The sequence below is a fragment of the Streptomyces pseudovenezuelae genome (assembly GCF_001513955.1).
GTDB lineage: Bacteria > Actinomycetota > Actinomycetes > Streptomycetales > Streptomycetaceae > Streptomyces > Streptomyces pseudovenezuelae.
The window spans coordinates 600072-829744 of sequence record NZ_KQ948145.1 but is presented as its reverse complement, the minus strand read 5'-3'; the positions used below and the strand labels follow the sequence as shown (position 1 = coordinate 829744).

The 229673-nt window shown below is 71.1% G+C and carries 206 protein-coding genes, 2 pseudogenes and 1 riboswitch (2 of these 209 cut by a window edge); of the genes and pseudogenes, 141 read left to right on the top strand and 67 right to left on the bottom strand.

From position 1 onward, the window contains the following. The 41 genes from rpoB to truA all read left to right on the top strand — a co-directional run. Window positions 1-1697: the 3' end of a DNA-directed RNA polymerase subunit beta gene (rpoB, locus tag AQI94_RS11125; protein ID WP_031040158.1), read on the top strand. It extends 1789 nt beyond the left edge of the window; only the last 1697 of its 3486 coding nucleotides appear in the window; its start codon lies beyond the left edge, outside the window; its stop codon occupies window positions 1695-1697. 100 nt (window positions 1698-1797) lie between these two features. After that, the gene (locus AQI94_RS11120; RefSeq protein WP_020118524.1) at window positions 1798-5697 is read left to right on the top strand and encodes a DNA-directed RNA polymerase subunit beta'; all 3900 of its coding nucleotides are present in this window, start codon (window positions 1798-1800) and stop codon (window positions 5695-5697) included. A 260-nt stretch (window positions 5698-5957) separates the two neighbouring features. Continuing rightward, window positions 5958-6578, top strand: coding sequence for a DUF1707 and DUF4190 domain-containing protein (locus AQI94_RS11115; protein WP_391287332.1), 621 nt, complete (start codon window positions 5958-5960; stop codon window positions 6576-6578). Window positions 6579-6910: 332 nt separating this feature from the next. Next, window positions 6911-7282 (top strand): 30S ribosomal protein S12, encoded by a 372-nt coding sequence (rpsL, locus tag AQI94_RS11110; protein WP_003948652.1) that lies wholly within the window; start codon window positions 6911-6913, stop codon window positions 7280-7282. A 2-nt stretch (window positions 7283-7284) separates the two neighbouring features. Beyond that, window positions 7285-7755 carry a 30S ribosomal protein S7 gene (gene rpsG, locus AQI94_RS11105; RefSeq protein WP_007384059.1) on the top strand — a complete coding sequence of 157 codons (471 nt, stop codon included), beginning with the start codon at window positions 7285-7287 and terminating at the stop codon, window positions 7753-7755. A 39-nt stretch (window positions 7756-7794) separates the two neighbouring features. Then, window positions 7795-9921, top strand: coding sequence for an elongation factor G (fusA, locus tag AQI94_RS11100; RefSeq protein ID WP_031040154.1), 2127 nt, complete (start codon window positions 7795-7797; stop codon window positions 9919-9921). A gap of 154 nt (window positions 9922-10075) precedes the next feature. Further along, the gene (gene tuf / locus AQI94_RS11095) at window positions 10076-11269 is read left to right on the top strand and encodes an elongation factor Tu (RefSeq protein ID WP_007384061.1); all 1194 of its coding nucleotides are present in this window, start codon (window positions 10076-10078) and stop codon (window positions 11267-11269) included. Between the two features lie 286 nt (window positions 11270-11555). Further along, window positions 11556-12758 carry an acyltransferase family protein gene (locus AQI94_RS11090; RefSeq protein ID WP_078902650.1) on the top strand — a complete coding sequence of 401 codons (1203 nt, stop codon included), beginning with the start codon at window positions 11556-11558 and terminating at the stop codon, window positions 12756-12758. A gap of 74 nt (window positions 12759-12832) precedes the next feature. Next, window positions 12833-13135 (top strand): hypothetical protein, encoded by a 303-nt coding sequence (locus AQI94_RS11085; RefSeq protein WP_031040150.1) that lies wholly within the window; start codon window positions 12833-12835, stop codon window positions 13133-13135. A 72-nt stretch (window positions 13136-13207) separates the two neighbouring features. Further along, complete coding sequence (locus AQI94_RS11080) at window positions 13208-14038, top strand: hypothetical protein (RefSeq protein ID WP_031040147.1); 831 nt, start codon at window positions 13208-13210, stop codon at window positions 14036-14038. 513 nt (window positions 14039-14551) lie between these two features. Continuing rightward, window positions 14552-14860 carry a 30S ribosomal protein S10 gene (rpsJ, locus tag AQI94_RS11075; RefSeq protein WP_003948644.1) on the top strand — a complete coding sequence of 103 codons (309 nt, stop codon included), beginning with the start codon at window positions 14552-14554 and terminating at the stop codon, window positions 14858-14860. 17 nt (window positions 14861-14877) lie between these two features. Next, window positions 14878-15522: a 50S ribosomal protein L3 gene (gene rplC, locus AQI94_RS11070; protein ID WP_007384065.1), complete on the top strand. Its 645-nt coding sequence runs from the start codon at window positions 14878-14880 to the stop codon at window positions 15520-15522. A 5-nt stretch (window positions 15523-15527) separates the two neighbouring features. After that, window positions 15528-16184, top strand: a complete 657-nt coding sequence (rplD, locus tag AQI94_RS11065) for a 50S ribosomal protein L4 (RefSeq protein ID WP_031040145.1) — start codon at window positions 15528-15530, stop codon at window positions 16182-16184. Next, window positions 16184-16603 (top strand): 50S ribosomal protein L23, encoded by a 420-nt coding sequence (gene rplW / locus AQI94_RS11060; protein WP_031040143.1) that lies wholly within the window; start codon window positions 16184-16186, stop codon window positions 16601-16603. Before rplD ends, rplW begins: the two co-directional genes overlap by 1 nt. A 38-nt stretch (window positions 16604-16641) precedes the next feature. Then, window positions 16642-17478 (top strand): 50S ribosomal protein L2, encoded by an 837-nt coding sequence (gene rplB / locus AQI94_RS11055; RefSeq protein ID WP_030039757.1) that lies wholly within the window; start codon window positions 16642-16644, stop codon window positions 17476-17478. Window positions 17479-17490: 12 nt separating this feature from the next. Then, window positions 17491-17772 (top strand): 30S ribosomal protein S19, encoded by a 282-nt coding sequence (rpsS, locus tag AQI94_RS11050; RefSeq protein WP_007384069.1) that lies wholly within the window; start codon window positions 17491-17493, stop codon window positions 17770-17772. Window positions 17773-17816: 44 nt separating this feature from the next. Next, complete coding sequence (gene rplV / locus AQI94_RS11045; protein WP_030619142.1) at window positions 17817-18164, top strand: 50S ribosomal protein L22; 348 nt, start codon at window positions 17817-17819, stop codon at window positions 18162-18164. After that, complete coding sequence (gene rpsC, locus AQI94_RS11040; protein WP_062229705.1) at window positions 18164-18991, top strand: 30S ribosomal protein S3; 828 nt, start codon at window positions 18164-18166, stop codon at window positions 18989-18991. The genes rplV and rpsC overlap by 1 nt, the downstream gene beginning before the upstream one ends. A 5-nt stretch (window positions 18992-18996) precedes the next feature. Continuing rightward, window positions 18997-19416: a 50S ribosomal protein L16 gene (rplP, locus tag AQI94_RS11035; RefSeq protein WP_004927269.1), complete on the top strand. Its 420-nt coding sequence runs from the start codon at window positions 18997-18999 to the stop codon at window positions 19414-19416. Beyond that, window positions 19416-19640, top strand: coding sequence for a 50S ribosomal protein L29 (gene rpmC, locus AQI94_RS11030; protein WP_005481220.1), 225 nt, complete (start codon window positions 19416-19418; stop codon window positions 19638-19640). Before rplP ends, rpmC begins: the two co-directional genes overlap by 1 nt. Next, complete coding sequence (gene rpsQ / locus AQI94_RS11025) at window positions 19640-19927, top strand: 30S ribosomal protein S17 (protein ID WP_007384073.1); 288 nt, start codon at window positions 19640-19642, stop codon at window positions 19925-19927. The genes rpmC and rpsQ overlap by 1 nt, the downstream gene beginning before the upstream one ends. A gap of 128 nt (window positions 19928-20055) precedes the next feature. Further along, window positions 20056-20424, top strand: a complete 369-nt coding sequence (gene rplN, locus AQI94_RS11020; RefSeq protein WP_003998823.1) for a 50S ribosomal protein L14 — start codon at window positions 20056-20058, stop codon at window positions 20422-20424. 2 nt (window positions 20425-20426) lie between these two features. Further along, window positions 20427-20750 carry a 50S ribosomal protein L24 gene (gene rplX, locus AQI94_RS11015; RefSeq protein ID WP_003992365.1) on the top strand — a complete coding sequence of 108 codons (324 nt, stop codon included), beginning with the start codon at window positions 20427-20429 and terminating at the stop codon, window positions 20748-20750. Continuing rightward, a complete protein-coding gene (rplE, locus tag AQI94_RS11010) occupies window positions 20750-21307 on the top strand; it encodes a 50S ribosomal protein L5 (RefSeq protein ID WP_020135807.1) in 558 nt (185 codons plus the stop codon). Before rplX ends, rplE begins: the two co-directional genes overlap by 1 nt. A gap of 5 nt (window positions 21308-21312) precedes the next feature. After that, window positions 21313-21498 carry a type Z 30S ribosomal protein S14 gene (locus AQI94_RS11005; RefSeq protein WP_003948630.1) on the top strand — a complete coding sequence of 62 codons (186 nt, stop codon included), beginning with the start codon at window positions 21313-21315 and terminating at the stop codon, window positions 21496-21498. Between the two features lie 210 nt (window positions 21499-21708). Beyond that, window positions 21709-22107 (top strand): 30S ribosomal protein S8, encoded by a 399-nt coding sequence (gene rpsH, locus AQI94_RS11000; protein WP_013001411.1) that lies wholly within the window; start codon window positions 21709-21711, stop codon window positions 22105-22107. Between the two features lie 24 nt (window positions 22108-22131). Continuing rightward, on the top strand, window positions 22132-22671 hold the full coding sequence (rplF, locus tag AQI94_RS10995) for a 50S ribosomal protein L6 (RefSeq protein ID WP_007384076.1): 540 nt from the start codon (window positions 22132-22134) through the stop codon (window positions 22669-22671). Between the two features lie 3 nt (window positions 22672-22674). Further along, the gene (gene rplR / locus AQI94_RS10990) at window positions 22675-23058 is read left to right on the top strand and encodes a 50S ribosomal protein L18 (protein ID WP_007384077.1); all 384 of its coding nucleotides are present in this window, start codon (window positions 22675-22677) and stop codon (window positions 23056-23058) included. Window positions 23059-23097: 39 nt separating this feature from the next. After that, a complete protein-coding gene (gene rpsE / locus AQI94_RS10985) occupies window positions 23098-23706 on the top strand; it encodes a 30S ribosomal protein S5 (protein WP_013001409.1) in 609 nt (202 codons plus the stop codon). Beyond that, window positions 23706-23888: a 50S ribosomal protein L30 gene (gene rpmD, locus AQI94_RS10980; RefSeq protein WP_005481207.1), complete on the top strand. Its 183-nt coding sequence runs from the start codon at window positions 23706-23708 to the stop codon at window positions 23886-23888. Before rpsE ends, rpmD begins: the two co-directional genes overlap by 1 nt. 2 nt (window positions 23889-23890) lie before the next feature. After that, the gene (gene rplO / locus AQI94_RS10975; RefSeq protein WP_003974249.1) at window positions 23891-24346 is read left to right on the top strand and encodes a 50S ribosomal protein L15; all 456 of its coding nucleotides are present in this window, start codon (window positions 23891-23893) and stop codon (window positions 24344-24346) included. 176 nt (window positions 24347-24522) lie between these two features. Then, window positions 24523-25836 carry a preprotein translocase subunit SecY gene (secY, locus tag AQI94_RS10970; RefSeq protein WP_031038428.1) on the top strand — a complete coding sequence of 438 codons (1314 nt, stop codon included), beginning with the start codon at window positions 24523-24525 and terminating at the stop codon, window positions 25834-25836. After that, a complete protein-coding gene (locus AQI94_RS10965; RefSeq protein WP_031038431.1) occupies window positions 25836-26498 on the top strand; it encodes an adenylate kinase in 663 nt (220 codons plus the stop codon). The genes secY and AQI94_RS10965 overlap by 1 nt, the downstream gene beginning before the upstream one ends. 127 nt (window positions 26499-26625) lie before the next feature. After that, window positions 26626-27462 carry a type I methionyl aminopeptidase gene (gene map / locus AQI94_RS10960; protein ID WP_007384082.1) on the top strand — a complete coding sequence of 279 codons (837 nt, stop codon included), beginning with the start codon at window positions 26626-26628 and terminating at the stop codon, window positions 27460-27462. Window positions 27463-27615: 153 nt separating this feature from the next. Next, window positions 27616-27837, top strand: a complete 222-nt coding sequence (gene infA, locus AQI94_RS10955; RefSeq protein WP_003948620.1) for a translation initiation factor IF-1 — start codon at window positions 27616-27618, stop codon at window positions 27835-27837. Window positions 27838-27896: 59 nt separating this feature from the next. After that, window positions 27897-28010 (top strand): 50S ribosomal protein L36, encoded by a 114-nt coding sequence (rpmJ, locus tag AQI94_RS10950; RefSeq protein WP_003998809.1) that lies wholly within the window; start codon window positions 27897-27899, stop codon window positions 28008-28010. Window positions 28011-28196: 186 nt separating this feature from the next. Continuing rightward, the gene (rpsM, locus tag AQI94_RS10945) at window positions 28197-28577 is read left to right on the top strand and encodes a 30S ribosomal protein S13 (RefSeq protein ID WP_007384083.1); all 381 of its coding nucleotides are present in this window, start codon (window positions 28197-28199) and stop codon (window positions 28575-28577) included. Window positions 28578-28647: 70 nt separating this feature from the next. Then, on the top strand, window positions 28648-29052 hold the full coding sequence (gene rpsK, locus AQI94_RS10940; RefSeq protein WP_003956432.1) for a 30S ribosomal protein S11: 405 nt from the start codon (window positions 28648-28650) through the stop codon (window positions 29050-29052). Window positions 29053-29195: 143 nt separating this feature from the next. Then, a complete protein-coding gene (locus tag AQI94_RS10935) occupies window positions 29196-30218 on the top strand; it encodes a DNA-directed RNA polymerase subunit alpha (RefSeq protein WP_003966937.1) in 1023 nt (340 codons plus the stop codon). Window positions 30219-30304: 86 nt separating this feature from the next. Further along, window positions 30305-30814, top strand: coding sequence for a 50S ribosomal protein L17 (rplQ, locus tag AQI94_RS10930; protein WP_031038434.1), 510 nt, complete (start codon window positions 30305-30307; stop codon window positions 30812-30814). A gap of 142 nt (window positions 30815-30956) precedes the next feature. Beyond that, window positions 30957-31811 carry a tRNA pseudouridine(38-40) synthase TruA gene (gene truA, locus AQI94_RS10925; RefSeq protein ID WP_031038437.1) on the top strand — a complete coding sequence of 285 codons (855 nt, stop codon included), beginning with the start codon at window positions 30957-30959 and terminating at the stop codon, window positions 31809-31811. Window positions 31812-31866: 55 nt separating this feature from the next. Here truA and AQI94_RS10920 read toward each other — a convergent pair whose 3' ends face one another. Further along, window positions 31867-36231: an Ig-like domain-containing protein gene (locus AQI94_RS10920; protein ID WP_225890173.1), complete on the bottom strand. Its 4365-nt coding sequence runs from the start codon at window positions 36229-36231 to the stop codon at window positions 31867-31869. A 712-nt stretch (window positions 36232-36943) separates the two neighbouring features. On the opposite strand from AQI94_RS10920, the gene AQI94_RS10915 reads away from it, so the two are divergent. Genes AQI94_RS10915 through AQI94_RS10885 form a run of 7 tightly spaced genes read left to right on the top strand, consistent with a single transcriptional unit; the run spans window position 36944 to window position 45200 of the window. After that, window positions 36944-38332 carry a glycosyltransferase family 2 protein gene (locus tag AQI94_RS10915; RefSeq protein WP_051831925.1) on the top strand — a complete coding sequence of 463 codons (1389 nt, stop codon included), beginning with the start codon at window positions 36944-36946 and terminating at the stop codon, window positions 38330-38332. Further along, window positions 38329-39336 (top strand): glycoside hydrolase family 26 protein, encoded by a 1008-nt coding sequence (locus AQI94_RS10910; RefSeq protein WP_031038444.1) that lies wholly within the window; start codon window positions 38329-38331, stop codon window positions 39334-39336. Before AQI94_RS10915 ends, AQI94_RS10910 begins: the two co-directional genes overlap by 4 nt. Beyond that, window positions 39333-40994, top strand: coding sequence for a glycosyltransferase family 39 protein (locus tag AQI94_RS10905; RefSeq protein ID WP_051831923.1), 1662 nt, complete (start codon window positions 39333-39335; stop codon window positions 40992-40994). The genes AQI94_RS10910 and AQI94_RS10905 overlap by 4 nt, the downstream gene beginning before the upstream one ends. Then, the gene (locus tag AQI94_RS10900; RefSeq protein WP_031038450.1) at window positions 40991-42532 is read left to right on the top strand and encodes a glycosyltransferase family 39 protein; all 1542 of its coding nucleotides are present in this window, start codon (window positions 40991-40993) and stop codon (window positions 42530-42532) included. The genes AQI94_RS10905 and AQI94_RS10900 overlap by 4 nt, the downstream gene beginning before the upstream one ends. A gap of 33 nt (window positions 42533-42565) precedes the next feature. Further along, a complete protein-coding gene (locus tag AQI94_RS10895; protein ID WP_031038452.1) occupies window positions 42566-43906 on the top strand; it encodes a UDP-glucose dehydrogenase family protein in 1341 nt (446 codons plus the stop codon). Then, complete coding sequence (locus AQI94_RS10890; RefSeq protein ID WP_031038454.1) at window positions 43903-44664, top strand: polyprenol monophosphomannose synthase; 762 nt, start codon at window positions 43903-43905, stop codon at window positions 44662-44664. The genes AQI94_RS10895 and AQI94_RS10890 overlap by 4 nt, the downstream gene beginning before the upstream one ends. 8 nt (window positions 44665-44672) lie before the next feature. Further along, entirely contained in the window at window positions 44673-45200 is a 528-nt protein-coding gene (locus AQI94_RS10885; protein WP_078902615.1) for a GtrA family protein, read from the top strand. A 51-nt stretch (window positions 45201-45251) separates the two neighbouring features. Here the strand turns inward: AQI94_RS10885 and AQI94_RS10880 are convergent, their stop codons facing one another. Beyond that, window positions 45252-46142 (bottom strand): membrane protein, encoded by an 891-nt coding sequence (locus tag AQI94_RS10880; protein WP_031038455.1) that lies wholly within the window; start codon window positions 46140-46142, stop codon window positions 45252-45254. Window positions 46143-46467: 325 nt separating this feature from the next. Between AQI94_RS10880 and rplM the strand changes: the two genes are divergently transcribed. From rplM to glmM, 3 genes are all read left to right on the top strand, one after another. Beyond that, a complete protein-coding gene (rplM, locus tag AQI94_RS10875) occupies window positions 46468-46911 on the top strand; it encodes a 50S ribosomal protein L13 (protein WP_031038457.1) in 444 nt (147 codons plus the stop codon). 42 nt (window positions 46912-46953) lie between these two features. Further along, the gene (gene rpsI / locus AQI94_RS10870; RefSeq protein WP_031038459.1) at window positions 46954-47475 is read left to right on the top strand and encodes a 30S ribosomal protein S9; all 522 of its coding nucleotides are present in this window, start codon (window positions 46954-46956) and stop codon (window positions 47473-47475) included. A gap of 154 nt (window positions 47476-47629) precedes the next feature. Next, window positions 47630-48988, top strand: a complete 1359-nt coding sequence (gene glmM, locus AQI94_RS10865) for a phosphoglucosamine mutase (RefSeq protein ID WP_031038460.1) — start codon at window positions 47630-47632, stop codon at window positions 48986-48988. 24 nt (window positions 48989-49012) lie between these two features. Here glmM and AQI94_RS10860 read toward each other — a convergent pair whose 3' ends face one another. The 5 genes from AQI94_RS10860 to AQI94_RS10840 all read right to left on the bottom strand — a co-directional run bounded on the left by AQI94_RS10860 (window position 49013) and on the right by AQI94_RS10840 (window position 56895). Next, a complete protein-coding gene (locus AQI94_RS10860) occupies window positions 49013-49933 on the bottom strand; it encodes a DUF389 domain-containing protein (protein WP_031038462.1) in 921 nt (306 codons plus the stop codon). Window positions 49934-49959: 26 nt separating this feature from the next. Beyond that, entirely contained in the window at window positions 49960-50928 is a 969-nt protein-coding gene (gene coaA, locus AQI94_RS10855) for a type I pantothenate kinase (protein ID WP_167364495.1), read from the bottom strand. Between the two features lie 93 nt (window positions 50929-51021). Beyond that, window positions 51022-51771, bottom strand: a complete 750-nt coding sequence (locus AQI94_RS10850) for a CbrC family protein (RefSeq protein ID WP_051831924.1) — start codon at window positions 51769-51771, stop codon at window positions 51022-51024. A 173-nt stretch (window positions 51772-51944) separates the two neighbouring features. Continuing rightward, a complete protein-coding gene (locus AQI94_RS10845) occupies window positions 51945-52367 on the bottom strand; it encodes a hypothetical protein (protein WP_031038468.1) in 423 nt (140 codons plus the stop codon). Further along, window positions 52360-56895, bottom strand: a complete 4536-nt coding sequence (locus AQI94_RS10840) for a ricin-type beta-trefoil lectin domain protein (RefSeq protein WP_079062537.1) — start codon at window positions 56893-56895, stop codon at window positions 52360-52362. The genes AQI94_RS10845 and AQI94_RS10840 overlap by 8 nt, the downstream gene beginning before the upstream one ends. 592 nt (window positions 56896-57487) lie before the next feature. Between AQI94_RS10840 and glmS the strand changes: the two genes are divergently transcribed. Continuing rightward, window positions 57488-59335 carry a glutamine--fructose-6-phosphate transaminase (isomerizing) gene (glmS, locus tag AQI94_RS10835; RefSeq protein ID WP_078902804.1) on the top strand — a complete coding sequence of 616 codons (1848 nt, stop codon included), beginning with the start codon at window positions 57488-57490 and terminating at the stop codon, window positions 59333-59335. On the opposite strand, the gene AQI94_RS10830 is transcribed toward glmS, so the two are convergent. The 4 genes from AQI94_RS10830 to AQI94_RS10815 all read right to left on the bottom strand — a co-directional run bounded on the left by AQI94_RS10830 (window position 59322) and on the right by AQI94_RS10815 (window position 63149). Continuing rightward, window positions 59322-61076, bottom strand: coding sequence for a M16 family metallopeptidase (locus AQI94_RS10830; RefSeq protein ID WP_037943014.1), 1755 nt, complete (start codon window positions 61074-61076; stop codon window positions 59322-59324). The two genes, glmS and AQI94_RS10830, sit on opposite strands and share 14 nt — an antisense overlap. A gap of 17 nt (window positions 61077-61093) precedes the next feature. Continuing rightward, window positions 61094-62053: a hypothetical protein gene (locus AQI94_RS10825; RefSeq protein WP_031049014.1), complete on the bottom strand. Its 960-nt coding sequence runs from the start codon at window positions 62051-62053 to the stop codon at window positions 61094-61096. A 66-nt stretch (window positions 62054-62119) separates the two neighbouring features. Beyond that, entirely contained in the window at window positions 62120-62308 is a 189-nt protein-coding gene (locus tag AQI94_RS10820) for a DUF397 domain-containing protein (RefSeq protein ID WP_031049012.1), read from the bottom strand. A 7-nt stretch (window positions 62309-62315) separates the two neighbouring features. Next, entirely contained in the window at window positions 62316-63149 is an 834-nt protein-coding gene (locus AQI94_RS10815) for a helix-turn-helix domain-containing protein (RefSeq protein ID WP_031049011.1), read from the bottom strand. A gap of 174 nt (window positions 63150-63323) precedes the next feature. Here AQI94_RS10815 and AQI94_RS10810 point away from each other — a divergent pair, with 174 nt between their 5' ends. Then, complete coding sequence (locus AQI94_RS10810) at window positions 63324-63725, top strand: ATP-binding protein (protein WP_031049009.1); 402 nt, start codon at window positions 63324-63326, stop codon at window positions 63723-63725. Window positions 63726-63735: 10 nt separating this feature from the next. Here the strand turns inward: AQI94_RS10810 and AQI94_RS10805 are convergent, their stop codons facing one another. Beyond that, window positions 63736-64371, bottom strand: coding sequence for a histidine phosphatase family protein (locus AQI94_RS10805; protein ID WP_031049007.1), 636 nt, complete (start codon window positions 64369-64371; stop codon window positions 63736-63738). Window positions 64372-65039: 668 nt separating this feature from the next. On the opposite strand from AQI94_RS10805, the gene AQI94_RS10800 reads away from it, so the two are divergent. Continuing rightward, the gene (locus AQI94_RS10800; protein WP_031049005.1) at window positions 65040-65411 is read left to right on the top strand and encodes a holo-ACP synthase; all 372 of its coding nucleotides are present in this window, start codon (window positions 65040-65042) and stop codon (window positions 65409-65411) included. 24 nt (window positions 65412-65435) lie between these two features. Here AQI94_RS10800 and AQI94_RS10795 read toward each other — a convergent pair whose 3' ends face one another. Continuing rightward, window positions 65436-65720: a hypothetical protein gene (locus AQI94_RS10795; RefSeq protein WP_031049004.1), complete on the bottom strand. Its 285-nt coding sequence runs from the start codon at window positions 65718-65720 to the stop codon at window positions 65436-65438. 405 nt (window positions 65721-66125) lie between these two features. Here AQI94_RS10795 and AQI94_RS10790 point away from each other — a divergent pair, with 405 nt between their 5' ends. The 6 genes from AQI94_RS10790 (at window position 66126) to AQI94_RS45005 (ending at window position 71800) form a co-directional block, all read left to right on the top strand. Then, the gene (locus AQI94_RS10790) at window positions 66126-67559 is read left to right on the top strand and encodes an NAD(P)H-hydrate dehydratase (RefSeq protein WP_062229703.1); all 1434 of its coding nucleotides are present in this window, start codon (window positions 66126-66128) and stop codon (window positions 67557-67559) included. 203 nt (window positions 67560-67762) lie between these two features. After that, window positions 67763-68386, top strand: coding sequence for a M23 family metallopeptidase (locus AQI94_RS10785; RefSeq protein WP_031054369.1), 624 nt, complete (start codon window positions 67763-67765; stop codon window positions 68384-68386). 119 nt (window positions 68387-68505) lie between these two features. Continuing rightward, window positions 68506-69675 carry an alanine racemase gene (alr, locus tag AQI94_RS10780; protein ID WP_062229702.1) on the top strand — a complete coding sequence of 390 codons (1170 nt, stop codon included), beginning with the start codon at window positions 68506-68508 and terminating at the stop codon, window positions 69673-69675. A gap of 72 nt (window positions 69676-69747) precedes the next feature. Beyond that, a complete protein-coding gene (locus AQI94_RS10775) occupies window positions 69748-71001 on the top strand; it encodes an alpha/beta fold hydrolase (RefSeq protein ID WP_062229701.1) in 1254 nt (417 codons plus the stop codon). Further along, entirely contained in the window at window positions 70973-71479 is a 507-nt protein-coding gene (gene tsaE, locus AQI94_RS10770; RefSeq protein ID WP_020118568.1) for a tRNA (adenosine(37)-N6)-threonylcarbamoyltransferase complex ATPase subunit type 1 TsaE, read from the top strand. The genes AQI94_RS10775 and tsaE overlap by 29 nt, the downstream gene beginning before the upstream one ends. 147 nt (window positions 71480-71626) lie before the next feature. Continuing rightward, the gene (locus AQI94_RS45005; RefSeq protein WP_167364494.1) at window positions 71627-71800 is read left to right on the top strand and encodes a hypothetical protein; all 174 of its coding nucleotides are present in this window, start codon (window positions 71627-71629) and stop codon (window positions 71798-71800) included. Between the two features lie 6 nt (window positions 71801-71806). Here AQI94_RS45005 and AQI94_RS10765 read toward each other — a convergent pair whose 3' ends face one another. Continuing rightward, the gene (locus tag AQI94_RS10765; RefSeq protein ID WP_031046912.1) at window positions 71807-72355 is read right to left on the bottom strand and encodes a hypothetical protein; all 549 of its coding nucleotides are present in this window, start codon (window positions 72353-72355) and stop codon (window positions 71807-71809) included. A 178-nt stretch (window positions 72356-72533) separates the two neighbouring features. On the opposite strand from AQI94_RS10765, the gene tsaB reads away from it, so the two are divergent. The 4 genes from tsaB to AQI94_RS10745 are packed head-to-tail and all read left to right on the top strand — an operon-like array spanning window position 72534 to window position 75043. Beyond that, on the top strand, window positions 72534-73187 hold the full coding sequence (gene tsaB / locus AQI94_RS10760; protein ID WP_031046915.1) for a tRNA (adenosine(37)-N6)-threonylcarbamoyltransferase complex dimerization subunit type 1 TsaB: 654 nt from the start codon (window positions 72534-72536) through the stop codon (window positions 73185-73187). After that, window positions 73184-73714 (top strand): ribosomal protein S18-alanine N-acetyltransferase, encoded by a 531-nt coding sequence (rimI, locus tag AQI94_RS10755; RefSeq protein WP_031046918.1) that lies wholly within the window; start codon window positions 73184-73186, stop codon window positions 73712-73714. Before tsaB ends, rimI begins: the two co-directional genes overlap by 4 nt. Then, a complete protein-coding gene (tsaD, locus tag AQI94_RS10750; protein ID WP_031046921.1) occupies window positions 73707-74792 on the top strand; it encodes a tRNA (adenosine(37)-N6)-threonylcarbamoyltransferase complex transferase subunit TsaD in 1086 nt (361 codons plus the stop codon). Before rimI ends, tsaD begins: the two co-directional genes overlap by 8 nt. After that, a complete protein-coding gene (locus AQI94_RS10745; RefSeq protein WP_031046923.1) occupies window positions 74789-75043 on the top strand; it encodes a hypothetical protein in 255 nt (84 codons plus the stop codon). The genes tsaD and AQI94_RS10745 overlap by 4 nt, the downstream gene beginning before the upstream one ends. A gap of 126 nt (window positions 75044-75169) precedes the next feature. Here the strand turns inward: AQI94_RS10745 and AQI94_RS10740 are convergent, their stop codons facing one another. Beyond that, window positions 75170-77473 carry a beta-xylosidase/alpha-l-arabinosidase gene (locus tag AQI94_RS10740; RefSeq protein ID WP_031046926.1) on the bottom strand — a complete coding sequence of 768 codons (2304 nt, stop codon included), beginning with the start codon at window positions 77471-77473 and terminating at the stop codon, window positions 75170-75172. A gap of 131 nt (window positions 77474-77604) precedes the next feature. On the opposite strand from AQI94_RS10740, the gene AQI94_RS10735 reads away from it, so the two are divergent. From AQI94_RS10735 to AQI94_RS10715, 5 genes are all read left to right on the top strand, one after another. Further along, on the top strand, window positions 77605-78681 hold the full coding sequence (locus AQI94_RS10735; protein ID WP_031046929.1) for a LacI family DNA-binding transcriptional regulator: 1077 nt from the start codon (window positions 77605-77607) through the stop codon (window positions 78679-78681). Between the two features lie 263 nt (window positions 78682-78944). Next, window positions 78945-79979 carry an LCP family protein gene (locus tag AQI94_RS10730; RefSeq protein WP_078902759.1) on the top strand — a complete coding sequence of 345 codons (1035 nt, stop codon included), beginning with the start codon at window positions 78945-78947 and terminating at the stop codon, window positions 79977-79979. 107 nt (window positions 79980-80086) lie between these two features. Further along, window positions 80087-81496, top strand: a complete 1410-nt coding sequence (locus AQI94_RS10725; protein ID WP_031046935.1) for an FG-GAP-like repeat-containing protein — start codon at window positions 80087-80089, stop codon at window positions 81494-81496. Between the two features lie 135 nt (window positions 81497-81631). Continuing rightward, the gene (locus AQI94_RS10720) at window positions 81632-81988 is read left to right on the top strand and encodes a YciI family protein (protein WP_031046938.1); all 357 of its coding nucleotides are present in this window, start codon (window positions 81632-81634) and stop codon (window positions 81986-81988) included. A gap of 61 nt (window positions 81989-82049) precedes the next feature. Then, a complete protein-coding gene (locus AQI94_RS10715; RefSeq protein WP_031046944.1) occupies window positions 82050-83324 on the top strand; it encodes an RNA polymerase sigma factor in 1275 nt (424 codons plus the stop codon). Window positions 83325-83394: 70 nt separating this feature from the next. Here the strand turns inward: AQI94_RS10715 and AQI94_RS10710 are convergent, their stop codons facing one another. Then, complete coding sequence (locus AQI94_RS10710; RefSeq protein ID WP_031046947.1) at window positions 83395-84564, bottom strand: class I SAM-dependent methyltransferase; 1170 nt, start codon at window positions 84562-84564, stop codon at window positions 83395-83397. A gap of 91 nt (window positions 84565-84655) precedes the next feature. Here AQI94_RS10710 and AQI94_RS10705 point away from each other — a divergent pair, with 91 nt between their 5' ends. The 4 genes from AQI94_RS10705 (at window position 84656) to groL (ending at window position 88726) form a co-directional block, all read left to right on the top strand. Beyond that, on the top strand, window positions 84656-85591 hold the full coding sequence (locus tag AQI94_RS10705) for a polysaccharide deacetylase family protein (protein ID WP_051832275.1): 936 nt from the start codon (window positions 84656-84658) through the stop codon (window positions 85589-85591). Beyond that, entirely contained in the window at window positions 85588-86373 is a 786-nt protein-coding gene (locus AQI94_RS10700) for a polysaccharide deacetylase family protein (protein WP_062229700.1), read from the top strand. The genes AQI94_RS10705 and AQI94_RS10700 overlap by 4 nt, the downstream gene beginning before the upstream one ends. A gap of 299 nt (window positions 86374-86672) precedes the next feature. Beyond that, a complete protein-coding gene (gene groES / locus AQI94_RS10695; protein ID WP_013001368.1) occupies window positions 86673-86981 on the top strand; it encodes a co-chaperone GroES in 309 nt (102 codons plus the stop codon). 119 nt (window positions 86982-87100) lie between these two features. After that, window positions 87101-88726: a chaperonin GroEL gene (gene groL, locus AQI94_RS10690; protein WP_031059389.1), complete on the top strand. Its 1626-nt coding sequence runs from the start codon at window positions 87101-87103 to the stop codon at window positions 88724-88726. 66 nt (window positions 88727-88792) lie between these two features. Here groL and AQI94_RS10685 read toward each other — a convergent pair whose 3' ends face one another. The 3 genes from AQI94_RS10685 to AQI94_RS10675 all read right to left on the bottom strand — a co-directional run bounded on the left by AQI94_RS10685 (window position 88793) and on the right by AQI94_RS10675 (window position 91039). Further along, the gene (locus AQI94_RS10685; RefSeq protein ID WP_031059387.1) at window positions 88793-89482 is read right to left on the bottom strand and encodes an ester cyclase; all 690 of its coding nucleotides are present in this window, start codon (window positions 89480-89482) and stop codon (window positions 88793-88795) included. Between the two features lie 64 nt (window positions 89483-89546). Then, on the bottom strand, window positions 89547-90320 hold the full coding sequence (locus AQI94_RS10680; protein ID WP_031059385.1) for an SDR family NAD(P)-dependent oxidoreductase: 774 nt from the start codon (window positions 90318-90320) through the stop codon (window positions 89547-89549). Window positions 90321-90370: 50 nt separating this feature from the next. Beyond that, window positions 90371-91039, bottom strand: coding sequence for an MOSC domain-containing protein (locus tag AQI94_RS10675; protein WP_031059383.1), 669 nt, complete (start codon window positions 91037-91039; stop codon window positions 90371-90373). An 80-nt stretch (window positions 91040-91119) separates the two neighbouring features. Between AQI94_RS10675 and AQI94_RS10670 the strand changes: the two genes are divergently transcribed. Further along, window positions 91120-92016 (top strand): LysR family transcriptional regulator, encoded by an 897-nt coding sequence (locus AQI94_RS10670; RefSeq protein ID WP_031059381.1) that lies wholly within the window; start codon window positions 91120-91122, stop codon window positions 92014-92016. A gap of 82 nt (window positions 92017-92098) precedes the next feature. Here the strand turns inward: AQI94_RS10670 and AQI94_RS10665 are convergent, their stop codons facing one another. Beyond that, window positions 92099-92425 (bottom strand): WhiB family transcriptional regulator, encoded by a 327-nt coding sequence (locus AQI94_RS10665; RefSeq protein ID WP_007384136.1) that lies wholly within the window; start codon window positions 92423-92425, stop codon window positions 92099-92101. Window positions 92426-92806: 381 nt separating this feature from the next. On the opposite strand from AQI94_RS10665, the gene AQI94_RS10660 reads away from it, so the two are divergent. From AQI94_RS10660 to AQI94_RS10645, 4 genes are all read left to right on the top strand, one after another. Then, entirely contained in the window at window positions 92807-93418 is a 612-nt protein-coding gene (locus tag AQI94_RS10660; protein ID WP_003948568.1) for a response regulator transcription factor, read from the top strand. Between the two features lie 285 nt (window positions 93419-93703). After that, window positions 93704-94291, top strand: coding sequence for a sigma-70 family RNA polymerase sigma factor (locus AQI94_RS10655; protein WP_007384137.1), 588 nt, complete (start codon window positions 93704-93706; stop codon window positions 94289-94291). Between the two features lie 168 nt (window positions 94292-94459). After that, a complete protein-coding gene (gene guaB / locus AQI94_RS10650) occupies window positions 94460-95962 on the top strand; it encodes an IMP dehydrogenase (protein WP_020118591.1) in 1503 nt (500 codons plus the stop codon). 118 nt (window positions 95963-96080) lie between these two features. Further along, window positions 96081-97205 carry a GuaB3 family IMP dehydrogenase-related protein gene (locus AQI94_RS10645; RefSeq protein WP_031059379.1) on the top strand — a complete coding sequence of 375 codons (1125 nt, stop codon included), beginning with the start codon at window positions 96081-96083 and terminating at the stop codon, window positions 97203-97205. Between the two features lie 112 nt (window positions 97206-97317). On the opposite strand, the gene AQI94_RS10640 is transcribed toward AQI94_RS10645, so the two are convergent. Then, window positions 97318-98523 carry a nucleotide sugar dehydrogenase gene (locus AQI94_RS10640; protein ID WP_031059378.1) on the bottom strand — a complete coding sequence of 402 codons (1206 nt, stop codon included), beginning with the start codon at window positions 98521-98523 and terminating at the stop codon, window positions 97318-97320. A gap of 310 nt (window positions 98524-98833) precedes the next feature. Between AQI94_RS10640 and AQI94_RS10635 the strand changes: the two genes are divergently transcribed. Then, complete coding sequence (locus tag AQI94_RS10635) at window positions 98834-100540, top strand: glycerol-3-phosphate dehydrogenase/oxidase (protein ID WP_031059376.1); 1707 nt, start codon at window positions 98834-98836, stop codon at window positions 100538-100540. A gap of 75 nt (window positions 100541-100615) precedes the next feature. On the opposite strand, the gene AQI94_RS10630 is transcribed toward AQI94_RS10635, so the two are convergent. Continuing rightward, a complete protein-coding gene (locus AQI94_RS10630; RefSeq protein ID WP_031059374.1) occupies window positions 100616-101659 on the bottom strand; it encodes a serine hydrolase domain-containing protein in 1044 nt (347 codons plus the stop codon). Between the two features lie 258 nt (window positions 101660-101917). Here AQI94_RS10630 and AQI94_RS10625 point away from each other — a divergent pair, with 258 nt between their 5' ends. The 8 genes from AQI94_RS10625 (at window position 101918) to AQI94_RS10590 (ending at window position 116793) form a co-directional block, all read left to right on the top strand. Continuing rightward, window positions 101918-104128, top strand: a complete 2211-nt coding sequence (locus tag AQI94_RS10625; RefSeq protein WP_031059373.1) for a serine/threonine-protein kinase — start codon at window positions 101918-101920, stop codon at window positions 104126-104128. A 174-nt stretch (window positions 104129-104302) separates the two neighbouring features. Beyond that, window positions 104303-106909, top strand: coding sequence for a protein kinase (locus tag AQI94_RS10620; protein ID WP_063801627.1), 2607 nt, complete (start codon window positions 104303-104305; stop codon window positions 106907-106909). A gap of 152 nt (window positions 106910-107061) precedes the next feature. Continuing rightward, window positions 107062-108834 carry a protein kinase domain-containing protein gene (locus tag AQI94_RS10615; RefSeq protein WP_031053040.1) on the top strand — a complete coding sequence of 591 codons (1773 nt, stop codon included), beginning with the start codon at window positions 107062-107064 and terminating at the stop codon, window positions 108832-108834. A 58-nt stretch (window positions 108835-108892) separates the two neighbouring features. Further along, a complete protein-coding gene (locus AQI94_RS10610; RefSeq protein ID WP_062229698.1) occupies window positions 108893-110509 on the top strand; it encodes a serine/threonine-protein kinase in 1617 nt (538 codons plus the stop codon). 75 nt (window positions 110510-110584) lie between these two features. Next, on the top strand, window positions 110585-112156 hold the full coding sequence (locus AQI94_RS10605) for a serine/threonine-protein kinase (RefSeq protein ID WP_062229697.1): 1572 nt from the start codon (window positions 110585-110587) through the stop codon (window positions 112154-112156). Window positions 112157-112286: 130 nt separating this feature from the next. After that, window positions 112287-113219, top strand: coding sequence for a serine/threonine-protein kinase (locus AQI94_RS10600; protein ID WP_031060770.1), 933 nt, complete (start codon window positions 112287-112289; stop codon window positions 113217-113219). A 137-nt stretch (window positions 113220-113356) separates the two neighbouring features. Next, complete coding sequence (locus AQI94_RS10595) at window positions 113357-114970, top strand: succinic semialdehyde dehydrogenase (protein WP_031060768.1); 1614 nt, start codon at window positions 113357-113359, stop codon at window positions 114968-114970. 41 nt (window positions 114971-115011) lie between these two features. After that, window positions 115012-116793 carry a GMC family oxidoreductase N-terminal domain-containing protein gene (locus AQI94_RS10590; protein ID WP_031060766.1) on the top strand — a complete coding sequence of 594 codons (1782 nt, stop codon included), beginning with the start codon at window positions 115012-115014 and terminating at the stop codon, window positions 116791-116793. A gap of 104 nt (window positions 116794-116897) precedes the next feature. Here the strand turns inward: AQI94_RS10590 and AQI94_RS45000 are convergent, their stop codons facing one another. After that, window positions 116898-117926, bottom strand: coding sequence for an LPXTG cell wall anchor domain-containing protein (locus tag AQI94_RS45000; RefSeq protein WP_031060764.1), 1029 nt, complete (start codon window positions 117924-117926; stop codon window positions 116898-116900). Between the two features lie 178 nt (window positions 117927-118104). Between AQI94_RS45000 and AQI94_RS10580 the strand changes: the two genes are divergently transcribed. Next, window positions 118105-119247 (top strand): hypothetical protein, encoded by a 1143-nt coding sequence (locus AQI94_RS10580; protein WP_051833033.1) that lies wholly within the window; start codon window positions 118105-118107, stop codon window positions 119245-119247. Window positions 119248-119782: 535 nt separating this feature from the next. On the opposite strand, the gene AQI94_RS10575 is transcribed toward AQI94_RS10580, so the two are convergent. Further along, window positions 119783-120037 (bottom strand): chorismate mutase, encoded by a 255-nt coding sequence (locus tag AQI94_RS10575; RefSeq protein ID WP_031060758.1) that lies wholly within the window; start codon window positions 120035-120037, stop codon window positions 119783-119785. A 316-nt stretch (window positions 120038-120353) separates the two neighbouring features. On the opposite strand from AQI94_RS10575, the gene guaA reads away from it, so the two are divergent. Continuing rightward, entirely contained in the window at window positions 120354-121931 is a 1578-nt protein-coding gene (gene guaA / locus AQI94_RS10570; protein WP_031060756.1) for a glutamine-hydrolyzing GMP synthase, read from the top strand. Between the two features lie 3 nt (window positions 121932-121934). On the opposite strand, the gene AQI94_RS10565 is transcribed toward guaA, so the two are convergent. Then, window positions 121935-122414: a pyridoxamine 5'-phosphate oxidase family protein gene (locus AQI94_RS10565; RefSeq protein ID WP_037945366.1), complete on the bottom strand. Its 480-nt coding sequence runs from the start codon at window positions 122412-122414 to the stop codon at window positions 121935-121937. A 139-nt stretch (window positions 122415-122553) separates the two neighbouring features. On the opposite strand from AQI94_RS10565, the gene AQI94_RS10560 reads away from it, so the two are divergent. Beyond that, window positions 122554-123360, top strand: coding sequence for a class II aldolase/adducin family protein (locus AQI94_RS10560; RefSeq protein WP_031060747.1), 807 nt, complete (start codon window positions 122554-122556; stop codon window positions 123358-123360). Window positions 123361-123437: 77 nt separating this feature from the next. On the opposite strand, the gene AQI94_RS10555 is transcribed toward AQI94_RS10560, so the two are convergent. Then, the gene (locus tag AQI94_RS10555; protein ID WP_031060744.1) at window positions 123438-124337 is read right to left on the bottom strand and encodes a DUF4429 domain-containing protein; all 900 of its coding nucleotides are present in this window, start codon (window positions 124335-124337) and stop codon (window positions 123438-123440) included. A gap of 233 nt (window positions 124338-124570) precedes the next feature. Between AQI94_RS10555 and AQI94_RS10550 the strand changes: the two genes are divergently transcribed. Continuing rightward, complete coding sequence (locus AQI94_RS10550; RefSeq protein ID WP_031060740.1) at window positions 124571-125860, top strand: hypothetical protein; 1290 nt, start codon at window positions 124571-124573, stop codon at window positions 125858-125860. 120 nt (window positions 125861-125980) lie between these two features. Next, window positions 125981-126511 (top strand): DoxX family protein, encoded by a 531-nt coding sequence (locus AQI94_RS10545; RefSeq protein ID WP_031060738.1) that lies wholly within the window; start codon window positions 125981-125983, stop codon window positions 126509-126511. Between the two features lie 68 nt (window positions 126512-126579). Here AQI94_RS10545 and AQI94_RS10540 read toward each other — a convergent pair whose 3' ends face one another. Then, on the bottom strand, window positions 126580-126837 hold the full coding sequence (locus AQI94_RS10540) for a hypothetical protein (RefSeq protein WP_031060733.1): 258 nt from the start codon (window positions 126835-126837) through the stop codon (window positions 126580-126582). Further along, window positions 126824-128284 carry a PspC domain-containing protein gene (locus tag AQI94_RS10535; RefSeq protein ID WP_062229696.1) on the bottom strand — a complete coding sequence of 487 codons (1461 nt, stop codon included), beginning with the start codon at window positions 128282-128284 and terminating at the stop codon, window positions 126824-126826. Before AQI94_RS10535 ends, AQI94_RS10540 begins: the two co-directional genes overlap by 14 nt. Before the next feature lie 142 nt (window positions 128285-128426). Between AQI94_RS10535 and AQI94_RS10530 the strand changes: the two genes are divergently transcribed. Further along, window positions 128427-129755: an ATP-binding protein gene (locus tag AQI94_RS10530; RefSeq protein WP_031052214.1), complete on the top strand. Its 1329-nt coding sequence runs from the start codon at window positions 128427-128429 to the stop codon at window positions 129753-129755. Next, entirely contained in the window at window positions 129752-130477 is a 726-nt protein-coding gene (locus AQI94_RS10525; protein WP_031052212.1) for a LuxR C-terminal-related transcriptional regulator, read from the top strand. The genes AQI94_RS10530 and AQI94_RS10525 overlap by 4 nt, the downstream gene beginning before the upstream one ends. An 18-nt stretch (window positions 130478-130495) precedes the next feature. On the opposite strand, the gene AQI94_RS10520 is transcribed toward AQI94_RS10525, so the two are convergent. Further along, on the bottom strand, window positions 130496-131557 hold the full coding sequence (locus AQI94_RS10520) for a C40 family peptidase (protein ID WP_031052209.1): 1062 nt from the start codon (window positions 131555-131557) through the stop codon (window positions 130496-130498). 408 nt (window positions 131558-131965) lie between these two features. After that, window positions 131966-132113 (bottom strand): annotated as a pseudogene (locus AQI94_RS45535) (acetoin utilization protein AcuC); the annotation flags it as partial. 47 nt (window positions 132114-132160) lie between these two features. Here AQI94_RS45535 and AQI94_RS10515 point away from each other — a divergent pair. Continuing rightward, entirely contained in the window at window positions 132161-132514 is a 354-nt protein-coding gene (locus AQI94_RS10515) for a hypothetical protein (protein ID WP_031052206.1), read from the top strand. On the opposite strand, the gene AQI94_RS10510 is transcribed toward AQI94_RS10515, so the two are convergent. Continuing rightward, complete coding sequence (locus AQI94_RS10510) at window positions 132492-133475, bottom strand: tellurite resistance/C4-dicarboxylate transporter family protein (protein ID WP_062229695.1); 984 nt, start codon at window positions 133473-133475, stop codon at window positions 132492-132494. The genes AQI94_RS10515 and AQI94_RS10510 overlap by 23 nt on opposite strands. A gap of 125 nt (window positions 133476-133600) precedes the next feature. Between AQI94_RS10510 and AQI94_RS10505 the strand changes: the two genes are divergently transcribed. Beyond that, complete coding sequence (locus AQI94_RS10505; protein WP_031053561.1) at window positions 133601-134056, top strand: VOC family protein; 456 nt, start codon at window positions 133601-133603, stop codon at window positions 134054-134056. A gap of 68 nt (window positions 134057-134124) precedes the next feature. On the opposite strand, the gene AQI94_RS10500 is transcribed toward AQI94_RS10505, so the two are convergent. Next, window positions 134125-135258, bottom strand: a complete 1134-nt coding sequence (locus tag AQI94_RS10500) for a C40 family peptidase (RefSeq protein WP_031053564.1) — start codon at window positions 135256-135258, stop codon at window positions 134125-134127. Between the two features lie 874 nt (window positions 135259-136132). Between AQI94_RS10500 and pcrA the strand changes: the two genes are divergently transcribed. After that, complete coding sequence (pcrA, locus tag AQI94_RS10495; RefSeq protein WP_031050563.1) at window positions 136133-138613, top strand: DNA helicase PcrA; 2481 nt, start codon at window positions 136133-136135, stop codon at window positions 138611-138613. Window positions 138614-138640: 27 nt separating this feature from the next. On the opposite strand, the gene AQI94_RS10490 is transcribed toward pcrA, so the two are convergent. Both AQI94_RS10490 and AQI94_RS10485 read right to left on the bottom strand, forming a co-directional pair. Beyond that, the gene (locus AQI94_RS10490) at window positions 138641-140164 is read right to left on the bottom strand and encodes a M23 family metallopeptidase (RefSeq protein WP_031050561.1); all 1524 of its coding nucleotides are present in this window, start codon (window positions 140162-140164) and stop codon (window positions 138641-138643) included. 291 nt (window positions 140165-140455) lie between these two features. Next, window positions 140456-141325, bottom strand: coding sequence for an esterase/lipase family protein (locus tag AQI94_RS10485; RefSeq protein ID WP_031050558.1), 870 nt, complete (start codon window positions 141323-141325; stop codon window positions 140456-140458). A gap of 45 nt (window positions 141326-141370) precedes the next feature. Here AQI94_RS10485 and AQI94_RS44570 point away from each other — a divergent pair, with 45 nt between their 5' ends. Both AQI94_RS44570 and AQI94_RS10480 read left to right on the top strand, forming a co-directional pair. After that, a complete protein-coding gene (locus AQI94_RS44570; RefSeq protein WP_158806311.1) occupies window positions 141371-141592 on the top strand; it encodes a hypothetical protein in 222 nt (73 codons plus the stop codon). A gap of 311 nt (window positions 141593-141903) precedes the next feature. Further along, entirely contained in the window at window positions 141904-142320 is a 417-nt protein-coding gene (locus tag AQI94_RS10480; protein ID WP_031050556.1) for a cobalamin B12-binding domain-containing protein, read from the top strand. 119 nt (window positions 142321-142439) lie between these two features. Here AQI94_RS10480 and AQI94_RS10475 read toward each other — a convergent pair whose 3' ends face one another. Continuing rightward, window positions 142440-144056 carry a DUF5691 domain-containing protein gene (locus AQI94_RS10475; RefSeq protein ID WP_062229719.1) on the bottom strand — a complete coding sequence of 539 codons (1617 nt, stop codon included), beginning with the start codon at window positions 144054-144056 and terminating at the stop codon, window positions 142440-142442. Between the two features lie 131 nt (window positions 144057-144187). After that, complete coding sequence (locus tag AQI94_RS10470) at window positions 144188-145552, bottom strand: SWIM zinc finger family protein (protein WP_031047465.1); 1365 nt, start codon at window positions 145550-145552, stop codon at window positions 144188-144190. A 157-nt stretch (window positions 145553-145709) separates the two neighbouring features. Here AQI94_RS10470 and AQI94_RS10465 point away from each other — a divergent pair, with 157 nt between their 5' ends. The 7 genes from AQI94_RS10465 to sucD all read left to right on the top strand — a co-directional run bounded on the left by AQI94_RS10465 (window position 145710) and on the right by sucD (window position 156720). Next, window positions 145710-146840 carry an ATP-binding protein gene (locus AQI94_RS10465; protein ID WP_031047461.1) on the top strand — a complete coding sequence of 377 codons (1131 nt, stop codon included), beginning with the start codon at window positions 145710-145712 and terminating at the stop codon, window positions 146838-146840. A 347-nt stretch (window positions 146841-147187) separates the two neighbouring features. Then, a complete protein-coding gene (locus tag AQI94_RS10460; RefSeq protein ID WP_051832316.1) occupies window positions 147188-149761 on the top strand; it encodes a DUF5682 family protein in 2574 nt (857 codons plus the stop codon). A 175-nt stretch (window positions 149762-149936) separates the two neighbouring features. Next, on the top strand, window positions 149937-151232 hold the full coding sequence (locus AQI94_RS10450) for a VWA domain-containing protein (RefSeq protein WP_225890172.1): 1296 nt from the start codon (window positions 149937-149939) through the stop codon (window positions 151230-151232). A gap of 203 nt (window positions 151233-151435) precedes the next feature. Then, entirely contained in the window at window positions 151436-152515 is a 1080-nt protein-coding gene (locus AQI94_RS45430; RefSeq protein WP_213084267.1) for a hypothetical protein, read from the top strand. 173 nt (window positions 152516-152688) lie between these two features. After that, the gene (locus AQI94_RS45530) at window positions 152689-154212 is read left to right on the top strand and encodes a hypothetical protein (RefSeq protein ID WP_031047446.1); all 1524 of its coding nucleotides are present in this window, start codon (window positions 152689-152691) and stop codon (window positions 154210-154212) included. A 423-nt stretch (window positions 154213-154635) separates the two neighbouring features. After that, window positions 154636-155814, top strand: a complete 1179-nt coding sequence (gene sucC, locus AQI94_RS10435) for an ADP-forming succinate--CoA ligase subunit beta (protein WP_031047425.1) — start codon at window positions 154636-154638, stop codon at window positions 155812-155814. 21 nt (window positions 155815-155835) lie between these two features. Beyond that, window positions 155836-156720 carry a succinate--CoA ligase subunit alpha gene (gene sucD, locus AQI94_RS10430; protein WP_031047423.1) on the top strand — a complete coding sequence of 295 codons (885 nt, stop codon included), beginning with the start codon at window positions 155836-155838 and terminating at the stop codon, window positions 156718-156720. Window positions 156721-156886: 166 nt separating this feature from the next. Here the strand turns inward: sucD and AQI94_RS10425 are convergent, their stop codons facing one another. After that, window positions 156887-157771, bottom strand: a complete 885-nt coding sequence (locus AQI94_RS10425; protein WP_037942721.1) for a sigma factor-like helix-turn-helix DNA-binding protein — start codon at window positions 157769-157771, stop codon at window positions 156887-156889. A 104-nt stretch (window positions 157772-157875) separates the two neighbouring features. Here AQI94_RS10425 and AQI94_RS10420 point away from each other — a divergent pair, with 104 nt between their 5' ends. Then, window positions 157876-159492 (top strand): cell division protein PerM, encoded by a 1617-nt coding sequence (locus AQI94_RS10420; RefSeq protein ID WP_455680713.1) that lies wholly within the window; start codon window positions 157876-157878, stop codon window positions 159490-159492. Between the two features lie 22 nt (window positions 159493-159514). On the opposite strand, the gene AQI94_RS10415 is transcribed toward AQI94_RS10420, so the two are convergent. After that, window positions 159515-160330: a hypothetical protein gene (locus AQI94_RS10415; protein ID WP_062229694.1), complete on the bottom strand. Its 816-nt coding sequence runs from the start codon at window positions 160328-160330 to the stop codon at window positions 159515-159517. Window positions 160331-160621: 291 nt separating this feature from the next. Here AQI94_RS10415 and purN point away from each other — a divergent pair, with 291 nt between their 5' ends. Both purN and purH read left to right on the top strand, forming a co-directional pair. Continuing rightward, on the top strand, window positions 160622-161269 hold the full coding sequence (purN, locus tag AQI94_RS10410; RefSeq protein ID WP_031053106.1) for a phosphoribosylglycinamide formyltransferase: 648 nt from the start codon (window positions 160622-160624) through the stop codon (window positions 161267-161269). After that, entirely contained in the window at window positions 161266-162831 is a 1566-nt protein-coding gene (purH, locus tag AQI94_RS10405) for a bifunctional phosphoribosylaminoimidazolecarboxamide formyltransferase/IMP cyclohydrolase (RefSeq protein ID WP_031053107.1), read from the top strand. The genes purN and purH overlap by 4 nt, the downstream gene beginning before the upstream one ends. 21 nt (window positions 162832-162852) lie before the next feature. Here the strand turns inward: purH and AQI94_RS10400 are convergent, their stop codons facing one another. Together AQI94_RS10400 and AQI94_RS10395 are read right to left on the bottom strand one after the other, a co-directional pair. After that, the gene (locus tag AQI94_RS10400; protein WP_062229693.1) at window positions 162853-164520 is read right to left on the bottom strand and encodes a serine/threonine-protein kinase; all 1668 of its coding nucleotides are present in this window, start codon (window positions 164518-164520) and stop codon (window positions 162853-162855) included. Between the two features lie 347 nt (window positions 164521-164867). Further along, window positions 164868-165545 (bottom strand): RDD family protein, encoded by a 678-nt coding sequence (locus AQI94_RS10395; RefSeq protein ID WP_031053186.1) that lies wholly within the window; start codon window positions 165543-165545, stop codon window positions 164868-164870. A 239-nt stretch (window positions 165546-165784) separates the two neighbouring features. Between AQI94_RS10395 and AQI94_RS10390 the strand changes: the two genes are divergently transcribed. The 6 genes from AQI94_RS10390 to AQI94_RS10365 all read left to right on the top strand — a co-directional run bounded on the left by AQI94_RS10390 (window position 165785) and on the right by AQI94_RS10365 (window position 171810). After that, window positions 165785-166639: a bifunctional methylenetetrahydrofolate dehydrogenase/methenyltetrahydrofolate cyclohydrolase gene (locus AQI94_RS10390; RefSeq protein WP_031053189.1), complete on the top strand. Its 855-nt coding sequence runs from the start codon at window positions 165785-165787 to the stop codon at window positions 166637-166639. A gap of 133 nt (window positions 166640-166772) precedes the next feature. After that, window positions 166773-167324: a DUF3017 domain-containing protein gene (locus AQI94_RS10385; RefSeq protein WP_208611840.1), complete on the top strand. Its 552-nt coding sequence runs from the start codon at window positions 166773-166775 to the stop codon at window positions 167322-167324. Window positions 167325-167563: 239 nt separating this feature from the next. After that, window positions 167564-168037 (top strand): helix-turn-helix domain-containing protein, encoded by a 474-nt coding sequence (locus AQI94_RS10380; RefSeq protein WP_031052353.1) that lies wholly within the window; start codon window positions 167564-167566, stop codon window positions 168035-168037. 217 nt (window positions 168038-168254) lie between these two features. Next, on the top strand, window positions 168255-169427 hold the full coding sequence (locus tag AQI94_RS10375) for a helix-turn-helix domain-containing protein (protein ID WP_031052356.1): 1173 nt from the start codon (window positions 168255-168257) through the stop codon (window positions 169425-169427). Window positions 169428-169799: 372 nt separating this feature from the next. After that, entirely contained in the window at window positions 169800-170789 is a 990-nt protein-coding gene (locus AQI94_RS10370) for a malate dehydrogenase (RefSeq protein WP_031052359.1), read from the top strand. Window positions 170790-170943: 154 nt separating this feature from the next. Beyond that, the gene (locus tag AQI94_RS10365; RefSeq protein ID WP_031052361.1) at window positions 170944-171810 is read left to right on the top strand and encodes a hypothetical protein; all 867 of its coding nucleotides are present in this window, start codon (window positions 170944-170946) and stop codon (window positions 171808-171810) included. A 302-nt stretch (window positions 171811-172112) separates the two neighbouring features. On the opposite strand, the gene AQI94_RS10360 is transcribed toward AQI94_RS10365, so the two are convergent. Further along, complete coding sequence (locus tag AQI94_RS10360; RefSeq protein WP_031051694.1) at window positions 172113-173519, bottom strand: MFS transporter; 1407 nt, start codon at window positions 173517-173519, stop codon at window positions 172113-172115. Window positions 173520-173611: 92 nt separating this feature from the next. Between AQI94_RS10360 and AQI94_RS10355 the strand changes: the two genes are divergently transcribed. Continuing rightward, window positions 173612-174568, top strand: coding sequence for a LysR family transcriptional regulator (locus tag AQI94_RS10355; protein WP_031051692.1), 957 nt, complete (start codon window positions 173612-173614; stop codon window positions 174566-174568). Here the strand turns inward: AQI94_RS10355 and AQI94_RS10350 are convergent. Then, window positions 174520-175416 carry a bifunctional helix-turn-helix transcriptional regulator/GNAT family N-acetyltransferase gene (locus tag AQI94_RS10350; RefSeq protein ID WP_031051690.1) on the bottom strand — a complete coding sequence of 299 codons (897 nt, stop codon included), beginning with the start codon at window positions 175414-175416 and terminating at the stop codon, window positions 174520-174522. The genes AQI94_RS10355 and AQI94_RS10350 overlap by 49 nt on opposite strands. A gap of 140 nt (window positions 175417-175556) precedes the next feature. Here AQI94_RS10350 and AQI94_RS10345 point away from each other — a divergent pair, with 140 nt between their 5' ends. From AQI94_RS10345 to AQI94_RS10310, 8 genes are all read left to right on the top strand, one after another. Beyond that, complete coding sequence (locus AQI94_RS10345) at window positions 175557-177338, top strand: hypothetical protein (protein ID WP_031051688.1); 1782 nt, start codon at window positions 175557-175559, stop codon at window positions 177336-177338. After that, a complete protein-coding gene (locus tag AQI94_RS10340; protein WP_031051686.1) occupies window positions 177325-177681 on the top strand; it encodes a hypothetical protein in 357 nt (118 codons plus the stop codon). Before AQI94_RS10345 ends, AQI94_RS10340 begins: the two co-directional genes overlap by 14 nt. A 96-nt stretch (window positions 177682-177777) precedes the next feature. Beyond that, entirely contained in the window at window positions 177778-178944 is a 1167-nt protein-coding gene (locus AQI94_RS43920) for a hypothetical protein (RefSeq protein WP_107119422.1), read from the top strand. Between the two features lie 199 nt (window positions 178945-179143). Beyond that, window positions 179144-180670 (top strand): aldehyde dehydrogenase family protein, encoded by a 1527-nt coding sequence (locus tag AQI94_RS10330; protein WP_031049452.1) that lies wholly within the window; start codon window positions 179144-179146, stop codon window positions 180668-180670. Window positions 180671-180718: 48 nt separating this feature from the next. Further along, window positions 180719-182248 carry a GMC family oxidoreductase gene (locus AQI94_RS10325; protein ID WP_031049450.1) on the top strand — a complete coding sequence of 510 codons (1530 nt, stop codon included), beginning with the start codon at window positions 180719-180721 and terminating at the stop codon, window positions 182246-182248. Further along, the gene (locus tag AQI94_RS10320) at window positions 182248-183354 is read left to right on the top strand and encodes a quaternary amine ABC transporter ATP-binding protein (RefSeq protein WP_031049449.1); all 1107 of its coding nucleotides are present in this window, start codon (window positions 182248-182250) and stop codon (window positions 183352-183354) included. The genes AQI94_RS10325 and AQI94_RS10320 overlap by 1 nt, the downstream gene beginning before the upstream one ends. Then, window positions 183354-185291 carry an ABC transporter permease gene (locus tag AQI94_RS10315; RefSeq protein ID WP_031049447.1) on the top strand — a complete coding sequence of 646 codons (1938 nt, stop codon included), beginning with the start codon at window positions 183354-183356 and terminating at the stop codon, window positions 185289-185291. Before AQI94_RS10320 ends, AQI94_RS10315 begins: the two co-directional genes overlap by 1 nt. 1 nt (window position 185292) lies before the next feature. Continuing rightward, a complete protein-coding gene (locus AQI94_RS10310) occupies window positions 185293-186240 on the top strand; it encodes an ABC transporter substrate-binding protein (RefSeq protein ID WP_031049445.1) in 948 nt (315 codons plus the stop codon). Here AQI94_RS10310 and AQI94_RS10305 read toward each other — a convergent pair whose 3' ends face one another. Genes AQI94_RS10305 through AQI94_RS10295 form a run of 3 tightly spaced genes read right to left on the bottom strand, consistent with a single transcriptional unit; the run spans window position 186241 to window position 187903 of the window. Beyond that, window positions 186241-186969 (bottom strand): isocitrate lyase/PEP mutase family protein, encoded by a 729-nt coding sequence (locus AQI94_RS10305; RefSeq protein ID WP_031049444.1) that lies wholly within the window; start codon window positions 186967-186969, stop codon window positions 186241-186243. It lies immediately after the preceding gene. Continuing rightward, a complete protein-coding gene (locus AQI94_RS10300) occupies window positions 186966-187409 on the bottom strand; it encodes a carboxymuconolactone decarboxylase family protein (RefSeq protein WP_031049441.1) in 444 nt (147 codons plus the stop codon). Before AQI94_RS10300 ends, AQI94_RS10305 begins: the two co-directional genes overlap by 4 nt. Beyond that, window positions 187406-187903 carry a carboxymuconolactone decarboxylase family protein gene (locus AQI94_RS10295; protein ID WP_031049439.1) on the bottom strand — a complete coding sequence of 166 codons (498 nt, stop codon included), beginning with the start codon at window positions 187901-187903 and terminating at the stop codon, window positions 187406-187408. The genes AQI94_RS10300 and AQI94_RS10295 overlap by 4 nt, the downstream gene beginning before the upstream one ends. 46 nt (window positions 187904-187949) lie before the next feature. Between AQI94_RS10295 and pdxR the strand changes: the two genes are divergently transcribed. Beyond that, window positions 187950-189341, top strand: a complete 1392-nt coding sequence (pdxR, locus tag AQI94_RS10290; RefSeq protein WP_062229692.1) for a MocR-like pyridoxine biosynthesis transcription factor PdxR — start codon at window positions 187950-187952, stop codon at window positions 189339-189341. A 62-nt stretch (window positions 189342-189403) separates the two neighbouring features. Next, window positions 189404-189892, top strand: coding sequence for a carboxymuconolactone decarboxylase family protein (locus AQI94_RS10285; protein ID WP_031053547.1), 489 nt, complete (start codon window positions 189404-189406; stop codon window positions 189890-189892). 62 nt (window positions 189893-189954) lie between these two features. Here the strand turns inward: AQI94_RS10285 and AQI94_RS10280 are convergent, their stop codons facing one another. The 7 genes and pseudogenes from AQI94_RS10280 to AQI94_RS10250 form a co-directional block, all read right to left on the bottom strand. Beyond that, window positions 189955-190758, bottom strand: coding sequence for an aminotransferase class IV (locus tag AQI94_RS10280; RefSeq protein ID WP_062229691.1), 804 nt, complete (start codon window positions 190756-190758; stop codon window positions 189955-189957). A gap of 13 nt (window positions 190759-190771) precedes the next feature. After that, on the bottom strand, window positions 190772-191941 hold the full coding sequence (locus tag AQI94_RS10275; RefSeq protein WP_062229690.1) for an FAD-dependent oxidoreductase: 1170 nt from the start codon (window positions 191939-191941) through the stop codon (window positions 190772-190774). Continuing rightward, window positions 191938-193500: pseudogene (locus AQI94_RS10270) on the bottom strand (class I adenylate-forming enzyme family protein); the annotation flags it as partial. The gene AQI94_RS10275 and the pseudogene AQI94_RS10270, both read right to left, overlap by 4 nt. 97 nt (window positions 193501-193597) lie before the next feature. Further along, the gene (locus tag AQI94_RS10265; protein WP_031043403.1) at window positions 193598-195124 is read right to left on the bottom strand and encodes an AMP-binding protein; all 1527 of its coding nucleotides are present in this window, start codon (window positions 195122-195124) and stop codon (window positions 193598-193600) included. Beyond that, window positions 195121-197400: an aminodeoxychorismate synthase component I gene (pabB, locus tag AQI94_RS10260; RefSeq protein ID WP_031043400.1), complete on the bottom strand. Its 2280-nt coding sequence runs from the start codon at window positions 197398-197400 to the stop codon at window positions 195121-195123. The genes AQI94_RS10265 and pabB overlap by 4 nt, the downstream gene beginning before the upstream one ends. A gap of 29 nt (window positions 197401-197429) precedes the next feature. Then, window positions 197430-198008, bottom strand: coding sequence for a membrane protein (locus AQI94_RS10255; protein WP_031043398.1), 579 nt, complete (start codon window positions 198006-198008; stop codon window positions 197430-197432). A gap of 142 nt (window positions 198009-198150) precedes the next feature. After that, window positions 198151-199014: a hypothetical protein gene (locus AQI94_RS10250; RefSeq protein WP_037942068.1), complete on the bottom strand. Its 864-nt coding sequence runs from the start codon at window positions 199012-199014 to the stop codon at window positions 198151-198153. A 136-nt stretch (window positions 199015-199150) separates the two neighbouring features. On the opposite strand from AQI94_RS10250, the gene AQI94_RS10245 reads away from it, so the two are divergent. The 4 genes from AQI94_RS10245 (at window position 199151) to AQI94_RS10230 (ending at window position 203603) form a co-directional block, all read left to right on the top strand. Next, the gene (locus AQI94_RS10245; protein WP_031043393.1) at window positions 199151-199537 is read left to right on the top strand and encodes a hypothetical protein; all 387 of its coding nucleotides are present in this window, start codon (window positions 199151-199153) and stop codon (window positions 199535-199537) included. A gap of 12 nt (window positions 199538-199549) precedes the next feature. After that, a complete protein-coding gene (locus AQI94_RS10240) occupies window positions 199550-200734 on the top strand; it encodes a glutathionylspermidine synthase family protein (protein WP_031043389.1) in 1185 nt (394 codons plus the stop codon). A 323-nt stretch (window positions 200735-201057) separates the two neighbouring features. Then, on the top strand, window positions 201058-201909 hold the full coding sequence (locus AQI94_RS10235) for an LLM class flavin-dependent oxidoreductase (RefSeq protein ID WP_031043386.1): 852 nt from the start codon (window positions 201058-201060) through the stop codon (window positions 201907-201909). A 111-nt stretch (window positions 201910-202020) separates the two neighbouring features. Continuing rightward, window positions 202021-202110: riboswitch (ZMP/ZTP riboswitch) on the top strand. Between the two features lie 41 nt (window positions 202111-202151). Further along, window positions 202152-203603 carry a glycine hydroxymethyltransferase gene (locus AQI94_RS10230; protein ID WP_031043383.1) on the top strand — a complete coding sequence of 484 codons (1452 nt, stop codon included), beginning with the start codon at window positions 202152-202154 and terminating at the stop codon, window positions 203601-203603. Between the two features lie 38 nt (window positions 203604-203641). Here the strand turns inward: AQI94_RS10230 and AQI94_RS10225 are convergent, their stop codons facing one another. The 3 genes from AQI94_RS10225 to AQI94_RS10215 all read right to left on the bottom strand — a co-directional run bounded on the left by AQI94_RS10225 (window position 203642) and on the right by AQI94_RS10215 (window position 206026). After that, a complete protein-coding gene (locus tag AQI94_RS10225; protein WP_031043382.1) occupies window positions 203642-204280 on the bottom strand; it encodes a hypothetical protein in 639 nt (212 codons plus the stop codon). Window positions 204281-204558: 278 nt separating this feature from the next. After that, the gene (locus AQI94_RS10220) at window positions 204559-205473 is read right to left on the bottom strand and encodes a hypothetical protein (RefSeq protein ID WP_037942074.1); all 915 of its coding nucleotides are present in this window, start codon (window positions 205471-205473) and stop codon (window positions 204559-204561) included. Beyond that, window positions 205466-206026: an RNA polymerase sigma factor gene (locus AQI94_RS10215; RefSeq protein WP_031043378.1), complete on the bottom strand. Its 561-nt coding sequence runs from the start codon at window positions 206024-206026 to the stop codon at window positions 205466-205468. Before AQI94_RS10215 ends, AQI94_RS10220 begins: the two co-directional genes overlap by 8 nt. A 142-nt stretch (window positions 206027-206168) precedes the next feature. On the opposite strand from AQI94_RS10215, the gene trpS reads away from it, so the two are divergent. Both trpS and AQI94_RS10205 read left to right on the top strand, forming a co-directional pair. Continuing rightward, complete coding sequence (gene trpS, locus AQI94_RS10210) at window positions 206169-207182, top strand: tryptophan--tRNA ligase (protein ID WP_028807858.1); 1014 nt, start codon at window positions 206169-206171, stop codon at window positions 207180-207182. Window positions 207183-207336: 154 nt separating this feature from the next. Beyond that, entirely contained in the window at window positions 207337-207921 is a 585-nt protein-coding gene (locus AQI94_RS10205; RefSeq protein ID WP_031043374.1) for a 2'-5' RNA ligase family protein, read from the top strand. 49 nt (window positions 207922-207970) lie between these two features. On the opposite strand, the gene AQI94_RS10200 is transcribed toward AQI94_RS10205, so the two are convergent. Together AQI94_RS10200 and AQI94_RS10195 are read right to left on the bottom strand one after the other, a co-directional pair. Continuing rightward, window positions 207971-208726, bottom strand: a complete 756-nt coding sequence (locus AQI94_RS10200) for a decaprenylphospho-beta-D-erythro-pentofuranosid-2-ulose 2-reductase (protein WP_031043372.1) — start codon at window positions 208724-208726, stop codon at window positions 207971-207973. A gap of 38 nt (window positions 208727-208764) precedes the next feature. Beyond that, window positions 208765-210138, bottom strand: coding sequence for an FAD-binding oxidoreductase (locus tag AQI94_RS10195; RefSeq protein ID WP_031043370.1), 1374 nt, complete (start codon window positions 210136-210138; stop codon window positions 208765-208767). Between the two features lie 251 nt (window positions 210139-210389). On the opposite strand from AQI94_RS10195, the gene AQI94_RS10190 reads away from it, so the two are divergent. Then, complete coding sequence (locus tag AQI94_RS10190) at window positions 210390-211301, top strand: YihY/virulence factor BrkB family protein (protein ID WP_031043368.1); 912 nt, start codon at window positions 210390-210392, stop codon at window positions 211299-211301. Here AQI94_RS10190 and AQI94_RS10185 read toward each other — a convergent pair. Next, on the bottom strand, window positions 211246-212541 hold the full coding sequence (locus tag AQI94_RS10185; RefSeq protein WP_031043366.1) for a D-alanyl-D-alanine carboxypeptidase family protein: 1296 nt from the start codon (window positions 212539-212541) through the stop codon (window positions 211246-211248). The genes AQI94_RS10190 and AQI94_RS10185 overlap by 56 nt on opposite strands. Before the next feature lie 91 nt (window positions 212542-212632). On the opposite strand from AQI94_RS10185, the gene AQI94_RS10180 reads away from it, so the two are divergent. From AQI94_RS10180 to AQI94_RS10170, 3 genes are all read left to right on the top strand, one after another. Then, complete coding sequence (locus AQI94_RS10180) at window positions 212633-212893, top strand: SCO4848 family membrane protein (protein ID WP_031043364.1); 261 nt, start codon at window positions 212633-212635, stop codon at window positions 212891-212893. Between the two features lie 6 nt (window positions 212894-212899). Further along, on the top strand, window positions 212900-214192 hold the full coding sequence (locus tag AQI94_RS10175; protein ID WP_062229689.1) for a metallophosphoesterase: 1293 nt from the start codon (window positions 212900-212902) through the stop codon (window positions 214190-214192). Window positions 214193-214388: 196 nt separating this feature from the next. Continuing rightward, window positions 214389-215945, top strand: a complete 1557-nt coding sequence (locus AQI94_RS10170; protein WP_031042811.1) for an ABC transporter substrate-binding protein — start codon at window positions 214389-214391, stop codon at window positions 215943-215945. 42 nt (window positions 215946-215987) lie between these two features. Here the strand turns inward: AQI94_RS10170 and AQI94_RS10165 are convergent, their stop codons facing one another. Together AQI94_RS10165 and AQI94_RS10160 are read right to left on the bottom strand one after the other, a co-directional pair. After that, window positions 215988-217442 (bottom strand): sensor histidine kinase, encoded by a 1455-nt coding sequence (locus tag AQI94_RS10165; protein WP_031042808.1) that lies wholly within the window; start codon window positions 217440-217442, stop codon window positions 215988-215990. Then, window positions 217439-218140, bottom strand: coding sequence for a response regulator transcription factor (locus AQI94_RS10160; RefSeq protein WP_031042805.1), 702 nt, complete (start codon window positions 218138-218140; stop codon window positions 217439-217441). Before AQI94_RS10160 ends, AQI94_RS10165 begins: the two co-directional genes overlap by 4 nt. A 166-nt stretch (window positions 218141-218306) precedes the next feature. Here AQI94_RS10160 and AQI94_RS10155 point away from each other — a divergent pair, with 166 nt between their 5' ends. After that, window positions 218307-220718: an MMPL family transporter gene (locus AQI94_RS10155; protein ID WP_031042803.1), complete on the top strand. Its 2412-nt coding sequence runs from the start codon at window positions 218307-218309 to the stop codon at window positions 220716-220718. Window positions 220719-220723: 5 nt separating this feature from the next. Here the strand turns inward: AQI94_RS10155 and AQI94_RS10150 are convergent, their stop codons facing one another. The 4 genes from AQI94_RS10150 to AQI94_RS10135 all read right to left on the bottom strand — a co-directional run bounded on the left by AQI94_RS10150 (window position 220724) and on the right by AQI94_RS10135 (window position 222916). After that, a complete protein-coding gene (locus tag AQI94_RS10150; RefSeq protein WP_031042801.1) occupies window positions 220724-221476 on the bottom strand; it encodes a TetR/AcrR family transcriptional regulator in 753 nt (250 codons plus the stop codon). Between the two features lie 11 nt (window positions 221477-221487). Then, window positions 221488-221994: a thiol-disulfide oxidoreductase DCC family protein gene (locus tag AQI94_RS10145; protein ID WP_031042799.1), complete on the bottom strand. Its 507-nt coding sequence runs from the start codon at window positions 221992-221994 to the stop codon at window positions 221488-221490. Further along, window positions 221991-222386, bottom strand: coding sequence for a hypothetical protein (locus tag AQI94_RS10140; RefSeq protein ID WP_031042797.1), 396 nt, complete (start codon window positions 222384-222386; stop codon window positions 221991-221993). The genes AQI94_RS10145 and AQI94_RS10140 overlap by 4 nt, the downstream gene beginning before the upstream one ends. Window positions 222387-222505: 119 nt before the next feature. Continuing rightward, on the bottom strand, window positions 222506-222916 hold the full coding sequence (locus AQI94_RS10135; protein ID WP_031042795.1) for a VOC family protein: 411 nt from the start codon (window positions 222914-222916) through the stop codon (window positions 222506-222508). Between the two features lie 128 nt (window positions 222917-223044). Between AQI94_RS10135 and AQI94_RS10130 the strand changes: the two genes are divergently transcribed. Continuing rightward, the gene (locus AQI94_RS10130; RefSeq protein WP_031042793.1) at window positions 223045-223536 is read left to right on the top strand and encodes a TM2 domain-containing protein; all 492 of its coding nucleotides are present in this window, start codon (window positions 223045-223047) and stop codon (window positions 223534-223536) included. A gap of 4 nt (window positions 223537-223540) precedes the next feature. Then, entirely contained in the window at window positions 223541-223951 is a 411-nt protein-coding gene (locus AQI94_RS10125) for a DUF2752 domain-containing protein (RefSeq protein ID WP_391270063.1), read from the top strand. Window positions 223952-224117: 166 nt separating this feature from the next. Here the strand turns inward: AQI94_RS10125 and AQI94_RS10120 are convergent, their stop codons facing one another. Together AQI94_RS10120 and AQI94_RS10115 are read right to left on the bottom strand one after the other, a co-directional pair. Next, on the bottom strand, window positions 224118-224537 hold the full coding sequence (locus AQI94_RS10120) for a hypothetical protein (RefSeq protein WP_031042782.1): 420 nt from the start codon (window positions 224535-224537) through the stop codon (window positions 224118-224120). A gap of 147 nt (window positions 224538-224684) precedes the next feature. Further along, entirely contained in the window at window positions 224685-225659 is a 975-nt protein-coding gene (locus AQI94_RS10115; protein WP_031042779.1) for a helix-turn-helix domain-containing protein, read from the bottom strand. Window positions 225660-226018: 359 nt separating this feature from the next. On the opposite strand from AQI94_RS10115, the gene AQI94_RS10110 reads away from it, so the two are divergent. Together AQI94_RS10110 and AQI94_RS10105 are read left to right on the top strand one after the other, a co-directional pair. Beyond that, on the top strand, window positions 226019-226411 hold the full coding sequence (locus AQI94_RS10110; RefSeq protein WP_031042776.1) for a hypothetical protein: 393 nt from the start codon (window positions 226019-226021) through the stop codon (window positions 226409-226411). A gap of 2 nt (window positions 226412-226413) precedes the next feature. Next, the gene (locus AQI94_RS10105) at window positions 226414-228876 is read left to right on the top strand and encodes a DUF4132 domain-containing protein (RefSeq protein ID WP_031042773.1); all 2463 of its coding nucleotides are present in this window, start codon (window positions 226414-226416) and stop codon (window positions 228874-228876) included. A gap of 43 nt (window positions 228877-228919) precedes the next feature. Here the strand turns inward: AQI94_RS10105 and AQI94_RS10100 are convergent, their stop codons facing one another. Continuing rightward, window positions 228920-229673 carry the 3' portion of a hypothetical protein gene (locus AQI94_RS10100; protein WP_031042770.1) on the bottom strand. It continues 32 nt past the right edge of the window, so the window shows 754 of its 786 coding nt (coding positions 33-786); the start codon falls outside the window, past its right edge; its stop codon occupies window positions 228920-228922.

Below are 229673 nucleotides of genomic sequence, written 5' to 3'. Positions count from 1 at the left end.
TGATGCGTCAGGCCGTGCCGCTCATCAAGAGCGAGTCCCCGCTCGTCGGCACCGGCATGGAGTACCGCTCCGCCGTCGACGCCGGCGACGTGGTCAAGGCCGAGAAGGCGGGTGTGGTCCAGGAGGTCTCCGCGGACTACATCACCACCGCCAACGACGACGGCACGTACATCACGTACCGCCTGGCCAAGTTCGCCCGCTCCAACCAGGGCACCTCGGTCAACCAGAAGGTCATCGTCAACGAGGGCGACCGGATCATCGAGGGCCAGGTCCTGGCCGACGGTCCGGCCACCGAGAACGGCGAGATGGCGCTGGGCAAGAACCTGCTCGTGGCGTTCATGCCGTGGGAGGGTCACAACTACGAGGACGCGATCATCCTGTCGCAGCGCCTCGTGCAGGACGACGTCCTCTCCTCGATCCACATCGAGGAGCACGAGGTCGACGCCCGTGACACCAAGCTCGGCCCCGAGGAGATCACCCGGGACATCCCGAACGTCTCCGAGGAGGTCCTCGCCGACCTCGACGAGCGCGGCATCATCCGTATCGGTGCCGAGGTCGTCGCCGGTGACATCCTCGTCGGCAAGGTCACGCCCAAGGGTGAGACCGAGCTGACGCCGGAGGAGCGCCTGCTGCGCGCGATCTTCGGTGAGAAGGCCCGTGAGGTCCGTGACACCTCGCTGAAGGTGCCGCACGGCGAGATCGGCAAGGTCATCGGCGTCCGCGTCTTCGACCGTGAAGAGGGCGACGAGCTGCCGCCGGGCGTGAACCAGCTGGTTCGTGTCTACGTGGCGCAGAAGCGCAAGATCACGGACGGTGACAAGCTCGCCGGCCGTCACGGCAACAAGGGTGTCATCTCCAAGATCCTGCCCATCGAGGACATGCCGTTCCTCGAGGACGGGACCCCGGTCGACATCATCCTCAACCCGCTGGGTGTGCCGTCCCGAATGAACCCGGGACAGGTCCTGGAGATCCACCTCGGCTGGCTCGCCAGCCGCGGCTGGGACGTCTCCGGCCTCGCCGAGGACTGGGCACAGCGTCTGCAGGTGATCGGCGCCGACTCCGTCGCCCCCGGCACCAACGTCGCGACCCCGGTCTTCGACGGTGCCCGTGAGGACGAGCTGGCGGGTCTGCTCCAGCACACCATCCCGAACCGCGACGGCGAGCGCATGGTGCAGCCGACCGGCAAGGCGAGGCTGTTCGACGGCCGCTCCGGCGAGCCGTTCCCGGAGCCGATCTCGGTCGGCTACATGTACATCCTCAAGCTCCACCACCTGGTCGACGACAAGCTCCACGCCCGTTCGACCGGTCCGTACTCGATGATCACCCAGCAGCCGCTGGGTGGTAAGGCCCAGTTCGGTGGCCAGCGCTTCGGTGAGATGGAGGTGTGGGCGCTGGAGGCATACGGCGCCGCGTACGCCCTCCAGGAGCTGCTGACCATCAAGTCCGACGACGTCACCGGCCGCGTGAAGGTCTACGAGGCCATCGTCAAGGGCGAGAACATCCCCGAGCCCGGCATCCCCGAGTCCTTCAAGGTGCTCATCAAGGAGATGCAGTCCCTGTGCCTCAACGTGGAGGTGCTGTCCTCGGACGGCATGTCCATCGAGATGCGCGACACCGACGAGGACGTCTTCCGCGCGGCGGAAGAGCTCGGCATCGACCTGTCCCGGCGCGAGCCGAGCAGCGTCGAAGAGGTCTGACGGGAGTCCGGCCGGAGGACCTGGTGAGGAACCTCCGGCCGGCCCCTGGACCCCCGTTTCAGACCCCAAGACTTACAACCCTGAGAGGGATTGACGCATAGTGCTCGACGTCAACTTCTTCGATGAGCTCCGGATCGGTCTGGCCACCGCTGACGACATCCGTCAGTGGAGCCACGGCGAGGTCAAGAAGCCCGAGACCATCAACTACCGCACCCTCAAGCCCGAAAAGGACGGACTCTTCTGCGAGAAGATCTTCGGTCCGACCCGGGACTGGGAGTGCTACTGCGGCAAGTACAAGCGTGTCCGGTTCAAGGGCATCATCTGTGAGCGCTGCGGCGTCGAGGTCACTCGCGCCAAGGTGCGTCGTGAGCGGATGGGCCACATCGAACTGGCCGCCCCCGTCACGCACATCTGGTACTTCAAGGGTGTCCCGTCGCGTCTGGGCTACCTGCTCGACCTGGCGCCCAAGGACCTCGAGAAGGTCATCTACTTCGCGGCGTACATGATCACGTACGTCGACGAGGAGCGCCGTACGCGTGACCTGCCCTCCCTGGAGGCGCACGTCTCCGTGGAGCGTCAGCAGGTCGAGAACCGTCGCGACGCCGACCTGGAGGCCCGCGCCAAGAAGCTGGAAAGCGACCTGGCCGAGCTGGAGGCCGAGGGCGCCAAGGCCGACGTGCGCCGCAAGGTGCGCGAGGGTGCCGAGCGTGAGATGAAGCAGCTGCGCGACCGTGCGCAGCGCGAGATCGACCGTCTCGACGAGGTGTGGACCCGCTTCAAGAACCTCAAGGTCCAGGACCTCGAAGGTGACGAGCTGCTCTACCGCGAGCTGCGGGACCGCTTCGGCACGTACTTCGACGGTTCGATGGGTGCCGCGGCGCTGCAGAAGCGCCTGGAGTCCTTCGACCTGGACGAGGAGGCCGAGCGCCTCCGCGAGATCATCCGTACCGGCAAGGGCCAGAAGAAGACCCGTGCGCTGAAGCGGCTGAAGGTCGTGTCTGCCTTCCTGCAGACCTCCAACAGCCCCAAGGGCATGGTCCTCGACTGCGTCCCGGTCATCCCGCCGGACCTTCGCCCGATGGTGCAGCTGGACGGTGGCCGCTTCGCGACCTCCGACCTGAACGACCTGTACCGCCGTGTGATCAACCGCAACAACCGCCTGAAGCGCCTTCTCGACCTCGGTGCGCCCGAGATCATCGTGAACAACGAGAAGCGCATGCTCCAGGAGGCCGTGGACGCGCTGTTCGACAACGGTCGTCGTGGCCGTCCGGTCACCGGTCCCGGCAACCGCCCGCTGAAGTCCCTCAGCGACATGCTGAAGGGCAAGCAGGGTCGATTCCGTCAGAACCTGCTCGGCAAGCGTGTGGACTACTCCGCGCGTTCCGTGATCGTCGTCGGTCCGCAGCTGAAGCTGCACCAGTGCGGTCTGCCGAAGGCGATGGCGCTGGAGCTCTTCAAGCCGTTCGTGATGAAGCGCCTGGTGGACCTGAACCACGCGCAGAACATCAAGAGCGCCAAGCGCATGGTGGAGCGCGGCCGCACGGTCGTGTACGACGTCCTCGAAGAGGTCATCGCCGAGCACCCGGTGCTGCTGAACCGTGCTCCCACCCTGCACCGCCTCGGTATCCAGGCCTTCGAGCCGCAGCTGGTCGAGGGCAAGGCCATCCAGATCCACCCGCTCGTCTGTACCGCGTTCAACGCGGACTTCGACGGTGACCAGATGGCCGTGCACCTGCCGCTGTCCGCGGAGGCGCAGGCCGAGGCCCGCATCCTGATGCTGTCCTCGAACAACATCCTCAAGCCCGCCGACGGCCGTCCGGTGACGATGCCGACCCAGGACATGGTCCTCGGTCTGTTCTTCCTCACCACCGACGGCGAACTGCGTGACACCAAGGGCGAGGGCCGCGCGTTCGGCTCCACGGCCGAGGCGATCATGGCGTTCGACGCCGGCGAGCTGGCTCTCCAGTCGCAGATCGACATCCGCTTCCCGGTGGGCACCATCCCGCCGCGTGGCTGGACGCCGCCGGCGCAGGAGGAGGGCGAGCCGGAGTGGCAGCAGGGGGACACCTTCCGCCTGCGCACCACCCTGGGCCGCGCGCTCTTCAACGAGCTGCTGCCCGAGGACTACCCGTTCGTCGACTACTCGGTGGGCAAGAAGCAGCTCTCCGAGATCGTCAACGACCTGGCCGAGCGCTACCCCAAGGTCATCGTGGCGGCGACGCTCGACAACCTGAAGGCGGCGGGCTTCTACTGGGCGACCCGTTCCGGTGTCACCGTGGCCATCTCCGACGTCGTCGTTCCCGAGGCGAAGAAGGAGATCGTCAAGGGCTACGAGGCGCAGGACGAGAAGGTCCAGAAGCAGTACGAGCGCGGTCTGATCACCAAGGAAGAGCGCACGCAGGAGCTCATCGCGATCTGGACCAAGGCGACCAACGAGGTCGCCGAGGCGATGAACGCGAACTTCCCCAAGACGAACCCCATCTTCATGATGGTTGACTCGGGTGCCCGAGGAAACATGATGCAGATGCGGCAGATCGCCGGTATGCGTGGTCTGGTGTCGAACGCCAAGAACGAGACCATCCCGCGTCCGATCAAGGCGTCCTTCCGTGAGGGCCTGTCCGTGCTGGAGTACTTCATCTCCACGCACGGTGCCCGTAAGGGTCTGGCGGACACCGCCCTGCGTACCGCCGACTCGGGTTACCTGACCCGTCGTCTGGTGGACGTCTCGCAGGACGTCATCATCCGCGAGGAGGACTGCGGCACCGACCGTGGACTCAAGCTCCAGATCGCGGAGGTCGGCGCGGACGGCGTGCTGCGCAAGGCGGACGACGTCGAGACCAGCGTGTACGCCCGTGCGCTGGCCGAGGACATCACCGTCGACGGCAAGGTGCTGGCCCCGGCCAACACCGACCTCGGCGACGTCCTCATCGACGAGCTCGTCAAGCACGGTGTCTCCCAGGTCAAGACCCGCTCGGTCCTGACCTGCGAGTCCGCCGTCGGCACCTGCGCCATGTGCTACGGCCGCTCGCTGGCCACCGGCAAGCTGGTCGACATCGGTGAGGCGGTCGGCATCATCGCCGCCCAGTCCATCGGTGAGCCCGGTACCCAGCTGACGATGCGTACCTTCCACACCGGTGGTGTGGCCGGTGACGACATCACCCAGGGTCTGCCGCGTGTCGTCGAGCTCTTCGAGGCCCGTACCCCGAAGGGTGTCGCCCCGATCTCCGAGGCCCAGGGCCGCGTGCGGATCGAGGAGACCGAGAAGACCAAGAAGATCGTCATCACGCCGGACGACGGCAGCGACGAGACGGCGTTCCCGATCTCGAAGCGCGCCCGTCTCCTGGTCAGCGAGGGCGAGCACGTCGAGGTGGGCCAGAAGCTCACCGTGGGTGCCACCAACCCGCACGACGTGCTGCGCATCCTGGGCCAGCGTGCCGTCCAGGTCCACCTGGTCGGCGAGGTCCAGAAGGTCTACAACTCGCAGGGTGTGTCGATCCACGACAAGCACATCGAGATCATCATCCGGCAGATGCTGCGCCGTGTGACGATCATCGAGTCGGGCGACGCCGAGCTGCTGCCCGGCGAGCTGGTCGAGCGCTCGAAGTTCGAGACCGAGAACCGTCGTGTGGTCCAGGAGGGCGGTCACCCGGCCTCCGGTCGTCCGCAGCTGATGGGTATCACCAAGGCCTCGCTGGCGACGGAATCCTGGCTGTCGGCCGCCTCCTTCCAGGAGACGACCCGAGTCCTGACGGACGCGGCGATCAACGCCAAGTCCGACAGCCTCATCGGCCTCAAGGAGAACGTCATCATCGGTAAGCTCATCCCGGCCGGTACGGGTCTGTCCCGCTACCGCAACATCCGGGTCGAGCCGACCGAGGAGGCCAAGGCCGCGATGTACTCGGCCGTCGGCTACGACGACATCGACTACTCGCCGTTCGGCACGGGGTCCGGCCAGGCTGTTCCGCTGGAGGACTACGACTACGGGCCGTACAACCAGTAGGGCCTGCGTCTGAACGACTGAAGGGCGGTCACCCCGTTTCGTACGGGGTGGCCGCCCTTCGGCGTTCCCACCGGGCCCAGGGAGGCCGTGGAGCGCGTCCGGAAGCCCCGTGGCGGCAGGCCGCGGCCCCGGGCGGCTCCCGCGCCCTCTCCAGGGCGGCTGGGCCGCCCGGGCATTTCCTGTTGGGGATGCGGGAACCTGTCCCGGTATCGGAGCGTTGGAGCATCATGGAGGCATTCGACCGCCCAGGGGGTGCTCCTGTGTCGCAACCGTCGTGGCAACCGTGGCAGGGCAAGGACGAGTCGCCGTACGGGCCGGGCAGGGACGGCCCGGCAGCGGGGTCCTGGTCCGGCGCGCAGGCCCCTGTCGCGCGCCCCTGGCCCGGATACGCCGCTGCGCAGCCCGTCGGCTCCGCCATGCTCGCCTCCCACGCCGACCGTGAGCGGGCCGTCGACGTGCTGCGGGCCGGGTACGGCGAGGGGCGGCTGGAGAAGAGCGAGTTCGACAAGCGGGTGGAGCGGGCGTACGCCGCGCGGACCGTGGGGGAGCTGGCGCTGCTCGTCGCCGATCTGCCGCTCGGGCCCGTGCCGCAGCCGGCGCCCTTCACCGCCGTACCGCGGACGTTCCTGCCGGCCCCGCGGCCGCGGGCCAACGGGAAGGCGGTCGGAGCCGCGGTGTGCGGGCTGCTGTGCGTGCCGACCTTCGGGTTCACCGGGATTCCCGCGGTGATCCTCGGGCACACGGCGCGGGCGGAGATCGAGCGGACCGGAGAGAGCGGCGACGGGCTCGCGCTGACCGGGCTCGTGTTCGGCTGGCTGTCGATCGCCGCGTGGTCGATCCTGATGACGCTGATGGTCGCGGTGGGGCTCGCCTCCGGGTGAGCGCCCGCAGGGGCCGTTCTTCTGTGTGCGCCGGGTGAAATCGAAGATCGTCCACGGCGTAGGGGCTTGACATCGCCCCCTGTGCGAGGGTGCCGCCGGGCATCTGTTTTGACCGCAGCGAATGAGCTGGGTACGCTCAGACCTTGTGCCTGGGGTGTGCCCTGGCTCCCGTGCGTGCCTTGAACCGCACTAGGGGGGCCGTGAGCGGCCACCGTGATCTGCGCCCCTTTCGCCTCGCGGCGGAAGTTCACCGGATTCGACACACCCGACCGCGTGGGTCGGCGATGTTCCAGGTTAGCTTCACCATTCGGCACACAGAAACCGGAGAAGTAGTGCCTACGATCCAGCAGCTGGTCCGGAAGGGCCGGCAGGACAAGGTCGAGAAGAACAAGACGCCCGCACTCGAGGGTTCTCCTCAGCGTCGTGGCGTCTGCACGCGTGTGTTCACGACCACCCCGAAGAAGCCGAACTCGGCCCTGCGTAAGGTCGCGCGTGTGCGTCTGACCAGCGGGATCGAGGTCACTGCTTACATTCCGGGTGAGGGACACAACCTGCAGGAGCACTCCATCGTGCTCGTGCGCGGCGGCCGTGTGAAGGACCTGCCCGGTGTTCGTTACAAGATCATCCGCGGTTCGCTCGACACCCAGGGTGTCAAGAACCGCAAGCAGGCCCGCAGCCGCTACGGCGCCAAGAAGGAGAAGTAAGAATGCCTCGTAAGGGCCCCGCCCCGAAGCGCCCGGTCATCATCGACCCGGTCTACGGTTCTCCTCTTGTCACCTCCCTGATCAACAAGGTGCTGCTGAACGGCAAGCGCTCCACCGCCGAGCGCATCGTGTACGGCGCCATGGAGGGCCTGCGCGAGAAGACCAGCAACGACCCGGTCATCACGCTGAAGCGCGCGCTGGAGAACATCAAGCCCACGCTTGAGGTCAAGTCCCGCCGTGTCGGTGGCGCCACCTACCAGGTGCCGGTCGAGGTCAAGCCCGGCCGCGCCAACACGCTGGCGCTGCGCTGGCTGGTCGGTTACTCCCGCGCCCGTCGCGAGAAGACCATGACCGAGCGTCTGCTCAACGAGCTTCTCGACGCTTCGAACGGCCTCGGTGCGGCCGTCAAGAAGCGCGAGGACACCCACAAGATGGCCGAGTCCAACAAGGCCTTCGCGCACTACCGCTGGTAGTCGCAGACCCCATCGAGACCGAGAGAAGACTGAAGCCTTATGGCTACCACTTCACTTGACCTGGCCAAGGTCCGCAACATCGGGATCATGGCCCACATCGACGCGGGCAAGACGACCACCACCGAGCGGATCCTCTTCTACACCGGCGTCAGCTACAAGATCGGTGAGGTCCACGACGGCGCCGCCACCATGGACTGGATGGAGCAGGAGCAGGAGCGTGGCATCACGATCACCTCTGCTGCCACCACCTGTCACTGGCCGCTCGAGGACGACGACTACACGATCAACATCATCGACACCCCCGGGCACGTCGACTTCACGGTCGAGGTGGAGCGTTCGCTCCGCGTCCTCGACGGTGCCGTCACGGTGTTCGACGGTGTCGCGGGTGTCGAGCCGCAGTCCGAGACGGTGTGGCGTCAGGCCGACCGTTACGGCGTGCCGCGCATCTGCTTCGTGAACAAGCTGGACCGTACCGGCGCCGAGTTCCACCGCTGCGTGGACATGATCTCGGACCGTCTGGGCGCCGTCCCGCTCGTCATGCAGCTGCCGATCGGCGCCGAGATGGACTTCAAGGGCGTTGTGGACCTGGTCCGCATGAAGGCGCTCGTGTGGTCCGCCGAGGCGGCGAAGGGCGAGATGTACGACGTCGTCGACATCCCGGCCACGCACACCGAGGCCGCCGAGGAGTACCGCGGCAAGCTGGTCGAGGCCGTCGCGGAGAACGACGACGAGATCATGGAGCTGTTCCTGGAGGGCCAGGAGCCCACCGAGGAGCAGCTGTACGCCGCGATCCGTCGCATCACCATCGCCTCCGGCAAGTCCGACGGCGTGACGGTCACCCCGGTGTTCTGCGGTACCGCGTTCAAGAACAAGGGCGTCCAGCCCCTGCTCGACGCGGTCGTGCGCTACCTGCCGACCCCGCTCGACGTCGAGGCCATCGAGGGCCACGACGTCAAGGACCCCGAGGTCGTCGTCAAGCGCAAGCCGTCCGACGACGAGCCGCTGTCGGCGCTGGCGTTCAAGATCATGAGCGACCCGCACCTGGGCAAGCTCACCTTCGTCCGGATCTACTCCGGTCGCCTGGAGTCCGGCTCCGCGGTGCTGAACTCCGTCAAGGGCAAGAAGGAGCGCATCGGCAAGATCTACCGTATGCACGCGAACAAGCGTGAGGAGATCGAGTCGGTGGGCGCCGGCGACATCGTCGCCGTGATGGGCCTCAAGCAGACCACCACCGGTGAGACGCTGAGCGACGACAAGAACCCGGTGATCCTGGAGTCCATGGACTTCCCGGCGCCGGTCATCCAGGTCGCCATCGAGCCCAAGTCCAAGGGTGACCAGGAGAAGCTGGGTGTCGCCATCCAGCGTCTCGCGGAGGAGGACCCCTCCTTCCAGGTCCACTCGGACGAGGAGACCGGCCAGACCATCATCGGTGGTATGGGCGAGCTGCACCTCGAGGTGCTGGTCGACCGTATGCGCCGTGAGTTCAAGGTCGAGGCCAACGTCGGCAAGCCGCAGGTCGCCTACCGTGAGACGATCCGCAAGGCCGTCGAGCGCGTCGACTACACGCACAAGAAGCAGACTGGTGGAACCGGCCAGTTCGCCAAGGTGCAGATCGCGATCGAGCCGATCGAGGGCGGCGACGCCTCGTACGAGTTCGTGAACAAGGTCACCGGTGGCCGTATCCCGAAGGAGTACATCCCTTCGGTGGACGCCGGTGCGCAGGAGGCCATGCAGTTCGGCATCCTCGCCGGGTACGAGATGACGGGCGTCCGCGTCACGCTTCTCGACGGTGCCTACCACGAGGTCGACTCCTCCGAGCTCGCGTTCAAGATCGCCGGCTCGCAGGCCTTCAAGGAGGCCGCTCGCAAGGCGTCCCCCGTGCTCCTTGAGCCGATGATGGCCGTCGAGGTCACCACGCCCGAGGACTACATGGGTGAGGTCATCGGCGACATCAACTCCCGCCGTGGCCAGATCCAGGCCATGGAGGAGCGGGCCGGTGCCCGCGTCGTGAAGGGCCTCGTGCCCCTCTCGGAGATGTTCGGCTACGTCGGAGACCTCCGCAGCAAGACGTCGGGTCGCGCAAGCTACTCGATGCAGTTCGACTCCTACGCCGAGGTTCCGCGGAACGTCGCCGAGGAGATCATCGCGAAGGCCAAGGGCGAGTAACGCACCGCGTTCGCACGCTTTAGGCTTGACTCCGGAGCCCGGAGGGGCATTCACCCGCATTTGTGGGAGAGTGCCCCCGGGCCGAGGCTTTCCAGCAAAGATCACCTGGCGCCGATGAAGCAAGGCGTTCAGAACCACTCCACAGGAGGACCCCGTGGCGAAGGCGAAGTTCGAGCGGACTAAGCCCCACGTCAACATCGGCACCATCGGTCACATCGACCACGGTAAGACGACCCTTACGGCCGCCATTACCAAGGTGCTGCACGACGCGTACCCGGACCTGAACGAGGCCTCGGCCTTCGACCAGATCGACAAGGCTCCCGAGGAGCGCCAGCGCGGTATCACCATCTCGATCGCGCACGTCGAGTACCAGACCGAGACGCGTCACTACGCCCACGTCGACTGCCCCGGTCACGCGGACTACATCAAGAACATGATCACGGGTGCGGCGCAGATGGACGGCGCCATCCTCGTGGTCGCCGCCACCGACGGCCCGATGCCGCAGACCAAGGAGCACGTGCTCCTGGCCCGCCAGGTCGGCGTTCCCTACATCGTCGTCGCCCTGAACAAGGCCGACATGGTGGACGACGAGGAGATCCTGGAGCTCGTCGAGCTCGAGGTGCGTGAGCTCCTCTCCGAGTACGAGTTCCCGGGCGACGACGTTCCGGTCGTCAAGGTCTCGGCGCTCAAGGCGCTCGAGGGCGACAAGGAGTGGGGCCAGTCGGTCCTGGACCTGATGGCCGCCGTCGACGAGGCGATCCCGCAGCCCGAGCGTGACGTCGACAAGCCGTTCCTGATGCCGATCGAGGACGTCTTCACGATCACCGGTCGTGGCACCGTCGTCACCGGTCGTATCGAGCGTGGTGTCCTCAAGGTCAACGAGACCGTCGACATCATCGGCATCAAGACCGAGAAGACCACCACCACGGTCACCGGCATCGAGATGTTCCGCAAGCTGCTCGACGAGGGCCAGGCCGGTGAGAACGTCGGTCTGCTCCTCCGCGGCATCAAGCGCGAGGACGTCGAGCGCGGCCAGGTCATCATCAAGCCGGGTTCGGTCACGCCGCACACCCAGTTCGAGGCCCAGGCCTACATCCTGTCCAAGGACGAGGGTGGCCGCCACACGCCGTTCTTCAACAACTACCGTCCGCAGTTCTACTTCCGTACGACGGACGTGACCGGCGTCGTGACCCTCCCCGAGGGCACCGAGATGGTCATGCCGGGTGACAACACCGAGATGAAGGTGGAGCTCATCCAGCCCGTCGCCATGGAAGAGGGCCTGAAGTTCGCCATCCGTGAGGGTGGCCGGACGGTCGGCGCCGGCCAGGTCACCAAGATCACCGCCTGATCTTGACCTGACAGGTCTCCGAGACCCGTAGGTCTCTGAAGGGGCCCGTACGACTTCGGTCGTACGGGCCCCTTCGCCTTCGTGGGGGTTGCCCGCGGAGCGGGTGAAGAGTGGGCGAACTCCGCGGGACGTCTTTCCGAGGCTTCGGCCAACTGTCCGCCGAGGCCGCCCCGAATGTTCCTGTCTGGCCACTGTGGGGCGGTTGTGAGGGTCGTAGCCTGAGGCGTCCGGTGGCCACCCCCGGCCCGGGACTCCCTCATGAGGACGGACGGACCCGCAGGTGTCGATGCAGGACGCGGAGAGCAGAAGGTCGATACCGCGACGGGTCGTCAGCGGCCTGCAGCAGCCCCTTCCGCCCCTCAGCGTGCCCGCCCCGCCGGGACGGCCCGCCCGCACCGCCCGGCACGCCGTCGTACGCGACCGCGCGGGCCGCCGGCTGTACGCCGTCGACGGCATCCGGCTCCTCGCCGCCCTCATGGTCGCCATGCACCACTACGCCGGCACGAACCGCGTCGACCAACCGGGCAACCGCATCTGGGACCGCCCGGTCTCCGACATCATGCCGACGGTCTTCCGGTTCGCCTCCTACGGCTGGATCGGCGTCGAGATCTTCTTCGTGATCAGCGGCTTCGTGATCTGCATGTCCTGCTGGGGCCGTACCCCCCGGCAGTTCTTCACGTCCCGGGTGATCCGGCTGTACCCGGCGTACTGGTTCGCCATCGTCTTCACCACGGCCGTCCTGGTGGCCCTGCCGGGCGTGTGGGACCGCCTGCGCACCCGCGACGTCCTCCTCAACTTCACGATGCTGCAGTCCGGTTCGGGCGTCATGAACGTCGACGGCGTCTACTGGACCCTGTGGTCGGAGCTCCGCTTTTACCTCCTCTTCCTGGTCGTCGTGTGGAGCGGGCTGACCTACCGCAAGGTCGTCGTCTTCTGCTGTGTGTGGGGCGCCGCGGCCATGCTGGCCCCGATCTCGAAGCTCCCCCTGCTGGAACTGGTCGCCAACCCCGAGGGCGCCTGGTACTTCATCGCGGGCCTCGCCCTCTACCTGATGCACCGCTTCGGCCAGGACCTGCTGCTGTGGGGCATCCTGGCGATGGCCTGGCTGATGGGACAGCGCGAACTGGGCCTCCGGATCGACGAGGTCGAGCATGTGTCGGGGTGGCGGGGGAGCGTGGCCATCTTCACCGTGTTCCTGCTCGTCATGGTCGCCGTCGCCCTGGGCGCGACGGACCGGGTCCGCTGGAAGTGGCTGGTGACGGCCGGCGCGCTGACGTATCCGCTGTACCTGATGCACTACGCGGCGGGCACGGTCCTCATCAACCGCCTGCGCGACACCATGGACGCCCGTCTCCTGATCGCCTCCGTCATCGCCGGCTTCATGCTGCTGAGCTGGCTGGTCCACCGGTTCGTGGAACGGCCGGTGGCGCGGCTGCTGAAGCGGGGGCTGGACACGTCGTTCGCGCGGCTGCGGAACGCGGGCGGCTGACTTCCGTACGGCGACCGCGAGTTCTGAGTACGAACGCTCATGCGACGACTCGCCCCGGCCGCTGGAATGAACCCATGCCGGACCTCACGCTCGACGACGACCGCGCGACCGGTGCCTGGGTCGCCCCGCTGCTCTCGACGCTCCTGACCCTGCCCGCCTGTGTGCTCGTCTACTTCGCCGGATTCGAGTCGAGCTTCGGCATCGCCTTCCCGGTGCTGCTCGGCGGGTTGGGTCTCGCCCTGTTCCTGCTCGCGGCCAGCTGGGCCCTGCCGTGGGAGCGGTGCAGCACGTGCCGCCGGGTGGGGTTCGCGCTGGCGGCACCGGTCCTGGTGGCGTGCGTGTACGCCGTGTTCACGGCCCTGGTCGTCTGGCCATAGGCCAAGTGAAAGTCATGTGCAGGTCATGGGATAGTCTGCCTCCTCCTTTTCCGCGCCACGAAAGAGGTGGTAATGACCACTGGCAGACGTACGGCCACCGGGGCCGCGCTCGTGGGGGCCCTCGCCCTCACCCTCCTGAACGCCCCGGCGGCCCACGCCCAGGACACCGGGATCAAGGTGTCCGACATCGTGATCAACAAGGGCAAGCCGATCGTGGTCGGCACCTCGAAGGTGGTGGAGCCGTCCCTCACCTTCAAGATCACCCTGCCGTCCGGGTACAGCACGAGCGACCCGTTCCGGTACAGCGCGGACCCCTTCCTGTACCGGGGGCGCCTGTCGCAGGACCTGGACGCCGACTTCGAGAACTACATAGGCCCCGGTGGCTACACCTGCTACGAGCAGAGCGACAAGAAGGCCGACTGTGAGGGGTCCCTCTACATCGACCCCGACCGGAGTCACGACGAGGTCGACTCCAACGCCGACGCCACCACCTGGAAGACCGGCGTCTCCCTGCTCCTGTTCAAGGCCAACGGCAACCTCGCGGGCCACGAGCGCGAGACCCGGTCCCTGACCGTCCAGCTGAAGCGGGTGGCGAAGGTCACCGTGAACGCCTCACCCGAGCCGGTCGTCAAGGGCAAGCAGATCACCGTCACCGGCAGGCTCACCCGGGCGGACTGGGCGACCAAGAAGTACGGCGGCTACGGCGGCCGTTCGGTCACCCTCCAGTTCCGCGCGACGGGCACCAGCTCCTTCGTCACGGTCAAGAAGGTCACGACGAGCAGCACCGGCGCCCTGAAGACCACGGTCACCGCCTCGAAGGACGGGACATGGCGGTGGGCGTACGGGGGCAACGACACGACCGGGGCGACGACCAGTGGTGGGGACCACGTGGACGTGCGCTGACCAGGGGCTCTGCTTCACCCGCGGTCTCCCCGCCGAGCGGTGGGGAGACCCGTGTCCGGGTGGCGGCCGAACGACGTCCACCGGGGTGGAAGAACGGCCCCGAGGGGCTCCGTCACGTCGGCCTAAGCGGCAATGTGTTTGACCTGCGTCACTCTCGGGGTATTGTCTCCGGCTCGATTGGCCAGGCCCCTGCCCCGTATGGCAGACTAGCGGGGTTGCTCGGTCGAGTGTTGATGCTGCGCGCCTCCCGCCGGGAGGACCGGAAGCGAGTCCCACAGTACTCGTCGCCCTAACTGCCGTAAGGCAGCGCTGGGGCGGACGTACGGGAATCTTTCGGGAAGTGTCAGTGCGGCGCCGGCCAGGCACCCGGTGAACCTCTTTCTCAGGCAAAAGATGTTCGGACAAGGGACATCTGTGTCAGTGAGGGTGCGACACACCCGACCGCGTGGGTCGGTGGAAGTCAAGGGAACACCGGGTTCCAGAGCTGTAGAGAGACAGGACTAACGAGTAGCCATGGCGGGACAGAAGATCCGCATCCGGCTCAAGGCCTACGACCACGAGGTCATCGACTCCTCGGCGAAGAAGATCGTCGAGACGGTGACGCGCACTGGTGCGTCGGTCGCGGGCCCGGTGCCGCTGCCCACTGAGAAGAACGTGTACTGCGTCATCAAGTCGCCGCACAAGTACAAGGACTCGCGCGAGCACTTCGAGATGCGCACGCACAAGCGCCTGATCGACATTCTCGACCCGACCCCCAAGACCGTTGACTCTCTGATGCGACTCGACCTCCCGGCCGGTGTCGACATCGAGATCAAGCTCTGAAGGCCGGTGATCTGAGAATGGCTAAGCAGATCAAGGGCATCCTGGGCGAGAAGCTCGGCATGACGCAGGTGTGGGACGAGAACAACCGTGTTGTTCCGGTCACCGTCGTCAAGGCCGGCCCGAATGTCGTGACCCAGGTCCGCACGAACGACGCCGACGGCTACGAGTCCGTCCAGATCGCGTTCGGCGAGATCGACCCGCGCAAGGTGAACAAGCCCCTCAAGGGCCACTTCGCCAAGGCCGACGTCACTCCCCGCCGCCACCTCGTCGAGATCCGTACCGCTGACGCCAGCGAGTACACCCTCGGCCAGGAGATCACCGCCGAGGTGTTCGAGGCCGGCATCAAGGTCGACGTGACCGGCAAGAGCAAGGGCAAGGGCTTCGCCGGTGTCATGAAGCGTCACAACTTCAAGGGCCTCGGCGCCGGTCACGGCACCCAGCGCAAGCACCGCTCTCCCGGTTCCATCGGTGGCTGTGCCACCCCGGGCCGCGTGTTCAAGGGCCTCCGCATGGCGGGTCGCATGGGCAACGAGCGGGTCACCACCCAGAACCTGACCGTTCACGCCGTTGACGCGGAGAAGGGCCTGCTCCTCATCAAGGGCGCGGTTCCTGGTCCGAACGGCGGCCTCGTCCTGGTCCGCACCGCGGCCAAGGGGGCCTGAGGACTATGAGCACCATTGACATTCTGTCGCCCTCCGGCGACACCGCCGGGACCGTTGAGCTCCCGGCCGAGATCTTCGACGTAGAGAAGATCAGCATCCCGCTGCTTCACCAGGTCGTCGTCGCACAGCTGGCCGCCGCCCGTCAGGGCACGCACAAGGTCAAGCGTCGTGGCGAGGTCCGCGGTGGCGGCAAGAAGCCCTACCGCCAGAAGGGCACCGGCCGCGCCCGTCAGGGTTCGACCCGTGCGCCGCAGTTCGCCGGCGGTGGCGTCGTCCACGGCCCCACGCCGCGTGACTACTCGCAGCGGACCCCGAAGAAGATGAAGGCCGCGGCTCTGCGCCACGCCCTCACCGACCGGGCCCGCAACAACCGCATCCACGTCGTCTCCGGCCTCATCGAGGGCGAGTCGCCTTCGACGAAGGCCGCGAAGACGCTCTTCGGCAAGATCAGCGAGCGCAAGAACCTGCTGCTCGTCATCGACCGTGCCGACGAGGCCGCGTGGCTGTCCGCCCGCAACCTGCCCCAGGTTCACATCCTGGAGCCGGGCCAGCTGAACACGTACGACGTTCTCGTCTCGGACGACGTGGTCTTCACCCAGGCCGCCTTCGAGTCCTTCGTGTCCGGCCCGAAGGCCAACGACACCGAAGGGAGCGAGGCCTGATGGCTACGCGTCACCCGAGCATCGCCTCCAAGGCTGCGAAGGCCGCCAAGGCCGCGCGCGTCGCCAAGGCGCGCCGCCACGCCGCCGAGGGCAAGAACACCGTCGTCACGCCGGCGAGCAAGGCCTTCACGGACCCCCGTGACGTCCTGCTGAAGCCGGTCGTGTCCGAGAAGAGCTACGCGCTTCTCGACGAGGGCAAGTACACGTTCATCGTGGCTCCCGGCGCCAACAAGACCCAGATCAAGCAGGCCGTCCAGGCGGTCTTCTCGGTCAAGGTCACCGGGGTGAACACGATCAACCGCCAGGGCAAGCGCAAGCGGACCCGCACCGGCTTCGGCAAGCGTGCCGACAGCAAGCGCGCGATCGTGACCCTTGCCGAGGGCGACCGTATCGACATCTTCGGCGGTCCGTCCGCGTAAGCGGGTCGGATCGTCCGATATCGGACGAGGACTGAGAAATGGGAATCCGCAAGTACAAGCCGACTACGCCGGGCCGTCGTGGCTCCAGCGTCGCCGACTTCGTCGAGGTCACGCGGTCCACGCCGGAGAAGTCGCTGGTCCGCCCGCTGCACAGCAAGGGCGGCCGTAACAACGCCGGTCGTGTGACCGTTCGCCACCAGGGTGGCGGACACAAGCGCGCCTACCGAGTGATCGACTTCCGTCGTCACGACAAGGACGGCGTGCCGGCGAAGGTCGCGCACATCGAGTACGACCCCAACCGCACCGCGCGCATCGCGCTGCTGCACTACGCGGACGGCGAGAAGCGCTACATCCTCGCCCCGCGCAATCTGCAGCAGGGTGACCGCGTCGAGAACGGTCCCGGGGCCGACATCAAGCCGGGCAACAACCTGGCGCTCCGCAACATCCCGGTCGGTACCACGATCCACGCGATCGAGATCCGTCCCGGTGGCGGCGCCAAGTTCGCCCGCTCCGCCGGTGCCTCCGTGCAGCTGCTGGCGAAGGAGGGCACCATGGCCCACCTTCGTATGCCCTCCGGTGAGATCCGCCTGGTCGACCAGCGCTGCCGCGCCACGGTCGGCGAGGTCGGCAACGCCGAGCAGAGCAACATCAACTGGGGTAAGGCCGGCCGCAAGCGCTGGCTGGGCGTCCGCCCGACCGTTCGCGGTGTGGCGATGAACCCGGTTGACCACCCCCACGGTGGTGGTGAGGGCAAGACCTCCGGTGGTCGCCACCCGGTCAGCCCCTGGGGTCAGAAGGAGGGTCGTACTCGTTCGCCGAAGAAGGCTTCGAACAAGTACATCGTCCGCCGCCGCAAGACGAACAAGAAGCGCTAGGAGCGGGTTTAGATGCCGCGGAGTCTCAAGAAGGGGCCCTTCGTCGACGACCACCTGATCAAGAAGGTGGACGCCCAGAACGAAGCCGGTTCCAAGAACGTCATCAAGACCTGGTCCCGTCGCTCGATGATCGTCCCGGCCATGCTCGGCCACACGATCGCGGTGCACAACGGCAAGACCCACATCCCGGTGTTCGTCACCGAGTCGATGGTCGGCCACAAGCTCGGCGAGTTCTCGCCGACGCGCACCTTCCGGGGTCACGTCAAGGACGACCGGAAGTCGAAGCGCCGCTAAACGCGGATCGCATTCAGACACGTAAGTAACTGAGAGGGACAACCATGGAAGCCAGGGCCCAGGCGCGGTACATCCGCGTTACGCCCATGAAGGCCCGCCGCGTGGTGGACCTTATCCGTGGCATGGACGCCACGGAGGCTCAGGCTGTTCTGCGATTCGCTCCGCAGGCAGCCTCAGTGCCCGTCGGCAAGGTGCTGGACAGCGCCATCGCCAACGCCGCGCACAACTACGACCACACCGACGCCGACAGCCTCGTCATCTCCGAGGCGTACGTCGACGAGGGTCCGACCCTGAAGCGGTTCCGGCCGCGCGCCCAGGGCCGTGCCTACCGGATCCGCAAGCGGACCAGCCACATCACCGTGGTCGTCAGCAGCAAGGAAGGAACCCGGTAATGGGCCAGAAGGTAAACCCGCACGGGTTCCGGCTCGGTGTCACGACCGACTTCAAGTCGCGTTGGTACGCCGACAAGCTGTACAAGGACTACGTCAAGGAAGACGTCGCCATCCGTCGGATGATGACGTCCGGCATGGAGCGCGCCGGCATCTCGAAGGTGGAGATCGAGCGCACCCGTGACCGTGTGCGTGTGGACATCCACACCGCTCGTCCGGGCATCGTCATCGGCCGCCGTGGCGCCGAGGCCGACCGCATCCGCGGTGACCTCGAGAAGCTCACGGGCAAGCAGGTCCAGCTGAACATCCTCGAGGTCAAGAACCCCGAGACCGACGCTCAGCTGGTTGCCCAGGCCGTCGCCGAGCAGCTCTCCTCCCGCGTCTCCTTCCGTCGCGCCATGCGTAAGAGCATGCAGTCGGCGATGAAGGCCGGCGCCAAGGGCATCAAGATCCAGTGCGGTGGCCGCCTCGGCGGCGCCGAGATGTCCCGCTCGGAGTTCTACCGCGAGGGCCGCGTGCCCCTGCACACGCTCCGCGCGAACGTGGACTACGGCTTCTTCGAGGCCAAGACGACCTTCGGCCGCATCGGTGTGAAGGTCTGGATCTACAAGGGCGACGTCAAGAACATCGCCGAGGTCCGCGCCGAGAACGCTGCCGCCCGTGCGGGTAACCGCCCGGCTCGCGGTGGCGGCGCCGACCGCCCGGCCCGTGGTGGCCGTGGCGGTGGCGAGCGGCGCGGTCGCAAGCCGCAGCAGGCTGCCGGCGCCGAGGCCCCCAAGGCCGAGGCTCCCGCCGCCGCTCCGGCTGAGAGCACCGGAACGGAGGCCTGACCGACATGCTGATCCCCCGTAGGGTCAAGCACCGCAAGCAGCACCACCCGAAGCGCCGTGGTCAGGCCAAGGGCGGTACGACGGTCGCGTTCGGCGAGTACGGCATTCAGGCCCTCACGCCGGCGTACGTGACCAACCGCCAGATCGAGGCGGCCCGTATCGCGATGACCCGCCACATCAAGCGTGGTGGCAAGGTCTGGATCAACATCTACCCGGACCGCCCGCTCACGAAGAAGCCTGCCGAGACCCGCATGGGTTCCGGTAAGGGTTCTCCCGAGTGGTGGATCGCGAACGTGCACCCGGGCCGGGTCATGTTCGAGCTGTCCTACCCCAACGAGAAGATCGCCCGTGAGGCCCTGACTCGCGCCGCTCACAAGCTGCCGATGAAGTGCCGGATCGTCAAGCGCGAGGCAGGTGAAGCGTGATGTCGGCCGGTACCAAGGCGTCCGAGCTGCGCGAACTGGGTGACGAGGAGCTGCTGAACAAGCTCCGCGAAGCCAAGGAAGAGCTGTTCAACCTCCGCTTCCAGGCGGCGACGGGTCAGCTCGAGAACCACGGTCGGCTCAAGGCCGTCCGTAAGGACATCGCGCGGATCTACACCCTGATGCGTGAGCGCGAGCTGGGCATCGAGACGGTGGAGAGCGCCTGATGAGTGAGAGCAACGTGACTGAGCAGACTGCAGAGGCCCGCGGCTTCCGCAAGACCCGTGAGGGTCTCGTCGTCAGCGACAAGATGGACAAGACCGTCGTCGTCGCCGTCGAGGACCGCGTCAAGCACGCGCTGTACGGCAAGGTCATCCGCCGTACCAACAAGCTCAAGGCGCACGACGAGCAGAACGCTGCCGGCGTCGGCGACCGGGTCCTCCTCGCGGAGACCCGCCCGCTGTCGGCGACCAAGCGCTGGCGCGTCGTCGAGATCCTCGAGAAGGCCAAGTAGGCAATTCCCGCAAGGGAATTCCAAAAGATGCGCCTGCGGCCAACCCCGCAGGTCAGTTCCGCCAGGCTCGGCAGGGGCGCTCGTACTGAGGCCCCTGCCGGGAACCGGCAGACAAACAGGAGATAGACGTGATCCAGCAGGAGTCGCGACTGCGTGTCGCCGACAACACTGGTGCGAAGGAGATCCTTTGCATCCGTGTGCTCGGTGGCTCCGGTCGCCGCTACGCGGGCATCGGTGACGTCATCGTCGCCACCGTCAAGGACGCGATCCCCGGTGGCAACGTGAAGAAGGGTGACGTCGTCAAGGCGGTCATCGTTCGCACCGTCAAGGAGCGCCGCCGTCCGGACGGCTCGTACATCCGCTTCGACGAGAACGCCGCCGTCATTCTGAAGAACGACGGCGACCCTCGCGGCACCCGTATCTTCGGCCCCGTCGGCCGTGAGCTGCGCGAGAAGAAGTTCATGAAGATCATCTCGCTCGCGCCGGAGGTGCTGTAAGCATGAAGATCAAGAAGGGCGACCTGGTCCAGGTCATCACCGGTAAGGACAAGGGCAAGCAGGGCAAGGTCATCGCGGCCTTCCCCCGCGAGGACCGCGTCCTGGTCGAGGGTGTCAACCGGGTCAAGAAGCACACCAAGGCCGGCCCGACCGCTCGCGGTTCGCAGGCCGGTGGCATCGTCACGACCGAGGCGCCGATCCACGTCTCCAACGTCCAGCTGGTCGTTGAGAAGGACGGCAACAAGGTCGTCACGCGTGTCGGTTACCGCTTCGACGACGAGGGCAACAAGATCCGCGTTGCCAAGCGGACGGGTGAGGACATCTGATGGCTACCACCACGACTCCGCGTCTCAAGACGAAGTACCGCGAGGAGATCGCGGGCAAGCTGCGTGACGAGTTCAAGTACGAGAACGTCATGCAGATCCCCGGCCTCGTCAAGATCGTGGTCAACATGGGTGTGGGCGACGCCGCCCGCGACTCCAAGCTGATCGAGGGCGCCATCCGCGACCTCACCACGATCACCGGTCAGAAGCCGGCCGTCACCAAGGCCCGTAAGTCCATCGCGCAGTTCAAGCTGCGTGAGGGCCAGCCGATCGGTGCCCACGTCACGCTTCGTGGCGACCGCATGTGGGAGTTCCTGGACCGCACCCTGTCGCTCGCGCTGCCGCGCATCCGCGACTTCCGTGGTCTGTCCCCCAAGCAGTTCGACGGCCGTGGCAACTACACCTTCGGTCTCACCGAGCAGGTCATGTTCCACGAGATCGACCAGGACAAGATCGACCGTACCCGGGGCATGGACATCACCGTGGTGACCACGGCGACCAACGACGCTGAGGGCCGCGCGCTCCTTCGTCACCTCGGCTTCCCCTTCAAGGAGGCGTGAGCGAGATGGCGAAGAAGGCTCTGATTGCCAAGGCTGCTCGCAAGCCCAAGTTCGGTGTACGTGGCTACACGCGCTGCCAGCGCTGCGGCCGTCCGCACTCCGTGTACCGCAAGTTCGGCCTGTGCCGCGTGTGCCTTCGTGAGATGGCTCACCGTGGCGAGCTGCCGGGCGTGACCAAGAGCTCCTGGTAATCCCGCTTTTCAGGGATTCCGAAGCTCTCGGTAAGTAAAGGGCTCGGTCAGGTGCCCACCCCTTCATGGCTTAGGCTAGGAGGGTTGGGCGCCTGGACGCCCATACGACTTACTACGCCGTAGGTCCACCGCACCGCACCCGCCTCGTCTCGGATCGAGGAGAGGGATGGGCACCTGGAAACCCCGGCGAGAGAGGCCGAAGGCCAATTCATGACCATGACTGATCCGATCGCAGACATGCTTACGCGTCTGCGGAACGCGAACTCGGCGTACCACGACTCTGTGACGATGCCGGCGTCCAAGATCAAGTCTCACATCGCGGAGATCCTCCAGCAGGAGGGCTTCATCACGGGCTGGAAGGTCGAGGACGCCGAGGTCGGCAAGAACCTCGTTCTCGAGCTGAAGTTCGGCCCGAACCGTGAGCGCTCCATTGCGGGCATCAAGCGGATCTCCAAGCCCGGTCTCCGGGTTTACGCGAAGTCCACCTCCCTGCCGAAGGTGCTGGGCGGCCTCGGCGTGGCGATCATCTCCACGTCGCACGGGCTCCTCACCGACAAGCAGGCCGGCAAGAAGGGCGTAGGCGGAGAAGTTCTCGCCTACGTCTGGTAGCGGAAGGGAACGGAGGAAACAGCTATGTCGCGTATTGGCAAGCTCCCCATCACGGTTCCCGCCGGCGTGGACGTCACCATCGACGGCCGTACGGTGTCGGTGAAGGGCCCCAAGGGCACCCTCTCGCACACCGTCGCTGCGCCGATCGACATCGCCAAGGGTGAGGACGGCGTTCTCAACGTCACCCGCCCCAACGACGAGCGTCAGAACAAGGCCCTGCACGGCCTGTCCCGCACGCTGGTGGCGAACATGATCACCGGCGTGACCCAGGGTTACGTGAAGAAGCTCGAGATCAGCGGTGTCGGTTACCGCGTGCAGGCCAAGGGTTCGAACCTCGAGTTCGCTCTCGGCTACAGCCACCCGATCACCGTCGAGGCCCCCGAGGGCATCACCTTCAAGGTGGAGGCCCCCACCCGGTTCTCGGTCGAGGGCATCGACAAGCAGAAGGTCGGCGAGGTTGCGGCCAACATCCGCAAGCTGCGCAAGCCTGACCCGTACAAGGCCAAGGGCGTCAAGTACGAGGGCGAAGTCATCCGCCGCAAGGTCGGAAAGGCGGGTAAGTAAGCCATGGCATACGGACAGAAGATCCTGAAGGGCGACGCCTACAAGCGCGCCGCGATCAAGCGCCGTCACATCCGGATCCGGAAGAACATCTCCGGTACGGCGGAGCGTCCCCGTCTGGTCGTTACCCGCTCCAACCGCCACATCGTGGCCCAGGTGATCGACGACATCAAGGGTCACACCCTGGCGTCGGCGTCCACCCTGGACACCACGGTCCGCGGTGGCGAGGGCGACAAGTCCGCGCAGGCCAAGCAGGTCGGCGCCCTGGTCGCCGAGCGCGCCAAGGCCGCCGGTGTCGAGGCTGTCGTATTCGACCGTGGTGGCAACCAGTACGCCGGGCGCATCGCCGCCCTGGCGGACGCCGCCCGCGAAGCCGGCTTGAAGTTCTGAGCCGTTCGTAGCTAGCGGAAAAAGAGAGAGGTAATTCCAATGGCTGGACCCCAGCGCCGCGGTGGCGGTGCCGGTGGCGGCGAGCGGCGGGACCGGAAGGGCCGTGACGGCGGCGCTGCTGCCGCCGAGAAGACCGCGTACGTTGAGCGCGTTGTCGCGATCAACCGCGTCGCCAAGGTTGTGAAGGGTGGTCGTCGCTTCAGCTTCACTGCGCTCGTCGTAGTGGGCGACGGTGACGGCACCGTGGGTGTCGGTTACGGCAAGGCCAAGGAGGTGCCGGCCGCCATCGCCAAGGGTGTTGAGGAGGCCAAGAAGCACTTCTTCAAGGTCCCCCGTATCCAGGGCACCATCCCGCACCCGATCACGGGTGAGAAGGCGGCGGGCGTCGTCCTGCTCAAGCCGGCGTCCCCCGGTACCGGCGTTATCGCCGGTGGCCCGGTGCGTGCCGTGCTCGAGTGCGCCGGCGTTCACGACATCCTGTCGAAGTCGCTCGGTTCGTCGAACGCGATCAACATCGTGCACGCGACCGTGGAGGCCCTGAAGGGTCTGCAGCGTCCCGAGGAGATCGCGGCTCGCCGTGGTCTGCCCCTCGAGGACGTCGCTCCCGCGGCCCTGCTGCGTGCGCGTGCCGGGGCTGGTGCTGCGTAATGGCTCAGCTCAAGATCACGCAGACGAAGTCGTACATCGGCAGCAAGCAGAACCACCGTGACACCCTGCGCTCCCTTGGTCTCAAGGGCATCAACACGCAGGTCGTCAAGGAGGATCGTCCCGAGTTCCGCGGCATGGTGCACACCGTCCGCCACCTCGTGACGGTCGAGGAGGTCGACTGATCATGGCGGAGAACAACCCGCTCAAGATCCACAACCTCCGTCCCGCCCCGGGCGCCAAGACCGCCAAGACCCGTGTGGGTCGTGGTGAGGCGTCGAAGGGTAAGACGGCCGGTCGTGGTACCAAGGGTACGAAGGCCCGTTACCAGGTTCCGGAGCGCTTCGAGGGTGGCCAGATGCCCCTCCACATGCGTCTTCCGAAGCTGAAGGGCTTCAAGAACCCGTTCAAGACCGAGTTCCAGGTCGTGAACCTCGACAAGCTGGCCGCGCTCTACCCCGAGGGTGGCGAGGTCACCGTCGAGGGTCTGGTGGCCAAGGGTGCCGTTCGCAAGAACAGCCTCGTCAAGGTCCTCGGCCAGGGCGAGATCTCGGTGGCGCTGCAGGTGACGGTCGACGCCGTCTCCGGCTCCGCCAAGGAGAAGATCACCGCCGCCGGCGGCACGGTCACCGAGCTCGTCTGAGTGCGATGACCTGAAGCAGTACCCACCGGGGATACCTCACAACGAGGTATCCCCGGTTGGTCGTTCCACGGCAGGCGGCGGCCCGGGTAAGGTGGCCTGCACTGCTTTCCCACATATTCGTCGAACCTCAAGACCGTCACCCTTGACGCAGTAGCGCGGGGGTCGCAGGAGGCACCGTGCTCACCGCGTTCGCCCGGGCGTTCAGGACGCCCGACCTGCGCAAGAAGCTGCTCTTTACGCTCGCCATCATCGTGGTGTACCGCGTGGGTACCCACGTCCCGATCCCTGGCGTCAACTACAAGTCCGTCCAGGAGTGTGTGGACCAGGCGTCCGGCAACCAGGGACTCTTCGGTCTGGTCAACATGTTCAGCGGTGGCGCGCTGCTGCAGATCACGATCTTCGCGCTCGGCATCATGCCGTACATCACGGCGAGCATCATTCTTCAGCTGCTCACCGTCGTCATCCCGCGCCTGGAAGCCCTCAAGAAGGAGGGGCAGGCCGGTACGGCGAAGATCACGCAGTACACCCGTTACCTCACGGTGGCGCTCGCCATCCTGCAGGGCACGGGCCTGGTGGCCACCGCCCGCAGCGGCGCCCTCTTCTCGGGCTGCACGGTCGCGTCGAGCATCGTCCCGGACCGCGCGATCTTCACCACGATCGTCATGGTCATCACGATGACCGCCGGTACGGCCGTCGTCATGTGGCTCGGTGAGCTCATCACCGACCGCGGCATCGGCAACGGCATGTCGATCCTGATGTTCATCTCGATCGCCGCCACCTTCCCGTCCGCCCTGTGGGCCATCAAGAAGCAGGGCACCCTGGCCGGCGGCTGGATCGAGTTCGGCACCGTCATCGCGGTCGGCCTGGTCATGGTCGGTCTCGTGGTCTTCGTCGAGCAGGCCCAGCGCCGTATCCCGGTGCAGTACGCGAAGCGCATGATCGGCCGTCGGTCCTACGGCGGTACGTCGACGTACATCCCGCTGAAGGTCAACCAGGCCGGTGTGATTCCCGTCATCTTCGCGTCGTCGCTGCTGTACATCCCGGCGCTGGTGGCGCAGTTCTCGAGCGGTACGTCGAGCTGGAAGACCTGGATCGAGGCCAACCTCACCAAGGGCGACCACCCGATCTACATCAGCATGTACTTCTTGCTCATCGTTTTCTTCGCGTTCTTCTACGTGGCGATCTCCTTCAACCCCGAGGAAGTCGCCGACAACATGAAGAAGTATGGTGGCTTCATCCCGGGCATCCGGGCTGGCCGACCGACCGCTGAGTACCTCTCCTACGTACTCAACCGGATCACCTGGCCGGGTTCGCTGTACTTGGGTCTGATCGCTCTTGTGCCAACGATGGCGTTGGTCGGCTTCGGGGCAAGCCAGAACTTCCCCTTCGGCGGGACAAGCATCCTGATCATCGTGGGTGTGGGTCTCGAGACGGTGAAGCAGATCGAGAGCCAGCTCCAGCAGCGCAATTACGAAGGGTTCCTCCGCTGATGCGTATCGTCCTCGTCGGGCCGCCGGGCGCCGGTAAGGGAACGCAGGCCGCGTTCCTCGCCTCGAACCTGTCGATCCCGCACATCTCCACGGGCGACCTGTTCCGCGCCAACATCAGCCGGCAGACGGACCTCGGCAAACTCGCGAAGTCCTACATGGACGCGGGCAACCTGGTCCCGGACGAGGTCACCATCGGGATGGCCAAGGACCGCATGGAGCAGCCGGACGCCGAGAACGGCTTCCTGCTCGACGGTTTCCCGCGCAATGTCTCGCAGGCCGAGTCGCTCGACGAGATGCTGCAGACCGAGGGCATGAAGCTGGACGCGGTGCTGGACCTCGAGGTCCCCGAGGAGGAGGTCGTCAAGCGCATCGCCGGCCGCCGCATCTGCCGCAACGACTCGGCGCACGTCTTCCACGTGTCGTACAAGGCGCCGAAGCAGGACGGCGTCTGTGACGTCTGCGGCGGCGAGCTGTACCAGCGCGACGACGACTCCGAGGAGACGGTCCGCAAGCGCCTGGAGGTCTACCACACCCAGACCGAGCCGATCATCGACTACTACAAGGCCCAGGGCCTGGTGGTCACGATCTCGGCGCTCGGCAAGGTGGAGGACGTCACCGGCCGCGCCATGGAGGCCCTCCAGCACGAGGGCGACGCCGCGTAGCGGTTTTTCCGAGTACGACAGCCGCGGTTCCCTTCCGAGGGGGCCGCGGCTGCTGTGTGGGTGCACGTATCGTTGAAGGCACCCGTCCCCTGCCAGGTTCTCCCGGTTTCAGAAAGGCTTCCGCCGCATGGTGCAGATCAAGACCCCCGAGCAGATCGCCAAGATGCGCGAGGCGGGGCTGGTCGTCGCCGCCATCCACGCGGCGACCCGAGAGGCCGCGGTGCCCGGGGCCACGACCAGGGATCTCGACCAGGTCGCGCGAAAGGTCCTCGCGGAGCACGACGCGAAGCCGAACTTCCTGGGGTACGGCGGTTTCCCGGCGACGATCTGCACCTCCGTGAACGAGGTCGTCGTCCACGGCATCCCGTCCGACGAGGTCGTCCTCAAGGACGGCGACATCATCTCCATCGACTGCGGCGCGATCATCGACGGCTGGCACGGGGACGCGGCCTACACGGCCTTCGTGGGCTCGGGCCACGCTCCGGAGCTGCTGGAGCTCTCCCGGGTGACCGAGGAGTCCATGTGGGCCGGCATCGCGGCCATGAAGCAGGGCAACCGGCTCGTCGACGTCTCCCGGGCCATCGAGACGTACATCCGCCGCCAGCCGAAGCCGGGCGGCGGCCGCTACGGGATCATCGAGGACTACGGCGGTCACGGCATCGGCACCGAGATGCACATGGACCCGCACCTGCTGAACTACGTCGACCGGCGCCGGGGGAAGGGGCCGAAGCTGGTCACCGGGTTCTGCCTGGCGATCGAGCCGATGGTGTCCCTGGGCACCCCGCGGACGGAGGTCCTGTCGGACGACTGGACGGTCATCACGACGGACGGCACGTGGTCCTCGCACTGGGAGCACTCGGTGGCGCTGACGGACGAGGGGCCGCTGGTTCTGACCGCTCCCGACGGCGGCCGGGCGAAGCTCGCGGAGCACGGGATCACCGCCGCGCCCGACCCGCTCGCTTAATGATCTACCTTCTGGGGCATCCTTCCTCGATTCGTGTTTCGGTGAGCCCTGACGTAGACTGACTCGTCGGCTCTCGTGCACCCGCATGTCCGCATGCGCCCCCAGGGGAAACGCAGGAGAGTCGATCAAGGTAGTCGATTCGAAGGGCGAAGCGTGGCCAAGAAGCAAGGTGCCATCGAGATCGAGGGCACTGTCGTCGAGTCTCTTCCGAACGCCATGTTCAAGGTCGAGCTCCAGAACGGCCACCAGGTCCTGGCACACATCAGCGGCAAGATGCGGATGCACTACATCCGTATCCTCCCTGACGACCGGGTCGTGGTGGAGTTGTCTCCGTACGACCTGACACGTGGCCGGATCGTCTACCGGTACAAGTAGATCTTGCCCGCATCCCGCTGCGGCGGGGTGGTGGCACTGACCCGGAGAACCTCAATCCCATGAAGGTCAAGCCGAGCGTCAAGAAGATCTGCGACAAGTGCAGGGTGATCCGCCGTCACGGTCGGGTCATGGTCATTTGCGAGAACCCGCGCCACAAGCAGCGCCAGGGCTGACGCAGGACCGAACCCTCTGCTCTCGCAGGGATTCGCGCGACGCAAGCTGAATTTGTTCATACGCAGAGCCCAGACGTCCTTCGTCTGACACCCCCGGTTCGGAGGCCGGGGACCCAGTTCGTACCTGGTACGGCGGCTGGGAACCGGTTCTGCGGAAGACCTCCGAAGATCACCAGGAGCCATTGAATGGCACGCGTTTCCGGTGTTGACATCCCGCGCGACAAGCGCGTGGAGGTCGCCCTGACCTATGTGTTCGGCATCGGCCGGACCCTTTCGCAGCTGACGCTGGCCGAGACCGGCATCAACCCGAACACCCGCGTTCGCGACCTCTCCGAGGAGGAGCTCGTCGCGATTCGTGAGTACGTCGACAACAACCTCAAGACCGAGGGTGACCTCCGCCGTGAGGTCCAGGCCGACATCCGCCGCAAGGTCGAGATCGGCTGCTACCAGGGTCTGCGTCACCGTCGTGGACTGCCCGTCCGTGGTCAGCGCACCAGCACGAACGCTCGTACCCGCAAGGGCCCGCGTCGCGCCATCGCCGGCAAGAAGAAGCCGGGCAAGAAGTAGTCCTCAGCGGACAACGCTTCATCAGCGGTCTTCGCTGTAGGACCGACCACCTCCCCGTAGGAGTTTGTAGATGCCCCCCAAGGGTCGTCAGGGCGCTGCCAAGAAGGTGCGCCGCAAGGAAAAGAAGAACGTCGCTCACGGGCACGCCCACATCAAGAGCACGTTCAACAACACGATCGTCTCGATCACGGACCCCTCGGGCAACGTGATCTCCTGGGCCTCCGCCGGCCACGTCGGCTTCAAGGGCTCGCGCAAGTCCACCCCCTTCGCCGCGCAGATGGCCGCCGAGTCGGCCGCCCGCCGCGCGCAGGAGCACGGCATGCGCAAGGTGGACGTCTTCGTCAAGGGTCCCGGCTCCGGCCGTGAGACCGCGATCCGCTCCCTCCAGGCCACCGGCCTCGAGGTCGGCTCGATCCAGGACGTCACCCCCACCCCGCACAACGGCTGCCGTCCGCCCAAGCGCCGTCGCGTCTGAGGCCAGGTTGTCTTGAGGTTGCGGGCGGTACGGCTCTTCGGGGCGGTGCCGCCCGTACCCTTGCAGTACCCCGCACTTTCGCCGGTGCGGGTCCGTCGGGCGTCAAATAGCGGGCGTCCACGAAAGAAGGATCTGATCCACACATGCTGATCGCTCAGCGTCCGTCACTGACCGAAGAGGTCGTCGACGAATTCCGCTCCCGGTTCGTGATCGAGCCGCTGGAGCCGGGCTTCGGTTACACCCTCGGCAACTCCCTCCGCCGTACCCTCCTGTCGTCGATCCCCGGTGCCGCTGTCACCAGCATCCGCATCGACGGTGTCCTGCACGAGTTCACCACCGTGCCGGGCGTCAAGGAGGACGTCACCGACCTGATCCTCAACATCAAGCAGCTGGTCGTCTCCTCGGAGCACGACGAGCCGGTCGTGATGTACCTGCGCAAGCAGGGCCCGGGTCTGGTCACCGCCGCCGACATCGCGCCCCCGGCCGGTGTCGAGGTGCACAACCCCGACCTCGTCCTCGCCACGCTCAACGGCAAGGGCAAGCTGGAGATGGAGCTCACGGTCGAGCGTGGCCGCGGTTACGTCTCCGCCGTGCAGAACAAGCAGGTGGGCCAGGAGATCGGCCGTATCCCGGTCGACTCCATCTACAGCCCCGTGCTCAAGGTCACGTACAAGGTCGAGGCGACCCGTGTCGAGCAGCGCACCGACTTCGACAAGCTGATCGTCGACGTCGAGACCAAGCAGGCCATGCGTCCGCGTGACGCCATGGCGTCGGCCGGTAAGACCCTGGTCGAGCTGTTCGGTCTGGCCCGCGAGCTGAACATCGACGCCGAGGGCATCGACATGGGCCCGTCCCCGACGGACGCCGCCCTTGCCGCTGATCTCGCCCTGCCGATCGAGGAGCTGGAGCTCACCGTTCGGTCGTACAACTGCCTCAAGCGTGAGGGCATCCACTCCGTGGGTGAGCTCGTCGCCCGCTCCGAGGCCGACCTCCTGGACATCCGCAACTTCGGTGCGAAGTCCATCGACGAGGTCAAGGCGAAGCTGGCCGGCATGGGCCTGGCCCTGAAGGACAGCCCGCCCGGATTCGACCCCACGGCCGCTGCCGACGCCTTCGGCGCCGACGACGACGCGGACGCGGGTTTCGTGGAGACCGAGCAGTACTGATCGGTCGTTTGCCGGTGAGCATCCGCTCATCGGGTTCCTGACCCCGGTACCTGATACGGCCGGGGCAGACACACAGGAGATAGAAAATGCCGAAGCCCACCAAGGGTGCCCGTATGGGCGGCAGCGCCGCGCACGAGAAGCTGCTCCTCGCGAACCTCGCGAAGAGCCTCTTCGAGCACGGCCGTATCACCACCACCGAGGCGAAGGCGCGCAAGCTGCGTCCCTACGCCGAGCGTCTGGTCACCAAGGCGAAGAAGGGCGACCTTCACAACCGCCGTCAGGTGCTCCAGGTGATCACGGACAAGAGCATCGTGCACACGCTCTTCACCGAGATCGGCCCGCGCTACGAGAACCGTCCCGGTGGCTACACCCGCATCACCAAGATCGGTAACCGTCGTGGCGACAACGCGCCCATGGCTGTCATCGAGCTGGTCGAGGCGCTGACGGTCGCGCAGCAGGCGACGGGTGAGGCCGAGGCCGCCACCAAGCGTGCCGCCAAGGACGCCGAGGCTGCTCCGGCCGCCGAGGAGACCAAGGTCGACACGGCCAAGGCCGACGACACCGAGGCTCCGGCCGAGGAGTCGAAGGACGCGTAAGCGTCTGCGGGGTGCTGTCCGTTGGCGGGTGCGGCTTTCGCCGTGGCTTGTCGCGCAGTTCCCCGCGCCCCTGAAGGGGCGTTTGCGGGTCCGTTCCTTTCGAGGAGCGGGCCCGCTTTTGTGTGGGTGAGAGGATCTACGAGTGAGTGACGAAGTGCAGCCCGGCCATGTCCGTGTCCGCCTCGACCTGTCCTACGACGGAACCGACTTCTCAGGATGGGCCAAGCAGGCCGGCGGCCGGCGGACCGTGCAGGGCGAGATCGAGGACGCGCTGCGCACGGTCACGCGGTCGAAGGACGTGACGTACGAGCTGACCGTGGCCGGACGGACCGATGCCGGGGTGCACGCGCGGGGGCAGGTGGCGCATGTGGACCTGCCCGAGGCGCTGTGGGAGGAGCATCGCGAGAAGCTGCTGAAGCGGCTGGCGGGGCGGTTGCCGAAGGATGTGCGGGTGTGGCGGCTCACCGAGGCGGCGGAGGGGTTCAACGCGCGGTTCGCCGCTCTGTGGCGCCGGTACGTCTACCGGGTGGGGGACCGGCCCGGTGGCGTGGATCCCCTGCTGCGCAACCATGTGCTGTGGCACGACTGGGAGTTGGACGTCGCCGTCATGGACGCCGCCGCCAAGTCGCTCGTCGGGGAGCATGACTTCGCGGCCTACGCGAAGAAGCGTGAGGGAGCGACGACGATCCGCGAGATCCTCGACTTCGGGGTGCGGCGGCGGCCGGACGGGGTCGTGGAGATCGAGGTCCGGGCCGACGCCTTCTGCCACAACCAGGTGCGGTCCATGGTCGGCGCACTGCTGTTCGTGGGGGACGGGCACCGGGGCGCGGAGTGGCCGCGGAAGGTGCTGGACGCGGGTGTCCGGGACAGCGCGGTCCATGTCGTACGGCCGCACGGGCTGACGCTGGAGGAGGTCGGGTACCCGGCGGACGAGTTGCTGGCGGCGCGGAACAAGCAGGCGCGGAACAGGCGGTCGTTGCCGGCGGCCGGGTCCTGAACCGGCCGCGGACGAGGGACCGGAGGCGGGGCTGTTCAGCCGGTCTCAGCCGTGCTCACTGCCTGACGGTGAAGTACTGCCAGGCACCCCAGGTGCTGAGGTTGGTGTTGTCCCTGCTGCTGTGGACGTACTGCGCGGCGACGCGGAACCTGCTGTTGACGGACCGGGTGAGGGCCATCTGGTGGCGGCCGGTGCTGGCGGAACTGAGGGCCGCGCAGGGGGTGGTGGTCTGCGTGTGCCAGGCGCCGCTGTAGTACCGCTGCACGCGGAAGACGACACACTGGCCGGCCTTGCCGGGGGTGACCGTGGCGTCGAGTTGCTCCTTGGTGGTGTGGTGGTACACCCGGTAGAGCGTGCTGCCGTAGTACGTGCTCGTGTAGTAGCCGGACAGCTTCTCCGAGATCCGCACATGGGTGTGCACACTTCGGGCGGCGGTCTTCGGGGCGTACCGGTAGTCGCCGGTGAACACCGCGCTGAACGTGGTGTTGCGGGTGAGCTTGTAGGACCCCGTCAGGTTGCCGTGGGAGTCCACCGTGCCCGACTTCACCAGGACCGATGTGCCGCTGTACGGCTTGGCGTAGATCGCCACCGTACGGCTGTTGTACGTCGTGCCGAGATGAGCTGTGATCTTCGCTGACTGGCTGTAGGCGTACGTCGAGTGGTCGGTGGTGATGGTCACGGACGCCGCGGCCCGGGACACCTGAGTGGTGGCGGTGCTGCTGCCCGGCTTGTGTGAGATGTCGCCGCCGTAGGCCACCTTGTAGGTGTTGGCGCCGCCGATCTGCGGGGTGTCCGTGAACGTGAACGAACCGTTCGCGGAGACCTTCGCGTCGGCGAGTGCGGTGCCGGACGGGTGTGCGAGGTCGGTCTTCGTCACCTTGACGACCCCACCGGTGGTGAAGGGCGAGCCGGAGAGCGTGCCGGAGACGGTCAGCTTCTGCGCGCGGCCGGCCGTGGCCGGGGCCGTCACAGTGACCGAGGTGGCCAGCTTGGACACCTGGACGAGGCTCGTGGCGGCGGCCGTCTCGTGGGTGTCGTCCCCGGCGTAGCTCGCGGCGTAGGTGTAGCTGCCCTCTGCCGGTGGGGTGTCGGTGAAGGTGAAGGAGCCGTCCGCCTGTGTCGTCACATCGGGCAGTGCTGTTCCGTTCCGCGTGAGGTGCGCGACCTGGCCCGCGGGCAGGGCCGCGGACGAGATCAGGGTGCCGGTGACGGTCAGCGGACGGCCCGGGACGCCCGTGCTCGGGGCGGTGAGGTGGAGCGAGGTGGCCGCGGGCGGCCCCTCGCTGACGACCGGGCCGCTCACCGTCTGCAGGTCGGCGCTGTCGCCGGTGGCACCGGAGAAGGCCAGGAGCGCGGTGGACGGCAGCGTCGCTGTGGCGTCCACCACCTGCGCCCCGTCGATCCAGACGTACAGATGGCCGGCGGCCACCTGGATGTCGACCTGGTGCGTGCCCTGGCGCAGGGAGGTGCCGAGGGGGACCAGCGACTGGTAGTCGATCACCGACGAGCCGGCCGAACTGCGGCCGACGCCCGCGAAGTTCTGTGCCTTCAGCGTGTTGTTCCAGCCGGTGGCGAGGGCGATCACCGTGCCGGGCCGCCCCGCGATGCCGAGGCCGTCACCGGTCCCGCCCAGTGCCGAGGCGGAGTTCTGGGCCGGGTCGAGCAGGCTGAGCGTCATGCCCTTCCCGCCGGTGCCGGGGCCGAACTTCGTGGTGAAGGTGGCCCGCAGACCGTCGGTGCGCAACGGCTCGGTGTAGACCGCCGAGCCCGCCTGATTGCTGGTGGCCGGGGTCAGCTGCACCCCGCCGCCGTCAGCCGGCACCGCCGAGCCGTTGGTCCGCCACCGCCCGTCGGCGGCCGAGGTGGTCGTGGCGGTGCCGATGCCGGTGCCCTTGACCGGGACGTACATGGCGCCCTGGCTGTTGCCGTTCGTGTCGGTACCGGTACCGGTGACCTCGTAGAAGGCGCTCAGATCCGCGGCCGAGCGCGGAGTGAACGTCACCGTCTGCACCGCGGTCTGCTCAGGGCCGATGATCAGGCCCTCCGACAGCTGCACCGGGCTGTTGAAGTCGCCCGTCGGAGCCTTGGCCTTGGTCACCGTCACCGGGATGTTGCCGGTGTTGGTGATGGTGAACGACAGCGACCTGGAGCTGCCGACCGGGACCTGGCCGAAGTCCAGGGAGCTCGGGGAGAACTCCAGGTGCCCCTGCCCCGTGATGGCCGTGGCGCTGACCGGCACGCTCAGTGTGTGCGTGCCGCCGCCGCTGCTGCTGCTGACCACGAGCGCGTCGCTGTCGGCGCGGTCGTCGGTCGGTGCGTAGGTGACCGAGAGCACGAACGAGCCACCGGCCGGTACGACCGTTCCCGCGCTCGGCAGCCCCGAGGTGGAGAAGACGCCGCCGGGGGAGTCGACCGAGTCGACGGTCTCCGGTTCGGTGCCGGTGTTGGTGATCTGGAGGTTCAGCGTCGAGGTGCTCCCGGTGGGCACTTCCCCGAAGTCGAGGGCGACGGGTGCCGCCCCGAGTCCGGGCCGGGTGCCGACGCCGTGGAGGGCGAAGACCAGTTTCTGGCCGTCCGCCAGGTTCACGGTCAGGGTGCCGTTGATGCCGCCGGTGGCGGTGGGGGCGAAGCTGATCGGCACGTCCAGGGTGGCGTCCGCCGCCAGCGCCTCGGGCTGGTCGGGGGTGGGTACGGCGGACGGGTCGACCGTGAACGCGCCGGAGGCCTTGAGCCCGGTGATGCTGACGTCCTGCGTGGCGGTCAGCTGCATGGCGGCCGCATCGCTGCCGCCCACGCCGACCTGGCCGAAGTCCAGGGAGGCCGCGGTCAGAGCCGTCCTGGCCGGGCTGCCGAAGCCGTAGAGGACACCGTCCCGGGTGCCGACGTACACCTTGCCGCGCTCGGCGGTCGGGGTGCTGAACTTCGTCGCGGTGCCGATCGGCGCCGACCACAGCAACTGGAGACGGCCGTTGCCGTCGGGGGTGGGGCTGTAGGCGCGCAGGGTGCCGTCGGCTCCCGAGGCGTTGCTCGCGGAGGTCATCCACACCAGGGCACTGGACTCGTCCGTGCCGTCGGAGGTGACCAGGGGGGAGCCGCTGGTGTAGCCGAAGGTGTCCTGGCTCTGGCCGGTGAGGGTGAGCGCGGGCGTACCGCCGTTGCGCACGCCGTACTTGAGCGCGCGCAGCGGGCCCTGGTTGCCGACGACGTAGACATAGCCGCCGTCGCCGCCCCAGAACGCGGGGTGTCCCCACATGCCCTGGTAGGGGCCGGACTTGCTCACCGCGGCGTCGCCGCCCTGGGGGCCCTGGCCCATGCCGCCGAGGTTGTCGCGGTCGAGCAGGAACACCCGCCCGTCCTTGCCCTGCTGGACCAGCAGGTGCGGGTGCTCGGCGGTGCCGAAGCCGTCCGGCAGCGCCATCGGGGCGCCCGAGGAGACGTCCTGGTCGGTCAGGTCCAGGGTCGCGGCGTTGCTGGGGCTGAAGAAGTCGGCGGTGCTGAGGCTGTTGTCCGCGCCCACCTGGAGGCGCACGACGGACTCGGCGAGGGTGCCCTGAACGGTCTTGCCGGGTCCGGGCGCCGGGCTGATGCCGTTGCCGGTGCTGAAGAAGATCCGGCCGGACCCGTCCGAGACCAGTCCGCCACCCGACTGCCAGATGCCGGCGCCGCCCGTGCTGGCACCGGTCACCGCGGCCCACATCGACGTGATGCTGTGTCCGGTGGTGCTCACGCCGACCACATAGCCGCGGTACGGCCACGCGTCACAGTGGCCGCCGAAGCCCGCGTAGACGACACCGTCCATCAGCAGCAGGCCGGGGCGCTGCTGCTCGTAGTAGGCGTCGAACTTGTTGCCCGGGTCGTTGACGGGGCTTCCGGCGATGGTGACCGGCCACCCGGCGCGCTCGGCTCCGGAGGCGGGGTCCACCGCGTGCATCAGCCACTTCGGGTGGCGGTGCGTGGAGGTGCCGTCGTCGACCTTGGTGGTGAAGTAGAGGGTTCCGGTGGCGGAGTCGTAGACAGGGGTCGCGGTCGCGCCCACGTTGGGCACCAGGTCTCCGCAGCCGATGGCCGACGCCGGCCATGCCGGTCCGTAGTTCTTGCTCCACTCGATCGCACCGGTCGTGCGGTCGAGGCCGTACAGGGTGTTGCTCTCGGTGACCGCGATCACCTGGTCGCCCAGCACCAGCGGCTGGGCGTATATCTGCCCGTCCAGCTTGGTGGCGAAGAGCCGGCCGAAGGCGGACGACTGGACGACCGCCGGGGAGAGCGCCGACTCGCCCTGATCCCAGTTGGTGCGCAGGTTGTCGATGCCCTGGGTGGTCTGGTCGGCCTGGGCCGAGGATGCCAGCAGGCTGATCGTCGTGCCCATCAGTGCCGCAGTGGCCATGGCCACGACGGAGAGCAGCCATGTGCGCCGCCGCACGCGGTGGCGTCCACCGCGTGCGGGCATGGAAAACCCGGGCAAACCGGAACCCCCCTCTGGCGTCCGCGCCCGGAACGGTCACAGGTACGGCACAAACGTGAAGACCGAGTGGTTGTTCCTATCACCAGTTGGCCCGATTGTGCACTGGGCTGCGCGCTTCGCGTCAGGATCGTCATCCGTCTCGACGGGCCGCGTGCGGGCCCGTTCACGGAGGGCGGCGGCGCCGGCCGAGGTGTCACAGGAGGCGCACAATCAGAGCCTTCTGCCCGGGTCGTCCGGATGTGAAACCTGTTGGTTACCTCACTCTTCAACAAAAATTTAGAGCATAAGCGGACTTGTCGGACGTACGTCTTCACAGTGCCCTTACGTCATTCACATCCCTCGGATAACCTTTCCCATCTGGCCCCTTTGTTCGAAAGGGGCTCTTTGGGGTGGGGAACACATCGGGCCCAGGGCCCGGAGGGTAGGAATGTCATCCATTGACTCTGCCCGCATGTCCGGAGCGACCGGTGCCGGGGGGCATCGATCCACACGGCGTGGAGGAAAGCGTGGCGCCGAGCAGGCGCCCTTGGGACTTCTGCCCGCGCCGCCCTCGCATGCGGAAAAGTACTCGTACGTCAAGAGGCGCCTGTGGGTGCTGACGCTCGCCTCGATCGTCAGCTTCGGGTGCCTGACCGTCAGCCAGGTGGCGCTGACCAAGGCCAGCCCGGTGATGTGGATCTTCGCGCCACCGCTGTTCTTCACGGTCGTCTACTACCTCGTGTCGCTGAAGGTGAACGGCTTCACGCGGGACTTCGACTTCGAGTACCACCAGCAGCTCGTGCGTGGCTGGCGGCCCGCGGTCTATCCCAGCGTCGACGTCTTCCTGCCGGTGTGCGGAGAGCCCATCGAGGTGCTGCACAACACCTGGACCCATGTGCGGCAGTTGGCCGACCGGTACCCGGGCGTGTGCGTGCCCTTCGTCCTCGACGACGGAGCGAGCCCGGAACTCGCCGCCATGGCCCGGGACTTCGGCTTCCGCTACGGCACCCGCGAGAACCGCGGCTGGTTCAAGAAGGCCGGCAACCTGCACTTCGGGTTCGGCCAGTCGGACGGCAAGTACGTCCTGATCCTCGACGCCGACTTCACGCCGCGCTCCGACCTCCTGGAGGAGCTGCTGCCGTACATGGAGACCGACGAGCGCGTCGGGATCGTGCAGTCCCCGCAGTACTTCCGGGTGCTGGACTCGCAGAACTGGATCGAGCGCGGGGCCGGCGCGGTGCAGGAGCTCTTCTACCGCTCCGTGCAGGTGTCCCGGCAGAACAGCGACGGCGCCATCTGCGTCGGCTCCTGTGCCATCTACCGGCGGGCCGCCCTGGAGACCAACGGCGGTACGACCCTCATCGAGCACTCCGAGGACGTGCACACCGGCTTCGACCTGCGCGGGCTCGGCTGGGACCTGAAGTACGTGCCGGTCGCGCTGTCCACAGGGGTCTGCCCGGACACCGCCGGAGCCTTCTTCAACCAGCAGTACCGCTGGTGCTCGGGATCGATGTCGCTGCTGGCCAGCAAGAAGTTCTGGGACGCGCCGATACGTTTCTCCAGTCGGCTCTGCTACCTGTCCGGCTTCTTCTACTACATCCACACGGCGCTGTTCACCTTCTTCGCGCCGCTGGTGCCCGTCATGCTGCTGCTCACCAGCCCCGAGATGCTCCAGGTCAAGCACCTGGTCTGGGTGCTCCCCAGCATCGCCTACACCACCCTCGTCTTCCCGATGTGGCACAAGGCGCCGTACCGGCTGGAGGCCTGGTCGGCACGGATGATGTACGGCTGGGCGCATGTCTTCGCCATCTGGGACATCCTGCGCAAGCAGCGCATGGGCTGGCAGCCGACCGGCTCCAAGGGCGCGAAGAAGAACAAGACTCGCCGGTTCTGGCTCGGCCTGTGGATCTGGAGCGGCGGCACCGCCGTGGTCTGGGTCGGCGCGGCCGTGTACCGCCTGTTCACCGGCTACCCGCCGGACTTCGCTCTCGTCCTGTCCTCCGGGCTGTTCTACGCGCTGGTCGTCGCGCGAGCGCTCATCCAGCCCAAGGAACACCACTCAGCAGGTGAACCCGCATGATCCGCAAGAGCGTCCTCCCGCTGTGCGCGGCGCTGATGTCCCTGGCGGCGGTCGCCGGCTGCGGCGTGCTCGGCGGCGACGACCCCGCCGCGCAGGCCGCGAAGGAACCGTCCGCCGGGTCCGCCTCGAAGGGACCCGGGGCGGAGCTGCCGTACGACGTGAAACCGCTGCTGCACCCCGGCAAGGAGTACTTCGGGGTGGCCCTGGACGGCGCGCCCAGCTCGCTGAAGCCGGTGGACGCCTTCGCGAAGACCGTCGGCAAGAAGCCCAACCTGGTCGGCTCGTACTCGTCGTGGGGCAACGGCTTCAACGCCGTGGGCGCCCAGAACGTCTTCGGTGACGGCGGCATGCTGTACGTGTCGTGGGAGCCGTTCAAGCCCGGCCTCGACAAGATCGCCGACGGTTCGCAGGACGCGTACATCAAGAAGTACGCGGACAGTGTGCGCAAGACGGACGTGCCCGTGGCGATCAGCTTCGGGCACGAGATGAACGGCCACTGGTACCCGTGGGGCACCAAGGACACCACCCCCGAGACCTTCGTGAAGGCCTGGCGGCACATCCACGACGTCTTCCAGCAGGTCGGCGCCACCAACGTCATCTGGGTGTGGAGCCCGAACGTCGTCAACCCGGTCCGTTCCGTGAAGCTGGAGCCGTACTGGCCCGGTGACGCCTACGTCGACTGGGTCGGCATCGTCGGCTACTGGACCCGGACCGGCGCGCACACCTTCGACACCCTCTACGGCCCGACCCGCAGCCAGATCGACGCGTTCACCGACAAGCCGGTGCTGATCAGCGAGACCTCGTCCGAGCCCGGGGAGCGGCGGCGCGCCGACGTGCGCGCGCTGTTCGCGGGGGTGAAGGAGGACAAGGACGTCATCGGCTTCCTGTGGTTCAACATCCCCAAGCGGGCCGACTGGCGCATCCAGAGCAGCCCGCTCGCCCTGGCCGAGTTCAAGCGCCTCATCGCCGACGACGACTTCGGATTCGAGGTGCCGCGTTCATGACGACGCAGCAACAGGACGGCAGTTGGTCGGAACCCGGTTCACAGCAGGACTGGCAGCAGCACTACCCGCCCTACACCGAGCAGCAGCAACAGCAGCCGGTCCACGGCGATCAGCAGGCCTACGGTGACCACCAGGCGTACGGCTATCAGCAGCCGTACACCGGACAGCCGTACATCCCGCAGCAGCCGAACCCCGCCCAGCAGCGCTACACGCGGCCCTACACGGGCGGTTCCGACGCCGAGTACTACGTCCCCGAGTACACCGTCGTCGAACCCGAGCCGGAGCCCGAGCCGGGCTATGTGCTGCCCGAGGTCCCGGTGTCGGCCTGGGCGGTCGACAACAGCCGTTCGGCCTGGATCAGTCGGGGAGCCCTGCTCCTGATCCTGCTCGTGCAGGCCGGACTGTCCTTCCGGCTCGACGGCAGCGCCTTCCCGCAGGAGGCGAAGTTCCTGGTGTCCGACGGCGCACTGTCGGGGCCGGTCGCCCAGCTCGGCCTCGCCGGGGCCCGGGCGCTGAGCCTGGCCTGGGCGCTCGGAGCCACGGCGCTGCTGTTCGGCGCCACCCGGCTGCTGTTCAACGCGCGGGCCGGTCTCGCGGCCGCCGCCATGTACTCCGTGCTGGAGTCGACCGCCTTCACCGGCCGGTACGCCTCCCTGCACTCCCTGTCGCTGTTCCTGCTCGCCGCCGCCCTGTGGCTGCTGGCCCGGACCCGGCAGTCCGGCCCCGCGGCCGTGCTGCTCGCGGCGCCCTTCGCGGCCCTCGCGCCGTTCGCCGCGTACTCGGCCGCCCTGTACCTGCCGACGCTGACCGTGCTCGCCGTACTGACCGCCTATCGCTTCCGCGGCGCGGGCGCCTTCGTGCGGGGTGCGCTGTTCGCGGTGGCAACCGGAGCCCTGTGCTTCGTCGGCGTCCTGCTCCACGGGACGCCGAGCGGCTGGAACGTGCAAAGCGACGACAGCGCCGTCGAACTGCTCAAGGAGAGCGCTCAGTGGGGCGGCGTCGTCCTGCTCGTCGCGGTGATCGGTGCCGTCGGCTTCATCCGGCGGGCCCGGATGGGCGAGATGCCCTGGGCCGAGGGCAGCGCGCCGGGCGCGGTCCGGCGCTCCCTGCTGGGCCTGACGATGTGCGCCACCGCCCTGCTCGCCCCGCTCTACCAGGCCTGGCTGGGCAACGGCAGCTCGCTGTACATCCATGTCGGCTTCGGACTGCTCTTCGCGGTGCCGATGGCCGGTCTCGGTGTCTCGCGGATGATGGGCGCCCACTTCCGGTACCCGCAGATCGGCATCATGATCTACGTCGCCGCCCTGGTCATCGGCATGGCACAGACCGGGGGGCTGTACCGGCCGCCGGACTCGGCCGCCATGGTCGGCGCCCTGCGCGAGGTCGTGGACACCAAGGGCGCGTACCTGACGGACGACCCGGAGATCTCCGCCTACTACTTCCGGGCGCAGACGAAGCCCGCCCAGTGGCACCGGGCCGGGCAGGGCGCGGCTCTGACGGCCGAGGTGAAGAAGGACTCCTACGACGTGATCGCGCTGCGGGCCGACTCCGTTCCCGAGGCGCTGCGCGGCAACGCCGACTACCGGCTGCTGGCCGTGCTGCGGCCCTCCGACAAGGACGGCGGACAGGAGCCGTACCGGATCTGGGTGAAGCGATGACGGCGTACACACCAGCGGTCGACGAAACGGCCGCCCAGGAACGCGGGGACGATGCGTCCTCCGGTCACCGCCGGTCCGCCGACGGAGCCGGCAGGGGCTCGGCGTGGCTCGCCTTTCTGCTGCCGGCGCTGGTCGCGGCCGCCTGCGTGGTGCCGGGGCTCGGCGGGCGCCAGCTGTGGCGCGACGAGCACGCCACCTGGTGGGCGTCCACGATCTCGTGGCACGACCTCGGACGGCTGATCGGCAGCATCGACGTCGTGATCGCGCCGTACTACGCGGTCATGCACCTGTGGATCGACGTCGCCGGGGACTCGGCGGCGATGCTGCGGCTGCCGGAGGCGCTCGCCATGGCGGTCTCGGCCGGCCTGGTCGGGCTGCTGGGGCGCCGGATGTTCGCGGTGCGCACCGGGGTGCTGGCCGGACTGCTGTTCGCGGTGGTACCGATGATCACCCGGTACGGCCAGGAGGCCCGGCCCTACGCCTTCGCGACGATGTTCGCGCTGCTGGCCACCCTGTGGCTCATCCGGGCGCTGGAGCGGCCGAGCCTGCGCCACTGGACGCTGTACGGGCTCGCCGTAGCGGCCACGGGATTCAGTCACCTGGTGGCCATGGCGGTGCTCGCCGGGCATGTGTGGCTCGTCTTCCTGGCCAAGAAGCGCGGCGACCGCATCGCCCACTACGCCTTCGCCGGCGCGGCCATGCTGGGACTGTCCATCACCTTCCCGATGGTGGCGCAGGGCACCGGGCAGAGCGGCCAGATCGCCTGGAACGTCACCACGACCAAGGACCTGACCCAGTTCCCGGACACCCTGTTCGGGTCGTGGATCACCGGCGGAGCCGTGATGGCCCTCGGCGTAGTCGGCCTGCTGCTGGCCGGGCGGTACTCGGTGCTGCTCGCCGCCTGGGCGATCCTGCCGCCGGTGCTCACCTTCGTGACCGCCAACCAGCTGCACCTCTTCCTGCCGCGGTACCTGCTGTTCACCATCCCGGCCTGGACGCTGCTGGTGGCCGCCGCGCTCACCCGGCTCGTCGGCAGGCTCGACCCCGACGCCCGCCGGGGGACCGGCGCCCAAGTGCTGAGCGGGCTGCTGGTCGCGGTGGTGGCGGCCGGGTACACCTTCGTGGCGTGGCCGGCGATCGGCGACGCCAAGAAGGACCTGCCGAGGGAACCGGACTTCCGGGCCGCGGCGAACGTCGTCGCGGCGGGCGAGAGGTCCGGCGACGGGATGATCTTCAACGGCGGGATGTCGGAGCGCCGGGCCATGGCGTACGAACTGCGGGACCGCGAGGCCCCGAAGGACGTGCTCATGGAGTACACCCCGCAGCAGAACGGGTCCTACGGCGCCACCGAGTGCCGCAAGCCGGCGAGCTGTCTCAAGGGCACCGACCGGCTGTGGCTGGTCTCCACCGTCAGCGACGGCCGACCGCCCCTGACCGGCATGAACGAGAAGACCGCCGCGGCGATCGAGAAGACCTTCAGGGCCGGACGCACGGTGAAGCTGAACCACATCGTGGTGCAGGTTCTCGAGCGCAGATAACGGCTGACACGGAGTTGTGAAGGAGGCCGCTGGATGCGGCTCACAGTCATCGGCACCGGCTATCTCGGTGCCACCCACGCCGCCTGCATGGCGGAGCTGGGACACGAGGTGCTCGGGGTCGACGTGGACCCCGACAAGGTCGCCGCGCTCCAGGCCGGTCGGGTGCCGTTCCACGAGCCCGGACTGCCGGAGCTGATCGCGAAGCACACGGCGAGCGGACGGCTCCGGTTCACCACGGACCACGCCGCGGCCGGGGCCTTCGGCGAGGTGCACTTCGTGTGTGTCGGCACCCCGCAGCGCAAGGGCTCCGAGGGTGCCGACCTGACGTACGTCGACGCGGCCTTCGCGGCGATCGCCGGGCACGCGGCCGAGGGGGTGCTGCTGGTCGGCAAGTCGACCGTGCCGGTGGGCACGGCGGAGCGGCTGGCGGCCGCGCACGAGCGGGTCGAGGTGGCCTGGAACCCGGAGTTCCTGCGCGAGGGCTTCGCCGTCGAGGACACGCTCCGGCCGGACCGGCTGGTGTTCGGCGTGCGGTCTTCGCACGCGGAAACGATCCTCCGCCAGGTCTACGCCCCCGTCCTCGACGCCGGTACCCCGCTGGTCACCGCCGACTTCCCGACCGCCGAGCTGGTCAAGACGGCCGCCAACGCGTTCCTCGCCACCAAGATCTCCTTCATCAACGCGATGGCCGAGATCTGCGAGGCCGCGGGCGGCGACGTCGGTGTCCTCGCCGAGGCGATCGGGTACGACGACCGGATCGGGAAGAAGTTCCTGCGCGCCGGCGTCGGCTTCGGAGGCGGCTGTCTGCCCAAGGACATCCGGGCCTTCGCGCACCGCGCCGGGGAACTGGGGGTCTCGCTGGACTTCCTGCGGGAGGTCGACGCGATCAACATGCGCCGCCGCGACAAGGTTGTCGAGATGGCGCGCGAGCTGTGCGGGGGTTCGGTCCTGGGGGCCCGGATCGCCGTACTCGGAGCGGCCTTCAAGCCCGACTCCGACGACATCCGTGACTCGCCCGCGCTGAACGTGGCCGCCCGGCTGCGTCTCGACGGCGCCGATGTCACGGTGTACGACCCCGAGGCGCTGGACAACGCCCGCAAGGCGTTCCCGCTCCTCGGCTACGCACTGTCGGCCGAGGAGGCACTGCAAGGTGCCGATCTCGTACTGCATCTCACCGAGTGGCCGCAGTTCCGGGAGATCGACCCGGAGCGGGCCGCGCGACTGGTGGCCCGCGCACGGATCGTGGACGGCCGGGGGGCGCTCGACGGGGAGCGCTGGGCCGCGGCGGGTTGGCATTTCCGGGCGCTGGGCAGACCCGCGCTCGCTGGGGAGAGGCCCGGTCAGGGCCTCTGGGGAGGGAAGAGAACGACATGACGAGCCTCGACAGACACCCGGGCGTACGGGTCACGGTCGTGATGCCGACGTACAACGAGGCGGCGAACCTGCCCCGCATGGCGGAGCTGGTCCTGGACCTGCCCATCGACGGGCTGCATCTGAAGGTCGTCGACGACTCCAGCCCGGACGGGACCGGGCGGATCGCCGAGGAACTCGCCGAGAAGTACAACTGGGACGGGCGACGCCGGATGAGCGTGCTGCACCGGACGGAGAAGGACGGGCTCGGGCGCGCCTACGTAGCCGGCATGAGCGCCGCCCTGGAGGAGGGCGCCGACTACGTCGTCCAGATGGACGCCGACGGCAGCCACCCGGTGGAAGCGGTCCCACGTATGCTCGGTACGGCCGTGGCGTCCGGGGTGGGCCTGGTCGTCGGCAGCCGGTACGTCGAGGGCGGGTCGCTGGACGCGGAGTGGGGAAAGCACCGCGTCCTGCTGTCCCGCTTCGCCAACCGCTATGCCCGGACCGTGCTCGGCACCAAGATCCGGGACATCACCGCGGGCTTCAACCTGTGGTCGGCCGCGACCCTGCGGGACATCGACCTGGCGACCCTGGACAGCGCCGGCTACAGCTTTCAGGTCGAGCTGAAGTTCAAGGCCGTCCGGGCCGGACACAGTGCCGTCGAGATCCCGATCCGCTTCGAAGAGCGCACCGAGGGCGTCTCCAAGATGAACCTCGCGACGCAGATCGAGTCGGCGGTGATGCCGGTACGGCTGCGTCTGCGCAACCGGCGGGGCTGAACGAACCAGTGAGCGGCGGACGTCACGCGCTTCCCCCCAGGTTCGGGAAGCTGTACCGCGAGATCGCGAAGTTCGGCATGGTCGGCGCGTCGGGCTTCGTGGTCAATCTCGCGGTCTTCAACCTCATCAGGACCGTCACGGACTGGCAGACCGTCCGGGCGAGCGTCCTGGCCACGGCCATCGCGATCCTCAGCAACTATCTCGGCCTGCGGTACTTCGCCTACCGCAACCGGGACCAGGAGGACCGCAACAGCCGCAGGAAGGAGCTGACCCTCTTCCTGTTCTTCAGCGCGATCGGGCTGGTCATCGAGAACTCGGTCCTCTACGCCACGACCTACGGGTTCGGCTGGGAGGGAACGCTCGCCAGCAACATCAGCAAGTTCGTCGGCATCGGTGTGGCGACCCTCTTCCGCTTCTGGTCCTACCGCACCTGGGTCTTCAGGACGGCCGGGAGCCGGCGGACGGCCGGCAGCGTGCCGGAACCCGTCGTGCCGTTTCCCGAGCCCGTCCTGAGCGGCTCCCGGGAACGGGGCTGAGGCAAAAGCGGACCTGATCGAACCGGATCCGGCGCGCGTCAGCGCGCCGGATCACCGGCTCGCGGCCGTGGACGCCTGTGCCTCGCCGCGGCGGTGGATCTGGCGGAAGGTGAACTCGGCCAGGTTGTTGCCGATGCTGAAGACCGCGGTGTCCTTCTCCGTGACGTTCTTGCCGTTGGCGAAGCCCGCGATGGTGAAGTAGGCGTAGCGGCCGTAGGAGTTCGAGGTCGTGCGGCAGATCGCGGAGTTGCAGAAGGGCTTGACCGCGCCGCCCGAGAGCGACCTGACGATGTCCTTCTTGGTGTTGACCTGCCCCTTCGCCTTCGCCGCCAGGGCCTCCGTGTCGAAGACTGCCACGCCGACCGTCACCGAGACGCCGTCCTTGGTGTAGCTGACGCGCATGAACTGGGTGCAGCCGTCGGCCTTGAGGATCTTGCCGAGACTGGGCTGGACGGTGTCGGCCGCGGCGCAGTTCTTCGTGTCGGAGGTGGTGCCCTTCTTGTACACGGTCGAGCCCATGGTCAGCTGGGTGCCCGGGTAGAGGATCCGGGCGCTGAGCGGGGCCGTGTCCTTGGCCTTGCTGGCGATGAATTCCTTCGGGTCCAGCGGCGGCGGGGCGCTGGTGGGCGCGAACGACGGAGCGGTCCCGGTCGCGCTGGGGATCGAGGCGGCCGACAGCGAGGACGTCGGCTTGTTCGCCTCGTCGTCACTGCCGTTCGCCGAGACGACGGCCATCGCCACGGCGGTGCCTATCGCGACCGTGGCCAGCGCGCCGCCCACGATGAAGAACAGCCGGCGCCGTCTGTTGCGGATCTCGGAGGCCTCGGCGAGCGCGGCCCAGTCCGGAGTCTGCTCGCCCCCGCCGCTGCTCCACGGCTGCTGTGACTGCGGTTTCCAGGGATCCCACTGGGACGGGGGTCCCCCCTGCTGCCCAAAGCTCATGGGGCGCATCTTAGACGGGGGACGGGAGGTGCTGCGGGGCCTGTGGACACTGGCCCCGGGACCTTTCCGGCACCGGTGCACATCTCGGCCGCGGAGGGGTCGTGAGGGCCTCGTTTTGACCCGTCCGTGCGACCCCGGGTATCCTGCATCTTCGTTGTGTATTGGCTCGCTCGTTCTCATGCGAGAGGCCTCTACCTAGGTTCCCTGGAGCAGTTACCAGTGGGCGGCATACGGGCAGTGACCCGGCCATTGTCGTCCCCAGCTGCACGATCGCTTCAGTGATGCCATGTGTCAGCACCCATCCACTGAAGAAGAAGGCTGCGAAGTGCGTACGTACAGCCCCAAGCCCGGCGATGTGACTCGCCAGTGGCACGTCATTGACGCTCAGGACATCGTCCTGGGTCGTCTGGCTACCACTGCCGCGAACCTCCTCCGTGGCAAGCACAAGCCGACCTATGCCCCGCACATGGACATGGGTGACTTCGTCATCATCATCAACGCCGACAAGGTGCACCTGTCGGGCAACAAGCGGACCCAGAAGATGGCGTACCGCCACTCCGGCTACCCGGGTGGTCTGCGCTCCGTCCGCTACGACGAGCTGCTCGCCAAGAACCCCGAGAAGGCCATCGAGAAGGCCGTCAAGGGCATGATCCCCAAGAACAGCCTGGGCCGTCAGATGCTCACCAAGCTGAAGGTCTACTCGGGCGACCAGCACCCGCACGCTGCCCAGCAGCCGGTGCCGTTCGAGATCACCCAGGTCGCGCAGTAAGTCCGGCCACCCCCTAAGACTGAACAGAATCTGAGGAGAATCGTGGCCGAGACCACCGTCGAGACGCCCGTCGAGGGCGAAGAGATCGTCGACATCGACAGCTACACCACCGAGTCCGAGGTCCCCGTCGAGGGCGAGTACACCTCGGAGTCCATGGCGTCCCGCTTCGGCGACCCGCAGCCGGCCGCCGGCCTGGGCCGTCGCAAGAACGCCATCGCCCGCGTCCGGATCGTCCCGGGCACCGGCAAGTGGAAGATCAACGGTCGCACCCTTGAGGACTACTTCCCCAACAAGGTGCACCAGCAGGAAGTCAACGAGCCCTTCAAGGTGCTCGAGCTCGAGGGCCGCTACGACGTCATCGCCCGCATCGCGGGTGGCGGTGTCTCCGGTCAGGCCGGTGCCCTGCGCCTCGGCGTGGCCCGCGCGCTGAACGAGGCCGACGTGGACAACAACCGCGGCGCCCTCAAGAAGGCCGGCTTCCTCCGCCGCGACGACCGTGCGGTCGAGCGCAAGAAGGCCGGTCTCAAGAAGGCCCGTAAGGCTCCGCAGTACAGCAAGCGTTAATCGCAGCTGCCTGTACGTCCGAACGCCCCGGCGGCACGCCACAGTGCCGCCGGGGCGTTCGTTTATCACAGCCTTAGGCGTATAACGGCACAAGGCGCTCAAAGGCTCATGTGATCGGATGATCTCCGTAACTGACGCTTTCTCAGGAGGACAAGTGGGACGACTCTTCGGCACGGACGGCGTGCGCGGCGTCGCCAACGCGGATCTGACGGCCGAGATGGCGCTCGGTCTGTCGGTCGCGGCGGCGCATGTGCTGGCCGAGGCGGGTACGTTCCAGGGCCACCGGCCGACCGCGGTGGTGGGACGGGACCCGCGCGCGTCCGGGGAGTTCCTGGAGGCCGCCGTGGTGGCGGGCCTCGCGAGCGCCGGCGTGGACGTCCTGCGCGTCGGAGTGCTGCCCACGCCCGCGGTGGCGTATCTCACGGGTGTGCTCGGCGCCGACCTCGGCGTCATGCTCTCCGCCAGCCACAACGCCATGCCCGACAACGGCATCAAGTTCCTCGCGCGCGGCGGGCACAAGCTCGACGACGAGCTGGAGGAGCGCATCGAGGCCGTCTACGAGGAGCACAAGGGCGGGGAGCCCTGGGAGCGGCCGACCGGCGGTGGCGTCGGCCGGGTCAGCGAGTACACCGAGGGCTTCGACAAGTACGTGGCCCATCTGATCGCCGTACTGCCGAACCGGCTCGACGGGCTGAAGATCGTCCTCGACGAGGCGCACGGCGCTGCCGCCCGGGTGTCTCCGGAGGCGTTCTCGCGGGCCGGCGCCGAGGTGATCACCATCGGTGCCCAGCCGGACGGGCTCAACATCAACGACGGGTGCGGCTCCACGCATCTCGGACCGCTGAAGGCCGCCGTCGTCGAGCACGGCGCGCATTTCGGCATCGCGCACGACGGGGACGCGGACCGCTGCCTGGCCGTCGACCACACCGGTGAGGAGGTGGACGGCGACCAGATCATGGCCGTGCTCGCGCTGGCGATGAAGGAGCGTTCGGCCCTGCGGTCCGACACCGTCGTGGCGACGGTCATGTCGAACCTGGGCTTCAAGCTGGCGATGGAGCGGGAAGGGCTTCGGCTCGTCCAGACCGCGGTGGGCGACCGGTATGTGCTGGAGGAGATGAAGGAGCACGGGTACGCCCTCGGCGGCGAGCAGTCCGGGCACGTCATCATCCTGGATCACGCCACGACCGGGGACGGGACGCTGACCGGGCTGATGCTGGCGGCTCGCGTCGCGGAGAGCGGGCGGTCGCTGAAGGACCTGGCCTCCGTGATGGAGCGGCTTCCCCAGGTGCTGATCAACGTGCCCGACGTGGACCGTTCGCGGGTCTCCACCTCCGGGGAGCTGGCGGCGGCGGTCGCCGAGGCCGAGCGTGAACTCGGGGCCACCGGGCGGGTGTTGCTGCGCCCGTCGGGCACCGAGCCGCTGGTGCGGGTGATGGTCGAGGCGGCGGACATCGACCAGGCCCGGACGGTGGCGGGGCGGCTGGCGGACGCGGTGAAGTCGGCGCTGGGCTGACCCGCCGGGTGCGGAGCGCGTGCGTCAGGTGTGTTTCCGCCAGGCCCACTTCTGGAGCAGCAGGGTTGTCGTTCCCGCCAGGATGATGCCCAGGAGGTTCAGGAGGAGTTGCTCCGTCGAGCCCCAGGTCTGCTTGGTGTCGCCGTAGCTGAGGGCCACCGCCGCGTTGGCGGCCGCCGGGACCGTGGTGACCGAGATGGCCACGCCCACCAGGGCACCGGACTTCGCCGAGGTCAGGGAGAGGGTGCCGGCGGCGCCCGCGAGGACGGCGACGATGAAGGAGAAGGCGTCCGGGGCGTAGACGAAGCCGGTCTGCGGGCGGTCGCCCTCCAGCTTGCCCTTGCTGAACAGGTCCAGCGCGTCCATGAAGAGACTGAAGCCCACCGTCACGGCCATCGCCACGGCGAAGCCGACCAGGAGGGCGATCAGGGAGCGCAGGGCCAGGCGGGGAGCGCGCTGCACGATCGAGGTGGAGATGCCGGCGAGCGGACCGAACTCCGGGCCCACCGCCATGGCACCCACGATGAGGACCGCGTTGTCGAGCACCACACCGCAGGCCGCGATCATCGTGGCCAGGGTGATGAAGGCGAGGTAGGTGACGGAGAGCGTCGACTCCTCGTGCGTGGCGTCGGTCAGGTGCTCCCACAGGACGGCGTCCGCGCCTTCGCCGGGAGCCTCCGCCTCGGCCTTGTCGGCGCGCTTCGACAGGGACAGGTCGATGTTCTCGACCGCGATGGATCCGTTGGCGTCGAGGCCCAACCCCTGCAGATCGGTGAGGAGTTCGTCACCGGCCTCGCGCGCCACGTCGCACATCACGACGTCACCCTCGGGGTTGCGGGCGGCACCCCGCAGCACGACCAGATGGGTGGTGCCGACCGTCCCCTCGATCAGACGGACCACGTCGTCGGTCTGGTGGGCCGGTGTGATCAGGCGCAGATGCAGCATGCGCCTATTTAACAGGCGTGCCCTGTCTAGAGCTTGCGGAGGCTGAGCTTGCGCACCTTGTGGTCCTGGCCCTTGCGGATGACGAGGGTGGCGCGGCCGCGGGTGGGGGCGATGTTCTCCACCAGGTTGGGCTTGTTGATGGTGCGCCAGAGGTGGCGGGCGTAGTCCACGGCCTCCTCCTCGGAGACCTGGGTGTACTTCCTGAAGTACGAGTCGGGGTTCTGGAAGGCGGTCTGCCTCAGCTTCCTGAACCGGCTGAGGTACCAGCGCTCGATGTCCTCGGCGCTCGCGTCGACGTACACGCTGAAGTCGAAGTAGTCGGCGAGACCGACGCGGGTGCGGCCGTCCGTGCCGGGCAGGGCGGGCTGCAGGACGTTGAGGCCCTCGACGATCAGGATGTCGGGGCGGCGGACGGTGAGCCGCTGGTCCGGGACGATGTCGTAGATCAGGTGGGAGTAGACGGGGGCGGTGACCTCGTCCTTGCCCGCCTTGATGTCGGCGACGAACCGGGTCAGCGCCCGGCGGTCGTACGACTCGGGGAAGCCCTTGCGGGACATGAGCCCCCGGGCCTGCAGCTCCCGGGTGGGGAGCAGGAAACCGTCGGTGGTGACCAGCTCCACGCGCGGGTGCTCGGGCCAGCGGGACAGCAGGGCCTGGAGGAGACGGGCGACGGTCGACTTCCCCACGGCGACGGATCCCGCGACCCCTATGACGAACGGGGTGCCGGACTGGGAGCCCTGCTCGCCCAGGAAGGTGTTCAGGGCCCCTCTCAGCCCGTCCGTGGCGCCGACGTAGAGATTCAGCAGCCGGGACAGCGGGAGGTAGATGTCCCGCACCTCGTCGAGGTCGATGACGTCACCGAGACCGCGCAGCTTCTCGACCTCTTCGGCGTTCAGCGGGAGGGGCGTCTTCTCGCGCAGCGCACTCCACTCTGAGCGGGTGAGGTCGACGTAGGGAGTCGCCTCCGGCTTGTGCCGGTGGGCGCTCCGGGGCATCGGGGAGACCGGAGAGATCACAGTCCATTGTTAACGGAGTTTGAACGGGGTGGGGGGTGGGGTGCGTCACGCGGGGCTCGGCCGTGGGGCTCGTCAGGTGAAATCCGCGTAGGCGAGGAAGTCGTCGAACCGGTCATCCGGCCACCGTTGGCGGAGGTGGCCGACGGCGTCCGGGTACTTCTCGAGCTCCTTCGCTCCGGCGAGACCGAGGAACTCGGCGCCGTCGCCGCAGTGCGTGAGCCAGGTCGGTGACTGCCAGGCGAGGAATCCCGGGGTGCGCCTGAGGATCGTCGTTCCGACGTCTTCGGGTACGTCCCCCTCGATGCCGTCGGCGAAGGCGGCGTCGTATCGCTCGGCGGCCTTGCCGAAGGCGACGCGGTACGGGCAGCTGCCGCTGTCCGGGGCGTCGGCGGCGTGGACGGGGCCGGTGTAGACCCAGCCGCGTTCTTGTCCGCAGCACGCGCAGGGGGCGTCGGAGATGGTGGCGACGGGGTTGGGGTGGTACGGGAACTGGGGGAGGGCGGGGCGTTGGCGGGGCTCAGGGCGCGGGGTGATCACGAGCTGGATCGCCTGGCCGGTCAGGGACTCGGGCGCCACGACGATCGCCTCCGCGCGCAGGCTCTCCGGGAGGTGTTTCGGGTCGGCCTCGCTCGTGAGGATGGTCGGGCACCCGAGCGGTATGACGGCGGCACCGGTGCGGCGGGCGAGTTCGGCCATGTGATCGAGGATCTGGCCGGGGGAGAAACGGCTGAAGGTTAGGCCGAGAGCGTCGCCGTGGACCTCCGATCCGCCGCCGTCCTCGGCTTCGAGATCCCAGGACTCCGGGAGACCCGTGGCCGACATTCCGCCCACGGTGACCGGGCCGAGGACATCGCGTATCGGGGTTTTCGTCCATGGGGCTGGGTTGTCCGTGGACGAAACGGCAGAGGTACAGGCTGTGACTCACGTCGCTCCTGGGGCAGGCCCCGCCGAAGCCGGTGACGGCTTGGATTCGGCGGGGCCTGACCAGCGGCTGGTCAGGGCCGGAAGCCCTTTACTTGGATCATGCTTCCGTGCCCGTGCCGGTCCGGTTCTGTGACCTCGAATCCCGCCGAGGCCAAGATCTCCGACAGGGCGGCCCGCATGTGCTGGAGAACGCTGTTGTAGTGGCGGAGGACCGGAGGTGGGTCGGCGTAGTCGATTCCCTGCGCGAAGAGGTCGAGGGCCGTGTCCCTCAGCTCCGCATTCGTCGTCCAGTTCACATACACCCCGCCGTCGACGAACGGCGTGACATGCACACGTGCCCCAGGTCTCTTTTCCGCGCTGTCGTCGAGGTCGCCGCGGTGCACCGGGAGCCCGGTTCGGGCCAGTTCCCGGCACACCTTGTCAGCCAGCGCGTCACGCTCGGCGACGACCTCCGGCGGGGCTTTGGGAGGCAGGTCGAATTCGGGCTCAGTCATGTGCAGCTTGTTCCTCGGTTCGCTGGTCGCTCGTCGCGCGACGTGCCAGACTCCGCCCGCCCGCCTGCCGAACATATCGGTCGAGCAGTTCCCGAGCCGCGTCCGCGAAGTCGGGGTGGTACGGGACCGAGTAGGTGATCGGTGTGCCTGGCTTGAGGGCACCGGACAATTCCGATGCACAGGCCGGGCAGGGCTGCCGCTCCGTGTACAGGGCGGAGATCTCGCTGGGATCGATGTTTCTCGCTTTCAGCATGTCCAGGATCTTCGTCTCCGAGTGGCCCGCGAAGCTGCTGCTGGCGATCACGAAGTCACCGGTAATGGGGTCGCCCCAGCCCTTCACCTTGGCCACGGCGATGTTGTGATCCCCCTCGAAGAACCCGGACTTGACCCTGTACTTGTACGCCCATTGGCTCATCTCCTCACTGTTGTAGAGGATCAGTGCCTCGGGGCAGCCCCCGGCGGCCACGGCCGTTCTTGCCATGGGCAGCGGGGCGCGGACCCTGGTGCAGGTCGTGACGAGTTCGTCGAGTCCCTTGACCCCGAGCGCGAGGACGACGTCGTCTGCCAGGGGGAGGGCACGCAGGGCCTTGAAGGCGTCCGCGAAGCCGATGCCGGTGCGCGCGGCGGCGTCCACCGCCCTTACGGCGTCCGCGATGGGACGCAGGATCTTGCCGGCGAAGAGGCTCGCCACATCCACGGCCGCCCAGGCGCAGCCACTCCAGCTCCCGCCCGCCCCACCGGGCGTGACCTTCTGGGCGCACTTGATCCAGCTGCCGAAGAGGATGTCGATCGGATCGATGTTCTTCTGGTACTCGGCGATCGTGATGGTGTGCGTGACCTCGGTCGTCATCTCCTTGGTCGGATACTGGCCGAGGTACTTCGTGGCGCCCGAAGGGCACTTGTACTGCGACAGGTCCAGGTCCTGCGCGCTGCACATGTACAGGTCGAGGACCGCCTTGAAGTGGATCTTCGTGGTCATCGTGCAGTCGCCGTCGTAGAACAGCTTGTCCCACCAGCCGTCGCAGCCGTCCGTCTTCTTCGTGACGTCCGGTTCGCCGGCCTTCTCGATGTGGTCGACGACGTAGAACATGCCGCCGATGAGCGCACCGGTCTCGTCGGGGACGGTGCCCGTCTCGATCTGGTCCGCGTTGTCCTGCCGCTCGGCCCGTTCGGCCGCCTCCTGGGCCTCCTTCGCGTACCTGTCGGCGTCCTTCGCCGCCTCCTCCGCCTCCGTCGCCGCCGCGTCCGCGCGGTCGGCTGCGGCTCGGGCGTCCTTCGCCGCCTGTTCGGCCTCGGCCGCTGCCGCGTGAGCCGCTTCCGCGTCGAGGGCTGCCTGGTCGGCTGAAGCCCGGGCCGAGGTGGCGTAGCCCTCCGCGCGGCCGGCTGCCGCGTCTGCGGCTGCCGCGTCCTCGGTGGCCTGTCGGTCGTACTCGGTGGTGCGGGCCAGCGACTGGGTGGCCTTGGCGGCTGCCTCCGCCGCGCCGGCCGCGTAACCCAGGGCTTCCTTCGCGTAGCCGCGGGCGTCCCTCGCGTAGCCGGCGGCGTTGGCGGCGTGCTGGTAGGCGGCCTTGGTGTCGTCCTTCGCCTGGTCGGCGAGGGATTTGGCCGCGTCGGCCTCCGCCTGGGCGTTCTTGGCGTGGGCGTCGGCGACGGCCTTCTGCTGCTCGGCTATCGACTTCGACGCCTGCCCGGTCAGGACGACCAGGCTTGCGGCGGAGTCGGTGTCGACGAACGGGGAGCCGAGCTGGATGGCGTCATTGGCCGGCTCGGCGACCTGCACGGCGGCCTTGTCGGCGTCCACGGCGGCCTGTGCGGTGACGTGGGCGAAGCCCGCGGCCTTCGCCGAGGCGGCCATGGCCTTGGCGAGTTCCACCTTCGCCGCGTCCGCCTGGGATTTGGCGGTCCTGGCCTGTGCCCCGGCCTCGGCGGCCAACTGGACCGCTGTCCTCGCTTCCGAGGCGGCGTCACGGGCTGCCGCGATCGCGTCCGCCGTGGCGCTGGTCGCCGTCCTGACCGCCGCGTCGGCCTTCAGCTTCGCGGCCTGGGCGGCATCGGCCGCGGCGCGGGACCGCTTGGCGGCCGCCTCGGCGCGGGTGGCTGCCGCGTCCGCCGCGGCCGCGGCCTGGGTCGCGGCGTCGGCCTCGGTGCGAGCCCGGCCGGCCGCCGCTTCGGCGTCGCTCGCATGCCGGTCGGCCTCATCGGCGGCGGCACGGGCCGCGGTCGCCGCGTCGCCCGCGTCCAGCGAGTCGGCGTAGGCGTCCTTGGCGTCGGCCTTGGCGCGGGCCGCGTCGGCCTTCTGCTCGGCCTCCCACGCGTCGTCCCGCTTGGCCTTGGCGTTGTCGCGCGCCGTCACCGCATCGTTCTTGCGCGCGACCGCGGTCTTCTCGGCGGCCTCGGCCTTCTCCTTCGAGTTCTGCGCGTTGGCCGCCTCCGCCTGGGCGTTCACCTTGTGCTGGTTGGCCTCGGCCTGCTTGGCGGCGGCAGCCTCCTTCTCCGCCTTGGCCGTCTTCTCCTCGGCCTCGGCGGCCAGCCGCTTGGCGTGCGCGTCGGCGGCAGCCGCCTTGGCGTCGCCCTCGGCCTTGAGGGTCTCGGCGAGCTTGGCCTCCGCGGTCTCCTTGTCCTTCTTGGCGTTGTCACGGTGCAGCTTGGCCGCGTCGGCGGCGGCCTTCGCCTGTGCCTCGGCCGCCGCGGCGGCGGCCCTGCGGAACTCGGCCTTCGACTGCGCCGCCTGCGCCAGCGCCCGCTGGGCGATCGTCTTGCTGTCCCCGGCGGAGGCCCGGGTGGCCGCCTCGGCGGTCTCAGCGGCCTTCGCCAGGGCCTCCAGGCCGGCCACGGCGCCCTTCGTCACCTGGGCCTTCTGCTGGCCCACCAGCAGTCCGCGGCCACGCGGGGTGCCGCTCGCGTCCGCGATCCGGTAGGAGGCCTGCTCGGCGGTGTCGCTGGCGGTGGCGGCCTTCTTCGCCGTGGTCAACTGTGCCTTGATGGAGTCGAGCTGTTTCTTCGCCTGGGTCTGGGCCGCGGTGATGCCCGCCTTGGCCTTGTCGAACTGGGCCTTGTCGGGGTATCCCTGGCTGTCCGCGCCCTTGTGACCCTTGGGGACGATCCGGAACTTCTGCGGATTGCTGCCGTTGCACGTCCACAGCCACGAGTCCTGGCTGTTGTCGAAGGTGTGCAGGTCCAGGCACTTGTCCGTGACCACGTTGCGGAGCTCTCCCGCCGCGCGGACGTCGAAGTTCCACTGCTGGGCCTTGCTGCCGTTGCAGGTCCAGATCTGGATCTTCGTGCCGTTGGCGGGGTTGCTGCTCTGGACGTCGAGGCACTTCTGGGAGTTGACGTTGATCAGGGCGTAGGCGTCACCGGACGCCTCCAACTGCCACTGCTGTCCCTCGGTGTTGTTGCAGGTGTACAGCTGTACGGGGGTGCCGTCGGTCTTCTTCGCACCGGCCACGTCGAGGCACTTGCCCTGAGCCGCTTCGACCTGGATGACCGCCGGGGAGTCACCGATCCAGCCGAGGCCACCGGGGGACCAGTAGTCCTGCCAGCGGGCCAGGTGATCGGCGATCCACGACTGGCCGAGCAGATCCGCCATCGACTCGGCGCCCTTGGTCAGAGCCGTGGTGGCGTCGCGGTTGGCGGTGAGGATCTGGTTGCGCTGGGCGGCCTGGGAGGCGATCTCCTGCTGCCACTCCTGCGTGGCGGTGTCCTCCACCTGGCGCAGGGTCCTGTTCGGGTCGATCGGATCCCGCCAGCCGCAGGACGCGAAGCGGGTCTTCATGTCCTCTACGGCGATGCGGTACTCGACCGTGCCCGGCTCGGGGGCGGTACGGGGGAAACCGCCGGAGGCCAGGAAGAGACGGGCGTCGTCGGCACCCTTCCCGTGGAACGGGTCGAACATGGCCTCGAACGCCAGCTGTTCGTAGTACTGCCGATCCCGCTCCCCGGCCGGGAGGGACGGATCGTAGGGCTTTTCGCCGTAGAGCGGTGTACCGAGGTCCTTGACGGCCTGGACGGTCTTGCCGTCGGCCTCGGGAGTCGGATCGTAGAAGTTGAACTCTTCGTTCCAGTTGGGTCCTCCGGCCCACTTGCCCAGGCCGGTCTGGTCGTAGAAGTCCTCGCCGTCGTGGACGCCGGGCACATGGTGGAAGGTCGATTCGTTGAACCCGTGCGGGGTCGTCAGGCCGTCGAGGGGCTTCTCCCAGGCGTTCCTGTTCGCGAGCAGGCGCTCCCAGTTGGCCTTCCAGGCGCTCTCGTCCTTCTCGTGGGCCTGGCGCAGCGGGCCGTCGAACGCGCCGTCCATGGCGGCCAGTTCGCGCAGCCTCTCCGGCGTCTGGTTCAGGGCGTCCTGGGCGAGGCCGTACATGCCCGGCCCGCCCAGACGCACTGCATCGGCCATCAGGCACTGGTCGAACCGCAGCTGTTCGTCGGTCGTGGTGTCGAACCAGTCGTCCGGCCTGTCGCTGGAGCGGGTCGAGGCGTCACCCGCGAGGAGTCCCGCGAGATCGGGCCGAACCGCGAGCGTGGCCAGCATCGCGACCGCGCTCAGAAGGAGAACGACACGGGCGAAAAGCCCTTGCCTTCCTGATGCCGGTATCCGGAAGGCGGGTGGTCTGGAACGCAAGGGCGCATCCCTTTCATCGCAAGGAACCGACCGGGAGCCTGCCGATGGCGGCTCAGGGGTCGTGAAGAAAACGAGTCGGCCTCGCCTTGCCGGGCGTCAGGGACGCCTTCGGCAGGCGGGCGTGGGACACGCAGATTGCAGATGGTGCGGCACGGACGGTCCCTCCCCCGTAGCGACACTGTTCCCCCGGTCGCTGACTGTCGTGCGTGCCCTCCCGGATTGGTCATGATCCGGTCAAGCGCGACCACTTTAGGCAGGTGGTCGGGAGTACGAGCAAGGGCTTTCCGCTGCCCTGGCGTGAAGACGCCCTGGGTCGGGTGTGGTCCTAGGAGGGTGTGAGGCCTGTGAGGGCAAGGCGATCCTGTGGTTCTTCTGTGATGAGTCGGTGAGGATGATGGGGGAGTGGCGGAACGGGTTGGCTCGTTCTCGCCGGTGCCGCGATATCCGGATTCGGGCACGAAGTGCCGTGATCCGGTGGCTCTCGCCGCCTAGGCTGCCGCGCATGTGCGGAATCGTGGGATACGTGGGGTCGCAGTCGGCGCTCGATGTCGTGATGGCCGGGCTGAAACGGCTGGAGTACCGGGGGTACGACTCGGCAGGGGTCGCCGTGCTGGCGGACGGCGGGCTGGCGGCGGCGAAGAAGGCCGGGAAGCTGGTCAATCTGGAGAAGGAGCTGGTGGACCGGCCGCTGCCGACGGGGCACACCGGCATCGGGCACACACGGTGGGCCACGCACGGCGGGCCGACGGACGTCAACGCGCATCCTCATCTGGACAACGCGGGCCGGGTGTCGGTCGTCCACAACGGGATCATCGAGAACTTCGCCGCGCTGCGGGCCGAGCTGGAGGAGCGGGGGCACGAGCTGGCCTCCGAGACCGACACCGAGGTCGTCGCGCATCTGCTGGCCGAGGAGTTCTCCGCGACCGCCGACCTCGCGGAGGCCATGCGGCTGGTGTGCCGGCGGCTGGAGGGGGCGTTCACACTGGTCGCGGTGCACGCGGACGAGCCGGATGTCGTGGTCGGCGCCCGGCGGAACTCGCCCCTGGTCGTCGGCGTCGGCGAGGGCGAGGCCTTTCTCGCCTCCGACGTCGCCGCGTTCATCGCCCACACCCGCTCCGCGATCGAGCTCGGTCAGGACCAGGTCGTGGAGCTGAGGAGGGACGGGGTGACCGTCACCGGCTTCGACGGGCGGGACGCCGAGGTCCGCTCCTTCCACATCGACTGGGACGCCTCCGCCGCCGAGAAGGGCGGCTACGACTACTTCATGCTCAAGGAGATCGCCGAGCAGCCGAAGGCGGTCGCCGACACGCTGCTCGGCCGGATCGACGCGGCCGGCTCCCTGACCCTGGACGAGGTGCGGATCAGCGCGTCCGAGCTGCGGGAGGTGGACAAGGTCGTGATCGTCGCCTGCGGTACGGCCTTCCACGCGGGGCTCATCGCCAAGTACGCCATCGAGCACTGGACCCGGATTCCGTGCGAGGTGGAGCTGGCCAGTGAATTCCGGTACCGGGACCCGATCCTCGGGCCGCGCTCCCTCGTGATCGCCATCTCCCAGTCAGGGGAGACCATGGACACGCTCATGGCGCTGCGGCACGCCCGCGAGCAGGGTTCCAAGGTGCTCGCGATCTGCAACACCAACGGCTCGACGATCCCCCGCGAGTCGGACGCCGTGCTGTACACGCACGCGGGACCCGAGGTCGCCGTGGCGTCGACGAAGGTGTTCCTGACACAGCTCGTGGCGTGCTACCTGGTGGCGCTGTACCTGGGGCAGGTGCGCGGCACCAAGTGGGGCGACGAGATCTCCGCCGTCATCCGGGACCTGTCGCACATCTCCGGTGAGGTCGAGCGGGTGCTGGAGACGATGGAGCCGGTGCGGGCGCTGGCACGGTCGCTGGCCGCCAAGAACACCGTGCTGTTCCTCGGCCGGCACGTCGGCTATCCGGTGGCCCTCGAAGGCGCGCTGAAGCTCAAGGAGCTCGCCTACATGCACGCCGAGGGCTTCGCGGCAGGGGAGTTGAAGCACGGGCCGATCGCCCTGATCGAGGAAGACCTGCCCGTGGTCGTGGTCGTGCCCTCGCCTCGGGGGCGGTCGGTGATCCACGACAAGATCGTGTCCAACATCCAGGAGATCCGGGCCCGGGGAGCGCGCACGATCGTGATCGCGGAGGAGGGCGACGAGGCGGTGGTGCCGTACGCCGATCACCTGATCCGGATTCCGGCCACGCCGACGCTGCTGCAGCCGCTGGTGGCGACGGTGCCGTTGCAGGTGTTCGCCTGTGAGCTGGCCACCGCCCGGGGCAACGAGGTGGACCAGCCCCGGAACCTGGCGAAGTCCGTCACGGTGGAGTAGTCGGCTGCCCGGTCCGGTACAGGTTGCGGGCGGCGCGGATCAGCAGGAACTCCAGCGCGAATCCGGCGATCGCGGCGAGTCCCATCGGGGCCGAGTCCTTGATCCCGTTGACGACCAGGGCGACGAGGAGGACGGGCCACAGCGCGGCCAGCGCGGTCACGAGGACGAAGTGGCCCGTCACCCGTCCGGCCCGCTTCCCGTCCGCGGTCTCTTGCGGCCCCCGCGCCGGAGTCCGCGGGTCGGCGGCCGACCGTTCGCGTGGCTGGGGGATCTCCTCCACCGGGCGCATCGGCAGCGGGACGATCGCGTCGGCGGGAACGGCCTTGTCCAGTACGGCGATCCGCTCGGCCGTGACCTCCCCGAACAGGGTCGGCTCCACCGCGATCCGGAAGCCGTCGAGGCCGGTCAGACACCGGCCCCCGTCGGGGCGGGTGGTCATCGCGGCGCAGGCGTCGTACCGCACGGTGACCAGACCGCCCGGCGTCGACAGCGTCACGCCCGTCTCCCCGATGATCAGCGTGACGTCGTCGTCCTCCAGGGACGGGTGCAGGGTGCCGGAGACCCCGGACGGCGAGAAGCGGGGGGCCGGGGTGAGGCCCGCCCACTCGGCGCCCCGGGCCGGTACCTGGAGCAGCCCGCCGTCCCACGCCTCGCGGGCCGCCTCGCGCAAGTCGTCGATCCCGACCCCCTTGAGCTCGTCCCGGTGCTGCTCGGGAGTCAGGATCCGGTGGCCGGTCAACAGGCTGAGCGCGTACGACGGCAACAGGGCCGCGCCGAGGTCGGGGACGTCGTAGCGCCTGAGCAACTTCCCGCGCGCGGAGTCCAGTTCGGACTGCCCGATACGGCCCGCGCGCAGCCGGGCGAAGACGTCGACGAACCCGCCGACCGCCGCGTCCTGCTTCTGCGGCAGCGCGTCGGCATACGCGGTCAGGGTGGCGAAGTCGGCGTCGCGCGAGGAGTAGTCGGCCTCCGCCGAGTAGGAGTAGCCGCCCTTCTGGCGCAGGTCCTGGAAGAGGGCGCGGCCCAGCACCTCGGCGAACACGGCGGCCGCGGTGGAGCGCCGCACGACGGAGGTGAAGACGAGATGGCCGTCCTCGCCGCGGAGGAAGGCGGGTGTGACGGGGAGCGCGCTGGACGGGGCGGGGGTGGGGAAGCGCCGGCCGGCGGGCAGGGTGAGGTCCAGGCCGTCCGGTACCCGGTCCGCGGTGAGGAACAGTACGGCGTTGTCCCGGGTGAAGCGGGTCTCGGCCCAGTGGCGCACCTGGTCGGCCGTCAGGCTCCGGGTGCCGAGTTCGTCGTAGCTGGACAGGCCGTAGCCCTGGGCGCCGTAACGCCACAGCGGCATCTGGGACATGGGTCCCTGGCCGCGGCTGCCCGCCTCCGTGCGCAGGATCTCCTTCTCCGTCTCCAGCCGGTCCATCGGCAGGTCGCGCAGGGCCGTGCACACGCTGTTGAGGTAGGTGACGACCTCCGTCTCGTCTCCGGTGACGTGGAAGAGGGTGTACGTGCTCGCCGTGGCGCCGTTGTAGTGCAGGTCGGACAGGCCCAGGTGGTACAGGGCGAGGTGCTCCACCAGGTGCGTGATGCCGGCCGTGGGCAGGGTCTCGTCGGCGTGGCCCACCCGGAAGAAGAGTCCGGCGGTGATCTCGCCTGCGCGCGGGGCGAAGAGGGTGGGGATGCCGTGGACGGTGGTGTGGCGGACGATGCCGTCGAGGGCGTCGAGTTCCTCGTGCGTGGTCATGTCGGGTGTCGTCTCCCTCAGAGCGTCGCCGACGCGGCGGTGCGGAACTCCGTGAACCGGGTCTTCCAGTCGGGCACGTTCCGCCAGAAGGACTCGGACACCGTGTCGCCCAGGGCGGTGAAGTGCCGGGCGGCGTCGCCGGGATGGCCGCCCAGGGAGAAGGCCAGGGCGAAGGTGCTGTGGCTGTCGGTCCACGCCCAGCCGCGACGGTGCCCGGGGTGCAGGACGGACGCGCGGGCGGCGCGGCGCAGTTCGTCGCGGACGGACACGTCCCGCAGGTACTCCCCGGCCTGGGCACCGTCCAGCTCGGCGCAGTGCTCCAGATGGGCCTCGGCGACCAGGACGCCGGCCCGCGACCCCTCCGGCGCGGCACTCGCGCACTCCTGCGCGAAGCCGTGCGCCGCCTCCCACGAACCGCCCCACTTGGGGCACAGCTGCTGAAGCAACCGTGACTGCGCGAGGACGTGGTGCGGGTCGTGCTCCGCCAGCCGGTCGTAGCGCCGCCGGGCCTCGGACTGCCCCAGCGTCAGCCCACGGGCGGTCGCCAGCCGGGCCGTCCACGCCGGGACGTACGCCGGCTCCCGCGCGCACACCTCGATCAGCAGCAACTCCGCCTTGCGCAGCCAGTCCTGGAACTGCTCGGCCTGGTCCCACGAGAGGTCAGCGCCGGGCCCGCGCCCACGGGCCCGCCAGCCGAGGTGGATGTACCGCTCGGCGAGCAGGGTGCGGGGGAGGGGGGCGTCGGGCCGGTCCCGCACGGCCTTCTCCAGGAACCACTCGGTCCGCTCGACCCCGGCGAGCAGCACCGCCGCGAAGGAGACGCCGTCGGTCTCGGTGTCGGGGATCTCCTCGAAGAACGCCCGCGTGGCCGCCCAGTCCTGGTCCCACGCGGCGGCCCGCAGCGGCGCGAGTCCAGGCACCGCGTCGAACGGGTCGGTCACCAGTGGTGAGGCCTCGCCGACAGCACTTTCGCCCATACGACGGTCCCCCTGGCCTGGTCGATACGCGGTGCTGCGCAGGCTAGCAGGAGGGGTTACGCGGGGTTACCGGGTTTCGGGAGTGCCTTTGAGGGCGTTGAGAAAGACCGTGAAGGCGGGGGTGGGGAGGGTGAGGGCGGCTCCGGTCGGGGCTTTGGAGTCGCGGATGGATACGTGGGTGGGGGAGGTGGCTATCTCGACGCATTCGTTGCCGTCGCCCTCGCCCGAGTACGAAGACTTCTTCCAGTGGTCCATGGGGGTCTCACAGCTCCTTTGCCAGCCGGTGGATGAAGTCGCGGGACTCGTTCGGCCCCAGTGACACGGCCTCCACCCTAAGGAAGCGGGTTCGGTAAATGGTGAGTTGCGCCTCGGAATCGATGAGGACCGAGCCATGAGGCGCGTCTCGCACCACGGTGTCCAGTTTGGGCAGGGGGCCACCCGCGTACGTCATCGTGCTGGAGGCGGCGAAGTCGTCCAGGTCGAACGGAATGGCGCGCAAGGTCACATGCTCCGCATCGGAGAGCTCAAGAAGCCGTGCGAGCTGGGCCTTTGAGGTGGCGCGATCTTTGACCCTGATGCGAAGCGCCGCCTCATGGATCAGTGCCTTGTACGGGATGGCGATCTTCTGGCGCGCCTTGCGGTGCTGGATGCGCAGCTCAAGCTCTTCATGCGGGAGTTCGGGCAGCCTGGACGAGAAGACGGCACGCGCGTAGTCCTCCGTCTGCAACAGGCCCGGCACATACAGGACGGCCACGTGGTGCAGGAACCGGGCGTGGTGCTCCAGCTCCGACAGGTCCAGGAAAGGTGTGGGCAGCAGGCCCCGGTACTCCTCCCACCAGCCGCGCGTCCGGTCGGTGGCCATGGAGATCAGGGCGTCGACGAACTCCTGGTCGGTGCAGGCGTAGTGGGAGGCGAGACGGCGTACCCGCTGCTCGCTCACGCCGGTGATGCCGGATTCGATGTGGGTGATCTGAACCCGGTTCACCCCCAGCAGCGCAGCGGCCTCGATGGTGGTCAGCCCCGCGGCTTCACGGAGCCTTCGTAGTTCGACTCCGAGGCGCATCTGACGTGCGGTCGGTTCGCGCCTCTGGACCATCCACCACTCCTCGTTCGGGGTCGAATTACGGGATCACCTTGCTCCGACATACATGTTACCCCTACTGTCGGTGACGCGACGCTTACTCTGCGGAAGTGCACCGCTCCGTCCCGCCATGACGAACGCGGCACCGCCACCGCACCCAACCACCCTTCACCGAAACGGAGTTGACGCATGCCCGAAAGTGAACCCTGGGAGTACACGCTCTACATCCCGAACGACGTCCGAGCCGTCACGGTGGCCCGCCGCACCCTCCGCCTGATCCTGACGATGCACGGCCTGATCCGGCTGACGGACACCGCGGAGCTGCTCGCGGCGGAGTTGGTCTCCAACGCCGTACGGCATACGAAGGGGCCGTCGGCGTTGCGGGTGCGCTGGGCGGCGGGGGTGCTGCGGATCGGGGCGTGGGACGCGGACCCCGAACCGCCCGAGCCACCAGGGGAGTTGGATGTACTGGGGGAGGGTGGGCGGGGGCTGACCCTGGTGAAGGCGTGCGCCGACCTGTGGGGGTGGCAGCCGCTGGCCAGACACGGCAACCGGGGGAAGTACGTGTGGTGCGAGCTGGCCGCGGCCTGACCCGGTGCGGTCAGACGTGGTACTCGGGAGGGAAGCCGGTCCAGCGCAGCTCCGAGGGCAGATGACGCATGTCGTTCGTGACGAGGACGGAGGCTGCTCGACCGGGCGCGTAACGGATGACCGTGAGTGCCGCGTTGGCGTGGTTGAGGCCGAGCCAGCGCCACGGCGGGGCGTACATGGCGTCCCGGACCAGCCAGGCGACGAGGAAGTTGTGGGTGACGACCAGCTCGTGCCGGTCCTCCCCGCCGTCCACCGGTCCGGTGAACAGCTCAAGGGCCCGGCGGGCGAGCGCGGCGCCCTGCTCCCGTTCGTCTTCGGTGGTGTCGGCGAGGAAGCGGAGGTAGAAGTCCGCCGCTTCGGGCGGGAGTTCGTGCCTGGGGGGAACATGGGGCACGTAGTCGCCGGCGACTTCCGAGGAGAGCAGGGGGACGTTCTTCAGCTGGTCGTGGATCAGGTGGGCGGTCTGTGCCGCGCGCGGCAGCGGGCCGTGGTGAACGGCCGCGAAGGGGATGTCCCGGAGGCGGCGCCCGAGCAGGGTGGCCTGCTGTCGGCCGGCCCCGGTCAGTCCGCTCTCGTCCGGCAACGCTTCCCCGTGCCGGACGAGATAGAGGTAACGGGTGGCTGTGCCGGTCGTCTCAAGCTGCACGGTGAACGGTCTCCTCGACCTGTGGATCTGGCGTGATCATGGTCACTCTGGCCCGGGGAAAGCATGTGGGGCCCTTGTGGACTGCGTAAAGACCGCTTGAAACTCTCCTCGCTCTTGTTCACGAACATGGGGGGTCCCGTGCGTCCGGCACGTCCACTTGGTGTCGTCGCCGGCTTCGGGTCGGCCGCTGTCCTGACCGCCCTGTGCCTGGGCGGATGCTCGGCCGACGCCTCGGGTGCGGGCCGTTCGCCCACGCGTTCGGGGTCGCCGATGGCGGAGGTCCTCAAGGCCGAGCACGCGGCGTCCCCCTCGGCGTCCCCCTCGCTCAGCGCATCCCCCTCCGTGTCTCCCACGCCTTCGACGCCCCCGTCGTCCACGCCGACACGGCGGGCGCCGATCTCCTCGTCCCCGTCGGGTGGGGCCGGGGGATCGGCCCGGACCGGTGGTTCCGGCACGGCGGGGGGTGGTTCGGGTGGTGGATCCGGCACCGTCCCCCAGAACCCCAACCGTGGCCCGACGCCTCCCCCCGCGCCGCCCCGGCCGACCCCCACGCCCGAGTGGAGTTCGGGTGCCTGGCGGCCCGGCGATCCCGTGGAGACGACCGCTCCGGTGATGACGCCCGGTCAGAGCTGACCGCGAGGGTGTCGGGAGGATCGTAGAGTGCCCGGATGAGCATCATCGGGGTCGGTATCGACGTCGCCGAGATCGAGCGGTTCGCGGCGTCGCTGGAGCGTACGCCCGGGATGGCCCGGCGGCTCTTCCTGGACAGTGAGCTGCTGCTGCCCAGCGGGGAGCGGCGGGGGATCGCCTCGCTCGCCGCCCGGTTCGCCGCGAAGGAGGCCCTGGCCAAGGCGCTCGGCGCGCCGGCCGGGCTGCACTGGACCGATGCCGAGGTGTTCGTGGAGGACAGCGGGCAGCCCCGGCTGCGGGTCACCGGGACCGTCGCCGCGCGGGCCGCCGCGCTCGGGGTGCGGTCGTGGCACGTGTCGCTCAGCCATGACGCCGGGGTCGCGTCGGCCGTGGTGATCGCGGAGGGATGACCGCCGGGCGTGCCGTCCCGGCTCTCAGGCGGCCTGGTCCCATTCCGTGCGGACGTCGTTCCCGGTCCGTGGGTCACTGCCGCCGCCGACCGACTTCTCGCGAGCGCGCAGCACCGCCCAGGCGACGGCGGATGCGCAGGTGAGGCAGGAGGGCAGCTGCCAGAGCGCGTCCCACCAGCCGAGGCGCGGGGAGGCGGTGAGGTCCACCGCGGCCGCGGCCCAGGCGGCCGCCAGACTCCAGCACAGCAGGCGTCCGGCCCAGCGGACGGCCAGGGTGATGCCTCCGACGGGTCTGTCCGGATCGGTCATCGCGCGAACGTCCTCCACGGGATGGGCGACCGCCGCGGATGCGGCTGCGCTCGCCGAAACGCCCTCAGTGTGCGTTTTGCGGAGCGTTTCGCACAGGGGTGGGAAGGGGTGGGCGTGACGTCTGAGACGACCTCAGGTCCGGGCATATGCCCACAAGTACGTGATGGTGCCTGGTGAGCGCTTACGGTTCGGGTGGGGGGCGAGAGTGAATCTGGCCGGAAGTGAACGCACCGGACCGCATTCTTCCGCCTGAACCGGTTGAGAATGCGCTTTCAGGCACCCGTATTTGCCCGTCGGCGGCCGGAACTGATCGTTCCGGCCTCTCCCGGCGGTGTCGCCCTTCAGGTCGCCTTCGCCCGGGCCCGTCCCGTTCATCTCCGCCCGTGACGGGGGAGACTCGGATCCATGCGTACTGCGTACAACGTGGAGACGGTCAGGGCCGCCGAGCGGGAGCTGATGGCGCGGCTGCCGGAGGGCGCGCTGATGCAGCGGGCGGCGGCCGGGCTCGCCGCCGCCTGCGCCGACCTGCTGGGGCGGGTGTACGGCCGCAGGGTCGTGCTGCTCGTCGGGAGCGGCGACAACGGCGGGGACGCCCTCTACGCGGGAGCCCGGCTGGCGCGGCGGGGCGCCGGCGTGGCCGCCGTGCTGCTCGCGCCCGAGCGTGCCCACTCGGCGGGTCTGGCCGCGCTGCGGCGGGCCGGGGGGCGGGCCGTGGGGGTCGAGGGCGCCGAGCGGCTGATCGAGCAGGCCGACCTCCTCCTCGACGGGATCGTCGGGATCGGCGGCAAGGGCGGGCTGCGGCCCGACGCGGCCCGGCTGGCCGAGGTCGCCGAGCGGGCCCGCGCCGCCGTCGTCGCCGTCGATCTGCCGAGCGGTGTCGACGCCGACACCGGGGAGGTGCGGGGGGCGGCCGTACGCGCCGACCTGACCGTCACCTTCGGGACGCACAAGCCGGGTCTGCTGATCGATCCCGCGCGGGAGCACGCGGGGTCGGTGCGGCTCGTCGACATCGGGCTGTCCCTTCCCCCGCAGGCCGAACTGGAGGCGCTGCAACACGCCGACGTACGGCGGCTGTTGCCGGTGCCGGGCGGGGAGAGCGACAAGTACCGGCGCGGAGTCGTCGGGATCGCCGCCGGGTCCGCGCGGTATCCGGGAGCCGCCGTGCTCGCCGTGTACGGGGCGCTGCGGGGCGGCGCCGGGGCCGTGCGGTACGTCGGGCCCGCCGCGGACGCCGTGATCGCCCGCTTCCCCGAGACGCTCGTCTCCGACCGGGGGCCGAGGCACGCCGGGCGGGTGCAGGCGTGGGTGGTCGGACCGGGGGCCGGGGACGACGCCTCGGCCGTGGGCGAGGTGCTGGCGTCGGAGGTGCCGGTGCTCGTCGACGCGGACGGGCTGCGCCTCGCCGACCGGGACGCCGTACGCGCGCGTACCGCGCCGACCCTCATGACCCCGCACGCCGGAGAGGCCGCCGCGCTCCTCGGGGTGCCGCGCGAGGAGGTCGAGGGGGCCCGGCTGGCCTCGGCGCGGGAACTCGCCGGGCGCTACGGCGCGACGGTGCTGCTCAAGGGCTCGACCACGCTGGTCGCCGACGCGGGCGGCGGCGCCGTACGCGTGAACCCGACCGGGACGGCATGGCTGGCCACCGCCGGCAGCGGGGATGTCCTGTCCGGCCTCGCGGGGTCCCTGCTCGCGTCCGGGCTGAGCGCCCTGGACGCCGGAAGCGTGGGCGCCTACCTGCACGGCCTCGCCGGCCGGTTCGCGGCGGACGGGGCGCCGGTGGGGGCGCACGACGTGGCCGAGGCGGTGCCGGCGGCCTGGCGGGACGTCACGGACGCGTGAGGGGAGACCGGTCGCGCGCCGGTGACCCGCGCGGGGCCGGTGCCACCGGTGACGGCGAAACATGCCCCCGCCGCTGCCCCCCGGCAACCGCCCGCCACGTCACGGACCGGCAAACGGACGAGTGGCCGCCAACTAGTACCTGATGGGACCAATACCGCTCGGCCGAATATGCGGAGCCGAAAGGGCGATGTTTCGCTGGCCGCATGGATGAGCCAAAGATACGAGGCACCAGCCGGCGTGAATTGCTGGGAGGAGCCGCAGTCGTTCTGGGGAGTCCCGTTCTCGGTTTCCGCGGGGACCACCCGGAACCCTTAGAGGAAGAGCCCGGCGGCAACTGCGGCAGCGACTACGACGCGGAATTCGAGGAGCAACTCGCGGGCGTCGAGGATGTCGAGGTCAGCGACCGCGCCCTCGCACCGGCCAAATGGAGTCGCCCCATCCGGAAGCGGGCCAGGGTGACCATGCGCTACGGGGTGCGGGGAAACTGGCTGGCCGGTTACCACACCGGAGTGGATCTTGCCGTGGCGAAGGGGACCCCGGTTTACGCCGTGGGCACCGGCGTCGTCGTCCTGGCCAGCTGGTCGGGGTCGTACGGAAAGGCCGTGACGATCAAGCTGAGCGATTCCCGGTACGTCCTCTACGCCCACCTGTCGCGCATCTCGGTCGCACGGGGCGCCAAGGTCAAGGCCGGCACCCGGCTCGGGAGCAGCGGCGCCACCGGACGCGCCACCGGCCCGCACCTGCACTTCGAGGTGCGCGCCCGGCGCCCGTACGGCTCCGACATCGACCCGGTGAAGTACCTGGCCCGGCACGGTCTGATCCTCTGACCCGCCCGATCCCCCGACCCGCGCGGACACCCGCCTGTCGCGCGCGTGGGTGCGTCCTGGGTGCATCCCGGGACGTGCTCATCGGCGGTGTCGGTGGCCTCTGAGACACTGGGGGCGCCATGAACGAGACAGCAACTGCCCCGACCGCACCGCTGCGTGCCCGCGCCGAGATCGACCTGGCCGCGCTGCGGGCCAACGTGCGGGCCCTGCGCGCCCACGCGCCGGGCGCCGCCGTCATGGCCGTGGTCAAGTCCGACGCGTACGGCCACGGCGCGGTGCCCTGTGCCCGCGCCGCGGTCGAGGCGGGCGCGCGCTGGCTCGGGACCGCCACGCCGGAGGAGGCTCTGGCGCTGCGCGAGGCCGGGCTGCCGGGGCGGATCATGTGCTGGCTGTGGACGCCCGGCGGCCCCTGGCGGGAGGCGATCGAGGCCGACCTCGACGTCTCCGTCAGCGGGCTGTGGGCGCTGCGGGAGCTCGTCGCGGCGGCCCGCGAAGCCGGCGTCCCCGCGCGCGTGCAGCTCAAGGCCGACACCGGTCTCGGGCGCAACGGCTGCCAGCCGGGCGAGGACTGGGCCGAGCTGGTCGCCGAGGCCCTGCGCGCCCAGTCCGAAGGACTTCTCACCGTCACCGGCCTCTGGTCGCACTTCGCCTGCGCCGACGAGCCGGGGCATCCCTCGATCGCCGCCCAGCTCACCCTCTTCCGGGAGATGCTGGCGTACGCCGAGGGCCGGGGCGTGCGCCCCGAGGTGCGCCACATCGCCAACTCGCCCGCCACGCTCACCCTTCCGGAGAGCCACTTCGACCTGGTCCGCACCGGCATCGCGACCTACGGCATCTCGCCGAGCCCCGAGCTCGGCGTCCCCGCCGACTTCGGACTGCGCCCGGTGATGACGTTGTCGGCGTCGATCGCGCTGGTCAAGCGGGTCCCGGGCGGCCATGGCGTCAGCTACGGCCATCACTACGTCACCCCCGGTGAAACCACCCTCGGCCTCGTGCCGGTCGGCTATGCGGACGGCATCCCGCGGCACGCCTCCGGGGCCGGACCGGTCCTGGTCGACGGCAAGTGGCGTACGGTCGCCGGGCGGATCGCCATGGACCAGTTCGTCGTGGACCTCGGCGGCGACGAGCCGCCCACCGGCACCCGGGCCGTGCTCTTCGGCCCCGGCGACCGCGGCGAGCCCACCGCCGAGGACTGGGCGCAGGCCGCGGGCACCATCGCCTACGAAATCGTGACCCGCATCGGAACACGCGTTCCCCGCGTCTATGTGAACGAGGAACAAGCGGGGTAACCGCACAGTGCGCGTCAGAACAGCCAGTCGTGCGACACCGGTATCACCCGACCCAGTGAACAGGAGCGGTACGTGAGCGAGAGCAGTGCGGAGGCCGTCGTCGACGCCGCCGCGTCGGTGGCCCTCGCCTCCGCGACGGGGGCGGGTGCCGGCTGGCGCCGGGCGACCGGGATCGCCGGCGCCGCGATAGGCGTGATCGCCGCCGGCGCGGCGGCGGGCGTGGCCCTGGAGCGGCTCACCGTCGGGCGCGGGATGCGGCAGCGGGCGCGGCTCGCCCTGGACTCGACCGGGCCGTACGGCTCCCTGCGCGGCACCCCCGGCAAGGCGTACGCCGACGACGGCACCGAGCTGTACTACGAGGTCGACGACGTCGACCCGGAGGCGGTGCCCGCGCTGTCGCCGCGCCGGCGCCGGCTGTTCGGGCGCAAGGCCCCCGCGCCCGTCACCGTCGTCTTCAGCCACGGGTACTGCCTCAGCCAGGACTCCTGGCACTTCCAGCGGGCGGCGCTGCGCGGTGTCGTACGGACCGTGCACTGGGACCAGCGCAGCCACGGGCGGTCCGGGCGGGGTGTGCGGCAGGTGCAGGACGGGGTGCCGGTCGACATCGAGCAGCTCGGGCAGGACCTGAAGGCCGTCATCGACGCGGCCGTGCCCGAGGGGCCGATCGTGCTCGTCGGGCACTCCATGGGCGGGATGACCGTCATGGCCCTGGCCGACCGGTACCCCGAGCTGATCCGGGACCGGGTGGTCGCGGTGGCCCTGGTCGGCACGTCGTCCGGACGGCTCGGCGAGGTCAACTTCGGGCTGCCCGTCGCGGGCGTCAACGCCGTGCGGCGGGTGCTGCCGGGCGTCCTCAAGGCGCTGGGGCAGCGGGCCGACCTGGTGGAGAAGGGACGGCGGGCCACCGCCGACCTGTTCGCCGGGATCATCAAGCGGTACTCCTTCGCCTCCCGGGACGTCGACCCGGCCGTCGTCCGGTTCGCCGAGCGGATGATCGAGGGCACCCCGATCGACGTCGTCGCCGAGTACTACCCGGCGTTCGACAGCCACGACAAGACCGCCGCCCTCGTCCACTTCGCGGACAAGCCGGTGCTGGTCCTCGCCGGGGTGGGCGACATGGTCACGCCCAGCGAGCACAGCGAGGCGATCGCCTCCCTGCTGCCGGAGGCGGAGCTGGTGCTGGTCCCCGACGCCGGTCACCTCGTCATGCTGGAACACCCGGAAGCGGTCACCGACCGCCTCGCCGACCTGCTCACCCGCGCGGGCGCGGTGCCCGCAGGGGCTACCGTTGGCGGTTATGGAAGCAGTACCGCGCAACCCGGTTGAGACCGAGCTGACCGTCACCTCCCCCGAGCAGATGCGCGAGCTGGGCCTGAAGCTCGCCAAGCTGCTGCGCGCCGGGGACCTCGTGATGCTCAGCGGGGAACTCGGCGCGGGCAAGACGACACTGACCCGCGGACTCGGTGAGGGCCTCGGGGTGCGGGGGGCCGTCACCTCGCCGACCTTCGTGATCGCCCGGGTGCATCCCTCCCTGGGGGACGGGCCGCCGCTGGTCCACGTGGACGCGTACCGGCTGGGCGGCGGGCTCGACGAGATGGAGGACCTCGATCTCGACGTGTCGCTGCCGGAGTCGGTGATCGTCGTGGAGTGGGGCGAGGGCAAGGTCGAGGAACTGACCGAGGACCGGCTCCAGGTGCAGATCCACCGCGCGGTCGGTGACACCACCGACGAGGTGCGGCACGTGACGTTCACTCCGGTCGGGGAGCGGTGGGCGACCGCCGACCTCGGCGTGCTCACCGCCTGAGTACCGCGCGTTTCCGCGCGTTTCCGTGAACGTTCCGACAATCCGTCGGCAAGATGTTGCCTTGGATGTCCTGTGCGTGGTCACATGGTACCCAGCTCGTGGTTAGGTCTACCTAACTACGCCGCCCCCGAACTTCAGGAGGCGTCCATGTCGGCCACCGAGAAGCGGTCCAAGCCGCAGCCGTACGCGCTCGTCGGCGGTGTGTCCATGCGTGATCTGCTGGCGTCCTGCGCGGCGGCGGAGGCCGTCTCCACGCCCCCGCGGGTGCCCGATCCGGGGACGGCGCGGGCGGCCGCCGCCGAGCGTCCCCAGGCGGCCTGAGCGGGGTCAGTGGATCACCGCGACCCGCGCCCCGATCGTCGCGAAGCCCCACATCGCGTCGCCGTCCCGGCGTGACTCCCGGATGCCGCCGGTGGGCACCGCGGTCGCGGTGGCGCCGGCTCCCGCCTCCCGCACCGCCGCGCTGAAGCCGATCACCACGCCGTCGACGCTGGTGAAGCGGACCACGTGCTCGATCGGGATGCCGTCGGTGCCGGTCACCGAGTTCGAGCGGGAGGTGACCTCGTAGACGCCGGGGGCGGGGTCGATGGTGCCGGGGGTGACCTCGAAGGTGCGGATGACATGGTCGCCGGAGGCGACCAGCCAGACGCGGTTGTCGTCCAGGGAGTACACGACCCGTTCGCCGGCGCCGGAGCCCGGCGGGAGGGCGGCGGGGTCCAGCTTGTCGCGGGGGACCTTGGAGGCGATGGCCGCGGAGGTGCTTCCGGCCGCTGTCCTGGTGGGGACCGTCGCGGCGGCCTGATAGGCGAGGAAGCCGACCGTCGCGAGGGCCGCTGCGGTGAGGGCGGTCACGAAGGTCGCATTGCTGGTTGCCACCGGTCACCTCTTGAGTACTTGGTCCTGATTTGTGGCGACCGTAGCAGGTCGGCGAGCGGGTCCCGTGCCGTCGCGGTCGGCCGCGCACACGCGGCGGCGCCGCCCCCCCGGTACCCCCTTCGAGCCCCGGTTGCGGCCTGCGGCCGCTCAGGTCCTCCCGGAGCCGTAGGCTGTTTGCGTGCTCTTGCTCGCTCTGGATACCGCCACCCCCGCCGTGACCGTCGCCCTGCATGACGGGCGGGACGTCGTCGCCTCGTTCCGTCAGGTGGACGCGCGTCGGCACGGGGAGCTGTTGTTGCCGGCCGTCGACCGGGTGCTCTCGGACGCGGGGGTGAAGCTGGACGCGGTCACCGGGATCGTCGTGGGAATCGGACCCGGGCCCTACACCGGACTGCGCGTCGGGCTCATGACCGCCGACACCTTCGGGCTCGCGCTCGGCATCCCGGTGCACGGGGTGTGCACCCTGGACGGACTCGCCCACGAGGCCGACGTCGAGGGCCCCTTCGTCGTGGCGACCGACGCGCGGCGCAAGGAGGTCTACTGGGCCACCTACTCCGACCCGCGCACCCGCGTGAGCGAGCCCGCGGTGGACCGGCCCGCCGACATCGCCGAGCAGGTCGAGGGGCTGCCCGCGGTCGGCGCCGGGGCGCTGCTCTACCCCGACATCTTCCCGGACGCCCGCGAGCCCGAGCACGTGTCGGCCGCCGCGCTCGCCGCCCTCGCCGCCGAGCGGATCGAGGCCGGGCAGGACCTGCCGGCCCCGCGGCCGCTGTATCTGCGGCGGCCCGACGCGCAGGTGCCCAAGAACTACAAGGTGGTCACCCCCAAGTGACCACACCCGTGAATCCCGTGCTGCGTGAGATGCGCTGGTGGGACATCGACCCCGTGCTGGAGCTGGAGAAGGACCTCTTCCCGGAGGACGCCTGGTCCCGCGGCATGTTCTGGTCCGAACTCGCGCACTCCCGCGGGCCCGAGGCCACCCGGCGCTACGTGGTGGCCGAGGAGGGCGAGCGGATCGTGGGCTACGCCGGGCTCGCCTCCGCCGGTGAGCTGGCCGACGTCCAGACGATCGCGGTCGCCCGCGACCACTGGGGCACCGGACTCGGCTCGGTGCTGCTGACCGAGCTGCTGCGGGCCGCGACGGCCTTCGAGTGCGCCGAAGTGATGCTGGAGTGCCGGATCGACAACATCCGCGCCCAGAAGCTCTACGAGCGCTTCGGCTTCGAGGCCATCGGGTTCCGCCGCGGCTACTACCAGCCGGGCAACGTGGACGCCCTGGTCATGCGACTGACCACAGCATCCGACAGCGGCTCCGCCGCGGTGTCGACATCCGAACGAGGAACCGAGATCAATGGCTGACGAACCGCTTGTCCTGGGCATCGAGACCTCCTGTGACGAGACCGGCGTCGGCATCGTCCGGGGGACCACCCTGCTGGCCGACGCCATCGCGTCCAGCGTCGACGAGCACGCCCGGTTCGGTGGCGTGGTGCCGGAGGTGGCCAGCAGGGCGCACCTGGAGGCGATGGTGCCGACCGTCGAGCGCGCCCTGAAGGAGGCCGGTGTCTCCGCGAAGGACCTCGACGGCATCGCCGTCACCGCGGGCCCCGGACTCGCCGGCGCGCTGCTCGTCGGGGTGTCCGCCGCGAAGGCGTACGCCTACGCGCTCGGCAAGCCCCTGTACGGCGTCAACCACCTCGCCTCGCACATCTGCGTCGACCAGCTGGAGCACGGGGCGCTGCCCGAGCCGACGATGGCGCTGCTGGTCTCCGGCGGGCACTCCTCGCTGCTGCTGTCGAGCGACATCACCTCCGACGTCCGGCCGATGGGCGCGACCATCGACGACGCGGCCGGCGAGGCCTTCGACAAGATCGCCCGGGTGCTGAACCTCGGCTTCCCGGGCGGCCCGGTCATCGACCGGTACGCGCGCGAGGGCGACCCCTCGGCGATCGCGTTCCCGCGCGGACTGACCGGGCCGCGCGACCCGGCGTACGACTTCTCCTTCTCCGGACTGAAGACGGCGGTCGCCCGCTGGATCGAGGCCAAGCGGGCCGCGGGTGAGGAGGTGCCGGTGCGTGACGTGGCGGCCTCCTTCCAGGAGGCGGTGGTGGACGTGCTGACCCGCAAGGCCGTGCGCGCCTGCAAGGACGAGGGCGTCGACCACCTGATGATCGGCGGCGGTGTGGCCGCCAACTCCCGGCTGCGGGCCCTGGCCCAGGAGCGCTGCGAGGCCGCCGGGATCCGCCTGCGGGTCCCGCGGCCCAAGCTGTGCACCGACAACGGCGCGATGGTCGCCGCCCTCGGCGCGGAGATGGTGGCCCGGGGCCGCCCCGCCTCCAGCTGGGACCTCTCCGCCGACTCCTCCCTGCCGGTGACCGACCCGCACGTGCCGGGCCACGACCATGTGCACGAGGTCAGCAAGGAGAACCTCTACTCGTGACCGTCGCGCTGATGTGGGAGGCCCGGGCGGTCGAGGGCCGCGGCGAGGAGTTGCTGGCCTGGGCCCGCCGACAGGAGCTTGCCGTACGGCCGTTGCGGCGCGAGACCTTCCGGGCGCCGCAGGACCGCGTCCTCGTCATCACGTGGTGGGACGCGGCCTACGACGCCGAGCTGCCCGAACTCCCGGAGCCGGGCGCTGACTTGGTCACGCGGGCCGTGCACCGGTGGCGGTTCGAGACGGTGGCGGACTGAGCCGGTAGGCCGGGCTCAGTCCGCCGGCTCTGTCCCGCAGCGCGGTCGACGGTCCGGGCCCAGCTCCCGCGCCGGGCCTGCGTGCTCGACGCCGGCACTGGGCCGTGCATCGGTGGTGGGCCGGGTTCAGCCGGTCACCTCCGTCTCGCAGCGCAGCCGGCGGTCCGGGCCGACCTCTCGTGCCGGGCCTGTGAGACGTAGCGGTGCGGTGTGGCGGACCTGTGCGCTCGACGCCGACAGCCTGAGCTCCAGGTCGCCCGGTTCGACGACGCGGCGGCCCCTGCGGTCGGTGAAGGCCGACAGTTCGGCGTGGAAGTTGAAGGTCACGCGGCGGGACGCACCCGGCTCCAGTTCCAGCCGCTGGTAACCGATCAGGCGGACGTCCGGGCGGGTCACCGAGGCCACCGGGTCGTGCAGATACAGCTGGACGACCTCGGCACCCGCCCGGCCCCCCGCGTTGCGCACGGTCAGCGACACGTCGTACGTGCCGTCCGTGCCGATCTCCGCCGGTGTCCCGCCCGTGAAGTCCTCCCACACGAACTCCGTGTAGGAGCGCCCGTGTCCGAAGGCGTACAGCGGGGTCGGGTCCAGGTTGCTGACCTCGCCCGCGAGGCCGAGCGGCGGCTGGAGGTAGGTCCACGGCTGGCCGCCGGGCACCCGCGGCACGCTCACCGGAAGGCGGCCCGAGGGGTTGACCCGGCCCGACAGCACGCCCGCGACGGCCGGGCCGCCCTCCTCGCCGGGGAAGAAGGCCTGAACCACCGCGCCGAGCCGGCCGTCCCAGCGGCCGAGCGCGTAGGGGCGGCCGGTCAGCAGGACCAGCACGACCGGGACGCCGGTGGCGACCAGCGAGTCCAGCAACTCACCCTGCACGCCCGGCAGCCGGAGGTCCGTCACATCGCAGCCCTCGCCCGAGGTGCCCCGGCCGAACAGGCCCGCCCGGTCGCCGAGCACCGCCACGCAGACGTCCGCCTCGGCCGTCCGGGCCACCGCCTCCTCGAAGCCCCCGGTGTCCGGGTCGTCGACCCCGCAGCCCTCGGTGAACGTCACCTTGGCGTCGGGAAGTTCGGTGCGCAGCGCCTGGAGGACCGTGGGGATCTCGATGCCCGTGGGGATGTCGGGGTGGTGGGTGAGGACATGGGAGGGGAAGGAGTAGCAGCCCAGCATGGCGAGGGCGTCGGCGGCGCGGGGGCCGACCACCGCGATCCGGGTGTCCGGGGCCAGCGGGAGCAGGCCGTCCGGGTTGTCGAGGAGGACCACCGACTCCTCGGCGAGGCGGCGGGCCAGGGCCCGGTTCGCCGTCGAGTCGAGGTCGATCCGCTCGGTGGGCTCCGGGCTCCAGTTCGCGTCCAGGAGGCCCAGCTCACACTTCTGGAGCAGGACCCGGCGGGCCGCCCGGTCGATCAGCGCCTCGGGGATCTCGCCCGCGCGGACGGCCTCGATCAGGGGGGTGCCGTAGCACTTGAGGGTGGGCAGTTCGACGTCGAGGCCCGCCGCCAGGGCCGCGTGCGCCGCGCCCGCCTCGGTGCCGGCGATCCGGTGCTGGGTCTGCAGGAAGCCGACGCCGAAGTAGTCGGCGACCACCGTGCCGGTGAACCCCCACTCCTCGCGCAGCAGTTCGGTCAGCAGGCCGGGGTCGGCGGAGGCCGGGACGCCGTCGGTGTCGGTGTACGCGGCCATCACCGAACGCGCCCCGCCCTCGCGCAGCGCGAACTCGAAGGGCGGCAGGGTGATGTCGGCGAACTCGCGCACGCCCGCGCGCACGGGCGCGAGGTTGCGGGCGCCGGCCGAGGAGGCGTACCCGGCGAAGTGCTTGAGCGTGGCGACGATCCCGGCCGACTCCAGGCCGCGGACGTAGGCGGCGCCGATCGTGCCCACCAGGTACGGGTCCTCGCCGATCGTCTCCTCGACCCGTCCCCAGCGCGGGTCGCGGACGACGTCCAGAACGGGGGCCAGGCCCTGGTGGACGCCGACCGCGCGCAGGTCGCGGCCGATGGCGCCGGCCATCTCCTCGACCAGCCCGGCGTCCCAGCTCGCGCCCCAGGCGAGCGGGACCGGGTAGGCGGTGGCCTGCCAGGTGGTGAAGCCGGCCAGGCACTCCTCGTGGGCCAGGGCCGGGATGCCGAAGCGGCCTGCCTCGGCGATACGGCGCTGGGCGCGGGCCAGTGCCTGCGCGCCCAGCGCCGGGTCCACGGGGGCGGTGCCGAAGGGGCGGGTGAGCTGGCCGAGCCCCCGGGTGATCAGCTCGTCCCAGTCGTAGTCGGCGGTCATCTCGCGCTGGAGGGGGGCGACTCCGTCCCCGTCCGTGCTGGCGCCCACCCACACGCCGTAGAGCTGGGCGGTCTTCTCCTCCAGGGTCATCCGGGAGAGCAGGTCGTCGACGCGGGCGGAGGCGGTCAGGGCGGGGTCACGCCAGGGCGCGGTGGTCATGTAACTCCTGTCGGGCTCGACTGTCAGGTCGACGACCTCGCGAATGTTTCGATATGTAATCCGAATGTTTTGGGAACCTAGGGCCGTCAGGAGGGTTCGTCAAGAGGTCGCGCAGGGATACGATCGCCGCCATGACACCCCCGGAGCCCGCTGAAACCCGGACGACTTCCCCGACGGCAGGACGGTCGCCACAGACGGCCACACTGGCCGAGATCGCGCGGGAGGCCGGCGTCTCGGCGCCGACAGTTTCGAAGGTCCTCAACGGCCGGGCCGACGTCGCGCCCGCGACCCGCGCCCGCGTCGAGGACCTGCTGCGCGCGCACGGCTACCGGCGCCGGCGTGCCGAGGCGAGCCGTTCGCCCCTGATCGACCTGGTCTTCCACGAGCTGGAGAGCGCGTGGGCGATGGAGGTCATCCGGGGGGTGGAGAACGTCGCCCGCGACGCCGGTCTCAGCGTGGTGCTGAGCGAGAGCGCCGGGCGGCTCACCCCGGGGCGCACCTGGGCCGACCAGGTCGCCGCCCGCCGCCCCTACGGGGTCGTCCTCGTGCTGTCCGGGCTCGACGAGTCCCAGCGCGCGCTGCTGGGCAGCAGGTCGATCCCGTTCGTGGTGATGGACCCGGCCGGCGATCCGGGCGCCGACGTGCCCTCCATCGGCGCGACCAACTGGCAGGGCGGGCTCGCCGCGACCCGCCATCTGGTCGAGCTGGGCCACCGCAGGATCGGTGCGATCAGCGGGCCCTCGCGCATGATGTGCAGCCGCGCCCGTGTCGACGGCTACCGGGCGGCCCTGGAGACCGCGGGGCTGCCCGTCGACCCCGAGCTGATCATGGCGGGCGACTTCCACCACGAGACCGGCTACCGCCAGGGCCTGGAGCTGCTGCGCCGCCCGGACCGGCCCACCGCGGTCTTCGCCGGCAACGACCTCCAGGCGCTGGGCCTGTACGAGGCGGCCCGCGAGCTGGGGCTGCGCATCCCGGAGGACCTGAGCGTCGTCGGCTTCGACGACCTTCCGGTGGCCCGCTGGGTGGGGCCGCCGCTGACGACCGTACGGCAGCCGCTCACCGAGATGGCCGAGGCCGCGGCCAAGCTGGTCCTCGACCTGGGCCGGGAGGGCGGCAGCCCGGCGGCGACCCGCGTGGAACTGGCGACGAGCCTGGTGGTGCGGAGCAGTACGGCGCGCTACGACGGGCCGGAGCGGGGCGCCTAGCGGGGCGCCGGGCCGGGTTGTGGGGCGGGTGCGGGCTGGTGGGGGCCGGCCGCGCGGTTCCCCGCGTCCCTGGGTGGGTGACCTCGACGACCTGAGTGCCCGCGCCCCCACTCCTCCGAAGCCAGTCGGTTGTACGGCCGAAAGTTTCGGATGGTCCGTCGCGGACGGCGGTTCGGTGACGCTGGGATGAGAAGTCTGAGATTTTCCGAAGAAAGCCGTCCGGGTGGCGTTCCACGTAATAATTCGGACTTACGTTCCTGCCTGTGACCGGAGACGACGAGGGCAGACGAGTGGGCCGGCGGCCGAGAGTGCTGAAGGCCGTCGGCCTCACCCTGGCGGGTGCGCTGGTCACGGGATGTGCCGCGGCGGGCTGGGCGTACTGGCACCTCAACAGCAACATCAAGAGCGTCGACATCAACAGCGCGCTCGGCGACGACCGCCCCGCCAGGGCGACCCCGACCCCCACGGCCTCGCAGGACGCGCCGCTGCCCACCGAGGCCGTGAACATCCTGGTCCTGGGGTCCGACTCGCGCAGCGGCAAGGAGAACGAGGCGCTCGGCGGCGGCAGCAGCACCGGCGCCCGGTCCGACACCGCGATGGTCGTCCACATCGACGCGGGCCGCACCACGGCCACCGTCGTCAGCATCCCCCGCGACACCCTCGTCACCCGCCCGTCCTGCCCGCTGGAGAGCGGGAGGTCCACGGCGGTGTCGTACGGCTCGATGTTCAACAGCGCCTACGCGGTGGGCGGTCCGGCGTGCGCGGTCAAGACCGTCGAGTCGATCACGGACGTCCGCATGGACCACTACATCGAGATCGACTTCTCGGGCTTCGCGAAGCTGGTGAACGCCCTCGGCGGAGTCACGGTGACCACGGACGAGGACATCGACGACGACGACAGCCACCTGCGTCTGAAGGCGGGCACCCACCACCTGGACGGACAGCAGGCCCTCGCGCTCGCCCGCACCCGGCACGGCATAGGCGACGGCAGCGACCTGGGCCGCATAGGCCTCCAGCAGAAGCTGGTCAAGGCCCTGCTGGAGCAGATCTCCTCGACCAGTCTCCTGACCAGCCCCGCCAAGCTGTACTCCGTCGCCGACGCCGTCACCGGCAGCCTCACCACCGACACCGGCCTCGACTCCCTGGCCGAGCTGACGAGCCTCGGCGAGAGCCTGAAGGGCCTGTCGAGCGACGACGTGAAGACGGTGACCATGCCGGTGGTCACTGCGCCCTCGAACCCCAACCGGGTGGTGGCGAAGGAACCGGCGGCGAGTGAGCTGTGGGAGTCGCTGCGCTGAGGTTCGGCTTGACGTGTCCAGTGAAATGCGGGGCGGCTCCTGCAACCATCGAGCGCCCAGGGATGTCTGTTGCGGTGACCACACTGCAGTAACCAGGGGGAACACAGATGTCCAACTCGCGTATGTACAAAGCATGGTCCGTGCCGCTGATCGCCGGAGTGCTCGCGCTCGGCGGCATTCCCGCCCTCGCGGGCAGCGCCTCGGCCGCCGAATCGAAGGCCGTCCAGGACGACTTCAACGGCGACGGCTACAAGGACCTCGCCGTCGGCGCCCCGACCGCCACGATCGGCGGCAAGCCGGGGGCTGGCTACGTCACCGTCATGTACGGCGGCCCGCACGGCCTGACCAAGGACAACCGCGTCACCATCAGCCGTTCCACCAGCGGCATCCCGGGCGACCCCGCCGCGGGCGAGAACTTCGGCTACCAGCTGTCCACGGGGGACCTGGACGGCGACGGGCGCACCGACCTGATCATCGGTCAGGCCTCCTCGACCCGGGACGCGGTCGTCGTCTGGGGCGCCAAGGAGGGCCTGTCCGGCGGAGTGTCCGTGCCCGCGGCGACCACCCAGGCGGGCGACTTCGACGGTGACACCTGGCCGGACCTGGTCCTGTTCCGCGGCGGCCGGGCCCCGGGCGACGACCCGCTCGGCACCGAGGCCACCGTCTGGCGGGGCCCGATCTCCCGGGACGGGAAGCCGACCGCCGTAAAGGACTTCGGCTCGACCAAGGTGGACCCCTTCGACGTGATGTACGCGGCCGCCGGGGACGTCAACGGCGACGGCCGCGACGACCTCGCGCTGACCGTCTACACCGGCGACGGCGGCGTCGGCTCCCAGCTCTACCTGTCCAACCCCTCCGGAGGCGCCTTCACCTATGCCGCCTCCCCCGAGGGCAGCGGCCAGGTGGCCTTCGGCGACGTCAACCACGACGGCTACGGCGACCTCGTCCGGGGTGTCCCGAACGACTCGACGGTCACCGTGGCCCTCGGCTCGGCCTCCGGTCTGAAGCCGCAGTCGACCTGGAAGTCGTACAGCCAGGACACCGCGGACGTCCCCGGCGGCAAGGAGGAGGAGGACCGTTTCGGCGACGCGGTGGCGGCCGGTGACGTCAACGGCGACGGCTACGCCGACGTGGCGGTGGGCGCGCCCGGCGAGATGCTCGGCGACAAGGCCGGGGCCGGCATGGTCAACGTCCTCTACGGCAGCCGCGACGGCCTGACCGGCAAGGGCTCCCAGGGCTTCACCCAGGACACCGAGGGCGTGCCCGGCGCCGCCGAGTCGGGCGACAACTTCGGCGCCGCGGTCAACCTTCTCGACATCAACGGCAACGCCTACGCGGACCTCGCTGCGGCGGCGCCCCGCGAGAACATGGTCGAGGGCGGGAACAGCGGTGAAGGCGCGGTCTGGTCGCTGCGCGGCCGTCCGACCGGCATCGTGACGGACGCGGCGTTCACCTTCGGCCCCCGCACGGTCGGGGCGCCCATCGAGCGGGCGTCCTTCGGCGGCTCGCTGTCCTAGCAGGTCAGGGCCCTGATTGAGGGGCCGTAAAAAAAACTCCGAAGAAATCCGCGGGGTCTGTCGATCCCGGCCTCTCCCGATCGACGCACTGGTGAGAGGCCGGGAAGGACCGGCCCCGCAGACCGAGGAGTCACCATGCCGCGTTACCTGTCGATGGTCCAGATCGACGAGAAGACCGCCCCCGCCGAGGGCCCCAGCGACGCGCTGATGCAGCGCATGGGCGAGCTGATCGAGGAGATGACGAAGGCCGGGGTGCTGCTCGACACCGCAGGGCTCATGCCGACCGCGCAGGGGACCCGGGTGCGCTGGGAGAAGGGGCAGCTGTCGGTGACCGACGGTCCCTTCACCGAGGCCAAGGAGGTCGTCGGCGGGTACGCCATCGTGCAGGCCAAGGACATGGCCGAGGCGATCGAGTGGACCAAGCGTTTCCTGAAGGTCCACGAGGAGCACTGGACGGTCACCTGCGAGGTGCGGGAGATCGTCGAGGGCTGAGCCCCGGGGGCCGGTACGTCTTCCTTGGCTGCACGGCCGTAACGGTGTCGAATGGGGGGCTGTGACCACCTCACAGCCCTCCCGCACCGACGCCCGATCCTCCGTCGAGACCGTCTTCCGCATGGAGTCGCCGCGCATCATCGCCGGTGTCACCCGTGTCGTCCGGGACGTCGGCATCGCCGAGGAGCTCGCCCAGGACGCCCTGGTCGCCGCGCTGGAGCAGTGGCCGCGCGACGGCGTCCCCGACAACCCGGGCGCCTGGCTCATGGCCATCGCGCGCCGCCGGGCCGTGGACCTGGTCCGCCGCCGGGAGAACTACGCCCGCAAGCTGGCCGAGATCGGCCGGGACCTGTCGGAGACCGTCCCGCCCGAGGAGCCGTCCGACCCCGAGGACATCGACGACGACCTGCTCAGGCTCGTCTTCACCACCTGCCACCCGGTGCTGTCCGCGGAGGCCCGCACCGCCCTCACCCTGCGCCTGCTCGGCGGCCTGAGCACCCCCGAGATCGCCCGCGCCTTCCTCGTCCCGGAGGCCACGGTCGCCCAGCGCATCGTGCGCGCCAAGCGGACCCTCGCCACGAAGAACATCGCCTTCGAGGTGCCCTACGGCCCCGACCGCGAGGCCCGGCTCGGCTCGGTCCTGGACGTCATCTACCTCATCTTCAACGAGGGGTACGCGGCCACCGCCGGCGACGACTGGCTGCGCCCCTCTCTCTGCGAGGACGCCCTGCGGCTGGCCCGCCTGCTGGCCGCCCTGATGCCCAAGGAACCCGAAGTGCACGGCCTGGCGGCCCTGTTGGAGTTCCAGGCCTCCCGCACGGCCGCCCGTACCGGACCGCGCGGCGAACCCGTCCTCCTCAAGGACCAGAACCGCAGCCGCTGGAACCGCATGCTCATCGCCCGCGGCATCAAGGCCCTGGCCCGCGCCGAGACCACCTCCGCCGGGGCGCCGGGCCCCTACGTCCTCCAGGCCACCATCGCCGCCTGCCACGCGCACGCGTACTCCTACGACGAGACCGACTGGCAGGCCATCGCCACCCTCTACGCCCTGCTCGCCGCCCGCGCCCCCTCCCCGGTCGTCGAACTCAACCGCGCGGTCGCGGTCTCGATGGCCGAGGGACCGGGCCCGGCCCTGGAGATCGTCGACGCGCTCGCCGACGAACCCGCCCTGCTCGACTACCACTTGCTGCCGAGCGTGCGCGGCGACCTCCTGGCCCGCCTGGGCCGTACGACGGAGGCGCGGGCCGAGTTCGAGCGAGCGGCCGCGCTGACCCGCAACGAACGGGAGCGGGAGCTGCTGCTGGACAGGGCCACGAGCCTGGGCGGCGGTTCGTGAACCCTTTGACTCCGTAACGCCGACGCACCGGCCGCCCCCGGCGGTCGGCGCACGGTCCGGCCCATCGCCGTCAGGCGGGATGACCCAGCAGCATCGTCGGTGCCCCCGCCACCCGGGTGAGGAACACCGTCACCGCGTTCGGTCCCTGTGGCTTCGGGAGCGCCTTGCGCCGCAGCTCCTCCGGTTCGACGGCCGACCCCCGCTTCTTCACGGTCAGGATCCCGACCTCCCGCTCGCGCAGCAGCGCCTTCAGCTTCTTCACGTTGAAGGGGAGCCGGTCGGTGATCTCGTAGGCGGTGGCGTACGGGCTCGTGTGCAGGGCGTCCGAGGTCACGTACGCGATGGTGGCGTCGACGAGTCCGCCCTCGACCTCCTGCGCCACCTCGGCGACCAGATGGGCCCGGATGACGGCACCGTCGGGCTCGTACAAGTACCGCCCCACGGAACGGACTTCGGGATCGGGCAGCCCCCGGCCCGGCAGCGTTCGCGGGCCCGGCAGCAGCGTCGCCCGCACGCCGCCCGGTGCGGTGCCGCCGAACCAGAGCACCGCCTCCTTCACGTCCCCGCCGTCGGAGATCCACTCCGCCTCGGCCTGCGCGGGAACCGCCTCGTGCGGGATGCCCGGCGCGACCTTGAGCGCGGCGTGCGGGGCCCTGAGCGCCGCCCGCACGGCCCACGACAGGGGCGGCGAGTAGGCCTCCGGATCGAAGATGCGGCCCCGTCCGCCCCGCCGCGCCGGATCCACGAACACGGCGTCGTACGAGGCCGTGTCGACCTCCGTGACGTCCGCCTCCCGTACGTCGATCAGGCCGGCGAGTCCCAGCGCGTCCGCGTTCGCCCGGGCGGCCGCCGCCGTCAGCGGGTCCCGGTCCACCGCGAGGACCCGGATCCCGGCCCGGGCCAGCGCGATCGCGTCACCGCCGATCCCACAGCACAGATCGGCGACCGAGGTGACGCCCAGCGACTTCAGCCGCCCGGCCCGGTACGCCGCCACGCTCGCCCGCGTCGACTGCTCGACCCCGTTCGGTGTGAAGAACATCCGCTCCGCGTCCTCGGCCCCGAACTTCGCCACCGCCCGCTGCCGCAGCCGGGCCTGGCCGAGCGCCGCGGAGACCAGTTCGGCGGGATGCTCGCGGCGCAGCCGGGTGGCGACGGCGAGTTCGTCGGCGGGGGCGGTGCCGCGCACGTCGTCGAGGAGGGCACGGCCCTCGGGGGTGAGGAGGGGGGCGAGGTCGTTCACCGGGTCATTGTGGGCCAGTCGGTGGACGGTCCGCCTCCGAGCGGCGGTGTCGGCCCGGGAGCGACGCCGTGACCTGCGAGGATCCGGCGCCATGGGAACAGTGGGACAAAATGATAAAAATGGTGCGTTGAGGGTGTCGATCCGCGGCGGACTCGTCCTCCTGGCCGTGGCCGCCCTGCTCTCCGGCTGCGCCCGCCCGGAGGGGAGCGACTCCCGGCCGCGGCAACCCCTCAAGGCGCCCCCGGCCCCCGCCGCCGACCTCCAGGCCGACAAGACGCTCATCCGGGCCGCCAGGCTCCGCGCCGAGCAGACCCGGATCGCCACCGCCCGGCGCTGGGGGCTGAAAAGGGTCCCGCTGACGGCCCCGCCCGCGCCCGTGACCAAGCCCCGCATCACCACCCGCCGCGGCTTCGAGGTCGAGGGCCACGAGGAGAAGGGCCTGCCCCCGGTCTTCACCACGATCCCCACCGAGCAGAAGATCGTCTTCCTCACCCTCGACGACGGCGCCGAGAAGGACCCCGCGTTCCTGCGGATGATGAGCGACCTGCAGATCCCGTACACCGCCTTCCTCAGCGGCTACCTGATCAAGGACGACTACGGCTACTTCCGGAAGATGCGGGACAGCGGGGTCGTACTGAACAACCACACGCTCCACCACCCCTACCTGCCCGGGCTGTCGTACGCCCGCCAGAGGCACGAGATCTGTGGGATGCAGGACGTCGTCGAGAGGCACTACGGCGAGCGGCCCGCCCTCTTCCGCCCGCCCTACGGCAACTACAACGAGGACACCCTGCGCGCGGCCAGGTCCTGCGGCATCAGGTACGCGCCGATCTGGAACGAGGAGGTCTTCGTCGACCACTGGGAGTACCGCGAGTGGGACCAGAGGATCCACCCCGGCGACATCGTGCTCAGCCACTTCCGGGGCCGGCAGGACTGGAAGGGCACGATGACCGACATGGTCCGCCGTTTCCTGGACAAGGTCACGGCCGAGGGGTACGCCGTCGCACGACTCGAGGACTACCTGTGAGAGCGCGGACCCTTGTCGCCGCCGGGCTGGCGGCCGTGCTGCTCACCGGCTGCGCCCAGTCCGTCGACCCCATCGAACGGCTCGGGAAGAAGGCGGCCCAGCGGGTGGGGTCGTACGGGCCGGCGAGGGCGGACGGACGGCCGTACCGCCACTGGGGCCTGCCGGCCCCGCTGCCCGCGCCCCCGCGGGTGCCGGCCCGCGCGAGGGCGGACCGCGACGGACTGCCGCCGGTCGTGCGGCGCGTCGAGACGTCCGACAAGGTCGTCTTCCTCACCTACGACGACGGCGCGGAGAAGGACCCGCGGTTCGTCGAGCTCGTCCGTGAACTGCGGCTGCCCGTCAGCATGTTCCTCACGGACAGCGTCGTCGGCCCCGGGTACGGCCACTTCGCGCGCCTGCAGTCGGTCGGCGCGAGCATCCAGAACCACACCCTCGACCACCCCGCCCTGCGCGGCCTGCCCTACACCGGCCAGCGCGCCGAGATCTGCGGCCAGCAGGAGAAGGTGCGGTCCCGCTTCGGCGTCCGGCCGCGGCTGTTGCGGCCGCCTTATGGCACGTACGACCGCACGACCCTGCGCGCGGCGGCCGACTGCGGGCTCTCGGCGGTGGTGCTGTGGAGCGTGCCGCCGGAGGGAGAGACGCGGGGGCTCAGGGCGGGCGACATCGTGTCGATGACGTCGGGACAGGCGACGGGCCCGACCCTGACGGAACGGACGACGGCCGTGCTCCGGGAGATCCAGCGTCGGGGACTGACGGTGGGGCGCTTGGAGGACTACCTGTAAGTGGCAGCCCGTCCGGCGTTTGAGGACGAGGCCGTTCGGGCCGAAGCGGGGGTCTGGGGGCGGCAGCCCCCAGGGACGGTCACCCCGCCCACCCGCACCCGAATTCCGGTCAGCCCGCGCGGCGAATTAGCAGTCCGCTTGACCGAGTGCTAATCACGGTCATAGTCTCGGGTCTGGCACTCCCCCCTGGAGAGTGCCAACACAGCGACGGGCAGGTCCGGCACCCGCGACGACGGATCCACCTGGTCGCCACCTCAGACAGTTAACCCCGTGAGATCTCCGAAGGGGGAGGTCGGATCGTGACGACCACCAGCTCCAAGGTTGCCATCAAGCCGCTCGAGGACCGCATTGTGGTCCAGCCGCTCGACGCCGAGCAGACCACCGCCTCTGGCCTGGTCATCCCGGACACCGCGAAGGAGAAGCCCCAGGAGGGCGTCATCCTCGCCGTGGGTCCGGGCCGCTTCGAGAACGGCGAGCGCCTGCCGCTCGACGTCAAGGTCGGCGACATCGTGCTGTACAGCAAGTACGGCGGCACCGAGGTGAAGTACAACGGCGAGGAGTACCTCGTCCTCTCGTCCCGCGACGTGCTCGCGGTCATCGAGAAGTAGTCCACCTCAAGCACATTCTGCTTGTGAGCTGCGCCCCGGGCCCCCGCCACCTTATGAAGCCGGGCGTCTGGGGCGCAGTTCGTTTCACCCAATTTTTCCGAGAGGGCTGAACCGCTCCCATGGCGAAGATCCTGAAGTTCGACGAGGACGCCCGTCGCGCCCTTGAGCGCGGCGTCAACAAGCTTGCCGACACGGTCAAGGTGACGATCGGCCCCAAGGGCCGCAACGTCGTCATCGACAAGAAGTTCGGCGCTCCCACCATCACCAACGACGGTGTCACGATCGCCCGCGAGGTCGAGATCGAGGACCCGTACGAGAACCTCGGTGCCCAGCTGGTGAAGGAGGTGGCGACCAAGACCAACGACATCGCGGGTGACGGCACCACCACCGCCACCGTGCTCGCCCAGGCGCTCGTGCGCGAGGGCCTGAAGAACGTCGCCGCGGGTGCCTCCCCGGCCGCCCTGAAGAAGGGCATCGACGCCGCGGTCAAGGCCGTGTCCGAGGAGCTCCTCGCGACCGCCCGCCCGATCGACGAGAAGTCCGACATCGCCGCCGTCGCCGGTCTGTCCGCCCAGGACAGCCAGGTCGGCGAGCTCATCGCCGAGGCGATGGACAAGGTCGGCAAGGACGGTGTCATCACCGTCGAGGAGTCCAACACCTTCGGTCTGGAGCTGGACTTCACCGAGGGCATGGCCTTCGACAAGGGCTACCTGTCCCCGTACATGGTCTCCGACCAGGAGCGTATGGAGGCCGTCCTCGACGACCCGTACATCCTGATCAACCAGGGCAAGATCTCCTCGATCCAGGACCTGCTGCCGCTCCTCGAGAAGGTCATCCAGGCGGGTGCCTCCAAGCCGCTGCTGATCATCGCCGAGGACGTCGAGGGCGAGGCCCTGTCGACCCTGGTCGTCAACAAGATCCGCGGCACCTTCAACGCGGTCGCCGTCAAGGCCCCCGGCTTCGGCGACCGTCGCAAGGCGATGCTGCAGGACATGGCGACGCTGACCGGCGCCGAGGTCATCTCCGAGGAGGTCGGCCTCAAGCTCGACCAGGTCGGCCTCGAGGTGCTGGGCTCCGCCCGCCGCGTCACGGTCACCAAGGACGACACCACGATCGTCGACGGCGCCGGTGACTCCTCCGCCGTCCAGGGCCGCGTGGCCCAGATCAAGGCCGAGATCGAGAACACCGACTCCGACTGGGACCGCGAGAAGCTCCAGGAGCGCCTCGCGAAGCTGGCCGGCGGCGTGTGCGTGATCAAGGTCGGTGCCGCCACCGAGGTGGAGCTGAAGGAGAAGAAGCACCGTCTGGAGGACGCCATCTCCGCGACCCGCGCCGCGGTCGAGGAGGGCATCGTCTCCGGTGGTGGCTCCGCTCTGGTCCACGCCGCCAAGGTGCTCGAGGGCGGCCTCGGCAAGACCGGCGACGAGGCCACCGGTGTCGCCGTCGTCCGCAAGGCCGTCGTCGAGCCGCTGCGCTGGATCGCCGAGAACGCGGGCCTGGAGGGTTACGTCATCACCTCCAAGGTCGCCGAGCTCGACAAGGGCCAGGGCTTCAACGCCGCGACCGGCGAGTACGGCGACCTGGTCAAGGCCGGCGTCATCGACCCGGTCAAGGTCACCCGCTCCGCCCTGGAGAACGCCGCCTCCATCGCCTCCCTCCTGCTCACGACCGAGACCCTGGTCGTCGAGAAGAAGGAAGAGGAGGAGCCGGCCGCCGGTGGTCACGGCCACGGCCACTCCCACTGAGCCCAGGCTCGCAAAGGGCCCCGTTCCGCACTCGCGTGCCGGAGCGGGGCCCTTCCCCTTCGCGGGTCACTCCCCGAACGCCCCCAGCTGTTCCATCAGCCCGGCCCGGTCGTACTGCCACCAGCCCTCGCAGATCAACCCGTCCCGGAACCGGTGCCAGGTCATGCCGCTCATGGTGACGTCCTGGCCGGTGGCCGGGATCCCGAGGAAATCGCCCTTGTGCCGGCCGGCCAAGGTCCATCGGGTGCACACCCGGTCGTCCTGGGCGATCTGGTCCTCGACCCGGAAGGCGAGGTCGAAGGCCTGCCGCCACCCGGCGTACACCTGGCGCGAACCCTCCAGGTCCACTTCGCCGGAGTTGGCCGGGTCATGTTCCAGGTAGTCGTCGGAGAACCCTTCGAACACGGCGTCCGTCCCGGCCCGCCCGGCCCGCTCGAAGAACTGCCGTGACGTCGCCGGATTGAGCTGCTCGTCCCGCACCACGTCCAGATCCGTGAAGGTCGGCATCTCGTCGCACAGCGCCAGCATCCCCTGGAAGATCCGTTCGGTCTCCGGCAGTCCCGAATTCCGCATCGCCTCCTCGTACGACGGGAACTCGACGATCTCGACGAAGTGCGACGTGTCGGACCGGTCCTTGCCGACCACCGCGTGCGTCGCGGTCCGCTTCCCCTTGGTCTGCTCGACCCACGTGTCCATCAGCCGGTCCATCTCGTCGAAACGGCTGGTCCTGCAGTCGATGAGCTGCACGAACGTCATACGCGATCACCTCCGGCCCCCCTGGGTCCGGTTCGAACAGCACCATTGTCCGCCTTTTGGGGCCCTACTGCGGCCCGTACTTGCGCCCCGTCCTCGACGTGACCCCGCCCAGCAGACCCCTGGGCGCCACCTTCACCAACCCCATGAGGGCCTTGTACCGCGGGTCCGGGATCGACAGGGTCTTGCCGCGGGCCAGGTCGGTGAGGGCCGCGGCGACCAGCTTGTCCGCGTCGAGCCACATCCAGCCGGGGATGTTGTCCGTGCCCATGCCGGCCCGCTGGTGGAACTCGGTCCGCACGAACCCCGGGCACAGGGCCATCAGCCGGACCCCGCTGCCCGCCAGGTCCCGCGCCGCGCCCTGGGTGAACTGCACGACCCACGCCTTCGAGGCGCCGTACGTCCCGCGCGGCACGAACGCGGCCACCGACGCGACGTTCACCACGCCCCCGCGTCCCCGCTCCCGCATCGCCTCCGACGCCGCCGACGTCAGACGCAGCACCGCCTCGCAGTGCACCTTGAGCATCGTCAGCTCGTCGGCCATGGAGACGTCGAGATAGCGGCCCTTGTTGCCGAAGCCGGCGTTGTTGACGAGCAGGTCGACGGGGGACCTGCGGTCGGCCAGACGGGCGGCGACCGCCTCGATGCCGGGGTCCGTGGCGAGGTCGGCGGTGAGGACCTCGGCCTCGATGCCGTGGCGGTCGTGGAGCTCGGTCGCCTGGTCCTGGAGCCGCTTGGTGTCGCGGGCCACCAGCACCAGGTTGTGCCCGTCAGCCGCCAGCCGTCGTGCGAACGCGGCACCGATGCCCGCGGTCGATCCCGTAATCAATGCCGTTGTCATGGCGCAAGGTTAATGACCGGCACCGACAGCGTCCGCCTGGCCGGGGCCCGTCAGGCGCCGTACTTCTCCTTGTACTCGAGAGCCGACTTCCGCAGCTCCGGATGGAGTGCCTCGCCCGCCGCCAACAGCCGTGGCTGCAGCGGGCGTTCGGTGGTCATGGCCCGGAACGCGAGGGCGACCGTCACCTCGTGGTCCGGCCGGTGCACGATCTCGACCGGGTCCCCGGTACGGATCTCGCCCGGGTGGATCACCCGCAGGTACGCGCCCGGCGCGCCCTTCTGCGTGAACCGCTTCACCCAGCGCGGCTCGCCCATGTGGCCCTGGAAGGTGCCGCACGGGATCCGCGCGCTGGTGACCTCCAGCACCACCTCGGGCCCGATCCGCCAGCGCTCGCCGATGCGCGCGCCGGAGACGTCGATGCCCTCGGTGGTGAGGTTCTCGCCGAAGGCGCCGTTGGCCAGCGCGCGGCCCAGCTCGCCCTCCCACGTGTCCAGGTCCTCGCGCGCCATCGCGTACACGGCCTGGTCGTCGCCGCCGTGGTGCTGCCGCTTGCACACCGCGTCCCCGGCGAGCGCGCTCCCGCCGATGCCCTTGGGGCCGGGCGCGGCCACCCGCACCGGCCCGTCGGCCGGCCGCTTGTCGATCCCGGTGACGCCCTCCGGATTGTCCGTGTACGGAACGGCCTTCTCGCGGCCCAGATTCACCGACAGCAGCTTCATAGCGGCACGGTAGGGGACGGGAACCCAAAGGTGCCACGCATTATTCGGCATCGCGTCAAAGCAGGGCTTATTCTCGAAAGGTGATCGAGGCCCGACATCTCCGTGTCCTGCGCGCCGTCGCCGCCACCGGCTCCTTCTCCGCCGCGGGCCGCGAACTGGGCTGCACCCAGCCCGCCGTCAGCCAGCAGATGAAGGCCCTGGAGACGTCGGTGGGCACGCCGTTGCTCATCCGCAGCGGACGCGAGATGCGCCTGACCGAGGCAGGGCAGGCGCTGGTGCGGCACGCCGCCGGCATCCTGGCGGGGCTCACGGCGGCGGAGGAGGAGGTCGCCGCCATCGCCGGATTGCGGGCCGGGCGCGTCCGGCTCGTGTCCTTCCCCAGCGGCAGCTCCACCCTCGTGCCCACCGCCCTCGCCGCGCTGCGCGCCGCCCACCCCGGCACCCGGGTCTTCCTGGAGGAGGCCGAACCCCCGCAGTCCGTCGGGCTGCTGAGGGAGGGCGACTGCGACATCGCCCTCGCCTTCCGTTACGAGGGGGCCGCCGGCGGCGACGAGTGGGACGACCTCGTCGTACGGCCCCTGCTGACCGACCGGCTCGTCGCCCTCGTACCGGAGCGGCACCGGCTCGCGCGCGCGGGGTCCGTGGCCATCGGGGAGCTCGCCCGGGAGTCGTGGATCGCCGGCTGCCCGCGCTGCCGCGGCCAGTTGGTCGAGGTGTGCGAGAGCGCCGGCTTCACGCCCCGCATCGACTTCGCGACCGACGACTACCCGGCGGTCGTCGGCCTGGTGGGCGCCGGCCTCGGCGTCGCCGTCCTGCCCCAGCTCGCCGTCGAGTCCGTACGGCCGAGGGGTGCACGCACAGTGACGCTGGAGCCGGCGGTCCGGCGGGAGATCGTCGCGCTCACCCTGCCCGATCTGGCACAGGTGCCCGCGGTGGCGGCGACGCTGGAGCAGCTGGCGCGCGCGGCCGACCGATAGGCGGCGCCGGACGGGCCGCACAGGCCCCGCGGGACGCACAGAGAAGGGCACGCGCGCGTGCCCTTCATGGAGAAACGTTCCTTCAGTTGTTCGATGCGCCGCTCCCGACGGATGACGCCGACACCAGCCGGTGCCGGGCCCGCCCCATGAGCTCCTCGCGCTCGTCCTCGGTCAGCCCGCCCCACACGCCGTACGGCTCTCTCACCGCGAGCGCGTGCGCCGCGCACTGCGCGCGCACCGGGCATCTCATGCAGACCTCCTTGGCCGAGTTCTCGCGAGCACTCCGGGCCGCACCGCGCTCGCCCTCCGGATGGAAGAAGAGCGAGCTGTCCACCCCGCGACAGGCGGCCAGGAGCTGCCAGTCCCACAGGTCCGCGTTCGGTCCGGGAAGGCGGGAGAAATCTGCCATTGCGTGACCCCTTGTAGCCGTTCTGGGCGGATACGGTGTCCACGACCGTACTTCTACGATCTAAGGAGATGAAAATATGACTCATTGCGAATCTAGCCTCAGACACCAGGAAATGGGAAGAAAAGGGTCTGAATGGGGCATGGGTTGTGATGAAAGCTTGTGGGTCCGCCGCGCATGTCTCCACCGTGTCCGCGCCCTCACGTAGAGTGCCGAAGACAGTGCGCAGCCCCGTAACTCTTTCGGGTGACCGTCGTTGAGAGTGCGGAGGCGGTTGAAGGAACAAGTGCTCGGACAGGCGTCCGAGACGGTCGACCGCACAGGTGACGATTTCGTACCAGCCTGGAGGCTCAAGGTGACGTGCATCAGCTGCGGAGGGCGGCCATGACATCCGTCCTCGTCTGCGACGACTCCCCGCTTGCCCGAGAGGCGCTGCGCCGCGCGGTCGCGACCGTGCCCGGCGTCGAGCGCGTGACGACCGCGGCCAACGGCGAGGAAGTCCTCCGCCGCTGGGGTGCGGACCGTTCGGACCTGATTCTGATGGACGTACGCATGCCCGGTCTGGGCGGCGTCGAGACCGTGCGGCGGCTGCTGTCCGCGGACCCGGGTGCGCGGATCATCATGCTCACGGTCGCGGAGGACCTCGACGGGGTCGCTCTCGCGGTCGCCGCCGGTGCGCGCGGCTACCTGCACAAGGACGCCTCGCGCGCGGAGTTGCGGGCCACGGTGACGCAGGCGCTCGCCGACCCGACCTGGCGGCTCGCCCCGCGCCGGCTGCGGTCGGCGGAGATGGGCGCGGCGCCGACGCTCACCGCGCGTGAGATCCAGGTGCTCGAAGGGATGAGCCACGGGCGGTCCAACGCGGAGATCGGACGCGAGCTGTTCCTGTCCGAGGACACCGTGAAGACGCACGCGCGGCGGCTGTTCAAGAAGCTCGGGGCCTCGGACCGGGCGCACGCGGTCGCGCTCGGCTTCCGCTGGGGCCTGGTCCGCTGAGCATTCCGTCGCGTGCGGTCGTAGTAAGGCTGCGTGTTGTTCGTGGCTGGTCGCGCAGTTCTCCGCGCCCCTGAGGGGGCGCGGTCGAGCGGCCCCCGCGATGCCCCGCTGCCTGTTTCGTGGCGGATGCCGCATCCTTGAGATGTGGAGTCTCTCGGGGACGAGTCGGTCGAGCGGAAGGGGAGGGCGCAGGGTATGAGTTCCGGCGCACCTGCTCATAACGCTTCGGTGCACAACAACCAGCGCGATGCCACGGATCCAACGACGCCAGGGCACCATGGACCGATGCGTGACGACGAGGCGGCTCATCCCCATGGGGCGATCGGTGCGCTCGTCCACAGTGCCGTGGAAGGGGACGAGCAGGCCACGCACGACCTGCTCGCCCATGTCCACCCGCTGGCCCTGCGCTACTGCCGCACCCGGCTGTCCCGTCTCCCGGGCGATGCCCGGCACTTCGTGGAGGACCTCGCGCAGGAGGTCTGCGTAGCCGTCCTCCTCGCCCTGCCGCGCTACCGCGACACCGGGCGCCCCTTCGAGGCGTTCGTCTTCGCCATCGCCGCGCACAAGGTCGCCGACCTGCAGCGGGCCGCGATGCGCCACCCCGGCTCCACGGCCGTCCCCTCGGACGAGATGCCCGAGCGGCCGGACGACTCGCTCGGCCCCGAGGAGCGGGCGCTGCTCAGCAGCGACGCCGAATGGGCCAAGAAACTGCTGGCCAACCTCCCCGAGAACCAGCGCGAGCTGCTCCTGCTGCGCATCGCCGTGGGGTTGACGGCGGAGGAGACGGGTCAGATGTTGGGAATGTCACCCGGTGCGGTCCGTGTGGCGCAGCACCGGGCGCTGAGCAGGCTGCGAGCGCTGGCCGAGCAGTAGGCCGCGCTCCTGGCGGCAGGGCGCGCTCCTGAACGGGCGGCGCGCCGCTTCCGTACGAACATACGAAGCCCGGAGCGGGTCCGAACCGTGGAATCCGTGGAATTCGCCACCCCTGCTTCCCGTTAGCATGGACATCCGCACCGATCAAGGCCATTTGGGGAAGGTGTCATGACTGCAAACGTCGACGGAGTGCCCGACAAATTCGCGACGCTCGGGCTCACCTACGACGACGTGCTGCTGCTGCCGGGAGCGTCCGAGGTGCTCCCCAACGCGGTCGACACCTCGTCCCGCATCTCCCGCAACGTCCGGGTCAACATCCCGCTGCTCTCGGCCGCCATGGACAAGGTGACCGAGTCTCGCATGGCCATCGCCATGGCCCGCCTCGGCGGCGTCGGCGTGCTGCACCGCAACCTCTCCGTCGAGGACCAGGTCAACCAGGTCGACCTGGTGAAGCGGTCCGAGTCCGGCATGGTCACCGACCCGATCACCGTGCACCCGGAGGCCACCCTCGCGGAGGCCGACGCGCTGTGCGCCAAGTTCCGCATCAGCGGTGTCCCGGTCACCGACCCGGCCGGCAAGCTCCTCGGCATCGTCACCAACCGTGACATGGCCTTCGAGTCGGACCGCAGCCGTCAGGTGCGCGAGGTCATGACGCCGATGCCGCTGGTCACCGGCAAGGTCGGCATCTCCGGTGTCGAGGCCATGGACCTGCTGCGCAAGCACAAGATCGAGAAGCTGCCGCTGGTCGACGACGCGGGTGTCCTCAAGGGCCTCATCACGGTCAAGGACTTCGTCAAGGCGGAGAAGTACCCCAACGCCGCCAAGGACGCCGAGGGCCGCCTGCTCGTCGGCGCGGCCGTCGGCGCCAGCCCCGAGGCGCTGGAGCGCGCCCAGGCCCTCGCCGCGGCCGGCGTGGACTTCCTGGTCGTCGACACCTCGCACGGCCACAACAGCAACGCCCTCAGCTGGATGGCGAAGATCAAGTCGAGCGTCGACGTCGACGTGATCGGCGGCAACGTCGCCACCCGCGACGGCGCCCAGGCGCTCATCGACGCCGGTGTCGACGGCATCAAGGTCGGTGTCGGACCGGGCTCCATCTGCACCACGCGCGTGGTCGCCGGCATCGGCGTCCCGCAGGTCACCGCGATCTACGAGGCCTCTCTCGCCGCCCGCCCGGCCGGCATCCCGCTGATCGGCGACGGCGGCCTGCAGTACTCCGGCGACATCGGCAAGGCGCTCGCCGCCGGCGCCGACACCGTGATGCTGGGCTCACTGCTCGCGGGCTGCGAGGAGTCGCCCGGCGAGCTGCAGTTCATCAACGGCAAGCAGTTCAAGTCGTACCGCGGCATGGGTTCGCTGGGTGCCATGCAGTCGCGCGGCCAGGCGAAGTCGTACTCGAAGGACCGCTACTTCCAGGCCGAGGTCGGCTCCGACGACAAGCTCGTCCCCGAGGGCATCGAGGGCCAGGTGCCCTACCGCGGCCCGCTCTCCAGCGTCCTGCACCAGCTCGTCGGCGGTCTGCGCCAGACCATGGGCTACGTGGGCGCGGCCACCATCGACGAGATGGAGTCCAAGGGCCGCTTCGTGCGGATCACCTCGGCGGGTCTGAAGGAGTCGCACCCGCACGACATCCAGATGACGGTCGAGGCGCCGAACTACAGCCGCAAGTGAGCCTTCGCTGAGACCCACGCGCGTGTGAGGGCGGTCCCGGAGCATCCGGGGCCGCCCTTGTCGTACCCGTCGGGGATACTGGAAGGCGCTGCAACGCATCAGGGAAAGGCCACACATCGTGACTGAGATCGAGATCGGGCGCGGCAAGCGCGGCCGCCGGGCGTACGCCTTCGACGACATCGCCGTCGTCCCCAGCCGTCGTACGCGCGACCCGAAGGAGGTCTCGATCGCCTGGCAGATCGACGCCTACCGCTTCGAGCTGCCGTTCCTGGCCGCCCCCATGGACTCGGTCGTCTCCCCGGCCACCGCGATCCGCATCGGCGAGCTCGGCGGCCTGGGCGTGCTGAACCTCGAAGGTCTGTGGACGCGGTACGAGGACCCGCAGCCGCTGCTCGACGAGATCGCCGCGCTGGACGTGGACGCGGCGACCCGCCGCCTCCAGGAGATCTACTCCGCCCCCATCAAGGAGGAGCTGATCGGGCAGCGCATCAAGGAGGTGCGCGACTCGGGCGTGGTCACGGCGGCCGCGCTCTCCCCGCAGCGCACGGCGCAGTTCTCCAAGGCCGTCGTGGACGCGGGCGTCGACATCTTCGTCATCCGCGGTACGACGGTCTCGGCGGAGCACGTCTCCGGCTCGCACGAGCCGCTGAACCTGAAGCAGTTCATCTACGAGCTCGACGTCCCGGTGATCGTCGGCGGCTGTGCCACGTACACCGCGGCCCTGCACCTGATGCGCACCGGCGCGGCGGGCGTCCTGGTCGGCTTCGGCGGCGGCGCGGCGCACACGACGAGGAACGTGCTGGGCATCCAGGTCCCGATGGCGACCGCGGTGGCCGACGTGGCCGCGGCCCGGCGTGACTACATGGACGAGTCCGGCGGCCGGTACGTGCACGTGATCGCCGACGGCGGTGTCGGCTGGTCCGGCGACCTCCCCAAGGCGATCGCCTGCGGAGCGGACGCCGTGATGATGGGCTCCCCGCTGGCCCGCGCCACGGACGCGCCGGGCCGCGGCCACCACTGGGGCATGGAGGCCGTCAACGAGGAGCTGCCGCGCGGCAAGAAGGTCGACCTCGGCACGGTCGGCACCATCGAGGAGGTCCTGGCCGGTCCGTCGCACATCCCGGACGGCTCGATGAACTTCTTCGGCGCGCTGCGGCGGGCGATGGCCACGACCGGGTACAGCGAGCTGAAGGAGTTCCAGCGCGTCGAGGTGACGGTGGCGGACTCGCAGCACAAGCGGTAGGGCTGACGACGACGGAAGGGCCGGTCACCCCGGGTGGGGTGGCCGGCCCTTTCTGTGGACGGTGACGTGCCGCAGGACGTGGATCGTGCTCCCCGCACCCACGTGCCCCTCCCTACAACCGGTGCGCCGCCCCCGTGGGCGTGGCCCCCCGCGTGTCCAGCAGCAGCTGGGCCTTCACCGACAGGCCCTGGAGGTCGTACGTCCGGTGCTGCTGGAGCAGGATCGTCAGGTCCGCGTCGGCGGCCGCCTCGTAGAGGGAGTCCGCGCGGGGGACCGGGCGGTCCAGGACGCTCCAGGACGGGATGTGGGGGTCGTGGTAGCTGACCGAGGCGCCGAGCTCCATCAGGCGTACGGCGACCTCCTGGGCGGGGGTGGCCTGCTGGTCGGCGAGGTCGGGCTTGTAGGTGACGCCCAGCAGGAGGATGCGGGCGCCGCGGGCGGACTTGCCGTGCTCGTTGAGGAGGGCCGCGGCGCGCTGGACGACGTAACGCGGCATCTGGTCGTTGACCTGCCGGGCGAGTTCGACCATGCGCAGGGAGCGGCCGGCTCTGCTGAGGTCGCCGGGGACCGCGTGGCCGCCGACGCCCGGACCGGGGCGGAACGCCTGGAAGCCGAACGGCTTGGTCTCCGCGCAGCGGATGACGTCCCAGAGGTCGACGCCGAGGTCGTGGCAGAGGACGGCCATCTCGTTGACGAGAGCGATGTTGACGTGGCGGTAGTTGGTCTCCAGGAGCTGGACCGTCTCCGCCTCGCGCGGACCACGCGCGCGTACCACCTTGTCGGTCAGACGCGAGTAGAAGGCGGCGGCCGACTCCGTGCACGCGGGCGTCAGGCCGCCGATCACCTTGGGGGTGTTCTCGGGTGTGAAGTCGCGGTTGCCGGGGTCGACGCGGGTGGGCGAGCAGGCGAGGTGGAAGTCGCGGCCCGCGCGCAGGCCCGAGCCCTCTTCGAGGAGCGGGCGCAGGAACTCCTCGGTGGTGCCGGGCGGGACGGGCGACTCCAGGATGACGGTGGTGTGCGGCCGCAGGTGGGTGCTCAGTGTGCGGGCCGCCGCCTCCACCTGGCTCAGGTCCAGGCCGCCGTCCGGGCCCGCCGGGGTCGGGGCGCAGATGACCGCCGTCCGCACGCGGCCGAGTTCGGCGGGGCCCGCGGCCGTCCGGAAGCCCCCCGAGAGCATCCGGCGCAGTTCGGCGGGGCTGAGGGAGCCGGCCTCGGGGCCGGTGCGGTAGCCGAGGGTGGAGATGCCGGCGGCGACAGCGGCCTGGGCCAGGGGCAGTCCGTAGGGACCGAGTCCGATCACGGCGAGATCTGCGGGCATGGCGTGGGCCGTCCTTCCCAGTAACCGAAGCGGGACAGGTGCGCAAGCCCTGTGGACTGGACGAGCGAGCGCAATGTCAGACTAGGAGTAAATATGACCGATATACGGGATTGATTCCGTGTGTCTTTCTGTGGGCTTGTGAGCTTTGGCCTGCGCAGCCGTGAAAGTTATCCACAGGCTGAGGGTGACTGGTGGCTGAAGTCGGGCAAGCCGGTCAGGATTGGGCATGGGGATACGGAGCGGGCCACTCCTCAAGGAGCATCCGGCCCGCGACGGTGACCGGTGCGACCGACAGCTGGAGGCAGCAGTGGTGAGGACAGCGACACTGGGGCCGGCGCAGCGCGCCGAGTCACTCGCGGCGATGGCCGAGCGGGAACTGGACATCCTGGTGGTGGGAGCCGGCGTGGTCGGTGCGGGCACCGCGCTCGACGCGGTCACCCGGGGCCTGTCCGTGGGGCTGGTCGAGGCGCGTGACTGGGCCTCGGGCACCTCCAGCCGTTCCAGCAAGCTGATCCACGGCGGACTGCGCTATCTGGAGATGCTCGACTTCGCCCTCGTGCGGGAGGCGTTGAAGGAGCGCGGCCTGCTGCTGGAGCGGCTCGCCCCGCACCTCGTGAAGCCCGTGCCCTTCCTGTACCCCTTGCAGCACAAGGGCTGGGAGCGGTGGTACGCCGGTTCGGGCGTCGCGCTCTACGACGCGATGTCGATGGCCCGCGGGCACGGCCGGGGACTGCCCCGGCACCGGCACCTGAGTCACCGTCACGCCCTGCGTGTCGCGCCCGCCTTGAGGAAGGACGCCCTGGTCGGCGCGCTGCAGTACTACGACGCCCAGATGGACGACGCCCGCTTCGTGGCGACCCTCGTGCGCACGGCGACCGCCTACGGCGCCAAGACGGCCAACAGGGCGCGGGTGAGCGCGTTCCTGCGGGAGGGCGAGCGGGTGGTCGGGGCCCGGGTGCAGGACGTCGAGGCGGGCGGGGAGTACGAGATCCGCGCCAAGCAGGTGGTCAACGCGACCGGGGTGTGGACCGACGACACCCAGGCGATGGTCGGCGAGCGGGGACAGTTCCATGTCCGCGCCTCCAAGGGCATCCACCTCGTCGTGCCCAAGGACCGCATCCACTCCTCGACCGGGCTGATCCTGCGCACCGAGAAGTCCGTGCTGTTCGTCATCCCCTGGGGCCGGCACTGGATCATCGGCACCACCGACACCGACTGGGACCTCGACAAGGCCCACCCGGCCGCCTCCAGCGCGGACATCGACTACCTGCTCGAGCATGTGAACTCGGTGCTCGCGGTGCCGCTGACCAGGGACGACGTCCAGGGCGTGTACGCCGGGCTCAGGCCCCTGCTCGCCGGTGAGTCGGACGCCACCAGCAAGCTCTCGCGCGAGCACACCGTGGCGCATCCGGTGCCGGGGCTCGTCGTGGTGGCGGGCGGCAAGTACACGACCTACCGGGTGATGGCCAAGGACGCCGTCGACGAGGCGGTGCACGGCCTCGACACCCGGGTCGCCGAATGCGTCACGGAGGACGTGCCGCTGCTGGGCGCCGAGGGCTACCGGGCGCTGTGGAACGCGCGGGCGCGCATCGCGGCCCGCACCGGGCTGCATGTCGCCCGGGTCGAGCATCTGCTGAATCGGTACGGCAGCCTGGCGGAGGAGGTCCTCGACCTCATCGCCTCGGACGCCACGCTGGGCGAGCCGCTGCAGGCCGCCGACGACTATCTGCGTGCCGAGATCGTCTACGCGGCCTCGCACGAGGGCGCGCGGCATCTGGACGACGTGCTGACCCGGCGCACCCGGATCTCCATCGAGACCTTCGACCGGGGCGTGCGCTCCGCCCGCGAGGCCGCCGAGCTGATGGCGCCGGTGCTGGGCTGGGACAAGGACCAGATCGAGCGCGAGGTCGAGCACTACGAGAAGCGGGTGGAGGCGGAGCGGGAGTCGCAGCGGCAGCCGGACGACCTGACCGCGGACGCGGCGCGGTTGGGGGCGCCGGACATCGCGCCGTTGTAGCCCCGGGAGCGGGGCCGGCCGACATCACTCGAACGAGTGTCGCGAGCTGGGATCTTCGTTCGGAACCCGGTCGTTCTACGAGGTGCGGGGGCAGAACTCGGCGGCGAGCAGGGCCGGTTCGAGGTCGGGTTCCGCGAGCGACGTCGTGTTCACGCGGAAGGTGAGGACGCGACGGCCGCCCACCGTGGCTGCGGTGCGCACGTAGCTGCCGGTGATGCGGCCGTTGTGCCCCCACACCGTCGTGCCGCACGGCAGCTTCACCGGGTACAGCCCCATGCCGTACAGGCCGTGTGCGGTGCGGGTGTCCGTCATCTCGTGCAGCCAGTACGGGGACAGCAGCCGGCCGCCGAGCAGCGCCGCGTAGAAGCGGTTCAGGTCGGCGAGGGTGCTCACCAGCTCGCCCGCGGCTCCGGCCACCCGCGGGTCGAGCGCGGTGATGTCGGACCCGTCGGCGGTGTAGGCACGGCCGTGCGGGGAGGGCAGAGAGGTCCGTGAACCGGGAAAGGAGGTGCCCGTCAGGCGCAGCGGGGCGATGATCCGCCGCTCGGCCTCGCCGGCGTAGGAGTCGCCGGTGACCTGCTGGATCACCAGGCCGAGCAGGACGTAGTTGGTGTTCGAGTAGAGATAGCGGCCGCGGTCGGCCGGGGGGTGGGTGAGGGCGATACGGACGGCTTGGACCGCGGTGAGGGGGACCAGGCCCCGGGTGTCGGCGGTGAAGTCGTTCAGGCCGCTGGTGTGGGTGAGCAGGGCGCGCAGGGTCAGCGCGCGGCCGTCGTTGCCCGCTCCGCGCACCAGGCCGGGCAGGTGCTGCTCCACCGTGTCGGACAGCTTCAGCCGGTGTTCCGCGGCCAGTTGGAGGACGACCGTCGCGATGAAGGTCTTGGTGACGCTGCCGGCGCGGAAGTGGTCGGCGCGGGCGATCCCCGGCCCCGCCTCGGCGTAACGGGTCCCGCTCCGCTCCTCGGCCAGCAGTGCCGCGGCGGGAGCGCCGCCGCGCGCCACCAGCAGGGGCAGCACCGCGTCCGGGGTTCGTGCCGCGGGGGCCGGGGAGGCGGCCGGGGCCAGGGCGAGCAGCACCAGGGAGACCGCGACGGCCAGCAGTGCCCGAAATGGCGACATCGCGGATCCTCCCTTGTCGCAGGCCATCATGCAGGGTCGGGGGAGCGGGATCGTCACCCCGGCGCCCGAGGGGAGGTGAGGGAGCTGTAAGCGGTTGGGAACTGTGCGTGGAGGGGGCAGTGGGGCGACGGGACCTGTGTGCCGACATCCCCGGGGCCGCGCCGAGGGTGGGGCGGAGTCAGGGGCACCCGGGGCATCGGGCACTTGTCGGGTGAGGGACAATGGAGGCTCTGTCAGGGCGGGTTCATGAGGGGACGCATGTCGGACGCGGAGCGGGCGGGAGCATCCCGGCAGGACGAGAGCGAGCGTCTCCTCGCCGGGCGGTACCGGCTGGGAGGAGTGCTCGGCCGCGGAGGCATGGGCACGGTGTGGCGCGCCGAGGACGAGACCCTGGGCAGGACGGTGGCCGTCAAGGAACTCCGGTTCCCGTCCAGCATCGACGAGGACGAGAAGCGCCGGCTGATCACGCGCACCCTGCGTGAGGCCAAGGCGATCGCGCGGATCCGCAACACCAGCGCGGTGACCGTGTACGACGTGGTCGACGAGGACGACCGGCCGTGGATCGTGATGGAGCTCGTCGAGGGCAAGTCGCTCGCCGAGGTCATCCGGGAGGACGGGCTGCTGGAGCCCAAACGCGCGGCGGAGGTGGGCCTCGCGATCCTCGACGTGCTCAGGTCCGCCCACCGCGAGGGCATCCTGCACCGGGACGTGAAGCCGTCCAACGTGCTGATCTCCGAGGACGGCCGGGTCGTGCTCACCGACTTCGGCATCGCCCAGGTCGAGGGCGATCCGTCGATCACCTCCACCGGCATGCTCGTCGGCGCGCCCTCCTACATCTCCCCGGAGCGGGCGCGGGGGCACAAGCCGGGACCCGCGGCCGACATGTGGTCGCTCGGCGGGCTGCTGTACGCGGCGGTCGAGGGCGCCCCGCCGTACGACAAGGGGTCCGCGATCGCGACCCTGACGGCGGTGATGACCGAGCCGCTGGAGGAGCCGAAGAACGCGGGTCCGCTCAGGGACGTCATCTACGGCCTGCTCACCAAGGACCCCGCCCAGCGCCTCGACGACAGCCGCGCGCGGGCCATGCTCACCGCGGTGATCCACGCGCCCGAGCCGAAGCCGGCCGAGCCGGAGCCCGAGGCGGACGCGACCCGGGTGGTGCCGTTGCCGGCGCAGCCGCAGGAGCGTGCGGGCGGGGAGCGGCTGCGCGGGGCGCTGCGTTCCATGCGCAAGGCCGCCGGTGCGGCGGCGACGTCCGCGGCCGCGTCCCGCGCCAAGTCCGGCAGCGGTACGGCGGATTCGGGTACGGGGGATTCTGGCCCGACGGGTTCGGGTGCGGTGGGTTCGGGCTCGACGGGTTCGGGCACTGCGGGTTCGGGCGGCGGGAAGGTGCCCGCCCAGGCTTCGGGGGCGGCTCCTGCGGCGTCGGCCTCCTCGGCGGCTTCGGCAACCCGGCCTGCATCGACCTCTCCGGCGTCCCCGGCGTCCCCGGCGTCTTCCGCGTCCCCGGCGAAGGGCGCGGCGAGTGTGCCGGCCTCGTCGGGCGCGGCCTCGGCAGCGACTTCGACGTCGGCCACGACCTCGGCCTCCGGTGGGGCCGCCGGGGTCCGGGACGGGAAGACGCGCCAGACCGACGCGGTGTCGGACGGGCGGAGTTCGGGATGGCCCGTGATGACGCCGCCGCCGGACATGGCGCCGAGGCCGGTGCCCCGGGCGCCGCTCACCGACGTGGTGCCGCGACGGACGCTGGTGATCATCGCGGTGGTCGTGGCGCTCGCGGTCATAGGCACCGTGCTGGCCCTCACGCTCGGCGGGGACGACGGCAGCGACGGGGCCAAGGGCGGCGGCACCAAGGTGACGGCGAGCACGAGCGCCAGCACCAAGGAGGACGAGAGCGGGGGCACCCGGACCGACGGGTCCACCGGCGGGCCCGCTTCCTCGGAGGCGGGCACCGGGTCCTCGAACACGCCGAGCACGGAGGAGAGCGGCCGGAGTTCGGAGGGGTCCGCCGGTTCGGGGGGCTCCGCCGGCGAGGGTGCGGTGGCCTCGACGTACCAGGGGAGCCAGGGCTACTCGATCGGGCTGCCCGCGGGGTGGAAGTTCCGGACCAGCAGTTCCGCGGGCGACCGGTTCACCGGGCCCGACGGGCAGAAGCTGCTCGTCGCCTGGACCAGCACGCCCAAGGGCGACCCGGTGGCGGACTGGGAGAACCAGGAGCGGGGCATGCGCCGCTCGCAGTACACCAAGATCCGCATAGAGAAGGTGGACTACCGGAGCTGGAACACGGCCGACTGGGAGTTCACCTACGCGGACGGAGGGACGAAGTACCGGACCATCGACCGTGGATTCGTCGTCAACGACCATCTCGGATATGCCTTGATGTACACCGCGAAAGCCGCGAACTGGGGCACTGAGCTGCGCAAGGACACATGGCAGACACTCGCCCGCACCTTCGAACCGAAGTCGTGAAGCGCCGTGCGGTAAACGGTCATGTGTTTGGACCCTGAGATCTGGAATCCCCTCTTTGCGGGTTGCCTCCGGCACGTATCGTGAATGTTCGTGGACCGTCCGCATCCAGGTTCGGATGAGGAACGGGCCGCGAGGCGAACGGAATTGACCAACCGGGCGGCCGGGGGAGGCAACGTGGACGACTATGCGGGTCGGGTGCTCGCCGACCGCTACCGCCTGCCGCTGCCCCCGTCCGACGAGTACGAACTCACCGAGGCGCGCGCCTTCGACACCTACAGCGGGCAGGAAGTCCTGGTCAGGCAGGTTCCGTTGCCCGAGGTCGTCGAGGCCGAGGTGCTCGACGCGGAGGGGCTGCCCGACGGGTTCACCGCCCGGGACCCGCACGGCCCGCGGCGGACCCCGGGGCGGCGCGGTGCACGCCGGCCCACCGAGCCCGCCGTGCGGCGGGCCGTCGAGGCCGCGCAGGCCGCCGCCCGGATTCCCGACCATCCGCGCCTCGACCAGGTCTTCGACGTGTTCGCCGAGGGCGGTTCGCTGTGGATCGTCAGCGAGTGGGTGGCCGCGCGGCCGCTGTCGGCGCTGCTCACCGAGAAGCCGTTGACGCCGTACCGGGCGGCCGAGGTCGCCTCCGACGTGCTCATGGCGCTGCGGGTGCTGCACGCGCACGGCTGGGTGCACCGCAACATCACCGCCCGCACGGTGCTCGTCTGCGACGACGGCCGGGTCATGCTGACCGGCCTCGCGGTCGGCGCCGCCGAGGAGGCGCTGTGCGGCTATGACCCGGTGCCGGCCGAGGCGGGCGACTGGGGCACCGGAGGCGGGGAGCCCGGCGCCGACGACGGAGCGGGCGGTGCGACCGACGGCCGTGGGGCTCCCGCAGGACTCCCGGTGCCCGGACAGCCGACGGGCCCGGACCGCGGACCGGGCGGTGCGGTCTCCTTCGGCGGAGGCGATCCCGAGGCCGCCCGGCGGGCCGCGATCGAGGCGCGGGAGGCCCGCGGGCTGCCCAGCGCCGGTGTGGAGACGACGAACGGGACCGGGGCGTCGGCCGAACTCGTCCGCAGGGAGCCCGACGGCGGTACGGACGTCCGGGCGGCGCGGGCCGGGGCGATCGCCGCCTATCGCGCGGGCGCCCGGGCCGCGGCCCGGGTCCAGGAGGCACAGAACGGCAGGGCGGCCCTGCCCGGAGCCCGCCCAGCACCGGAGCCCGGTCCCGGCGCACGGACACGGGGCGCCGACCCCGCCGTACAGCCGAACGGCATGCCGCAGTCGCCGTACCCCGCGGCGGCCAACGGACTTGCGCAGCCGTCGTATCCGGCCCTGGACGGAGTCGAGCAGGTGCCCGGTGCCGGGGCTCCGGGGCGGACCGTCGACCCCTACGGAGTGCGGCCCGCGCCCTGGCACGGTGCCGTGCCGCGCGGTGCGGGTGCGGTGCCCGTGGGTGAGCCACCCGTCGGCGACGCCGTGCCTGCCGTGGAGCAGGCGCCGGCGCCCACCCGCTGGGAGGACCTCCCCGCCGCCGGTGCCCCCGCCCGCCGCGGCCCCGCCACCGCGCTCGCCGCCGAGCGGGCGCGGCAGGCCCGGATGGCCGTGGTGGGGCCCGTCACCGAGCGATGGGCGCCGGAGCAGGCCGGACCTGTGCACGAGAACTGGCAGCTCGCCGCGCCCATCGGGCCCGCGACGGATCTGTGGGCTCTCGGGGCGCTGCTGTTCCGTGCCGTCCAGGGGCACGCGCCCTATCCCGAGGAGTCGACGGCCGAGCTGGTGCAGCTGGTGTGCGCCGAGCCGCCCGCCTTCGCCGAGGAGTGCGGGCCGCTCCGGCCGGTGGTGGAGTCGCTGCTGCGCCAGGACCCGACCGAGCGGCTGGACTTCGAGGAACTGCGCGGCTGGCTGCGGTCGCTGGTGCGGTCCGCGCCCGAGCCGGAGGCCGGTGCCCATGTCGTCGCCGCACCGCCCGTGGACGCGAGCCGGCTGCCGATCGTGCGGCGCCGGGGCGAGTTGGTGCGCAGGCGGCGCGCCGGGCTGCCCGCGACGCACGGGCGGCACAAGCGGGCCCGGGAGGAGGCCGCCCCCTCGCCGCGCCGGCTCGGCCGCAATCTGCTGCTGCTCGTCCTGCTGGTGATGGCCGCGGCGATCGCGTACGCCATGTACTTCATGCCGAAGTCGGACCCCGAGGACAAGGGCGCCGCCAAGGACACGGGTGCCACCAGCCAGGCCGGTACGGCGCAGTCTCCTGAGGCAGGCGGCGAGCCCCGGCCCGAGCCGACCACCCCCGAGCCCTCGCGGTCCAGCGCTGCCGCGGAGACCCAGACCGCCGGGCCCGAGGTCGCCGACGGCTTCACCCTGCGCACGGACCCCGAGGGCTTCAAGGTCGCGGTGGCGAGCGGTTGGGACCGCACGCCGAGGAACGGCCGTGGACAGGTGGTCTACTCGCGGGGCGGCTTCGAGCTGATCGTCGTCCCCGGGCGGGACACCGCGGCCGCGAACGGCGAGGACCCGATGGCCTACCAGCGGGAGAAGGAGCCCGAGCTCCAGCCGTACCGCGACTCCAGCTGGGCCACCGCCACCGGGCTGAAGTCGATCCAGGTGGGCACCAGGAGCATGGCCGAGGGGCAGTTCACCTGGACCGCCGACGACGGGCGCGAGCTGTATGTGCGCAATGTGGCGATCCTGATCGGCGGGAATTACCACATCGTGCAGGTGCGCGGGCCCGAGGCGGAGCGGGACGAGGTGACCCGGCTGTACGAACAGGCGTCGGCCACGTACCAGGTGACCGGCTGACGGACGCCGTACGGGCGGTGCGGGTTCACTCCCACTTCGCGGAAGCGACAACCGTCACAGTGAGGTCTCCTTGGCGCCCCCCTGGTTCCCCTCGGCGCGGGCCGGTCCTTAGTCTGACTGCGTCAAGAGCATTGCGGGGCAACGTGAATCAGATGCAGGGCCTGCTCCTCGCGGGGCGCTACCGGCTCGCCGACCCGATAGGCAAGGGCGGCATGGGCCGGGTCTGGCGCGCCCACGACGAGGTGCTGCACCGGGCCGTGGCGATCAAGGAGTTGACCGCCGCGCTCTACGTCTCCGAGAGCGACCAGGCCGTCCTGCTCGCCCGTACCCGCGCCGAGGCCCGCGCGGCCGCCCGGATCAACCACTCGGCCGTCGTCACCGTGCACGACGTGCTCGACCATGACGGCCGGCCCTGGATCGTGATGGAGCTGGTCGAGGGCCGTTCGCTGGCCGACGCCGTCAAGGAGGACGGCCGCATCGAGGCGCGCGAGGCGGCCCGGATCGGGATGTGGGTGCTGCGGGCCCTGCGCGCCGCGCACACCGCCGGGGTCCTGCACAGGGATGTGAAACCCGGCAACGTCCTCCTCGCGCGCGACGGCCGGGTCCTGCTCACCGACTTCGGGATCGCCCAGATCGAGGGCGACACCACCATCACCCGCACCGGAGAGGTGGTCGGCTCGGTCGACTACCTCGCCCCCGAGCGGGTCCGCGGCGCCGACCCCGGCCCGTCCGCGGACCTGTGGGCGCTCGGCGCCACGCTGTACACGGCGGTCGAGGGACACTCGCCGTTCCGCCGTACGACCCCGCTGACAACGATGCAGGCCGTCGTCGACGAGGAACCCGCCGAGCCGCGCAACGCCGGTCCGCTCGGGCCCGTCATCGGCGCCCTGCTGCGCAAGGACCCCGCCGTGCGGCCCGGCGCGGCCGAGGCCGAGCAGATGCTCGCCGAGGCGGCGGAGGGACGGCGCCCGAGCGCGGCACAGGCCTATGTGCCGACGCAACATGTGGGTTCCCGCCATGAGCCGGGCGCGCACAGCGGTTCCCACAGTGGGTACGGCACGCAGACCACGGGCACACCGGTCAGCGGTTCGTCGTACCCCTCAGCCTCGGGAGCGTCCTACCCCTCGGCCACCGGGCCGTCGTATCCCTCGGCCACCGGGCCCTCGTACTCCGGGGGCTCGGGCCCGACGTACCACTCGGGCACCCCGTACGGCCAGGGGCCCGCCCCCACGGTCATCGGCCCCCCGCATCACGCCGGCATGCCCCAGGCCGCCCCGCCCAGGCGCCGCAGGCTGCGTTCCGTCGCGCTCGTGGTCGCGCTCGCCGCGGTCGTCAGCGCCGGGACCGCGGTCGCACTGCAGAAGTGGGACGAGGGGCGGGACACCGGCGGCACCTCGGCCTCGTCGAGCCCCACGCCCAGTCCTACGCCGAGCCCGGCCAAGGGTGGGGTTCCGGACGGCTGGAAGCGGTACAACGACCCCGTGGGCTTCAGCGTCTACCTGCCCAAGGGCTGGGACCGCTCGGTGTTCGGCACCCCCGCCAACGGGCTGACCCAGATCGACTACTCGCCCGACGAGGGCAAGCACTTCATCCGGATCGCCGTCGACACCTCGCCGGACTTCTTCGATCCGCTCGAACACCAGCACAGCCTGGAGGAGCAGATCCAGGACCTCAAGGACTACCACCGCGTCGGCATGGTCAGGAACACCTACCGGGACCGGCCGGGCGCCCGGTGGGAGTACACCTGGACCGCGCTGGCCAAGGACATCGCCTTCCCCGGGCCGCGCCGGGCCGTGGAGGAGACGTACATGTCCCGGGACGGCGCCGAGTACGCGATCTACATGTCGGCGCCGGCGGAGAGCTGGCCGACCACCAGCAAGCAGTTCACGGCGGTGCTCCAGGGCTGGAGCGAGACGCACAGCTGACGGAGTTGGCCGGTCACCGCCCCGGAGGGCGTGCGTCCGCTGCGGCATGATGGGGCGCATGGGGACCGAGGGGGACACTTTCCGTGTGATCGCGGGCCGATACCGCCTGGAGGCGAGGATCGGGCGCGGCGGCATGGGCGTGGTGTGGCGGGCGACCGACCAGCTGCTCGGCCGGCAGGTCGCCGTCAAGGAGATCCCGCCCGACGACTCGCTCTCCGCCGAGGACGCCCGGCTCCAGCGTGACCGCACCCTGCGCGAGGCCGGTGCGGTCGCCCGGCTGAGCCACCCGCACATCATGGTGGTCCACGACGTCGTCGAGCAGGACGAACGGCCGTACATCGTCATGGAGTTGATCGACGGCGGCTCCCTCGCCGACCGGATCTCCGCCGACGGCCCGGTCGACGCCGCCGAGGCCGCCCGGATCGGCGCCGACCTGCTGAGCGCGCTGCGCGCCGCGCATGCGGCCGGGGTGCTGCATCGGGACATCAAGCCCGCCAACGTCCTCGTCGAGTCCGGCACCGGGCGGGTCGTCCTCACCGACTTCGGCATCGCCCAGGTCGCGGGCGCCACCACCCTCACCGAGACCGGCTCCTTCGTCGGCTCGCCCGAGTACACCGCGCCCGAGCGGATGTCCGGGGTCAGGACCGGCCCGGAGGCCGACCTGTGGTCCCTGGGCGCGCTGCTGTGCACGGCCCTCAGCGGTGAATCGCCGTTCCGGCGCGACTCGTTGGGCGGCATCCTGCACGCCGTCGTCATCGACGAGATCCGGCCGCCGGCGCAGGCCGGGCCCCTGCTTCCGGTCGTACGGGGCCTGCTGGAGCGGGATCCCGAACGGCGGCTGGAGGCGGTGGAGGCCGAGCGGATGCTGCGGGCCTTCCTGGAGACGGGCCGCACGCCACCGCGCCGGGTCCCCGAGCGGACGTACACGCCGACCCAGCGGGATCTTCCGCTACGGCGGTCCCCGGCGCCGGAGCGGTCGCGGAGCGGTGGGCTCCTGGCGTCCGTCCGGTCGAGGCGGGGCGCGCTCGCGGCGGCGCTGCTGGTCGCCGTGCTGGCGGGAGCGGGCGTGTCGGCGGCGGTGCTGCTGATGGACCGGGGCGGCCCGGACGGGGGGACGGCGGCCGGCAGTTCGGCACCCGGGACGCCCCAGACGCCCGGCAGTTCGGCACCCGGAACGTCCGCGAGCGGCTCCGACGCGACGGCGGGGCCCACCCCCACCGCGACCCTGCCCTCCGCCCCCTCCGGATACCACGTCGTCCGGGACCCCGCCGGCTTCGCGCTCGCCGTGCCCGACGGCTTCCGGCGTGAACCGCAGGGGGAGCGGGTCTTCTACCTGTCCTCCGGGGAGACCTTCCGTCTCGGGGTCAAGGTCACCGATCCCCAGCCGGGCGGCCCGCTGGGCGTGATGCGGCGCGCCGCCGCCAAGGGGCCGGAGGCCAACCCCGGTTACCGCGACGGCCGGGTCACCTCGCTCAGGCACCGCGGGCACCCCGCCGCTCTCTGGGAGTTCACCTGGGACGGCTTCAGCGCGGCCGAGGGCGCCCGGCACACGTACGACGTGTGCTGGGAGGAGAACGGGCGGCTGTACGACGTGTGGGTGTCGGCGCCGGTCGGTGAGGTGCGGGAGGCCAAGGAGCACTTCGACGTGGCCGTGGACACGTTCACCGCGCGGTAGAGATACGTCACGGGTGTGTGACCGGAATGCATCACCTCTGGCTGCCTGCGTGTCTGGCGCGATATGGATGAACCCATGAGCACCAGCGGGGGAGTCGGCCACGAGTCCGACGAGACGACGAGTTATGTTCTGCAACCTCCCAGGCCCCCTCAGCAGGAGTCGGGCACAGGCCGGCTCATCGCGGGCCGGTACCGGCTGCTCGCCAAGCTCGGGCACGGCGGGATGGGCACGGTGTGGCGGGCCAAGGACGAGACGGTGGACCGCGAGGTGGCCGTCAAGGAACCCCGTGTCCCGGACCATCTTCCTGAACGCGAACGAGGCAACGCCTTCGAGCGGATGCGGCGTGAGGCCCGGGCCGCGGCCCGGCTCGATCACCCCTCGGTCGTGAACGTGCACGACGTGGCGGTCGTGGACGGCCGGCCGTGGATCGTGATGGAGCTGGTCCAGGGCCGTTCGCTGGGTGACGCGTTGCAGGAGGGCACCCTCGGGGCGCGGGAAGCGGCGAAAATCGGCCTTGAGGTGCTCGGCGCGCTGGAGGCCGCGCACGCGGCGGGCATCCTGCACAGGGATGTGAAACCGGACAACGTCCTGCTCGGTCGTCACGACCGGGTCGTCCTCACGGACTTCGGCATTGCCCAGATCGAGGGCGAGACCAGCCTGACCGACACCGGCGGCTTCGTCGGCTCGCCCGAGTTCATCGCCCCCGAGCGGGTGCTGGGCCAGCGTCCCGGTCCCGCCTCGGACCTCTGGTCCCTCGGCGTGGTCCTGTACGCGGCGACGGAGGGCGTCTCGCCGTTCCGCCGCAGCAACACGCCAGCGACTCTCCAGTCCGTCCTCAACGCCACGCCCGCCCCGCCCGCCGCGGCGCACGGCCCGCTCGCCGACGCCATCAACGGCCTCCTCCAGAAGGACCCGGCACGCCGCCCCAACGCCGCCCAGGTCAGGGCGCTCCTGGAGGCCACCGCCAACCCGCCCGCCCCGGAGCCCACGCAGATCGTGCGGACCGTCGAGGTGCCGGCGGGCGGCGGTTTCCGGCCGGGCCGCAAGACGTGGCTCGGGCTCGGCGCGGCGGTCGTCGCGGCCGCGCTGGCGGCGTACCTGGTCATCGCCGACCCCTTCGCCGGGCCGCTGCCGGACGGCTGGACCAAGAAGCACACCAAGGACGTGGCCGCGACGCTGGCGGTGCCGGCGGACTACCAGCCCACCACGCCCGACCGGAAGACGGACAAGACCCACTGGATCACGTACTCCGACTACAGCGGCAGCATCTGGATCGGCCTGCGGCTGGAGCGGAAGGCCGAGGACACCGCGAACAACATCGCGGGCTCCGCGGCGGCCGAGATGTACGACGACGACAGCACGTTCAAGGAGAGCGGCGACTACGACCTCGGCATGCCGGACACCGCGAAGACCCGGCCCGAGGAGAAGACGTACGAGGGCCGGAAGGCGGCCAAGAACACCGTCACGTACAACACCACGGACACCCAGAACTCCCGCCCGCGCGAGATCCAGATCTTCTACTACCGGACCACAACCGGCGACATGTACAAGCTCACCGTCAGCTATCCCGGCAAGGGGGACTTCACGGGGAGGGGCCGGGAGGTGGCGCGGACCACCCTCGCGAATCTGGGAGTGGACCGGCTCTGACACCGGCTCTGACAGGGGCCCGGCCCACGACTGCGGCCCGCCGGCCCCCTGATCCGGCTGCACCGGCCCGCTTCAGGTCTCTGAGCCCGCCGCTTAGACAAGGGCATGACGCGCACGGTACTCATGTGCCATGAGTGAAGACGGCGAACACCCGCCCGACGGACGTCTGATCGGTGGGCGTTACCGGCTCGTCGAGCGGATCGGCACCGGGCCGAACGGCACGGTGTGGCGGGCTCGCGATGAGCAGGGCGAGCGGGAAGAGCGGTACGTCGCCGTCAAGGAGCCCCGTCTGACCGGGGATCCGCAGGACGAGGAGCGGCGGCGGGCCATGCGGCGGCTGCCGCACGAGGCCCGGGCCGCCGCCCAGGTGGACCATCCGGCGGCCGTGACGATTCACGACGTACTCCTCGACGGTGAACTGCCCTGGATCGTCATGGAGTTGGTCGAGGGTGAGTCGCTGGAGGCCGCACTCGCCGGGCGCGGGCCGCTGGCCGACGCCGAGACCGCCCGGATCGGGCTCGCCGTCCTCGGCGCGCTCCAGGCCGCCCACCGTGTCGGCATCGTCCACCGCGATCTGAAGCCGTCCAACGTCCTTCTCGGTGCCGGCGGCGAACGGGTCGTCGTGACCGACTTCGGCATCGGCGCCTCCGGATGGGGCGACGCCCAGGAGGACGCCGCCGGTTTCGTCGCCCCGGAGTACGGCTCGGGGCGGGTCGCGGGGCCCGCCTCCGACCTGTGGTCGCTCGGTGCGCTGCTGAGCTCGGCCGTGGCGGACCGAGCGGATGCCGGTCCCCTCGGTTCGCTTCTGGAGCGGCTCCGCGCCCCCGAGCCGGAGGACCGGCCGACCGCGGAGGAGGCCGCCGAGGTGCTGGCCGAGGTCGCCGGGACGAGTCCGCCGGCGTGGGCCGCGGAGACGCCCGCCCCGCCTCGGACCGTACGGACAGCCGTCTCACCCCCGGCTTCGGAGGCCCTCGTATCCGCCCCCGCGGTCGAGGAACCCCGGCGCCTCACCGCTCTCTCCGCCTTCAACCTCCTCCTCCAGAAAAAACCGGAGCGGGGCTGACCGGCGCTGATCATCCGCCACCCAACCCCCTGATCAGCACATTCATCGCCAGCTATCACTGGCAGGGTGTGCGTACTCGGTGAACGCCTGTTACCGACGGGTACCCAAAGTGCCCCGTCCGGAATACCCTGCGGCTCATGACGGACGCGCAGGCCCCGGCCAAGACCGGCACGAACCCCCTCGCCCCCGCCCCGGAGGGCGCCCGTACCGCGGCCGACGTGGTCACCCCGGAGCTGGTCGCCCAGCTCACCAAGGGGGTGACCGGGTCCGGCCGTACCGCCAACCACACGCCGTTCACCGGCGAGAAGCTGGCCGACCTGCCCGAGTCCACCCCCGAGGACGTGGAGAAGGCCTTCGCGGCGGCCCGCACGGCACAGGCGGTGTGGGAGCAGACCCCCGTACGGCAGCGCGCGGCCGTCCTGCTCCGCTTCCACGACCTGATCCTGGAGCGTCAGGCGGAGGTCCTCGACCTCATCCAGCTGGAGACCGGCAAGGCCCGGCTGCACGCCCACGAGGAGGTGCAGGCGGTCGCCGTGGCGGCCCGGCACTACGGCCGCAAGGCGCCCGCCTATCTGCGGCCGAAGCGGCACACCGGCGCCGTGCCCACCCTCACCAAGGTCACCGAACTGCGTCACCCGCGCGGTGTCGTCGGCCAGATCGCCCCCTGGAACTACCCGCTCGAACTGTCCGTCGGCGACGCGCTGCCCGCCTTCGTCGCGGGCAACGCCGTCGTCATGAAGCCGGACACCGAGACCTGCCTGACCGCCCTGTGGGCCCGGGACCTGCTCGTCGAGGCGGGCCTTCCCGCCGAGGTGTTCCAGGTCGTCCTCGGCGACGGCCCGGTCGTCGGCCCCGAGGTCGTCCGGCACGCCGACTACGTCTCCTTCACCGGCTCCACCCGCACCGGCCGCGAGGTCGCCCAGGGCGCCGCCGCGCGTCTGGTCGGCGTCTCCCTCGAACTCGGCGGCAAGAACGCCATGCTGGTCCTGGAGGACGCCGACATCGAGAAGGCCGCCGCCGGAGCCGTCCGCGCCTGCTTCTCCTCCGCCGGCCAACTCTGCATCTCCATCGAGCGGTTGTACGTCCACGAGTCGATCGCGGACGCGTTCCTGGAGCGGTTCGCGGCCCGTACGAAGGCCATGCGGCTCGGCAAGTCCCTCGCCTACGGTGCCGACATGGGCTCGCTGGTGGGGGAGCGGCAGCTGGAGACCGTCACCCGGCATGTCGAGGAGGCCGTCGAGAAGGGCGCCAGGCTGGTCGCCGGTGGCGTCGCCCGCCCGGACATCGGCCCGTACTTCTTCGAGCCGACGATCCTCGACGGGGTCACCGAGCCCATGGCGGTGTGCGCCGAGGAGACCTTCGGCCCGGTCGTCTCGATCTACCGCTTCAAGACCGAGGACGAGGCCGTCGCGCTCGCCAACTCCACGCCGTACGGCCTGAATTCGTCGGTGTGGACGAAGGACGGCAAGCGGGGCCGCAAGATCGCCTCCCGGGTGCGGGCCGGCACGGTCAACGTCAACGAGGGGTACGCCTCCGCCTACGGCAGCGTCCAGTCCCCGATGGGCGGCATGAAGGACTCCGGCCTCGGCCGCCGGCACGGCTCCGAGGGCATCCTCAAGTACACCGAGGCCCAGACGGTCGCCCAGCAGCGCCTGCTTCCGATGGGGCCCTCGCTGGGCATGGACGACGAGAAGTACGCGCAGTTCATGAGCCGGAGCCTGCGGCTGATGAAGGCGTTCCGTTTCAAGTAGAGACCCCAAGTTCCAGACGACGTTCTCGACGAGGAGAGCACGTGCCACAGGACACCTACGACTACGACGTCATCGTCGTCGGCTCCGGCTTCGGCGGCAGCGTCACCGCCCTTCGCCTCACCGAGAAGGGCTACCGCGTAGGTGTCCTGGAAGCCGGCCGCCGCTTCACCCGCGAGACGCTCCCCAAGAACTCCTGGGACCTGAAGAACTACCTCTGGGCACCGAAGCTCGGCATGTTCGGCATCCAGCGCATCCATCTGCTGGGCAACGTCATGGTCCTCGCGGGGGCGGGCGTCGGCGGCGGCTCCCTCAATTACGCCAACACCCTCTACGTCCCCCCGAAGCCCTTCTTCGAGGACCCGCAGTGGCGTGACATCACGGACTGGCAGGAGGAGCTGAAGCCGTACTACGACCAGGCGCGGCGCATGCTGGGCGTGCGGCTCAACCCGACGATGACCCCCTCCGACGTCCATCTGAAGGCGGCCGCGGAGCGGATGGGTGTCGGCGACACCTTCCACATGGCCCCGGTCGGTGTGTTCTTCGGCGACGGCGAGGACGCGGAGGGCAAGCGGAAAGCCGCCCCCGGCGAGCAGGTCGACGACCCCTACTTCGGTGGCGCGGGCCCCGCCCGCAAGGCCTGCATCGAGTGCGGCGAGTGCATGACCGGCTGCCGGCACGGCGCCAAGAACACCCTGAACGAGAACTACCTCCACCTCGCCGAGAAGGCGGGCGCGGTCGTGCACCCCATGACCACGGTGGTCTCGGTCACGGACGACTCGCAGGGCGGCTACGCGGTCGCGACCCTCCCGACCGACGACCGCCGCAAGTCGTCCGCGGGCCGCACCTTCAAGGCCCGCCAGGTCGTCATCGCCGCCGGCACCTACGGCACCCAGACCCTCCTGCACCGGATGAAGGCGGGCGGTCAACTGCCGTACGTCTCCGACCGGTTGGGCGAGCTGACCCGCACCAACTCCGAGGCCCTGGTCGGCGCCCAGACCGACAACCGCCGCTATCGCAAGGCGACCGGCGCGCCGAAGGTCGACTTCACCCAGGGCGTCGCCATCACCTCGTCCATCCACCCGGACGAGAACACCCACATCGAGCCGGTTCGCTACGGCAAGGGCTCCAACTCGATGGGCGGTCTGTCGATCCTCCAAGTGCCGTACGCCGAGGGCTCGTCGAGGGTGATGGCCTGGCTGGCGAACGCGGCGAAGCACCCGCTGCTCGTGCTGCGGTCCCTCTCCAACCGCCGCTGGTCGGAGCGGACCATCATCGGACTGGTCATGCAGTCGCTGGACAACTCCCTGACGACGTACCTGAAACCGGACGGCGTCGGCAAGGGCCTGCTCACCGCGCGGCAGGGGCACGGCGCTCCCAACCCCAAGCAGATCAAGGCGGCTTCGCAGAGCGCCTCCGTGATCGCCGCCGACATCAACGGCTTCGCCGGCTCGAACGTCGGGGAGCTGATGGGCACCCCGCTCACCGCGCACTTCCTCGGTGGCTGCCCCATCGGCTCCTCCCGCGAGACGGGCGTCATCGACCCGTACCACCGGCTCTACGGCCACCCCGGGATCTCGGTCGTGGACGGCGCCGCGGTCTCCGCCAACCTCGGTGTGAACCCCTCGCTGACGATCACCGCGCAGGCCGAGCGGGCGATGTCGTACTGGCCCAACAAGGGCGAGCAGGACCCGCGTCCGGCGCAGGGCGAGGCGTACGTCCGGCTCGGCGCCGTCGAGCCCAAGGCACCCGCGGTCCCGGCGGAGGCCTTCGGCGCGCTGAAGCTGCCGTTCCTGGGGATGCCGGCCGTGCCGAAGAAGTCGTAGCGCCGGGGCAGGACAGAAAGAAGGGCAAAGAGAAGGACCCGCACCCCCCTCCGAGTGCGGGTCCTTCCTTTTCTTGCGTCAAGCCGTGGCTACCGCGCTACGACTCAGGCGTGGGCGCCGGCCGCACCCTTGCGCCGCTTCACCGCGAAGACCACACCGGTACCGGCGACGACGGCGAAGCCGCCGACGAGGCCGAGGACCGGCAGGGCCGAGCTCGAACCGGTCTCGGCGAGCTGGCCGTCCACGTCGACGCCGTTGACGTCGGAGATGGGGCTCTTGCCGCCGGTCTGCGGCTTGGCGTCGTTCGGCTTGCCCGGGTCGGAGCCGGCCGGCAGGACCTCGAAGTAGTAGATGCCGGCGTTCTCGTCGTCGGCGATCCAGCAGCCCTTGTCGTCCTGGTACTCGGCGAGACCGATGGCGATGCCGATCGCGCTCGGGACCGCACGGTCGACCTTCACCCGCAGCTGGTAGCTGACGGAGTCGCCGCCGTCGAGGGAGAAGGCGTTGAACGAGCCGCCCTCGTCGAACTGCGTGGCCACGTCGACCCAGGTGCCGCCGTGCTTCACCTGCACGGTGACCAGGTCGTTGTAGTCGTTGTCGAAGTCCCAGTCGACCGCTGCGACACCGACGATGGGCTGAATGTCCTTGATCGTCTCGTCGCCGGAGTTGCTGACGTTGAACTTGAAGTTCGTCCAGCCGCTGCCCGCCACGATGCTCTCGGGCAGACCGGTCAGCGAGCTGTGCAGCACGTCGCTGTTGTTGAGGACCGGGCCGTCGTCCTCGTCGACCTCGCACTCGTCGACGGGCTCGTCGCTCGCGCTCGGGGAGGGGCTGGCACTGGCGCTCGCGGAGCCGGACGGGCTCGTCGAGGGGGTGCCGGAGGGGGTGGAGCTGGACTCGCCGGCGGGGGAGCTCTCACCCGTGGCAGGCGTGGTCTCGGGTGCGGCCGGGGTGGTCTCCGCGTCCGCCGGGGTGCTCGCGGGGTCCGCCGGGGTGTTCTCGCCGGCGGGCGTGCTCTCGGCCGCGGTCGGCGTGGGCGACTCTTCCGCGAAGGCGCTCGGCGCGGCGAACAGGGCCAGCGGCGCTATCGCGGCGGTCGCGGCCGCGGCGGCCAGTGCACGACGAAGCTTCATGAAGACCTCGGAAGTCAGGTGTACTGCGTCACCCGCAGCACGCGTCAGGGAGAGGCCTCCGCGTGTGGGGCGCGGGTGGGGCCCGTGGTTCGTGAGGTTTGATCCACGACGGGTGTGAATGGTTGTGCGAGCGTTCACAGAAAACTTATGTGGGCTGAGTCACACACGGGTTCTTCTTGTGAACACGCTTTCCAAGGCCCTAGAACTGACCCACGTGTCAGAAGACCCCAAGATTCCCGACGACGTCTGGGAGCAGTTCGCCCGTGACACCGAACGGGACATCCGAGACTCCGCCCCCAAGGAACCCTCCGCACGGGCCCGTGAGGTGACGGAGCGACTGCGGCGCCAGGAAGCGCGCGGCGAACTGCCGGAGGGCTGGCGCACCGGGCCGGCCCGGCAGCAGAAGAAGAGCCGGCGGGGCCTGTGGAGCGTCCTCGCCGTCGCCGCCGCGGTCGTGGCGGCCGTCGTGGCGGTGAAGCCTTCGCTGGTGCCGGGCGACCCGTTCGGCGGGGAGACCTCCTCCGAGGCCGCGTCGACCCCGCTGCCGCAGGAGACGGCGGCGCCGACCGCCGCGCCCTCCGCCGAGCCCTCCCGGATCCCCACCCTGGACGACCCGTTCGCCGGGTCGCCCGCCAAGCTCTGGGCCGACGGGGCCGCCGGGATCGCCGTACCGAAGGCGAAGGCCGTCGGCGGCCGGTCCGCGGCGAAGGTCGAACAGGTGCTGGAGCTGACCAAGAAGCTGCTCGTCGAGTCCAACCTCGATCCGGCGACCCTGCGCGGCGAACGGCCCGGGGCGGCGCTCGATGTGCTGGACCCGCTGCAGAAGGACGTCCGCGGACTCCTGGAGACCGGCCTGCGCAAGCCGGACGAGAAGCACGACCCGCTGTGGATGTTCAGCCGCTTCGATCCCGAGGAGGTCCGGCCGGTCGGTGACGTGGTGAAGACCCGGGGCCGTATGACCTTCAAGGCCGGCGAGCACGCCTCCGTCGCCGTGCACGCGGACTACACCTTCGTCTACCCGGTCGTGCAGACCAACGGCTCCACCGAGGTCACCCGCACCATCATCCGCCGGATCCTCGACGTCGAGATCTCCGACCCGGCCAAGTACCAGGTCACCCCGGGCAAGCTCACCGTCGTGAACTGGGACCAGGACATCAACAACTCGGCCTGCGAGAGGTACGACGGCTTCCTGCACCCGTCGTTCAGCTCGTCCGGACCCACGGGACCCGACCCCACCGGACCGACCTCGGACCCGTACGACCGCAGCAAGCCCCTCGACGCGGACCGCGACAAGAGCTGCGGAACGGTCTCCCGCGTCTGACTCCGGGATCCGGACGTGCGAAGGGCCCCGTGGGGCGGAGCCACGGGGCCCTTCTTTCGTCAGCACCGACGTCAGGGCAGCGCCGGTGCCTGGGAGCGGCGCCGGGGGGTTGCGCCGCTTGCTCTCCGTGTCCGTGCCACCTGAATGCCCAGTTGGTCTGGACCTCTGGCAGTACGGTCACGCACCACGAATGCGGTTGTCTGCGGAGGGACTTGGGGGCTTTCCAGGCATCGTGCTGGATGGGCGCGGCCTCCGCAACCGTTTGACCCAGCCTGGTGCCGGTACTTGCCCCGCCGGCCGGCCCCGGGCGTCCCCGGAGCCGGCCGTTCTCTTGGGTGACCGGGCTGCTGTCCCCTGCCGTCCGGTCACTTCCTGGAGCGAGGTCCCACGGCGCACGGCGTGATCCGTACGCCTCATCGCTCCAGCGAGCCACGCGTGGTTCTGTCGGGCCCGCCCCTGGCTGGCACGGACACCACCACCAACGAAGCGGGGCGCGCCCCGGTCACGCGCCGTACGGGTGAGGCGGGGCCCGAACTCAGATGCGACCGCGGCTCAGTTCGAGCAGGGTCATGGCGAGGGAGGTGCCGGGCCTGCCGAGGGCGTCGCGGTAGCGGCCGAGGATCTCCATCTCGCGGGCGAGGTGGACCCGTCGGCCGCCGGAGGCGATACGGGTCCGCTGGACCACGGACGAGACGGCCATCCGTTCCTGGATCAGACCGATGATCCGGTCGTCGAGCGCGTCGATGCGCTCACGGGCGTCCGCGATGGTCGCTTCCGGTGTGGTGGTCACGCTGTGCTCCTGGGTGGGGTGGAGGCCCCGGAACGGCACGGTCCGGAAAACACCAGGCACCCCGGACCTTGTCGGCCCGGGGCGCCTGGGAAGTCGCTTGTCAGTTGCTCAAGCAGCACGACCATGGCAGCCGGCGGGCCGGGTGCCATAGGTAAACAGGAAGGTCGTCTGCGGGAGCATGCGAGCAGTATGCCGGGCCGTCCGGGAGCGTCCAACCCGGTTCGCATCATGAGACGGAACTCGCCCCCGGTCCGGCCCCGCGGCTCCCGGTAGACTCGGCCCCACACACACCTCGCTCACCGCCGGAAGGCAACCCGTGTCATCAGCGAACCCCGCCGCCGCCCCCGACACCGTCCTGGTCGTCGACTTCGGTGCGCAGTACGCCCAGCTCATCGCCCGTCGTGTCCGCGAGGCCCGGGTCTACAGCGAGATCGTGCCGAGCACCATGCCGGTCGCGGAGATGCTCGCCAAGAACCCGGCGGCGATCATCCTCTCCGGCGGCCCCTCGTCGGTGTACGCGGAGGGCGCCCCGCGCCTGGACCGCGAGCTCTTCGAGGCCGGCGTCCCGGTCTTCGGCATGTGCTACGGCTTCCAGCTGATGGCCACCACCCTCGGCGGCACCGTCGACAACACCGGCGCGCGTGAGTACGGCCGGACACCGCTCCACGTCTCCAAGTCGGGCTCCACCCTCTTCGAGGGCACCCCGGACGAGCAGTCGGTGTGGATGTCCCACGGCGACGCGTGCTCCGCCGCCCCCGAGGGCTTCACCGTGACCGCGTCCACGGACGTCGTCCCGGTCGCCGCCTTCGAGAACGACGAGAAGAAGCTCTACGGCGTCCAGTACCACCCCGAGGTCATGCACTCCACGCACGGCCAGCAGGTCCTGGAGCACTTCCTGTACCGGGGCGCCGGTCTGAAGCCGGACTGGACCACGGGCAATGTGATCGAGGAGCAGGTCGCCGAGATCCGCTCGCGCGTCGGCGACAAGCGCGCGATCTGCGGTCTGTCCGGCGGTGTGGACTCGGCGGTGGCCGCGGCCCTAGTCGCGCGCGCCATCGGCGACCAGCTGACCTGCGTGTACGTCGACCACGGCCTGATGCGCAAGGGCGAGACCGAGCAGGTCGAGAAGGACTTCGTGGCCGCGACCGGCGTGAAGCTGGTCGTCGTCGACGCGGAGGAGCGCTTCCTGACCGCGCTCAAGGGCGTCTCCGACCCCGAGGAGAAGCGGAAGATCATCGGCCGCGAGTTCATCCGGGTCTTCGAGCAGGCCCAGGCGGACATCATCGCGGACGAGGGCCCGGCGGTGGAGTTCCTCGTCCAGGGCACGCTCTACCCGGACGTGGTCGAGTCCGGCGGCGGCACCGGCACCGCCAACATCAAGTCCCACCACAACGTCGGCGGACTCCCGGAGGACCTGGAGTTCCAGCTGATCGAACCGCTGCGCAAGCTGTTCAAGGACGAGGTGCGGATGGTCGGCCAGGAGCTCGGGCTCCCGGACGAGATCGTCCAGCGCCAGCCCTTCCCGGGCCCCGGCCTCGGCATCCGGATCGTCGGCGAGGTCACCAAGGAGCGCCTGGACCTGCTGCGCGACGCCGACGCCATCGCCCGCGAGGAGCTCACCGCGGCCGGCCTCGACCGCGACATCTGGCAGTGCCCGGTGGTCCTGCTCGCGGACGTCCGCTCGGTCGGCGTCCAGGGCGACGGCCGGACCTACGGCCACCCGATCGTCCTGCGCCCGGTCTCCTCCGAGGACGCCATGACCGCCGACTGGTCGAGGCTGCCGTACGACGTGCTCGCGAAGATCTCGACGCGGATCACCAACGAGGTGGCCGACGTCAACCGCGTGGTGCTCGACGTGACGTCGAAGCCGCCGGGGACGATCGAGTGGGAGTAGGCCCTAGGTGCGCTTGAGGGTGCGCAGGGGCTGACCGGGCTTCCAGACCTGGACGACCAGGTAGGTGTCGTCCTCGACGTAGGTCCGCACGACCTCCGTCAGCTCGGTGCGGAAGAGGTGGAACGGCTGCGGCGGTTCCACCTCTGCCACGTACGCCCCCTTGGTGCCGTCGTCCTCCACCTCGATCGCCCGCCCGGCGATCCGTACGTCGCCGCCGCCCAGGGACTGTCCCTCCCCGGGATTGGCCTGGAGCGCGAACCGCGGGTCCCGGCGCAGGTCGAGGGCCTTGAGCGAGTCGGGCATCATGCCGAGCCAGAGTTCGCCGTGCAGGAAGCGGACCTCCAGGCCGGTGGTGCGGGGGGAGCCGTCCTTGCGGAGCGTGGCGAGGACGTGATGGGTGAAGGCGCCGAAGCGGGACTCGACGGTCCTGGCCAGGTCGGGTTCCGCGGAGCCGAAGGCTGCCCAGTTCATACCGGTGTTCATGCCGGTCAGTGTTCCGTCGATACCCGACATCTGCTGTCCGGTATCGACTGCGTGCGTCATCTTTACAAACCAACCCTGTTCTCTTGCGCTGACCGACGGTAACTTCCGCCCCGTAAGCAACCCAGTGCTGGAGGAGCACATGCACGAGACGCCCCTCGGGCCCACTCCGCCGATGCCGCTGCCCACCGAGAAGCTGCAGTTCGCGATGCCGCCGATGCACGACTCCGTCGAGGAGGAACGCAGGCACCGCAAGGAGCGGCTCGCCGGCGCGCTGCGCGTCTTCGGACGGCTCAGCTTCGAGGACGGGGTGTCCGGGCACATCACCGCACGCGACCCGGAGTTCACCGACTGCTTCTGGGTCAACCCCTTCGGCATGCCGTTCAAGCACGTCACCGTGAGCGACCTCGTGCTCGCCAACTCCGACGGGCAGGTGCTCGACGGCCGCTACCACGTCAACCAGGCGGCCTTCACCGTGCACTCCCAGGTGCACGCCGCCCGCCCCGACGTCGTCGCCGTCGCCCACTGCCACTCCGTGCACGGGCGGGCGCTGTCCGCCCTCGGCGAGCTCCTCGACCCGATCACCCAGGAGAGCTGCGCCTTCTACGAGGACCACGCGCTGTACGAGGCCTACACCGGTGTCGCCGTCGACGCCGAGGAGGGCCGCCGGATCGCCGCCGCGCTCGGCTCCCGGAAGGCGCTGGTGCTGCGCAACCACGGGCTGCTGACCGTCGGGGACTCGGTGGACGCGGCCGCCTGGTGGTTCCTGTCGATGGAACGCTCCAGCCAGGTGCAGCTGCTGGCCCGGGCTGCGGGCCGGCCCGTGCTCATCGACCACCGGGCGGCGGTGGCGACCCGGGAGCAGCTCGGCGGGGACCTGGTGGCGTGGATCAACTACCAGCCGATGTGGCAGGACATCAGCCGCAGCGAGCCGGACCTGCTGAGCTAGGGCCTGTCGTTTGGATCAGGGCGGCCGTGAGGTGCGGTGCTTTTCTGCCGACGCCGGGCTGATCCAAACGACAGGCCCTAGAAGCCTCGCAGCACCGCGGCCTTCGTCATCGCGAACTCCTCGTCCGTGAGCACCCCGTCGCGGTGCAGCTCGCCCAACTCCCGCAGTCTGCGCAGCAGCGCGTCGTGATGGTCGGCCGGCGGGGCGGCCGCGGCCGCGGTGAGCCGGGGGCGGTGTCCGCGTTCGTCGCCGTGCGCGAGGTCGCCGCGGGTGGACGGGTGCGGCAGCCGGGCCGTGACCGCCGTCGCGACGAGGGCCGTGAGCAGGTCGCGGCGGGTGCTGCCCCACAGGTCGAGGGCGTACGGGTCCTTCTCCGGCGGCAGCTTCGAGAAGGACGCCTCGCGGGTCACGAACCGCATGAAACCGTCCTCGTAACCGGAGTTGGGCAGCCACTCGACCTGCACGAGGTCGCCCACGTCGATGATCCGGGGGCCGGTCGCCCGCTTGACACGGTCGGAGGTGTCGGCCCAGTCGATGCGGACCTGGGTGCCGTCGAAGGAGACCGTGCCGTCGGAGGACCGCACCGAGACCGGGACCGGGGGGCCGGGCAGCAGATACGTCTTCGTCGGCTCCTTCGGGATCTGGTCCAGCAGGAGGGCGTGGCGGATCTCCTCGGCCACGTACTCGGCGACCCCGGCGCGGTCGACGTCCACGATCAGACGGTACGGATCGGCCGGGTCGGGCAGCCGTCCGCCGGTCGCGTGCAGCAGCGGGTCCGCCCCCTCGCGCAGTCGCATCCGCAGCCGGCCGCGCTTGCGTTCCGGCTCGAACGCCACGCCCGCGACGGCCTCCAGGGGCACGGCGACCTCGCCGTACGTCTGCCGGAACAGTGGCACGGAGCGGTGGAGTCCCGGCGTGATCCTGACCGTTGTGCCGTCGAAGGCCCAGGTTCCGTCACGCTGGATGATCTCGGCCATACGCAGATTCTCGCAGCCGGGTCAACACGGCGGGCCCGGCTTCACCCGCGCTGACCACACCTGCCGGACGGGGGTGGTGTGCTGTAGGGCACAATTCGCTGTCATCACGGGGGAGTTGTCCGGGGCTCCTGGTGGGGCGTGGGGCGCGAGGGGTTCGCGGGTGGTGCGGCCGGCCGGCCGTGAGGTCATGTGGGGCCAGGAAGTCAGCAATCGTGGGAAGGCGGGCGTCGGGCGTGGCGGTGCAGGAAGCGAGACAGAGCGCGGCCGGAGGTGTGCCCCGAGGCACGCACGAGGGTGGCTGCACCTGCGGGGACTGTCCGCACGGGGCGCGGGCCGGGCATCGGCGGGCGGTGGCCGCCTTCCTCGTCAAGCGCGACGAGTTCGCCGCCGGACAGGGCCTGCCCGCGGCCGTCGCGCACTCCGCGTCGGCCTCCCGGCAGTGGGTCTCGGAGGAACTGACCCAGTCCGCCGAGGCCGTGGCCGAGCGGGGCCGGGCCGAGGGGGCCGCCTGGCTCGCGCGGCTGTGGCGCCGTACCGCGTACGCCGTGTGGGCCGCCGTCGTGGTGCTGCTCCTCGTCCAGGCGCTGACGGCCATCGGCGCGGGGTGGACCGCGGCGCGTACGGCCGGGCTGGTGGCGGCGCTCGTGGTCGCGGCCTCGCTGACCGCGGCGTCCTGGTTCCACCGGGCCCGCGGCGGGGTGCTCGCGCCGGTCATCGGTGAGGACAACCGGCTGTCCACCTCGCGGGCCGTCGCGGTGGCCTGGGTGCTGTTCGTCGCCTACGCGGTGCTGGTGCTGGTGGGCCGGCTGGCCGCCGCCTCCGACAGCAGGGAGCGGGACGCGCTGACCGCAGGGCTCGAACTGGCCCGGGGCGCCGGGGTCGTGACCGTACTGGCCGTGGTGTGCGCGATCGCCGTGCTGGTGCGGCGGGTGGTCGGGCTGCGGGTGCTCGGGCAGCGGCTGCAGAAGGTGCGGGCGGACCGGCCCCGCGCCGCCGACCTGCTCACGGACGACTCCGGGCGCGGGACCTTCGCCGACATCCAGTACGTCGTGATCGGCGGGGTCGCCCTGCTGTTCGCCGGTGTGCGGCTGGCCCGGCGGCCGGATCAGCTGCCGGATCTGCCGTGGGGCCTCGCGTTGGTGGTGCTGGTGTCCGCGGCGACCTATGTGGCGGGCAAGTACGCGGAGGGCGGGCGGCCGGTGATCCTTTCCGTGGTGCGGTCGCGTGAGGCGGGTGACCTGGACGGACCCATCCGCACCGGGGACGACATCGAGATCCGGGGTGCCGGATTCGTGCCGCCGGGGGCGCAGCGTGCGGACCGGCTGTCCCGGATGGTGGTGCGGATCGGACCGGTCAACGTCCATGTGCCGTTGGTGCCGGTGGCCGGGGGATTCAGCAACCCCACGGACGAGGTGCTGACCGTGCCGGTGCCGGCCGATGTGGAGCCGGGACGGGTGGAGGTGCAGGTGGTGACGGCCGCCGGGGCGGAGACCAACCGGTACGCGATCGATGTGACGGACTGACGGGCCGGGGCTCGCGTCCTCGGGGCACGGAAACTCGCCGCGGCATTGAGCACCGCCGCCCCTTCGTGCGTATCGTCTGGTGAGGGGTCTCGGCACGCTGGTGAGAGGCGGCTCGAAGCGATGACTCACAGTTTTCGTACGGACACGCACGCCCCCTACTACAACGAAGAACGAACCTGGCGTGACAGCCTCGGCCAGTACGCCCTGCTGCCGTTGCGCATCTTTCTCGGCGTCACTTTCATCTACGCCGGCCTGGACAAGCTGACCGACAGTGCCTTCATGAAGAGCTCCGGCTCGGGCTCCATCGGCGACATGATGCGCAGCGTCCGGGACTCCTCGGCCATCCCGGCACTGGTCGACCTGTCCCTGAAGAACCCCGTCGGCTTCGGCTACGCCATCGCCTTCGGCGAGCTCGCCGTCGGTATCGGCACCCTGCTCGGCATCCTCGCCCGCCTGGCGGCGCTCGGCGGTGCGCTGATCTCGCTCAGCCTGTGGCTGACCGTGAGCTGGGCGTCCGACCCCTACTACTACGGCAACGACCTCGCCTACCTGATGGCCTGGCTGCCCCTCGTCCTCGCGGGCGCCTCCATGTTCTCCGTGGACGCCGCCCTGCGCTCCCGACGGCGGCAGCGGGCCGGAGGCTACCGGTAGCGGGTCGGCACGGCCCGCCCCGGAAGACGCCTTGCTCAGCCGCCCTGCCCGCGATCAGTGATCAGTGATCAGTGGGGCACGGGCGGCTGAGGCGTGCGGCCCCCCTCCGGGGGCGTGCTCGTACGGCGGCCGTCGCGGCGGTTGCGCACGGCCCGGGCCAGCAGGCCCACCACGCCCGCCAGGCAGAGGCCGCCCACGACGATGGGGATCACCGCGAACCACGGGGTGTCCCAGGCGCCGCCCGCGTCACCCGCGTAGGTGATGCCCGCGACGGTCAGGAAGAAGCCGGCGACCAGTTTTCCCGGCCGGAACTCATGACGCAGCACGGCTCACCTCCGCCTGACCGATGCCCACGCGCAGGTCGATGTCGAGGGTGGCGGGGTTCTCGGTGCCCGGGGCCGGTTTCAGAGTGATCTCCTTGCGCTTGCCCGGTGCCACGTCCACGTCCTCCTGGTCGTCGCCCGGCAGTTGGATGTCGCCCACTCCCACGTCGACGACCGCCTTCACGGTGACGTCCGGCGGCACGATCACCACCAGCCGGCCCACTCCGACGTCGGCCTGGGTCGTCACCGTCCGGCCCTTGGCGAAATCGACGCGGGACAGGTCCAAGGTGCCCACTCCGGTGCCGAGTTCGTACTGCGCGCGGATGTTCTGCGTCGCTGCCGGTGTCCAGTTCGTGCGGACCCAGCGGGTGGTGATGTCCTTCGGGAGCGCGGCCGACGTGGCGAGCAGCCCCGCCGTGAGGATCGCCAGGAAGATCGAGCCCGCTCCGGTGCGGCCCAGGAAGGAGCTGATCGCTATGCCCAGGCCCAGGACGATCAGCGCGCAGGACAGACCGGTCTGCAGACTGGTCCCCAGGGCATGGTCCTCCCAGGTCGCTCCGGTGCCGAGGCCGCCCGCCAGCAGGGCGAGCAGGAAGACCCAGCCGCCGATCCACCGGGGACCGCGGGGCTTCGGGGACGGGATCCGGGCCGCGCGGATGTCCTCGCCCCGGCTCCAGGAGGTGCCCCGGCCGATGTTGACGGCCGCCGCGATGTCACGGTCCCGGGAATCGCTCGGCCCCCACAGATAGCCGGTGCCGCCGACGTGGGTGCCGTCCTTGACGATGGGGTCGCGCCACCAGGACGGGTAGCCGGCGGGTACCGGCGGGGCCTGGGCCTCCGGCGGGGCGTCGGCGACGGCCTGGGCGGCGAGCGGGTCGGGGTCGGGGGTGCCGCGGTTGCGCGACCAGTACCCCGCGCCCGCGAGGAGCAGGGACAGGACCACGGCGAAGGTCAGCACGCCGGTGTTGCTCAGCATGGTGAGGAACACCCCGCAGCCGACCAGGGCGAAGAGCACTCCGGTCAGGGCCTGGCCGTCCACCCGGCCGGTGAGCAGCTTGCGCACCTCGTTCTCGTCCTCGTCCTCGTACGGGACGAGGAGCCAGGCGAAGCCGTAGAAGATGAGACCGATGCCGCCGGTCGCCGACAGCACGGTGAGCGTGATCCGGAAGATCACCGGGTCCATGTCGCACTGCCGCCCGAGTCCGGCGCACACCCCGGCGAGCAGCTTGTGCCGACGGTCCCGCCGGAAGCGCAGGGGGGCCGGGGGCGCGTCCTCTGCGGCGGCCGCGTCCTGCGGGGCGGGGGCGTCGGTCGCCGTACGGGGCCCGCGGGGCTCGGGGTCCGGGCCCGCCGGTGTGCCTCCTTCCCTCCGCGTGCCCGCGCCGGGGCCGGTGCCCGGGTCCGGGGCTCCGCCGGATCCGGCGCCCGCGGCGTGCTGGTGATCTGTCATGGGTCCATGGTGACGGGCGCGGAGGCGTGACGGGAGTCGGAACGACCCTGGCCGGACCCTGATATCGGCCCTGAGAGGGGAGAGGGAAGCGGCCGCGGGGCACGCCGTTCGAAGATCAGGGGAGTCTCGGGGGCCAACCCTGATGCCCCCGCACCCCGGCCGTGTGACCATCGATGGCATGCCGGAAGCCGCAGCAGCGCCCCTCGTCGAACCGCGGCCGCCGCGCAAGCTCTACCGCAGCAGCGACGGACGCTGGCTGGGTGGTGTGGCGCGGGGGCTCGCCGGGCATCTCGGGCTGCCGGTCATCTGGGTGCGGCTCGTCTTCGTCGGCCTGTTCATGTCGGACGGGCTCGGCGCGTTGCTGTACGCCGCGTTCTGGTTCTTCGTGCCGCTCGGCGTCGGCGGGGTCGGCGGGCAGCGGCCCCCGGCCCTCGTCACCACCGAGACCTCGCCGGACGGCCGCCGCAGACTGGTCGCCCGCCGCCCGGACAAGGGCCAGATCGTGGCCCTGCTGCTCATGGTCGTCGTCGCCATGGTCTTCGTCGGCAATGTCAACGTGGGCAACGGCGCCAAGGCCTACCTCTGGCCCGCCGTCCTGGTCGGCGCGGGCGTCGCCCTGGTCTGGCGCCAGGCGGACAACGCCCGCCGGGCCCGCTGGATGGAGGTCGGCCGCCGCCGGCGCACCCTGACCCTGCTGCGGGCCGCGGGCGGTGTCCTCCTCGTCACGGCCGGCGTCTCCGGGGTCTTCGTCCTGCAGGGCTCCGCCGCCCATCTCGGCTCCGTCCTCCAGGCCGCCCTCGCGGTCCTCGTCGGGATCACCCTCCTCGCGGGGCCGTATCTCGTGCGCATGACCCAGGACCTCTCCACGGAGCGCCTGATGCGCATCCGCGCCCAGGAGCGCGCGGAGGTCGCGGCCCACGTCCACGACTCGGTGCTGCACACCCTGACCCTGATCCAGCGCAACGCGGAGAACGCGAGCGAGGTGCGCCGCCTCGCCCGCGCCCAGGAGCGCGACCTGCGCACCTGGCTGTACAAACCCGAGGGCACCGGCAAGGACGAGGCCGACGAACCCACCGACCTCGCCGACGCCGTGCGGCGCAGCGCGGCCGAGGTCGAGGACAAGCACGGCGTCCCCATCGAGGTGGTGGTCGTCGGCGACTGCCCGCTCGACGAGAGAACCGGCGCGCAGATGCAGGCCGCGCGTGAGGCGATGGTCAACGCCGCCAAGTACGGTGGCGAGGGCGGCGCCGTACAGGTCTACGCCGAAGTCGAGGGCAGGAAGGTCTTCGTGTCCGTGCGGGACCGCGGCCCCGGCTTCGACCTCGACTCGATACCCGCCGACCGGATGGGTGTCAGAGAATCGATCATCGGCCGCATGGAGCGCCATGGCGGCACGGCCCGGCTGCGTGCGGTGCCGGGCGGCGGCACGGAGGTCGAGCTGGAGATGGAGAGGGCGGAGAAGACGTCATGAGTGACCCCACCGAGGCGAACACTGACCCCGCGGAGCCGACGAAGGCCGGCGGCGCGGGCGAGCGGCACGTGCGCGTGGTCCTCGTCGACGACCACCGTATGTTCCGTACCGGCGTCCAGGCCGAGATCGGCCGGACCGAGGAGACCGGTGTCGAGGTCGTCGGGGAGGCCGCGGACGTCGACCAGGCCGTCACCGTCATCACCGCGACCCGCCCCGAGGTCGTCCTCCTCGACGTCCATCTCCCGGGCGGCGGCGGGGTCGAGGTGCTGCGCCGGTGCGCCCCGCTGATGGCCGACGCCGAGCAGCCCGTCCGTTTCCTCGCCCTGTCCGTCTCGGACGCGGCCGAGGACGTCATCGGGGTGATCCGGGGCGGGGCGCGCGGCTATGTGACGAAGACGATCACCGGCACGGACCTCGTCGACTCCGTCTTCCGCGTCCAGGAGGGCGACGCCGTCTTCTCGCCGCGCCTGGCCGGCTTCGTCCTGGACGCCTTCGCCTCCACCGACGCCCCGCCGGTCGACGAGGACCTCGACCGCCTCACCCAGCGCGAGCGCGAGGTGCTGAGGCTCATCGCGCGCGGGTACGCCTACAAGGAGATCGCCAAGCAGCTGTTCATCTCGGTGAAGACGGTCGAGTCCCATGTCTCGGCGGTGCTGCGGAAGCTGCAGCTGTCGAACCGTCATGAGCTGACCCGGTGGGCGACGGCTCGTCGGCTGGTCTGACCCGGGTACCGCTCGCGCTCACACCACGCGCGTCGCCCCCGCGAACGGCATCTGGTCGATCGGCGCCACCCGCACCGGAGCGGACGGGTTCGGGGCGTGGATCATCTGCCCGTTGCCGATGTAGAGACCGACGTGGCTGATGCCCGAGTAGAAGAACACCAGGTCCCCGGGGAGGAGTTCGGAGCGGGAGACCCGCCGGCCGGCGTCGATCTGGGCGTAGGTGGTGCGGGGCAGGGAGACACCCGCCGAGCGGTAGGCGGCCTGGATGAGCCCCGAGCAGTCGAAGGCGTCCGGGCCGGTGGCGCCCCAGACATAGGGGCTGCCGAGCTTGGCGTAGGCGTAGGAAACAGCTGCTGCGGCACGGGAGTTGGGGGCTTCCGTGGTGGCCGTTCCCGGGGTCGTCAGCTCCTCGCGCGCACTCGTCGCGGCCCGGGAGGCGCGATCCCCGTCGTCGCCGAGCACCGCCCGGTCCTCGGCCGGCAGCTGGGACATCAGGCGGCGGGCCGCGCCCAGTTTTCCGGTGATCGTCTTCTTGTGCCGCTTCAGCTCGGCCTGGCGCGACCTCAGCGAGGCCAGCTCGATGTGGGCGGCCCCGCGCAGCTGCTCGATCTCCCGCAGCTGCCGGCGCACGTTCGCCACGGAGGTGGCCTGGCGGCTGCCCGCCCGTTCGACGAACTCGGCGCTGTCCAGGTACCGGTCGGGGTCGTCGGTCAGCGCGAGCTGCACCGCGGGGTCGAGGCCGCCGCCGCGGTACTGCGCCGCGGCGATCGAACCCAGCGCGTCCCGCGCCTCGTTGAGCTGTTCCGTCCTGCGGGCCGCCTGGTCCCGCAGGCTGTCCAGCCGGTTCTCGGCCGCCTCGGCCTTCTCCTTCGCGCCGTTGTACTTCTCGGTGGCCGCCTCGGCCTCCTGGTACAGCTGGTCCACCTTTGCCTTGACCTGGGCCGGGGTGAGCTGCGGCTCGGCGTGTCCGATCCCGTCGAAGCCCGTCGCGGTCGCGGCCCCCGCGAGGGCGATCGTCGCTGCCGTACGGACCGTATGGCCGCCGGCCGAGCGTCTGCGGGGCTTGCGGTGCGCTGCCACGTGGACTGCACGTCCTTTCGTACGTTCGTCCGCCCTGGGGCTCGGGACGTACGCACGCCAGGGGGGAGCGGCCGTACGACCGCCCGGGGCGGTGTGCGCGTCCGGCGACGGCCTGCACAGGGGGAGCGGGCCGCCGCCGGACCTTCTCGGCGGTGGTGGCCGACTGCCGCCCCTGGCCCGGGCGGCGGTGGGGAGCCGGTCACCTGGTGGAGGACGCTAAACCCGACCGTGTCCGGGAGGTGACGGGTTGTGCGGAACTGCCGTCAGGGGACCGCCGGGTGATCGAAGGTGACCGTGCTGCCGGGGTGGCCTCGTCGACTTCGCGAGGGGCGCTGACCGAAGTCGGGATTCCGGGACCCGCGAGGGGCGGGGAGTGCTATGGGTCGCATATATGCAAGATCTGCTCCTGGCATGCGGCGCGGTCCCGCGCCACACGGCCTCCGCCGCCCCCCGACCGGCCGGCGATCAGCGCGGACACCCCGTGCATCCGCTCGAAGGCCGGATCGCCCGTCGTCCCCAGCCCGTACGCCTGGTCGGCCGCCCCCGGGTCCACGGACGGGCCGGTGCGCGTGCCCCTCGGGCCCCGGCATAGGCTCCGGCCTCATGGACGTACTCATCCATCTCTTCGTCGGCCTGCACATCATCGGCATCGCCGCGCTGCTCGGCGGCTTCCTCACCCAGATGAAGGCGATGGGCCGGGGCACCGCCCGGTTCGTCCCCGCGATGCTGCACGGCGCCGCGACCATGCTGGTCACCGGGGTGATCCTGGTCGGCCTCAACCAGGCCGACGACCAGCACGTCAACAACATCAAGATCGGCGTGAAGCTGGCCCTGCTGATCGTGATCCTCGGCCTCGTCTATGTGAAGCGGGACGAGGAGACGGTGGACAAGAGCCTGTTCGGCCTGGTCGGCGCGCTGACCATGGCCAACGTCTTCATCGCGGTGCTGTGGACCTGACAGCCGCGAGGGCGGAGCCGACCGTCCCCGCTGCGACGGCCAGCCAGGCCGCCACCGAGATCCACAGCAGCACCTCACCCGGCGTCCTGAGCCACGGCACGTCCACGGTGGCGGAGACCGACAGGGTGGCGACCGCCGTCATCCCCATGGGGAACACGGTGGCCCAGCGCCGCACGTCGTAGCGCGGCCGCGGCCGTACGCACTCGGCCACCAGCAGGACGGCGTACCAGGCCAGGTCGAGCACCAGCAGGGCGACCGTCACCGCCCGCAGGACGCCGTGGTCGTCGTCGTTCCACAGGTACAGGCGCGCGCTGTCGGCGGCGAGGAGTTTCGAGCCCGCGAGCGCCGAGATGGCGAGCGCGCCGCCCGCGATCCACTGGTCGCCCGGTCCCTCCAGCACCTGGCGCAGATCGAAGCGGGCAAGCGCCACGCCGTAGAGGACCAGGCCCAGCCAGAACAGCACGAGCGCCGTGTGCGCGAGCCATGCCGCCGACTCGGCCGCGGCGAGCGTGGCGCACAGGACCGCGAGGCCCTGGGTGGCCACACAGCACAGGAACACCCCGCCGGGCATCCGCCGCTTCCAGTGCCTCACGACCAGCACCGTCAGCACCGGCCACAGCAGCGCGGACAGCGCCAGCAGCGCCTCGGCGAGGGTCTGCCGGCCCGATGCGGAGAGCCGGGTGCCGAGCACGGTGGTCGCCGCCACGGCCGTCAGGGCGCCCGGTGTCCCGGCGTCCGCGGCCCAGCGCGCGCGCTCCCGCAGCAGCCCCGCGGCGAACTCGGCTGCCAGCCCCAGCCAGGCCGCGCAGCCGAGCACCAGGGCGATGCGCGACAGCGTCTCGTGGCCGGTCAGATCGAGCCCGACCGAGATGATGCCGGTCGCCATGACCGCGGCCCCGGCCGCGGGCCGGCGCCGCGACCACCAGGCGCGCAGGGGGGAGTGGGGGGAGAAACCGGACATGGGGCGATGCTAGGAAGCTCCCCGCGCCGTGCGGGCGGGGCGCGCACGCGCGAGCGGGAAATGCACGCGAGTGCGGGCTCTGCGCGGCCTGTGGGTGACCCGCAGGCCGCCGATAGGGTTGGCCGGTGATCACCCACCCGAAACTCCAGCTGACCGTCGACTGCGCCGAGCCGGAGCGACTCGCGGTCTTCTGGGCCGCGGCGCTGGGCTACGAGGTCGAGCCGCCCCCGGCGCCCTTCACCAGCTGGCGCGCGTACTGGCTGGACCAGGGCTTGCCGGAGGAGGAACTGGGCACCGGCGAGGGCAGTGACTCCGTCGTCGATCCGCGGGGCGTCGGACCGCGCATCTGGTTCCAGCAGGTGCCCGAGCCCAAGACCGTCAAGAACCGGCTCCACCTCGACCTCGGCGTGAGCGGTGGGCGCGGCGTCCCGTTCGCCACCCGCAAGGAGCGCGTCCTCGCCGAGGTGGCCCGCCTGGAGAGCGCCGGCGCGTCCCGGCTGCGTGTCGAGGAGTCGGAGGAATCGGGCTCCTGTTTCGTCGTGATGCGGGATCCGGAGGGCAACGAGTTCTGCGTGCACTGAGCGCAGTGCCGTCGGCCCCCCGTCACCGCGCTCCCGTGAGCGACCGGCCCGCGAGAGCGGACGTGTCCTCAGGCCGGGCGGACCACGCTGTGGATTCCCGATTCGCCGTCGTAGTAGATCGACTCCTCGCGGACGTACGCGCCCGGCTTGGGGGCGTGGATCATCATGCCGTTGCCGATGTAGAGGCCCACGTGACTGATGTCGTCGTAGAAGAAGACCAGGTCACCGGGCTGGGCGTCGGCCAGGGAGACCGTGGTGCCGGCGTTGACCTGGTCGTAGGTGACGCGCGGGAGGTCGACGCCGGCGGCCTTCCAGGCGGCCTGGGTGAGCCCTGAGCAGTCGTAGGAGTCGGGGCCGGTGGCGCCCCAGACGTACGGCTTGCCGATCTGCGCGCGGGCGAAGGCGAGGGCCTTGGCGGCCTTGGTGGCGTACGAGGAGTCGGGCGCCGTCGGCGTGCTCTGCTGCGGGGTGGTCGCCTCCTGCGCGGCCTTCTCCGCCGCGGCCTGCTGCTGTGCCAGCTCCGCCGCCTTGCGGGCCGCCTCCTGCTGCTTCTGCTTCTCGATCGCCGCGAGACGCGCCTTCTCCTGGGCGGTCAGCTCCGACAACAGGTCGCGTGCGTCGGCGAGCTTCTTCTGGACGGTCGCCTTGGCGGTCTTCAGGTCGCTCTGCGTATCGGTGAGCGTCTGAAGGCTCTGGGAGGCCTCCTGGCGCTTCTTCATCGTCGCGGACTGCTCCGAGACGTAGTCGTCGACGGCGCCCTTCTGGCGGCTCGTCAAGCGGCCCATCAGCTGGGTCTGGTCGAAGTAGTCCTGCGGGGTGTCGGCGAGCAGGAAGGTCGCCGTGTCGGGCGCGGCGGCGCCGGTGCGGTACTGGGTCGCGGCGAAGGAACCGAGTTCCTCCCGTGCCTCGTTGAGCTTCTGGGTGCGCTGGGCGACGTCCTGGAGGAGGGTGTCGACCTGTTTGCGCTGCTTGGTGGTCTTCTCCTTGGTGGCGTTGTAGTTGTCGGTCGCCGACTCGGCCTGGCGGTAGAGGTCGTCGACCTTCTTCTCGACCTCTTCGAGACTCGGCTTGTCATCGGCCGGCGCGGCGTTCGCCGACTGGGACAGCAGGGCCACGGAGGTGAGGGCGGCCGTCGCGAGGGCTGGGGTCCGTATGCCTGCTACGCGCGTACCGACGGGACGCGACTTGCGGTGCGACGCCAAGGGAGGCGACTCCTTCCAGTGCTCCGCCTGCCGAGTTTGTGGTGGGGGTCCCCCAGGCCGTCCAGGCTCTGGGGGAGGCTTCGGGCGACGTGCTTCGGAAGGTTTGCCCTACGGCGCTCCCCTGCGCGGGAGTCGGCCGATCACCCCAAGTTCGGTGGGTCCCGGCTCCGGGCGCGCGGCGGCGCCGGCGGACTCGGCGGAGGCCGTGCGGCCCGGCGACGTTCGCCGGTGGGGGTCGTACGGCCTGTCCGAAACGGTAGCCAACTGGTGTGGTCCGTGTGAAGGTTGATGTGCGATATGCCCGATACATTTTCGTGACCTTCGTCCCAGGCGTCGCTCCACGGGGTCAATCGGCGGTGATGTGCCATGACTTGGGTGCATTTCGTAGAGGGGTGCCGACAGTGGTGCCTCCCGCACGGTTTTCCACGGGGTCCCCTCCAGGTCACCCCTGGCGCCCGCGTGGGCCGGGGCGAGGTGGCGGAAAGTGGCGTGTGGACGCGCCGCGGGGTCGTGCGGCCCGCCACGGTCGGGTCCGGGGCGTCGAGAGCTGCGGCCCGCCGGAGGCCGGGGTGCCGACGAAGCCGCCCGGCCCGGCAGCCCGTGGCCCGTCCGCGTCGCGGCCGGGGGAGGTGGGAACGGCCTGGGCGCCGTCCACCCGGATCCAGCCGCACGGGACGGCGAGGCGGTGAAGCCCGCCGTGGGCTGCGCTTCGTTGGTGTCGTGACCAAGGTCTCGCAGAGAGCGTGAGAGGGCGGCCGTGGAAGGCGGACGGGCGTCGGGAGGAGGCGGCGGGAAGATCATCGGCTGCGGATGCGGGTGGATGTTCTCAGGGCGGCGGCGCTCTGTCAGTGGGGCACCCTAGACTCGGAGAGCGATGAGCAGCCTCTTTGACGACAGCTTCCTGGCAAGCCTCCAGGCCCCTCGGGCCCACGGGGAAGAACCGCCGCCGCCCGAGGACGAGCACGTGCCGGAGCAGGTTCCGGACGACCTGTTCGGCGGGAAGTTCGACGTGCCCCCGGACCGGGACGCCTACTACCGCGACGGCGCCCCGCGCCCGGTGGTGGACCCGGCCGCCCTCCTGGAGGGGCTGAACGAGAACCAGCGCGCCGCCGTCGTGCACTCCGGCACCCCGCTGCTCATCGTGGCCGGTGCCGGCTCCGGCAAGACCCGGGTCCTCACCCACCGCATCGCCCACCTCCTCGGCGAGCGCCATGTCCACCCGGGCCAGATCCTCGCGATCACCTTCACGAACAAGGCCGCGGGCGAGATGAAGGAGCGCGTCGAGCAGCTCGTCGGCCCGCGCGCGAACGCGATGTGGGTGATGACCTTCCACAGCGCCTGCGTGCGCATCCTGCGCAGGGAGTCGAAGAAGCTCGGGTTCACCTCCTCCTTCTCGATCTACGACGCCGCCGACTCCAAGCGCCTCATGGCCCTGGTCTGCCGCGACCTGGACCTCGATCCCAAGAAGTTCCCGCCGAAGTCCTTCAGCGCCAAGATCAGCAACCTGAAGAACGAGCTGATCGACGAGGAGGACTTCGCCGCCCAGGCCACCGACGGTTTCGAGAAGACCCTCGCCCAGGCCTACGCGATGTACCAGTCGCGCCTGCGCGAGGCGAACGCCCTCGACTTCGACGACCTGATCATGACGACGGTCAACCTGCTCCGCGCGTTCCCCGACGTCTCCGAGCACTACCGCCGCCGCTTCCGGCATGTCCTCGTCGACGAGTACCAGGACACCAACCACGCGCAGTACGCGCTGGTCAGGGAGCTGGTCGGGACCTCCGAGCACCCCGTGGACGTACCGCCGAGCGAGCACGACCTGCCGCCCGCCGAGCTCTGCGTGGTCGGTGACGCCGACCAGTCGATCTACGCCTTCCGCGGCGCGACCATCCGCAACATCCTCCAGTTCGAGGAGGACTACCCGGACGCGACGACGATCCTCCTGGAGCAGAACTACCGCTCCACCCAGACGATCCTCACCGCCGCCAACGCCGTCATCGAGCGCAACGAGTCCCGCCGCCCCAAGAACCTGTGGACCAACGCGGGCGCGGGCGCGCGCATCACCGGCTATGTCGCCGACACCGAGCACGACGAGGCGCAGTTCGTCGCCGACGAGATAGACCGCCTCACCGACGCGGGCGACGCGAAGGCCGGCGATGTCGCCGTCTTCTACCGCACCAACGCACAGTCCCGTGTTTTCGAAGAGGTCTTCATCCGCGTCGGCCTGCCCTACAAGGTCGTCGGCGGTGTCCGCTTCTACGAGCGCAAGGAGGTCCGGGACGTCCTGGCCTACCTGCGCGTCCTCGCCAACCCAGAGGACTCCGTGCCGCTGCGCCGGATCCTCAACGTCCCCAAGCGGGGCATCGGGGACCGCGCCGAGGCGATGATCGACGCACTGTCCCAGCGGGAGAAGATCAGCTTCCCGCAGGCCCTCAAGCGCGTCGACGAGGCGTACGGCATGGCCGCGCGCTCCACCAACGCCGTGAAGCGGTTCAACGTGCTGATGGAGGAGCTCCGCACGATCGTCGAGTCCGGCGCGGGCCCGGCGACCGTCCTGGAAGCGGTCCTCGAACGCACCGGTTACCTCGCCGAGTTGCAGGCCTCCACCGACCCGCAGGACGAGACCCGCATCGAGAACCTCCAGGAACTCGCCGCCGTGGCCCTGGAGTTCGAGCAGGAGTCGGGCGAGGGCGAGGAGCCCGGCTCGCTCTCCGACTTCCTGGAGCGGGTCGCGCTCGTGGCCGACTCCGACCAGATCCCCGACGAGGACGAGGACGGCTCCGGCGTCATCACCCTGATGACCCTGCACACCGCCAAGGGCCTGGAGTTCCCGGTCGTCTTCCTCACCGGCATGGAGGACGGCGTCTTCCCGCACATGCGCGCCCTCGGCCAGGCCAAGGAGCTGGAGGAGGAGCGGCGGCTGGCGTACGTGGGCATCACGCGCGCGCGTGAGCGGCTGTATCTGACCCGGTCCTCGCTGCGCAGCGCGTGGGGGCAGCCGTCGTACAACCCGCCCTCCCGCTTCCTTGAGGAGATCCCGGCGCAGCACGTCGACTGGAAGCGCACGGGCGCGGTCGCCGCTCCGGCGGGGCCGGTCTCGGGGGTCGCCGCCTCGCTGTCGTCCTCCCGCTCCCGCTCCTCGGCGTCGGGCGCGTCCGGCTTCGCGACGCGCAGGAGCGCGGAGAAGCCGGTGGTGTCCCTGGCCGTCGGCGACCGGGTCACCCACGACCAGTTCGGTCTGGGCACGGTGGTCGGAGTGAAGGGCACGGGCGCGAACGCCGAGGCGACGATCGACTTCGGGGAGGCGAAGCCGAAGCGACTGCTGCTGCGGTACGCGCCGGTGGAGAAGCTGTAGCCGCAGGCGGGGACTGGGCCCGAGAGGTTACGTCGGGTCCAGTCCGTGGCTGCGCAGCCACGGCAGGGGGTCTATGGCCGAACCGCCCGCCGGGTGCACCTCGAAGTGCAGGTGGGGGCCGGTCGAGTTGCCGGAGTTGCCGGAGTACGCGATGGGGTCGCCGGCCTTGACCGTCGTACCGGAGGCGACGCGGTAGCTGGAGAGGTGGCAGTACCACGTCTCCGTGCCGTCCTTCGCCGTCACGACCATCATGTTGCCGTAGGCGCTGTTCCACTGCGTCCGCACGGTGCCGTCGGTCGCGGCCATCACCGTCGTGCCGTACGACACCGGGAAGTCGATGCCGGTGTGGACGGACATCCAGTTGACGCCGGACTGGCCGAAGTAGGCGCTGAGCCCGCGCTGCGCGACCGGAAGCGCGAACTTCGGGCGCAGCCGCTCCTTGCGGGCCGCCTCCTCCGCCGCCTTCCTCTTCTCGGCCACCTGCTGGGCCTTGAGGTCGATGCGCTCCTGCGTACGGCTGGCCCGGTCGGCGAAGTCGTCGGCACCGGCCGAAAGGCTCTCGAGCTGGCTGTCCAGCTTGTTGTTCGCGACGGCCGGCTTGACGGCGGTGTCCGCGAGGGTCGTCGCGGTGTCCTTGTCGTCGCCGGTCAGCGTGCCGACCGAGGCGGCGGCGATGCCGGCGACCCCCATGACACACGCCGAGGGGACGGCGATCGTCAGCAGCGCGGAGCGCTTGGCGGGCATACGGCGGCGGGAGCGGTTCGCGTTGCGCGCGGCGACGCGGGAGCCCGAGGCGGGGGTCGCGGCGGCCTCCTCCTGGTCGTCCAGGAGCGGGGCGTCGGCGTCGTGCACGGCGGGCATCTCGCCGGTGGCGGTGGCTTCCGCGGTGGCGTGGGACTCGTCGTCGGGCGAGGTGTGCTCGGCGTAGGCGTCGCCGTAAGGATTCGCCTCGCCGTACGCGTGGGTCTCGTCGTAGGTGTGGCTCTCGTCGTACCCGGCCTGCTCGAAGGCGGCCGTCGGCTGCGGGTCGGCCGCCGTGCCATCGGAGTTCCACTGCGTGGCGTCGTACGCCCCGGTGTCGAAGGTCTGCGTGCCCCATTCCCAGTGCTGGGTCTGGTCGGCCTGGCCCGCGAACTGGTCCGTCTGGTGCCAGGAGCTCGCGTCCCACTGGCCGCTGTGGTCGGGGCTGCCTGCCTGCGGCGGGATCGCGCCGAGCTGCTGCTGGTCGGCGCCCCACTGGGTGGCGTCGTACGCGCCGGTGTCGTAGGCGGCGTGGTGCTGGGCCGCGTACATGTCGTAGTTCAGGGTCTGGTGACCGCCCGTGGTCCACGTGGAGGCGTCGTACGAACCGGTGGCGTCGCCCGGCATGTCGCCGAAGAGCGGGTCGGTCGCGAAGGTGCCGGTGGCCTGCGCGCAGCTCGCGCCAGTGGCGTCGAAACCGGTCGCTTCATAGCCGCCGTACGTGGTGAAGTCGCCGTACTGGGCCTCCTGGGTGCCGTACGACGCGTAGTGCGACGAGTCGGCGTCAGAGGCCGGAGCCGGGGTGGTCATGGTCCCCGACGGGTGACGGTCGTTCACCAACTTCTCTTTCGCCTCGACAACAGGGGCTGCCAGAGCAGTGCGGCGACTGTACCCGGCGGTACGCGGGCGCGACAATCTTCAACTGGTTTTAGGCGCGCAGGAAACGGGCATTCGGCTGTGTTTCGGGGGACTGCGGGCGCGACTTTGGCTCTGTGTTCGAAGGTTGTTCGACTTCGGCCCGCGGTCCGGTGCCTGTCGGCGCGCTGTCGCCGGCCTGTGGGACGAACTGCGGATGGCCCGCCCCGGCGACCGATACGACTGTTACGCCACGGTCAGTCCGCTCGCGCGCTCGGCCGTCTCCTCCCCGGTCCGCGCGGTGTCGAGCACCTGCCGTATCCCGGTCGCGACGGCGGGGTGCACGGGCAGGGCGAGATGTCCGATCCCGCTCACCCGGACGTTCTGCGCCATCAGGTCCTCATGGTCGATGCAGGCGGCCTCCAGTGGGTCCATCACATGGTCGAGGTCGCTCCAGAAGCTGACGAAGTGCGTACGGCAGCCTGGCGCCGGCTGAGTGAGCTCTTCGAGCAACTCCGAGCCGGGGCGCATCTGGCGCACGATGGGGTGCGCGTTCGCCAGTGGCGCCACCCGGGTGCCGGAGTGCGGGGTGCCGAGCGTCACCAGCGTGCGGACCCGGGAGTCACCGCCCAGTCGCTGCACGTAGTACCGAGCGATCAGGCCGCCCAGGCTGTGCCCGACGACATCGACCCGCTCACTGCCCGTGCGCTCGCAGATCCCCTCTATGTGCCGGCCGAGCAGCTCCGCCGCGGCGCGGATGTCGCAGGTCAGCGGGGAGTAGTTGAGCGACTCGATCTGCTGCCTGCCGTGCTGGGCGAGGCTGCGGCGCAGGAGCACGAAGACCGAGCGGTTGTCGATGAAGCCGTGCAGCAGGACGACCGGGGGCTTGGCCTGAGTCGGCAGTTGCGCGGCGCCGTTCTCCGGCGCGGGGAGCTGGGGCAGGGGGGAGCGGCGCTCCTGGGTGATCCCGGACGGGTAGAGCAGGAGATGTCCCGCGAGGATCGCGATCTCGAGCGCGGTCGCCTTCAGGAGGGCCAGGGAGAGTCCCGCCAGTCTGCCGGGAAGCAGACGCTGGCAGAGCGGAAGAAAGGGCAGCGCCGCCCTGGTGACCTTCATGGCCGACCTCCTGTCGGCACACGGGAGGACGGCTCCGTCCCCCGTGTGCGCTCATGGGCAGTCGCGGCGAAGGTCGTCGTCGACACCGGCGTGGCGCGAGAGGGGCATGGAGGCTGGGTGCGGCGGTCGGCGCGGGTTCCGGGGCTGCCGATACGGCCGGCGGAGCTGATGGAACCGGTGGTGCGGGCGACGCCGACGGTACCGGCGGCTGTGCCGGCCGTATCGGTGGTGCCGATGGTGCTCGCGGTGCTGGTGGTGCGCCGGTGACGAGAGGAGTCGCCCTGTCGGTGTGGCGACGAGGCTCCCCGCTGTCGTGCCTTACCTGTCCTACGTGCCCTTCGTGCCGTCGCCGGCGCGCCGCGCCACCGTGACGCGCGGCCTGCGGCGCGGCGGTGCGGCGACCTCGTTGCGGCTCCCGAACGTGTCCCACCATGTGATTTCCCCCTCGGTATCCACGGGAAACTGCATGGTGCGAGATGGTGGCGATAACGTTCGTTCACATTCCGGGCTGTGTGGTACCAGTCGGTAGGAATGGACCAGCAGGCAGGAATGGACGCAGTCGCTTCATGGAGGCAGTGATGGGTGTGACAGCCGGTCCGATCCGCGTGGTGGTGGCCAAGCCGGGGCTCGACGGCCATGACCGCGGGGCCAAGGTGATCGCCAGGGCGCTGCGCGACGCGGGGATGGAGGTCATCTACACCGGCCTCCACCAGACGCCCGAGCAGATCGTCGGCACGGCGATCCAGGAGGATGCCGACGCGATCGGTCTCTCCATCCTCTCCGGCGCCCACAACACCTTGTTCGCCGCCGTGATCGACCTGCTCAGGGAGCGGGAGGCCGAGGACATCCTGGTGTTCGGCGGCGGGATCATCCCGGAGGGGGACATCCCCGCGCTGAAGGAGAAGGGCGTCGCGGAGATCTTCACGCCGGGCGCGACGACCCAGTCGATCGTGGACTGGGTCCGGGAGAACGTGCGGCAGTCGGCCGGGGCGTAGCCGTCCGCTCGCCGGTCCCCGTCCGCTCGCCGGATCCCCGGGCGGCCGAGCGGGTCGGCGGGGGCCGGTCGTCGGGTCGGTGGCACCGACCGCACGGCCTCTCGCGGCGCGGCACACGGTTACGTGCCCTCCAGCTCCTCCGCCATCGCCGCCCGCAACCGCAAGGTCGTCACCAGCCGCTGGAACGCCTCGGCCCAGTAACCCCCCGCTCCGGGACTCGCGTCCTCCCCTTCGTCCGGCACCGCCATCAGCCCCTCCAGCCGTCCCGCCTCGGCCGGATCGAGACACCGCTCCGCCAGCCCCATCACCCCGCTGAAGCTCCACGGGTAACTCCCCGCGTCCCGAGCGATGTTGAGCGCGTCGACCACCGCATGTCCAAGCGGCGCGTCCCACGGCACCCCGCACACCCCCAGCAGCTGGAACGCCTCGGACAACCCGTGGGTCGCGATGAACCCGGCGACCCACTCGGCCCGTTCGGCGGAGCCCAGCGTGCCCAGCAGCTTGGCCCGCTCCGCCAGCGACACCGCACCCGGCCCGCCGGCCTCCGGTGCGGCGGGCGTCCCGAGCAGCGCCCGCGCCCATTCGGCGTCCCGCTGCCGTACGGCGGCCCGGCACCACGCCGCGTGCAGTTCGGTCCGCCAGTCGTCCGCCACCGGCAGTGCCACGATCTCCGCGGGCGTCCGCCCGCCGAGCCGCCCCGGCCATCCGCTCAGCGGCGCGGCCTCCACCAACTGCCCGAACCACCACGACCGTTCCCCCCGCCCCGAGGGCGCCTTCGGTACGACGCCGTCGCGCTCCATGCCCGAGTCGCACTCGTGCGGCGCCTCGACGGCGATCGTCGGCGTGTCCTGCGTGTGGTCGACGGCCACGCACACCCCGGCCCTGACCGCCATCCGCGCCGCCAGCGCCGAGTCCGGCAGTGCGGACAGCAACTCCGCGGCCGTGGACCGCACGTTGCGGCTCCGGTCGGCCAGCGCCTGCTCCAGGAACGGCTCGTCGTCCGGCCCCAGCCCCGCGCGCAGCGAGTCGAGGAACATCAGCCGGTCCTCGGCCCGCTCGGTCGCCCAGGTCGTCGTGAGCAGTTCCCGGGCGGCGGCGGGCTCCCGGGCGCGTATCGCCGCCAGGAGGGCCACCCGCTCGGCGAACAGGCCTTCCTCCCACAGCAGTCGGATCCCCGCGGTGTCCTGCGGTGGCGGCAGCGCGGCGCCGCCACCGGGTGTCGCCCGCAGGGCGAACCGCCAGTCCGGGTTCAGCCGGGCGAGCCAGGTGGCCCGTGAGCCCGCGAACGCAAGCGCCGCCGGCCGCAGATCCGTACGCCCCCGGGCCGCGTCCAGCAGCGCGGGCAGCAGCTGCGGGGGCGCCGCGTAACCGTGCGTGTTCGCCGCCGCGAGCCACTGCGGGAGCAACTCCATCAGATCCGGTGCGGTACCCCTGCGGCCGCTGCCGCCCGTGCCCGGCCGGTCGGCCAGCAGCAGCGCGAGCCGGCGGCCCGCCGCCGCGGGCAGGGCGGGGCGCGGGTCCTCGGGCGCCGGCTGCGGTCGCTGCACCGCGCGCGCGGGCCGCAGCCCGGCCCGCCGCCGTACCGTCTCCACGGCCGCCGCGTCCAGCAACGCCACCGGGGCCCCGGGGCCGGGCTCGATGCCGGGTGGCGTGCGGCGCGCGGTGCCGAGCAGGGCCGAGGTGACGAGCTCCTCCCAGGCGTCGGGCGCGGAGGTCGTGCCGGTCGTGGAGGCCATGTCCGTGGTGGAGGTCGTGCCGGTCGTGGAGGCCATCGCCGTCGCGGAGGCGATGTCCGTCGTGGAGGTCCTGTCCATGCGGTTCCGTTCCGTCCGGTCGGGTGCTCGCTCGGGTGCTCGGTCGGTTCCGTTCAGCACAGTCGCACCGCCTCGCCCGGGCCCTCCGGCCACGCCGTCAGCGGAGTGAAGCCGCGGTGGCCGCACTCGCCGAAGACCTTCACCGGGGCCCCGCCCGAGAGCGCGACCAGGCGCCACAGGCCCGGACGGGAGTGGGAGGAGGCGGTGAGCGGCAGGGCCGAGTCGCCCTCCGCGTCGGCCAGTTGCCAGGAGTCCCCGTCCGGGGCCGGTATCACCCGGTCCAGGGTCACGGGGACCGAGTCCAGCCACGGGTCGTCGCCCAGTGCCTCGCCGTAGCGAGCGGCCGCCTGCTCGGTCGTCACCCCCGGTGGACGGGCCGCCGAGGGCGCGGGCGGAGCGAACTGCTCGCCGAGCGCCGCCCGCAGCTGCCCGGTGCCGGGATAGGGCGACACCTCCGCCTCCAGCTCCAGCCCCACCGGCAGCGCCAGTTCGGGGGCGCGGCCGGCCGCGCCGTAGGAAAGGAGCAGCGCCGTGCGGCCCGAGTCCGTGCCGTGCAGCCAGATCCGACGGGTCGTCAGACGGGCGTCGGCCGTGTCGTACTGGGCGAGGACCAGCCAGCGGTCACGGGTCGCGGAACCGTCCGCCGAGGCGGGCAGGCCGATCCGGGAGCGGACCGTCGACGCGAGGCCGTCCGGCAGCCGCTCGCGGCGCAGCCAGCCCCGGTCGAGGAGGTGGACGAGGGCGCACTCCTCCAGCAGCCGCACCGGCCAGCCCGGACCGGACGACGGGACCGCCCCCAACTCCCGCACCCGCGCGGCCAGTCCCGGCGCCTGGGCGTCGACCATGCGCGCGGCCGTCTCCTCCCACATGCCGTAGCCCGCCTGCTCCGCCCCAGCCAGACCGCCGCGCAGCAGATCCGCCAGCCGCTGCTCCAGCTCCGTCGCGCCCGCCGTGATCCGCACGGCCCGGCGCTCCGCCCTGCGCCGAGCAGCCTCCGGATCACCGGCACCGGCACCGGCACCGGCACCGGCGGCGGCGCCCGCCGTCTGCTTCTCCCGCGTCCGCTGCCTTCTCCCCTCTATCCACTGCTCCGCCCAGTCCGGCGCACCGCCCGGCGGCACCGCTCCCTGCCCGCTCGCCCAGAGCAGCAGCAGCCCGAGCGCGTGCTTGCACGGGAACTTGCGGCTCGGGCAGCTGCACTTGTACGCCGGACCTGCCGCGTCCGCGATGTCGATGACCGTCTGATACGGCTTGCTGCCACTGCCCTTGCACAGCCCCCACACCGTCCCCTCGTCGGAACTCCCCGCCTCGGACCACGGCCCGGCCGCGCCGAGTTTGCTTCCCGCTTTGCGTGAGGCGGCGTCAGGAGCCAGTGCGAGCACCTGATCCGCCGTCCAGCGCACCCCCTGCTGAGTCATGTCATCGAAGGTAGATCCCCCCACTGACAATCGGCCCCGGGCCGACCGCCTCTCCGGCCCTCGCGAGCACGTTTCCGCAGGTCGGATCGCATTGTCAGTGGTGTGGTGCACGGTTGGTGACAGATCCGAACCGGCCGAGCTGGAGGGGGCCTCAGCCATGTCTGTGTCCGTTGAACCGACGACCGTGGAACCGAAGCAGGTCGAGCAGGGGGAGGCGTTGCGGCCGCATGCCGAGGAAGCCTTCGCCGGTGAACTCGCCGCGCTGGCCGCGCAGGACGACCGCCCGCGCCCGGCCCGCTGGAAGCTGTCGCCGTGGGCGGTGGCGACGTACCTCCTCGGCGGCACCCTGCCGTCCGGCAGGGTGATCACCCCGAAGTACGTGGGCCCGCGGCGCCTCGTCGAGGTCGCGGTCACCACCCTCGCCACCGACCGTGCCCTGCTTCTGCTGGGCGTGCCCGGCACCGCGAAGACCTGGGTCTCCGAGCACCTGGCCGCGGCGGTCAGCGGTGACTCGACCCTGCTGGTGCAGGGCACGGCGGGCACCCCGGAGGAGGCGATCCGGTACGGCTGGAACTACGCGCAGCTGCTCGCCAACGGTCCGAGCCGCGACGCCCTGGTGCCCAGCCCGGTGATGCGGGCCATGGCGGAGGGGATGACGGCCCGGGTGGAGGAGCTGACCCGTATCCCGGCCGACGTGCAGGACACCCTGATCACGATCCTGTCCGAGAAGACGCTGCCGATACCGGAGCTGGGCTCGGAGGTGCAGGCGGTCCGCGGCTTCAACCTCATCGCCACGGCCAACGACCGCGACCGCGGGGTCAACGACCTCTCCAGCGCCCTGCGCCGCCGTTTCAACACGGTCGTGCTGCCGCTGCCGGAGAGTGTGGAGGCCGAGGTCGACATCGTCTCGCGCCGCGTCGACCAGATCGGCCGCTCCCTCGACCTGCCGGCCGCGCCCGACGGCATCGCCGAGATCCGCCGGGTCGTGACGGTCTTCCGGGAACTGCGCGACGGGGTGACGTCCGACGGCCGTACGAAGCTCAAGTCGCCCAGCGGCACGCTGTCGACGGCCGAGGCCATCTCCGTCGTCACCGGCGGTCTCGCCCTCGCCGCCCACTTCGGCGACGGCGTCCTGCGGGCCGCGGACGTCGCGGCGGGCATCCTCGGCGCGGTCGTCCGTGATCCGGCGGCCGACCGGGTCGTCTGGCAGGAGTACCTGGAGGCGGTCGTCCGCGAGCGGGACGGCTGGAAGGACTTCTACCGGGCCTGCCGGGAGGTCAGTGCGTGAACGACGACCCGGGGCGGGGATCTCGGTGCGGGTTGCCCGGGGAAGCGGAGACAAAGGGGGGACGACGGTGACACGTCTTGAGCGGTACGGCGCCGGGGACAGGGTCGGCACGGTCGACGAGGACGACTCCAAGTGGCCTCGCCGGGGAGGAGCACGCTGTGACGGAGGTCGGTGAGGTCGGTGAGGTCGCGACCGGCGGGGCGGGCGGCTTCGCGAGGGTCACGAGCGAGGGGGCGACCGGAGTCGGCGTGACGGCGGGCGAGGGTGGCGTGCATGGCGGTGAGGCCGGGAGTGGGCAGGAGAGGCAGGCTCCCGGGTCCGCGGGCGAGGGGACGCAGGGAGGCGGGATGTCCGGGAGTGGGGAGGCCTCCGGCCTCGGTGCTCACGCGGGGCGCGGGGCCGGTGCCGGGCCGTTGCTGCTCGGGGTGCGCCATCACGGGCCCGGGTCGGCGCGGGCCGTCCGGGCGGCGTTGGACGCCGCCCGTCCCCGGGTCGTGCTGATCGAGGGGCCACCTGAGGCGGACGCGTTGATTCCGCTGGCCGCCGAGGAGGACATGCGGCCGCCGGTGGCGCTCCTCGCCCACGCCGTGGACGAGCCCGGCCGTTCGGCGTTCTGGCCGCTGGCCGAGTTCTCCCCGGAGTGGGTGGCGATCCGCTGGGCGCTGGAACACGAGGTCCCGGCCCGTTTCATCGACCTGCCGGCCACGCACACCTTGGCGTGGGGCAGAGACGAGGCGGGCGAAGGACCGGCGGACCGACCGGACGCACCCGCCGCCGAGGCGCCGGACACGAGTGAACCCGAGGCGCCGGGCGACCGGGGCGAGGACGGGACGGAGGATCCCGCCGCCGGGGACGCGGCTCCGGGCGACGGTCCGGCCGTGCACGACGCCGTCCGGGTCGACCCGCTCGGGGTGCTCGCCGAGGCCGCCGGATACGACGATCCCGAGCGCTGGTGGGAGGACGTCGTCGAACACCGCCGAGCGGGGCAGGGGGACGTGTTCGAGCCGTTCACCGTGCTGGAAGAGGCGATGGAGGTGCTGCGGGAGACGTACGGGACCGGCGGTCACGACCGGGACCTCGTGCGGGAGGCGTACATGCGGCTCCAGGTGCGGGCGGCGCAGCGGGAGTTCGGGGACGACGTGGCCGTGGTCTGCGGGGCGTGGCACGTGCCCGCCCTGCGGCGGAGGAGCACGGTCGCCGCCGACAAGGCGCTGCTGAAGGGGCTCCCCAAGGTCAAGGCGGACATGACATGGGTGCCGTGGACCTACCGCAGGCTCTTCCGGCGCAGCGGCTACGGCGCCGGGATCGACTCGCCCGGCTGGTACGGGCATCTGTTCGGCGCGCCGGACCGGCCCGTCGAGCGGTGGCTGACCAAGGTGGCGGGCCTGCTGCGCGCCGAGGACCGGATCGTGTCCTCGGCGCACGTCATCGAGGCCGTTCGGCTGGCCGAGACGCTCGCGGCGATGCGCGGCCGCCCGCTGCCCGGCCTGAGCGAGACGACCGACGCGGTGCGGGCGGTGATGTGCGAGGGCTCGGACGTGCCGTTGGCGCTGGTGCACGACCGGCTGGTGGTCGGGGACATCCTGGGGGAGGTGCCGCAGGCGGCGCCCGCGGTGCCGTTGCAGCGGGACCTGGACCGGATCCAGCGCAGGCTGCGGCTCAAACCGGAGGCGCTGGAGCGGGAGGTGGAGCTGGATCTGCGCAAGGAGAACGACGCCGGGCGCAGCAGGCTGCTGCACCGGCTGCGGCTCCTGGGCGTGGAGTGGGGGGAGCCGGCGGCCTCGCGGGGGAGCACGGGCACCTTCCGGGAGACATGGCGACTGCGGTGGGAACCGGAGCTGTCGGTCCGGGTCGCCGAGGCGGGGGTGTGGGGCACGACCGTGCTCGCCGCCGCTACCGCCAAGGCGGAGTCGGACGCCGTCTCCGCGTCCGGGCTCGCGGACGTCACCGCCCTCGCCGAGCGCTGTCTGCTGGCCGAACTCCCGGACGCCCTGCCCACGGTGATGCGGATCCTCGCCGACCGCGCCGCGCTGGACGCGGACGTCGGCCACCTCGCCCAGGCCCTGCCGGCCCTCGTCCGGTCCCTGCGCTACGGCGATGTGCGCGGCACCGACACCGGCGCCCTCACGGAGGTCGCCGCGGGCCTCGCCGAGCGAGTCTTCGTCGGACTGCCCCCGGCCTGTGCCGCCCTCGACGCGGAGGCGGCGGAGGAGATGCGCCGTCATGTGGACGCGGTGCACACGGCGGTGGGACTGCTGGTCGAGGTGGCGGCCCCGGGCCAGGGCGGCGGGGATGACGCGCCGGCTCCGGCTCACCGTGGCCTTCGTGGTCGTTGGCAGGCCGTGCTGAAGGTGTTGTCCCTGCGGGACAGCGTGCCCGGTGTCATCCGGGGGCGGGCCGTGCGCCTGCTGCTGGACGACGGGGAACTGGCGCAGGACGAGGCGGCGCGGCTCATGGGGCTGGTCCTGTCGCCGGGGACGGAGCCGGGGGACGCGGCCGCGTGGATCGAGGGTTTTGTCGGAGGCGGGTCCGGCGGCGGAATGCTCCTCGTGCACGACGAGCGGCTGCTCGGGCTGGTCGACGCCTGGCTGACCGGGGTGTCGGCGGAGGCGTTCACCGATGTGCTGCCGCTGCTGCGGCGCACGTTCTCGGCGTACGAGCCGGGAGTGCGCCGCACCCTGGGCGAGTTGGTCCGGCGGGGCCCGGGTCAGCGGGGGAGCGCGGCGGGAGCCGGTTCCGGGATACCGGGTTTCGGGGCCGGTCTCGACGGCGAGCGGGCCGACGCGGTGCTGCCGGTGGTGCGGCTGCTGCTCGGCCTGGACGACGAACACGACCACCACGAAGACGATGACGAACACGTGTCCCAAGAGCACGACTTGGCGCACGCCGATGACAACGACCTTGCGGGGGTGGCGGGATGACGACCGAGGTGTCGCGGACATCGAGGGACGGGGCCGACGGGGCGGCCCCCGCGGCTGTCGGGGACGGGCGCGGCGGCGCCCCCGGGAACAGGCCCGGGTCCCGGACGAAGCACGGCTCGGTGACGAGCGTGGCCGTGGTCCCGCTCTGGGACCGGTTCCGGACGGGGGTACGGGCATGACGACCGAGCCGAACGACCCGACGACAGCGGCGGCGTCGGCGAGTCCGGGGACAACAACGACAGCGGCCGGTGCCACCCCGGCCGAAGGACACCCGGCCGACGCTTCCCCCGCCCCCGCGTCCCCGGCCCCCACTTCCCCCACCTCTCCCACCGACGAGCGGCTGCGGCGTTGGCGGCTTGTGCTGGGCGGGGAGGCGGCCGAGGGGACCGGGTGCGTGCTCAACGGGCGGGATGCCGCCATGGACGGGGCGTTGACCGCGCTCTACGGCAGGGGAGACGGGAAGGGGCAGGCGGGGAAGGAGCGTTCGGCGGGGCTCGGGGCCTCGGCGCCGTCCGTGGCACGGTGGCTGGGGGACATCCGGACGTACTTCCCCTCCTCCGTCGTCCAGGTCATGCAGCGAGATGCCATCGACCGGCTCGGCCTGTCCACCCTGCTGCTCGAACCGGAGATGCTGGAGGCGGTCGAGGCCGACGTGCACCTGGTCGGCACACTGCTCTCCCTCAACAAGGCGATGCCGGAGACGACGAAGGAGACGGCACGGGCCGTCGTGCGCAAGGTCGTCGAGGACCTGGAGAAGCGACTCGCCACCCGCACCCGTGCCACGCTCACCGGGGCCCTCGACCGCAGCGCCCGGATCAACAGGCCGCGCCACCACGACATCGACTGGAACCGCACGATCTCGGCCAACCTCAAGCACTACCTGCCGGAGTACCGGACGATCGTGCCGGAGCGGCTCGTCGGGTACGGCCGGGCCTCCCGGTCGGTGAAGAAGGAGGTCGTCCTCTGCATCGACCAGTCGGGGTCGATGGCGGCTTCCGTCGTCTACGCGTCCGTGTTCGGAGCGGTGCTGGCGTCCATGCGGTCGATCGACACACGGCTCGTCGTCTTCGACACGGCGGTCGTCGACCTCACCGACCAGCTCGACGACCCGGTGGACGTGCTCTTCGGCACGCAGCTCGGCGGGGGCACGGACATCAACCGGGCGCTGGCGTACTGCCAGTCGCAGATCACCCGGCCCGCGGAGACGGTGATGGTGCTGATCAGCGACCTCTACGAGGGCGGTATACGCCACGAGATGCTCAAGCGGGTCGCGGCGATGAAGGCGTCCGGGGTGCAGTTCGTGACGCTGCTCGCGCTGTCGGACGAGGGGGCGCCCGCCTACGACCGGGAGCACGCGGCCGCGCTCGCCGCGCTGGGCGCGCCGGCCTTCGCCTGCACTCCCGACCTGTTCCCCGAGGTGATGGCGGCGGCCATCGAGAAGCGTCCGCTTCCGATACCGGACCCGGTGTGAACCCGAGCCGCCCGTTGGAGATTTGTCGACCCGGTGACCTGCGGCTTCGCCCAGCAAAACGGACATGACTACGCATCGGTAACAGGGGACTTGCGCGACCTCGGGCACCCCGTGCAAGGATCGGCTTCTCCACAGTCTTCACTCTTCCCCACCCTTCCCCTCCGTTTCGCTTCGTTCCGTCGCACGGAAGGACCCACCCCCTCTTGAGCTGGTCAGTGCTCTCTCCCGGTGCCACCGTGCGCGTGCTGCGCGCGGTGGTCGGGCGGCGAGCCCTGCAAGTGGGTCTGCTGGTGGGCGGGTTGTTCGTGCTCGGCTTCCTCTGCGGGGAGCAGGCGCAGGCGGCGGACGGCATCGGGGCGTTGCCGGGCGGGACAGTCGGCCGGCTGGTGAACTTCCCGGCCGAGCCGACGGCCGCCCCGACGGGCGCGGTCGCACTCACGGCCGCGGCCCCGGGGACGGACAGGGACCGGGACAAGGTCGCAGACACGGCCACGGACACAGACACGGCCACGGCAAAGGGCAGCGCGCCCCGCCCGGTCGTGCCAGGCCCGGGGCCAAGGCCAGGGGCAGTGCCGCAGCAGGGGCATGTTGTCCCCGAGCCCGGCAGCGACGCTCTCACCCACCCGGTCGGCGACAAGGTGCTCCGTCCGGTGACCGAGGACGTCGTCGGGGCCGTGGTCAGCGGAGTCGTGCAGCCGGTCGGCGATCTGGTCGAGACGGTGACCACGGGATTGACCGAGACGGTCGGTATACCGACGCGGCCCACCCTGCCGGAGTGGCCGACGCTGCCGTCGCTCCCGGAGACCCCGTCGTGGCCGACCCTGCCAACCCTGCCGACAGTGCCCGGTGTGCCCACCGTGCCGGGCCTGCCCGGAACCTCGGGCCAGACCCTGCCCGCGCCGGTCACCTCCCCGTCGCATCCCCAGCAGGGTGATCACGCGGCGCGGAAGGCGGCCGGTGACGAGGGTCCCGCGAACGCAGGTGCCGGGTTCGGACCGCGGTTCGCCGGTCACCGCACCGATGCCGAGACCGTCGCGCGGCACTCGGCCCAGCCCGCCGGCGCCACCTCCCACGCCCCCGCGCACCAGGCGCCCTCCGACAGCACGGGCGGTGCCCTGGGCGGCAAGTCGGCCGTGGACAACGGCTCGTCGCGACACGGCGACGCGCATGCCGTGACCCTTGACCACCGGGCGCCGCTGCGGCTCGTGCCCGGTGCCGCCGCGCGCGTCGACGCGGCCGGGACCCGGGACAGGCACCGGGACATCCCCGTCTTCCCCGGCTAGGGCAGACCTTCCCCCGCCGGCCCGCCGCGCGGGGGCGGAAGAGGTCTGCCCCGGCCGTTCGGACACCCCCCAGATCTCCTCTGATCTCCGGACGGACCCCCCTGGAGCCCTGTGGCTCCGGATGTCCCCATGCCTCACCAGGCTCCCCAAAGATCCAGGGATCTGACGCACACATGAACAAGAACATCCGCCGTTCCCTCGTCATAGCCGCCGGTGTCAGCGGTGCGTGGGCACTCGGCTCCGCCGTTGCCAGCGCCGACGAGCTCCCGGCCACCTCCCTTTCCGCGACGGACACGGCGTCCGGCACCGGGTCCGACATCGCTTCCGACGTCACCTCCGACCCGACCGCCACCACCACCGCCACCGTCACCGACACCCGCGGCGCGGTCACCGACACCCTCGACGGCACGGTCGACACCGCCGTCTCCGGCGTCACCACCACTGTCGCCGACGCCACAGACACCACAGTCGGCACCGACACCGCGGACACCAGGACCGCCCTCACCCCGCAGGGCTCCAGGATGAAGGGCGCCGCGGCCATCCAGGGCGCGAGGGCGGCCCGGGCCGCGCAGGCCGAGGCGAAGGCCAACGCCGCTCAGGCAGCCGCCGTCAAGGCATCCGAGGCCGCCGCACCCACCGGGCCCGGCATCCCCACCGCCCCCCAGCACGACGTCGACTACCTCTTCGGCCCCCTCTCCGCCTTCGCCCCCGAGACGGAGCGAACCCTGGCCGACGCCACCTTCGCGGGCGCGTCCGGCGCGGCGCAGGCCACGCTCACCGGAGCGCGGGGCCGGACCGCCGACGTCCCCGGGGCCGTGACGCCGGTCGTGGACCAGACGGTCACCGCCGTCGTGCCGCCCGTCGTGACGGCGACCGTGGACGGCGTGGTGCCGGTAGCCGCGCAGGCGGTGGACGGTGTCCTGCCGGTCGCCGAAGGGGTCGCGCCCGCCGTCGGGCGGACCGTGGGCGCGGTGACCGCGACGGCGTACGGCGTCGTCGGGGACGTGTCCCCGGTCGTGGGCGGCACGGTCGCCGGAGTCGGCAGCGTCCGGGACGGCGTGGCCGTGTACGCCACCGGCACGGTGGCAGGCGTGGTCCCGGTCGCCGACGGTGTCGTCGCCGACGTGCCGCCGTACGCCACCGGTCTCGTCGGGCAGGTCGCCCAGGACACCACCGAGGCCGTGCTGCCCCCGGTCGTGAACACCGCTGTGCACGGCGTGGTGCCGGTCGCCGGGCAGGCCGTCGTGGACGCGAGCGGCCTGGCGTACGGCGTCACACGGGACGTCCGGCCGTTCGCGACCGGAGTCGTCGGGGACGTGCCACCGCTCGCGTACGGCGTGGCGGGCCATGCCACCCAGCTGGCGTACGGCGTCACGGGCGAGGTCCCGGCCTTCGCGCACGGTGTCACCGGGGCCGTCCGGCCCGTCGTCGACACCGTCGTCCGGACGGTCGAGCCGGTCGCCGACAGCGCCACGACGCCGGCGTACGGAGTGACGGGTGACGTCACGGCCTTCGCGGGCGGCGTCGTCGGCGAGGCCGCCCCGGTCGCGGGTCAGGCCGGGCCGTTCGCCGGCGAGGTGACCGGGACCGTCCAGGAGTCCGCGGGACCGCTCGCCGGGCACGCCGTCACCGGTGTCGAGGGCGTGGCCGGGTCCCTCACCCCGAGGTGGGCGCAGGACCTCCGGTACCGCGCCTGACCGTTCTCCACCACCGACTCCGTGAGGCGATGGGCCCCGGACGGCCGAAAGCCGTCGGTCCGTCCTGCCGGAGCCTCACGGTCGGGGCGAAGAGGTCCCCATTGGGGTGGGGATCGACTGCCCTGAGCCCCTCGCAGGGCTGTTCAAGGGGCCTCACCGGGCCAACCCCAGCCCGGTGAGGCCCTTCACCTGCGGCACGCCGTGCCAGTGAGCACGGCATCATGTGACAGGTATCACCGCTCAGGTGTGACCCTCGATTTAGGGGCCCCCGGCAAGCAGCGATAACCTGCGAGACGGACATGCCGCGCGCTCGGACACCGTGTGCGCCTCCCTTGTGACAGACACCGGTCGGACGTCACGTTGCCCTCGCGGCACGCCCACGCAGACAACGAACCGCGAGATCACTGATAGGGACGGAAGCGCGTGGACCTGTTCGAGTACCAGGCGAGGGACCTCTTCGCCAAGCACGATGTACCGGTGCTGGCCGGTGAAGTCATCGACACGCCTGAGGCGGCCCGCGCAGCCACCGAGCGCCTCGGTGGCAAGTCCGTCGTCAAGGCCCAGGTGAAGGTCGGTGGCCGCGGCAAGGCCGGCGGCGTGAAGCTGGCCGCGACCGCCGACGAGGCGGTCGAGCACGCGACCAACATCCTCGGCATGGACATCAAGGGCCACACGGTCCACAAGGTGATGATCGCCGAGACGGCTCCGGAGATCGTGGAGGAGTACTACGTCTCCTTCCTCCTGGACCGTGCCAACCGCACCTTCCTCTCCATCGCGTCCGTCGAGGGCGGCATGGAGATCGAGGAGGTGGCGGAGACCCGCCCCGAGGCCGTCGCCAAGACGCCCATCGACGCCAACGTCGGCGTGACCCCCGAGGTCGCCCGCCAGATCGTCGAGGCCGCGAACTTCCCGGCCGAGGTCGCCGACAAGGTCGAGAACGTCCTGGTCACCCTGTGGAAGACCTTCATCGAGGAGGACGCCCTCCTCGTCGAGGTCAACCCGCTGGCCAAGGTCGCCTCCGGCGAGGTCATCGCCCTGGACGGCAAGGTCTCCCTCGACGAGAACGCCGAGTTCCGTCAGCCGGGACACGAGGCCCTCCAGGACAAGGACGCGGCCAACCCGCTGGAGGCCGCCGCCAAGGAGAAGAACCTCAACTACGTCAAGCTCGACGGCGAGGTCGGCATCATCGGCAACGGCGCGGGTCTCGTCATGAGCACCCTGGACGTCGTCGCGTACGCCGGTGAGGCGCATGGTGGCGTCAAGCCCGCCAACTTCCTCGACATCGGCGGCGGCGCCTCCGCGGCCGTGATGGCGAACGGCCTGGAGATCATCCTCGGCGACCCCGACGTCAAGTCGGTCTTCGTCAACGTCTTCGGCGGCATCACCGCGTGCGACGAGGTCGCCAACGGCATCGTCCAGGCGCTGCAGCTGCTCGCGGACAAGGGCGAGGAAGTCACCAAGCCCCTCGTCGTCCGCCTCGACGGCAACAACGCCGAGCTGGGTCGCAAGATCCTCTCCGACGCCAACCACCCGCTGGTCCAGCGCGTGGACACCATGGACGGCGCGGCCGACAAGGCCGCCGAGCTCGCGGCTGCGAAGTAAGGGAAGAGGGACAGACAAGCCATGGCTATCTTCCTCGACAAGGACTCCAAGGTCATCGTCCAGGGCATGACCGGTGCCACGGGCATGAAGCACACCAAGCTCATGCTGGCCGACGGCACCAACATCGTCGGTGGCGTGAACCCCCGCAAGGCGGGCACGTCCGTCGACATCGACGGCAACGAGATCCCGGTCTTCGGCACCGTCGCCGAGGCGATCGAGAAGACGGGCGCGAACGTATCCGTCCTCTTCGTGCCGCCGGCCTTCGCCAAGGCCGCCGTGGTCGAGGCCATCGACGCCGAGATCCCCCTCGCGGTCGTCATCACCGAGGGCATCGCGGTCCACGACTCGGCCGCGTTCTACGCGTACGCCGTGTCGCAGGGCAACAAGACCCGGATCATCGGCCCGAACTGCCCCGGTCTCATCACCCCGGGCCAGTCGAACGCCGGCATCATCCCGGGCGACATCACCAAGCCGGGCCGCATCGGCCTGGTCTCGAAGTCCGGCACGCTGACGTACCAGATGATGTACGAGCTGCGTGACATCGGCTTCTCGTCCGCCGTCGGCATCGGTGGCGACCCGGTCATCGGCACCACGCACATCGACGCGCTCGCCGCGTTCGAGGCCGACCCCGACACCGACCTGATCGTCATGATCGGTGAGATCGGTGGCGACGCCGAGGAGCGGGCCGCGGCCTTCATCAAGGAGAACGTGACCAAGCCGGTCGTCGGCTACGTCGCGGGCTTCACCGCGCCCGAGGGCAAGACCATGGGCCACGCCGGCGCCATCGTCTCCGGCTCCTCCGGCACGGCCGCCGCGAAGAAGGAGGCCCTTGAGGCCGCCGGCGTCAAGGTCGGCAAGACGCCGACCGAGACGGCGAAGCTGGCGCGGGAGATCCTGGCCGGCTGAGCAGGTACCTGGCTGAACGTTGATGGGCTCGCTCCGTTGCTTGGGGGCGGGCCCATCGGCGCGGCATGGGGTGCGGGGTTCGGTCGTCCGGCGGCTGCGGGTGCGTCGTGGCTGGTCGCGCAGTTCCCCGCGCCCCTGAAAAGCTCCACCGGACCCGCCTTCACGGTCAACGAACAAGCGGTGCCATTCTCTCCGGGCCGCTCCCTGCGCTCTCCCGCAGCTTCTCGCGGAGCGACATCTCCTCCTCCGAGAGGGAACCCGGCCCCACCTTGGCCGGCACCCCCTGCACCTCCGCCCCCGGAGGCACGGGCGGCTCGTAGTGCGTCGGGGCCGTCCGCAGCGTCAGCGCCGTCGTGCCGATCAGTGCGACCGTGAACGCGATCGCCGCCCGGGTCCAGAAGCGGGCCCGGCGCTCGCTGCCGGTTCTCACCGCGGGCGGCTGCGCGGCCCCCAACCGCTGCGCGGAGGCCAGCAGTGCCAGCCGCTCGTGCAGATCGGACGGGTCGGCCAGGTCGGGCAGCCGAGCCGTGATCGCCGCGCGCGCGTTCATCAACCGATACGCCGTCGCCGGTGTGCTCGCCTCCGTCTCCGCCGCCGTCTCCGGCAGGTCGAGGCCCACGCCGTCGTACAGCAGAAGCGTGCGCCGCTGGGGCGGCGGGAGCTTCAGGAGTACGGCCATCAGCGCGCGGTCGGACGGGTCGGCGAGGAGTGGCTCGGGGGTGCGGTGGTGGGGGCGCAGACGGTGCCAGGGGGACAGCGCGTACTCGTACGCCATGATCCGGACCCAGCCCGCCGGATCCCGGTCCAGGGCCACCTCGGGCCAGCGCTGCCAGGCGAGTTGGAAGGCCCGTTCGACCGACTCGCGGGCGAGTTCGCGGCGGCCGGTGAGCAGGTAGGTCTGCCGGACGAGGGCGGGCGCGCAGAACGTGTACAGCGCGTCGAAGGCCTGAGCCGGTGTCAGGGGGGTGGCCGGGAGCTCCTCGTGCTCCTGCTGAGCCGTCGTCAGCTCGCCGTTCGTGCCGTCCCTTTGTGCGACCTGATCCCGCGTCACAGGGCGCCCCTTCGTGCGAAAAGGTACATAGTCATATATTGAGCGACACTTCGGGGGTTCGCCTGTTACGACGAGAAAGCGCGTGTCGTTGGGACCATGGGGGCGTGATCCAGCTGACCGCACGCCGCACCTCGTTGTCGTCCCTGCTCACCCGGATGCGCGACCGGGCGCCAGGGCTGGGCGCCGGACTCCTGGGGGGTGCCGTGGCCGCCGGGCTGGGGCTCGGCTCGTTCGCCGTGCTCGTGATCGTGCTGTGGATCAGCTCGCCGTACCCCGACAGCGGTCCGGGCGGCGCGCTGCACGTGGCCGCGGCGCTGTGGCTGTTCGCGCACGGGGCGGAACTGGTCCGGACGGACACGCTCTCCGGAGTTCCGGCGCCCGTCGGAGTCACCCCGCTGCTGCTGCTCGCCCTGCCGCTGTGGCTGGTGCACCGGGCGGCCCGGGACCTGGCCTCCGGCGAGGAGGAGCCGCCGCAGGCGACCGGGCGGACGGCGTGGACGGGGGTCGTGCTCGGGTACCTCGCCGTGGCCGCCGTCGTCGCGCTGTACGCGTCCGGTGGGACGCTGCGGCCCTCGTGGACATGGACCTGCGCGGTCCTGCCGGCCGTCGTCATGGGCGCGGCCGGCGCGGGGGTGTGGACGGCGTACGGGCGTCCCTCCGACGCGTTGGACGACGTGCTGGTGCTGCTGCCCCGGGGGGTGCGGCGTCTTGTCCTCGGGACGGAGGCGCGGGCACGGCTGTCCGCGGCCGTTCGCGCCGCGGGGGCCGGGCTCTGCGCGCTCCTCGGGGGCGGGGCGGTGCTGCTCGCGGTGTCGCTGGTGGCGCACGGCGGTGCGACGCGGGTGTCGTTCCTCCAGTTGACGGAGGGATGGTCGGGACGGTTCGCCGTCCTGCTGCTGTGTCTGACGCTGCTGCCGAACGCGGCGGTGTGGGCGGTGGGGTACGCCACCGGGCCCGGGTTCGTCCTGGGCGTGGGGCATGTCGTGGGGCCGCTGTCCTCGGATCCCGCGCCCCTGCTGCCGCCCTTTCCGCTGCTGGCGGCGGTACCGGGAGCGGGAGCCGGCGGGCCCGCGCACTGGGCGGCGGGGGCGGTGCCGGTGGTGGCCGGGGCGGCGGTGGGCTGGTTCGTGGGGCGTTCCGCGGACGCGGGACGGCCGCGGCGGCTGACGGCGGGTGCGGTGGTGCGGGCGGCGGTGCTGTGCGCGGTCGTGGTCGCCGTCCTGGCGGCGCTGGCCGGAGGGCCGCTCGGGGTGGGTGCGCTGGCCCGCTTCGGGCCGGTGTGGTGGCAGGTGGGCGCGGCGGTGGTCGGGTGGATCTCTGCGGTGGGCGTGCCGGTGGCGCTGGCGGTACGGGCCTGGCGGGGCCGGACCAGGGGCGGCCTGCGGGTGCGGCTGTCCTCGGTGCGGACCCTCTTCCGCCGGCCGACGAAGGCGGCGAAGCCCGAGACCGGACCGCTGAAGACGCCCGCCCCGCAGGATGACGCCGCTCACGACGAGGACCCCGCCTTCGACCAGGACGAAGCCTTCGGCCAGGACGGCGTCTTCGGCCGGGACGACGTCTACGAGCCGTACGACTACCTGCCCCCGGCGCCCGCGCCGGAGCCGGTGCCCTCGTCGACGCCCTGGTACGAGGACGCGCTCCGCGAGACCCGCTGGGCGGCGCTCAAGGAGGCCTCCGCGCCGCTGGAGGAGCCCGCCGAGAAACCTCCGGCCGGCGACTGACGCCCGGCGGGCGCCCCCGGCGTCAGCCGTTCGTGCTCAGCAGGCCCCGGAGTTCCTTCGGGAGGAGGTCGGTGCAGGACTTCTCGGCCGCGTTGGTGAGGGCGTCGTTGGTGCAGGTGTAGTAGTCGCTGTAGACGAGCCTCGCGGTGAAGCTCGCGGCGACCAGGACGATGGCCAGCGAGGCCGTGACCAGGCCGCTGATGGCCGCGGTCGACTGGGGGCGGGCCGACTGCGGCGGGACGGGGGCGTCGGGGTCCGCGGTGCGGGGCTTGGCGCGCAGGGCGCTGATGCCCCAGTACAGGGCCAGCGCGCCCAGCAGCAGGCTCACGTACGGCCAGCCGAACAGGACGAAGAAGAAGGCCCACATGCCGCAGAGCAGGGCGTAGCGGGCGCGGCGCTGGGAGGGGTCCATCGGGTCCCAGCGCTGATCCGGTCCCGCGCTGCCCTGCCCCTCCGGGCCGCCGCCGGGTGCCGCGCCCGGCCGCTCGCCGAAGTGACCGTCGGAGCGGCCGGGCTGGCGGTCGCTCCACTGGCTGCCCCACGGGGTGCGGCCGCCACCCTCGCCCCGGCCCGTGCCCTCGCCCCGGTCGCCGTCCGAACCCTCGGGACGGCGCGGCTGCCACGGGCGGTCCGGAGTGCCCTCCGGCGGCGGGGCGAAGGGGTTGTCGTCCTCGGCCGCCCCGCCCCGCCCCTCGCTGTTCTTCCTGCCGGACTTCTTCTCGGACGAAGGCGCGTCCGGCGGCGAGGAGGGCTGCTCCCGCAGCAGCATGCCGCTGCGCTCCCCTTCCTGCACCGACTGCTGGGGGAGCGTGAGGAGTCGCAGGCTGCGGTCCGACATCAAGTGAGCGTCTTCCCCTTGAAGGATGTGACTGGCCATGGCTTACGTGGATCGAACGGTTCGGCGGGCCCGTCGGCGCGAGCCTCACCCCGTGAACGCACCGCACACCACCCGCGTTCCCGGACCGTCCCTCCCAGACGCTACCTTCCGGCCACGCCCCCGTCCCGTGGGGGCCTTCCGATGTGCCGGTATCGTTGCTGACGTTCGGCCGCTTCGTAGACTTCCCCGTATCCCGGGGCTCGAAGCATTCGTACGACCGTACAAACGCTCCCCCGAGAAAGGGCCCCCGCCGTGGCCGCCAAGCCCGTGGCCGAGCAGGCCAGGCCGGTCAAGCGCCTGGTCGTGCTGGTCTCCGGATCCGGTACGAACCTCCAGGCCCTGCTGGACGCCGTCGCGGCGACCGGCACCGAGGCCTACGGTGCCGAGATCGTGGCCGTAGGGGCCGACCGCGAGAACATCGAGGGGCTCGCGCGGGCCGAGCGGGCCGGGTTGCCGACCTTCGTGTGCAAGGTCAGGGACTTCGGGACCCGCGAGGAATGGGACGCCGCGCTCGCCGAGGCCGTCGCCGCGTACGAGCCGGACCTCGTGGTGTCCGCCGGGTTCATGAAGATCGTGGGCAAGGAGTTCCTCGCGCGCTTCGGCGGGCGGTTCGTGAACACCCATCCCGCGCTGCTGCCCAGTTTTCCGGGGGCCCACGGAGTGCGCGACGCGCTCGCGTACGGAGCCAGGGTCACCGGCTGCACCGTCCACTTCGTCGACGACGGCGTCGACACCGGACCGATCATCGCCCAGGGCGTGGTGGAGATCCGGGACGAGGACGACGAGAGCGCTCTGCACGAGCGCATCAAGGAAGTCGAGCGAAGGCTGCTCGTCGAGGTCGTGGGGCGGCTCGCCCGCAACGGCTATCGCATTGAGGGACGAAAGGTAGTTATCCAGTGACCGCCGAGAGCAACAAGCGGCCCCTTCGCCGGGCGCTCATCAGCGTCTACGACAAGACCGGCCTCGAAGACCTCGCGCGCGGCCTGCACGAGGCGGGCGTGGAGCTCGTCTCGACCGGGTCGACCGCGGGGCGGATCGCAGCCGCCGGCGTCCCCGTCACCAAGGTCGAGGAGCTCACCGGCTTCCCCGAGTGCCTGGACGGCCGCGTCAAGACCCTGCACCCGCGCGTGCACGCCGGCATCCTCGCCGACCTGCGGCTGGACAGCCACCGCGAGCAGCTCGCGGAGCTGGGCGTCGACCCCTTCGACCTCGTCGTGGTCAACCTCTACCCGTTCCGCGAGACCGTCGCCTCGGGGGCCACCCCCGACGAGTGCGTCGAGCAGATCGACATCGGCGGGCCGTCCATGGTGCGCGCGGCCGCCAAGAACCACCCCTCGGTCGCCGTCGTCACCAGCCCCTCCCGGTACGCGGACGTCCTGGCCGCGGTCAAGGACGGCGGCTTCGACCTCGGTGCCCGCAAGCGCCTGGCCGCCGAGGCCTTCCGGCACACCGCCGAGTACGACATCGCCGTGTCGAGCTGGTTCGCCAGCGCCTACGCGCCCGCGGACGACTCCCCGTTCCCCGAGTTCATCGCCGCGGCCCTGGAGCGCAAGAGCACCCTGCGCTACGGCGAGAACCCGCACCAGCCCGCCGCGCTCTACGTCGACGGCACCGGCGTCGGTCTCGCCGAGGCCGAGCAGCTGCACGGCAAGGAGATGTCGTACAACAACTACACGGACACGGACGCCGCCCGCCGTGCCGCGTACGACCACGCCGAGCCGGCCGTCGCGATCATCAAGCACGCCAACCCCTGCGGTATCGCGGTCGGTTCGGACGTCGCCGAGGCGCACCGCAAGGCACACGCGTGTGACCCGCTGTCGGCCTTCGGCGGTGTGATCGCGGTGAACCGTCCGGTCTCCAAGGAGATGGCGGAGCAGGTCGCCGAGATCTTCACCGAGGTCATCGTCGCGCCCGACTACGAGGACGGCGCCCTCGAAGCCCTCGCCAGGAAGAAGAACATCCGCGTCCTGAAGGCCCCGGCCGCGCCCGCGCACCCCGCCGAGGTCAAGCCCATCGACGGCGGAGCGCTCCTCCAGGTCACCGACCGCCTCCAGGCCGAGGGCGACGACCCGGCGAACTGGACCCTGGCGACCGGCGAGGCCCTGAGCGCGGACGAGCTCGCCGAGCTGGCCTTCGCCTGGCGGGCCTGCCGGGCCGTCAAGTCCAACGCCATCCTCCTCGCCAAGGACGGCGCCTCGGTCGGCGTCGGCATGGGCCAGGTCAACCGCGTCGACTCGGCGAAGCTCGCCGTGGAGCGGGCCGGTGCCGAGCGCGCGCAGGGCTCCTACGCCGCCTCGGACGCCTTCTTCCCGTTCCCGGACGGCCTGGAGGTCCTCCTGGAGGCCGGTGTGAAGGCGGTCGTCCAGCCGGGCGGCTCGGTCCGTGACGAACTCGTCGTCGAGGCCGCCAAGAAGGCCGGCGTCACGATGTACTTCACGGGGACGCGGCACTTCTTCCACTGACCGACACCGACCTGGGCGTCGCTACGTCGAACTGCGCAGCGCCGCCCAGGTGTGGGGCCCCACCTGGCCGTCCACCTCCAGCCCCTTGGCGCTCTGGAACTGCTTGACCGCCGCCTGGGTGTCCCTGCCGAACTCGCCGTCCACGCCCGAACCGCCCACGCTGTAGCCGCGCTTGGTGAGCATGCACTGCACCTGGACGACCCGCTGGCCCTTGTCGCCGTATTCGGTCTGTTCGGTGCCCGAGTAGTAGGTGCAGCCCGAGATCCAGGCGGGGGTGGCCGGGGGCGCCGCCGTCTTCGTGACGGTGGCCGTGGGGGTGGGGGCGGTGCTGTTCGCGGTGCCCGTCCCGCCGCTGGTCCGGGTGGCCGACGCGGACGGAGTACGGTCCGGTGCGGTGCCGCTCTCCTCGGGGGCGGCCGTCTGCGCCTCGCTCCGGTCCTTCTTCTTGCCGGTGTCCGTGACGGAGGGCGAGGCGGAGGCGGCGCCGGTCCCGGAAGAGGCCGGTGCGGCGGATTCGCTGACGCCGGAGGACTGCCTCGGGGCGGCGGCAGCCGGGGAGTCGAGGCCCGGACGGGTGAGCAGGAAGGCACCGACGGCCACGGCTCCGACGGCGAGGCCCGCGACGGCGGCCAGCAGGGGCCGTCGCCGGCCACCGGTGCGGGTGGCCGGTCCGGGCACCCGCGTGAGCACCGGCGCCACGGGTGTGCGGACATGCGCGGACTGCCGGACGGGCATGCCCTCCAGCCCCGCGCACCCCTGCTGCCGGTCGCGGAGCCGGACGGCCAGCGGTTCGTGCCAGTCGGAGGCCCGGCCGTGCCCGGCCGCCGTGGCCGCGTCGATCAGCTGCCGCGGGGTGGGGCGCCCGGCGGGGTCCTTGGCCAGACAGGCGGCCAGCAGGGCGGCCAACGCCGGGTCGGACGCGGCGAGTTCGGCCATGACCTCGGCGTCCGGCGCCTCGAAGGCGACCCGGTGCATGACATCCACGCCGGTCCCGTCGCCGAAGGGGGCGTGCCCGGTGGCGGCGTAGACGATGGTGCAGCCGAGGGAGAACACGTCGGAGGCGGCGTCGCAGCGGCCCTCGCGCAGATACTCGGGCGCCATGTACGCGGCCGTGCCGACCCGGTTGCCGGTCGTGGTGATCGCGCTGCTGTCGGCCGCGCGGGAGATGCCGAAGTCGATGACGTGCGCGCCGCGGGGGGACAGGATCACGTTGGACGGCTTGAGGTCCCGGTGCACGACCCCGGCGGCGGCCAAAGCCGACAGGGCCTCGCCGAGTTCCGCCACCAGCCGCCACACGCCGGCCGGTTCCAGCAGCCCGCACTCGCGGACCGCCTCGGCGAGGCTGAGGCCGGGCAGGTACTCGGTGGCCATCCACAGCAGCGCCTCGTCGAAGCCGGTGCCGAGGAGATGCGGTGCACGCGGGGTACGGACCCGCCCGTGCACGGCGGCCTCCCGCTCGAACCGCCGCCGGAAGTCCGGGCCCTCGGCGTACTCGGGCCGGATCACCTTCACGGCGGCGAGCCCCGGGGCGTCGTCCGCGCGCCGGGCCAGATAGACCCGGCCCATGCCGCCGCTGCCGAGCAGCCCGAGCGGGACGTAGGGCCCGATACGCGCGGGGTCGGCGGGCAGCAGCGGGACCGCGCCCGCCTGCCGCAGCGCGGTGCCGCCGGCCGCCGGTATGTCTGTCACGGTCCCCTGACCTGCCTCTTCGTTCCTCAACGTGCTCTGGTGTCACACCAGTTGACTGAGGAGAGGCTAGCGCCCCGCTGCCGGGGAGTGCCGGGATACAGGGGATCGCGGGCCGGCGGATACGGAAGCGCGGTCTCCGGTCCTCCCCCGAGGGGGCCGGAGACCGCGCGGTCCCGTACCGGGTCAGGCCGGACGCCGGTGACCCCGGTGGTGGTGTGCCGCCGAGGCGGTGTCAGCGCTCGGAGCGGTTGACGCCGCGGGGCCGTGTCACGGTGTGACACGGCCCCGCGGGAACCATGGCCGGCAGGCGACGTGGCGATCCGCCCCCGACCGTGGTGCGACAGTGCTCAGTTCGTACGGATGACGATGGAGGAGCAGACCTTGTCGGCGAAGGTCTGGCGCTTGGCGTCCCAGGCCGGCCACAGCCAGCCGAGGTAGCACGCGAGGCTGTCCAGGAAGTGCGCGAGACGACGCACGAAGGCCATGCCGACACCGAGGGGCTGCCCGTCGCTCTCCCGCACCAGACGGATGCCGAGCGCCTTCTTGCCGAGCGTCTGGCCGGTACGGCCCTCCATGATCAGCAGCCAGATCGCGAGGCCGATGATGGCGAGGTAGCCGATGATCACCAGGGCCGCGGTCTTGTTGGCCGCGCCGACGCCGACGAGGATGTACGGCACCGCGAAGACGAGCATGTCGACCAGGGTGCCGAGGAAGCGCTGGCCCCAGTTGGCGTACGAGGGCTGCATGCCGTAGCCGGGCTGCTGCGGGTAGCCGTAGGCGGAGGCCGGGACCTGCGGCGCCTGCGGGTAGCCGTAGCCGGGCTGCTGCTGCGGGTAGCCCTGCTGCTGGGGGTAGCCCTGCTGCGGCGGCACACCCTGGGGGGCCTGCTGCGGGTAGCCGTAACCGGGCTGCTGGGGCTGCTGCGGCTGCTGGGGGTAGCCGTAGCCGGGCTGCTGCGGCGGCTGCTGGGGGTTCTGCGGGTTCTGCGGCTTTTCGTAAGGGTTGTTGGGCGAGCCGAAACTCATGGTGATCCTCCGTTGGCCAACCTGGGGACAATGCGGACTGCGCGGAGGAACGTCATGTGTGAGCGGTCTGCCCCCCGAACATCAACCGCGATACTGCGCCAGACATCGTTCTAGGCAGGTGTGTTGTTGTCCAGACCCATTCGATATGTGTTGTGCAAGTGCAACCTCGCCGATCTTGGACGGGCCCCTGGTGGAACCCGGATTGGAACCGGGGCCGGGTCATCCGGGAGGATGGGGTCATGACCGCCCAGATTCTCGATGGCAAGGCCACCGCAGCCGCGATCAAGTCCGATCTGACCGCCCGCGTGGCGGCGCTGAAGGAGAAGGGCGTCACGCCCGGCCTCGGCACGATCCTCGTCGGGAGCGACCCCGGCAGCCAGAAGTACGTCGCCGGCAAGCACCGCGACTGCGCGGAGGTCGGCATCGCCTCCATCCAGCGTGAACTGCCCGAGACGGCCACCCAGGAGGAGATCGAGGCAGTCGTCCGCGAGCTGAACGACGACCCGGCCTGCACCGGCTACATCGTCCAGCTGCCGCTGCCCAAGGGCATCGACGAGAACCGCATCCTGGAACTCATGGACCCGGACAAGGACGCGGACGGGCTGCACCCGATGAACCTCGGCCGGCTCGTCCTCAACGAGCCGGCGCCGCTGCCCTGCACCCCCAACGGCGTGCTGACCCTGCTCCGCCGCTACGGCGTCGAGATCAAGGGCGCGGAGGTGGTGGTCGTCGGCCGTGGCGTGACGATCGGCCGCCCCATGCCGCTGCTGCTCACCCGGCGCAGCGAGAACGCCACGGTGACCCAGTGCCACACCGGCACCCGTGACCTGTCCTCGCACCTCAAGCGCGCGGACATCATCGTCGCCGCGGCCGGTTCCGCCCACCTGATCCGTCCCGAGGACGTGAAGCCGGGCGCCGCCGTCCTCGACGTCGGCGTCTCCCGCAACGCCGAGGGCAAGATCGTCGGCGACGTCCACCCCGGCGTCGCCGAGGTCGCCGGCTTCATCTCGCCGAACCCGGGCGGCGTCGGCCCGATGACCCGCGCCCAGCTGCTCGTCAACGTGGTCGAGGCGGCGGAGCGCAGTGTCGGCTGAGGCCCGGGACCCCGAGAAGCGGGGAGCGATCACGGAGGCCGGGGCGCGCAAGCCCGGCACGCAGGACGCCGGGTCCCGGGAGCCGGAGGCCGAGGCGGCCGGGTCCGGGGAGCGGGGCTCTCAGGAGGCGGTTGTGGGGTCGGCTGTGCCGGGCGGGGCCCGGGGGTCGGACGCCGGTAAGGCCGAGGCGGCCCGGGAGTCCGGCGGTGTCGGCGTCGCGTCGGACGAGACGCAGGACGAACTCGTCGTGCGGGACCCGATCAGCGCGCCCGACGCCGACGGGCGGCCGCGGCGGGCGACCCGGCGCTTTCCGCTGTTCACCAGGGACACCGCACGGCCCGAGGGCGGCGGCCGCGCCGCGCCGCGGGACGCTCCGGCGCCCGCCCGGCAGTGGCCGGTGCTCACCGTGCTGGCCGTGGTGGGGCTCGGCCTGCTGCTGACCGCCCTCGACCAGTTCCGCTACGGCACCCTGCTCATCGGTCTCGCCCTGCTGGCCGGTGCCGTGCTGCGCTGGCTGCTGCCGGACGTCGGCATGCTCGCCGTCCGCTCCCGCTTCACCGACATCGCCACCTACGCCGTGCTCGGCGCCGCGATCGTCCTGCTGGCGATGATGGTGCAGCCGAAGCCCTGGCTGGAGATCCCCTTCCTCAAGGACACCCTGCACTTCACGGTCAGCAGCAGCTGACCCGGAGCGGCACGGACGGCGGTCCGCCCCCACCCCCGATGAGGGACGGGCCGTCGTCGCGGTCCAGCCTCCCGCGGTACGAACAGCCTGTTCAACCGCCGTCCGTGCGCTGTGGCACAGCGGTGACGGTTCCGGCACGGTGTGCGTGACCTGCCACAGCCGGCCCCGGACCAGGAACCGATCAGGCCTGTGACGTCGTCCATTGCCGGGAAGCAGGTAGGACGCCGCGGAGGTGGGCGATGAGTGGCTGGCAGGCGCTGCCCGACGATCTGCCGCCGGAGGTGCGGCACTTCGTGGAGCAGCTCAGGCAGCTCAAGGACCGCACGGGACTCAGCCTCGTCGCGCTCGGCGCGCGCACCGCGTACAGCAAGTCCTCCTGGCACCGCTATCTCAACGCCACCCAGCCCCCGCCCCGCCAGGCCGTGGCCGCCCTGTGCCGGATCGCGGGCCTCGGCACCACCGACGCCGAACGCTTCGGCGTGCGCTGGGAACTGGCGGTCCAGGCCTGGCCCCGTCCGGCGCCGCCCGCCCGGGCCGCCGAGGGCGGGAAGGGCGCGGACGGCGAACGGTACGAGGACGATCCCACGCTGCCGTGGTGGGACGAGCCCCCCAAGGAGCGCGCGAGCGGCATGAACCCGCTCCTGCTGGCCGCCGTGCTGCTGCTCGTCCTCGTCCTGCTGCTCGGATTGGCCGGTGCCGTTGCCTCTGGGTGATCCGGCGACCTCCGTGGCGGCCGTTATTTCCGGTGTGTTCCACCTGTGACGATGTATCGACAAGTTTGCGTATTTGATATGGGGTTGTTCGACCGCACGGCTAACGTGTCGAACTTGCGGATGCTCCCGTGCGCCCCCACCCGGGGAGCTGAGATCCTTACGGCACGGGGAAGAGCGGGGAACAGCCAGCACCGACCGGGGGGAAAGAGGGGGAGCAATGCCTCGTTGGAGGGCCTTGCCGGATGAACTGGATCCGCAGGTCAGGGAGTTCGCGAGCCAGTTGCGGCGGCTCGTGGACCGCAGCGGCCTGAGTATCGCGGCCGTCGCCGACCGCACGGGTTACAGCAAGACGTCCTGGGAGCGGTATCTGAACGGCCGGCTGCTCGCGCCGAAGGGCGCGATCGTCGCCCTGGCGGAGGTCACCGGCACCAATCCCGTTCACCTGACGACCATGTGGGAGCTCGCCGAACGCGCCTGGAGCCGTTCGGAGATGCGCCACGACATGACCATGGAGGCCATCCGGATCTCCCAGGCGCGGGCCGCACTCGGCGAGTTCGGGGCGCCGCCCGCGAACGCCAAGGGCGGTAGGACGGCCCGCAGGAGCGGCAGCGCGACGGCGACGCCGGGCGTGGCCGGACCGGCCGGAGTCGCCCCCACGGTGCCGCCCCAGCCGGTGGCGCCGGAAGGGGACAGCGTCTCCTCCTCGGGCGGCAACTCCTGGGGTGTGGCGGGGTACCAGGGGCCGTCGCAGGCCTCGGGGCGTACGGCTGCGCCGGCTCCCGCGCCTGTCGCCCCCGACGGACCGGGGTGGACTCCGGGGACGCCCGGACCGTACGACCAGCCGCAGGACGCCCGTCCCGGGGACGGGCCCGCCCGGGGCCCGGGTGGTTCCGGCGGGGGGAAGCGGCGGCTGACGATGTTCCTCGCGGGCGTCGTCGGGGTGCTGGTCGTGGTCGCCGCCGTGTTCTTCCTGACCGACCCGGGCGGGGACAAGAAGAACCAGGGCGAGAAGTCGCCCTCGCCGTCCGCCAGCGCGCCCGTCTCGCTGCCCGCCGGGGTGAAGTGCAGTGGCGCGGGGTGCACCGGGAAGGACGCCGAGGCCATGGGGTGCAGCGGCAATCTGGTCACGACCGCCACCACCGCGACGGTCGGGGCGACCGTGGTCGAGGTGCGCTACAGCGAGATCTGCGGGGCGGCGTGGGGACGGATCACCCAGGCCGGTCAGGGGGACAAGGTCGAGGTGACCGCCGGGAAGGCGACCGAGCGGAGCGGGAGCATCACGGAGGTGGGGGACACTATCGCCTACACGCCGATGGTCGCCGTGAAGACCGCGGGTGCGGCGAAGGCGTGCGTGACCCTGGCTTCCGGGCAGCGGGGGTGCACCGGCTGAGGGAGTGCCGGGGGACGTGCGCTGCCGGGTGCGGGCGCATTGTGGCTGGTCGCGCAGTTCCCCGCGCCCTTCGGCGGGTGAATCCACCCGGAGTGTGCATGGGCTGCTGATTCCGGGGCACGCGAACCTGTACCCCCACGGGAGTCCGGACACCGGTACCCCCATACGGCGGCCGCCTTCGTCCCCCCTCTCCCGGACGGGCGGCCGCCTTTTCTGTCGGGTCAGCGGTTTGTGGGCTGGGCCACACGGGGGCGGACGTCCGGGATCCCGGATGCGCGATAGCCTGACCGCTGGAGATCTCTTGACGCCGAGAGATCGATCAAACGTCCGGGGCAGGGACGCCCCACCGCCAGCTGTCATACGGAGAACGCCATGACCCGCACTCCCGTGAACGTCACCGTCACCGGCGCGGCCGGCCAGATCGGTTACGCCCTGCTCTTCCGCATCGCCTCCGGCCAGCTGCTCGGCGCGGACGTGCCGGTCAAGCTCCGCCTCCTGGAGATCACCCCGGCGCTCAAGGCCGCCGAGGGCACCGCCATGGAGCTCGACGACTGCGCCTTCCCGCTGCTCCAGGGCATCGACATCACGGACGACCCGAACGTCGCCTTCGACGGCACCAACGTCGGTCTGCTCGTCGGCGCCCGCCCCCGCACCAAGGGCATGGAGCGCGGTGACCTCCTGGAGGCCAACGGCGGCATCTTCAAGCCGCAGGGCAAGGCCATCAACGACCACGCCGCGGACGACGTGAAGATCCTGGTCGTCGGCAACCCGGCCAACACCAACGCGCTGATCGCCCAGGCCGCCGCCCCGGACGTACCGGCCGAGCGGTTCACCGCGATGACCCGCCTCGACCACAACCGCGCGCTGACCCAGCTCGCGAAGAAGACGGGCACCTCGGTCGCCGACATCAAGCGGCTGACCATCTGGGGCAACCACTCCGCCACCCAGTACCCGGACATCTTCCACGCCACGGTCGCCGGCAAGAACGCCGCCGAGACCGTGAACGACGAGAAGTGGCTGGCCGAGGAGTTCATCCCGACCGTCGCCAAGCGCGGCGCCGCGATCATCGAGGCCCGTGGCGCGTCCTCCGCCGCCTCGGCCGCCAACGCCGCCATCGACCACGTGCACACCTGGGTCAACGGCACCGCGGACGGCGACTGGACCTCCATGGGCATCCCGTCGGACGGCTCCTACGGCGTCCCGGAGGGCCTGATCTCCTCGTTCCCGGTCACCACCAAGGACGGCGTGTACGAGATCGTCCAGGGCCTGGAGATCAACGAGTTCTCCCGCGCCCGTATCGACGCCTCCGTGAAGGAGCTGGAGGAGGAGCGCGAGGCGGTTCGCGCGCTCGGCCTCATCTGAGTTCCTCCGGCGTCACTCGGCGGCCGGGTCTTCTCGACGACTCTGTCACGAGCCTGCACGGGCCCTGTTCCGGTTTCTTCCGGAACGGGGCCCGTGGCCGTTTTCCGCCCTACGGTCGAAGCCTTGCCCGGTGGGGTGATTCGGGGGGTTCGCGATGAACGGCTGGAACGGCCACAGCTCCGGTTCCGGAGCGGGACACGGGCCGAGCGAGGAGTCGGGCCGCTCGGCCTGGGCCTCGGGGGAGACGGGTGCCGCTCCGCCGTGGGCCTCCGCGGAGACACAGACCTCGTTCGCGCCGCCCTGGGCGACGGCCGGGACCCAGGCTTCGCCGGTCCCGCCCTGGACCCCGGTGATGACGGCTCCCGCGGGTCCCGGGCATCCGCCCCACCGGGTCCGGCGGGTGCTGGCCGCCCTCGCGGTGGCCGTCCTGGTCGGGGTCTCGGTCGGTGTCGGTGTCTGGTGGCTGCTCCGGGACACCTCCCTCGGGTCCGGTACCCGCACCGGCGCCGGTCCGGTCCCGGGCGTCACGGCACCCCCCTCCTCCCCGCCGCCCTCCGCCTCCACGGCCCCGGGATACCGCCGGGTCCAGGACCCGGTGGGGTACACCGTCGACATCCCCCGGGGCTGGACCCGCTCGCAGAAGCGGGGTCAGTCCGCTCCGGTCGTCGTCTACGACGCCCCCGCCGACGGCCGCCGGCTCCAGGTCTTCCGGATCGCGGAGGACACCCCGGCCCAGTCCCTCGACCTGGCCGAGAACGACCCCGGCTACGGCTTCGCCCGCCAGCCCGGCTACCGGGTCGTCGACCGCGCCACGGGCACCACCTGGGCCGAACTCACCTACCGCTACGACGACTCGGACCTCGGTGCCCGCCAGGTCGTCGACCACCGCTTCCAGGCCGCCGACGGGACGCTGTACGCGATCCGCGCGGCCGGTCCCGCCTCCCTCGCCACCGCCCAGGTGCGCGAGCCGCTCACCAGGGCGCTGGCCTCCTTCTGCCCGGCGGACACGGAGTGCGCCTGAGCCGGCCGGGGCGGGCGCGTCCCCTCGGGTCCCCGGGTCCGCACCGGCCGGCCCACCGCGACTCCGCGCGCCGGCGCCGCGCGGCGCAACTCGGCCGCACCGTACGGCTCGTGGGCCCGCAGCGCGGGTGCGGACGAGGGGTGGGACGCTGCGCCCCGGAGCGGACCTCGGGACCGGGGAGGGTGTCGGCGCCCTCGGCGCCCGTGCGGAGCAGCAGCAGGCCGAAGACCGGGTTCAGGAAAGCGGGCACGGCGGCTCCTCGGGTCAACTGGGGAGCGGAATGGGGTGGTTGGACCGCCCCTTCAGTGGCGGGACGAACGCGATAGTACTCGTTTCCGGCCGAACGCGATAGTGCGTGACTCTCCGGAGCGGTCGCCCAGTCCGAAGGTCGCGACCGCCGTGCACGCCAGCACCAGCACGGCCACCGTGCGCAGGGCCGGGCCCATGCCGTGCGCGAGGTCGGGGTGGGAGGCCAGCACCGTGCCCGTGACGGCGACCCCGAGAGCCGCTCCGATCTCGCGGGCCGAGGTGCCCAGACCCGAGGCGAGGCCCGCCCGGTGCGGCGGGAGCGCGGTGGCGACGCCCAGGGTGAGGGCGGGCATGGACAGCCCGATACCGGCCGAGATGACCAGCAGCCAGCAGGCGTACAGCGGGTAGGGCGTCCCGGCGTCCACGGTGGACGCGCCCAGCAGCCCGAGGCCGATGAGGGTGAGACCGCAGGCGATGACGGGCCGGGGGTGCCCGGCCCAGCGTGCGGCCAGCCTCGGCAGTGCCGCCATGCCCGCGATGAGCGGCAGGATCGCCACCCCGGTCACGGCGGGTCCGTAGCCCTTCACGCCCTGCAGGTACTGGGAGTTGACGTAGAAGAGGGAGAACAGGCCGAAGAAGCCGGTCGCCAGGCCGAGGGTGGTCGAGCGCAGCCGGGGCGAGGTGAAGACGCGCGGGTCGAACAGCGGGGCCCGGGAGCGCAGGGAGTACGCGGTGAAGGTGGTGACGAGGGCGGCGCCGGCCGCGAAGGCGGTCAGGATGCGCGGTGAGGTCCAGCCGTGCACCGGGCCCTCGATGATGCCGAAGAGAACGGCCACCAGGCCCGCCGTGAGCAGCAGGGTGCCCAGCGGGTCGAGGCGGTGCTGGGGGGCGCGTTCCGTGCGCGGGGTGGTGAGGGCGACGGTGACGGCCAGCAGCGCGGCGAGCGGGACCATGATGGCGAACAGGGCCCGCCAGGTGAGGAACTGGCCCACGAGGCCGCCGCCCAGGTTGCCCAGCATGCCGCCGACGCCGATCGCCAGGGTCCAGGAGGCCATCGCCCGGGCCCGTCCCTCGGGACCCGCGAGGCGCAGCAGGATCGACATGGTGGCCGGGGTGATCAGCGCGGCCCCGGCCCCGGAGACGCCCCGGCCGGCGATGAGGAGCGCCGGGCCCTGTGCGAGGGCGCTGGTGGCGGCGCCCGCGGCGAAGAGGCCGAGGCCCGTGAGCAGGGCGCCCTTCTGCCCGTGCCGGTCGCCGAGGGCGCCGGCCGGGATGAGGAGGGAGGCGAAGACGATGACGTAGGTGTCGACGGTCCACAGGATCTCGGTGGACGAGGGGTGCAGCGAGGACGAACTCAGTTGCGGGATCAGGAGGTTGATGGCGGCCACCATGCTCTGGGCGACGAGGACGCAGGCGCACAGGGCGAGCAGGGTGGAGCGTTTCAGGGCGTGCGGGGGCATGGCTCCTCCGGGGAGCTGGGCGTCGGTGTGGGTGCCCTGTCACCGTAGGCTCGGGGTGTCCTGCACTCCAGTGCAAGCTCTGCAAGGAGTCGATGCGCGTGACGCAACTGGATCTGAATCTGCTGGTCGCCCTGGACGTGCTGCTGGAGGAGCAGAGCGTGGGCGGCGCGGCCCGGCGGCTCCATCTCTCCGAGCCCGCGATGTCGCGCACCCTGGGCCGGATCCGCAAGGCGCTCGGTGACCCCGTGCTGGTGCGCGCCGGGCGGCAGATGGTGCCGACCCCGCGCGCGCTGGCGGTACGGGCCGAGGTGAGCGCGGTGGTGGAGCGGGCGCGGGCCCTGTTCACGCAGGGGCGCGAGGTCGATCTGCGCACGGTGGAGCGGACGTTCACGGTCCTCGGGCCCGACACCATCGCCGCGGCCTGTGGAGCGGAGCTCTTCCGGCGGACCGCGGCCGAGGCGCCGGGGGTGCGCCTGCGGTTCCTGGCCGAGAGCCATGTGGACGCGCCGTTCCTGCGCGAGGGCACCGCCGACCTGGAGATCGGCGCCGTGGGCGCCGCGGCCCCCGAGGTGCACGTGGAGCTCCTCCACGAGGACCGCATGATGGGGGTCGTGCGGCCCGGGCATCCGCTGCTGGAAGGGGAGTTGACGGCCGAGCGGTTCGCGACCGAGGCCGGTCACCTGATCGTGTCCCGGCGGGGCAGACTGCGCGGGCCGGTCGACGAGGCGCTCGCCGAACTGGGCCTGGAGCGCCGGGTGGTGGGGGCGGTCGGGACGATTCCCTCCTCCCTGTTCGTGATCCGGGACACCGATCTGGTCGGTCTGGTCAGTTCCTGGGTGCTGCCGCTCGTGGCCGCACTGGACCTGGTCACCTTCGACGTGCCGCTGCGCCTGCCGCCGCTGAGGCTGGGTCTGGCCTGGCATCCGCGGCACGACGCCGACCCGGCGCACGCGTGGCTGCGGCGGACGGTGCGGGAGCTGCTCGCCCGGTGGTCGGACGGTCAGCTCACCGGGCCGGACAGCCGCTTCTCGAACCAGTGGTCGCCGTAGACGTGATCGGCGTAGGGCGGGATCTCCCGGTAACCGCCCGACCGGTACATCGCCTGCGCCTCGGTGAGGGACGCGTGGGTGTCCAGGCGCAGCACGGCGAAACCGCGGGCGGCGGCCTCCGTCTCCAGGGCGGTGAGCAGCCGTCGGGCCAGCCCCAGCCGACGGGCGTCCGGGTGCACCCACACATGGCGGAGCTCGCCGACCCGCGGCTCCAGCCGGCGCAGCGCCCCGCAGCCCACGGGGCGGCCCTCCTCGTACGCCACGAAGAACGCGCCGGCCTCCCCGGAGACCTCCTCGGGGCGCACCAGGTCGGACCTGTCGAAGCCCTCCGGGAAGCGGGCGTCGATGTCGGCGGCGTAGGCGTCCAGGCAGGCGCGGGCGTCGGGGGCCGCGCCGTCGACCGGGGCCACGGTGATGGCGGCCAGGCGCAGCAGGCGCTGGGCGGTGCCCATGGCCTCGGTGAGCCGGTCGCGCTGAGCCGTGGTGAGTCCGTCGAGCAGTCCGGCGGCGAGGGCGTCGGCCCGGCGGTTCTGCTCCTTGAGCTCGATCCTCCCGGCGCGGGTCAGCTCGACCCTGCGCAGCCGGCTGTCGTCCGGGTGGACGCTGATCCGGACCAGGCCCTGCGTCTGGAGGGTCTTCGCCATCCGGCTCAGATATCCGGCGTCCAGTGCGAGCCGGGTCCTCAGCTCGCGCAGCGAGACCCCCTCGCCGATCTCGAACAGCAGCCGCGCCTCGCCGAGCGGGCGGTCCTGGCCGAGGTAGTGGTCGTCCAGGGCCCCGATACGGCGGGTGAAGTAGCGGTTGAACCGGCGGAACTCCGCCACGTGCTGTGTCGACACCGGGTCCATAATCTTTGACTGTAGTCAAAGAACCGGGCAGGCGTCCATCCATGCGACATTCCGGTTTCCCGGTCCCACCCGCACCTCTATGCTGATGGTTTGTCAACAAGTGACGTGAGCAAGGCCTTTGCACGCATCGGGGGAGTCGTGTGACTACTACATCTGTGCCTCGGCAGCCGCAGTCCGCGCCGCCGGGCCCGGCCACGCCGCCGCACGCCAGTGAGGCCACCCGGCTGCTGTGCGCGGGCACCTATCTGGATTCCGGTTACCGCGACCGGGTCATCGAGCAGCTCCACCTGAACGAACAGCGGATCGTCGCGCCCTCGCTCGGCCTCGACGCGGCGCGGGTGCTCGCGCACGCGCTGCGGGCCCGGCGCCAGGAGCTGCTGTGGGCCGGACTGATCCTGGGCCTGTGGGTGATCGGGCTGCCGCTGACCGGCGGGCTGCTGTTCGTGTTCCTCGGCCCCAGCCTGCTGCTCGCGGCCGCCTCCTGGATCCGCGGCAAGGGCGCGAACCCGCCGCTGTACCGACGGCTGCCGGCCTTCGCGCTGCGCTGGTGGGGGCGTCTCGTCTTCGCGATGTTCCTGATCCTGGCCCTCGTCGTCGCGTTCGGCGGAGGCGACGACGGCTCGTCGTCCTACGGCGGCTCGTCCTCCTTCGGTGATTCCTACGGCTACGGCGACTCGTCCTCCTACGGCGACTCGTCCGACCTCTCGGATCTGCTGTTCCCCGACTTCGACGGGGTCAGCGGGCTGATCGGGCCGCTCCAGGCCTGGCTGGTGATCGTCGTCTTCGCGCTGATCGCGGTGTGCGTGGCCGCGCAGCGCGGCCAGTTCGCCCGGGCGGTCGGCGCCGAACTCTCCCCGCAGCGCTTCCCGGACGCGGCCACCGACCCCGCCGAGCGCGCCGAGGGGCAGCGGTTCCAGCGGCTCAAGGACCGCATCCGGATCGAGCAGCACGCCCCGCTGGTCATGTACCACGAGAAGCGCCCCTTCTGCGGCGCCGGATTCGCCTACGAGACCTGGGTGCTCGCCGTCGAGCTGCGGCCCGACGAGATGAAGAAGGAACAGCTGCCGCTGAACAACCGCGCGGTCCTGGAGAAGATCCGCCCGCTGCTCGAACAGCTGCGGCTGCCCTCCGAGTTCGCCGGGCACACGGTCCGCGACCGGCTGCGCTGGCTGGAGATCGACGAGTGCGTGTTCCTGCCCGCGGAGGGGCTGCGCCGGCGCGAGGAGGCGCCGTACCACCCGCAGGCCTTCGAGGACCACCGGGCGCGCGCGGTCGAGGAGGGCGCCGAGAAGCGGCGGCACTTCCTGCGGATCCGGGTCGGCGGCTGGGAGGAGGAGCTGGTCGTCACGGTCTTCGTGCGCGTCCACACCCAGGGCCGGATGCTCATGCTGGAGATCGCCCCGCATGTGCTGCTGCCGGTGCGCGAGGACTTCAAGGACGCCGACCGCACGGCCCACACCTACCGGCACAACAACGCGCTGGGCAAGGCGGCCTGGGCGGTGGCCCGGGTGCCGGGCTCCGCGGCCTGCTCCCTGGTCACCCTCGGCAGGGGCGTGGGCTACGCCTGGAAGCTGCTGACCGGCGGCTACGCGGGCGCGCTCCCCGACGGTCCGGCGCTGTCGGTGCGGGAGCTCGGCTCGATGGATGAGGGGTCCCGCTTCCAGGAGATGGACGCCTACCGCTACCTCAGGAGCGTGCAGGACCGGGTCGCCCACGGCGTGCTGACCGCGCTGGCCGAATCCGGCTACCAGACCGGCGAGTTCGTCCAGAAGATCGTGAACATCAGCAGTGGCGGCGTGCACGTCGAGGGCGGCGTCCACGGCAGCACCTTCGCGGTGGGCAAGAACGCCGCCGCGTCCTCCACCACCGGCGGCGCAGGGCCTGCGCCGCAGAAGGGAAGCAGCGGCAATGGCAACGGATGAGCCGGGCGTCAGCATCAGCGGCGGAGTCCACGGCAGCACCTTCGCGATCGGCAGCCACGCGCACGCCGAGAGCCACCACGGCACGGCGCCCCAGCGGGACGAGACCGCCGAGGCGCTCCTGACCGCCGTACGGGAACTGCGCGAGGACCTCACGCGCCTCAGGGCCACCGACGAGACGGCCGCGCTGGACACCGCGCTGGCCGAGACGGAGGACGAGATCGTCACCACCGGCCAGGCGGGTCCGACCCGGCGGGAACGCCTGCGGGCGCTGCTGGACGACTCGCAGGCGCTGGTCGGCCTGGTCGCGTCGGCGGGAGCGGTGGCCGGGCTGCTGGGGTTGTGAGCGAGGGCGTACGGTGCCGGTCTGCGAAGGACGCGGTGAGCCTGACTTCACGGCATGGGTGCGGACGGGGGACGCGGTGAGTGGGAAGGGGACGCCATGAGCGGGGGAGTGCGGTACTGGAACGAGGAGACACAGCGGTGGGAGGACGGGGACGGGAGCGGGGCCGCGACCGGTCCGGTCACTCTGCCACCGGCCCGGCCGGACGCGGCGCCGTCCGCTGACGGGACCGCCGCGTCTTCCGCGGGGCGGACCGCGCCCGTGTGGCCGCCGGCGGCCGGGACGGAGCCGGACCACGGCACGGCCGCGGGTTCCGGTTCCGCGCAACCGCCGGCGTCCTCCCCGCCCCTCTCTCCGCCCCCGCCCGCCCCGCCCGCCGGCTGGCCGGGCGCCGGCGGCGGCAGCACCTGGCACGGGCCCGGAGACCCCGGTGCCCCCGGTGGCGGCTGGTCCTCCGCCGAGCAGCTCGGCGGCTCCGTCCCGTCGGCCGAGTGGTCGGGGTCCGCCTGGTCGACCGCCGGCCCGCCGGCCGTCACCGAGCCGCCCACCAGGACCGACCGACGGCTCCTGTGGTCCGCGCTCGCCGGGGTCGCCGCCGTCGGTGTCACCGTGACCCTGGTGCTGACGCTCGTCGTCGGCGGCGGGGACGAGGACGACAAGGCCGGCGGCGCGAGCCCGACGCCCACGGGGCTCGTCTCGCAGCAGAGCGGACCCGGCGGGTCGCCGACCCCCTCGCCGACCGAGGACACTCCGTCCCCGCTCGCCTCGACGCCCCGGCTCCCCGCCGGATACGAGCTGTACGAGGACGAGGAGGGCTTCCGTATCGCACGGCCCACGGGCTGGGCACGCACCACCGTGGGGTCCCAGTTCGGCATCGACGTGGTCAACTACCGCAGCACGGACGGCACCCGCCGGCTGCAGGTGTACCAGGTCGCGGAGGAGTCCCCGGAAGCCTCCTTCGAGCTGTACCTCTCCGCCGACACCCGCAAGCCGGCCGGTTTCCGGAAGCTGGACCTCCAGCCCGTCGAGGCGGACGGATTCACCGGCGAACGGCTGGAGTACCGGGCCGACACCCTCAGCGGTGAGCCGGACATCGGTCCCTGGCACGTCTACGACGAGCGGTTCGTCGCCCAGGACGGCCACATCTACGCGATCGCCGCGTACGGCCTGGAGGGCGACGGCGGCCAGGACGAACTGGAACTCCTGAGCACCGCCCTGTCCGGTTTCTGCGCGCCCTACGCCTGCGACGCGGCGTCGATCGACTGACCCCGGCGCCCGGCCGCGCCAAGTCCGTACCTTCCGTCACGCCTTTTGTCGCTTTTTGTCCCCATCTTCAGTGAGCCAGCACACTTTCGGCCACCGATTGCGCATGCAATCGAGTCGCGGGGGCATGCGACGACGGTCCCCGTCAGTGACACCCGTGTGACACAGGGGAACCGCACAGGAACGGAAGGCAACACCGATCATGGCCGGACAGCACGCGCGGCACGAGCCGCACACCATCCACGCGGGCGGCGAATGGCGCGCAGCCGTCTCCGGAGCCACCCGCGAGATCCTCGACCCCGCCGACGCGCGGCCGTTCGCCGTGGTCGCCGAGGGTGACGAGAAGGACACCGACCTGGCGGTCGCCGCCGCCCGCCAGGCCTTCGACTCGGGACAGGGCCCCTGGCCGCTCACCCCCGTCGCCGAGCGCGCCGCCCTGCTGCGCCGCGTCGCCGATCTTCTTGTACGCGACCGCGAAGAGCTCGGCCTGCTGGAGAGCCGGGACGCGGGCAAGACGGTGGAGGAGGGCCGGGTCGACATCGACTGTGTCGCCGACGCCTTCCGCTACTTCGCCGACCTGGTCGCCGGCGAGTCGCCCGGCCGGGTCGTCGACGCCGGCTCGACCGACATCCACAGCGTCGTCGTGCACGAACCCCTCGGCGTGTGCGCGCTGATCACCCCCTGGAACTACCCGCTCCTCCAGGCCAGCTGGAAGATCGCCCCGGCGCTCGCGGCCGGCAACACCTTCGTGGTCAAGCCGAGCGAGATCACCCCGATGACGACGATCGCGCTCATCGAGCTGCTGGCCGAGGCCGGACTGCCGGACGGCGTGGCCAACATCGTGACCGGCCCCGGCCACACCGTCGGCGCCCGGCTCGCCGAGCACCCCGACGTCGACCTGGTCTCCTTCACCGGCGGCCTGGTCAGTGGCACCAAGGTCGCGCAGGCTGCCGCCGTCTCGGTCAAGAAGGTCGCCCTCGAACTGGGCGGCAAGAACCCCAACGTGGTCTTCGCCGACGCCTGCGCCACCCCCGAGGGCTTCGACACCGCCGTCGACCAGGCCCTCAACGCCGCCTTCATCCACAGCGGCCAGGTCTGCTCCGCCGGCGGCCGCCTCATCGTCGAGGAGTCCGTCCGGGACCGCTTCGTCGACGAACTCGCCCGCCGGGCCACGAAGATCCGCCTCGGCCGCGGCACCGAGGACGGTGTCGAGTGCGGGCCGCTGGTCTCCGAGCAGCAGCGCGCCAAGGTCGAGTCCTACGTCGCCTCCGCACTGGAGGAGGGCGCGGTGCTGCGCTCCGGCGGCCGGCGCCCCGAGCCCGCCCCGGAGCGCCCGGAGAGCGGCTGGTTCTACGAGCCCACCGTCCTCGACCGCTGCCACCGCGAGATGCGGGTCGTGCGGGAGGAGGTCTTCGGACCGGTCCTCACCGTCGAGACCTTCCGCACCGAGGCCGAGGCGATCGCCCTCGCCAACGACACCGAGTACGGCCTCGCCGGCGCCGTCTGGACCACCGACGCCGGACGCGCCCGCCGGGTCGCCGGACGGCTGCGCCACGGCACCGTCTGGATCAACGACTTCCACCCCTACCTGCCGCAGGCGGAGTGGGGCGGCTTCGGCAAGAGCGGAGTGGGCCGCGAGCTCGGCCCCGCCGGCCTCGCCGAGTACCGCGAGAGCAAGCACGTCTACCAGAACCTCGCGCCGAAGCCGGTCCGCTGGTTCGCGGGCTGAGCCCACTCGCCCCCCTCCTCTCGCTCAAGACTTCCCTGGAGTACCCCCATGTCCGAGATCAAACAGGAGTACGACTACGTCGTCATCGGCGGCGGAACGGCAGGCTCCGTCATAGCCTCCCGCCTCACCGAGAACCCCGACGTCACCGTCGCCGTCATCGAGGGCGGCCCCAGCGACGTCGGCAGGGACGACGTCCTGACGCTGCGCCGCTGGATGGGCCTGCTCGGCGGCGAGCTCGACTACGACTACCCCACCACCGAGCAGCCGCGCGGCAACTCCCACATCCGGCACAGCCGCGCCCGGGTCCTCGGCGGCTGCTCCTCCCACAACACCCTGATCGCCTTCAAGCCGCTGCCGTCCGACTGGGACGAGTGGGAGCAGGCCGGCGCCAAGGGCTGGGGCGCGGTCCCGATGGAGGCGTACTACGCCCGGCTGAAGAACAACATCGTCCCGGTCGACGAGAAGGACCGCAACGCCATCGCCCGCGACTTCGTCGACGCGGCCCAGAAGTCCCTCGACGTCCCCCGGATCGAGGGCTTCAACAAGAAGCCCTTCGACGACGGCGTCGGCTTCTTCGACCTGGCCTACCACCCGGAGAACAACAAGCGTTCCTCCGCGTCGGTGGCGTATCTGCACCCCGTGATGGACGAGCGGCCCAACCTCACGATCCTGCTGGAGACCTGGGCGTACAGGCTGGAGCTGGACGGCACGCGGGCGCAAGGCGTGCACGTGCGGTCCAAGGACGGCGAGGAGACCCTGATCAGGGCCCGCCGCGAGGTCCTCCTGTGCGCGGGCGCCGTCGATTCGCCCCGGCTGCTGCTGCACTCCGGCATCGGCCCCCGCGAGGACCTCGAAGCCCTCGGCATCCCGGTCGTCCACGACCTGCCGGGCGTCGGCGAGAACCTCCTCGACCACCCCGAGTCGGTCATCGTCTGGGAGACGAACGGCCCGATCCCCGAGAACTCCGCGATGGACTCCGACGCAGGGCTCTTCGTGCGCCGCGACCCCGAACACCCGGGCCCGGACCTGATGTTCCACTTCTACCAGGTCCCCTTCACCGACAACCCGGAGCGCCTCGGCTACGAACGCCCGGCGTACGGCGTCTCGATGACCCCGAACATCCCCAAGCCCAAGAGCCGCGGCCGCCTGTACCTGACCAGCGCGGACCCGGAGGTGAAGCCCGCCCTGGACTTCCGGTACTTCACCGACGAGGACGACTACGACGGCCGCACCCTGGTCGACGGGATCAGGATCGCCCGCGAGATCGCGGCGACCGAACCGCTCGCCGGCTGGCTCAAGCGGGAGGTGTGCCCCGGCCCCGACGTCACCGGTGACGAGGAGCTGAGCGAGTACGCCCGCAAGGTCGCGCACACCGTGTACCACCCGGCGGGCACCTGCCGCATGGGCGCCGCCGACGACGAACTGGCCGTGGTAGATCCCGAGTTGAGGATCCGCGGTCTGGACGGCATCCGTATCGCGGACGCGTCCGTGTTCCCGACCATGACCGCCGTGAATCCCATGATCGGGGTGCTCATGGTCGGTGAGAAAGCCGTGGACCTGCTGGAAGGTGGTGCGTGATGACTACGACCGCGACCCTGGAGAATCCGCCGACGACGGACAACCCGGTGTTCTCCGTCGACGGCCTGTGGAAGGTCTTCGGTCCCAAGGCGGACCGGGTCCCCGAGGACGCCGAGCTGTCCGCCCTCGACCCCGCGGACCTGCGCGCGAGGACGGGCTGTACGGCGGCCGTCCGGGACGTGAGCTTCGACGTCCGCAAGGGCGAGGTCTTCGTCGTGATGGGCCTGTCCGGTTCCGGCAAGTCCACGCTGGTGCGCTGTCTGACCCGGCTCATCGAGCCGACGGCCGGCACGATCTGCATCGACGGCGAGGACGTCCGCGCGATGGACAAGGCCCGGCTGCGTGAACTGCGCCGCCACCGGGCCGCGATGGTCTTCCAGCACTTCGGTCTCCTCCCGCACCGCACGGTCCTCGACAACGTGGCCTACGGCCTGGAGATCCAGGGCATGGGCAAGGCCGAACGCCGGGCCCGGGCCGCCGAGGTCGTCACGAAGGTCGGCCTGGAGGGCATGGAGCAGCGCAAGCCCTCCCAGCTCTCCGGCGGCCAGCAGCAGCGCGTCGGCCTCGCCCGGGCGCTCGCGGTGGACCCGCAGGTCCTCCTGTTCGACGAGCCGTTCAGCGCGCTCGACCCGCTGATCCGGCGGGACATGCAGGAGGAGGTCGTCCGCCTGCACCGCGAGGAGGGCCGCACCATGGTCTTCATCACCCACGACCTGAGCGAGGCGCTGAAGCTCGGCGACCGTATCGCCCTGATGCGCGACGGCAAGGTCGTCCAGCTCGGCACCCCCGAGGAGATCGTCGGCTCCCCGGCCGACGGTTATGTCCGCGAGTTCGTCCGGGACGTGCCGCGCGAACACGTCATGACGGTCCGCCGGGCCATGAAGCCGGGCGACTGCGCGGGCCCGGCCCACCCCGGCGGCCTCGCCCCCGACGCCGTGGTCGCCGACGCCATCAAGGTCGTCGCGGGCAGCGGCAGGCCGGCCTGTGTCGTGGAGAACGGGCGGTGCCTCGGTGTCGTCGACCACGAGCGGCTGCTCGGTGTCGTCGCCGGCACGGAACTGCGCGGAGGGGCGGCCGGAACGGAGCCCCGCAAGGAGGCCGTGTGATGGCCACCGTCACCGCGTCCACACCGCGCGCCCTGCCCACCGGTCTGCTCAAGCACCGGGCGGTCCACAAGCTGCTGCTCATCGCCCTCGCCGCCGCGGTCCTCGTCCCCCTCGCCAACGCCCGCTGGGCCAGCGGCAGCTGGCCGGCCGCCCTCACCGTCGACCTGACCAAGCCGCTGACCAGCGCGAGCGACTGGATCATCAACAACCGGGACAGCCACCCGCTGTTCCTCTACTTCTTCGGCTATGTCAGCAACGCGGTCGTGATCTCCGTACACGCCGTGTACGTCGTCCTGCTCGGCGCGGGCTGGGCCGGTGTCACCGCGCTCGGTGCCCTCGTGGCCTGGCGGGTCGCCGGCGTCCGGCTGGCCCTGGGCACGACGGCCGCGTTCCTCGCCTGCGGTCTGCTCGGCATGTGGGTCCCCACCATGCAGACCCTCGCCCTGATGGTCGTCGCCGTGCTCGCCTCGGTCGTGGTCGGAGTCCTGCTGGGACTCGCCGCCGGACTGTCCCGCCGGATGGACAAGATCCTGCGCCCGGTCCTGGACACCATGCAGGTCATGCCCGCCTACGCCTACCTCCTCCCGGTGGTCCTGGTCTTCGGCATGGGCGTGCCCGCCGCGGTCCTCGCGACCGTCGTCTACGCCGCCCCGCCCATGGCCCGCCTCACCGCGCTCGGCCTCCAGGGCGCCGACAAGGAGGTGCTGGAGGCGGTCGAGTCGCTCGGCACCACCGCCCGCCAGCGGCTGCTGACCGCCCGCATCCCGCTGGCCCGCAAGGAACTCATGCTCGGCCTCAACCAGACGATCATGATGGCGCTGTCCATGGCCGTCATCGCCTCCGTGATCGGCGCCGCCGGTCTCGGTGACCGCGTCTACCAGGCGCTGGCCTCGGTCGACGTGGGCGCCGCCCTCGCGGCCGGCATCCCGATCGTGCTGCTGGCCGTCGTCCTCGACCGCGTCACGGGCGCGGCGGGCGACGGCACCGAGGGACAGGGCCGCGCGGGCTGGGCGTACGCCCTCGCGGGGACCGTCGTCGTGGCGGTCGCCGGACGGCTGCTGGGCCGTCTCGACTGGCCCGACGCCTGGACCCTGAACATCGCCGAACCCGTCAACCGGGCCGTCGACTGGATGACGGCCCACCTCTACTCCGGTGTCCCCGTCGTCGGCGGCACCGCCGACTGGGCGGGCCACTTCACCACCTGGGTCCTCGACCCGGTCCGCACCGGACTCCAGGGGCTGCCCTGGTGGTCGGTGCTGCTCATCGTCGCCACCCTGGCCTGGCTGATCGGCACCTGGCGCACCGCGCTCACCGCGGTCCTCGCCATGGCCGCGATCGGCGTGCTCGGCGTGTGGACCCCCGCGCTGGACACCCTGTCGCAGGTCCTCGCGGCCGTCGCCGTCACCCTCGTCCTGGGCTTCGCGACCGCCGTGGCGGCGGCCCGCAGCGACCGCGTCGAACGACTGCTGCGGCCCGTCCTGGACGTCTTCCAGACCATGCCGCAGTTCGTGTACCTGATCCCGGTCGTCGCGCTGTTCGGCGTGGGCCGCGCGCCCGCCGCCGCGGCGGCCGTGGTCTACGCGCTGCCCGCCGTCGTCCGCATCACCACACAGGGCCTGCGCCAGGTGGACCCGGCGGCGATGGAGTCCTCGCGCTCGCTCGGCGCGACCAGCTGGCAGCAACTTCGGCAGGTCCAGCTCCCGCTCGCCCGGCCCGCGTTGCTGCTCGCCGTCAACCAGGGCGTGGTCCTGGTCCTCGCCGTCGTCGTCATCGGCGGTCTGGTCGGCGGAGGCGCGCTCGGCTACGACACCGTCTTCGGCCTCGCCCAGGGCGACCTGGCGACCGGCCTGGTCGCGGGCGCCGCCATCGTCTGCCTCGGCCTGGTGCTCGACCGGGTGACCCAGCCGACGGAACGCCGCACGGGGAAGGGAGCCTGACATGCGAGTACGTGCGATCGCGGGCGTCGGCGCCCTGCTGCTGCTCACCGGCTGCGGAGCCGCCGACATGACCAAGCAGGCCTCGCCCTTCGCCAACGCCCAGGGCGCCAAGAGCGTGACCCTGTCCGTGCAGTCCTGGGTCGGCGCGCAGGCCAACGTGGCCGTCGCCCAGTACCTCCTGGAGCACAAGCTCGGCTACCGCGTCGACACCGTCCAGGTCGACGAGGTGCCCGCCTGGGACGCGCTCAGCCAGGGCCGGGTCGACGCCATCCTGGAGGACTGGGGCCACCCCGAGCAGGAACAGCGGTACGTCAAGGACAAGAAGACGATCACCGCGGGCGGCGGACTCGGCGTGACCGGGCACATCGGCTGGTACGTCCCGACGTACTTCGCCAAGCAGCACCCGGACGTCACGAACTGGAAGAACCTCAACAAGTACGCCTCCCAGCTCAAGACGGCCGAGAGCGGCGGCAAGGGCCAGCTGATGGACGGCTCCCCGTCCTACGTCACCAACGACAAGGCGCTGGTGAAGAACCTCAAGCTGGACTACCAGGTGGTGTTCGCCGGCTCCGAGGCCGCGCAGATCACCCAGATGAAGCAGTTCGCCAAGGAGAAGAAGCCCTTCCTGACCTACTGGTACGCCCCCCAGTGGCTGTTCGAGAAGGTCCCGATGACCGAGGTGAAGCTGCCCCCCTACAAGGAGGGCTGCGACGCGGACCCGGCGAAGATCACCTGCGCCTATCCGCACACCCCGCTCCAGAAGTACCTCAACACGGACTTCGCGAAGTCCGGCGGCAAGGCGGCGGCCTTCCTGAAGAAGTTCAAGTGGACGACCGAGGACCAGAACCAGGTCTCCCTGATGATCGCCGACCAGAAGCTGACGCCCGAGGAGGCGGCGAAGAAGTGGGTGGACGGCCACGAGTCCACGTGGAAGGCGTGGCTGTCCTGATCACGTCTGTTTCCGCAGGCGGTCGGCGGCCTCGCGCAGTGTGCGGGCCGCCGCCCGCTGGAGCCCCGGCCCGAACGTGACGCGAGTGGCCCCCAGTTCACCGAGTTCGGTGGGCGAGGGGCCCTCGCCGTCGAGCCGGCCGAACACGTTGAGCGGCCCCTGGATCCCGGACCGCAGCAACGGCAGTACGTCGACGGGGGCGCCGATGGGATAGACGCAGTCGGCGCCCGCGGCGACGTACGACGCGGCCCGCTCGATGGCCCGTTCGGGATTCCCGTCGCCGTAGGAGAACGTGTCCACGCGGGCGTTGACGAACAGCCGGTCCCCGGCCGCGTACCGCACCTCGGCCAGCCAGTCCGCGTGCCGGTGCGGGTCCTTGAGCAATCCGTGCTCGGAGTCCTCCAGGTTGCAGCCCACGGCCCCCGCCTCCAGCAGCCGCTCCACCAGCTCCTTCGGCGCCAGCCCGTAACCGCCCTCGACATCCGCCGACACGGGGATCTCCACGGCCCCGCAGATGCGCGCCACGGCCGCGAACATCTCGTCGGCCGGCGTGGACCCGTCCTCGTGGCCGAGGGCGGCCGCGATCCCCGCGCTGGGCGTGGCGAGCGCCGGGAACCCGGCCTCCTCGTACACCCGGGCGCTGACCGAGTCCCAGGGACCCGGCAGGACGAGGGGGTCGTCCCGAAGGCGATTGCGGTGCAGGGCGCGGAAGGTGTCGACCTTCCTCACGGCGTGTACTCCCCTCGCGCGACGCGACGGCTGACCATCACCCGGTTCCAGTTGTTGATGGCCACGACCAGACCGATGAGGTGCGCGAGTTCACGGTCGTCGAAGTGCTGCGCGGCCTTCTCGTACACTCCTTCCGGCACTTGGCGGTCCGTCAGGACGGTCACCGCCTCCGTCAGCGCCAAGGCGGTCCGCTCCCGCTCGTCGTAGACCCCCTCGGCCTCCTCCCACGCGGCGAGCAGGTCCAGCTGCCGCTCGCTCACCCCGTGCTCGCGGGCGATCGCGAGATGCATGTCCAGGCAGAACGCGCAGTGGTTGAGCTGCGAGGCCCGGACGACGACGAGTTCGGCGAGGGCCGGGTCGCCGAGGCCCCGCTTCGCGGCGGCGCTGAGTTCGGACAGGGCTCCTGCGACCTCGCGGTCCAGGACGTCCGTACGGCTCACTGGTGCTTGCCCGCCTCGTAGTGCCCCGGGACCATACGGCACGTCACACCGAACCGGTTCCACGCGTTGATCACCGTGATCGCGGCGATCAGCTGGGTCAGCTCGGCCTCCTCGAAGTGCTTGGCGGCCTGCTCGTACACCTCGTCCGGCACGAAGCCGTCGGTCAGGACCGTGACGGCGTCGGTCAGGGCGAGGGCCGCGACCTCCTTCTCCGTGTAGAAGTGCTGCGACTCCTCCCAGGCGCCGAGCTGGATGATCCGCTCGACGCTCTCACCGGCCGCGAGGGCGTCCTTGGAGTGCATGTCGAGGCAGAACGCGCAGTGGTTGAGCTGCGAGGCGCGGATCTTCACCAGCTCAAGGAGGCGGGGTTCGAGGCCGCGGCGGGCCGCCGTGTCGAGGCGGAGCATCGCCTTGTAGACCTCGGGGGCGTGCTGGGCCCAGGCCAGACGGGGGGTGTGTTCGGGGGCGTGCGGGACGGTCTCCTCTGTGGTCATGACTCGACCCTAGGAGCCAGGCAGCCCAAGGGTGTGGTCCACTTCCATGGTGAAACCATGGGCCACTTTCGGCGTCGACCTGCACCTGGAGCCGACCGGAGGCGGTGTCCGGCGGGGCCTCACCGACGCCCTGCGCGAGGCCGTCCGCACCGGCCGCCTCGCCCCCGGCACCCGGCTGCCGTCCTCCCGGGCCCTCGCCGCCGACCTCGGCATCGCCCGCAACACCGTCGCCGACGCATACGCCGACCTGGTCGCCGAGGGCTGGCTCACCGCCCGCCAGGGCTCCGGCACCCGCGTCGGCGACCGCACGGTCGCCCCGCCCGCCGGGACCGCCCCACCCCGATCCCGGGAACCCGGGCGCCCCGTCCACAACCTCGTCCCCGGCACCCCCGACCTCGCCTCCTTCCCGCGCGCCCAGTGGCTCAAGGCCGCCCGCCGCGCCCTCGCCACCGCCCCCTACCAGGCCCTCGACTACGGCGATCCGCGCGGCCGCATCGAACTGCGCACCGCCCTCGCCGAGTACCTCGCCCGCGCCCGCGGGGTGCGCGCCGACCCCGAACGCATCCTGGTCTGCGCCGGGTTCTCGCACGGCCTGCGCCTCCTCGGCGCGGTGCTGCGGGCCCGGGGCGCCCGCACGGTCGCCGTGGAGTCCTACGGCCTCGACGTGCACTGGAACCTGCTGGCGGCCGCCGGCCTGCGGACCGTGCCGCTGCCCTTCGACGCACGCGGCACGGACCCGGGGGAGTTGTCCCACCAGGGCGCGGTGCTGCTCACCCCCGCCCACCAGTTCCCGATGGGCGGCACCCTGCACCGCGACCGCCGTTCGGCCGTCGTCGAGTGGGCCCGCCGCACCGGCGGGCTGGTCATCGAGGACGACTACGACGGCGAGTTCCGCTACGACCGCCAGCCCGTCGGCGCCCTCCAGGGGCTGGACCCCGACCAGGTCGTCCACGCGGGCACCGCCAGCAAGTCCCTCGCCCCCGGCCTGCGACTGGGCTGGCTGGTACTGCCGCCCGGTCTCATGGAGGAGGTGCTGACGGCCAAGGGCGGCATCGACGCCTGCGGGTCCCTCGACCAGCTGACCCTCGCCGAGTTCCTGACCTCCGGCGCCTACGACCGTCATGTGCGCGCCGCCCGGCTGCGGTACCGGCGCCGCCGTGACGCCCTCGTCGCCGAGCTCGCGCGGCGGGCCCCGCGGGTGCACGCCACCGGGATCGCGGCCGGTCTGCACGTGGTGCTGCGCCTCCCGCCGGGCACCGAGCAGCCGGTGCTGCGGGCCGCGGCCTGGCAGGGCCTCGCGGTCCACGGACTGCACCGCTACCAGCACCCCGAGGCCGCCGTCGAGCGGCGCGACGCGCTCGTCGTGGGCTACGGGACTCCGCCGGACCACGCCTGGTCCGGAGCGCTGGAGGCGCTGTGCACGGTGCTGCCCGAATAACGCCGCCGAATCGGTCCGTTCGCCATTCCTGAATGAGTTCACGCGGATAAAGTCGTCGCCCCATGAACAACAGTGCACCCATATCCCGTGTGGCCCTGAAGAAAATCACCCCCGACGTGTCCGCGGCGATGGGCTCCCTGCACGCCGCCGCCGTTTCCGCGGCGCGGGAAGCCGAAGTGGAGCCGGAAATCCTGGAACTCATCCGGATCCGTGCCTCGCAGATCAACGGCTGCGCCTTCTGCATCGACATGCACACCAAGGACGCCCGGGCGGCGGGCGAGACCGAACAGCGCGTCCACGCCCTGAACGCCTGGCGGGAGACCCCCTTCTACACCGGACGAGAGCGCGTCGCCCTGGCGTTGACCGAGGCCGTGACCCTGGTGCACGACGGCCGGGTGCCGGACGCGGTCTACGCCGAGGCCGCAGAGGTCTTCGACGAGGCACAGGTCGCGGCGCTGATCTGGGCGGCGACCGTCATCAACGCGTACAACCGGATCGCCATTGCCACGCGAATGGTGCCCGGGGGTTATCAGCCGGCGCCGAAGAACTGAATTCGGGCAGCGATAAACGCGCCGGGTCCCCTACCGCCCGGCGCGTTTATCGCTGCCCGAATTCAGCTGCCCGGCAGCGGCTCCATGATGTCGTCCAGCCACGCCCGCCAGTGCGGCGCGTATGTCGCCGGCGCGGCCCGCAACGGCCCTCCGGTCCATCCCGTCACCGGCCGGATCCCGTGCAGCGCGTTCACCAGCCACACCTCGCGGCCGTCCAGCTCGGCCACCGTCCGCTCGCGGTGGGCGACGCGGACGCCCTCCCGCACGGCCCGCTCCAGGACGAGGGCGACGGTCACCCCGGGCAGCACCGGCAGCCGGGGCGGCGGCAGGCACAGGGTGTCGTCCTCCCACCACAGCACGCTGGCCGTGGCCGCCTCCAGGACGGTGCCGGACGGCGCGACCAGCACCGCCTCCTCCGCGCCCTCGCCGCCCGCCCGCTCACGCACCCCGGCGAGAGCGGCGAGGTCCGGTCCCTTGCGGCGGGGCACGGTCCGGGGGTCGCACTGGCCCGCCGCCCAGACCCGCACACCGGCCCCGAGCGGGGGAGCCTGCCGCAGCAGCAGCCGCAACTCCCGGGCACCGGGCGCGAGTTCGACGCGAGGGAACCACTCGCCCGTGCGGGGCAGCGCGTCCGTCATGTCCCGCCAGAACTCCAGCAGCCTGCGCAACGGCGGTCCGTCCACCTCACCGCAGGCCCGTAGGAACCGCTCCCGGTGCCGTTCCAGCCCGCGCACCCGTCCCTCCCGCACCAGCCAGGAGTCCACGACGAGCAAGGGCGTTGACGCGCCCACCGCATCAGCGGCCGGAGTCAGCCCCCGGGCCGGTGACCACACCGACAGGCCCTCCACCACGACCGGTTGCGTCACAGCCACTCCCTCCTCAGTACTTGAGCCCGGCGTTCACCGGCGCCCCGTGCCGCGGCCCGTACGGCGCGTGCTCCAGCCACGAGCCGCACCACGGCAGCACCGGCGCGAGCGCGGCCGCCGCCCGCTGACGGGCCCGCACGATCCGGCGCCGGGGCCGCAGATGGTCCAGCGCGGCACCGGCGGCGGCACTGTTGAACAGTGCCGCGGACCGCCGTACCTCGGCGAAGTCCCCGACCGTCCCGCCGGCGACGGCCTCCGCGGCGGCCGCCGCGTCCGCGATGCCGCTGTTCATGCCCCGCGCCCCGAACGGCGGGAAGAGATGCGCCGCCTCCCCGACGAGCAGCACCCGCCGGTGCGGATCGGTGAACGAGACGGCCACCTTGCGCAGGAAGCGGTACGTCGACACCCACAGGACCCGCTCGCCGTACCCCTCGCCCACGACCCCCGGCAGCCAGCGCCGTACGGCCCGCTCGGTCCCGAACTCCTCCTCGGGGTCCTCGTCCCGGCACTGCAGGTCGACCTGGAAGCCCCCGGTGAACGGCACCCGCATCACACTGCGGCCGCCGGCGCCCGGATGCTCGTAGTGGAAGATCCGCTCGGGCGGCGGTTCGGGACCGGGCCGGTGGGCCACGTCGACGACCACATGGAAGCCCTCGCCCCGCTCGCCCTCCATGGCGATGCCCAAGGCGTCCCGCACGGCGGACCGGGCGCCGTCGGCGGCCACCGCGTACGCGCAGCTCCACTCCCGGCCGTCCCCGCAGCTCAGACGGACCCCGCTCGCCGTCGTGCGGACGTCCCGCACGCGCGCGTCCCACACGAACTCCACGCCCGCCCGCTCGCAGGCGGCCCGCAGGAAGCGCTCGGTGTCCGCCTGACGCAGGCTGGTGAAAGGCGGCGGGCCCGCCTGCGGCGGATGGGTGCGGGAGTACACCTCGCGCCCCCGGTACAGGGTCCGCCGGGTCCGCCAGGTCTGTCCGTACGCGGTGATCTCGCCGGCCAGCCCCGGCCGCATGGCGTCGAGCAGGGCGAGGGTCTCGCGGTGCACGAACAGGGCCCGGCTGCCGGGCCGCGCCCGGTCCTCCGGGTCCGCCTCCAGCAGCACGACCTCCCGCCCGCGCGCCCGCAGCGCGAGCGCCGCCGACAGACCCACGGGGCCGGCGCCGACCACCACGACCGGCGTCACGCGCGTGCACCCTCCGCGAGCATCCGGGTGATCTCGACCCGCTTCACCTTCCAGGTCGCCGTCATCGGCAGCTCCTCGAACCGCCACTGGCGCGGCTCGGCCATCGCCGGCAGATCCGCCGTCGCCTCCCGCCAGCGCCCGAGGTCCAGCGGCCGCTCGCCGCGCACGCACACCACCGGCACCGGCTCCCGGTCCGCGCCCGGCACGATGACGACCTCCCGCAGCTCCTCCAGACGCTCCATCAGGGCGTCCTCGACCTCCAGACTGCTGGGCACGGAGTCGATCCGGTCGATCTCCCGGTCGATCAGATGCAGGGTGCCCAGCCGACCGCGGTAGCCCATGTCGCCCATCTCCCACCAGCCGTCGTGGAGTTGACGGTCGTAGCGGTCCTGCGAACCGAGATAGGTGAGGATCCGCCCCCGGGTCCGGGCCTCGATCCGGCCGCTGGTTCCGGCGGCGACCCGCTCACCGCCGGGGCCCGTCACCCGCACGCGTGTGAAGCCGGGGATGCCGAACCCGACCCGCCGCCCGTCCGCGCGCGCCGCACTGCGCCGGGTGAACCACTGGAAGGCCACCGGCCCGGTCTCGCTCTGCCCGTACAGCTGGATCAGCCAGGGTGCACGGCGCTTCGAGGCGTTCAGCAGCCGCCGTACCGTACGCGGATGGATCGCGTCGAACGTCGAGCCGTACGACCGCACCCGTGACAGCGGCGCCCCGGGCGCGTCGGCCAGCTCCTCCCACAGCACGAAGGTGTTGGGGTGGGTCTCCACGATGCCGGGCCGGTGCCGGGTCAGGAGCCGCCCCACGGCGGCCGGGTCGGGGTCGGTGATCAGCACCAGCGGGCTGCCGAAGTGCAGCAGGACGCCGAGCAGATGGTAGAAGCGCGAGTGCACGAACGACATGTGCAGCGCCGCGGTCTCCCCACGTGTCGGCCAGCCCATCGCCTTCTGCGGTACGAGCCGGTTCCACATGGTGTTCGCGCAGTGCACGGCGAGCTTGGGCAGGCCCGTGGTCCCCGAACTGTGGGTGATCAGCGCCGGCTCGCGGGGGTGGAGGCGGACGGGAGGCGGAGTCTCGCTGCCGGCGTACCGCTCCAGGGGCTCGGCCCCCGGCGCCACGTCCACGGACAGCACCTGCCGCACCCGCAGGCCCACCCCCTGCAGCGGTCCCTCCAGCTTGGCCCGGTCGGTGACCAGCCACGGCTGCCCGAGCCGCTCGATCAACTCCCCGGCCACCTCCCCGGCCAGCCCGGGGGAGAGCAGCACGGGCACCGCGCCGATACGGGAGACCGCGCAGGTCAGCAGCACGATGTCGACGTTGTCCGTCTTGTGCACAACCACCCGCTCCGAGGGCCGCACTCCCGCCTCCCACAGGCGTCCGGACAGCTCCTCGACGACCTCCGCCAGCGCCGGGTAGGTCAGATCGACACCGAGGGCGGGGTGGGTGTCCAGCGGCCGGTCCAGGGTGACGAAGACCGCGCCGTGCCGGTCGGCCGCCCGGCGGAACACCGGGCCCAGGTAGAACCCCCGGTCGGTGAAGGGGGGTTGCTGTTCTCGCATGGGGCCGTTCCTCTCTGCGGTACCTCTGCTGTGAGGGGGCCGGTGCCTCGGCGCCGGGGTGGTGCGGCGCGCTGCCGGTGCGGTGTTCCCGCCGTGGTCACCAGGCGCCCCGGCGGACCAGGTGCCGGCGGAGCTTGCCGGTCGGGGTGCGGGGGAGCGAGGGGACGAGGCTCACGCTTCTGGGCACCTTGAAGGCGGCCAACTCCTCGCGGGCCAGCCGCAGGAGGTCCTCCTGGAGGCTCCCGTCGGGCATCAGGGCGGCGGGGACGACGAACGCCCGCAGCCGGCCTGCCCCGCTCCCGTCGACGACGGTCACGACCGCGACCTCCCGCACCGCCGGGTGGGCGCGCAGTACGGCCTCCACCTCCAGCGGGGAGACGGTGATGCCGCCGACCATCTCCATGTCGTCGGCGCGGCCCAGGTGCCGGTAACTGCCGTCCGGCTCGCGGACCGCCCGGTCGTGGGTGGCCAGCCAGCCGCCGACCAGGGTGCGCCCGGTCTCCTCGGGCAGGTCGAGATAGCCGGGGGTCACCGTCGGGCCGCGTACCCACAGCTCGCCCTCCACCCCGTCCGGGACGAGGTGGCCCGCGGGGTCGCGCAGTTCCACCTCGAAACCGGGCACGGGGCGGCCGACGGTGCCCGGGTGGTTGTGGTCGAAGCTGTTGGCGCAGAAGGCGTGACCGGCCTCGGTGGAGCCGATCTGCTCCAGCACCGGCGCGCCGAGCACCTGCGTGACCCGCCTGCCGAGCTCCTCCGGCAGCCCCTCACCGGCCGACACCGCGGCCCGCACCGAGGCGAAGCACGCCTCGTGCCCGCTGCCCCGGTCGGCCACCAGCGCCGCGTACGCCGAGGGCACCGAGTAGAGCAGCGTCACCCGGTACCGCACGACGAGTTCGTCGACGGCGGCCGGGGTCGGGCGCCGGTCCACCAGGACGGCGGAGGAACCGGAGAACAGCGGGAAGACGAACGCGTTCCCGAAGCCGTAGGCGAAGTACAGCTTCGACACCGACAGGGTCACGTCGTCCGCGGTGACCCGCAGCAGCCGCCGCCCGATCAGGTCGTGGTACGCCTTCGGGTCGCCGTGCGTGTGCACGACCCCCTTGGGACGGCCCGTGGTGCCCGACGTGTACTGCACGTACAGCGGTGTGTGCGCGTCGACCGGGTGGGCGGGCGCCGGCCCGGCGCAGGCGGCGAGCGCGAGCAACTGGTCGGCACCGAGCCGCGGCCGCTCGGCGAACCGGTCCTCCAGGCCCGGCCCCGTCACACCCAGCGCGGCATCGGCGTCCCCGGCCATGAACGCGTGGTCGGTCGCGGGGAGTTCGGGATTGACGAGGACGGCTACCGCCCCGAGACGCGCGACCGCGAGGAAGGCCGCCACCCAGGCGATCCCGTCCGGCAACGCCAGCACCACCCGGTCACCCGGGCCGGTGCCGTGAGCGGCGAGCACGGTGGCCGCCCGGGCCGCGAGCGCGTGCACCTCGCCGTGGGTCCAGGCCCGGTGGCCCTGGTGGAAGGCGGGCCGATCCGTCCAGCCGCGCCGCTCGGCGAGATCGGCGAGCTGGACGGCGAGATTGCCGGGGGCGCCGGAACCGGCCGGGAACAGCACGGGCTGCGCAGTGGTCATCGGACCGGCTCCTCGGTGGCCGTGTGTCCCGCGTGGACATCGGCGCGGACCGCCGAGTGGCGTCGCTGCTCCGCCGTGCGCCGCGCGGTGTGCAGCTGCAGGGCCCTCATCGGAGCCGCCGTCTTCAGGAGCATCTCGTCGTACTCGGCGACCGGATCGGAGTCGAGGACGATCGCGCCCCCGGCACCCAGCTGCATCAGGCCGTCGGCGAACACCGCCGTGCGGATCACGATGTTGAGATCCGCGCCCCCGCCGCATCCCAGATAGCCGAGAGCACCGGAGTAGACCCCGCGGGCCTCGGTCTCCAGGGAGTCGATGATCTCCATCGTGCGCAGCTTCGGAGCCCCCGTCATCGAGCCGCCGGGAAAACAGGCCCGCACGCACTTCACCGCGTCCACGCCCTCCCGCAGCCGCCCCTCCACGGTGGACACGAGCTGGTGCACGGTCGCGTACGTCTCCGTGGCCATCAGCCGGGTCACCCGCACCGACCCGGTCCGGCACACGCTGCCCAGGTCGTTGCGGAGCAGGTCCACGATCATCAGGTTCTCGGCGCGCGTCTTGGCGTCCGCCGCCAGCGCGTCCCGCAGCCGGGCGTCCTCCTCGGGGCCTGCCCCGCGCGGTGCGGTGCCCTTGATGGGCCGGGCCTCGGCGATCCCGTCCCGGGTGATGCGCAGAAACCGCTCGGGCGAGGAACCGGCCACGTCGACCTCCCCGAACCTCAGGAACGCCGCGTAGGGGGCCGGGTTGACCCGGCGCAGCTCCCGGTAGAACTCGTAAGGGTCCGGCGGAGCGGGTAACCGGGCCGCATTCGTCAGACAGACCTCGTAGCTGGTGCCCGCCCGCAGCTCACGGTCGCAGGAGTCGATGTCGGCGAGATAGCTCGCCCGGTCCCGCACCAGCCACGGCTCGGCGGCGTTGAGGTCGGGAACGGTCCGCGTGGTGGTCGTGGTGGGCATGGCGAGCGTGCTGGGCGCGGTGGGCGAGGTGGAGATGTGGGGTGCCGGCAGTGCCGGTTCCGTCGCCCGGTCCGGCTCGGTGGCGACGAAGGTCAGCTGGGCCAGCGCGCTCTCCAGCCAGTCCTCGGCCTCCCGCGCGGCCTGCGGGGTGTCCTCGGCCAGACACACGGCGTAGGTGAACCTCTTCAGATGGTCCACCGCGATCAGCCGGTCGGCGAACAGCCAGCAGGCGTCCGGGACGTTCGAGGTGTGCCGGTTCGGCGATCCGCAGTCGGCCTTCATCTCGTAGCCGAAGTAGCCGACATAGCCGCCGGTGAAGTCGAAGGGCAGCCCGAAGCCGTCCACCCGGCGGCTCGTCAACTGCCGTCCGAGATAGTCGAAGACGCTCGCCGCGACCTTCCGCGTCGGTCGCCCGGCCCGCTCGATCTCGCACCGGCCGCTGTCGACGTCGTACCGGACGAACTCCGCCAGCGGACCGCTGTCGTCACCGAAGAACGAGAACCGTGAACGCCCCTCCTCGACCAGCGCGCCGTCCAGCCAGAACGCCCGCCGCGACGCCGCGTACATTCGGGTGAAGGCGGCCTCCGTGTCGACCGCGCCGGCGATGCGCCGGGTGTGCAGCCGGTAGGCGGGGGCAGCCGCCCGGCGGGGGCGCGGGACGACACCCGCGGGCCGGGGGATCACCGCCTCGGGCGGCGGCACGGCGGTGTTCTTCGTCCGCGGCCTGCGGGCCCGTTGCGCCGTGAGGTTGCGGAAGTTCACGAGCATGCGGTGGCCGTAGTCGGTGAGCACGGACTCCGGATGGAACTGCACGCCCCACAACGGCCGGCTGCGGTGTCTGAGCCCCATCAGCACCCCGTCCTCGGCCCGGGCGGTGGCCTCCAGCGTCTGCGGGAGAGGCTCGGAAACGGTCAGCGAGTGGTAGCGGACCGCGGTGAAGTCCTGCGGCAGCCCACGGAACAGGTCCCGTCCGTCGTGCCGGACCGTCGACAGATGGCCGTGCCTCGGCTCGGGAGCGGGCTCCACCCGGCCGCCCTCCCCGAGCGCGATGCCCTGGTGTCCCAGACAGACACCCAGTACGGGGATCGACGACTCGGCGAGCACGGCGGCGCTCAGTCCGAAGTCGCGCGGCTTCGCCGGGTGCCCCGGCCCGGGTGAGATGACCACATTGTCGAACTGCCCCAGGTATTCCCCGAGATCGGGAAGGCCGCCGACCGCGTCATTGAGGACGACGACCGGTTCCTCGCCGTTGACCTCGGCGATCAGCTGGAACAGGTTGTACGTGTACGAGTCGTAATTGTCGATGAGCAGGGTCTTCACCCGCCCACCTCCCTCGGTTCGTTCCGGACCTATGCGGTCCGTCTTTTGTGCCGTCCGCGAAGGGCCTGGAGCGGCGGATACAGCCATTTCCTGAAGAAACGCTGAAGCCGGGGCATGAGAATCCAGGTGACGAGAGCCGTCACACACAGGCATAACAGCAGCGTGCGGACGAGCGGATTGAGTCCGCCGAGATATGGAAGAACGATCAGATTGAACAGGAGCACCGGCGGAAAAACCGCGCTCATGTTCACGAACCACAGTTTCCATTTCGCCGGCGGGGCGGGCGGTTTCGGTGTGGTGGTCTGGGATTCGAACCATGTCTTGGAGCCGCGCACGCTCCTGCGCTCCGCCTGCCGGGCGAAGCCCACGGCCCGGTTCTCCCATTGGGTCCGGGCGGCCGAATCCTCCCAGGCCCGGGCCGTCCCCTCGCTGGCGAAGCGATAGACCACATGCCACTCCGCCTCTCGGTCGACAAGGACGCCACCCCCCATGAAGCCCGGCTGCTGCGAACTCGCGGCCAGCATGGCCCACCCCCAGGAGTGGAAGTCGGCCGCACGGCCCGGCACCACGTGATAGGCCACGGTGATGGTGACGGGATTACTGCTCACGCCGTTGTATACGCAATGCCTTCACAGTACGTTCAAATATTCAACGAAGCTTTTTTCGGCTGTCCGGATCGTGACCTTTATCGGGCTTTCGGTCGGCATGGCTCACTCTGTCGAGCGCTACCGGAAGCAACCCGAACACACCTCACGGAATTGGGGACGGGGATTGCGGGGCGGAATGGGCCGGAGCCTCCCCGAACCTGGCCAGCGCCAACGCCCCCGCGACGGCCACTGCGAAGCCCAGCACCGCCACCCACGTCAGCCCCTCCCGGGTACGGTCCCCGAGCCACACCACTCCGACCAGCGCGGGCCCGATCGTCTCCCCGATCACCATCCCGGCGGTCGCCGTGGTCACCGACCCCCGCTGCAACGCCGAGGTCAGCGACAGAAAGGCCGCGCCACCGCCGACGAGGAGCGCATACGTCGCCGGATTGGCCACCAGCGCCGACGGCGCGAGCGAGTCGATCAGCCGCACCGCCACCTCGACCACCCCGAACCCGAGGCCCGCCCCCAGCCCGAGCGCCAACGCCCGCCCGCGATCGGGCAGTCGACCACCCAGCAGCGCCAGCGCCAGCACCGCCAGGGAGACGCCGAGCATGGCGTACTTCAAGGCCGACGGGCCGCCGCGGTCGCCCTCCGTCCCGGACGCGATCCCCAACAGCGCCATCCCCGCGCACACCACCCCGACCGCGCCCCACTCGCTCCCGCTCAGCCGGACCCGCAGCAGCCGCGCCGACACCACCGCGGTCACCGCGAGACTCGACGCGAGCGCCGCGCCGACCGCGTAGATCGGGACCGACCGCAACGCGGCGATCTGCAGCAGGAACCCCACCCCGTCCAGGGCCAGCCCCGCCAGATACCGCCACTGCCGCACCGCTCGCAGGAACAGCGTCACCGCGAACGCCGTCCCCTCGCCGTCACCGCCGCCCGCGTCCGCGGCCCGTGCCGCCATCGCCTGCAGCACGGTGGCCGTGCCGAAGCAGACCGAGGCACCGAGAGCACACACCATTCCAAAGAGCACGAAGTGACCTTAGGGGAGGTGGTGAGAGGCGGGCTGCCTCGCGACAAGGTCTTACCGATCTCTAAGCTGTGCGCCGGACACGCGCACACCAGGCCCACGGCCTGACCAAGGGGGAGACACGGACATGGCGGACGCACGCCGGCAACTTCGCTCGGGCACGGTCGCACTCGGCGGCGTGGGACTGCTCGCCATGGCCCTGACCGCCTGCTCCTCCGACCCCGACAAGCGCTGCGTCGACCGCGACAGCTACACCCTCGGCAAGGGCTACCGGGTCGTCGCCGACAAGAACTGCAAGTCCGGCACCTCGCCCCACGGCTCCTTCTACTACGGCGGCAAGAAGAAGGGCGGCTGGGTCTCCGGCGGCTCCTTCACCAAGAAGTCCGGCAAGGACTCCGGCAGTTCATCGGGCAGCAGCGGTGGCAGCGGGGTCGACCGCGGAGGCTTCGGCAGCGGAGGAAGCGGCGACGGCGGCGGTGACGGGGGCAGCGGCAAGGGAAGCTCCGGCGGCTGAGGGCCCGGCAGTATGCGCCGACACACCATCACCCCCCGCCCCGGCTGGCAGCAGACCGTCGAGGCCCAGGGTCTCGTCTACCCGCTCACCCGCCACCCCGACGACTCCCTGCGTCCCTACTGGGACGAGAGCGCCTACTACTCCTTCACGCTCCCCGAGGTGGAGGCGCTGGAGGAGATCGTCGAGAACCTCCACCGCATGTGCCTGGCGGCCGCCGACCACATCGTCACCGCGAACCGCTTCGCCGACCTCGGCATCACCGACCCGCGTGTGGCCGAGGCGGTCGCCGAGTCCTGGCACCGGCGCGCCGAACTCCCCTCCGTGTACGGCCGTTTCGACCTCCGCCACGACGGCCACGGCCCGGCCAAGCTGCTGGAGTACAACGCCGACACCCCCACCTCCCTCGTCGAGGCAGCCTCGCCGCAGTGGTTCTGGATGGAGGAGCGCTTTCCCGGCGCCGACCAGTGGAACTCCCTCCACGAACGCCTCGTCGCCGCCTGGAAGAAGCAGGCGGCCCTCCTCCCGCCCGGCAGCCCGCTCTACTTCGCGCACTCCTCCGCCGACGAACTCGGCGAGGACCTCATGACGGTCGCCTACCTCAAGGAGACCGCCGAACAGGCCGGCCTGGACACCGACTGGATCTCCATGGAGGAGATCGGCTGGGACCCCCTGTCCGGCCGCTTCGTCGACAACCAGCTCCGCTTCATCCGCAGCTGCTTCAAACTCTACCCCTGGGAGTGGCTCACCACCGACCGCTTCGCCACCCACGTCCTCGACACCCTCGACAACGGCGGCGGCACCGGCAGCACGCTGTGGATCGAACCCGCCTGGAAGATGCTCCTCAGCAACAAGGCCCTCCTCGCGATCCTCTGGGAGCTGTACCCGGACCACCCGAACCTCCTCCCCGCCTACCTCGACGGTCCCCGTGACCTGGCCGCCACCACCGGCTGGGTCGCCAAGCCGCTGCTCGGCCGCGAGGGCGCCGGAGTGACGGTCCACGAGCCGGGATCCGACGCGACGCCCCGCCAGGAGGCGTGCTGCTACCAGGAGCTGGCACCCCTCCCCGACTTCGACGGCAACCACGTCGTCCTCGGCGCCTGGGTCGTGGAGGAGGAGCCGGCGGGGCTGGGCATCCGGGAGTCGTCCGGCCTGATCACCGACGAGTACGCGCGCTTCCTGCCCCACGTGATCCTCTGAGCCAGGCCGCGGAGACCGGTCGGCGCAGGCGAGTTGGGGGAAACGGGCCGGCCGAGGCGGGTCGGCGGAGGTCTGCAGAGGTGCCGGGCGCGTGTCCCGACTCCGCGCCCTCCGAGGCCCTCCGCATCCCTCCGAGGCCCGTCGAAAACACGTTGTCGCACTCCGCCCGACCGCGTTACGGTCGGCGCACTCTGACGCACACGCTCTCTTGAACCATCGCCGCAGAACGGGAGCAGGTCCGCGCACAGCGCGCGGTACCACGGAGGGGCGGCACCGGATCCGGCCGACCGGCGGATCCCGTATGCCCTCCGGAGGACTCTCCCATGAACATCGGCCTCGGCCTCCCCATCGACGACCCCGCCCAGCTGCTCACCTGGGCCCGGCGCGCCGACGCGAGCCCCTTCCGCACGCTCGGCCTGCTCGACCGCCTCGTCTACGACAACCCCGAGCCCCTCGTCACCCTCGCGGCCCTCGCCGGCGCCACCTCCCGCATCCGCGTCCAGACCGAGGTGCTGATCGCGCCCCTCCACAACACCGCCCTGCTCGCCAAGCAGAGCGCGACCCTCGACCGCCTCTCCGGCGGTCGCTTCACACTCGGCATCGGTGTCGGAGGCCGTGAGGACGACTGCCTGGCCGCCGGCATCGACGTCCACCGCCGAGGCCGCCGCCTCGACGAACAACTGACCCTGCTGCGCCGCGCCTGGTCCGGCGAGCCGTACGGAGAGGGCGTCGGCCCGATCGGGCCCGCCCCCACCACCCCGGGCGGCCCCGAGGTCCTCTTCGGCGGCTTCGCCCCCGCCGCCCTCGACCGCGTAGGCCGCTTCGGTGACGGCTTCCTCGGCGCCGCCCTGCCGCCCACCTTCATGTCCAACCTGTTCCGCGACGCCGAAACGGCCTGGCAGAAACACGGCCGCCCCGGTCGCCCCCGCCTCGTCGCGCAGGCGAACGTCGTTCTCGGCCCGGACAGCACCGTGGAGCAGGCCCGCCGCAACCTCCGCGACTATTACGCCTTCAGCGGCCACGTCGCGTACATGGAGGCCGGCCTGCTCACCACACCGCCGCAGATCCGCGAGGCCACCGACGCCTACTTCGGCATCGGCGCCGACGAGGTGATGCTCTACTGCTGGGCCTCGGACGCCGACCAGATCGACCGCCTGGCCGACGCGCTGTTCTGACGTCCACCACTGCCACGGCTTCGGGGCCCGAAGACCGCCCGCCGGGCCTCGAAGCCGTCGCTCGCATGGTGGACGCCGCACAGGTGCCCTTAGGCGTGCCCGGTAGGCTGGCCGACAGGCCGTGACTGGCGCGCTGGGATGGGACGGACCATCGGGGAGCGGCCTGTGAGTGACCAAGTGCCGTGCGCCTGGGCCGAACCGTGATCCGTGACCGCTTCAAGCCACGCAGCCCGGAGGCCGCCATGTCAGAGCAGCAGCCCCTGTCCACCGAGTCCACGGCCTTCCGCGCCGCACTCGACGTGATCCGCGCCGTCGAACCGCGCGTCGCCGACGCCATCGGCCAGGAGGTCCACGACCAGCGCGAGATGCTCAAGCTGATCGCCTCCGAGAACTACGCCTCCCCGGCCACCCTCCTCGCGATGGGCAACTGGTTCAGCGACAAGTACGCCGAGGGCACCATCGGCCGCCGCTTCTACGCCGGCTGCCGCAACGTCGACACCGTCGAGTCCCTGGCCGCCGAGCACGCCAAGGAACTCTTCGGCGCCCGCCACGCCTACGTCCAGCCGCACTCCGGCATCGACGCCAACCTCGTCGCCTTCTGGTCCGTCCTCGCCCAGCGCGTCGAGGTCCCCGCCCTGGAGAAGGCCGGTGTCCGCCAGGTCAACGACCTCTCCGACGCCGACTGGGCCGAGCTGCGCCAGGCCTTCGGCAACCAGCGCATGCTCGGCATGTCCCTGGACGCCGGCGGTCACCTCACCCATGGCTTCCGCCCCAACATCTCCGGCAAGATGTTCGACCAGCGCTCCTACGGCACCGACCCCGCCACCGGCCTCGTCGACTACGACGCCCTGCGCGTCTCGGCCCGTGAGTTCAAGCCGCTGATCATCGTCGCCGGATACTCGGCCTACCCCCGGCTGGTGAACTTCCGGATCATGCGCGAGATCGCCGACGAGGTCGGCGCCACGCTCATGGTCGACATGGCCCACTTCGCCGGTCTCGTCGCCGGCAAGGTCTTCACCGGCGACTTCGACCCGGTCCCGCACGCCCAGATCGTCACCACCACCACCCACAAGTCCCTACGCGGCCCGCGCGGCGGCATGGTGCTGTGCGACGACTCCCTCAAGGACCAGGTCGACCGGGGCTGCCCGATGGTCCTCGGCGGTCCGCTCCCGCACGTCATGGCAGCCAAGGCCGTCGCCCTCGCCGAGGCCCGCCTGCCCTCCTTCCAGGACTACGCCCAGCGGATCGTCGACAACTCCCGCGCCCTGGCGGAGGGCCTGATGCGCCGCGGCGCCACCCTGGTCACCGGCGGCACCGACAACCACCTCAACCTGATCGACGTGACCTCCTCCTACGGCCTCACCGGCCGCCAGGCCGAGGCCGCCCTGCTCGAATCGGGCATCGTGACCAACCGCAACGCCATCCCGGCCGACCCCAACGGCGCCTGGTACACCTCCGGCATCCGCATCGGCACCCCCGCCCTGACCACCCGCGGTCTCGGCACCGCCGAGATGGACGAGGTCGCCGGTCTCATCGACCGCGTCCTCACCACCACGGAGCCCGGCACCACCAAGTCGGGAGCCCCCTCCAAGGCCGCGCACATCCTGGACCCGAAGGTCGCTGACGAGATCTCCCACCGGGCCACCGACCTCGTGGCCGGCTTCCCGCTGTACCCGGAGGTCGACCTCGGCTGACCCGCGTCCTCTCTTGAGTTGTCAAAGACCGGTGACTCCTAGAGATCGATGAGTTCCTGGCGTGGTTCGTCCCGCGGCGGCCCGGCCCCTGGCCCGGCCGCCGCGCGGCGTATCAGCCGGGTGCCGCCGACTCCCGCCGCGAAGCCCACGACGAGACCCGGCACCGCCCACCACACGCCGTGCCCCGGACCCGTCGCACCCTTGGAGCCCTCCTCCCGCCGCTCGCCGGCACCACCCGCGAGGCCCGCCCGGTCCAGCCGGTCGAAGACCGCCCGGGGTGCCCGGTGCCAGCGGATGTCGTCGTCCTCCCGCTCCGGTGCCGGATCCGAGCGCACCCACGGAGTGCCGTCCTCGGCCAGAAACAGCTGGTCCTGGCGCGCCACCGCCACATCACCACCCGGCGCCGAATCCGTCTGAGGCCAGCCGCCCACGCCCGTCAATCCCCACAGCACGGTGAACCGCACCGACGGATACCGGCCCTCCTGCCAGGCGTCCGGGACCCGCTCCGTACCCGTGTACGTCGGCTGCAGCAGCTGCCACAGGCGAGTGAAGTACGGCTCCTCGGCACGCACGGCCCGCGTCCGGCCCGAGCCGCCGGTGACGACCATCGCCAGGTCGGGCCTGTCCAGGCCGGCCTCCCGTGTCCCCGATGCCGCCGCGTCGGCCGCGGGCGCCATGAGCACGGTCACCGCCACCGCCACCGGTGCGAGCACCGCGAACACCCCGCGCGGCCCCAGCCGAAATGTGGTGAGTCTGCTCCGCACAGCCATCCCCCTCGATCGAATCAGCCTCGCTTCCTCAAGCTCGCGAGCACCTCCTTTCGTCACACCGCCACCGCGAGCACCGCCGCCAACCCGCCCGATCCCGCTGCCAGTTCACGGCCGCGGCCCGTCGGCGAGCCGCGTGTCACTTCTGATACACCGGCCGGCCCGAAGGGGTTCCCACCCCGCGTCCACTAGTCCGAGGACTTCCCGGCCCCCTCGCGCCGCGGCTCGGCGAGGGACCTCGCGATCTCCAGGGCCCGCGCCTTCGACCCGACGCCCTCCAGCCGCAGGGTCACCGTCGGCACGTCGAGGAGGCCCGACCCGCGCATCCACAGCAAGGTCGGCCCGGCGGTCCGCTGCTCGCGGGTGTAACGGGACCCGGCCGCGTCCACCAGCCAGAAACCCAGCAAGTGGGGCCGCGGAAACCACAGCGCCGTGTCATTGACCGCCCCGAGGTCCGAGGACTCCCCGTGCAGCGAGAGCCACTCCGGCTGCTCCCGCACACTCTTGGTGAAGCCGATGTCCAGACGGGCCGGATACTCGTCCAGCCGGACGGTGCGCCCCCGCTCCCGCCAGCACAGGCTCACCAGTGACCGCCCCCGCGGCTCGGCCGTCACCGTCACCACGTCCGGAGTGCCGAGCGCCCCCGGCACCAGCGGCTCGAACCCCGCCCGCCGCTCGGCCTGCGCGAGCGACACCGAGCGCCCGCAACCGGGCACCTGGGCTCCCGGCGAGGGCACCGCCGACGGGTCGTACCGCACCTCGACCCCACCGAAGTCGAACCAGTCCAGGACCGCCGCCCGCACCGGAGGCGTGAGCGCGAGGACCGCCAGCAGCCCGCACAGGGTCGCGGTCAGCGAACGCCACCGCGCCCGCGTCCACCGCCGCACCGCCCGCAGCCGCTCACCGGGTCCCGGCGCCTGGGCCACCGGGACCGGCAGCCGCTCGGCGAGTATCTGCTCCAGCACCCGCTCCACCATCGACTCGGCCCCGCCCGCACCCGGCGCGTCCAGCGAACGCCCGAGCGCCCGCAGCTCCTCGGGCAACCGGGCCGCGCGCTCCGGCGCGCTGTCGCCGGCGTCCTCACCGCCGTAGGACTCACTCACGCTCATCACCCCCTTCCCGGGGCTCGACATCGGGCAGCAGCTTGCCGAGCTTGCGCAGCGCGCGGTTCAGCCGGGACTTCACCGTCCCCCGGGGCCAGCCCAGGGCCTGGGCCGTCTCGGACTCGTCCATCTCCAGCAGATAGCGGTAGGTGACGACCAGGCGGTGCTCCTCGCTCAGCCTCTCCAGCGCGGACTCCAGAGCGGCGCGGCGCTCTATCTCCACGGCCGCGACCGCGGGGTCCGCCGATTCCGGTATCAGCGGCTCGGCCTCCGCGAAGGCCGCCTCGCGACCGGCGAGCGTGCGCTGGCGCGCCGCCGTGCGCACTGTGTTCCTCGTCTCATTGGCCACGATCGACATGAACCACGGCTTGAACGCCGAGCCCTCCCTGAAGCGGCCCAGCGAGCAGTACGCCTTGACGAAGGCCTGCTGCACCACGTCCTCCGCGTCCGCACCCGCCCCGAGCGCCGCGGCAGCTCGCAGTGCCAGGCCCGTATGCGCCCGCACCAGCTCCGCGTACGCCTCCGGGTCTCCGGCGCGTACGCGTGCGATCACCGCGGCCTCATCGACGATGCGGCCCCCCTCCCGCGTCCTCACAGGATTGGTACACCGCCCGGGCCGAATCGGTTCCCACCCGTGGCGCATCTGTTTCCGACTGGTTCCGGATCGGCCCCCGACACCTGAGAGAATGGTGAGCATGGCCTCTGACCGACCCCGCGTGCTCTCCGGAATCCAGCCCACCGCCGGCTCGTTCCACCTCGGCAACTACCTCGGCGCCGTGCGCCAGTGGGTGGCCCTGCAGGAGTCCCACGACGCGTTCTACATGGTCGTCGACCTGCACGCGATCACGGTTCCGCAGGACCCGAAGGAGCTCACGGCCAACACCCGCCTGGCCGCGGCCCAGCTCCTCGCCGCGGGCCTCGACCCGGAGCGCTGCACGCTCTTCGTCCAGAGCCACGTCCCCGAGCACGCCCAGCTCGCCTGGGTCATGAACTGCCTCACCGGCTTCGGCGAGGCCTCCCGCATGACCCAGTTCAAGGACAAGTCCGCCCGCCAGGGCGCCGACAGCGCGAGCGTCGGCCTGTTCACGTACCCGATCCTCCAGGTCGCGGACATCCTGCTCTACCAGGCCAACGAGGTCCCGGTGGGCGAGGACCAGCGCCAGCACGTCGAGCTGACCCGCGACCTCGCCACCCGCTTCAACGGCCGGTTCGGCGAGACCTTCACGATCCCGAAGCCGTACATCCTCAAGGAGACGGCGAAGATCTACGACCTCCAGGACCCGTCGATCAAGATGAGCAAGTCGGCGTCCACGCCGAAGGGCCTCATCAACCTCCTCGACGAGCCGAAGGCCACCGCCAAGAAGGTCAAGAGCGCGGTCACGGACACCGACACCGTCGTCCGCTACGACGTCGAGAACAAGCCGGGCGTCAGCAACCTGCTCACGATCTACTCGACCCTGACCGGCACGGGCATCCCCGAGCTGGAGCAGCAGTACGAGGGCAAGCTCTACGGCGCGCTCAAGACGGACCTCGCCGAGGTCGTCGTCGAGTTCGTGACGCCCTTCCGGGAGCGCACCCAGCAGTACCTGGACGACCCGGAGACGCTGGACTCGATCCTGGCCAAGGGCGCGGAGAAGGCCCGCGCGGTCGCCGCGGAGACCCTCTCCCAGACGTACGAGAAGGTCGGCTTCCTGCCCGCCAAGCACTGATCGCCGGGCGCACCACCGCACACCAGCACCACCGGGCAGAGCGCTGCACATCACTATGCCTGCGCCTGCCCACAGCACAGCCGTGGCCGTACAGTCGATAGCCGGACGGCTGGGAACGAATCCGACAGGACGACAGGGACGAACAGGAGACGACGTGGGGACCGTAACGATCGGTGTGTCGATCGCGGTCCCGGAGCCTCACGGCAGCCTGCTCCAGGAGCGGCGCGCGGGCTTCGGCGACGCCGCGGCTCACGGGATCCCCACCCATGTCACCCTGCTGCCGCCCACAGAGGTCGCGGACACCGCGCTGACCGCCATCGAGGCGCACCTCACCGAGGTCGCCGCGGCGGGCCGGCCGTTCCCGATGAAGCTGGCCGGCACCGGCACCTTCCGGCCGCTGTCACCCGTCGTGTTCGTCCAGGTCGTCCAGGGCGCCGACGCCTGCACCTGGCTCCAGAAGCAGGTCCGTGACGCCTCGGGTCCGGTCGCGCGGGAACTCCAGTTCCCGTACCACCCGCACGTCACGGTCGCCCACGGCATCGACGAGGCGGCCATGGACCGCGCCTTCGAGGAGCTCGCGGACTTCGAGGCCGAGTGGCCGTGCACCGGCTTCGCGCTCTACGAGCAGGGCGCCGACGGGGTGTGGCGCAAGCTGCGCGAGTTCACCTTCGGGGGATCGGTCGTGCCTCCTCAGGCCGGCCATGTGGAGCGCGGCTCCCTGCCCACGAGCCAGCTGTAACTCCTGGTACAGGCGTTGTAACCGCAGCTCCCTCCGAACACACCCGCAGTTACAGCGGCAGCCGCCGGACCAGCGCCCGCGGCAGATGCCGCACCGCCGACATCACCACCCGCAGCGCCCCCGGTACCCACACCGTCTCGGAGCGCCGCCGCAGCCCCAGCTCGATCGCGGTCGCGACGGCCTCCGGCGTGGTCGCGAGGGGCGCCTCCTCCAGGCCGGCCGTCATCCTCGACCGTACGAACCCCGGGCGTACGACCATCACGTGCACGCCCGTGCCGTGCAGGGCGTCCCCCAGCCCCTGCGCGAAGACGTCGAGGCCGGCCTTGCTGGAGCCGTAGATGAAGTCGGCGCGGCGGGCGCGCTCGCCGGCGACGGAGGAGAGCACGACGAGCGAGCCGTGGCCCTGGGTCTGCAACGCGCGCGCGGACACCAGGCCGGCCGAGACGGCGCCCGTGTAGTTGGTCTGCGCGACCCGCACCGCGGCGACCGGCTCGCGCTCGTCGTGCGCCTGGTCTCCGAGGATCCCGAAGGCGAGCAGCACCATGTCGATGTCGCCCTCGGCGAACACCTTGCCGAGCACCGCCTCGTGGGACTCGGGGTCCAGGGCGTCGAAGGCGAGGGTGCGGACCTCGGCCCCCAGGGCGCGCAGTTCCGTGGCGGCCGACTCCAGGCCGGGGGAGGGGCGGCCCGCCAGCCACACCGTGCGGGTGCGCCGCACGACGAGACGGCGGACGGTGGCCAGCGCGATCTCGGACGTACCGCCGAGGACGAGCAGGGACTGGGGAATGCCGAAGGCGTCCTTCACGAGCAGCTCCTTGGGAGGGCCTGGGATGTCCAGAGGACTCAGAGGGTGAGACGGCGGGACAGGTCGGAGGTGAACACCCCGCGCGGATCGAGCTCCGCGCGCAGCGCGCGGAAGTCGTCGAGGCGCGGGTACATCGCGGCGAGCAGGTCCGGGCGCAGCCGGGAGTCCTGGGCCAGGTGGACCCGCCCGCCGGCCGCGGCGACCTCCTCGTCCAGCTCGTCGAGGAGCGTGCCGAGGCCGGGCAGACCGGCCGGGATGTCCAGGGCCAGGGTCCAGCCCGGCACCGGGAAGGAGAGCCATCCGGGGTCGGCGTCCCCGAACCGCTTGAGGACGGCGAGGAAGGACGGGCACCGCCGTCCGGAGACCCGCCGCACGATCCGGCGCAGGGCCTCCTCCTGGCCGTGTCCGACGACGAACTGGTACTGCACGACGCCGCCGCGGCCGTAGATCCGGTTCCAGTGGGGCACGCCGTCCAGGGGGTGGAAGAAGGCGGAGATCCGCTGCAGCCGGCCGGTACGCGCGCGGGGCGCCTTCCGGTACCAGAGCTCGTTGAACAGCCCCACGGTCCTGCGGTTGACGAGTCCTTCGGGGAGGAAGGCGGGCGGGGCCGGGAAGCGCGGGGGCCGAAAGGCCAGCGGGTCCCTGCGCGCCCGCGTGCCCGCGGCGAGCCGTCCCGGTGTCCGCAGCGCCTCCAGCGGCGCGTGGTCGCCCCGGGTCAGCACCGCACGCCCCGTCGCGGCCCCGCGGGCCAGCAGGTCGATCCAGGCGACCGAGTAGCGGTACCCGCGATCGCCGGTCGTCAGACGCACCATCAGATCGTCGAGGTCCCGCGCGCGTTCCGTGTCGACCGACATCAGCGAGGTCTCGACCGGCTGGAACCGGATCGTCGCTGTCAGGATCATGCCGGTCAGTCCCATGCCGCCGGTGGTCGCGTCGAACAGGGGGGTGCCGCGGCGCACGGTGCGGATCTCGCCGTCCGCGGTGAGGAGTTCGAAGGACAGCACATGGCGGGAGAAGGAGCCGGACACATGGTGGTTGTTGCCGTGGACGTCCGCGCCGATCGCGCCGCCGACCGTGACATGGCGGGTGCCGGGGGCCACCGGCACGAACCAGCCGAGGGGCAGCAGTACCTGCATGAGCCGGTGCAGGGAGACGCCCGCGTCGCACAGCACCGTGCCGCCCTCGGCGTCGATCGCGTGGACGCGGCGCAGAGCGGTCATGTCGAACACCGCGCCGCCCGCGTTCTGCGCCGCGTCCCCGTAGGCCCGCCCCAGGCCTCTGGGGATGCCGCCGCGGGCCCCGCAGCCCCGGACGGCGGCCACGGCCTCCTCGTAGCTCCGCAGGCGGATCGGACGGGCCGCGGTGGGGGAGGTGCGGCCCCATCCCGTGACGGGAACGGTGTCGGCAGACATGCCGTTGACCGTATCGCCGCTATGGAGGCAACTCGTTCTTAAACCTCACCAACCTCGCCAAAATGGGTGATTAGTGGGATGTCGCTCAATAGTGCCGGAGTTCCAGCCGTGGGGAGGAGAACAGTGAATCCCCATGGACCGGAGGATGGCCAAGGGACCGCCGGCCTCCTCATCCGCGCGGCACGCGCCGCTTTCCCTGTTTTTCGGGGTATTCACACATCGGTCTTCCACCCGGAGGGCAAGATCCGATCATGGACTGGCTGAAGAGACTCCCCGTCGTCGGGCCGCTGTGGGTGCGCCTGACGGCCACGCACGCGTGGCGGTCGTACGAACGGCTGGACCGGGTGAAGTGGACCCGGCTGGCCGCGGCGATGACGTTCACCAGTTTCGTCGCACTGTTCCCGCTGCTCACCGTGGCCGCCGCGATCGCCGCCGCCACGCTCAGCACGAAGCAGCAGGACGACCTCCAGGACAAGATCGCCGATCAGGTGCCCGGCATCTCCGACCAGCTGAACATCGACGGCCTGGTCCAGAACGCCGGCACCGTCGGCCTCATCGCCGCGGCCGCCCTGCTGTTCACCGGCATCGGCTGGGCCGGATCGATGCGGGAGTGCCTGCGCGCGGTGTGGGAGCTGCCTGACGAGGACGAGAACGCGATCCTGCGCAAGGGCAAGGACTTCGGCATCCTGGTCGGGCTCGGCGGCGCCGTGCTGGTCACGCTCGCCATCTCCACCGTCGCCTCCGCGCTGGTGGACTGGATCAGCGGCGAACTCGGCCTCCAGGAGGGCAGCGCGGGCCGGATCCTGCTGCGGATCATCGCGTTCTCCATCGCCGTCCTGGCCGACTTCCTGCTCCTGCTGTACGTCCTGACCCTGCTGCCCGGTGTCGAGCCGGGGCGCCGCCGGCTGCTCGTCGCCGCGCTGACCGGCGCGGTCGGCTTCGAGCTGCTGAAGCTGCTGCTCAGCGGCTATATGCAGGGTGTGGCGACGAAGAGCATGTACGGCGCGTTCGGCGTCCCCGTCGCCCTGCTGCTGTGGATCAACTTCACGGCGAAACTGGTGCTGTTCTGCGCCGCGTGGACGGCGACGGGGAGCAAGGAGCAGGAGCTCACGGACGGGACGAGCGACGGCGTACCAGATCCGGCAGCGGCCAGCGGCGGTTGACGAGGAACGCGGCGCCCGCGAGCAGCACGATGAGGCCGCCGGCGATCGCGAAGGCGGTCTCCATGCCGCGGGAGCCGCCGTCGGCCGTGGCGGACGTGACGGGCTTGGCCGAGGCGCCCGGTCCTGCGGACTGACCGGAGCCGCCGGAGCCGCCGCCCGCCTGCCCGGAGGTCCCCGGCTGCGCGGCGCCCTTCGGCGGTACCAGCTCACCCACCGGTTGCACCTTGCCGGCCGCCTTGAAGCCCCAGTCGAAGAGCTTCGCGGTCTCCTTGTAGACCTCGTTGTGCTCTTCCTTCGACGGGTTCATGACGGTGACGAGCAGCACCCTGCCGTTGCGCTCGGCGACGCCGGTGAAGGTGGCGCCGGCGTTGGTGGTGTTGCCGTTCTTCACACCTGCGATGCCCTGGTACTGCGAGATGTCGTAGTCGCCGCTCAGCAGCCGGTTGGTGTTCTGGATCTCGAAGGGCTTGCGGACGGCCTTGCCCTTCTTGTTCTTCTTCGTCTCGCCCGGGAACTTCGCGGTGACCGTGGAGCAGTACTCGCGGAAGTCCTTCTTCTGCAGCCCGGAGCGTGCGAACAGGGTCAGGTCGTAGGCGGAGGAGACCTGGCCGGGGGCGTCGTAGCCGTCGGGGCTGACCACGTGCGTGTCGAGGGCCTGGAGCTCCTCGGCGTGCTCGTTCATCTCCGTGACGGTCTTGGGGACGCCCTTGTTCATCGCGGACAGGACGTGCACCGCGTCGTTGCCGGAGCGAAGGAAGACGCCGAGCCACAGGTCGTGGACCGTGTACGTCTCGCCCTCCTTTATCCCGACCAGGCTGGAGCCGGCGCCCATGCCCGCGAGGTCGCTGGGGACGACCTTGTGCTTCTCGGTCTTGGCGAACTTCGGCAGCAGGGTGTCCGCGAAGAGCATCTTCATGGTGCTCGCGGGAGGCAGCCGCCAGTGCGCGTTGTGCGCGGCGAGCACGTCGCCGGACTCGGCGTCGGTGACGATCCAGGACCGCGCGGTGAGGTCCTTCGGCAGCACCGGGACTCCGCTCGCCAGATTGACCTGGGTGCCCGTCAGACCGAGCCGTGTGCCGCCCACGGTGGACATGCGGGCCGGCGGAGTGGCCGAAGGACTGGCGCTCGGCGACGGGCCGGGAGCCGCGAGGGCGACGGGCGCGGTCAGCGCGAGGGACGACAGAGCGGCGGAGGTGACCAGCAGGGATCGCCCGGCGGTCTTCTTCTGGGGTGCGGACACGCTCAGGAACGTACAGGGCGCGGAGTGCGAAGTCCCGCTGCCCGCTCCACCCCGGCGGTGGAACCGGACAGCGGTCCGCGATACTGGACCCATGAAGCTCAGCCGCCCCGTCTCCTGGTTCCTGCTCGCCTTCGGGGTGTGGAGCTGGATCATCTGGATCACTTTCGTCAAGAACCTCGTCAAGGACGCCAGCGGGCTCGCGTTCGACGACGCGGGCGACCCGACGGGGTACTTCTGGGTGCACCTGCTGCTGGCCGTCGTCTCCTTCGTATTGGGGACGGTCGTCGGGCTCATCGGGTTGCGTGGAGTGCGGGCACTGCGCGGGAACTCACAGCCGACCCCGGAGAGTTAGCAGACCGTGGTCATCGTCTTCGCCCTGCTCGCCCTGACCGTCCTGGTGACGGCGAACTGGTACCTGTGGCGCCGCCTGTTCCGCGACACCACCGGCGGCCCCGGCCGGGTCCGCCGCGTCGGCGCGGTGCTCATCGGGGGCGGCTGGGTGCTGGCGATCGCCGCCCTGGTCGCGGAGCGCACCGGCGCCCCCTTCTGGCTCCAGCGCGTGCTCGCGTGGCCCGGCTTCCTGTGGCTGGCGTTGTCGATCTACCTGCTGCTCGCGGTCGTGGCGGGCGAGGTCGTACGGCCCCTGCTGCGCCGCCTCCTGGAACGCCGGGACCGGCGCGGGGAGGCGGCCGTGGCCGCCGCGCCGCATCCCGAGCGGGTGCCGGCGGGTGCGTCGGCCGAGAAGCCGCGGGAGGCCGCGGGCGCGCCCGCGGAACCGGGAGCCGGGGACCCGCAGGAACCCGGCCCGCCCGCCCTCGTCGCCGCGCCCTCCCGCCGCCTCTTCGTCTCCCGGGTGGTCGCCGGAGCCGCCGCCGCGGCCGCTGCGGGGACCGTCGGCCTCGGCACCTACGGCGTCCTGCGCGGCCCCGGCGTCAAGCGGGTCACCGTGCCGCTGGCGAAGCTCCCGCGCGCGGCGCACGGCTACCGGATCGCGGTGGTCAGCGACATCCACCTGAGCCCGGTGCTCGGCCGCGGGTTCGCCCAGAAGGTCGTCGACACCATCAACTCCACCCGGCCCGACCTGATCGCCGTCGTAGGCGACCTGGTCGACGGCAGCGTGAAGGACCTCGGCCCGGCGGCCGCCCCGCTCGCCCGGCTGGAGGCGCGGCACGGCTCGTTCTTCGTGACCGGCAACCACGAGTACTTCTCCGGCGCCGAGCAGTGGGTCGAGGAGGTACGGCGGCTCGGCCTGCGCCCGCTGGAGAACGACCGTACGGAACTGGCCTGGTTCGACCTCGCCGGTGTCAACGACATCGCGGGCGAGAGCGAGGGCCAGGGCCCCGACTTCGCCAAGGCCCTCGGCGACCGGGACACGGCACGCGCGTGCGTGCTCCTCGCCCACCAGCCGGTCCAGATCCATGACGCGGTCGACCACGGCGTCGACCTCCAGCTCTCCGGCCACACCCACGGCGGCCAGCTCTGGCCCGGCAACCTCCTCGCGAAGGCGGCGAACCCGACGGTCGCCGGCCTGGAGCGCTACGGCGACACCCAGCTCTACGTCAGCCGCGGCGCCGGCGCCTGGGGCCCGCCCACGCGCGTGGGCGCCCCCTCGGACATCACGGTGATCGAACTGGCCTCCGCGCAGGCCTGAGCGGCCGCCGGAAGGATCTTCGCGGGGAGAGGCTGTGAGAGCCCTGTGAAACACGGCCGAAACCGTGCGCGGTAACGTCTTCCCCAACTCGACAAATCCCTCTTCCCCCAGGTGAAACACCTGTGATTAGGTGATCTACGCCACTAGGGGGTGGCATGTGCACTGGGACCCGCAGGGGTCCGGGGAGGGCAAACCGATGCGGTCGGTTCGCACGCGGATTCTCGCGACGCTGCTCGTTCTGGGGGTTGTCGGGGTAGGCGGCTGGCAGTTGCTCCCGTCCGGAGGGAGCATGGGCAGGACCATCAAGGTGGGGACGACCGACGAGGTCACCTCACTCGACCCGGCCGGCGCCTATGACGCCGGCTCGTGGGCGCTGTTCAACAACGTCTTCCAGTCGCTGCTGGCCTTCGAGCCGGGCAGTGTCACACCCGTCCCCGACGCGGCCGAGAGCTGTGCGTTCGTGGGCAGCGACCTGCGCACGTACCGCTGTGTGCTGCGCGAGGGCCTGACGTTCCCGAGCGGCCGCGAGATGACCGCGAAGGACGTCAAGTACTCCTTCGACCGGGTCAAGAAGATCAACTCCGATGTCGGTCCGGCCGCCCTGCTGGACACCCTGGAGTCGGTCGGCACCAGCGGTCGGACGATCACCTTCCGGCTGTCCTCGCCCGACGCCACCTTCCCGTTCAAGGTGGCCACCGGGGCGGGCGCCATCGTCGACAGCACCAAGTACCCCGCGGCCTCCCTGCGCACCGACGACACCGTCGACGGCACCGGCCCGTACGAGCTGGCGACGTACACGAAGGGGAAGAAGGCGGTCCTCACGCCCAACGACAGCTACAAGGGCGAGATCGAGAGCACCGGCCGCCCGGTCGAACTCGACTACTACGGCGACTCGAACAAGCTGAACACCGCCTGGAAGGCCAAGCAGCTCGACGTCGCCTACCGCCAGCTGCCGCCGGACGTCCTCGCCGGACTCAACCCGAGCGACCCGGGCCAGCGCGTCTCCGAGGCCGACAGCTCCGAGGTCCGCAACCTCTACCTCAACACCCGCGCGGGCAAGCCGCTGCACGACGTCAAGGTGCGCCAGGCCATGGCCTGGCTGATCAACCGCGAACAGCTGGCCGCCTCGGTGTACGAGGGAACCGTCGACCCGCTCTACTCGCTGATCCCGGCCGGCATCACCGGCCACACCACGTCGTTCTTCGACTCGTACCCGGAGCCGAGCGTCAAGAAGGCGCGCGCCCTGCTCACCGAGGCCGGTGTGACCACCCCGGTCAGCTTCACCTACGGCTACGGCCTGAACAGCGGTTCGGCCGCCGCGGAGGCCAAGGAGCTCAAGAAACAGCTGGAGGCGAGCGGCCTGTTCAAGGTGACGCTCAAGGGCTACGAGTGGACCGACTTCCAGAAGCGCTGGGCCACCGGGAAGCTGGACGCCTACGCGGTCGGCTGGGTGGCGGACTACCCCGACCCGGACACCTACGGCTCCCCGCTGGTCGGTACCGATGGCACCATGAACACCGGCTACGCCAGCAACCAGGTCGACCATCTGATTCAGGACAGCCAGCGCTTCGCCGACCGTGGTGAGGCCGAGCAGGACTTCCACGAGGTCCAGGCGTCGATCGCCCACGACGTCCCGGTCATCCCCCTGTGGCAGGCCAAGGAGTACGTCGTGACCAGCGAGGACGTCGGTGGCGGCCAGTACCTCTCGGACGGCACCGGCGTCTTCCGGCTCTGGCGCCTCAACTGGATCTGATCCCCGCAGCTCCGTCGGCCGGGGTGGGACGTACGCACGGAGTCACTGCCCCGCACACGCGCGTACCGGCAGGGTGACCGTCACGGCCAGTCCCTCGCCCGGGGCCGTGCCCACCTCCACCTCGCCGCCGTGGGCCCGGACCACGCCCTGCACGATCGCCAGGCCGAGACCGCTGCCCGCCCCGCCGCCGACCCGGAAGAACCGGTCGAAGACGCGGGCCGCGTCGTCCGGGGCCAGCCCCGGACCCTCGTCCGCGACACACAGCCGTACGACCCCGTCCGCGCGCTCCACGCCCAGCCGTACCGGCACGTCGGCGGGCGTGTGCGTGCGCACGTTGCCCACCAGGTTGCCCAGGACCTGCCGGAGCCCGGACTCGTCGGCCCGCACCAGCAGGGAGCCCTCGGCGGCGACCTCGACGGGCCGGTCCGGCTGCTGCACCCGCAGGTCCTCGGCCGCCTCCCGCACCAGCCGGCTCAGGTCGACGTTCCTGAACCGCAGTTCGGGCTGCTGGTCGAGGCGGGCCAGGGTGAGCAGCTCGTCCACCAGCCGCCCCATGCGGTCCGTCTCCGCCAGGACCCGGGTCCAGGCCCGCTTTCGCTCGTCCGGGTCGGAGAGCATGCCCTTGTCGTACAGCTGGAGGTAGCCGCGTATCGCGGACAGCGGGGTGCGCAGCTCGTGCGAGGCGTCGGCGACGAAGCTGCGCAGCTGGGCCGCGCTGCGCTCGCGCGTGCGGTACGCCGACTCGACCTGGTGGAGCATGGAGTTGAGGGCGACCCGCAGCTGCTCGACCTCCAGGGAGGCCTCGCAGCTGGAGGGGATGCGCCGGGTCAGATCGCCCTCGGCGATCGCCGAGGAGGTCTCCACCATGTCCTCCAGCGGCCGCATCCGGCGCCGGACGCTGAACATCGTCAGACAGGCCAGCAGCGCGAGCAGCAGACTGCCGATCGCGAGGTCGAGCCGCACGGCCTTGGCCACGCCCTGGTGCAGGACGTCGGTGGGCGCGGCGAGCAGCGCGTACGTGCCGTCGCCGAGCCGGGTCGCCGTGGCGCGGTAGGTGGAGTCGTCGACGGTGATGTCGTGCGGCTCGGAGTCGTCGACGAGCGCGCGCGGGTCGCCCACCGCCTTCGCGAGGCCCCGCTGGGACTCGGTGGGGTCGAAGCCGAGGATCCCGACCGGCTTCCCCTGGCTGTCGACGACCGCGAAGACGGTCTCCGCCGAGCGCTCCTCGTCCTCCTTCGCGGGCATGAGCCGGTCGCGGACGAAGCCCAGCATGCCCAGCGAGTCGATCTGCCGCAGGGTGAGCTGCGAACCGCCCAGGGAATCCCGGGTCTTGATGAGCTGGCTGTCGATCTGGTCGAGCAGGTAGTACCGCATGCCCATCACGCTCACCGCGGTCGCGGCGACGATGCCGATCGCGAGCAGCGCCACATTGGCCAGCGTGAGCTTGCCGCGCAGGGAGTGGATGCCGGGTCGGCGACGCGGCAGGCGGAACCTCATGCGAGCCCGTACCCGACACCGCGCCGGGTGGTGATCACCGGCGGGCCCAGGGCGTCCAGCTTGCGCCGCAGATAGCTGATGTAGGTCTCCACGACGGTCGACTCGGGCGGGGTGTGCTCGTACTGCCAGACGTGGCGCAGGAGTTGTTCCTTGGGGACGATCCGGCCGCCGTTGCGCACCAGGAAGCGCAGGAGCGCGTACTCGGTGGGGGTGAGCTGGACCGAGCGGCCGTCGCGGTGCACCGAGTAGGTCGTCTCGTCCAGCTCCAGGTCGCCGTAGCGAAGCGGCGGGCGCTGCGGCAGGACGTCGGCGGGGCGGGTGCGGCGCAGGACGGCGGTGATCCTGGCGACCACCTCGTCGATGTTGAACGGCTTGGTGATGTAGTCGTCGCCGAAGCCGAGGGCGCCGACGATCTCGGCGGGGGAGTCCCGCGCGGTGAGGAAGACCAGGGCCAGGTCGGGCCGCCGCTCGCGCAGTTCACGGCCGAGGGCGCGGCCGTCGCCGTCGGGCAGCATGACGTCGAGCAGGGCCGCGTCCGGGCGGGTGCGGTCGGTGAGCGCGAGCGCCTCGCGGACCGAGCCCGCGACCATCACCTCGAACCGGTGGTAGCGCAGGGCGATGGCCAGGACGTCGGCGATGCTCTCCTCGTCCTCCACCACCAGCACGGTGCCCGGACTTCTCGTGTCTCCCCCAGTCATGCCCCCAGTATCGGCCGGGCCACTGACAGTGGGGCCGGTTCGCTCTTTGGAGTTCCTTGAGAGTCATGGGCGTCTCATGTCCACGCGTGCGTGCCGCCACCAATCCTGTTGCGAGGACCTGGGGGACCGACCGACGACGGACAGGGGAGTGTGGAGCGTGGCGGTATTGGCACGCTGGTGCTATCGGCACCGGCTGGTGGTCCTGTTGCTGTGGGTGGGGGCGTTGTTCGGGCTGGGCTTCTCGGCCTCGACGGCGGGCACGAACTACGCGAACGTGTTCTCCCTCCCCGACACGGACTCCAAGAGCGCGTACGACCTGATGGAGAAGGCCTTCCCGAACACCTCCGGCGACACCGACACGGTGGTCTGGAAGGTCGACGACGGCTCGGTGCGGGACCAGGCGGTGCGGGACCGGATCCGGCCCGTGCTCGACGAAATCGCGAAGATGCCGGGCGTCGGGGCGGTGACCGGTCCCTACGACGCCCGGGGTGCCGCGCAGGTCAGCCGGGACGGCACGATCGCGTACGCCGAGGTGACCTTCGTCAAGCGGGCGAACGAGGTGCCCAAGGAACTCGTCCAGGACGTCGTCGACACCGCGCAGAAGGCCGAGCGGGCCGGTCTCCAGGTGGAACTGGGCGGCCAGGCGATCCAGCGGGTGCAGGAGCCGCCGCAGGGCCTGTCGGAGGGGGTCGGCATCGTCGCGGCGGCGATCGTGCTGTTCCTGGCGTTCGGCTCGTTCTTCGCCATGACGCTGCCGATCGCGATCGCCGTCTTCGGCGTGGGCACGGGCCTGTTCGCCACCCAGTTGCTCAGCCACACCACCGACGTGCCCGACATCGCCCCGCTGCTGGCCTCCTTGATCGGCCTCGGCGTCGGCATCGACTACGCGTTGTTCATCGTCACCCGGCACCGGCGCGGCATCCAGCGGGGGCTGGACCCCGAGGAGGCGGCGGTCACCGCCCTCAACACCTCGGGCCGGGCGGTGCTGTTCGCGGGCGGCACGGTCTGCATCGCGCTCGCCGGCATGCTGGTGACGCAACTGCGCTTCCTGGACGGCGTCGTGATCGGCACCTCGCTGACCGTGGTGCTGAGCGTCCTGGCGGCCACGACCCTCCTGCCGGCCCTGCTCGGCCTCCTCGGCCCGCGGGTGCTCAGCCGCCGCCAGCGGCGCAGGCTGGCCGCCCAGGGACCCGAGCCGGAGGGCGCCTCGGGTCTCGCCGCCCGCTGGTCGACGGCCGTCGAGAAGCGCCCGCGCAGGACCGTCGCGCTCGCCCTGGTCCTCATGGCCGTGCTGGCCGTTCCCGTGCTGTCGCTCCGCCTCGGCGCTACCGACCAGGGCAACGACGACGCCTCGACGACCACCAGGAAGGCGTACGACCTGCTCGCCGAGGGCTTCGGACCGGGCTTCAACGGACCGCTCCAGGTGGTCACCGAGGGCGGCGAGACGAGCGCCCTGGTCAAGGGCCTCCAGGACACGCCCGGGGTCGCGCGGGTCGCCGCGCTGCCGCCCGCCCACGGGGTCACCGTCATCCAGGTCGTGCCGACGACCTCACCGCAGTCCGTGGAGACGGACCGGCTCATCGACCGGCTGCGGGACGACGTCATCCCCTCGGCCGGGGCACAGGCGCACGTCGGAGGAGTGACGGCCGTCTCGAAGGACTTCTCGACCGTCACCGGCGACCGGCTGCCGCTGTTCATCGCGACGATCATCGGACTCGGCTTCCTGCTCCTGCTGGTCGCCTTCCGCTCGCTGGTGGTGCCGCTGACGGCCGCCCTGATGAACCTGATCGCCGCCGCGGCGTCCTTCGGCGTCCTGGTCGCGATCTTCCAGTGGGGCTGGGGCCTGGAGCTGCTCGGTCTCGGCAAGGAGGGCCCGATCAACGCCTTCCTGCCGGTCATCATGCTGTCCCTGCTGTTCGGGCTCTCGATGGACTACCAGGTGTTCCTGGTGAGCCGTATGCACGAGGAGTGGGTGCACACCCGCGACAACGCGCGCGCGGTGCGCGTCGGCCTCGCCGAGACCAGCCGGGTCATCAACTCCGCTGCCCTGATCATGGTCTGCGTGTTCATGGCGTTCGTCCTCAGCGGCGACTCGGGCGCCGCCATGGCGGGCGTCGGACTCGCCGCCGCCGTCGCCCTGGACGCCTTCATCCTGCGCACGGCCCTGGTGCCGGCCGCGATGCACCTGCTCGGCGACTCCAACTGGTGGCTGCCCAAGGGCCTGGAGAAGCGGCTGCCGCACCTGGCGGTGGAGCCCAAGGAGGAGGCGGCGCCTTCGCCCGCGGCCCGCGGGGCAGGAGGCCCGGCATCGGCCGTCCACGGATTCGTCCGTACCGCGGACGGGGAACCCGTGGCGGGCGCGGCCGTCACCCTGATGTCGGCCGGCGGCCGTCAGCTGGACCGGGTGGAGTCGCTGGCCGACGGCTCGTACATCGTCTCGGTCCCGGCGCCGGGGACGTATCTGCTGGCGACCACGGCCCCGACGTACGGCTCGCGCGCACGGCACGTCGACGTGGGCCAGGGGCCGCTGGTGTACGACGTCGAACTGGTCGAGGGGGAGGTCGACGCCGTCAACTGACCTGCCTACGCCTTCCTGCCGGGGTCCGGCATCACCTTCGTCATCCCCGGCAGGAAGTCCGTGAACAGCTCGTGCACCTCCCGTACGAGCGGCCGCAGCACCCGGAACCGGGCCAGCGACACGCCCCTCGCGGTGAGCCGCGCCCCGCGCTCGGCGAGCCGGTAACTGCGCTCACGGCCCACCGTGCGGTCGAAGATCCAGTACAGGACCAGCCCCATCTGGGACAGCCACATCAACTCGGGGAGGATGTCCCGCAGTTCCTCGGGCACCTTCGTCCTCGTCGAGCCCCGCAGCACCTCGCGGTGCACGGCGATCGCCTCCACGCGCGCGTGCTCCGACTCGGGCGAGAAGGGGCTGAGCGGGCTGTCGGGATCGGCGGCGTTCTTGAAGAACTGCACCGCGAACTCGTGATACGGCTGTGCGATGTCCAGCCAGACCTTGAGAACCCCCGCGAGACGGGCCTCCAGGTCGCTCTCCCGGGCAAGGACCTCCCGGACGGCGACCTGGTGCTCGGCGGCGATCCGGTCGTAGAAGCCCTGGATCAGGTGTTCCTTGCCGGCGAAGTAGTAGTACGCGTTGCCGACCGAGACACCGGCCTCCTGGGCGATGGCCCGCATGGTGGTCTTGTCGTACCCCCGCTCCTGGAACAGCCGCATGGCCGTCTCCAGGATCAGCGCGCGCGTCTGTTCGGACTTGCTCGTCTGATCGGACTTGCCGGGGGTGGCGCCCTCGTCGGGGCCGTCGTTGTTCGCAGGCACGGGAAGAGAGCCTAACCAGTGGCGCAGCCGCCGCCGTCGCACCCCGGTTCGGTGTGGGCCCAGCCCCGGCCGGCCTCGTACGTCCAGCCGTCGGGCCTGCGGTACACCGTGCCCTCCCACCGGCCCTCCTGGCGCTGCGCGCCCCGCCACTTGGCGGCGGCGAGCACCGCGCCCCTGGCGAGCCGTGCCCCGGAGGGGGTGCTGAGCCGGTGGGCGAGCGGCCGGTGCTCGCGCAGCGCCCACAGGGTCACGATCCAGGCGGCGGTGTCGCGATAGACCTGCCCGGCGTCACCGACGACGGTGATCTCCTCCAGGGTGGCGCGATGATCGAGCCCGGGATACCTCCGCCGGGCCTCCTGCGACCCGGCCGGCACCAGCTCCAACGGCACCAGCTGCGGCTGCCGTACGAGCCAGTCGCGCAGGAAGGCGCACAGCGAGCAGTCGGCGTCGTACAGGACGGTGAGCCGGCGGACCGGGGTGCGGTCCGCCGTACCGCCCGGGGCTGCCGGGCCCGTCACGCCCGGACCCAGTCCTGCGGCGCGACCGGGGGCACCTGCTCCCGCTCCATGGCGCCCCGCCTGCGGATCCGGTTGAGGACGTACACGTTGGCCAGGTGCATCACGCCGAGCACCAGCAGCACCACGCCCAGCTTGGTGGACAGGGCCTCGAAGACTCCGCGCGTGTCCTCGATCGTGCCGTCGCCGCTGAGGTACAGCGCGACGAACCCGAGGTTCACGAGGTAGAAGCCGACCACCAGGAGGTGGTTGACGGCCTCGGCGAGCTTCTCGTTGCCGCGCAGCACGTCGGCGAGGAAGAGCCGTCCGTTCCTGCTGAGCGTGCGGGCCACCCAGACGGTCAGGGCGATGCTGACGACGAGGTAGATGACGTAGGCGACGACCGTGCGGTCCATGCGCCTCCCCCTTCTTGAACGCGTTCAAAACGCTGACAGGGGAGACAGTAGACCTCCTTTTGAACGTGTTCAACTCGCTTGCGGAGAGGTCTGCGTCACGTGCGCGCGTGCCGCGGGCCTCAGGCGCGCCGGCCCAGCTCCGGACGCTTGGTGTAGTCGGTGAACCCGAGGACGTTCCCCCAGGGGTCGGCGATCTCGACGGTCCAGCCGGTGACCACGGAGAAGGGCTCGTCGAGCGGTTCGATGCCGGCCGCGCGCAGCTCCCGGGCGGCGGTCCTGGCGTCCGGCACCTCCAGCCACACGCGCGTGGCGGGCCACGGCGGCGGCCGGTGTCCCATCGCCTCCTCCTGTCGGAGCAGGAGCCCGGGCGTCTCGCCGCCGACCTTCAGCAGGGCGATCCCCGCCTCGTCGAGCCGGAAGCCCACCGTGAAGCCCGCGCGCTCGTAGAAGGAGACGGCCTCGCCGACGTTCCCGACGGGCAGCAGCACGTTGTCGAAACCGAGCAGTTCGTACGACTCGTCATCTGACATGTCGTCAGATTAAGCGGGAGGTCGCGGAACGGGCTTCTGCGACGCGGTGTCCGTCGGGCATGATGACCCGGCTGATTGTCGTCTTTTTTTGCGGGTCCTCCCGCTTCGGTCCCCAGGAGCAGTCCCCCTTGAGCGAACAGCAGGGTCACGAACAGCAGGACCCCGAGCAGGGCCCCCAGTCCGGGTACCAGCAGCCGGGTCCCCAGCCGGGGTACCAACAGCAGGGCCCTCAGCCGGGGTACCAACAGCAGGGCCCTCAGCCGGGGTACCAGCAGCCGGGCCCCCAGGCGGGGTACCAGCAGCCGGGCTACCCGCCTCCCGGATTCCCGCCGCCGGGCTACTACCCGCCCCCGGGTACCTACACCGGAGACCCCAACGCCCCCTACGGCTACGACCCGTACGGGCGGCCGTACTCCGACAAGTCGAAGGTCATCGCGGGCATCCTCCAGCTCACCCTCGGCGGCTTCGGCGTCGGACGCTTTTACCTGGGCAACGTCGGGATGGGCCTCGCCCAGCTCTTCACCTGCGGCGGCCTCGGCGTCTGGTCGCTGATCGACGGGATCCTCCTGCTCACCGGGAACGACCACACCGATGAACACGGCCGGATCCTCCGGAGCTAGGCAGGTGACCGGGACCTCGGTGGCCCCGCGGCGCTCCCTGCTGCGCCACCCCGCGACGGCACCCTCGGCGGTACTCGCCGCGGGAGCCGCCGGTGCCCTCTACCTCTACAACACCGACCCGCACGAGCCCGGCCACGTCCTGCCGCAGTGCCCGTTCCGCATGCTCACCGGCCTGCTCTGCCCGGCCTGCGGCGGCACCCGCATGGTGTACGACCTGATGCACGGTCACTTCGTCGAGGCCTGGCTGGACAACCGGGCGCTGCTGCTCGCCTCGCCGTACGCCCTCGTCCTGCTGGGCCGCTGGGCGTGGGCGGGCCTGCACGGCCGCCGCTGGAGGCCCACGCTGAGCCCCCGGGCACAGCTGGCCGTCCTCGCGGTGGCCCTGGCCTGGACGGTGGCCCGCAACATCGCCTAGTGGTGCTTCGTCAGGTGTGTGCGTTGGCGCCGATCCAGAAGGATCGCTGATCGAGCAGCCGAACGCATCGAGCGCGACCACCGCGCACCCGGCGCGGCCGGCACCACCACGACACCCTCGTCACCGCCGCCCCTCAGCAGCAGACCCAGAACCTGACGAAGCACTACTAGCTGGTCCAAATGTCCTTGTCACCGTTGACGGTGAGCGTCCCCTGGATCCACCAGGCATCGCTGGAGTAGAGAACGGTCCGCCCGTAACATGCGCGAGTGAAGCCGGGGTTGAGAGTGGAGGTGAAGCACTCTCCCGCGCTGCCGTAGCTGCTTCTGACGGAGCCCCCGATGGTGATCGCCGTGCTTGCCGCGTTCTGGACGATCACGACGACCTGGGCGTGGTTGTCCGCGTTGGTGACTTCGCACACCTTCCAGTTGACGTGGTCGGACACCGAGTGATGCTTGTACGCAGTGCAGAACCAGTCCGAGCTGCCCGTGTTCACGGTCTGCCAGTACGGTGCCGCGTCGGCGGGCACCGCACCGAAAACAAGGGCGCCGGCGGCTGCGGCAGCCACGGCCAGGGCCTTCACACGCATGGGATGTCCTTCTCTCTCACATCCCGCCCTGTGATGTCGGAGCGGGTCGACCGCGCGACCGACACCTCCGGGCTGCGCTTGATCGAGAATGCCCCCAGTACGTCCGGCTGTCGTTGTCGGTCGGTCCACACTTCGTTGGCGTTGCGTCTACCCCGTCCGGAGCCGGAACTCCCTGGGCGACTGCCCGTGGACGGCGCGGAAGGCGCGAGTGAAGTCGGAGGCGCGGGGGAAGCCCCATCGGGCGGCGATGGCGTGGATGGGCGTGCCGTGCAGTGAGGGGTCCGCCAGATCGCGGCGGGCGCCCTCCAGCCGCCGCTTGCGAATCCAGGCCGCCACTGTCTCTCCCTGCGACCGCTGCTGGAAGATCCGGTGGAGGTAGCTGAGGGAGATGTGGTGCGCCGCGGCGATCACGGGGGGCGTCAGTTCCGGATCGTGCAGGTTCTGCCGGATGAACGCCAGGATGCGTTCCACCGTGACCTTCTGGCGGGTCTCCGGAGACAATGCCGCCTCCATGTCCATCAGTTGCGCGAACCACGCCGACAGCAGGTCGAGCACGACCGTGCCCAGGCGCCGGGCGTCGGCCGGCTGGAGCGTCTCCGCCTGACGGGCCAGACCGACCAGGAACTCCGCCAGCAACGCCCCCACGCCCTTCTGTCCCGGCAGACCCTGGCCCAGCAACTCGTGGACCCGGTGCGGTGGCAGGGGCAGCAGCGCCTTGGGGAAGTCCACCCCCACTCCCTTGACGGCACGGCGCTCACGGTCGTCCGCCGGCCCGAGGTCGTAAGGCCGCGTGCTTTCAACCAGGTGCAGGTCATGTGGGCCGAATCTGCTGTTCCGCCCGGCGTGTTCGAGACCGAGCTCTCCGTCGAGCAGCAGCGACAGGTGATACAGCTCGGGGTCGGACCGGCGCACCATTTCGGGGCCCCGCCGAAAACGCGTCGGCAGGAACGACATCCGCATCACGGTCACCGGCCCCAGTTCCAGCAGCCGTATGTCACCCCAGAAGTCCGCGGCGTGGGCACTGACGCTCTCGCTGGAGCGGGTCCGGCCGACCAGTTCCCGCCATCGGTCGAACCTCTCCTCCGTCGGCCAGTCCTCGCTGCGGAAGCTGGTCCCGATCATTTCCGTCCCCACCCCGATCCCGCCGGGCGCTCCCACCGACACGCGTGCGTGCTGAGATCGTCCTCGGTCGCCTCGCCAGCATTCTGACCCGCGAGACGGGTTCGGAGAAGTGCAGAAGCGTCCCATGGGGCCCCGGCCCGCCCCGCCGCTCACACCGGCCACGATCCCGGGAGCTTCGACACCCCGCCCTTTCGCCCGGCGCCTGCTGTCGTCCTCCGCCGCCGTGCACCTCGACACGCCACCCCGCTCACCGGCACACAGACGCGGGGGCCACCCGGATGCGACCTGATCCGCCGGACAGGCCCTGATCCACCACCGTCCGGGGCCCGTTGTCAGTGCCGGCTCGTACTGTCGTCGGCATGGGAATCGTGATGGTCGTCGACGAGACGACAAGCGGGAGCCGTAGCGACGGCTGGGGCCTGGAGATCGCCGAGGAGCGGCTCGCCGTACGCGAGGTGATCCGCCGCCGGGTCTTCCAGGAGGTCGCCGAGTACAACGCGCGCACTCCCGCGGTCTTCCAGGGCCTGGTCCAGCCCGACGACACCGAACGCGTGCTGAACGGCTACGCGTTGCGCACGCCCCGCCGCATAGACCCCGAGACCCAGACCGAGCTCGCTCTCAAGGCCTTCACGGGCAACGGCTTCCTGGTGCTGGTCGGCGACCGTCAGGTGACCGAACTCGACGAGGAGATCGACCTCGTGCTCGGCACCGAGGTGACGTTCCTGAAGCTCGTCCCGCTGGTGGGAGGCTGACCATGGGCGAGATCCAGAAGTACAAGGACCTGATCGGCCGCCGCGTCGCCGACGACGACCTGGAGGGGCTCGCCGTCGACCTGCTCAAGGCCGCGATCGCCAACAACGGCAACTGGACCGGCCTGTGGGACGGCGTCCTGGCCCGACTGCGCGAACTGCCGCCGCAGGCGCGGTCCAGGGTCGCCGACGGCCTCGTCACGCAGTACCACTCGCCACAGGCGGGCCCGAACGCCCGGGAGAACGCGCTGATCCTGCTGGGCATCGTCTCCCGCGACCTGCCACCCCACGACCGCCTGACCGCGGAACGCCTGGCCCTGCTCGACAAGATCTCCCGGCAGCACTCCTTCTGGTACGGCGCCCGCTACGAGAACCTCATTGAGGCCGAGCTGGCCGCGGGCCGTCCGATCGCGCCCGCCGTCGTCGCCACCGTCCGCCGCGCCGTCCTGCACGCCTACCAGAACGAGGACCTGCCGAGGACGGCGAAGAAGCTGACCGAGCCGCCCCTCAACGTCGGCGAGGAGTGGGCCGAGGAAGCCCTGCGCGAGACCGACGGCGTCTGGCAGCAGCTCCTGACCCACATGGCGACCGCGACCGCGGCGAAGCCCTCCGCCAAGTGGGACAAGCAGGCCACCGCCCTGGTCGACGCGCTCGGCCCCGACCGCGTCCGCGAGGCCGTGATCCGCTGGCTCGCCCTCGTCGGCCGCCCCCGCACCTTCGAGCTGGACCGCGGGCGCTACGAACCGGACGTCAACAGCGCCTACGACCCCTACAACGCGAACGCGTTGCGCGGCCTCGCCTGGCTGCTCTCCCTCCTCCCGCCGCACCCCGACACCGCCCGCGCCCTCGGCGCCCTCGTCGAGACCTCCCTCAAGAAGGTCGCCGGCCTCGGCCCGCGCAACCCGAAGGTCGCCAACGCCGGGGTCAACGCCCTCGCCCGCGTCGACAGCGAGGCGGCCCTCGCCGAACTGGCCCGGCTGGCCACCAGGGTGACGTACAAGAACACCGCCAAGCTGCTCGACGCGGCTCTGGAGGCCCGCGCCGTCGCCCTCGGCCTGAGCCGCGAGGAGATCGAGGAACTGGCCGTACCGGCGTACGGCCTGACCGGGGTCGGACACGCGGAGCACCGGCTCGGCGAGACCACCGCCGTCCTCGAAGTCCAGGGCACCAAGGCCGTGTTGACCTGGCGCAACGCGAGCGGCAAACCGGTGAAGACCGTGCCCGCCGCCGTACGACGGGACCACGCGGAGGAGTTGAAGGAGCTCAAGGCCACCGTCAAGGACATCGACAGGATGCTCTCGGCGCAGAGCGAGCGCCTGGACCGCCAGTTCCTGGCCGACCGCACCTGGTCCTACGCCACCTGGCGCGAGCGCTACCTGGACCATCCCCTCGTCGGCACCCTGGCCCGCCGCCTGCTGTGGACGGTGGACGGCACGACGGTCGGTCACGCCGAAGGCGCCCTGCGCACTCTCGCGGACACCCCGGTCACCGACGGCACGGACGTCCGTCTCTGGCATCCGGTGGACCACACCCCCGCGGAGATCGTCGCCTGGCGCGACTGGCTGGAGCGCCACGGAGTGACACAGCCCTTCAAGCAGGCCCACCGCGAGGTCTACCTGCTGACGGATGCCGAGCGCGCCACCGGCACCTACTCCAACCGCTTCGCGGCCCACGTCCTGCGCCAGCACCAGTTCCACTCCCTGGCGGCGGCGCGGGGCTGGCGCAACAAGCTCCGCCTGGCCGTCGACGACGAGGCACCGCCGCCCGCCCGCGACCTCCCGCGCTGGGGCCTGCGCGCCGAGTACTGGATCGAGGGAGAGGGCGGCGAGGACTACACGGACATCACCGACTCCGGCACCTTCCTGCGCCTGCGCACCGACCAGGTCCGCTTCTACCCGATCGGCGCCCCGGAGAACTCGGCCCACTGCGCGGGCGGCGAGTACCGCATGTGGCTGCGCGACGGTGAGGACCCGGTGGAGCCCCTGCCACTGACGCGGATCCCGCCCCTGGTCCTCTCCGAAGTCCTGCGTGACGTCGACCTGTTCGTCGGCGTGGCCAGCATCGGCAACGACCCGACCTGGCAGGACGGCGGTCCCGGCGGCCGCTTCCAGGAGTACTGGACGTCGTACGGCTTCGGAGAGCTCAACCAGAGCGCCGAGACCCGCCGTCTCCTCCTGGACCGCCTCATCCCGAGGCTCGCGATAGCCGACCGCTGCACCCTGGAGGGCCGCTTCCTCCACGTCAAGGGCGACCGCCACACGTACAAGATCCACCTCGGCTCGGGCAACATCCTGCGCACCCCGAACGACCAGTACCTCTGCATCGTCCCGAAGGCCGGCCCGTCCGCCGCGCAGGCCGGTTACCTCCCCTACGAGGGCGACCGCATGCTCGCGGTCATCCTCAGCAAGGCGATGATGCTGGCGGACGACACGCGGATCACGGACCCGACGATCCTGAGCCAGCTGTGACCGGCCCCGCTCACCGGCCCCGATCACCGGCGCAGTCCCGGTCTCAGCCCCCGTTCCCGCAGCCGCCCACGCGCCGCGTGCCCAGCGCGATGTCGTCCATCCGGATGTCGTACGACGACGGTGTCGGGTCGGCCTGATAGAGCTGCCAGCCCAGCTTCAGCTTGTCGAAGGCGGGGAAGACGAAGTCGTCCGCGGTCCCGCCGTGCTCCTTCGTCGACACGGTCAGCTCGGACTGCCGCACACCGTCCAGGTAGACGGTGACGCGGTTGTCGGTGGCGTCGAGATGGAACTCGGCGCACTGCCACTTCCCCGCGACGGCCGGCGCCGAGGTCTTCCAGGAGGTCCAGTCCCCGGTGGGCCCGAGATCGGACCCGACACCCCAGAAGTTCCCGGCGTCGGTCGGCGCGAACTGCCCGCCCAGCGGCCGCACGAGCGTCGGCGAGCCCGCCCCCGATGCCTCGGCGATGGTCCAGTGCGCCCAGTCGGGCGCCGCGGGAAAGCCCCCGACCCGCAGCCGCACCCGCCCCCACAGGCTGTTGCCGGGCGGGGAGAGCTCATCGAACACGAGGAAGGCCCGGCCGTTGCCCTCGGTGTGAATGCGCAGCTCACGCCCGTGCCCCTTGGAGCTGGGCACGACGGTCAACGTGCCGTCCTTCGAGTCGGTGCTCCACCCACGGCCCTCGGTGACCGGCCCGAGAGGCAGACGGTCGAAGGTCTCCCTCGCCAGAGTTCCGTGGGAGGCGGGGTGGGCGGAGGCAGTGGGGGGTATCGCGAGCAGTACCGCCGCGGCGGCGCAG

Bases quoted from the DNA above. Each gene is read 5' to 3' on its own strand.
- rpsG (WP_007384059.1), top strand. From the start codon at position 7,285: ATGCCTCGTAAGGGCCCCGCCCCGAAGCGCCCGGTCATCATCGACCCG.
- fusA (WP_031040154.1), top strand. From the start codon at position 7,795: ATGGCTACCACTTCACTTGACCTGGCCAAGGTCCGCAACATCGGGATC.
- AQI94_RS11090 (WP_078902650.1), top strand. From the start codon at position 11,556: ATGCAGGACGCGGAGAGCAGAAGGTCGATACCGCGACGGGTCGTCAGC.
- AQI94_RS11085 (WP_031040150.1), top strand. From the start codon at position 12,833: ATGCCGGACCTCACGCTCGACGACGACCGCGCGACCGGTGCCTGGGTC.
- AQI94_RS11080 (WP_031040147.1), top strand. From the start codon at position 13,208: ATGACCACTGGCAGACGTACGGCCACCGGGGCCGCGCTCGTGGGGGCC.
- rpsJ (WP_003948644.1), top strand. From the start codon at position 14,552: ATGGCGGGACAGAAGATCCGCATCCGGCTCAAGGCCTACGACCACGAG.
- rplC (WP_007384065.1), top strand. From the start codon at position 14,878: ATGGCTAAGCAGATCAAGGGCATCCTGGGCGAGAAGCTCGGCATGACG.
- rplD (WP_031040145.1), top strand. From the start codon at position 15,528: ATGAGCACCATTGACATTCTGTCGCCCTCCGGCGACACCGCCGGGACC.
- rplW (WP_031040143.1), top strand. From the start codon at position 16,184: ATGGCTACGCGTCACCCGAGCATCGCCTCCAAGGCTGCGAAGGCCGCC.
- rplB (WP_030039757.1), top strand. From the start codon at position 16,642: ATGGGAATCCGCAAGTACAAGCCGACTACGCCGGGCCGTCGTGGCTCC.
- rpsS (WP_007384069.1), top strand. From the start codon at position 17,491: ATGCCGCGGAGTCTCAAGAAGGGGCCCTTCGTCGACGACCACCTGATC.
- rplV (WP_030619142.1), top strand. From the start codon at position 17,817: ATGGAAGCCAGGGCCCAGGCGCGGTACATCCGCGTTACGCCCATGAAG.
- rpsC (WP_062229705.1), top strand. From the start codon at position 18,164: ATGGGCCAGAAGGTAAACCCGCACGGGTTCCGGCTCGGTGTCACGACC.
- rplP (WP_004927269.1), top strand. From the start codon at position 18,997: ATGCTGATCCCCCGTAGGGTCAAGCACCGCAAGCAGCACCACCCGAAG.
- rpmC (WP_005481220.1), top strand. From the start codon at position 19,416: ATGTCGGCCGGTACCAAGGCGTCCGAGCTGCGCGAACTGGGTGACGAG.
- rpsQ (WP_007384073.1), top strand. From the start codon at position 19,640: ATGAGTGAGAGCAACGTGACTGAGCAGACTGCAGAGGCCCGCGGCTTC.
- rplX (WP_003992365.1), top strand. From the start codon at position 20,427: ATGAAGATCAAGAAGGGCGACCTGGTCCAGGTCATCACCGGTAAGGAC.
- rplE (WP_020135807.1), top strand. From the start codon at position 20,750: ATGGCTACCACCACGACTCCGCGTCTCAAGACGAAGTACCGCGAGGAG.
- AQI94_RS11005 (WP_003948630.1), top strand. From the start codon at position 21,313: ATGGCGAAGAAGGCTCTGATTGCCAAGGCTGCTCGCAAGCCCAAGTTC.
- rpsH (WP_013001411.1), top strand. From the start codon at position 21,709: ATGACCATGACTGATCCGATCGCAGACATGCTTACGCGTCTGCGGAAC.
- rplF (WP_007384076.1), top strand. From the start codon at position 22,132: ATGTCGCGTATTGGCAAGCTCCCCATCACGGTTCCCGCCGGCGTGGAC.
- rplR (WP_007384077.1), top strand. From the start codon at position 22,675: ATGGCATACGGACAGAAGATCCTGAAGGGCGACGCCTACAAGCGCGCC.
- rpsE (WP_013001409.1), top strand. From the start codon at position 23,098: ATGGCTGGACCCCAGCGCCGCGGTGGCGGTGCCGGTGGCGGCGAGCGG.
- rpmD (WP_005481207.1), top strand. From the start codon at position 23,706: ATGGCTCAGCTCAAGATCACGCAGACGAAGTCGTACATCGGCAGCAAG.
- rplO (WP_003974249.1), top strand. From the start codon at position 23,891: ATGGCGGAGAACAACCCGCTCAAGATCCACAACCTCCGTCCCGCCCCG.
- AQI94_RS10965 (WP_031038431.1), top strand. From the start codon at position 25,836: ATGCGTATCGTCCTCGTCGGGCCGCCGGGCGCCGGTAAGGGAACGCAG.
- map (WP_007384082.1), top strand. From the start codon at position 26,626: ATGGTGCAGATCAAGACCCCCGAGCAGATCGCCAAGATGCGCGAGGCG.
- rpmJ (WP_003998809.1), top strand. From the start codon at position 27,897: ATGAAGGTCAAGCCGAGCGTCAAGAAGATCTGCGACAAGTGCAGGGTG.
- rpsM (WP_007384083.1), top strand. From the start codon at position 28,197: ATGGCACGCGTTTCCGGTGTTGACATCCCGCGCGACAAGCGCGTGGAG.
- rpsK (WP_003956432.1), top strand. From the start codon at position 28,648: ATGCCCCCCAAGGGTCGTCAGGGCGCTGCCAAGAAGGTGCGCCGCAAG.
- AQI94_RS10935 (WP_003966937.1), top strand. From the start codon at position 29,196: ATGCTGATCGCTCAGCGTCCGTCACTGACCGAAGAGGTCGTCGACGAA.
- rplQ (WP_031038434.1), top strand. From the start codon at position 30,305: ATGCCGAAGCCCACCAAGGGTGCCCGTATGGGCGGCAGCGCCGCGCAC.
- AQI94_RS10915 (WP_051831925.1), top strand. From the start codon at position 36,944: ATGTGGATCTTCGCGCCACCGCTGTTCTTCACGGTCGTCTACTACCTC.
- AQI94_RS10910 (WP_031038444.1), top strand. From the start codon at position 38,329: ATGATCCGCAAGAGCGTCCTCCCGCTGTGCGCGGCGCTGATGTCCCTG.
- AQI94_RS10905 (WP_051831923.1), top strand. From the start codon at position 39,333: ATGACGACGCAGCAACAGGACGGCAGTTGGTCGGAACCCGGTTCACAG.
- AQI94_RS10900 (WP_031038450.1), top strand. From the start codon at position 40,991: ATGACGGCGTACACACCAGCGGTCGACGAAACGGCCGCCCAGGAACGC.
- AQI94_RS10895 (WP_031038452.1), top strand. From the start codon at position 42,566: ATGCGGCTCACAGTCATCGGCACCGGCTATCTCGGTGCCACCCACGCC.
- AQI94_RS10890 (WP_031038454.1), top strand. From the start codon at position 43,903: ATGACGAGCCTCGACAGACACCCGGGCGTACGGGTCACGGTCGTGATG.
- AQI94_RS10880 (WP_031038455.1), bottom strand. From the start codon at position 46,142: ATGAGCTTTGGGCAGCAGGGGGGACCCCCGTCCCAGTGGGATCCCTGG.
- AQI94_RS10860 (WP_031038462.1), bottom strand. From the start codon at position 49,933: ATGCTGCATCTGCGCCTGATCACACCGGCCCACCAGACCGACGACGTG.
- coaA (WP_167364495.1), bottom strand. From the start codon at position 50,928: ATGCCCCGGAGCGCCCACCGGCACAAGCCGGAGGCGACTCCCTACGTC.
- AQI94_RS10850 (WP_051831924.1), bottom strand. From the start codon at position 51,771: ATGTCGGCCACGGGTCTCCCGGAGTCCTGGGATCTCGAAGCCGAGGAC.
- AQI94_RS10845 (WP_031038468.1), bottom strand. From the start codon at position 52,367: ATGACTGAGCCCGAATTCGACCTGCCTCCCAAAGCCCCGCCGGAGGTC.
- AQI94_RS10840 (WP_079062537.1), bottom strand. From the start codon at position 56,895: ATGCTGGCCACGCTCGCGGTTCGGCCCGATCTCGCGGGACTCCTCGCG.
- glmS (WP_078902804.1), top strand. From the start codon at position 57,488: ATGTGCGGAATCGTGGGATACGTGGGGTCGCAGTCGGCGCTCGATGTC.
- AQI94_RS10830 (WP_037943014.1), bottom strand. From the start codon at position 61,076: ATGACCACGCACGAGGAACTCGACGCCCTCGACGGCATCGTCCGCCAC.
- AQI94_RS10825 (WP_031049014.1), bottom strand. From the start codon at position 62,053: ATGGGCGAAAGTGCTGTCGGCGAGGCCTCACCACTGGTGACCGACCCG.
- AQI94_RS10820 (WP_031049012.1), bottom strand. From the start codon at position 62,308: ATGGACCACTGGAAGAAGTCTTCGTACTCGGGCGAGGGCGACGGCAAC.
- AQI94_RS10815 (WP_031049011.1), bottom strand. From the start codon at position 63,149: ATGGTCCAGAGGCGCGAACCGACCGCACGTCAGATGCGCCTCGGAGTC.
- AQI94_RS10810 (WP_031049009.1), top strand. From the start codon at position 63,324: ATGCCCGAAAGTGAACCCTGGGAGTACACGCTCTACATCCCGAACGAC.
- AQI94_RS10800 (WP_031049005.1), top strand. From the start codon at position 65,040: ATGAGCATCATCGGGGTCGGTATCGACGTCGCCGAGATCGAGCGGTTC.
- AQI94_RS10795 (WP_031049004.1), bottom strand. From the start codon at position 65,720: ATGACCGATCCGGACAGACCCGTCGGAGGCATCACCCTGGCCGTCCGC.
- AQI94_RS10790 (WP_062229703.1), top strand. From the start codon at position 66,126: ATGCGTACTGCGTACAACGTGGAGACGGTCAGGGCCGCCGAGCGGGAG.
- AQI94_RS10785 (WP_031054369.1), top strand. From the start codon at position 67,763: ATGGATGAGCCAAAGATACGAGGCACCAGCCGGCGTGAATTGCTGGGA.
- alr (WP_062229702.1), top strand. From the start codon at position 68,506: ATGAACGAGACAGCAACTGCCCCGACCGCACCGCTGCGTGCCCGCGCC.
- tsaE (WP_020118568.1), top strand. From the start codon at position 70,973: ATGGAAGCAGTACCGCGCAACCCGGTTGAGACCGAGCTGACCGTCACC.
- AQI94_RS45005 (WP_167364494.1), top strand. From the start codon at position 71,627: ATGTCGGCCACCGAGAAGCGGTCCAAGCCGCAGCCGTACGCGCTCGTC.
- tsaD (WP_031046921.1), top strand. From the start codon at position 73,707: ATGGCTGACGAACCGCTTGTCCTGGGCATCGAGACCTCCTGTGACGAG.
- AQI94_RS10740 (WP_031046926.1), bottom strand. From the start codon at position 77,473: ATGACCACCGCGCCCTGGCGTGACCCCGCCCTGACCGCCTCCGCCCGC.
- AQI94_RS10735 (WP_031046929.1), top strand. From the start codon at position 77,605: ATGACACCCCCGGAGCCCGCTGAAACCCGGACGACTTCCCCGACGGCA.
- AQI94_RS10725 (WP_031046935.1), top strand. From the start codon at position 80,087: ATGTCCAACTCGCGTATGTACAAAGCATGGTCCGTGCCGCTGATCGCC.
- AQI94_RS10720 (WP_031046938.1), top strand. From the start codon at position 81,632: ATGCCGCGTTACCTGTCGATGGTCCAGATCGACGAGAAGACCGCCCCC.
- AQI94_RS10705 (WP_051832275.1), top strand. From the start codon at position 84,656: ATGGGAACAGTGGGACAAAATGATAAAAATGGTGCGTTGAGGGTGTCG.
- groL (WP_031059389.1), top strand. From the start codon at position 87,101: ATGGCGAAGATCCTGAAGTTCGACGAGGACGCCCGTCGCGCCCTTGAG.
- AQI94_RS10685 (WP_031059387.1), bottom strand. From the start codon at position 89,482: ATGACGTTCGTGCAGCTCATCGACTGCAGGACCAGCCGTTTCGACGAG.
- AQI94_RS10680 (WP_031059385.1), bottom strand. From the start codon at position 90,320: ATGACAACGGCATTGATTACGGGATCGACCGCGGGCATCGGTGCCGCG.
- AQI94_RS10675 (WP_031059383.1), bottom strand. From the start codon at position 91,039: ATGAAGCTGCTGTCGGTGAATCTGGGCCGCGAGAAGGCCGTTCCGTAC.
- AQI94_RS10665 (WP_007384136.1), bottom strand. From the start codon at position 92,425: ATGGCAGATTTCTCCCGCCTTCCCGGACCGAACGCGGACCTGTGGGAC.
- AQI94_RS10660 (WP_003948568.1), top strand. From the start codon at position 92,807: ATGACATCCGTCCTCGTCTGCGACGACTCCCCGCTTGCCCGAGAGGCG.
- AQI94_RS10655 (WP_007384137.1), top strand. From the start codon at position 93,704: ATGCGTGACGACGAGGCGGCTCATCCCCATGGGGCGATCGGTGCGCTC.
- guaB (WP_020118591.1), top strand. From the start codon at position 94,460: ATGACTGCAAACGTCGACGGAGTGCCCGACAAATTCGCGACGCTCGGG.
- AQI94_RS10640 (WP_031059378.1), bottom strand. From the start codon at position 98,523: ATGCCCGCAGATCTCGCCGTGATCGGACTCGGTCCCTACGGACTGCCC.
- AQI94_RS10630 (WP_031059374.1), bottom strand. From the start codon at position 101,659: ATGTCGCCATTTCGGGCACTGCTGGCCGTCGCGGTCTCCCTGGTGCTG.
- AQI94_RS10625 (WP_031059373.1), top strand. From the start codon at position 101,918: ATGTCGGACGCGGAGCGGGCGGGAGCATCCCGGCAGGACGAGAGCGAG.
- AQI94_RS10615 (WP_031053040.1), top strand. From the start codon at position 107,062: ATGCAGGGCCTGCTCCTCGCGGGGCGCTACCGGCTCGCCGACCCGATA.
- AQI94_RS10610 (WP_062229698.1), top strand. From the start codon at position 108,893: ATGGGGACCGAGGGGGACACTTTCCGTGTGATCGCGGGCCGATACCGC.
- AQI94_RS10605 (WP_062229697.1), top strand. From the start codon at position 110,585: ATGAGCACCAGCGGGGGAGTCGGCCACGAGTCCGACGAGACGACGAGT.
- AQI94_RS10600 (WP_031060770.1), top strand. From the start codon at position 112,287: ATGAGTGAAGACGGCGAACACCCGCCCGACGGACGTCTGATCGGTGGG.
- AQI94_RS10595 (WP_031060768.1), top strand. From the start codon at position 113,357: ATGACGGACGCGCAGGCCCCGGCCAAGACCGGCACGAACCCCCTCGCC.
- AQI94_RS45000 (WP_031060764.1), bottom strand. From the start codon at position 117,926: ATGAAGCTTCGTCGTGCACTGGCCGCCGCGGCCGCGACCGCCGCGATA.
- AQI94_RS10565 (WP_037945366.1), bottom strand. From the start codon at position 122,414: ATGAACACCGGTATGAACTGGGCAGCCTTCGGCTCCGCGGAACCCGAC.
- AQI94_RS10560 (WP_031060747.1), top strand. From the start codon at position 122,554: ATGCACGAGACGCCCCTCGGGCCCACTCCGCCGATGCCGCTGCCCACC.
- AQI94_RS10555 (WP_031060744.1), bottom strand. From the start codon at position 124,337: ATGGCCGAGATCATCCAGCGTGACGGAACCTGGGCCTTCGACGGCACA.
- AQI94_RS10545 (WP_031060738.1), top strand. From the start codon at position 125,981: ATGACTCACAGTTTTCGTACGGACACGCACGCCCCCTACTACAACGAA.
- AQI94_RS10535 (WP_062229696.1), bottom strand. From the start codon at position 128,284: ATGACAGATCACCAGCACGCCGCGGGCGCCGGATCCGGCGGAGCCCCG.
- AQI94_RS10530 (WP_031052214.1), top strand. From the start codon at position 128,427: ATGCCCCCGCACCCCGGCCGTGTGACCATCGATGGCATGCCGGAAGCC.
- AQI94_RS10525 (WP_031052212.1), top strand. From the start codon at position 129,752: ATGAGTGACCCCACCGAGGCGAACACTGACCCCGCGGAGCCGACGAAG.
- AQI94_RS10515 (WP_031052206.1), top strand. From the start codon at position 132,161: ATGGACGTACTCATCCATCTCTTCGTCGGCCTGCACATCATCGGCATC.
- AQI94_RS10510 (WP_062229695.1), bottom strand. From the start codon at position 133,475: ATGTCCGGTTTCTCCCCCCACTCCCCCCTGCGCGCCTGGTGGTCGCGG.
- pcrA (WP_031050563.1), top strand. From the start codon at position 136,133: ATGAGCAGCCTCTTTGACGACAGCTTCCTGGCAAGCCTCCAGGCCCCT.
- AQI94_RS10490 (WP_031050561.1), bottom strand. From the start codon at position 140,164: ATGACCACCCCGGCTCCGGCCTCTGACGCCGACTCGTCGCACTACGCG.
- AQI94_RS10485 (WP_031050558.1), bottom strand. From the start codon at position 141,325: ATGAAGGTCACCAGGGCGGCGCTGCCCTTTCTTCCGCTCTGCCAGCGT.
- AQI94_RS10480 (WP_031050556.1), top strand. From the start codon at position 141,904: ATGGGTGTGACAGCCGGTCCGATCCGCGTGGTGGTGGCCAAGCCGGGG.
- AQI94_RS10475 (WP_062229719.1), bottom strand. From the start codon at position 144,056: ATGGCCTCCACGACCGGCACGACCTCCGCGCCCGACGCCTGGGAGGAG.
- AQI94_RS10470 (WP_031047465.1), bottom strand. From the start codon at position 145,552: ATGACTCAGCAGGGGGTGCGCTGGACGGCGGATCAGGTGCTCGCACTG.
- AQI94_RS10465 (WP_031047461.1), top strand. From the start codon at position 145,710: ATGTCTGTGTCCGTTGAACCGACGACCGTGGAACCGAAGCAGGTCGAG.
- AQI94_RS10460 (WP_051832316.1), top strand. From the start codon at position 147,188: ATGTCCGGGAGTGGGGAGGCCTCCGGCCTCGGTGCTCACGCGGGGCGC.
- AQI94_RS10450 (WP_225890172.1), top strand. From the start codon at position 149,937: ATGACGACCGAGCCGAACGACCCGACGACAGCGGCGGCGTCGGCGAGT.
- AQI94_RS45530 (WP_031047446.1), top strand. From the start codon at position 152,689: ATGAACAAGAACATCCGCCGTTCCCTCGTCATAGCCGCCGGTGTCAGC.
- sucD (WP_031047423.1), top strand. From the start codon at position 155,836: ATGGCTATCTTCCTCGACAAGGACTCCAAGGTCATCGTCCAGGGCATG.
- AQI94_RS10415 (WP_062229694.1), bottom strand. From the start codon at position 160,330: ATGTCGGACCGCAGCCTGCGACTCCTCACGCTCCCCCAGCAGTCGGTG.
- AQI94_RS10395 (WP_031053186.1), bottom strand. From the start codon at position 165,545: ATGAGTTTCGGCTCGCCCAACAACCCTTACGAAAAGCCGCAGAACCCG.
- AQI94_RS10390 (WP_031053189.1), top strand. From the start codon at position 165,785: ATGACCGCCCAGATTCTCGATGGCAAGGCCACCGCAGCCGCGATCAAG.
- AQI94_RS10380 (WP_031052353.1), top strand. From the start codon at position 167,564: ATGAGTGGCTGGCAGGCGCTGCCCGACGATCTGCCGCCGGAGGTGCGG.
- AQI94_RS10375 (WP_031052356.1), top strand. From the start codon at position 168,255: ATGCCTCGTTGGAGGGCCTTGCCGGATGAACTGGATCCGCAGGTCAGG.
- AQI94_RS10370 (WP_031052359.1), top strand. From the start codon at position 169,800: ATGACCCGCACTCCCGTGAACGTCACCGTCACCGGCGCGGCCGGCCAG.
- AQI94_RS10365 (WP_031052361.1), top strand. From the start codon at position 170,944: ATGAACGGCTGGAACGGCCACAGCTCCGGTTCCGGAGCGGGACACGGG.
- AQI94_RS10360 (WP_031051694.1), bottom strand. From the start codon at position 173,519: ATGCCCCCGCACGCCCTGAAACGCTCCACCCTGCTCGCCCTGTGCGCC.
- AQI94_RS10355 (WP_031051692.1), top strand. From the start codon at position 173,612: ATGCGCGTGACGCAACTGGATCTGAATCTGCTGGTCGCCCTGGACGTG.
- AQI94_RS10350 (WP_031051690.1), bottom strand. From the start codon at position 175,416: ATGGACCCGGTGTCGACACAGCACGTGGCGGAGTTCCGCCGGTTCAAC.
- AQI94_RS10340 (WP_031051686.1), top strand. From the start codon at position 177,325: ATGGCAACGGATGAGCCGGGCGTCAGCATCAGCGGCGGAGTCCACGGC.
- AQI94_RS43920 (WP_107119422.1), top strand. From the start codon at position 177,778: ATGAGCGGGGGAGTGCGGTACTGGAACGAGGAGACACAGCGGTGGGAG.
- AQI94_RS10330 (WP_031049452.1), top strand. From the start codon at position 179,144: ATGGCCGGACAGCACGCGCGGCACGAGCCGCACACCATCCACGCGGGC.
- AQI94_RS10325 (WP_031049450.1), top strand. From the start codon at position 180,719: ATGTCCGAGATCAAACAGGAGTACGACTACGTCGTCATCGGCGGCGGA.
- AQI94_RS10320 (WP_031049449.1), top strand. From the start codon at position 182,248: ATGACTACGACCGCGACCCTGGAGAATCCGCCGACGACGGACAACCCG.
- AQI94_RS10315 (WP_031049447.1), top strand. From the start codon at position 183,354: ATGGCCACCGTCACCGCGTCCACACCGCGCGCCCTGCCCACCGGTCTG.
- AQI94_RS10310 (WP_031049445.1), top strand. From the start codon at position 185,293: ATGCGAGTACGTGCGATCGCGGGCGTCGGCGCCCTGCTGCTGCTCACC.
- AQI94_RS10295 (WP_031049439.1), bottom strand. From the start codon at position 187,903: ATGACCACAGAGGAGACCGTCCCGCACGCCCCCGAACACACCCCCCGT.
- pdxR (WP_062229692.1), top strand. From the start codon at position 187,950: ATGGTGAAACCATGGGCCACTTTCGGCGTCGACCTGCACCTGGAGCCG.
- AQI94_RS10285 (WP_031053547.1), top strand. From the start codon at position 189,404: ATGAACAACAGTGCACCCATATCCCGTGTGGCCCTGAAGAAAATCACC.
- AQI94_RS10265 (WP_031043403.1), bottom strand. From the start codon at position 195,124: ATGACCACTGCGCAGCCCGTGCTGTTCCCGGCCGGTTCCGGCGCCCCC.
- AQI94_RS10250 (WP_037942068.1), bottom strand. From the start codon at position 199,014: ATGGTGTGTGCTCTCGGTGCCTCGGTCTGCTTCGGCACGGCCACCGTG.
- AQI94_RS10245 (WP_031043393.1), top strand. From the start codon at position 199,151: ATGGCGGACGCACGCCGGCAACTTCGCTCGGGCACGGTCGCACTCGGC.
- AQI94_RS10240 (WP_031043389.1), top strand. From the start codon at position 199,550: ATGCGCCGACACACCATCACCCCCCGCCCCGGCTGGCAGCAGACCGTC.
- AQI94_RS10235 (WP_031043386.1), top strand. From the start codon at position 201,058: ATGAACATCGGCCTCGGCCTCCCCATCGACGACCCCGCCCAGCTGCTC.
- AQI94_RS10230 (WP_031043383.1), top strand. From the start codon at position 202,152: ATGTCAGAGCAGCAGCCCCTGTCCACCGAGTCCACGGCCTTCCGCGCC.
- AQI94_RS10225 (WP_031043382.1), bottom strand. From the start codon at position 204,280: ATGGCGCCCGCGGCCGACGCGGCGGCATCGGGGACACGGGAGGCCGGC.
- trpS (WP_028807858.1), top strand. From the start codon at position 206,169: ATGGCCTCTGACCGACCCCGCGTGCTCTCCGGAATCCAGCCCACCGCC.
- AQI94_RS10195 (WP_031043370.1), bottom strand. From the start codon at position 210,138: ATGTCTGCCGACACCGTTCCCGTCACGGGATGGGGCCGCACCTCCCCC.
- AQI94_RS10190 (WP_031043368.1), top strand. From the start codon at position 210,390: ATGGACTGGCTGAAGAGACTCCCCGTCGTCGGGCCGCTGTGGGTGCGC.
- AQI94_RS10180 (WP_031043364.1), top strand. From the start codon at position 212,633: ATGAAGCTCAGCCGCCCCGTCTCCTGGTTCCTGCTCGCCTTCGGGGTG.
- AQI94_RS10170 (WP_031042811.1), top strand. From the start codon at position 214,389: ATGCGGTCGGTTCGCACGCGGATTCTCGCGACGCTGCTCGTTCTGGGG.
- AQI94_RS10165 (WP_031042808.1), bottom strand. From the start codon at position 217,442: ATGAGGTTCCGCCTGCCGCGTCGCCGACCCGGCATCCACTCCCTGCGC.
- AQI94_RS10160 (WP_031042805.1), bottom strand. From the start codon at position 218,140: ATGACTGGGGGAGACACGAGAAGTCCGGGCACCGTGCTGGTGGTGGAG.
- AQI94_RS10140 (WP_031042797.1), bottom strand. From the start codon at position 222,386: ATGGACCGCACGGTCGTCGCCTACGTCATCTACCTCGTCGTCAGCATC.
- AQI94_RS10135 (WP_031042795.1), bottom strand. From the start codon at position 222,916: ATGTCAGATGACGAGTCGTACGAACTGCTCGGTTTCGACAACGTGCTG.
- AQI94_RS10120 (WP_031042782.1), bottom strand. From the start codon at position 224,537: ATGCGTGTGAAGGCCCTGGCCGTGGCTGCCGCAGCCGCCGGCGCCCTT.
- AQI94_RS10115 (WP_031042779.1), bottom strand. From the start codon at position 225,659: ATGATCGGGACCAGCTTCCGCAGCGAGGACTGGCCGACGGAGGAGAGG.
- AQI94_RS10110 (WP_031042776.1), top strand. From the start codon at position 226,019: ATGGGAATCGTGATGGTCGTCGACGAGACGACAAGCGGGAGCCGTAGC.
- AQI94_RS10105 (WP_031042773.1), top strand. From the start codon at position 226,414: ATGGGCGAGATCCAGAAGTACAAGGACCTGATCGGCCGCCGCGTCGCC.